Genomic DNA, 184,664 nt, shown 5'->3' on the forward strand with positions numbered 1-184,664 from the left:
AAGTGGTGCCACGGCTTTGAGCCGTGGCACCACACCGGGCAATCGTCCACAAAATCCGGGGAATCCGCCGAATCCGGAAGAATCCGTGATTTAGTTGATAGTGTTGAACAGGCGGCTCCAGCGGATCTTGTTCAGGAAGGAAGCGTGCGGGTCCACCGACATCCAGATCAGCACGGCCTTGCCCACGACGTGGTCTTCGGGCACGAAGCCCCAGTAGCGCGAGTCGAGCGAGTCGTGGCGGTTGTCGCCCATCATGAAGTAGTAGTCCTGCTTGAAGGTGTAGCTGGTCAGCGGCTTGCCGTTCTGCAGAATCTGCCCGCCCTGCACCGTAATGCCCTCGTTGTGCTCGTAGCGCTGGATAATTTTCTGGTAGATGGGCACGTTCTGCGGGGTCAGCTGCACGGTCTGGCCCTTCTTGGGCACCGGCAGTGGGCCGTAGAAGTCGCGGTTCCAGTTCACCACCTGGCCCGGCACGCTCTCGGGGTAGTCGGGGTTGTTGGGGAAGGTTTCCAGCTCGGCCTTGCCGGCCTCGGCGGTTTCGCGCACCAGGCCGCGCACGTAGGGCTGCTGCTTGAAGAACGCAGCCGTGGTGGCCGTCATGTCCACCACGAAGGTGGGCGTGGGAAACATGGGATTGGGCGTGGGCAGGCCGTTGTCGTTGCCGTAAATCACCACGTTCTGCTGCTTGAAGGCGGCCTTCAGCTCGTCGTCGGGCTGGGGCACGTCGAGGAAGTAGCGCGTCTGGGCGCCGGGCGGCGTGCCCTGCGACTGGCCGTTGACGAACACCTCCTGGTCGCGGATTTCCAGCACGTCGCCGGCCACGGCCACGCAGCGCTTGATGTAGTTGGTGCGCAGGTCGGCGGGGTGCTGGTTTTCAAAGGGCACGTTGAACACCACCACGTCGCCGCGCTTCACCTCCGAAAAGCCCGGCAGGCGGTACGAGGTCAGCTGCAGGGCGTCGGAGTAGCTGGGCAGGTTGGTGCCCCAGATGGTCTGGTGGGTGAGGGGCACCTGCAGCGGCGTTTGCGGGGTGCGCGGGCCGTAGTGCAGCTTGCTCACAAACAGGTAGTCGCCCACCAGCAGGGAGTGCTCCATGGAGGGCGTGGGAATGGTGTAGGCCTCGAAGGTGGCCCAGCGGATGAGCGTGGCGGCCACCACCGCGAACAGGATAGCGTCGCCCCACTCGCGCCAGAAACTCTTGGGCTTGGCCGGCTGCTCGGCTTCTTTTTTCTTCCAGAACGTAACTGCCATCAGGGGTGCTTGGAGAGTGACACGTGACAGGTAACACGTGACAGGTTTGGAGGTAATGGATAATAGGCTGAAACCCGGGGTTGCAGCTTGGGCTGGGACAGCAAGGATAAGGGGTCGGGCCGAATTTCACCGCACGCCGGCCGCGAAATGTAGACGGTCCTACAGGCAGCACGTGTCACCTGTTACGTGTCACGGGTTACCCGACTACAGCCCCAGCAAATCCTTCATGCCGAACACGCCCTGGTGGCCGGGCAGCCACTCGGCGGCCAGCACCGCGCCGTGGGCGAAACCCTCGCGCGAGAGGGCCTCGTGCTTGAGCTCCAGGTTGTCGACGGCCGAGGAATAGGTCACGATGTGGGTGCCCACGGCCTCGCCGGTACGCTCCGAGCGGATGGCCAGCTCCTGCGGCGACTGGGCCACGTCGTTGCGCCAGGTTTTCTTGTCGGGGTAGTGGCGCAGAATGCCCTCGGCGATGGTCAGGGCCGTGCCGCTGGGCTGGTCGATTTTGTGCACGTGGTGAATTTCGCGCACCTGCACGTCGTAGCCGCCGAACTGGGCCATTTTGGTGGCCACGTACTCGTTGAAGTGGAAAAACAGGTTCACGCCCACGCTGTAGTTGGAGGCGTAGAACAGCGCCCCGTTCTGCTGCTGGGTCAGCTCGCGGGCCTCGGGGAAGCGGTGCAGCCAGCCCGTCGAGCCGCACACCACCGGCAGGCCCTGGCGCAGGCAGGCCGTTACGTTGGCAAAGGCCGCGTCGGGGTGGGTAAACTCAATGGCTACGTCGGCGTCGGCGGGTCCGAAGTCGGTGAGCTGGGTTTCGGGGCGCGAGGGGTCGATGATGCCGACAATCTGGTGGCCGCGGCTCCGGGCCTGGGTTTCGATGGTGCGGCCCATTTTGCCGTACCCGATCAGTAAAAGCTTCATAGCTGAAAAGAAACGTCCGGCCTCAGCGGCGCGCAGCCGGGGGCGGGTTCAGGGTAAAGGTAAACGCCACGCCGGTGGCGGGCAGCGGGCTGCCGGGGGGCAGCAGCAGCGTGGGCTGGCAGCGCAAGCTCAGATCTTCGCTGATGTCGAAGTCGTGCAGGTGGGCGTCGACCAGGGCATCGAGCACCTGCAGGCCGTAGGCCAGGGCGATGTAGGCGAAAAACACGTCGCGCTGCGAGCGGTAGGCGTTGAACACGCGCTGCTGCGAGGCGTCGCCAGTGGCCGTATTGGAGTACAGCCCGGAGCGGGCGCCCGGGTCGGCGAGCGACCTGACCAGCTCGGGATTCACCGGCACGGCCTGCTCGGCAGCCTGGCGGCGGCGCCGAATGTCGTAGCCGGCCTTGAACTCCTGGTAGCGCCGCCAGTAAAACAGCTCGCCGTACACGGTGCCGCCCAGGCCGGCGTACACCAGCGGCAGCTTCCAGTACTTGCGGTTGTACACCTGGCCCGCGCCCGGCAGCACCAGCGACAGCACCGCCGCCTTGGTGGGCCGCGTCATGCGCAAGCCCAGCAGCCGCTCGGTGCGCCGCAGCGAGTCGGGCACGGCGGGCGCGGCCACCTGCGCCGAGTCGGGTCCGGTAGTGACGGTCTGGGCCCGGGCCGCCGGGGCGGGAAAAAGCAGCAGCCCCACCGCCAGCAGCAGTGGGGCTACCTTCAGGCGGGTAACCAGGCTTGGGAAACGCGGGTTGTTCATAGCGCCCTTCAACGCGGGCTAGGCCGGTTGCAGTATGCTCAGGATGCGGTGCATGTCCTCGGCCGAATCGAAGGCAATGCGGATTTCGCCGCGCCCCTGGGCCGTGGGCTTTACTTGTACGCGGGAGCCGAAGCGGTCGGACAAGTGCCGCTCGGCGCGCTTGATTTCGGCGGGCGGCACCACGGGCTGCTCCTCGCCGCGCGGGTTGGCCTTGGCCGCCGGGGCCACGGCGCCCTGGCGCACCAGCTGCTCCACGCGGCGCACCGACATTTCCTCGGCCACGATGCGCTGGAACAGGTTCAGCTGCTGCTGCGGGTCTTCCACGCTGAGCAGGGCGCGGGCGTGGCCCATCGAGATGAGCGTGTCGCGCAGGCCAATCTGGATGTCGGGCGGCAGCTTGAGCAGGCGCAGGTAGTTGGTCACCGTCGAGCGGTTTTTGCCCACCCGGTCGCCCAGCTCTTCCTGCTTGAGGTTGCACTCGCTCACCAGGCGCTGGTAGCTGAGGGCAATTTCGATGGCGTTGAGGTTTTCGCGCTGGATGTTCTCAATCAGCGCCATTTCCAGCATCTGCTGGTCGTCGGCCTTGCGGATGTAGGCCGGAATGGCTTCGAGGCCGGCCAGGCGCGAGGCCTGCAGGCGTCGTTCCCCCGAAATCAGCTGGTAGGCGGCGGGGCCGGTCTGGCGCACCGTTACGGGCTGAATGATACCCTGCACGCGGATGCTTTCGGCCAGCTCCTGCAGGGCTTCCTGGTCGAAGTGGGTGCGGGGCTGGAAAGGGTTGGTTTCGATCTGCTCCACCGGAATCAGCCCCACCGAGTTGGCGGGGTGCGGCACCAGCCGCTCGCCCTTCTTCTCGTAGCTGCCTTCGATGAGGGCGTTCAGGCCCCGGCCCAGTCCGCCCACGCGGCGCTTGGCCAGCGGCGAGGGGGCGGTTTTCTCTTCGTGCTTCTCTGACATACTCACTCCAAGCTCCACCGACCAAGTGAGGGCCGGCGGGAAACCAAAAATAGGGGAAAGCGCCGGGAAAGCCGCCAATAATTTTGTGGAACGTTGAAGTGAATTGTGGTTAAATGCTTGAAGAATAGATTTTTATTCGTGGAACATTTTGGTTGCCAGCATCTCAGTTGCCAGTTGATAGTTGTGAGTTGCCAGTTACGGGGGACCTGTTACGTGTCACTTGTTCCCTGTCACCTGTTACGTGTCACGTGTTACCCCAAAAAAACTCACAGCCGTTCGCGCACCAGGGTGAGCAGGCGCTCCATCTCGCGGCGCACGGCTTCGGTGCCGGCCAGGTGGTTGTTGTTGAGGAAGCTGAAGGCCAGCAGCTGGCCCGAGCGGGTGCGCACGAAGCCGCAGAGGTTGTGGTTGTTGCTGAGCGTGCCGGTTTTGCCCCAGAGCCAAGGCTTTTTGTCGGGGCTGCGGTAGGCGCGGCGCAGGGTGCCCTGGCCACCGCCGGCCGCCAGCAGGCTCAGCAGCCGCGGCTCGGGCACCAGCTGGTGCAGCTGCCGCAGCAGGGCCACCTGGTTGCGGGGCGTGTTCAGGTTCAGCCGCGAGAGGCCCGAGCCATCGACCCAGGCCACCGAGTCGGGCAGGGGGCGCAGCCAGCCCTGGCGCCGCACGTGGGCCATCACGCGGGCGGCGCTGAGCGTGTCGTGGCCGAGCTGGGCGGCGCACAGCAGCAGGGTTTGCTCGGCCAGCAGGTTGTCGCTCACCCGCACCATGCGCCGCAGCAGCGAGTCGACGGGCAGGCCGTAGAGGGTGCGGCCGGGTGAGCCGGGCTGCGGGCGCCAGCGGCCGGGCTGCACGTCGCGGTGCAGGGTGTCGCGCAGCAAAGTCAGCAGCAGCGCGGGGCTGGTGCGGAACGGACTCTCATCAACCCAGGCCCTGGGAGCGGCAAACCAAGTGTAACGGTTGGCTTCGGGCTCGCGCAGCACGTGGTCGGGGCTGGTGGCGCCGGCCGGGGCGGCCTGCACCAGGGGCCGGAACCAGCGCGGCTGCACCACCGGCGCCCTCCCGGGCTGGCGGGCGTAGAAGCGCACGGTGTGGCCGTAGATGGGAAAGCCGCCGCGCTCGGGCTGGAAATAGTAGGGGTAGTCGTCCCAGGGCCAGCCGGGGCCGTAGGCCGACTCGGCGTAGGGCGTGGGCGCCAGCCGCAGCGGACCGGGCCAGCGCTGCATAAACTGGTAGGCCCGGGCCGAGGGCACGTCGCCGTGCAGCAGGGTAGGGTCGCCGGTGCCGCGCACCAGCAGCGTGTCGCCGCGCACCTGGTAGCGCAGGCTGGGCACCGAGTCGCCCAGGATGCGCAGGGCGGCGTAGAGGGTGAGCAGCTTGTGGGTGCTGGCGGGCACGAAATATTTATCGGCGTGCCAGCTCAGCAGACTCTGGCCGGTGGCCACGTAGCTGAGCTGCAAGCCGGCGTGGTGCTGGCGCAGCACGGGCGAGGCCTCCAGCTCGCGCAGCAGCCAGTCGGCCGGGGCGGCGGGCAGGGGCGGGGCCGCGGTGGGCGGCAGGGCGGGCGTAGTCTGGGCCGGGGCGACCAGGGCGGCCGGGAGCAGGCCGGCCAGCAGAAGAAGGCGGAAGCGAAGCATGGGAGGTCTAAGCTACGGCACGAACCGACAGCGGGGCCGCGCCCGCGGCGGAAAGCGGGCTAACGGCCGTTGCGGAGAAGTAAGAGCGCCCGGAAACCAGGGAATCGTTGGCGCTATTTCCGCGGCGGGGCTTGCCGAAACGGCTGGCGGGCTTTTGCTTCCAGGCGGCGGTTCCAAGCTTTGATAGGGGCGCGCAGCCGGCGTCGGTTCTCCAGGATTTCCTCCACGTAGTTGCCGTACACGGCCACGGCCTTGTTACCCACGATGCGGTAGTACGGCGCCGGGAACTGTTGCGCCACGTAAGCCGAGTCGTAGCCGGGCGGCAGCGCTACTGCGCGGGCGGCGGGGCGGCGGGCTCCACGATCTTCCAGTAGGAATCCTTGCGGGTGACTTTGCCCTCGCGGAACTCCCATAGGTCGCAGCCCCGCACCGTGATGTTGACTCCCGCAACGGTGGTGCCGGTGAGGGTCCACTCCGACAGGCCCCTGGCACCATCGGCGGATACCCAGTGGCGGTCGGCCCCGTAGTGCACATCGGGAATGCCCCGGAAGCGGCTGGCCAGGGCCGCGCGCACCTGGGCTTTGCCCACGAAGCGCTGCCCCCACGGCTCGGGCCCCCGCGGAAAATCGAACGAGCAGTCATCCGAGAAGAAGGCCATGATGGCATCCAGGTCGTGGCGGTTGAAGGCGGCCAGAATCTGCTGCAGGGTGTCGGGGGTGACGGTCATGGCGGAAGAATTGGCGGGAGTGGCAGGGCCCTGGTCGGTGGCGCGGCGGCCGCAGCGGCTTAGCCCCAACAGTCCCACGAGCAGCGCAACGAATACGGGTGGGGTGGTCATGGGCGTAGCCGCTTCCGCGGTGAATTGCCGGCCCCTGACCGGGGCGGCTAAACGACGGGCCTCGTTACCGGGTCAGCAGTTGAAACCACCGCGTCAGTTGTTGCTCGTCCACGTCGGCCAGCTGGCGAAGCTTGAGGTGGCGCATGGCCGGGCCCGTGCCTTCCAGCAGCGGGGCGGCGTCGGGCAGGCGGGTGGCGTCGAAAAAGCCCAGGGTGATGTAGGATTTGGCGGTTTTGAGGTAGGCAAAATCCGAACCGGCCGCAAACACTGGCCGGCCCCATTTAAACTGCTCCTGCGTGGCGGGCACCGCCTGCCAGATCAGCTGCCGGAGCCGCTGCAGGATGGCGCGCTGCTCAGCCGCCGCATGGTCGATGTAGTCGGTAACCTGAGGGTTCATAGGCAGGGTGTAAGGGTGGCCGGGACCGGGCCTGGGAAGGTAAGTAAAGCTGTGGTCTGCCATGAGATAAGCCAGCTGCCGCCGGGTTTTTCGCTCGCGCCGCCCGCAAAAAAAGCCCCCGAGCGCGGTGCTCGGGGGCTTTTTGGCGGAATGCGTTCGGGGCCGGGTTAAGCGGGCAGCGCGTCGTGGCGCTGCTGCACGGCGGTAATGGCCTGGGTCAGCAGCGCTACCTGGGCGTCGACCTGGTCGGCGTCCACGTCGGCCAGAAAGTCAATGACGCCGCCGGCGTTCGTAGCGCGCCGGGTTAGCCGCTTCTGCTGGAACTCGGCTACTTCCAGTTCGTCTTCGGCGCGCAGGCGGTCATTGGCCGACAGGTCGGGCTTGGCCAGCTGCCCGGTCAGGTAGGCTACCCGTTCGGTAGCCCTGGCCAGAAGCTGGGCAGTGGTCGTTTCCGCCCGGTCGCCGCGCCAGTCCCGGTACTCCTGATTCTGGTCGCGGTTCTGGTAGCCGCGCAGCTCGGCTTCCAGCTTTTCTTTGGCCTCCAGGCACTGGGCCCGGGTCTGTAGTTTGTTCACGTCGAATGCCATGACGCCAATGGGGTTAAGAGTGAAAAATGCGTGGTTTAAACATGATAAATGCTGACGATATTTCAAAACGTGACGGTTTTTTTTGAAATATTAACTAAAAAAGGCCCGAATTCAGGGCCTCTTGCTCAGTCGGCCGGCAGCAGGGCCCGCAGCGCGGCGGCCTCGGTTTCGAGGGCTTCGGCGCGCAGGCGCAGCAGGTGGTACTGGGCGCTCAGGACAGGAGGCAGGGCGGCGGAGCGCCGCTCCAGCCAGCGGTGCCGGAACCAGTTGTGCCAGGCCGGCCAGTCGAGGGCACTATCCGGCTCGGCGGCGGGGCCGGGGTCGGGCGGCAGGGCGGCCCGAATGGCGGGCAGCGCCGCCACCCAGCGGGCCGCCGCGGTGGCCTGGGCTTCCAAGGGCTCCAGCTGCCGCCGCAGCCGCCGGGCGTGGTACTGGCAGTAGCGCAGGCGGGCGTCGAGCGGGTCGGCCTCGGGCGGAGCCAGGGCCAGCGGGGGCGGCAGGCCGGGGGTGTCCCCTTCGGAGCCGGGCAGCGGCAGCTGGCGCAGCAGCGGGGCCAGGGCCTGGGCCGCGGCGGGGCTCAGGCTGCGCCGGCCGGTGGAAAGATGACTGACGTGGGCTTTGGTGAGGCCAAGCCACATTGCCAGGGCATCTTGTGAAATGCCGAAGTAGGCGCTTACGGCAGCCGAAGCGGAGTCAGAATAGAGCGCAGGGCGCGGCATGTGGTGTATACTATTGTTGATGATGGGTCAATATAGTATATAGGAGCTGTATACTATTGCTCTTGGTGGAGACAAAGAGTATACAAGGGGGCTAACGTTGCCGGCTACCTTAGCACGCTGGGATTTGCTTGAACGACCTCTTCAAATTTCAGCTTCCACTCGGCCAGAGGAAGGTATGTTTCTTCCTGCTCGTCATCAAAGTAAATCCAGCCACCGATTCGGTCGGACAGCAGCTTGAGGGCTGTTAGGTCATCCGGTCCGATATATGTTCGTCCCCACTCCCTGGGGCCGCTTACTAAGGCATGCCACAGCACATATTCCAGGTTCTGCATCCACCCTGCTGTCCAACCCAATTCAGAAATATTGCCCATTGTATAGGCTAGCAAAAACGTGTCTTCTTTCAAGTCGCACATCATAGCGGTAATGGAGAGGGGAAAACGGCGCTGCCATTGTTACCCCGGCGGCAAGGCGGGGCCGGGGCGTTCGGGCATCATGCGAGCGGAGCCCGGCATAGCCGGCCACGCGTTACGCGGCGCTACTAGACCTGGCTGGCAAACCAACTGACGATGGCGGGCATGTTGCGCTCGAAGCCGCCCGGAATGAAAAAATTAAGCACCCCGGTTTGCTGGTCGGTTTGGTTGCGGAAGTCGTGCAGGGTATTGGCCGGCACCCGGATGAAGGTCCCGCGCTCGGCCTGTATCCAGGTGTCGCCTACCAAGATAGACGTGGTGCCTGCCAGCACATAAAACACCTCGTCGTGGGCTTCGTGCAGATGGGCGCCGGGGCCTTCGGCGTGGGGTTCCAGCCACCATTCCGAAATGCTGTACTGCCCGTTGGTTTCGTTTTCGTCGGCTTTGAATACAGCCGTCATCCCCCCGCAGGGGTACTGCCGGCCCTGCCCCGGCGCCAGAATCAGAACTGCGGTGTGGTCGTTTGGGTGTTGCATGTGCTAGGGCTTGATGACGAAGGCCCGCAGCTCGGCCATCTTGCCGTCGCGAAACCGCCACACGTCGCAGTAGGCATGCTCCACCGCCTGCCCGCTTTCGTCGGGCAGCACGATGGTGCCCAGGGCCGTCACGAAATCATCTTCGGCAATGAGCTGCTCGACGCGAAAGCGGGGCGGCTGCTGGTAGGCGGTGGCCATCCACTGCCGCACCGCCGGCTTGCCCCGCAGCGTCTGTTCGCCCACGAAGGTCCACTCGGTGTCGTCGGTGCAGTGGGCGAGGAAGCCTTCGTAGTCGCCGGCCGTGATGGCCGCGTTGGCCTGTTGCAGAATGGTTTTGTTGGCGTTAGGCATAGAATAGGAGGGTTAGAGTGGGGTGGTTACGGGGATGACCGGGCGCGGGCGCTGCCCCCGCGCCGCATCAGGCTACCGAAGCAGGCGGCTGTCTTGCTCTACTGCCTGGGCAAACTTGCGTTGCCACTCGGCCAGGGGAATGGCCGTTTCCCCCTGTTCTTCCTCGTAGTATATCCAGCAGCCGCAGCGTTCCGAGAGGAGCTTGAGCGCTCGGATGTCGTTGGAGCCGATGGTAACCCGGCCGAACTCCCGGCGACCGGTAGTGACGGCGTGCCACAGCACGTACTCCAGGTTCTGCATCCAGCCCGCGCTCCAGCCCAGCTCGGAGAGGTTGCTCATGGTGTAAGCCAGCAGAAAAGCGTCGCCTTCGAGGTCGTTTAGCATGGTAGCGGGTGGGGGTTGGGGCACAAGTTGCGGGGGACTACGCGCGGAGTAGAGCGGCCGTTAGGGCTTGTCGCGGCCGATGAAGCGGCCGTTGCCCAGTAAAAAGTCGATAGCCCGGCCGACGTTGCGGTGGATGCTTTCCTCGGTTTTCAGCGAAGCGATGTAGCGCACGATTTCCTTGCGCCGGGAGGCCGGCAGGCCGTCGAATACCTCCTGGGCGGCGGGGCAGTCGGCCAGGGCCTGTACCAGCCGGGGGTGGGGCGTAAGCGTGCGGTCGGCCGGGTCGAAGGCCAGGGTCAGGGTAATGGTTTCGCCGATTCTCTTGGGAGAGTTTTTCAGCATCAGGGTATTGATATACAGTCGCCAGTGGCCCTGGTAGCGGACCAGCGTCTGCGAATACGGCTGGCCGTTAACGGTACCCCGAATGGGAATCGGCCCCTTGCTGGTGCCGGCCTGCGCGAAGATGTCGGTCAGAATAGCGTCGGGCACGAACACGAACGGATTGATGCCGATGATGTCAATAGCTGCTTCAAACCGGTGCATAAGGGTTGTTTTTCTGGGTCGGCGGCTTGTTGGCTAACAATGAAGGCACCACCGGGCACGAAATGGAGCGGAGGAAATCGGCCGCTTACCGCCCCCGAAACCCGAGGAAGGAAATACCGGGTTGGGGGTCCGCCGCTGCGGAGGCTCACGCTGGCTGGTCGAGCAGGCGGCGGTGGTAGTTGAGCTGGCCAAGGTGGTAAGTGAGGTGCGTGGCCAGGTGGGTCAGCAGAAACTCGGTCGAGGTCTTGTGCTCCAGCACCAGCAGGGGGTACTCCTGCGACAGCGCGGCAGCGGGCAGCTCCGCCAGCGTGGTGGCAACGACTGCGCTGGTTTCGTCGATGCGGCGCAGCAACTCGGCGCGGGGCACGTGGCGCTGGGAAAACTCCTGCTCCCGGTTGCGCACGTAGCCCGTGTGGCCAAGCTGCTGGCCAATGTAAGTGTTCAGGTTGCCCAGCAGGTGCAGGCACAGGTTGCCGCCCGGGTTTGCAATGGCGCCGGCGGTTAGCCACAGGTTTTCCTCGCGGCGGTACAATTCGATTTCCCGGCGCAGGCGGGCCAAATCCCGGCGAAACAGGGCCGATAGGGTTTCAGTGCTCATGCGGGTCCAGGTAGAATGTGCCGGCCAGAACGGTTACAGCCTCGCCGTAAATGCCCACGCCGTCGGGCAGCAGCTCGGTGCGCATGTGGCCCGTGCGCGCCGAAGACTGAAACGCCCGCAGCTGGTGCCGCTGCAGCTTGTCGGCCCAGTACTTGGTCAGGAAGGTTTGCACGCCGCCCGTTACGGGGTCTTCGTTGGTGCCGGCCCAGGGCCAGAAGTAGCGGTAGTGAAAATCGTACGGGGGCGCGTCGGCGCAGGCCGTTACCAGCACGCCGTTGATGCCGTGGTAGGCCCGCAGCAAAGCCGCGAAGTCGGGCTGTAAGCCGGCCAGCTCCGCCGCGCTGTCGATTTCGAGGAGGATGATGTTGTTGCGCGGGCTGTAGCGCGCGTGGAGGCAATGGGCCAGCCCAAGGGCCCGCAGCACGGCGGCTGGCACAGCCATTGGCTCAGTTTCGTACACCGGAAAGCGCATGCGGATGCTGCCATGCACCTGCTCGCAGAGCAGCTCCACTCCGGCGGAGTTGACGAACACCACCCGAGGCAGGCCGGTAGCGTCGAAGAGGACTTTGGCGGCTGCCAGGGTGGCGTGCCCGCACAGCGGAATTTCCTGCTTGGGCGTGAAGAAGCGGATGCGGTAGCTTTCCCGCGTCGCATCGGGCCGCAGGAACGCCGTTTCGGAAAACCCGATTTCGGCCGCTACGTGCTGCATCGTGGCCGCGCTCAGCTCGTGCTCGGGCAAGCACACCGCCGCTGGATTGCCCGCAAACCGCGTGGTGGTAAAGGAGTCAACGAAAAAGGTTTTCATGGCCCGAAGATGGCAAGCGGCCGGCGCTAAAAAAGCAACCGGCACGGGGAGTTGTCGGGCCCGGGCACTTCGCCGGCCGGTTTCAACCGTGCGTCCCTGGCTAAGCATAAATGTCCAACCCCGCTCACACCCGCAGCATGCCCCGGAACCCCCGGGCCGCGTAGTACGACGCGGCGCCGTTGTGGTACACGAACGTCTGCCCGTAGCGGTAGTCGCCAAAGAGCGCGCCGCCGAGCTGGCGGATGGGGGCCGGCGTCAGCAGCCAGCTGGAGGTTTTGGCGTCGAAGCGGCCCAGGCGCTGCAGCTCACGGTACTGCGCCTCGGTGAGCAGCTCAATGCCCATAGCGGCGGCCGCGTCCACGGCGTTGCCCACGGGCGGGTGGTCCTTGCGCGATTCCAGGGCCGGCAGGTCGTAGCACAGGCTGCGGCGGCCAGCGGGGCTTTCGGCCGCGCAGTCGCAGAACAGGTACTCGCCGGTCTGCGCGTCGTGGCCCACCACGTCGGGCTCGCCGCCGCTGGCTTCCATCTGCTGCAGCGACCAAAGTCGGGCCTCGTGGGCCATCAGCCGGGCCCGCACCTCGGCCCACTGCAGGTTGGGGTGGCGGTTCGCGTGTTGGGCGAAGCGGGCCTGCAAAAGGCGCAGCAGCTCGTCGCGCTGCTCGGGGGCCAGGGTTTTTTCCGGAGTCATAGGGGAAGAGGCGTTTCTGCCGGTGGTGCGGGCGGAGCCGGGCCCGTTCAGGCGGCGGGTTTGCGGCATTGAATCAGGAAGAAAGGAAAGTTCTCCTCAACCTCCACTACCTCCACCAGGCCAAACCGCCCAAACTCCCGCGTCACGGATTCGCGGTCGTAGAAAAACAGCCTGACGCCGCGCATGATTTCGTAGCGGTCCGGGCTGAGGCGCCGGCCGCGGCCGTAGGTGGGCGCCTGCGTGGTTATGGCGGTGAACAGCATGCAGCCGCCGGGCGCCAGCTGGCGGTAGCAGTCGGCAATGAGCTTGCGGCGCGCCGGGCGGCTGAGCAAATGAACCAGGTCGTAGCAGAAAATGCCGTCGTAGCGCTGCGCGTCGAAGGGCATGGCGGCGACCGAGCCGTGGTAGATGACGAGGTCGGGGCCGTAGTGCTGGCGGGCCAGGTCGATGGCCGTCTGGGCTATTTCGATGCCGGTTACGCGCATGCCGGCCGCGCGGAATGCCTGCGCGTTGCGGCCGTAGCCAATGCCGGGTACCAGCACCTGCCGCACGCCCAGCCGCACAAATACGTCGCGGGCCAGAAGCGCCGAGCGGGCCGGCTCAAATCCCCACATGGTCTGCTTGTCCTGAAAGCTGGCTTCCCAGAACTCGGGTTGGGGCGGGCGGCGGCTCATGAGTAGCGCGGGTTGGGTGGCGGCGGGCAGCCTGCGAGAGGCAGTCCGCCTAAAATCAGCGTCAGCTGCCGGGCTTTCGGCTCTTAAGCCGGGTGATATAGATGCCCGCAAGTATGGTTACGCCAATGAGCAGCCCCAGCAACAGCTTCAGCTGCCGTTGCTGCTTGGCGATGGTCGCGGAAAACGCCTGGTGTTGGCTGACAAGCTCCAGGTAGGCGGGTTTATTTACTACCAGCGCGTTGCGCGGGTCGGTCGAAATGTCGCCGTAGTCCCTCGACAGCTCCTGCAGGATTTTCAGGTCCGCGGCCAGGAACCGGCCGGCTTCCGCGGTTTTTGTGCACGAGGAAGTGCTGTAATAGCCGCCGCCTAAATCGTGCGCGAAAACGAAATACTCTTTGCCTTCCTCAAAGAAAAAATCACACGATGTATTGGTGTTGACGATGGAAATAACGCCTCCACCGGATTTTGCCTTTTTATATCCTTGCGTTACCTCAAAATTTATTAATTCCGCACCAAAGCCCTGGCTGTTGTAGAATTTGTTCCTGGCAATTTCTGTTACCCGCCCCTTGAAAATCAGGCTGGAATGACTGAAAGCCCGGTCGATCGGCGGCGGGGAAAGGCACATGCAGGCCAGGGCGGTCTGGCAGTGAAAAAGCAGCGCCGTTACGAGTAAACCGGCTTTCGTCATCGGACTCAGCAATTGCTTAGGGGTTGGGTAAGGTGGCAAACTTCCGGCATTAGGCGCCGCTGCTGCCGCCGATTCATTCCTCCTGGTATTCCAGAATATCCCCCGGCTGGCAGTCCAGGGCCTTGCAGATGGCTTCGAGGGTGCTGAAGCGGATGGCCTTGGCCTTGCCCGTTTTCAGGATGGACAGGTTGGACAAGGTCAGGTCGACCTTGCCGGACAGCTCGTTGAGCGACATTTTGCGCTTGGCCATCATCACGTCCAGGTTCACGACGATGGGCATGCTCAGATGGTTAGCTCGTGTTCGGACTGCAGGTCGATGCCCTTCTGGAATACCTGCGCTACCACGAACAGGATGCCGGCCAGAAACAGGAACTCGCCGCCGGCCCAGCCTCCGGGCGCGTCCAGGCCCCGCTTTAGCAGCCAGTCGCTGTAGCCCTCGGCCAGCAGCGCCACGATGCCGGCGCCCAGGGCCGCGTGGCTGATCTGGGCGATGAGCCCGCCCACGGCCGGGCTGAAGGGCTGCTCGAAGTTGAGCTTGGCGAAAATAGCCGTTACCAGGTAGGCCATATAAGCCTTGGCACCCCACAGATACAGCAGCAGCGACCCCACGCCGAGGTAGTGCCGGCGGCTGGCCGTTTGCAGCGCGTGCAGGTCCAGGCCCATATACAGGTCGCGGGCCGCGTCGGCATTCACAAATAGGCTCACCAGCAACGAAACGGCCAGGGCTCCGGTCTTGATGCACAGGCCGATGAAGATAACCCAGAAGACCACCTGCATGGTGGTCAGAATGGTTTGACTGCGGGTTTCCATGGGAAGGTGAAGGTTGGTGAAGGTTGAAACGGGAAAGGTGAAGCGGCCTGGGCAGTGGCAGGAGCGGGGCAGCCGACAGGTTTAGCCGCCGGGGATACGCAAGCCGCTTGATGTTGCAATTGTCAACAAAAATTTATTGATAAACAATAAATATCTGCTTTTTTCACCTAACCCTGCGGGGGGCCGCGGCCGCCTATCCGAAGCGGTGGCCGGCGCAGTTTTCGGCGCCACAGCCGACGCCACCCCACATATTCCCCTACCTTTGTTTCCCGTTATGCCAGACCGAATCCCCACCCCCCCGGCTGCAACGGCCAAGTTCATTTTTGTCACCGGCGGAGTTACCTCCTCCCTGGGCAAGGGCATTATCTCGGCCTCGCTGGCCAAGCTTTTGCAGGCCCGCGGCTTCCGGGTCACCATCCAGAAGTTCGACCCCTACATCAACATCGACCCGGGCACGCTCAACCCCTACGAGCACGGCGAGTGTTACGTAACCGACGACGGAGCCGAAACCGACCTCGACCTGGGCCACTACGAGCGGTTCCTGAACGTGCCCACCTCGCAGGCCAACAACGTGACTACCGGCCGCATCTACGACACGGTGATTCGCCGCGAGCGGGAGGGCGCCTTCCTGGGCAAGACGGTGCAGGTGGTGCCCCACATCACCGATGAGATTAAGCGCCGCATGCTGCTGCTGGGCCAGAGCGGCGAGTTCGACGTGGTCATCACCGAAATCGGCGGCTGCATCGGCGACATCGAGTCGCTGCCCTTCGTGGAGGCCGTGCGCCAGCTGCGCTGGGAGCTGCCGCCCAACGATTCGCTGGTGATTCACCTCACGCTGTTGCCCTACCTGAAGGCGGCCGGCGAGCTGAAAACCAAGCCCACCCAGCACTCGGTGCGCGATTTGCGCGAGGCCGGTTTGCAGCCCGACATCCTGGTGTGCCGCTCCGAGCACCCCATCCCGGTGGAGATGCGCAAGAAGATTGCCCTGTTCTGCAACGTGCAAATCAACTCCGTCATCGAGTCGCTCGACGCCGACTCGATTTACTCGGTGCCGCTGCTCATGCGCAAGGAAAAGCTCGACGAGCGCGTCATCAAGAAAATGAAGCTCACCGGCGGCGCGCCCGAGCCCGACCTGGAAATCTGGAAGGATTTCCTGGGCAAGCTGAAAAATCCCACCGAGGAAGTGACCGTGGCTTTGGTGGGCAAGTACGTGGAGCTGCCCGACGCCTACAAGTCCATCCTGGAAGCCTTCGTGCACGCCGGCGCCCAGAACGAGTGTCGCGTGACGGTGCGCATGATTCAGAGTGAGCACATCAGCCCCGAAAACGTGGCCCAGCTGCTGCACGGTGCCGATGGCGTGCTGGTGGCGCCGGGCTTCGGCGAGCGGGGCTTCGAGGGCAAGCTGGCCGCCATCCGCTACGTGCGCGAGGCGGGCATTCCGTTCTTCGGTATTTGCCTGGGCATGCAGTGCGCCGTGGTGGAGTTTGCCCGCAACGTGCTGGGCCTGGAAGGCGCCAACTCCACGGAGATGGACGCGCAGACCCCGCACCCGGTTATCGGCCTGATGGCCGAGCAGAAAAACATCACCCAGAAGGGCGGCACCATGCGCTTGGGTGCCTACGCCTGCGAGCTGCGCAAGGGCTCCAAGGCCGCCAAGGCCTACGGCCGCCACCACATCGAGGAGCGCCACCGCCACCGCTACGAGTTCAACAACGAGTTTCTCAAGCAATTCGAGGACGCGGGCATGCTGGCCTCGGGCGTGAACCCCGACACCGGTCTGGTGGAAATGATTGAGCTGCGCGACCATCCCTGGTTTGTGGCCGGGCAGTTTCATCCCGAGCTGAAAAGCACGGTGCAGAACCCGCACCCGCTGTTCGTGCGCTTCGTGCGCGCCGCCATTCAGCACCACAAGCAGCTGGTGGCCGTGTAGCCGCGCGGGGCCGGCGGCCGGGCTCCGGCTCGGCCGGCCCCGCGCGGCCGACGCTACTGGCCAATTTGTCAGGCTGCTAGCCCCGCGCCCGGTTGTTGCCACGGGCCTCAACCCGGGCTCAAGTTGGCGCGGGTGTAGGCAGTTGGTTGATTGCCACGTACTTTTGCGGTTCGTTTCGGCAGTCCCGGCTGCTGGTCGGCGCTAACTGCCTTTTACCCAATACCCATCCATTCATGGATAAGAACCAGGCCACTGGCCTAATGCTCATTTCGGCCATGCTGCTGGCGTACCTGCTGTTCTTCGCCCCGAAGAAGGAGGAGCAGGCCGCCGCCGAAAAACCGGCCAAAGCCGCCGCGGCGGCCCCCGCCGCGCCCGCCCCGCTCGACTCGGCCGCCCGCACGCGCCTGCTCGGCGCCTTCGCCGCCGCGGCCCAGGGCACGGCCGAAACCGTGGAGCTGCGCAACCAGCACCTGACGGTAACCTTCTCGACCCGCGGCGGCCGCCCCGAAGTGGTGCGCCTGAACGAGGAGAAAACCTTCTTCGAGCAGCCCCTCTACCTGCTCGACAAGCAGAGCGGCGCCATCGACGTGCAGCTGCCCACCCAGGACGGCCGCAAGGTGAAGCTCGCCGACTTGTACTTCCGCCCCTCGGCGGTGCAGCCCGTGACGGTGGGCGGCAAGCAAGGCAAGCAGGTGGTCTTCGTGGCCGAGGTGGCGCCGGGCCAGCAGATCGAGCAGACCTACACCCTGCTCGACGACAGCTACCAGGTGGGCTACAACCTGAAGCTAATGGGCCTGAGCAGCCTCGTGTCGGCCGAGCCGCTGACGCTCAACTGGCTGGACCGCGTGCGCCAGACCGAGAAGAGCATCAAGCAGAACCGCAACCACTCGACCATCAACTACTACCTGGCCGAAGACGACCTGGGCACCATTGCCGAGGCCTCGGAGTCGCCCGAAACCCAGGAGGTGAGCACCCCGGTGAAGTGGCTGGGCCACAAGCACGACTTCTTCACGGCCGGCCTGGTGGCGGGCAACGAGTTCAGCAAGGGCGTCTTCAAGACCACGGTGGATTTGAACGACTCCACCTTCATCAAGACCCTGCACAGCTCGGTGCAGATACCGGCCGCCGACGTGCAGTCGGCCACGGGTGCGCAGATGCAGTTCTTCTTCGGCCCCAACTCCTTCCCGGTGCTCAAGCAGGTAGCGCCCGAGTTTGAGCGCAACGTGTACCTGGGTTGGGGCCTGTTCCGCTGGGTGAACCGCTTCCTGGTGATTCCGGTGTTCAACTTCCTCGAAGCCTACATCAGCTCCTACGGGTTGATCATCGTCATCCTGGTGGTCATCATCAAGCTGCTGCTCTGGCCGCTGGTATACAAGTCCTACCTCTCGCAGGCCAAGATGCGCGTGCTCAAGCCTGAGGTCGACGCCATCAAGGAAAAGTACGGCGACGACCAGATGAAGGTGCAGCAGGAAACCATGAAGCTCTACCAGAGCACGGGCTCCAGCCCGCTGGCCGGCTGCATTCCCATGCTGGCCACCATTCCCATCTTGCTGGCCTTGTTCCAGTTTTTCCCCAACGCCATTGAGCTGCGCGGCGAGTCGTTTTTGTGGGCCACCGACCTGAGCACCTACGACGACCCCATCAAGCTGCCGTTTGCCCTGCCCTACATGGGTTCGCACATCAGTTTGATGACGGTGCTGATGACCATCTCGACCCTGCTCATGACCTGGCAGAGCAACCAGCTCAACCCCTCGGCCATGCAGGGCCCGATGAAGGTGTACAGCTACCTGATGCCGCTGATCTTCTTCTTCGTGCTGAACGACTATCCCGCTGGTCTGACCTGGTACTACTTCGTGTCGAACATCGTCACCTTCGCCCAGCAGGCCATTACCCGCACCTTCGTCGACGAAGACAAGCTGCACGCCCAGCTGCAGGCCAACAAGGAAAAGAACAAGGACAAGAAGCCCGGTGGCTTCCAGGCCCGCCTGGCCGAGGCCATGAAGGCGGCCCAGGAGCGCGAAGTGGAAGCCAAGAAGCAGCCGCAGTCCAAGAAAAAATAATTTTTGGCCTGTTGATCAGCCGATTAAAGCCGCCCGGTGCACGCATCGGGCGGCTTTTTTGTTAGGGCTCGTTTTGGCCCGGCGGTATTGGTCCGCTTTTTGGAAATTGCCGGGCCAGACCCCCTTCTCTCTCCCACGGCTATGCGTTTACCTCTACCATCCCTGGCCCTGGCGCTGCTGCTGGGCAGCGCGGCCCTGCCGGCCTGCACCGTCAACTACTACGTTACCGACGGGCAGAACACCCGGCCCCGCGGTCCGCGCCCCACCCGCGCCGACGACAACGACTGGGTGTACAACGGCGGCTCCCAGCCCGGCTACGGCACACCGGCGCCCAACACGCCCGGCCCGGTGCGGGCCACGCCCGCCACGCCGTCGTCGACGCCCATTCGCACTTCGCCCAGCCCCACGCGGCCCCCGGTAACCGAAGCGGGCGGCACGGTGAAGCCGCCGGTGAAAGCCCCCGTGCCCACCAAGGAACCCATCAAAACCACTCCCGTTACCGAAACCGGCGGCATCAAGCCCAAGCCGCCCACCGGCGGCCTCACCCAGCAGCCGGTGCGCGAAACCGGGGGAGTGAAGCAGCCCGGCACCAGCGGCGTGGTGCTGCACGAGACGGGCGGCTTCAAGGGCCCGGTGAAGACTACGCCGGCCGAGCCGGGCGCCATCAAGCAGCCAGCGCAGGCGGGGCAAACCGGTGGCACCCGCCCACCCGTACGGGAGAACGGTGCTCCCGTGGGCCAGGCTCCCGCCAGCGGCGAGCAGCCCACGGCCGGCCAGCCCGCCGCCAACCCCGGCAGCCAGCCGGGCGTGGTGCTGCACGAAACCGGCGGCTTCAAGGGCCCGACGCGCACCCATCCGCGGGAACCCGGCAGCGTGAAAAACCCCGGCACCATCAAGCAGCCGCCGGTGCAGCCCACGGGCAGCCTGAATGAGGCCCCGGCCAGCGCCGAGCAGCCCACGACCCCGCAGCCGGGAGCCAGCAGCGGGGCCGAGCAACCGGGCAACGGCGGCGTGGTATTGCACGAGACGGGCGGCTTCAAGGGGCCAACCCGCAGCCAGCCGCGGGAAACGGGCGCTACCAAAGCCGGCGAAACGGGCGGCACCCGGCCGCCGGTGCGCGAAACCGGCGCGGCCGTGGGCGAAGCGCCCACCAAGGGTGAGCAGCCCACGGGCGAGAACCCGGTTATCGTGTTCAAGAAAACGCCCTGCCTGGGCCCGTGTCCGCACTTCGAGGCGCAGATCTGGGCCAACGGCCGGGTGCGCTACGTGGGCTACCGCAACGCGCCCAAGGAAGGCACCCTGGAGCTGACGCTGCCCGCCAGCACCGTGGCTGAAATTCTGCGCCAGGCCGACGAAGTGCGCTTCCGCAAGCTGCAGGACCAGTACCTGAGCGGCGCCACCGACATGCCCTCGACCTTCCTCACCATTGCCCAGCCCGGCCTGCCCAGCAAAACCGTGCAGGTAGAACAGGGCGCCCCCGACGCGCTGATGAGTTTGCTCACGTTCGTCGACAACGAGATAAACACCGCTGTGCTGCGCTAACTTTCTTGCCGACTTCTCACGAAAAAGCCCCGCCGGCAGCAGCTGGCGGGGCTTTTTCGTGCCTGTGGCGCGGGGCAGGCATTTCGCCAAGGCTCAATCCTTGCGCACACGCTCGAGCACCAGCTGGTTCATGGGGTTGGGGTTGAGGCCGCGCACGTTGTTCTGGGTCAGGCGCACCACCTCGTCGTAGTAGAGCGCAACGACCGGCGCTTCCTGCATCATGAGGCGGTCCATGGCCTGGTAGAGCTGCCAGCGGCGCTGGTCGTCGCGCTCGAGCTTGGCCTGCTCGTAGAGGCGGTCGTAGGCCAAGCTGCGAAAGTGGGTTTTGTTGGGGCCGGCGGGGCTGAAGTTGGGGCCGTAGAACAGAGCCAGGTAGTTTTCGGCGTCGGGGTAGTCGCCCAGCCAGCTTTTGGTAAAGAACGCCGCCCGGCCGTTGTCGACCAGCTCCTGGTGCGCGGCGGCCTGGTTCACGTCGATGGCGACCTGCACGCCCACCTCGGCCCACTTCTTCTGCAGGTACTCGCAGATTTCCTTGCGCTCGGCCACGGTGCTCAGCCGCAGGCGCAGTGGCCGGCCGCCGGGGCCGTAGCCGGCGGCCCGCAGCAGCTCGCGGGCCTTGGCGGGCTGGTAGGTGTAGCCCGGCACGGCCTGCTCGCTGAACGAGGGCAAGGACGAAGGCACGAAGCCCGAGTGGCCCGGCCGCCCCACGTTGTTGATAAAGTACGCCAGCAGCTCGGGCCGGTTGATGGCGTAGCTCAGCGCCTGCCGCACCCTCCGGTCGCGCAGGGCGGGCTGGTCGGCGGGGCCGCGCAGGTTGGTGGGGTCGAGCTGAAAGCCCAGGTATTCGGTGTTGAGGTAGGGCACCTTCTGCAGACGGAACTTGCCGGCGAAGTCCTCGCGCACCGAGCCATCGGGGTTCATGATCAGGTCGCGGGAGCCTTCGCGCACGCCCGACAGAAAGTCGAGCTTGCCCTGCATGAAGGTCAAAAACTCGGTTTTGCGGTCGGCAATAAAGCTGATGAGCACCGCGTCGAGGTAGGGCAGCGGCCGGCCCTGGGCGTCGCGGCGCCAGTAATTGGGGTTGCGGTGGTACACGATGGCCGAGCCCTCGTCCCAGCGCCGAAACACGAACGGGCCGGTGCCCACCGGATGCTCGCGGAAGTCCTTGCCGTAGCGCTGCACGGCCTCGCGCGGCACCACGTAGGCGTAGGGCATGGTCAGAATGCCCAGAAAAGGAATGAACGGCTCCTTCAGGTAAATGCGCACCGTGGAGTCGTTCGGGGCCACGAAGGCGGTGTCGGACGGCTCACCGTCGGGCTTTTCGAGCACCTTGCCGCGAAAAATCCAGCCACCGGGGCTGGCCGTGGGCTTGTCGAGCAGGCGACGGAAGGAGTACACCACGTCCGAGGCCCGCACCTCGCGGCCGCGGCCGCCGGCAAACACCTCCGAGTCGTGGAAGCGCACGCCGGGGCGCAGCACAAAGGTGTAGCGCCGGCCGTCGGGCGAAATGTCGTAGCGACGGGCCAGGGCCGGGGCCGGGCGCAGCGAGTCGTCGAGCTCGATCAGGCCGTTGTAGAGCTGCGTGACGGCCCAGATGTTGGCCTGGCTGCGGGCAAAAGCGGGGTCGAGCGAGGTCAGGGCCTCGGGCTGGTTGTAGCGAAATACGCGCCGCTCGTCGGCTTCGGGCCGGGCGTCGCCGCAGGCCGCCAGCAGGGGTAGCGCCAAGCCCAGCAGCCACGGTTTCAGGGCGGTAGCCAGGCGGGGGCGGGGCGGGTGCGGGCAGGAAGTCAAACGGGGTGGCAGGGGCAGCAAAAAACCCTGAAACGGCCCGGAAGAGGCCCAAAAGCGGGGCATGCGGAAGGCAAAAGAGGTGTATATTTGTAGCAAAGTACGGCTAAATTCGCTGGCCTTTCCCGGCCCGTTTACCTGCTTTGCCCCGCGCATGAAACTCACCTACTACGGCCATTCCTGCTTCCTGCTCGAAACCGGCGGCAGCCGCCTGCTCTTCGACCCCTTCATCCGGCCCAACCCGCTGGCCAAGGATGTGGACGTGGACGCCATCGAGGCCGACTACATCCTGCTCAGCCACGGCCACGCCGACCACGTAGCCGACGCCGAGGAAATCGGCCGGCGCACCGGCGCCGGGCTCATCGGCATGTTTGAGGTGCTGAGCTGGTTCGAGGCCAAGGGCCTGAAAGCCGAGCTGAAGATGAACCTGGGCGGCAAGGTAAAGCTGCCCTTCGGTACGGTGAAGATGGTGCCGGCGGCCCACTCCAGCTCGATGCCCGACGGCTCGTACGGCGGCGTGGCGGGCGGTTTCGTTATCGAGTCGGAGGGCAAGACCCTGTACTTTGCCGGCGACACGGCCCTGAGCTACGACATGAAGCTCATCGGCGAGCTGCACGACGTGGACGTGGCCCTGCTGCCGGTGGGCGACCATTTCACCATGGGCGTGGCCGACGCGCTGGTGGCGGCCGACTGGCTGAACTGCTTCCGCATCATCGGCATGCACTACGACACCTTCCCGGCCATCGACCTCGACGACGCGAAGGCCATGGACCAGGCCATGCACGCCGGCAAGGAGCTGGTGCTGCTCAAAATCGGCCAAACGATTAATCTGTAAGTTGCCCGTTGGCAGTTGTCCGTTGTCAGTTTCCTAATTTCGGGTATTCGACCACGGCTGACAACTGACAACCGGCCCCTGTCAACTAGAGAGAAATGGGTAAAATCATTGCGGTAGCCAACCAGAAAGGCGGCGTGGGCAAAACCACCTCGTCCATCAACCTTGCGGCCTCGTTGGCGGCGCTGGAATACCGCACCCTGCTGGTAGATGCCGATCCGCAGGCCAATGCCACCTCCGGCGTGGGCTTCGACCCCAAGGACATCCAGCACAGCATCTACGAGTGCATGGTCGACGGCATCAACGCCCAGGACATCATCCTGCAGACCAACATCCTGCCCCACCTCGACCTGATGCCCTCGCACATCGACCTGGTGGGGGCCGAGGTGGAAATGATCAACCTGCCCAACCGCGAGGAAAAGATGAAGCTGGCGCTGGCGCCCATTGCCGAGCACTACGACTTCATCATCATCGACTGCTCGCCTTCGCTGGGGTTGATTACCGTCAATGCCCTCACGGCGGCCAATTCGGTCATCATTCCGGTGCAGTGCGAGTACTTTGCCCTCGAAGGCCTGGGCAAGCTGCTCAACACCATCAAGATCATCCAGAGCCGCCTCAACACCCAGCTCGACATCGAAGGCATTCTGCTGACCATGTACGACGTGCGCCTGCGCCTCTCCAACCAGGTGGTGGAGGAAGTGAAAACCCACTTCCAGCAGCTGGTGTTCGACACCATCATCCCGCGCAATGTGAAGCTGAGCGAGTCGCCCAGCTTCGGCATTCCCGTCATCCTGCACGACGCCGAGAGCAAGGGCTCGATCAGCTACCTGAACCTGGCCCGTGAAATCGTGGAGAAAAACATCGTGGCCGGCAGCAGCGGCGCCTACGCCGAAGACGACGCGGCCTAACTGCCCGCTGGCCAGAACTGACAGGCCCCGGTCGTGACTGACCGGGGCCTGTTGTTTTTCGGGGCGGATGGGTTCCGTTGCGGCAGACCGGAGCCAGGCGTTCAGTTTGGTTTGCGGCGGCGCCAGATAAAGCCGTCGAGCACGTAGTGCGTGGCCTGGGGCAAAGCCAGCAGCGGCACCAGCACAGCCAGCCAGGTGGCGTCGGCCACGCGGGGCAGGTGCTGAAACGCGCCGAACGCGGCCGCGTGCTCGCGCCACACCAGTCCGTCCCAGAAGCCTTCCTCCACGTAGGCCAGCACCGCTACCAGTCCCAGAAACACCAGCAGGCCGTAGCGGCCTCGCCAGGCCCCGCGCCGCGCCAGCCGGCCATTGGGCTGGTGCTGCGGGCCGCTGCTCCACACCAGGGCCAGGTAAGGTATGCCGTGCGACATCACGTTGAGCAGGGTGAAGGCCAAATCGCCGTTGAAGTACACGATGCCGAAAAACCAGGAAACCAGCGTACCGGCCACCAGCAGGTTGCGCGGCCAGTTGAAAGCGCGTGTGCGCCACCACTGCCGCGCCTCCTTACCCGCGTACAATAGCAGCACGGCCGCGTACAGGCCCGTGGCCAGGTAGCGCCCCGCGGCCCAGTCGTGCTGCACGAAGTCGCCCTCGATAAACCAGTTGAAGTTGCGCGGGGGCGAGAAGTGCCAGTACAGCAGCGGGTAGATGGTGGCGTAGTAGATGACCACCGTGTCGAGCCACTGCCCGCGCCCGCGCGGCTCGTGGCGGGCGTAGAGGCGCAGGAAGCCGTACTGCTGCCGAATGAAGTGAAACACGGCCAGGTAGGCCAGCACCCGCCAGAACAGCAGCGCGCCGCCCCCCAGGTACAAAGCCACGCCCACGCCGTAGCAGCCGGCCGGCACCAACCAGAACAGCAGCCAGCGCTGGCGCCGCCGCAGCGGGTCGAGGTAGGTGCGAAACAGCGTGCTGTACACGTGGGCGACGTCGATGAGCACGACCAGGGCTACCCAGGCCAGCAGCGGCATCTGGGCCGTGGCCCGGTAGGCCGGGGGCAGCAGTCCTACCACCGCCAGTGCCACGAAGGGCGGGGCCAGAATAAACAGGCCGTCGTAGCGGGCCGAGCGAATCCAGGGCTGGCTCATGCGCGGGAGGCGTGCAGGATTTCCTCGGCGGCGCGAATGCCCTGGTAGAATCCTTCTTCGAAAATAGATACCCCGCTCAGGTCGGTGTGGGCAAAGAACAGGCGGCCGTTGCGCGGGCGGGCCGCAGCGGCGCGGGCCGGGTGCCAGAGGTAGCCGGGCGTGGGTGCCACCATGCCGTGGCCCCACACCCAGAGCTCGGCCCGCTGCACGTGGGGCGCTACGCCGGGGTGGGCCTTTTCCAGCTCGGCCAGAATGCGCGCCAGCCAGGTTTCGTAGGGTGTTTCGTAGGCCTGGCGCCGGGCCTGGTCGGGCTCTTGCTCCGAGAGCGGCCAGTACAGGGTGATAACCTTGGCGCCGGGCTGCTGCTCCACCTGCTGGTGGTTGGCGTTGATGTAGCCCAGCGAGGCGCTGCCAAACTGCACGTTGTCCCAGCACAGGGGCATGCCCGGGCCCTGGGGCAGGCCGGCTACCGTAAGGTTGGCAATCAGCCAGGGGGCCTGGTAGGGCTGAAGCGCGGGCAACTCGGGCAGGGCGGCGGCCAGCAGGCGGCGGGTAACGAAGTGCGGCGTGGCCAGCAGCACCTGGCGCGCGAGCACGCGGGTGGTCTGCTGCGTCCGGGCATCGTAAGTCAGCACCTCCACGCCCGCGGCGGTTTCGCGCAGGGCGTAGGCCAGGGTATGGGGCCAGATGCCGTCCGGGGCCGCCTGGCGCAGGTGCTGGGTCAGAAAGTGGTTGCCCTCGGGCCAGGTCAGCACGTCGGCGGCCTGGGCGTTGTGGGCGCGGCCCTTGCGGCCGGCAAAGTAGTGCAGCCCGGCCCAGGCCGACACGCGCCCGGCGGGGGCGCCGTAGTCGTCGCGGCAGCAGTAGTCGAGGTACCAGCGCAGGTAGGGGGAGGTGAAGCCTTCCCCGGCAAGGTAGTCGGCGAAGCTCAGCGCGTCGAGCCGGCGAAACGCAGGGTCGGCCGACGAGTGGTCGAGCGGAATGGCGAAGGCGTCGCGGCCATCGGTGCCCCGGGCGTGGCGCATGGTTTCGGCCAGGGCGAGGAAGCGGGCAATCTGCTGCTGATCGGCCGGGGGCACGCCCAGCGTGGGCACCAGGCCCTGCTGCCAATGGCCGTGAATGTGCAGGCGCTCCTCGGGGTCGTGGCAGAGGTAGTACTCGTTGTACACGGGCAGGCCGGCCGGGCTGAAGCCGGTGATGACGCCCGCTTCGGCCAGGAAGTCGAGCAGCTCGCGGTTGCGCACGTCGGGAATGGGCAGGTAGTGCGCCCCCCAGGGGTAGGCCGACACCTCGTTGCGCCCCGCCGCGGCGTTGCCGCCCAGCGTTTCCTCCAGCTCTACCAGCAGCACCTGGTGCTGGCCGTGGCGGTGCAGCCAGCGCCGGGCCGAGAGGCCGCTCACGCCGCCGCCCACAATCAGCACCTCGGTGCGCACCGTGCGGCTGGGGGCGGGCAGTCGGCCGGGGTGGCGCAGCAGATGGCCGGTGGCGTGGCCCGCGCCGCGCAGTTGCCCCGGGATGCTTGCCCCCGCGGTGCCCGGCGCGCACGACTCCAGCGCGGCCGGACTCAGCAGCAGGCCGGCCGCGCCCAGGGCAGTATTCCGCAGGAAGCGGCGGCGCGAAAGCGCCCCGGCCAGCCCGCTTTCGGCGGCGAGCGGCACCGCAGGCGGCAAACCGGGAGAAGGAGGGTTCATGGGCAGGTAGGAGCCAGTAGCAGCGGGCTGCTTAGTGCGTGTAGGGGCCCCAGTCGTCCTCGAAGTAGTGCACCAGGGCTTGGTTGTTGAGCTGGTTGACTTCGGTGGGCAGCTCGCTCATGTCGGGCGGAAACACCAGCATCTGGCGGATAACCTGGGGCGTGACGTAGCGCAAACCCGCGGGCAGCGGCCCGTCGCCGCGCCAGTGACCGTTGCGGCCGGCCAGCACGTAGCCCCACTCGCCAAACGAGGGCACGTAGAGGTGGTAGGGAATGGTGTGGAAGCCCGCGGCCTGCAGGGTGTGGTTGATGCACCAGAACGAGCGGCGCGCCACGTAGGGCGAAGTGCTTTGCACCACCAGCAGCCCGCCGGGGGCCAGCAGCTTGTCCAGCTCGCGGTAGAAAGCGGTGGTGTAAAGCTTGCCGATGGAGTAGTTGGAGGGGTCGGGGAAGTCCACCACCAGCAGGTCGTAGCGGGTGGTGTCGCGGCGCACCCAGTGGTAGGCGTCGCCGTTGACGACCTGCACCCGGGCGTCGAGCAGGGCACGCTGGTTGAGGGCCAGCAGCAACTCGTTTTGCTGGAACAGGCGCGTCATGCCCGGGTCGAGGTCGACGAGGCGCACCTGCCGGAGCTGGGGGTACTTCAGCAGCTCGCGCACGGCCAGGCCGTCGCCGCCGCCCAGCACCAGGGCGCGGCGGGCGCGGGGCAGGGCCTGCATGGCCGGGTGCACCAGCGCCTCGTGGTAGCGGTACTCGTCCTGGGAGCTGAACTGCAGGTTGCCGTTGAGGAAGAGGCGCAGCTCGCGGTTGTTCTTGGTGAGCACGATGCGCTGGTAGGGCGTGCTTTTGCTGTAGATGACCTGGTCCTGAAACGCCAGGGTCTCGGTGTAGGTCTGAATGCGCTCGGCGAAGGCGAAGCCCACGGCCAGCACCAGCAGCGTGGCCACGATGACGCCGGTGAAGCGGCGGCGGTAGGGCTGGGTTTCGCGGAAGCGGTGGAGCACCACGCCCGCCACGGCCACGTTCAGCGCCCCGAAAAATAGGGCAGTGCGAATCAGCCCGAGCTGCGGCACCAGCACCAGCGGGAAAATGAGCGAGGCCAGCAGCGCGCCGATGTAGTCGAAGGTAAACACCTTCGACACCAGGTCCTTGAAGGCGTAGCGGTTTTCCAGAATCCGCATCAGCAGCGGAATTTCCAACCCGACCAGGATGCCGGTGAGGCCCACCAGCGCGTAGAGAATCAGCCGGAACGAGGTCACATACTCGAAGAGCACGAACAGCAGCGGGGCCGACAGTCCGCCCACGATGCCCACCAGGATTTCGAGGCGGATAAACCACTTGAGCAGGGGCGCGTCCAGAAAGCGCGACAGCCACGAGCCGATGCCCATCGAGAACAGATAGGCCCCGATGATGGTGGAGAACTGCATCACCGAGTCGCCGAGCAGGTAGGACGCCAGCGTGCCCGCAATCAGCTCGTAAATCAGCCCGCAGGTGGCAATGACGAACACCGAGCCCAGCAGCAGCGCCGGCAGCAGGTCGGGCGCGGGGCGGGTGCCTTCGGCTGGGCGGGGCGGCGTCAGCACGGGGTCGTTAGCCATGAATGGCCGAGCTGATGATCAGGGCCACGGCCAGCACGAAGGCCCCGGCAATGATGGCGAAGGCCGTGTTGTGCTCTTCCAGAATTTCGCGGCGCAGCGTGCGCGGGGCCAGCTTGTCGAACACGAAAAAGCAGATAAACAAAATGAATATGCCCAGCAGCGAGTAAATCAGGGAAGCCGCAATCAGCTTGGCGTTCAGGTATTCCATGCGGTGACAGGGTGAGATGGAGAGGAAGAGGAACCGGCGGCGGGGCGGCGAATGGTGCCGGTTTTGCCCCGGCGCGGCGCGCGGGATTATTTGTGCAGGAAACGGGCGCCGGAGCTGCCGGAGCGGCCCCCGCCGGTGCCGTTGAGGTTTTCGGTGCTTTCGTTGTCGTCGCCCAGCAGGCGGGTGCCGTGCAGGCCGGCCCACACAAAGCCACCCAGGGCCAGCAGCATGAGGGCGGCGTAAATGGGAAACTTGAGCAGGTTGCGTAGCATGGTAAAAGCCGAAGTGAAAGTGAAACGGGGCGGAAACGGCAAGCGCGGACGGCGGGCTTAGCTGGGGCCGTAGTCGCTGTTGGCCCAGCGCTGCTGCTCGTGGTAGCGCCGCCAGGCGTACAGGCCCACGGGGTAGGCAAACACCAGCAGCAGCAGCAAGATCAGGTTCGAGGGCAGGGCCGTGTTTTCGACTACCCGCAATTGCAGGGTGAGCGGCTGCACGGTCTCGGAAACGGGGTAGAGGTTGAGGTGGTAGCGGCCCGCGGGCACGCGGGCCAGCACGGCGCTGCCGCGGGTGCTGCCCTCGCTCCAGTTTTCGCCGCCCTCGTAGCCGTGGTAGTACTCGATGTTCTTGGTGAACTCAAAGTACTGGCCGCTCGACTCGTTGACCAGCGTCACGGGCAGCTCCAGCCACTGGTTGTTCACGCTCACGTCTACCTCCACTTCCAGGGCCGTGGGGCCGTGCACTTCGAAGGCGGGCGTGATGATGGGCGCCAGCTGGCCGGCCGGGGCGGCCCGCGCCGTGTCGGGCTGGGTGAAGTAGGTGGCGTGCAGCAGCTCGCGGAAGGGGCGGGCCTGCAGCAGCGTCAGCTGGGCCACGATGGCGGCAAAAGCCACTACCAGCGCAAACCCCAGCAGCGTCCGCCAATACGCCTCGGCTGGGGGCGGCTGCAGCGCGCCCACGCCCTGGCGCGGGGGCAGCTGCGCGGCGTCGAGGCCGAAGGCGACGGCCACCTGCTCGCGCTCCATGTGCTCGGCGCAGTACCAGTCGACGCTGCTGGCGCCTCGTTCCTGCACCAGCATGTAGGGCGGGGCAATGAACTCGGCCACCTTCAGCTTCTCGTCGGTGGTCACGTCCCAGTCGAACTCGCCCACGGCGAAGGGTACCCGCGGCGAGTAGCGGTTGTAGATGTCGTAGCGCCGGCCGTCCTCCGTGATGTGCGCGTCGTAGGTCTGGGGCTGGTGAATGCGAAACTCGCGGTTGGCGGGCTTGATGAACGTCCAGTGGCCCTCGAACACGGCCAGCTGGGCGTAGTGGTTGGGTGGGCTGAAGAGCACGTACTCGCCCCAGCGGTAGGCCGCCGACTTGGCCTCGTGGCGGGCCGTATAGCCCAGCACGCGGTAGGTCAGGCCGTCGGGCAGCTGGCCGGTGGCGCCCAGCGGCAGCACCTGCGGCACCGACTCGTTGCTGAAGTGGTGCAGCACCTTCGGGTTCTTGCCGTCACGGCCGTGCACCAGGCTGCGACACTTCGGGCAGGCAAAGAAAATGCTGTGCTCGGGGTCGTAGTAAGTCAGATCGGCGTGGCACTTGGGGCAGGTAAGCTGCGCCGAAACGAAGGAAGGAGCCGCCGGTTCACTCATCGGCGCAGCTCGGTTTTGCTTTGCTCGGTGGCTTCGAAAAACGCCAGCGTAGCCGCGTACAGCGCCTGCACGGTGGCCGAGTTGTCGCGCTGAAAGTTGGAGAGAAACACGTCGAAGGTCGCCAGGCCGAACTCGGGCCAGGTGTGAATGCTCAGGTGAGACTCGGTGAGGGCCACCACGGCCGTAAAGCCCCCGCCGGCGAAGCTGTGGTAGGCCTCGCCCACCTTCACCAGCCCCCGCGCCCGAATCTGCGCGTCGAAGAACGCCCGGCAGGCCTCCGCATCGATAAGCGGGCCGGCCGGGGCCGTGAAGGTGGCCAGCACGTGTAGCCCGGGAGTATAGGAGGTCATCGGATAGAGTAGGGCAGCGGCCGGGCCGGGCTATGAACGCTCAATAATACGCCGCGCCGCGCACAAGCCCAACTGGGCGGTGGCCGGAGTAGAATGGCAACTAAAAATGGGACGGGGCCGGTAAATGGCTGCCGGCCAGCCGGCCGGGCTGGCGTGGCTGGCTGATAAGGTGTAAATTCAACCCGCCGATTGGTGCATCACCCCGAAATTTCATCCTGTGCGTAGTCTTCTACTCTGCTCGTTGGTTGCCGGCCTCAGCGCCGGCGGTGTCAAGGCGGCCGAAGCGGCCCCGCTTGTCCTTCCCCCGCTGGCACCGGCTACGGCGCCCGCCCCCTTGGCTCTGCCGCTGCAGAGCGCGGGCACGGGCCTCACTGGCAGCTACTTCAGCAACGGCACCCTGGCCGGTGCCCCGGTGCTCAAGCGCCTCGACGCCACCATCGACTTCGACTGGGGCAAGGGCGCCCCGGCTCCCGAGCTGCCCACCGACAACTTCTCGGTACGCTGGGAAGGGCTGCTGGCCGCGCCCAGCACCGGCAACTACCGCTTTATTGCCCAGTCGGGCGACGAGGTGCGGCTGTGGATCAACGGCAAGAAGGTACTCGATACCTGGGCCGGCGCCAAGTTCATGGGCGGCAGCTCGGTGAGTTTGGCCGCGGGCGAGAAAACCACCATCCGCATCGAATACACCGACTCGGAGGGCGAAGCCCAGCTGCAATTGATGTGGGTGCCGCCCGGCCAGGCCGCGCAGCCCATTGCCGCCAACTTTCTGTACCCGCTGGGCTCACCCACCACTCCCGACCCGGCCGGTGCCGGCGGTGGCCCTGTAGCCGCCGTCGCGAAGCCCACGCCCAAGCCCGCCGCGCCGGTAGCGGCCAAACCCGCCGCCAAGCCCGCGCCCAAGCCCGCTGAAAAACCCGCGGCGAAGCCTGCTCCGGCCAAGGCCGTAGCCAAAGCGCCCGCGCCCAAGCCCGCCGAACCCAAGGCCAAACCCGCCAAGCCCGCCAAAACCGAGGAGGCCCCCGTCGAATTGGCCGCCGGGGTTTACGTGCTCACCTCGCGCACCACCGGCAAGCCCCTGGAAGTGGTCGACCCGGCCCGGCCCAACAGCCGCGCCTACCAGGCCGCCGCCGTGGGCAGCACCGGCGCCGCTGCGCCGGCCGCCGCCAACGACGCTCCGCGCTGGCGCATTGAAAGCCTGGGCAACGGTTACTACCGCCTGGCCGTGCCGGGCAACAACAAGGTGCTGGAAGTACTGGGCAGCTCCACCTCGAACGGCGCCGACCTGAGCTTGTGGACCTACTACAGCGGCAACAACCAGCTCTGGCGCATCGAGCCCACCGAGCACGGGTACTACAAGCTGCTGGCCAAGCACAGCAACAAGGCCCTCACGGCCAAGGACTCGGTGGAAGGCGGCCTGCAGCAGTGGCGCTACAGCGGCCGCGAAAACCAGCAGTGGAAACTGCAGCCCGTGACGGCCGAGGAAAGCGCGCCGGCCATTGCCGCCACGCTCAACCGCCCGGGAGTGGGCGCCAACCAGATGAGTTTGTACCCCAACCCCAGCAATGGCGTGGTGCAGCTGGCTTACTCGCTGCCCGAGCCCACGCCGGTGGGGTGGGTGGTGTACAACCAGCGCGGCGCGGCCGTGCGCATGTCGGACTACCGCCGGCGGCCGGCCGGGGCGCACCACCAGACCCTGGAACTCACCAGCCTGCCCCCCGGCGACTACTACCTGCACCTGACGGTGGGCACCAGCACCACCAAGCAGTCGTTGATGATTCGCCAGCACACTCCCGACGCGCCCGAAACTCCGGCGGCCTCGCCCGCGGTGGGCTCGACCAGCGGAGAATAAAGCATCGGGTAACCGAAAACGCCACCGGCGGCTCCTGCAGGAGCCGCCGGTGGCGTTTTTACTATCGGCTAGTCGGCTGGTCTGCTGCTTCGGCGACGCGTTGGGCCAGGGCGGCGGGTGGCCTAGCGGAAGGCGTAGCCCAGCTTGAAGCCTAGGGCCAGGGAGGGAATCACGCCGCCCTTACCGCTGAAGCTGTCTTCGGGGTGGGGCTGGCCCAGGCTCTGCGACTCGCGCACGTGGCGCAGGCCCAGGCCCAGAAACGAGTCGACGGTGAAGCCGCGGCGGCCGATGTGCTGGTAGCCCATCTTCAGGTGCAAACCTTTTTCCTGCAGCTTGATCTGGTAGTTCGACTCGGGCCCGCGCCGGGCCGGCGTCCAGTACGACGACACGCCCAGGATGTCGACCTGCTCGTACCAGTCGTAGGCTGGGGCCTCGTTGCTGTTGAAGTGTACCTGCTTGTAGAACAGCTGGCCGGCGGCGTAGAAGCCGCGCAGGGCCGGCTGGCGGCGCGAGAGGTAGCGGCGCAACTCAGTTTTCAGGTTCACGTTCAGGGCCCCGCGGTCGGTGCTTTGGAACTCCTTGTTGACGACGTCGGAGAGGTCAATCAGCGCATCATCGCGCAGCACGTAGCCCAAATCGAGCTGCCAGCCCAGCCGGGGCGCGACCTGCTTTTCGGCGCTCAGCCAGAGGGTGGTTTTGTGGGGAATGAGCAGATCGATGGGCGAAGTTTTCAGCACCAGGCCGCGGCGGGCGGGCGCGGAAGTAGAATCGGTTTGGGCCTGCGCGGCCCCGACCAGCCCGAGCAGGGCCAGCAATAGCAAGGATTTCATGGGCGGAGAGGCGGGCCGGGAAAGGGGGAAGGAGCGAGGTCCGCAGCTACCGCAAAAGTACCGCCCGGGTGGCCCCGGGCTGCACCCGCTGCCGCCGCATGATGATGTGAGGCCGGGGCGGCAAACCGGCTGTTGCGGGTGGTCGGGCTTATCGGCCCCGGTGAAGCTGGCCCGGCAACAGCGGGTTTGCGTTTGACGCGGTGGCGTTTGTTGCTGACGAGGTGGGGTAGATTGTTGGCGAGGTCGGGTTCGTCGTTGACAAGGTGGGGTTCGTCGTTGACGGGGTCGGGAAAATCGTTGTCGAGGTCGTAATAATCGTTGACAAGGTCGGGAATGTCGCTGACGAGGTCGGGAATATTGTTGGCGAGGTGGGGAATGTCGTTGACGAGGTCGGGAAAATCGTTGACAAGGTCGGATCTAGAAAGGTTGGCAGGGATAAATGCAACAAGGTGGTGATTTATCCTATTGGCGGGGTGAGTCGCTGCGCTTACGCGGCAATGCTACCTCGCCAGCTGTTACAGACGCGGTGGGGCTGGCGGAATTGACTGTAAGTGTCGGGTATTCCACTTCAATGCACCCTTAAAAATGGCGTAGCGGCCAGTATTACCTGTTTTCCGCAGCTGCCAGATCGGTGGGTTATAGTTGATTTCATCGTCAAGCGCCTGGTGCCGGCGCCGGCCGTACAGGTACAAACTGGCCACAGCCCGGAATCGGCTCAGCTGGGTTGTGTCAACCGTCCCCATCCGCTCGACCCCACTCGAAACCAATACCAGTTGCCGGCCAATCCAGGCATAGTGGCTGGGTAGATATTCATCCACGGCCCGTAGCGTAGTTCCCGCGCAAATGGTCAATTCCATCGTGTCGCGGGTATTGCGGTCGATGCTGAGGTAGCAGATGCTGCGCTCCGGCTCCTGTTGATGGTACGAGCGGATAATGCGCTGTAGTTCCGGTTCGAGCACCACCTGGGGCAGCTCAACCGCAGCCACTGCGCTTGTATCTACTTCAGCGTTAGGGCCGCGCCAACAACCACCGCGAGTATCAACCAACAGCCTTTTTGCATTGTCCGGCCTAATAAAGCACCCGGAACTTGATGGTGTGCTCCACCTCGCGCAGGGCCTGGATGACTTCCTGGTCGTACTCGCGGTTCACGTCGGTAATCACGTAGCCGATGTGCTCGTTGGTTTTCAGGTACTGGCCCAGGATGTTGACCTGGTGGGCGGCCAGCACGTGGTTGATGCGGGCCAGCACCCCGGGCACGTTCTGGTGAATGTGCATCAGGCGGTGGGCCTGCTGCTGGGCCGGCAGCTGAATGTTGGGCAGATTCACGCTCTGCTGGGTGTTGCCCGAGTTGATGTAGCCGATGATGCGCTCGGGCACGAACTCGGCGATGTTGCGCTGGGCCTCGGCCGTGCTGCCACCGATGTGGGGCGTGAGCAGCACGTTGGGCAGGCCGCGCAGCTCGCTCTCGAAGCCTTCGTCGTTGGTTTTGGGCTCGTGAGGGAACACATCCACGGCCGCGCCGCCCAAGTGGCCCGCGCGCAGGGCGGCGGCCAGCGCGGCCACGTCCACCACGTGGCCGCGGGCGTTGTTGAGCAGCAGCGCGCCGGGCTTCATCAAGGCCAGCTCGCGGGCCCCGATCAGGTTCCGGTTTTCGGGGCGGCCGTCCACGTGCAGGCTCACGATGTCGGCCTCCTGCAGCAGCTCGTCGAGGCTGCGCAGCTTGCGGGCGTTGCCCAGCTGCAGCTTTTCCTCGATGTCGTAGTACAGCACCTGCAGGCCCACGGCCTCGGCCACCACCGAGAGCTGCGCGCCGATGTTGCCGTAGCCCACGATGCCCAGCTTCTTGCCGCGGATTTCAAACGCCCCGCGCGCCGACTTGTCCCACTCGCCCCGGTGCATCTGCGCCGATTTTTCGGGCAGGCGCCGGGCCAGGCTGATGATTTCGCCCAGGGCCAGCTCCACCACCGAGCGGGTGTTGCTGAAGGGGGCGTTGAACACGGCCACGCCCCGGTGCAGGCAGCCCACTAGGTCAATCTGGTTGGTGCCGATGCAGAAGGCGCCCACGGCAATGAGGCGGTTGGCGGCCTCCAGCACCCGCGGCGTTACCTGGGTTTTGGAGCGGATGCCCAGGATGCTCACGCCCTCGATGCGCTGCACCAGCTCGTCTTCGTCGAGGCCGCCGGGAATGGTTTCCACCTGGTAGCCCTCGGCGCGGAACAGCTCGGCGGCGCGGGCGTCGGGGTTTTCGAGCAGCAGCACCCGGATGCGGTTTTTGGGGTAGCTCAACGTCATCGGCAGCTTGTTCTGGTAGAGAAATTCGTCGAAGGTGGGCGCCACCTCGTCGGCGCGGTCCACCACGGCCTCGCGGCTCACGTTTTCGGTGAAGGCGTAAAAGCGGTCGGCCAGCCCGGCCTCGCGGATCTGGTAGTCGGTGATGCCGTCGCCGAGCACGTACACCGCGGCGCCTTCCAGGCCCAGGCGGCGCAGCTGCTCGATTTTGCCGCCGTCGCGGCTCAGGGGGTTCTGCTCGTCGAAGCCGATGATGTTGCCGGCCGCATCGAAGCGGAAGGTGTTGGCCAGCACCTGCTCGGGCGGAATGCCGAACTCGGCCACCACCGGCTCGATGAACTCGCGAAACCCGCTGCTGACGATGTACACCCGGCCCGGGGCGTGCTCCTGAAAGAAGGCCTGGTTGCGGCGGATGCTCTCCGACACGCGGGTGTGCAGGTGCTCGACCAGCTCCTGCAGGTGTTCGCGCCGGGCCGGCAGCAAAGCCACCCGCCGCCGCAGCGACTCGCTGAACGACACCGAGCCGTCCATGCCCCCGTCGGTGAGGGCCTTGATTTCGGCCACGATGCGCGCCCGCTCGGGGTGGCCGCGCAGGGCAATGGCGGCCAGCTCGTCGAGCCCTTCTACCTGGGTAAAGGTGCTGTCGAAGTCGATGACGAGGTAGGGCAGGGCGGGGGTGGTCATGGCGGCAATATCGGCGGGAAATGCGAAGTGCCCGGGCTTTTTCCTGCGGCGGGCGGGCCGGGCCGCGCGGGCGGCCGGGTGCAAAAAGGCCCGGCCGCTTCGCAGCGGCCGGGCCAAACGATTGCGGAGCGGGGCTCCGGTTTAGTCGTCGATTTTGGCTTTCGACTTCTTGCGCTTGTCCTTGATCTTGGCGTCGGCCGGCATGGTCTTGATCGTGGTGCCCTGGGTTACGCCGGTGTTCGACTGCACGGGCACGCTGCCGGCGGTGCTCGACTCCACCGTGGTCGTGGTCGACTCGGTAGTGGTGGTGGCGGGCGTAGCCGGGGTAGCGGGCGTGGCCGGGGTGGCGGGCGTAGCCGGTACCGTGGTGGTTTGCTTGGTGGTGGTCGTCGTGGTGTTGGTCTGGGCCTGGGCCGAGAAAACACCCGCGGTGAGTAGGGCGGCGAAGACAACGAGCTTTTTCATGACTGCTTTCGGATTTCGTTGACGGAAGGCCGGCTTCGGCGGGAAGCGGCTTTTGAGGGGCTTAAACGGAGCCCGGCCGTGCGGGGTTGAGTTGGGCCGAACTCAGGCTACGCGCGGGTTGGTGCCGGCGGGCAGCCACTGCTGGCCGCGGCAGCGGGGGCAGGCGTGCACCTGGCCGGTTTTCAGCTCGGCCACGTGGCCACACTGGGTGCAGGCGTGCGCCCCGGCCTGGGCGGGTTGGGGGCGGGCCTGCGCCAGTTGCTCGGGCCAGATGGGCAGCCCCGGCCGCACGGGCTCGTCGGGCGGGTAGAAGAACACGCTGATTTCGCCGGTGGCCTCGAAGTAGAGCTTACGCACCTGCCCCAGGTGCTCGACCTGCAGCTGGCGCAGCTCACCAAACAGCTCCTTGTGGGTCAGGTTCTGCTGGTGCAGCGCCTCGATCTGAATCACGCCGTCTTCGATCAGGCAGGCGGGCTGGCCCTCGAGCCAGTCGCTGAAGCGCGGGAACCGCTCGGTGAGGTGGTTGAACAGCCAGTACAGCCCCACAATCACCACGAACACGGCCAGCACGTGCAGCAGGGGCACGTCGGGGTAGAACATGGCGTCGCCGGCGGCCGAGCCCAGGGCCAGGATGATGCTGAGCTCAAACAAGGACAGCTGCTTGACCTGTCGCCGGCCGGTGATGCGCAGGGTGGCCAGAATGAGCAGGTAAGTGACCACGCAGCGCAGCAGCACCTCGGCCAGAAACAGCGGCGGCATGTTGTCGGACCACAGCAGGCGCTGCCAGTCGAAGGGTTGAATGGTTTCCGGATTCATAAGCAGGGCCGGCGCCAAGAGCCGTGAGCCGCTAACGCAACCCGGGCGCCAACTGTTGAGCTGGGCAGCCCCGGCGTAGCTGCCGTAGCCGCCGGCCGCGAAACGCCGTATGTACTCGGATAGCCGCTACTTACATGCCATTTCCTACGTCTGCCGGAGCGTCGGGTGCCGATGAAACCGACCTGGTGCAGCGCCTCTACGCCCGCGACGAAGCCGCCATGACGCTGTTTTACGACTGCTACGGCCGCACGCTGTTTCATTTTATCGTGCGCATCGTGCGCAATCCGCTGGTGGCCGAAGACGTGCTGCAGGAGAGCATGGTCAAAATCTGGTTTGCCTTCGGGCGCTACGACGCCAAGCGCGGCCGCCTGTTTACCTGGGCCCTGAACGTGTGCCGCAACCAGGCGCTGGACACGCTGCGCACCCAGGCGCAGCGCCTGGCCGACCGCACCGGCGACCTGAGCGCGGCTACCGGCCTGCTGCCGGCCGAGCCAACCTTCGTGCCCGACCACTGCGACGTGCGCGCTTGCCTGCACCACCTGCGCCCGGCCTACCGGCGCATTATCGAGCTGCGCTACTTCACGGGGCTGTCGCAGGAGGAAGTGGCCGAAGAGCTGGGCCTGCCCCTGGGCACGGTGAAAACCCAGAACCGGGCTGCCCTGCGCCAGCTGGCTACTCTGTGGCGCTGAGCCATCGATTGGCCTGGGCCAGCCGGTCGCGGGAACTAAAGCAGCTTGTAGTAGTAGGCGGTGGCCAGCAGCACGCCGTCGGGGCTGGTGGCGTAGTGGGGAATTTCGCCCGCTTTCTGCCAGCCCAGGTGGCGGTAGATGGCCTCGGCCGGCGAGCCGGCGGCGGTGTCGAGCACCAGCAGGCTGCGCTGCTGCTGGCGGGCAAACGCCTCGATGGCGGCCAGCAGGCGCGAGGCCAGTCCCCGGCCGCGGGCCTGGCTTAATACCTGCAGCTTCTGCACCTCGGCGCGGTGCCGGCCGTTGGGCTTGGCGCAGAGGGCCAGCTGTCCGGTGCCCAGCACGGCGCCGTCGTCCTCGGCCACCCACAAGGCCAGCTCGGGCCCCAGGCCGGCGAAGATGCCCTGCCAGTAGGCCGTGGCCTCGGCCACTGTGAGCGTATCGAGAAAGCCCACCGAGGCCCCGCCCAGCACGGTGTCGAGCAGCAGCTGGGACAAACCCGGCAGCAGGGCCGGCTCGGGGTGAATAACGCGGCGAATGGTGAGCATGGCAGCGGCGAAGCAAGCGTGGAACGCCGCAAAGCTAGCGGCTCGCCGCAGTAAGCTCAGCCAGAGGCCGGCCGGCGAGTGGGTTTTGTCCTAAATGCGACGGTGGCAGGCGCGGTCCGGAAAGACTATACGGAGACTATCCGCACCCTATCCGCAGACTATACCCACGCTATGGGCAGGCTAGCGGCAGAATGCAATCGGCGGCGACCCGCTCCGGGGCCGTAGGGAGCCGGGAGCGGGCCGCCGCCGAGGCTGCGGGGGAGAACGTATAAGAGCCGGAAGCCGGCCGAACTTACTCGGTGCGCAGGCTGCGCACCGGGTTGGCGCGGGCCACGCTCACGGTTTGCGACACGATGGTGGCCAGGGCAATGGCCGCGGCGGCCAGCCCGGCCAGCGGAAACACCCACCAGGGCATGGGCACGCGGTAGGCAAAGTCCTGCAGCCAGCGGTGCATCACGTACCAGCTCAGCGGGAAGGCCAGCAGCGCGGCCACCAGCACCAGGCGCATAAAGTCGCGGGAGAGGAGCACCACGATGGTGCGGGTGCTGGCCCCGAGCACCTTGCGAATGCCGATTTCCTTGACGCGCTGGGTAATGGCAAACGAGGAGAGGCCAAACAGGCCCAGGCAGGCAATAAAGATGGCAATGCCGGCGAAGATGCCGAAGAGCAGGCTCTGGCGCTGCTCGGCCTGGTAGAGGCGGGCGTAGCTGTCGTCGAGGAAGGTGTAGGTGAAGGGCTGCTCGGGCAGAAACTCCTTCCAGGTGCGCTCCAGGTGGGCCAGGGAAGAAGCCACGTTGCCGCCGGTCAGCTTCACCGACAGCACGTTGTAGGAGGCCCGCGAGGTAACGGTGCTCAGAAACATGACCATGGGCACGATGGGCTGGTGCAGCGACTCGAAGTGGTAGTCTTCGGTGACGCCCAGCACCCGGCCCAGCACGCCGCCGTAGCGAAAGGACTGGCCCACGGCCTCGGCCGGCGACTTCCAGCCAATCATGCGCACGGCGGTTTCGTTGAGGATGTAGCCCATGGTATCGGTGGGGAAGGCCCGGGGGGCGAAGTTGCGCCCGGCGGCCAGTTTGATGCCGTACACGGGCAGGAAATGCTCGTCGATGCTGACGTACTTGACGTTGGCCGAGGTGGGCCGCAGCGAGTCGCCCACCGAGGCGGCGGCGTCGCTGGCGTCGAGCAGGCGGCCGGTGGGAATGCGCGAGGAGCGGCCCAGGGCCCGCACGCCGGTCTGCTGCTGCAGGGCGTGGCGGAAGGCTTCGTACTGCGGGCTGAGCGTCTGGGGGTAGGCCAGGTTCACAATCTGGTCGCGCTCGTAGCCCAGCGGGGCCTGCTGCAGGTAGCGCAGCTGCAGGCCTACCACGGCCGTGCCCACCAGCAGCCCGATGGACACCACGAACTGCACCACCACCAGCACCCGCCGGAAGGCCAGCCCGCCGCTGACTTTCATAAAGCCCTTCAGAATCTGCTGGGGCTGGAACGCCGACATGAACAAGGCCGGGTACAGCCCCGACAGCACGCCCACCACCAGCGGCAGCACCAGCAGGCCCAGCAGCACGGCGGGGCGCCAGAGCAGGGCGGGCGTGAGCTGGGTGCCGGCCAGGCGGCTGAGCCAGGGCAAAGCCAGCACCGTGCAGCCCACGGCCAGCGCGGTGGCCAGGGCCGTGATGAGCACCGACTCGCCCAGGAACTGCAGGATGATTTCGGAGCGCTGGGCCCCCACCACCTTGCGCACGCCCACTTCCTTGGCCCGCAATACCGCCCGGGCGGTCGACAGGTTCATGTAGTTGATGCAGGCAATGAGGAGCACAAACAGGGCAATGATGCCGAAGATGTACACCCGGTTGATGTCGCCGTTGGCCTCCAGCTCGTCGGCGCGGTTGGAGTGTAGGTGAATGTCGGTGAGGCGCTGCAGCTCCAGGCGGGTCATCTTGGAGGGCGCCACATAATCGGTGGCCCGCTTTTTCTGGGGCATGTGGCGGTCAAGGAAGGCCGGGAACTGCGCTTCCAATCGGGCTGGGTCGTAGTCGGCGGGCAGCTGCAGGTAGGTGTAGAAGGCGTTGTTGCTCCAGCTTGTGCGCAGGTTCCGCTCGCCATAGATGGTCGAGTCGTTGAGGGTGCTGAAGCTCACGAGCACGGCCGGGTGCAGGTGGGCGTTTTCGGGCAGGGCCTGGTACACGCCGGTGACCTTGCAGGCCAGCCGCCCGTCAATCTTGAGCTCCTGGTTCAGCGGGTCCTGGTCGCCGAAGTACTTGCGGGCCGCGCTTTGCTCCAGTATCACCGAGCGCGGCTCGCGCAGGGCCGTGCGGGCGTCGCCGCTGAGCATGCGCACCCCGAACAGATCCAGAAACGCCGGCTCGGAAAAAAACAGGCTGTCTTCGGTCAGGATGCGGTCCTGGTGGCGCACGGCTACGGGGCTGTAGAGAATCATGCGGCTCAGCTTCTCAATCTCCGGGAAGTCGTTTCGCAGCAGCGGCCCCACCACCGGCGCCACGGCCGCCAGCTGCAGCGTGGGGGCGCCGTCGGGGTTGTAGAAGGTGCGGGTGACGCGGTAGATACGGCCGGATTCGGGCACGCTGCGGTCGTAGCTGGTTTCGTGCAGGATGTAAGCCAGAATCAGCAGGCAGCAGGTCAGGCCCACGGTCAGCCCAAACAGGTTGATGGCCGAGGTGAGCTTGTGCTTGAGCAGGTTGCGCAGCGTGACGGTAAGGTAGTGGCGAAGCATGGCAGTAGCTGGAAGAAGGCCGGGGAGGGACGGGTAGCGAAGCTTGTTATCGGATGATAAGCGGGGCGGGGTAGCTCAGAAAGGCGGGCGCGAGGCTCCTAGGTCAGGATGTTTTCGGCTACAGTCTGCCCGTCGAGCATGCGCACGATGCGGTGGCTGTAGCGGGCGTCGTGCTCGGAGTGGGTGACCATGACGATGGTGGTGCCCTGCTCGTTGAGCTCCGCGAGCAGCTCCATCACCTCGTTGCCGTTCGAGGAGTCGAGGTTGCCGGTGGGCTCGTCGGCCAGGATCAGGCGGGGGCGGTTGACCACGGCCCGGGCCACGGCCACGCGCTGCTGCTGCCCGCCCGAGAGCTGCTGGGGGTAGTGGTTGCGCCGGTGCATGATGCGCATCTTGTCGAGCACCTCTTCCACCCGCTGTTTGCGCTCGGCGGCGGGCACGCCGGTGTACACCAGCGGCAGCTCCACGTTCTCGAACACGGTCAGCTCGTCGATCAGGTTGAACGACTGAAACACGAAGCCGATGGCGTGCTTGCGCAGCTGGGCGCGGCGGCGCTCGGAGTAGCCCACGGTTTCCTGGCCATCGAACACGAAGGAGCCCGCGTCGGGGTCGTCGAGCAAGCCCAGGATGTTGAGCAGGGTGCTTTTGCCGCAGCCCGAGGGCCCCATCACGGCCACGAACTCGCCCTCCTGCACCTGCAGGTTCAGAGCGTTGAGCACCACGGTTTCCACGTCCTCGGTGCGGTAGATTTTTTCCAGGTTGGCAATCTTGATCATAGCTGTGCGGGCGCGGGCCGGGGCTTGGGGTTGGGAGAAGACTGAAGAGAAAAGAGAAGCCGAAAAAGATGCGGCGCAGCCACCCGACCGGGCAACCAGATGTCGTTCACTCACCACGGGCCGGGGCACTTCCCGGCCGGGCGGCAGCGCCGCGTCTGAAAGGAAAGCGGGCTACTTGGCCAGCACCAGCTCCTGCATGGTGCCGAAGTTGTTGTAGCCCGAGGTAATGACCTTGTCGCCGGGGCGCAGGCCGCTGAGCACTTCGTAGTAGTCGGGGTTCTGGCGGCCCAGGCGCACGTCGGTGCGGTAGGCTGCCTTGCCGTCGGGCGTGAGCTTGAACACCCAGTTGCCGCCGGTTTGCTGGAAGAAGCCGCCCTTGGCCAGCAGCACGGCCTGGGTTTCGTCGCCCAGCGTGAGGCGCAGCTGCAGGGTCTGGCCGCGGCGGATGGCCTTGGGCACCTCGCCCACGAAGCTCATATCCACCTGAAACTGGCCGCCGCTCACCTGGGTGTACACCTTGCGAATCTGCAGCGGGTAGGTTTTGCCGCTCACGGTGCACTCGCCCTGCAACCCGGGAAAGATGCGCGAGATGTAGTGCTCGTCGATGTCGGCGCGCACCTTGAAGCCGCTCACCGCGTCGAGCTGGCCCAGGCGCTGGCCCTTGTTGATGCTCTGGCCGATTTCGGCGTCGAGCGAGGTGAGCTGCCCGTCGATGGGGGCGCGCACCACCAGGTCGCCCACCTTGCGGCGCATCAGCGTCAGCGCGTTCTGCATGCGGGCGTAGGAGCGGCCGGCCTGGCCCTGCTCGAGGCGGGTGGCCGAGGAGTCCTGGCGCAGGATGTCGCGGCTCAGGCGGCGGCGGCGGGTCTGGTAGCGGTAGGCGGCCTCGGCCTGCTTGAACTCCTGCAGGGCAATGACCTTCTGCTCGTAGAGGTTTTTCTGCAGCTGGTACACGCGCTCGGCTTCCTGGTAGGCGTTGTCGGCGTCGGCCAGCTGGTTGAGGCGGGAGTTGGTGTTCTGCTGGGCGGCGTTGCGCGAAATCTGCATCTGGGTGAGCAGGTTGAGCACGGCCGTTTCCTGGTTTACCAAACTCAGCTCCAGGTCGGCGTTGGAGAGGCGCAGCACGGGCTGGCCCTTCCGCATCAGGGCGCCGTCTTCCACGTACTTTTCCTCGACCCGGCCGCCCTCCAGCGCGTCGAGGTAGATGGTGGTTTCGGGCAGCACCACCCCGCTCACCGGAATAAACTCCTGGAAGGAGCCCCGGCGCACCTCGCTCACGGCCAGGCGGGCGGGGTCGACGTTGAGCTGGCTGGGGCCGGTGCCGAGGTAGTAGCTGCCCGCGGCCAGCAGCGCGGCCAGCGGCAGGCCGCCCATCAGCAGCACTTTGCGGGGCGTCCACTTGCGGGGGGTAATGGCTCGGTCCAAGGCGGTAGGTTTTTTTGCGGACCGCCGAAAAAATCTTCGGCGGCATTCTCCGTCTTCGGTGCCATTGCCGTGCCGAAGCCACAAGTAGATAATTTTCAATGCCTTACTGCTTAGCTGATTCCGCCCGGTGTTCGGTTTCGATACAGCCGCTGTGCGGTAGTGATACAGTCGATGCGCAGGCAGCGCCGGGCAGGCGGCGAGCGGGCCGTTTCGCGGCGGCGGCGGAGCTTGTTTTTGCCCCGGAAAATTGCCGTGCTTTGCTGCGGTACCCGTCCTGAGGCTGGCTTAACGGCTGGCCGGCAGGGTCGCTGCCGGACCCGTTGCCGGTTGATAATCAGCGGCCAGTATTCCACCCGGTACGCTATTTCCGCCATGAACCTTCGCTCCGCTGCCGTGCTGGTGCTCGACGACGACCCCGACATCCTGACGGCGGTGCGCCTGCTGCTCAAAACCCAGGTGCGCGAGGTGGTGGTGGAGCGGCGGCCCGAGGCCCTGCCCAGCCTGCTGGCGGCCCGCGCGTTCGACGTGATTCTGCTGGACATGAACTACCACAGCGCCGTGAACACCGGCAACGAGGGCTTCTTCTGGCTGCGGCGCATCAAGGAGCTGGGTTCCCGGGCCGCCGTTATCATGATTACCGCCTATGCCGACATCGAGCTGGCCGTGCGCGCCCTCAAGGAAGGCGCGGCCGACTTCGTGGTGAAGCCCTGGCACAACGACAAGCTGCTGGCCACCCTGCAGGAGGCCCTGCGCCCCGTGGGCGCGGAAGCGGCCAGGCCCGGCGCCGCCACGCCCGCCCGGGCCGCCGGAATGCCCGATTTGCTGGGCTCGTCGGCGGCCATGCAGCAGATTTTCCGCACCATCGCCAAAGTAGCCCCCACCGATGCCAACGTGCTGGTGCTGGGCGAAAACGGCACCGGCAAGGAGCTGGTGGCCCAGGCCGTGCACCGGGCCTCGCAGCGCGCCGCCGGCCCCTTCGTGAAAGTCGACGCCGGCGCCCTGACCGAGACCTTGTTCGAGAGCGAGCTGTTCGGCCACCGCAAGGGCGCCTTCACCGACGCGCGCGAAGACCGCGCCGGCCGCTTCGAGGCGGCCCACGGCGGTACCCTGTTCCTCGACGAAATCGGCAACCTGGGCCTGGCCCAGCAGGCCAAGCTGCTCACGGCCCTGCAAAGCCGCCAAGTCACGCGCCTGGGCTCCAACCAGCCCATTCCGGTCGACATCCGGCTGATCTGCGCCACCAACGTGCCGCTGAGCGAGCTGGCCGACGAGCGGCGCTTCCGCAAGGACCTGCTCTACCGCATCAACACCGTGGAGCTGCTGGTGCCGCCGCTGCGCCAGCGCCCGGCCGACGTTGCGCTGCTGGCCCGGCACTACGCGGCGCAGTACGCGGCCAAGTACCGCCGGCCCGAGCCCACGCTGAGCGCGGCCGCGCTGCGCAAGCTCGAGCAGTACGCCTTTCCCGGCAACGTGCGCGAGCTGCAGTACCTCATCGAGCGGGCCGTTATCATGGCCGAAACCCCCGAGCTGCGGGCCGAGGACCTGCTGTTCTCGCAGCTCGAGCCCGCCGCGGCCGCCCCCGAAGCTGCCGACAACCTGACCTTGAGCGCGGTGGAGCGCAACGCCATTCTGCGCGTCATCGAAAAGCACGGCGGCAACATCACCCGGGCCGCCCAGGAGCTTGGTCTCACGCGCACGGCCCTGTACCGCCGCCTCAACAAGCATGCGCTCTAACTACGCCCGGCGGGTGCTGGCGGCGGTGCTGGGGCTGGCCGCCGCCCTGGGCGCGGCGGCCTGGCTGGCGGCCCGCGGCCACGGCGCCTGGTCGCTGCTGCCGCTGCCCGTGGCGCTGGCTGCCGGGCGCTACCTCTACCAAGCCCACGTGGCGGCGCAGCAGGAGCTGGCGCAGTTTGCCGCCGCCATCCGCTACCGCGACTTTTCGCGCCAGTACCGCCAGCCGCCGCGCCCCGAGCTGCGGGAGCTGTTCGGCCACTTCCAGGAAATCAGCGCGGCCTTCCGCGACATCAGCCGGGAAAAGGAAACCCAGTACCAGCACCTGCAAAACATCCTGGAGCTGGTCAACACCGGCATTCTGTCCTACGAGCCGGCCACCGGCGCGGTGTGGTGGCTGAACGGCGCCCTGAAGGAGCTGCTGCGCCTGCCGCACCTGAAAAACATTGGCGGGCTGGCCCGGCGCTACCCCGCATTGGCCGCGCAGCTGGCCGAGCTGCGCCCCGGCCCGCCGCTGGTGGCCTCGGTGGCGGTGGGCCCCGACGTGCTGCGCCTGCTGCTGGCCGCCACCGTGTTTCAAACCGAGGGGCGCCGCTACAAGCTGGTGGCCGTGCAGAGCGTAGGGGAGGCCCTCGACGAAACCGAGGCCGACGCCTGGCAGAAGCTGCTGCGCGTGCTCACCCACGAAATCATGAACTCGGTGGCCCCCATCGCCTCGCTGGCCGAAACCCTGCAGCAGCGCCTGCACGCCGCCCCCGCGCTGCCCGATGCCGACCTGCGCGAAGACCTGGAGCTGGGCATCGAAACCATCAAGCGCCGCAGCGACGGGCTGCTGCAGTTTGCCACCACCTACCGCAGCCTGAGCAAGATTGCCGCCCCCAACCTGCAGACCCTGCCGGTGTACGAGCTGTTTGAGGCCGTGCACCAGCTGCTACTCCCCCGCCTGCGCGAAAAAGCCGTGGCCCTCGAGCAGGTGCTGCCCGACCCCACCCTGACCCTGCGCGCCGACCGCGTACTGCTCGAGCAGGTGCTCATCAACCTGGTGCTTAACGCCGTGGACGCCGTGGCCGGGCAGCCCGCACCGGTCATCACCCTCACGGCCGCGGCGGGCAGCCCGGGGCGCATCAGCCTGAGCGTGGCCGACAACGGGGCGGGCATGGAGGCGGAAGTGATTGAGCAGGTGTTCGTGCCGTTTTTTACCACCAAGAAGAACGGCAGCGGTATTGGCCTGAGCTTGTGCAAGCAGATTATGCTTTTGCACAAGGGCAGCATTCAGCTGCGCTCGGCTCCGGCAGTGGGCACCGTGGTGACGCTGCACTTCTAGCGGCAAATCCGGCGGCGCGGGATGGGGCCGTAAGGCAATCGGGCCGAGCGCGGCACTTTCCGGGCGCAGGTTTGTTGCTGAGGGCCGGTGGCCGCCGACCACGGCGGGCCGGGTGCTTACCTTTGCCCACTGCTTCGTGGCCCCGTGGCTGCGGGCTTTACTTTGCCTTTTCTTCCTTGCTGATTTCCCGTTTGCGGCGGGCGGGCCGTCTGCGGCCGGCTGCCTTGTTCCTCCTGATACTGTTGCCCATGCTGGCTGCCACGCCGTCACCGGTCGATTCGCGGGGGCCGCGGGTGCGCCGCTTTGCCTTCGAGTACCAGACCACCGTGCCCGCGCTGCCGGCCACCGCCCGCGAGCTGGACGTGTGGCTGCCCGTGCCCCACGCAGACCCCTCGCAGGACATTGCCGGCCTCGAAATCGACTCGCCGCACCCCTACGAGCTGCTGGCCGCGCCCCACGGCAACCGCGTGCTGCACCTGAAGGTGCGCGCCCCGCAGCCCCGGGCCTTTACCGTAACCATGCGCTTTGCAGTAGCCCGCCGCGAGCACCTGAACCCGGCCGCGCAGCCCGGCCAGACGGCTAAGCCGCCAGCCCAACCCGAGGCGGCGGCCGACCCCGACATGGCCCGCTGGCTGGCTGCCGACGGCCTGGTGCCCCTCGACGACAGCATCCGGCACTGGGCCGGGCAGGTGGCCGCCCAGGCTGGTGCCCGCACCCCCCTCGAGCGGGCCCGCGCCATCTACAACCACGTGGTGGCCACCGTGCAGTACGACAAGAGCGGGCAGGGCTGGGGCCGCGGCGACATCTACTACGCCTGCGACGAGCGCCGCGGCAACTGCACCGACTTCCACGCCCTGTTCATCGGCTATTGCCGGGCGCTGGGCATTCCGGCGCGCTTCAGCATCGGCTTTCCGCTGCCGCCCGAGCGCGGGCAGGGCGAGGTGAAGGGCTACCACTGCTGGGCCGAGTTCTACACCCCCGCCACCGGCTGGGTGCCCATCGACGCCTCGGAGGCCGCCAAGAACCCCGACCGCCGCGAGTACTTCTTCGGCGCCCACGACGAAAACCGGGTGGAGTTCACCCGCGGCCGTGACCTGCTGCTGGCTCCGCGCCAGCAGGGCGCCGCGCTCAATTACTTCATTTATCCCTACGCCGAGCTCGACGGCCAGCCCTTCGAGGGCCTGCGCAACCAGTTCCGCTACCGCGACGACGCACCGGCCCGCCGCGACTAGCGCAACTCCCGAGGGGCCGGGCGTGTAGGCGCGCCCGGGCAGCCTGCTGCACCGCCGACCCGCCCTCCTGGGAAGGGCCCGGGTCCGCCCGCTTTCCTAATAAGGAGCTTAAACAAAGTGTAGGTAGCTTTTATAACTACCTGGCAGGCGGGATAAATGCTTTGGGTGCGGGCCGCTGGGTATACCCGCGTCTTCCGGGGCGTATGGGCCGGCTGTCTGAGTATCACCCGCGGACCCGTGGCCCAAAAGGGGGCGGCGCCGGGGCAGTCAGCGGGCCTGGCGCGGGAGCCGAACGCGGCTGCCGTCTTTCCGCAGCTGCGTCAGGGCCGTTACGGTGCCGCTGGCGTCCGCCTCAAACTCCAGACGCAGCTCTTCATCGGCCACGAAGGTGTGGGCATTCAAGGGCACCAGCTCTACGGGGTAGCCGCGGTCGAGCCGGAACAGGCGGCCGTGCTCGGCAACGATCTGCTCGGCTCCGAACCGCCCCGCGTAGCGCGCGGCCGCGGCCGGGTCGAGCGGGGCGGGGCGGTGCTGCGCCCGGGCCGTTTCCAGGTCCCAGGCCAGCTGTTGCCGGGCTTCGGCTGAGGGAGCTTGCTCCAGCAGGCACCGCAGGGCTTCGAGGTGGGCGGTTTCCAGCGCCTGCGCGGCTGGTACGGGAAGATCGGGCGGCACGCCCACGCCTTCCCAGTTGGCTTTGGTTACCGCGTTTTCGACGTGGGCAAAGGGAATGCGCAGCATCAGCCGCTCGTTGACCGGCTCACCGCCCACCGGGTTGGCCCCGCCGCGGGTGGTTTCGCCCACCGTAACGCCGCGCTTGAGGGCTTTCAGCTCGTAGGCTACCGCCTCGGCCGCCGAAAACGTGCGGGAGCTGGTGAGCACGTACACGGCCGCCTGCTGCAGCTTGCGCGGCAGCTGCAGCAGCGTATCGGCGCGCAGCTGGCCGCTGGCCGAGTCGAGCTTCACGCGCCGCAGCCGGGCCTGCACGGGCTGGCTGTACTCGCGCTCCACGTAGCCGCGGCTCACGATGTTGTTCAGGTGCACCGGCGCGGGGAAAAAGTAGCCCAGCAGCAAGTCTTTGAGCAGGCTGCCGCCGCCGTGCCGGCGAAAATCCAGAATAACCGCGTCGCAGCCGCTTAGGTACGTCATGGCCCCAATTACCTGGTGCGCGGCCACGCTTTCGTCGGGAAACGCGCGCACCTCCAGGTAGCCCACGTTGCCGGGCAGCACCTCGACGCGGTAGAACCCCTTGACGTTGATGCCCGTGGACGGCGAAGCGGCCGCCGCGGGGCGGGGCGAGCGTACCCGCCAGCCCACGTGCTGATCGGGGCACACCGTGCGCATGTCGGCCGTGAGTCGGGTGGCCAGCTCGTGGATGTCGGTAATGGCGTCGTAGCGGCCCTTGCGCAGGTTGGCCCGCAGCAGCTGGCTGGTTTTGCGCGCCACGGCGGGGTGAATGTAGGCGCGCTCAAACAGGTCGGCGCCGCGCTGCACCGCGTCGCGCACAAATGCCTGGTCGATGGGGGCTTCATTGCTGCGAATGCCCTGGGCCAGGCCGGGAAATGCCGCCCACAAAAGCAGCAGCAGGACAGCGTGCCGGCCGCGGAAAGGAGGAAGAAAGAAACGCATGGCTAGCGGGTGGAATGATGACAACCCAAACCAACCCCAACAACCGGTGCCGGCCAACGCCCGCCCACCAACGGCCCGGATTTGTGGCCCAACGGCCGTGAGCCCGGACAAACCGGCGGCAAAGCGGCCGGGCGCCGCTCGTCCTCGTTTCGGGGCCGTTCGTCCCCGGGCGGCCCGGGAGCTGAGAGGCCGTTGTACTTTCGTTGAGGAGCCGCGCCGGCACCACCGCCCGCCATTCCCGCCCTAAGTTTCCGCGCATGCCCCGCCCCCGCCCAACCTGGAACCGTGAACCGTGGTGGCACCTGCTGGCCTGGCTGGTGGGCTACCTGGCGGCCAGCCTCGATTTAATTCGCGGCGGGCAGGTGTACCGGCTGGCGGCCGAAACGCTCTGGCTGCCCAACGCCGCGTGGACGCTGGCCAACGCGGCGCTGTTCTACGCCAACACCCTCTGGCTGATGCCGCGGCGCCTGCGCACCGGGGGCTGGTGGGCCTATCTGCCGGGGCTGCTGCTCGCGCTGCTGGTCGGGTCGCTGCTGGAGGTGTACTCGGTGTACGCTTTCCACGACTGGTACGGCCTGCGGCCGCCGCGCCGGTTCTGGTTTGCCCTGCACCAGGAAATGGTGCACAACCTGATCATCGTATTCCTGGCCTTCACCTACCGCTACGTGCAGGAGCTGGTGGAGCGCCGGCGCACCGAGCACGAGCGGGCCCAGCAGCAGCTCACGGCCGAGCTGCAGTTTCTCAAGGCCCAGGTAAACCCGCATTTTCTGTTCAACACGCTCAACAACATCTTTGCCCAGGCCCGACAGGAGCAGGCCCCGCTCACGGCCCGCAGCGTGGCCAAGCTGGCCCACATGATGCGCTACCAGCTCTACGAGAGCAACGTGCCGCTGGTGGAGGCCGAGCGGGAGCTGCAATACATCCGCGACTTCATTGAGCTGCAGCAGATGCGCTTTGCCGCCGACCAGGCCGTGCGCATTTGCGTCGACGAAGCCGGGCCCCTGCACGGGGTGCAGCTGCCGCCCATGCTGCTGCTGCCCTTCGTGGAAAATGCCTTCAAGCACGGCGTGAGTTTGCGCCAGCCCTCGTTTATCGAGATTCAGCTCGGCACCGCGCAGCCCGGGCAACTGCAGTTCCGGGTGCGCAACAGCGTGGCCCCCCGGGCGCACGAGGCGCTGCCCACCGCCGGGGGCATCGGGCTGGAAAACGTACGCCGCCGCCTGCAGCTGCTTTACCCCGGCCGGCACGAGCTGCGGGTAGAGGCCGCGCCCGACAGCTTTACCATTGGCCTTACCCTAAACCTGGCATGAACCCTCCGCTTACGTGCATTGCCATCGACGACGAGCCCCTGGCCCTGGCGGTGCTGCGCGACTACGCCCGCCTTACGCCCGCCCTGCACCTGGCCGGCACCTTTCAGGATGCCATTCTGGCCCTGACCTACCTGCAAACCCAGCCCGTCGACCTGCTCTTTCTGGACGTGAACATGCCCGACCTCTCCGGTCTGCAGCTGCTCAAAGCCCTGCGGCACCCGCCGCTGGTGGTGTTTACCACGGCCTACTCCGAGTACGCCGTCAAGAGCTACGACTTCGACGCCGTGGATTACCTGCTCAAGCCCATTGAGTTCGACCGGTTCCTGCGCGCCGTGCACAAGGCCACCGACGCCGCGGCCCGCCCGGCCGGCGTTGCGGCGCCGCCGGTCGGGCCGGAGCCCGGGCCGGATTTCGTGCTGCTCAAAAGCGGGCCGCAGCTCGTGCGCCTGCGCCTGGCGGAAATCCTGTACGTGGAGGCCGACCGCAACTACTGCACGTTTGTGACGCCCACGCGCAAGGTGTCGGTGCTGATGCCCCTGCAGGAAGCCGGTGCGCTGCTGCCCGCCACCCGCTTCGTGCGGGTGCACAAGTCCTTTATCGTGGCCCTGCCGCAGGTACAGCTCATCGAGCGTCACCAGGTGCAGGTGGGAACGGCCATCGTGCCCGTGGGCAAGGCTTATTGGGAGCAGCTTTTCCGGGCCGCCCAAGGAAGTTAGCCCGTCTGCGGGTTGCTGGGGCCGGTTTCGCCCGTCTGCGGGTAGAGGGCGAGTGGGCCACTGGCTTAGGGCCGCGGCAGGCCGGCGCGGTTGGGCTCGTAGCGCACGCCGCCGAAGAGGTAGAGCATCAGGGCGCGGGAGTAGCGCAGCACCAGCGGGGTGGTGATGAGGGCCGCGAGGCCTACCGTGACCACGTAGGCCCACAGGGGCGGGTCGCCGGCCAGGTAGTAAAGCAGCACGCCCGATATGGCGAAGATAGCCACCGTGAAGCCGTAGCTCACGAACATGGCACCCCAGTAAAAGCCGGGCTCGGGCTCGTAGGCCTGCTCGCACACCGGGCAGTGCTTGGGCATCTCGGCAAACTTGGTGCTGAAGGCGGCGTGGGAAAACAGCGGGCCTTCGTGGCAGCGCGGGCAGCGCAGCGCCAGCAAAGCCAAAGCCGAAGAGTCGATGCGGGACATGGCAAAAAAGCTTGGAAGTGAAAGCGGCGGCCGGGGCTTGGTTATACGCAGCCGGCCGGCCGGGTTCCTGAGGCCGGGCTTGCGCCCGGAAGAACACGCGGCAAAATTACGGCCTGCGCCCCGCGCGCGGCAGCCCGATTCCGGGTACTTGCAGGACAAATCAGGGCTGCTGGCGGAAGGCCTCGGGTGTGAGGCCGGCGTACTTGCGGAAGTAGCGCGTGAAGTAGGAGGCGTCGTCGAAGCCCAGCTCGTAGGCCACCTGCGCCACCGACAGCGAGGAGTGCCGCAGCAGGCGCCGGGCTTCCGTCACCACCCGCTCGTGAATGAGGGCGCTGGCGGTTTGGTTGAGCACCCGGCGGCACACCGCGTTCAGGTGGTCGGGGGTAATGTGCAGCAGCGCGGCGTAGTCCTGCACCGTGCGCTTGCGGCGGTAGTGCTGGTTGAGCAACGCCCCGAAGGCGCGCACCTGCCGGGGCGCGGGCTGCGCGGCCGCCGGGCTGGCCGGGTAGGCCCGGGCCGCCAGCTCCAGGCACAGGTAGAGGTAGCTGCGCACCACCTCGGCCTGGTTGGGCTGGCCGCGCCGCGGCTCGGCGTAGAGCTGGCCCAGCAGTCCGCCCAGCGTGGCGGCATCGAGGCCGGTGGCGGGGTCTACTTCGCTCAGGTACAGCACGGGCGGGTGCTCGGGGGCGAAAAACGGGTACTCGTAGAGGCGCGGACCGGGGTAGCGGAACAGGAAGAACTCGGCGTCGAAAAACACCACGTAGCCGCGGGTGCCGGGGGCCAGCTCCCAGTGGTGCACCTGCCCCGGCGCCAGAAAAAACAGGCTGTCGGGCCGCAGCGCGTAGCTCACCAGGTCGATGGTGTGGGTGCCACCGCCCTGCTCCACGTACAGCAGTAGGTAAAAGGCGTGGGCGTGGGCCTCGTTCACGTGCGGAAACCGCTGCACGTGGGTTTCCAGCCGCTCGACGTAGTAGGGCTGCCGGGCCGCGGGCGAGGGAAACTGATCGAGGGCCAGCACCGGCGGCGCAGCAGCTTTCATGGGCGAAGGAAAAGGGGCAGGGCCGCAAAATACGCAGGCTGCCGGGGCCGGTAGCACCTGCTGCGGCGGAGAGCAGGCGGCCGGTAGCGTCCGGGCGCAGGGCCGATGCTGTATACTATTCGGGCTGACACGTGTAAATAGTATACAGGAGCTTGTAGACTTTCAAGCGGGCTGAATGCGAAAAGTATACAGGTGCTGTAGACTTTCGGTCGAGCTGAACGCGAAAAGTCTACAGGTGCCGGCCGCATGAGCGCGGGCCTGTTCCCGCTGGGCCGGACTCATGGCTGGCCGCCGGGCCAACGGCCCGCGCTGCGGGCCGTATCAGCCCCACCGCCGCCCGGGCGCGGCTTTTTACCCCAAACGCCTTCGCTTCGCCGCGCCGTGGCTTACTTGCCGCCCAAACGCGGTGAAGCGCCCGCGTACCCCGTTACCGCCGATGAATCCGCATTCCCGCCGCCTGCAGTACTTCTTCTTCGGTCAGAACTTCGCCGACGGCCTGCGCACCACCGTGGTGGCGCTGGTGCCGGCCCTGGTGCTGCTGTACCTGGGCCAGGCCGAGGCCGGCTTCGTGGTGGCGCTGGGCGCCATCTGCGTGAGCGTAACCGATTTGCCCGGGCCGCTGCGGCACCGGCGCGCGGGCATGGCCGTGTGCGTGGCCTTTCTGCTGCTGGTGGCCTTGGTCACCGGCTTCGCGCGGCTGAATCCCTACGTGATGGGCGCCGAGGTGCTGGCCTTCAGCTTTTTGTTTACCATGCTCTCGGTGTACGGCGCCCGCGCCGGGGCCGTGGGCGCGGCGGCCCTGCTGGTGATGCTGCTGATGATGGACCAGCCCTTGACGGCCCCCCAGGTGCTGCGCTACGCCGGCCTGGTGACGCTGGGCGGACTGTGGTACCTGGGCGCGAGTTTACTGGCCACCCGGCTGCAGCCCTACCGCCCCGCCCAGCGCGCGTTGGGAGAGTGCATTCACGCCGTGGCCGAGTTTCTGCGCGTGAAAGCCGCCTTCTACCAGTCGGGCACCGACCTCGACGCGGCCTACCGCAACCTGCTGGCTCAGCAGGTGGTCGTCAACGAAAAGCAGGACGCGGTGCGGCAGATTTTGTTCAAAAGCCGGCAGCTGGTGGAAGAAACCACCGGCGTGGGCCGAGCGCTGGTGTTTGCCTTCGTCGAGACGGTGGACCTCTACGAGCACATCACCGCCATTTACTACGACTACCAGTCGCTGCGGGCGCGCTTTGCCGCCACGGGCATCCTCAGCGACGTGGCCGCGCTGGTGCTGCGCATGGCCGCCGAGCTCGACGGCATCGGGCTGGCCGTGCACGCCAACCGCCGCTACGTGCGCCCCACGTTCGACCTCTCGGCCGAGCTGGAGCACCTGCGCACGCGCATCGACGCGCTGGCCGAGCAGCAGCCCGGCACCAGCACCATCGTGCTCAAAAAGGTGCTCATCAACCTGCGCAACATGCAGCAGGAAATTCAGGCCCTGCTCTCGTACTTCGACCCAGCCTCGCCCACCTACCAGCAAAGCACCGACCAGCTGGAGTACTCGCGGTTCGTGTCGCGCCAGAACCTCTCGCTGCAGTTGCTGCTCGACAACCTCTCGCCCGACTCGTCAGTGTTCCGCCACTCGGTGCGCATGGGGCTGGCCTGCCTGTTCGGCTTTGGGGTGGCCAAGTTCGTGACCCTGGGCGGGCACAGCTACTGGATTGTGATGACCATTGCCTTCATGCTCAAGCCCGGCTTCAGCCTCACCAAAGAGCGCAACATTCAGCGCCTACTGGGCACGCTGGGCGGCGGGGCCATCGGGGTGCTCATCCTGACGCTGGTGGAAGACCCCCAGGCCCGCTTCGGGCTGATGGTGCTGCTGATGGTGGGCGCCTTCAGCTTTCAGCGCACCCACTACGTGGTGTCGGTGGTGCTGATGACGCCCTACGTACTCATTCTGTTTAGCCTGCTGGGCCTGGGCTTTATGAGTTTGCTGCAGGAGCGCGTCATCGATACGCTCATCGGCTGTGCCATTGCCCTGGCCGCCGGCTACCTGCTGTTTCCCATGTGGGAGTCGGAGCAGCTGCGCACCTACATGCGCGACGTGGTGCGGGCCAACCTCAACTACCTGCAGCAGCTGGCCGATACCCTGGCCGGCCGGCCCCGGCAGCTGACCGCTTACAAGCTGGCCCGCAAGGAGGTGTACGTGAGCTCGGCCAACCTGGCGGCGGCCTTCCAGCGCATGCTTTCCGAGCCCAAGAGCAAGCGCCGCAACAGCGAGGAAATCCAGCAGTTCGTGGTGCTCAACCACATTCTGTCGGCCAACATTGCCACGCTCACGGCCGCCGTGGCCGCCGCCCGGCCCGCCGTCCGCCCGCCCGAGCTGCTGCGCCCGGTGCAGCAGTCCCTTACTGCCCTAACCGCCAGCCTGCAGCAATTGGGCGGAACCCCCGAGCCGCCCGAGCCCGCCCCGGCGGCGAACCCGGGCACGGCTCTGCCCGCCCACGAGCAGCAGTTGCTGGCCGAGCAGCTGCGCTTCATTTGCACCGTGAGCCAGGATATCGGCAAGGTTACCGCCAGCATTACCCCTGAGCCGGTCAAGCAGGAATAGTTTATTGCTATTTGTTTTAGTAAAAGCTAGCTTGAAATTTAGCAAATGCTACCTTTGCCCGGTAGCCACCAACCGATTACCGCCATGAACACGCGCGCTACTGGCCTGCTGGAACTGGAGAGCTGGAACGAGGAGTCCTGCTCCGAAGCGGACGGCCAAACCACCCTGGCGCGGGCCCGCGTCACTCAGACGCTGTCCGGCGACATCGAAGGGGAAAGCCAACTGGAGGTACTGCTGTTTTACCACGCCGACGGCACGGCCAGCTCGGTGGGGCTCGAGCACGTGGTGGGCCGGGTGGGCAACCGCGCCGGCAGCTTCATTCTCGAGCACAGCGGCACCCTCGAAGACGGCGTGGCCAAGGCCAACTTCTCGGTGGTGCCCGGCTCGGGCACCCACGACCTCGACGGCCTGCGCGGCCGCGGCTGGTTTGTGCGCCCCCGCGGGCAGCGCGGCTCCCTCACCCTCGACTACCACTTCGACTAACGGGCGCCGGTCGGCCCGCTGTTAGCTGCTGGCCTGGTTGAGTTCCTGCATATCGGCCTCGCTCAGCGCCAGTTGCAGCGCGGGCAGCAGCTCCTGTACCTGAGCGGCGCTGGTGGCGCTGGCAATAGGCGCGGTCAGGCCGGGGCGGGCCATAATCCAGGCCAACGCCACCTGGGCCGGCGTGGCTCGGTGGCGCTGGGCCACGGCATCGACGGCGGCCAGAATGCGCAGGCCCTTTTCGTTGAGGTATTTCTGACCCACGCCGCCGCCCCGGGGGCTTTTCTGCAAATCGGCGGCCGAGCGATACTTGCCCGTGAGGAAGCCCGCAGCCAGGCCGTAGTAGGGAATAACGCCCAGGCCGTGCTGCCGGCACAGGGGCAGCAGATGCTGCTCGAAGTCGGCGCGGTCGTAGAGGTTGTAGAGCGGTTGCAGGCTTTCGTAGCGCGGCAGGCCCTGCTGCTCGCTGGCCTGCAGGGCCTGGCTCAGCCGCTCGGCCGAGAAGTTGCTGGCCCCGATGGCGCGCACCTTGCCTTCCCGGATCAGCTGGGCGTAGGCTTCGAGCGGCTCTTCCACCGGCACCGTGGGGTCGTCCTTGTGCGACTGGTACAGGTCGATATAATCGGTTTGCAGGCGGCGCAGCGAACCTTCCACGGTGCGCAGGATGTGGGCCTTCGACAGGCCCTTCTGGTCGGGCGCCACTTCCCAGCCCACCTTGGTGGCCAGCACCAGGTCGTCGCGGCGGCCGTGCTGCCGGAGCCACTTGCCGATGATGGTTTCCGACTCGGTGCCCTGGTGGCCCGGCACCCAAACCGAGTAGCCGTGGGCTGTGTCGAGGGCATTGCCGCCGCCGGCCACGAAGGCGTCGAGCACCCGGAAGGAAGTGGCTTCGTCGATGGTCCAGCCAAACACGTTGGTGCCCAGCACCAGCGGAGTAATGCGCAGGCCCGAGCGGCCCAGTTCACGGTGTTGCATACGAGCAGGAAATAAGCGGGCCGACCGGAAAAACGCAAGCAGCGGTTGGCCCGAAAGCTTGCATACCGCCCGGCGGCCCCGCGGGTTTCCGGGCTACGCCGCCAGCGGCAGCTGCAGGCGGGCCACCGTGCCGCGCCGGGGCGTCGACAGCACCCGCAGGGTGCCGCCGTGCAGCTCGGCCACGCGCCGGGCCAAAGCCAGTCCGATGCCGTTGCCGGGCACCTGCCGGGCGTTGTCGCCGCGGAAAAACGGTTCGAAGATGCGCGGCAGGTCGGCTGGGGTAATTCCGGCGCCGTGGTCGCGAAACTCCAGCGCGGCCTGTCCCTCGCTCAGCCCCAGCCACGCGTGCACCCGGCGCTCGGGCGAAAACTTGCAGCCGTTGTCGAGCAGCTGCAGGCAGGCCTGCGCCAGCAGGTCGGGGTCGCCGGCCACCACCAGCGGGCCGCTCAGCTCGTCGAGCCGTGGGTCGAACTCGAACTGCACCTGGTAGCCGGGGCGGCGGGCTTTCAGCTGCACAATGGCCTGGTACACCACTTCGTCGAGGGCCACGGGCTGGGGGCGGGCGCCGGGGCAGTCGGCGGTGAGCTGCACCAGGGCCAGCAGGTCGTTGGCTAGCTGGTTGAGGCGGGCAATGTCCTGCAGCACCGACTGCCAGGTTTGCTCGTGCTCGGCCACGCTGCGGGGCCGGATGAGCGTCACCTCGATCTGGCCGGTGATGCTGGTCAGGGGCGTACGCAGCTTGTGGGAGGCCTGCGTCACGAAGCTGCGCTGGCTTTCCATGGCCTGCTGCAGGCGGGCCAGCAGGTCGTTGAGGGCATTGGTCAGCGCCGCCAGCTCGCCCGCGGGCACGGGCAGGCGGCGCTCCAGCGCGGCCCCGGTGAGGCCGGCCAGCTGCCGGGTAAGCCGGGCCAGCTGGCGGCCGGTCCGCTGCCGCCGGCGGGCGGCCAGTCCCCAGGCCGCGCCCGCCCCGAGCAGCAGCCCGAGCGCCAACCCCAGCAGCAGCTCACTCATGGGCTAGGCCTCGCGGTTCTGAAAGATGTAGCCGATGCCGTTGAGGGTGTGAATCAGCTTGGGCGAGAAGTCGTGGTCGATTTTCTTGCGCAGGTAGTTCACGTACACGTCCACCACGTTGGTGCCGGTATCGAACGACAAGTCCCAGACCTTGCCCACGATTTCCTGGCGGGTGAGGGCGCGGCCCTGGTTTTGCATGAAGTATTCGAGCAAGGCCAGCTCGCGGGCCGTCAGGTGAATGGCCCGGTCGCCGCGCTTTACCAGCTTGCTGTTGCTGTTGAGCTCCAGGTCGGCCACCTTCAGCACGCTTTCTTCGGTGAGGGTGTAGCGGCGCTGCAGGGCGCGCAGCCGGGCCAGCAGCTCCTCGAAGGCAAAGGGCTTAACCAGGTAGTCGTCGGCGCCGGCGTCGAAGCCCTTGAGTTTGTGGTCGGTGGAGGCCATGGCCGTGAGCATGAGCACGGGCAGCCGTTCGTGGCGCTGGCGGATATAGCGGCACAACTCAAAGCCGCTCATCTCGGGCAGGTTCACGTCGAGAATCACGGTGCTGTAGTCGCCGGCGGCCAGCAGGCGCTGGGCCAGGGTGGCGTCGAGGGCCACGGCCGCCTCGATGCCGTAGTCTTCCAGGCCGTTTTTCAGGAAGGAAGCCACTTTCAACTCGTCTTCAACTATCAAAACCTTCATCACGCAGGGGCAAAATGGGCGAGTGGGTAACGGGGCGGACTGCGGGGAAAAGGGGAGGGAGCGAAGGAACAGGGTAACCGCGAAACGCGGCCAGGGTTTTGGGCGGGCGGCTACGGCACGCCCAGCGGGGCGTCGGCGTCGAGGGGCGGAATGGCAATGATGGGGCCGCGCTCGGTGCTGACGGAGTAGATGGAGGGCGCCTGGTAGAGCTGGCCGGGCAGGCGGCGCAGGCCCTCGGGCATCACCTGGTAGCGGAAAATGGTGTCGTACTCGGCAAAGTCGCGGCGCACATCCACTTCCAGGTCGCGCATGATGCCGTTGTGCACGTCGTACACCCAGCCGTGCAGGTGCAGGGGCTGCTGGCGCTGGTAGGCCTGCTGCACGGTGTCGGTGCGGTGCAGGTTGAACACCTGCTCGATGACGTTGAGCTCGACCAGGCGGCGGTAGCGCTGCTCCTCGGTTTCCAGCTCGTCGAGCTCGGTTTGGTGGCGCTGCAGCAGGCGGCGCACGGTTTCCAGCCAATCGGCCACGGCGCCCGCGTCGGTGTTTTGCATGGCGGCCTTCACGCCCCGGCAGCCGTAGTGCCCGCACACGATGATGTGCTGAATCTGGAGCACGTCGACGGTGTACTGCAGCACGGCCATCAAATTCAGGTCGGTGCTCACCACCAGATTGGCCACGTTGCGGTGCACAAACACCTCGCCCGGGGCCGTGCCCGTCATTTCGCTGATGGACACGTGCTGATCGGAGCAGCCGATGAACAGGAAGCGCGGCGTCTGGCGGGCGGCGTCCTGGAAGTAGCGCGGGTTGCGGCGCAGCTTTTCGGCCACCCAGTTGCGGTTGTTCTCAAACAGCTTGTAGTAGGCCTCGAAGTCGGCTTCCTTGCCGCTCACCTGGGGCTGACTGGCCAGGTGCTGGGCGTAGTCGTCGCCCTTGCGCAGAAACACCAGCCGGATGTTGCGCTGGCGGGCCGTTTCGCGGAAGTTTTCGATGGCGCTGAGCACGTCGCGGTCGATGTAGGCCGAGCTGGTCGCGTCGATTTCCACGGTAGTGTCGGCGGGCAAATCCTTGAGCACGGTCAGGATGCTGGCCTTGTTTAGAAACGAGACGTGCTCCCCCAGGCTGATGCGCAGGTGCTCCTGGCCCTGCACGGTGTACTGCTGGAAGAAGTGGGCGTTGCGGTAGGTTTCGCGCAGCACGAAGAACAAGCCCGTGCCGGCCCCCACGGCAATGCCCAGCAGCAGGTCGGTGAGCAGAATGGCCACGATGGTGACCAGGAAGGGCACGAACTCGGTGAGGCCGGCCTGGTAGTGCTGGCGGAAGATGCTCACGCGGGCCAGCTTGTAGCCCGTCACCAGCAGCACCGCCGCCAGGGCGGCCCAGGGCATCAGGTTGAGCAGGCGCGGAAACAGCACCACGCTCAGCAGCAGGAAGCCGCCGTGCAGCAGCGCCGCCAGCCGGGTGCGCCCGCCGGCGTTGATGCTCACCGAGCTGCGCACGATAACCGAGGTGAGGGGCAGGCCGCCGAGCAAGCCGCTGACGAGGTTGCCCGCGCCCTGGGCCTTCAGCTCGCGGTTGGTGGGCGTCTTGCGCTTGAGCGGGTCCAGCTCGTCGGTGGCCTCTACGGCTAGCAGGGCTTCCAGGCTGGCCACCAGCGCAATGGCCGCTGCAGACCAGTACACCTGCTGGTTGGTGAGCTGCGAAAAGTCGGGGAGGGTAAACAAACCGGCAAACTCGCCCAGGCTCTGGGGCACGGGCAGCTGCACCAGGTGCGTGCCGCCGAGGGCGTAGCCGGGAGAAAAGGCCCGCACCGCTTCGTTTACCGCCACGCCCAGCACAATGGCCACCAGCGCCCCCGGCACCTTCGACCAGCGGGCGTGGCTTTTCACGAAGTCCTGCTCCCAGAGCACCAGCACCGCCAGACTCAGCGCGGCAATAGCCAGGGCCGTGGGCTGCAGCTCGCGCACGGCGTGGGTGAGCAGCCCTTGCAGGTCGCCGCCGTTCCAGGGAAACAAAGCCAGCGACTCGGCCGCGTCGGCGTCGTAGCCCAGCAGGTGGGGCAGCTGCTTCAGAATGAGAATGATGCCGATGGCCGCCAGCATGCCCTTGATGACCGACGAGGGAAAGAAGTTGCTGATGGTGCCGGCCCGCAGCAAGCCCAGCCCTACCTGCAGCAGCCCCGCCACGCACACGGCCAGCTGCAGCGCCTGAAACGAGCCCAGCGCCTCCAGGGCGCTGACGACCACCAGAATCAACCCGGCCTCGGGGCCCGAGATGCTCACGGCCGAGCGGCTGAGCACGCCCACCACCAGCCCGCCCACGATGCCGGCAATGATGCCCGAAAACAGCGGCGCGCCCGAGGCCAGGGCAATACCCAGACACAGCGGCACCGCTACCAGAAACGAGACTAGCCCGCCGCGCAAATCGTTTTTGAAGTAAGCCAGCGTCCACGAAGACGAGGGAGTGGGTTGGGCAGCGGTGTTCATAGGCAGCACATCAAGGGCATGGGGGTAGCGGCCCGGCCCACGGGCCAAGCAGTCACCGATAAGCGGAAAAGAAGTTGGCCCGCGGGCAAAGCCGAAAAGCAGCGTTGAGCCGGCGGGCTCGGCCCCCAAGCCCGAACGGGAGGGGGCAGGTGATTCTTCGCTACAAAGGTAGAATCGAGGCTTTTAGGATAAATTAAAGGCGGATTATAATGCTATTAGAAGTCGATTAAGACCGGATTAGAAAACGATTAGAACCCGGCGCGGCCGGGCCTGCCCGCGCCGGCTGCCTATCTTTCCGCTCCCTCGCTTAAGCTTTTGGTATGCGTTACCTCTTCGCGCTGCTGCTCTGGTGCATAGCCACCGCGGCCGCGGCCCAGCCCACCCGCGCTTCTCTGCTGATTCGCAACGGCCGGGTGCTCGACGGCACCGGCAACGGCTGGTACTACGCCGACGTGGCCGTGGCCGCGGGCCGCATCGTGGCCGTGGGCCAGCTGCCCGCCAGCTACCCCGCCGACTCGGTGCTCGACGCGCGGGGACTGGTGGTGGCCCCGGGCTTCATCGACGTGCACACCCACATCGAAGACGACGAAGTGCGCCAGCCCACGGCCGACAACTTCCTGCACGACGGCGTGACCACGGTCATCACGGGCAACTGCGGCTCGTCGCGCCCCGACCTGCGGCGCTACTTCCGGCAGCTCGACAGCCTGCGCTTGTCGGTGAACGTGGCCTCGCTCATCGGGCACGGCACCGTGCGCAAGGCCGTGCTGGGGCGCGCCCGCCGCGCCCCCACCGAGGCCGAGCTGCAGCGCATGGAAGCCCTGGTCGACAGCGCCATGCAGGCCGGCGCGCTGGGCCTCTCGTCGGGACTGATCTACGTGCCCGGCACCTACTCGCGCACGCCCGAGCTGGTGCGCCTGGCCGGGGTGGCGGGCTGCTACCGCGGCCTCTATGCCACCCACATGCGCAGCGAGAGTGACAGCATCGACGCGGCCATTGCTGAGGCCCTGCGGGTGGGCCGCGAGGCCGGCGTGCCGGTGCAGATTTCCCACCTCAAGCTGGGCGGCCAGCCCAACTGGGGCCGCGTGGCACCGGTGCTGGCCCAGATCGAGGCCGCCCGCCGCGCCGGCCAGCCGGTCACCATCGACCAGTATCCCTACACGGCCAGCTCCACCAGCATGAGTACCCTGCTGCCCGACGACGTGCAGGCCGACGGCCGCGACTCGCTGCGCGCCCGCCTGGCCCGGCCGGCGGTGCGCGCGGCCGTGGAAGCGGCCCTGCTGCGCCGCCTGCGGGCCCGGGGCCTGCGCCACTTCAGCTACGCCGTGGTGGCCAGCTTTCCGCCCGATACCAGCCTGCAGGGTTTGAGCCTGGAGCAGGTAAACCGCCGCCGGGGCCGGCCCCACCGCGCCCGCGCCGAAGCCGCCACCATCCTCGACCTGGTGCTGCAGTACGACGCGGGCATGGTGTTTCACGGGCTGAGCGAGCTGGACGTGCAGCAGATCATGAGCTACCCGCACAACATGGTGGCCTCCGACGCCAGCATCCGGGTGTGGCGCGAGGGCGTGCCGCACCCGCGCGGCTACGGCTCCAATGCCCGGGTGCTGGGCCGCTACGTGCGCGAGCTGGGCGTCATCCGCCTCGAGGAAGCCGTGCGCCGCATGACCTCCCTGCCCGCCCAGACCTTCGGCCTCGCCGACCGCGGCCTGCTGCGCCCCGGCCTGGCTGCCGACATCGTGGTGTTCGACCCCGCCACGGTGCAGGACCGCTCCACCTTCGAGCGGCCGCACCAGTACTCGGTGGGAATGCACTACGTGCTGGTGAATGGCCGCCTCACGGTGCGCGCCGGGCAGCACACCGGCGTGCGGGCCGGGCAGGTACTCTACGGCGCGGGCCGGCAGCATTAGCAGCGGCCCCTGGCGGGTTGGCCGGGCGGGCTAGTTGGCGCCGACGGGGCGCAGCTCGAGCACGCGGTAGCCGTGGGGCTCCACGGGCAGCACAGCGCCTGGCGCAAGGGAGTAAGCCTGGTCGGCAAATACGTCGTGGTACTGGCCGGCCCAGCCGGCGGGCAGGGCTACTTCCTGCAGCTCGGCGCCCAGGTTCACGGCCACCAGCACCCGCGCCGGGCCCTGACTGCGGCCGAAGGCGTAGGTGCTGGCCGGGGAGGGCAGCCGCTCAAACCGGGCGCAGGCGTCGCCGTTGCGCAGGGCCGGGCTGCGCTTTTTGAGCTGCAGCAGGCTGGTGTAGAAGCCCTGCAGCGGGTAGCCGTTCCAGCTGATGGGGTCTTTGTCGAAGAAGGCCAGGCGCTTTTTCAGGCCGGCTTCCTGGCCGCTGTATACCATGGGAATGCCGGGCAGCGTGGCCGCCAGCACGGCCATCGGCAGGGCGTTGGCCCCCAGCCGCTCGTACTCGGTGCCGGCCCAGGTGTTCACGTCGTGCGAGGAAGTGAAGTTCATCAGCAGGGTGCCGGCCGGGTACCGGCGGCGCTCGGCGGCCTGGTAAGCGTCGAGGGCGGCGGGGGGCTGCTGGCCGCGGGCCACGCTGTCGAGCAGGTAGTGCAGGCGCAGGGCGTAGGTGGCATCGAAGGCTTGTTCCAGCAGGCCGGTGCGGGGGTCGAATTCACCGGGCTTGAGGAAGGGCGGGTCGTGCAGCTCGTCCCACTCGGCCAGCATAAACACGGGCTTGATTTTCTCCAGCTCCCGGCGGGTGTCGTTCCAGAAGGCCGTGGGCACCAGCCCGGCCACGTCGCAGCGGAAGCCGTCCACGTCGGCCTCGCGCACCCAGTAGGCCATGCTCTCGGTCATGTAGCGGCGCAGCTCGGGGCGCTCGAAGTTCAGATCCACCACGTCCTGCCAGTCGGCCACCGGCGGCACCAGCCGGCCGCGGGCGTCGCGGGTAAACCAGTCGGGGTGCTGCTGCACCAGCGGGTTGTCCCAGCTGGTGTGGTTGGCCACCCAGTCCAGAATCACGCGCATGTCGCGCTTGTGGGCTTCCTGCACCAGGTGGCGCAAATCGTCGAGGGTGCCCATTTCCGGGTTTACGGCGCGGTAGTCCTGCACCGAGTAGTAGCTGCCGAGGCGGCCCTTGCGCTTTTCGCGGCCGATGGGGTGCACCGGCATCAGCCACAGAATGCCCACGCCCATGCTGTCGAGCCGGGGTAGGTGGCGCTCGAAGGCGCGGAAGGTGCCCTCGGGGGTGTACTGACGAATGTTGACTTCGTAGAGGCTGGCGCCGGCCACCCAGCCCGGGTGCCGCAGGGTGTAGGGGGCGGGCCGGGGCGGGCATTCCGGGGCCGCCGCGGCCGATTCAGCCTCCGGCGAGCGGGACTGACAGGCGGCCAGCCCGAGCAGCGCGCCGGCCAGTAAAAAAGTATTCCACCGATTCATGCTGAAACTTACGGCTTTTCGGCAGGCAGACCCGTACCCCCAGGGCCGCACCTTCTTTTCCTTGCCATGCTTGCCCAACTTATCCACACCCCGCGCCTGCGCCTCGTAGCCGCTACGCCCACTTCCCTGCAGACTGAGCTGGATCAACCCAACGGCCTGGGCGAGTACCTGCGCGCCGCGCTGCCCGCCGACTGGCCCCCCGACTACCACGACCGAGCGGCCGTGGAGCTGCAGCTGCAGCTAATGCTTGACGGGGGCGCCGCCGCGGCCGGCTGGTTTAGCTGGTACGTGCTCTACGGCAGCGTGGCGCCCGAGCTGGTGGGCTGCGGCGGCTACGGCGGTCCGCCCGACGCGGCGGGCAACGTGGAAGTCAGCTGCTCGGTAACGGCCGGCTGGCGGCGGCAGGGCTTCGCCACCGAAGTGCTGCGGGCCCTGCTGGCCCGCGTGTCGGCGCACCCGCCGGTGCAGCGCATTGTGGCCCGTCCGGCACCCGACTGCCCCGCCTCGCTGGGCGTGCTGCGCCGCTGCGGATTTCAGCTGATTGAACCCGATACCCAACCCGACCAGCGCCTGTTTGCCTATTCCGAGCACTGATTGCGGGGCGCCTCAGGGCGCGTCGCGCAGGTGTTTTTTACTAAGCTCGTAGCCCACGATGGCTGGCACGTAGAACGTCACGTCGGCCAGCAGCTTGGCCAGCAGCAGCCCCCCGCTCAGGCTGCCCAGCCACAGCGGCAGGTAGTACATGAGCGCGGGGCGGATGAGCAGGCTGTCGGCCAGCTCGGCCACGCCGAACTCCACGGCCAGGGCGCGCACGTTGCGCCCCAGCGCCGCCGCGGTGTAGCGCTGCCCCAGGGCGCGGCGCCGGCGGCGGGTCTGCACCACGTCGGTGAGCAGAATGCAGCCAAAGTAGGCCACGTTGCCGCCCCAGGTGCCGGCCAGCGCCGTGCTCACGCGGTTGCCGGTGGCCCAGTAGGCCAGCCCCGCGCAGCCCAGCGTGGCCAGCACCGACAGAATTTCGGCCGGCAAATAGCGCCGCAGCCATTCAAGGGCCTTTTGCTTCATGGCATCTGCTGAAAGTACTCAGCGTATGGGGCCTGAACGCAGCCCACGCCCCCCGTGTTCAGCCCGGTTCGCGGCCTAGAGCCGCGCCGTTGCGGCTTTTTGCCGCTCGGTCGCGGTTCGGAACCGCAACCTCGCGCCTTTTTACCGCGACCGACCGGTTCCGAACCGCGGTGTCGCGGCTTTTTACCGCAATAGCGCGGTTCCGAACCGCGACCTCGCGGCTCAGAACCGCGACTGACCGGTTCGGAACCGCAACCGAGCGGCTTTTTACCGCGACTTCGCGGTTCCGAGCCACGAGGTCGCGGACTTTCGTTGTGGCAACGCGGACTTTTGTTGCGGCGTCGCGGATTTCCGTCCCACCGCGGCAGACTTTGGTTGCGCCGAGGGGACTTTTCGTTGCGTGGCGGCTTTTCGTCAGGCCAACGCGGGCCTGGGTCGCGGGCAGCTACTGGGGCAGCAGCACTAGGCGCTGGCGCTGCCCGGCCAGCTCGGCCCAGTACACGCCGCCGGGCAGGGGGGCGTTTTGCGCGTCGGTAGCGGACCAGGCTAGGGTGTGCGCGCCGGCCGTGCTGGCCGTGGGCAAGGTGCGTACCAGCCGGCCCTGGCCGTCGACGATGCGCAGCGGGCCGTTCTGGCCGGGCTGGTGCAGGGTGTAGCGCAGCTCCACGCGGCCGCTAAAGGTGCGGTTGGCGGGGGCTTCCAGGGTTACCGGGTCCGGGTCGGCGTACCGGGAAGGCGTGGCATCGAGGCGCAGGCCGGGTACCGAAACCGTGGTGGCCTCGGCGCTCAGGGGGAAGAACACCTGCAGGATGTGGGCTTCGGCATGATACTTCCAGGCGGCGGCCGGCAAGGCCGTGCCGCCCAGCAGCACCGCCGGAGGGGCAGTGGCTACCCGCGGAATCAGCAGCTCCACCGTGCGCTGCGCGGGGGCGCCGGCGTAGCCCGGGCCTTGCAGCTGCACCGTCAGCGCCGTAGCGGCCGGGGCGGTCTGGCCGAGGTAGCTGATGGTTTGGTAGGCACCCGAAGCGTGGGCGTTGGCCGTGCGTCCGTCGTCTTCATACTGCACGAAGCTGCTGCTCGGCACCGTGGCGTCGGCGTAGTAGCGCACGCGCAGGGTGTCGGTGCGGTACTGCGCGGTGCTGGGCACGTAGGCGGTCATGGGCAGGATGGCGCCGGCCCGCACCAGCAGGGGCAGGTGCGTGAGCGGGGCCGGCCGGCCGATGGTGCGGTTGCCGGGCAGGGTTTCGTGGGAGAGAAAATCCACCCAGTTGCCGGCCGGCAGCACCACGTTGCGGCGGCGCTGCCCGGGGTGCAGCACGGGCGCTACCAGCAGGTTGGGCCCGAGGAAGAACTGGTCGTTGACGTTGCTTAAGGTTGGGCTGGAGGACTGTCTAAAATTGTTGCGACTAAACGTAAAGTCCGTTGCATAGGCGGTGTGAGGTGCACCCCAACCATCAACGTCGGCCTCTGTAAATCCAGCAGCTCGTTCTTCGGCTGATAAGCCTTCAGGTTGTGAGCCCCAGCCGATAAAGTCCGACGAGCCAGGTAAAACGCCGCCTAACGTCAGCTCAAATTTGGGGTAAGTCGTCCCGTAGTTCATGGGGCGGGTGAGCGGCGTGCCGGTCTGGCTGTTTTCCCAGGCCAGGGAATACAGGTAGGGCAGCAACTGGTAGCGCAGGCGGGCGTAGCTGCGCACCGAAGCCTGGTACCGCTCGGGGTACCAGTAGGGCTCGGGCGGCACGCCTTCGCCGTGGGGGCGCAGAATGGGGCCAAGGCTGGCCATCTGCAGCCAGCGGGTGTATAGCTCGGGGTCGACGGGGCCCACGCAGAAGCCGCCGGCGTCGGAGTGCATGTAGCCCACGCCGCCCAGGCCCATGCTGAGCATGATGGGCACCTGCGCCTGGTAGCCCGACCACGAGCGGTTCACGTCGCCCGACCACGGGAACACCGAATGGCGCTGCATGCCGGCCCAGCCCGAGCGGGCCAGGTTGAACAGCCGCTCCTGCGGGTACTGGCGGGCGTAGTTTTCGCTCAGGATGCTCGACCAGGCCTGGCCGTAGGCGTTGTGAATGCGGCGTGTGGGGCCCAGGTCGTAGACCATGTCGGCGGGCTGGTTTTCCGGCTCGCCCAAGTCGCACCACCAGCCGCCCACGCCGTCCTGCTTCAGCCTATCGTACTGCTGCCACATCCACTGGCGCGCCGCCGGCCGGAACATATCCAGCAGCGTGGCCGGCCCGGCCCAAAACGACTCCACGGTGTAGGGCTGGCCGTTCAGGCCCCGGCCCACCAGCTGCTGCCGGCGCACCAGCGCGTCGTTGCGGGAAGTGCGCATCACGTAGGGCTCCGAAATCAGCAGGGTTTTCACGCCCGCCGAGTCGAGGCGGCGCATCATGCGCCGCGGGTCGGGGAAGTTGGGCTGCACCCACTGAAAGTCGCCCTGCTGCTTGGTGCCGCCAAACCAGTAGAGGTCGAGCACCAGCCCGTCGAGCGGGAAGCCGGCCTGGCGCATGCGTCGCGCCACCTGGTACATCTCCGGCTCGGATTTGTAGCCGAAGCGGCTTTGAATCAGGCCCATTCCCCAGCGCGGCGGCAGCGGCTGCCGGCCGGTGAGGGCGGTGTAGCGGCTCAGAATTTCGGCGTAGGAGTCGCCGCTGACGATGAAGTAGCCCAGGTTTTGCAGCCCCTCGCCGCGGTACTCGAGCACGTTCTTGTCGGTGGCGCCCAGGTCGAGGGTGGCGGCGGTGTGGTGGTCGAAAAACAGCATGTAGCCCCGGCTGCTGACCACCGTGGGCAGGGTCACGTTCAGCGTCGGCTCGCCGTTCTGGTAGCTGTAGTGGGCCTCGTTGTAGAGCGTGAGGCGGCGGCCGCGGCGGTCCAGGGGCAAGGCCCGCGAGCCGGTGCCGTACAGGTGCTCGTCGGGCGAGAGGCGAAACGAGACGCCGGTGCCGCCCGCCGTTCCTAGCTGCTGAAACGCCCCGCCGGCTTCGGCTATTTCAAGTCCGTCAGCGGACTGGTAGCGCACGCGCAGCGGGTTTTTTTGGATCGTGACGATGCCCGAGCAACCCAAGTTCCAGGTCAAATCCGTGGGGGTCGCGAAGATGCCTTGGCAGATCAGGTTGCCAAATCGGGCTACCCGGGCGGGAGACGGGGGACCGTCGCAGCCAGGGTTACAGGCATCGGCAGGTAGGTCGCGCAGCGGCGCCTGCACCACGCTCACCGACGAATCGGGCTGCAGGGCCGCGCCGGCCGGGAAATACTCTACCCGCAGCACGCCCGCGGCCCAGGGGCGCAGGCGCAGGGTGCTGCCGTCGGTGCTGCGGATGCTGAGGATGCCGTTCTGATAGGCGTGGCTGCGGTAGTTGCCGATGGCGCGCACGGGCACCGGCGTTTCGCGCCGGCCGAACGGGTCCTGCGCGGGCGGCCCGTCGCCCTCGCGCTGGGCTACGGCGGGCAGGGAGGCAGACAGCAGCAACAGCAGCGGCAAACGGCGAAGGGACGCAGGCATGGGCAAACGGAAATGGGCTTGAGGCGGCAAAGTAGCGCGAAGTTCGGCTTTGGTGGCGGCCGCGCCGCCGGCCGGCGGGCTTGCTTAGTAGCCCAGGGCGGTGTCGTCGCCGCGCGGGTCGGCGCCGCCGTGCAGGCGGCCGTCGGGGCGGCGCTCAATCAGGTCGATGCGGCCCCAGGCGGCGCGGGGCTTCAGCACGTGGCCGCGGCGGCGCAGCTCGGCCTCGGCGGCGGGGGTAAGGGCGCCGGCTTCCACGTCGAGGTGGTCGGGCAGCCACTGGTGGTGCAGGCGCGGGGCGGCCACGGCCTGCTGGGCGTCGAGGCCGTAGTCGAGCACGTTGAGCACGGCCTGCAGCACCGAGGTGATGATGGTGCTGCCGCCGGGGGTGCCCACGACCAGCCGCAGCTGGTTGTTTTCGGTGATGATGGTGGGCGTCATCGAGGAGAGCATGCGCTTGCCCGGCTCGATGGCATTGGCCGTGCCGCCCACCACGCCGTACATGTTGGGCACCCCGGGCTTGCTGCTGAAGTCGTCCATCTCGTTGTTGAGCAAAAAGCCCGCCCCGGCCACCACCACTTTCGAGCCGTACGCGCCGTTGAGCGTGGTGGTGCAGCTCACCGCGTTGCCCTGCGCGTCCACAATGCTGTAGTGCGTGGTCTGGTCTGACTCGTAGCCCGGCAGCCCCGCGTCGGCCGCCACCTGCGTCGAAGGAGTGGCCGCGCTGGCCAGCGTAACGCCCTGCATGCGCTGCCGCAGGTAGTCGGCGGCCAGCAGCCCGGCCACCGGCACGCGGCCGAAGTCCGGGTCGCCCAGGTAGGTGGCGCGGTCGGCGTACACGCGGCGCTCGGCCTCGGTTATCAGGTGCACCGCCGGGGCCGAGTGCCAGCCGAGTTTGGCCAGGTCGTAGGGCTCCAGCATGGTGAGCAGCTGCTGCAAAGCCACGCCGCCCGAGCTGGGCGGGGGCATGCCGATGACCTCGTACTGGCGGTAGCGGCCGCGCACGGGCATGCGCCACTTGGGCTGGTAGGCGTCGAGGTCGGCCTGGGTGATAAGGCCGCCGCCGCGCTGCATTTCGGCCAGCAGCAGGCGGGCGGTTTCGCCCTGGTAGAAGCCGGTGCGGCCCTGGTCGCGGATGCGGGCCAGGGTAGCGGCCAGGGCCGGTTGGCGCAGTTTTTCACCCGCCCGCCAGGCAATGCGCTGGTCGGGCAGCACGTAGGCCGGCCAGCCGTGCCCGCCAATGTCGGCCACGTTCTGATCGATAAACACCTGCTGGTTGGCGTTCAGTCCGGCCGCTTCCTTCTGCGTCAGCACCACACCCCGCGCCGCCAGTTCCACGGCCGGCTGCACCAGCTCGCGCCAGGGCAGCTTGCCCAGCTTCTGATGCAGCGCCCACATGCCGGCCACCGTGCCGGGCACGCCCACGGCCCGGTGCCCGGTGGTGCTCAGGTTGGGCACCACGTTGCCCTGCGCGTCCAGGTACATATCCCGCGAAGCCTTGGCGGGGGCGGTTTCCCGAAAATCCAGCGCCCCCACGCTGCCGTCGGCCCCGCGGTACACCACGAAGCCCCCGCCCCCGATGTTGCCGGCCACCGGAAAGGCCACCGCCAGGGCAAACTGCACCGCCACGGTAGCGTCGTAGGCGTTGCCGCCGCGGCGCAGGATGTCCACTCCGATGCGCGAGGCCGCCGGGTGGGCGCTGACGACCATGGCCTGCCCGGCCGTAACCGGCGCGGCGGCCGGGGGCAGGGGCGTGGCGGTAGTCAGGCGGGCGGCAAGGGGGCGGGCGGGGCCGGCGCAGGCCAGCAGCGCGGCCAGCGCGATGGAAACGAGGCGGGAACGGTACATGGAAGCCGGCATGAGCTAGCCAAGATACGCCCCGGCTCCGTTTGCCCCGCGCATTTGCCGGCCGATTTCAACTCCCGGTAGGGCGGCGGGGCCGCAGCGCGTAGCTTTGCCCGAACCCAAACACTGCCTGCCGATGGAAACCGCTGCCCCCATCTCCGCCTCCGACGACCTGGCCCAACCCGCGCTGCCTCTGATCGAGCACGACCCCTGGCTGCAGCCCTACGCGGCCGTGCTCCAGCGCCGCCTCGACCGCTACCAGCAGCGCCGCCGCGAGATTGAGGGCGAGTGCGGCACGCTCACCCGCTACGCCACCCGCCACCAGCTGCTGGGCTTGCACTACGACGGGCGCCGCCGCGGCTACTGGTTCCGGGAGTGGGCGCCGGCGGCCGAGGCTTTGTTCCTCACCGGCGACTTCAACCAGTGGGACCGGGGCTACACCCCGCTCACGCGCCGCCCCGACGGGGTGTGGGAAGTATTCCTGAGCGAGAAGACCTTTCCCAACCTGGTGCACGGCTCGCGCTACAAGGTGCACGTGGTGGCCGCCAACGGCCGCCGCGACCGGCTGCCCGCCGCCGTGCGCCGCACCGTGCAGGACGAGCAGAGCAAAGACTTCAGCGCCCAGGTGTGGCGGCCCGAAACGCCGTTTCAGTGGAGCGACCAGACCTTCCGGGTGGCCAACTGCGTGAAAGAGCCGCTGATTTACGAGGCCCACGTGGGCATGGCCCTGGAAGAAGGCCGCGTGGGCTCCTGGCGCGAGTTTGCCGACCTGATTCTGCCCCGCATTCAGGCTGGGGGCTACAACGTGGTGCAGCTCATGGCCGTGGCCGAGCACCCCTACTACGGCTCGTTTGGCTACCACGTGGCCAACTTCTTCGCCCCCGCCGCCCGCTTCGGTACGCCCGAAGACCTGAAGTACCTCGTGAACGAGGCCCACCGCCGCGGCCTGGCCGTGGTGATGGACGTGGTGCACTCGCACAGCGTGAAAAACGAGGCCGAGGGTTTGGGCGACTTCGACGGCTCGGGCAACCTGTACTTCCACCGCGGCGAGCGGGGCCGCCACCCCGGCTGGGACTCGCTCTTGTTCGACTACGGCCGGCCCGAGGTGCAGCAGTTCCTGCTCTCCAACCTGCGCTACTGGATCGAGGAATTCCACTTCGACGGCTTCCGCTTCGACGGCGTGACCAGCATGCTCTACCACCACCACGGCGAGGGCGTGGGCTTCGGCTCCTACGACCAATACTTCGGCCCCGAGGTCGACGAGGACGCGGTGCTGTACCTGCAGCTGGCCACGGCCCTGGTGCGCGAGCTGAAAAAGTCGGCCCTGCTCATTGCCGAGGACATGAGCGGCATGCCCGGTCTGGCGCGGCCCCTGGCCGAGGGCGGCCTGGGCTTCGGCTACCGCCTGGCCATGGGCCTGCCCGACTACTGGATCCGGCAGCTCAAGCACCAGCGCGACGAAGACTGGAGCCTGGGCGGGCTCTGGCACGAGCTGACCAACCGCCGCGCCGGCGAAAAAACCGTGGCCTACTGCGAGTCGCACGACCAGGCCCTGGTGGGCGACAAAACCCTGGCCCACTGGCTGCTCGACGCGCGCATCTACACCGGCATGCAGCACTCGGGCGCGCCCGACCTCGAAACCGGCCGCGGCGTGGCCCTGCACAAGCTCATTCGGCTGGTGACGCTGGGCGCGGGCGGCGAGGCTTACATGAACTTCATCGGCAACGAGTTCGGCCACCCCGAGTGGGTCGACTTTCCCCGCGAGGGCAACCAGTGGAGCCACCACTTCGCCCGCCGGCAATGGTCGCTGGCCGACAACCCGGAGCTGTACTACCACGCCTGGCGGCAATTCGACCGGGCCATGATTGCTCTGGAGCGCCGCACCCACCTGCTGGCCGCCGGCCCCGCCCGCCTGCTGCACCTCGACGACGAAAACAAGGTACTGTGCTTTGAGCGCGGCGGGCTGATTTTCGCCTTCAACTTCCACCCCGAGCGCAGCCTGCCCGACTACCGCTTCTTCGCCGGCACCGCCGGCACCTACGCCCCGGTGCTCGACTCCGACACCGCCGAGTTTGGCGGCTTCGGGCGCGTGGCCACCGGCATCGAGCACTTCACCCAGCCCGACGAGCACGGCACGCCTTTTCTGAGCTTGTATTTGCCCAGCCGCACGGCTCAGGTGCTGCAGCGGCGGCGCTAGCCGGCCGCTGCCTGCTCAGTCGCCCCGCTACCCCCACAAAACGCCTCGCCCCGACCAAAGCAGATCGGGGCGAGGCGTTTTGTGGGGCCGGTCCAGTTTACGGCGTCAGCGGCCGCAAATTAGCCGCGTGGTGGGTGGAAGGTAATTGCATCCTGCCAATAGGCTGCCTTTAATTTCCGTCTATGCTGCCTCTATACTCCGTCTATACTCCCTCTATTCTTTCCCTACGCCCGGCGGCCGCTGCCTGGATGTTAGCGTTTAGGATTATCGCGGGAAGCCGGGGCGGGTCGAGATAGGGCGAAGCGGGTAGGGCCTTAAACCAGCCGTGCCCCGGCTCGGGCGAGTCGGGGCACGGCTGCAATTGAGGAAGTAGGCTGCCGCCCGAGCCTGTCATTGCGAGGCGCAAGCCGAAGCAATCTTTCCTCTCGCGGCACAACCAAAAGAGCCTGACGAACCGGAATATATTTTCGGTCGGTCAGGCTCTTGCGGTTTCTGCCACCGACAAGGACCGATTGCTTCGTCGTGCCTCCTCGCAATGACAGGCTGGGGCGGGGCTTGCTAGCTGCGCTTTTTGCCGGCCAGCACCATTTCCACGGTTTTGCGGATGCGCTCGAAGCGCACTTCGGTGGTTTTGGCGGCCTCAATCCAGCGGGTAAACTCCTTCTGGTGGGTGTAGGAGAGGTTGTCGAACTTGGGCCGGGCGCCGGCATTGGTCAGGGCGCGGGCCAGGTCGTCGGACACCTCGGCCATGCGCGGCTGGGTGTCGAGGGCCAGCGCTACCGAGACGGTATGGCCCCAGGTTTTCTCGATGGCATTGCGAATCTGCCGGGGCACGATGAGCAGGTGCTGCCCGTCGCCCATGGGCGCGAGGCTGCCGCGGTAGGGAAAGCCGTCGAAGGTGGCCTGCACCTTCACCTGCCCGCGGGTGCCGTAGGCCTGCTGCACGTTGAAGGGAATGATGACGAACACGCCGCCGTTTTCGCTGTCCAGCTCAAGGGCAGCTTCAAAAGTATGGTCGGGCTCGAAGGGAGCGGCGGGAGCGTTCATGCCGGAAAGGGTAGGAGTTGAAGCCGTAAAGGTAGCCAAGCCCGCTCAGCTCAGGCGGGCATCGAGCACCAGCGCGGCCGTCAGGTCAGGGTCGGCCCCGGCGCCGCGCACCCGGAAGCGCCCGGCCGGCAGCTGGTAGCGGGCCGACAGCTGCCGGGCCAGGGCCTCGTCGGGCACCAGCAGCACGTCGGCGTGGCGCAGCACCAAGCGTTCCAGCTCGGCCACCCAGCCGCGGTCGGCCGGCGCGGCCTGCTCGCGGGGCGAAAAGTCGAAGTACACCACCAGCGGGCGGCGCGTGAGCTGGCGGATTTCCACTGCCGCCAGCCAGGTGGGCCACTCGGTGGCCACGATGACGTCGAAGGGCGCGCCTACGGCGCGGTGCACGGCGTGGCGGGCGTACTGAATGATGCGGAAGTTGAGCTGCCCCGGCGCATCCGCCGACTCGGCGGGCGCGGCTGCTTCGGCCGAATCGAGGGCGTCGTCGGCTTCAGCCTCGGTGGCGGATTCGGCGGCGGGTTCGTTGGAATCGATTGCGGAATCGGCCCCGAATTCTGGCCCCGCAACCCAATCCGCCGATTCCGCGGCCGGGGCGCCTTCGTCGGGCCTTACCGGCAGCGCGTCGTCCTCGGCCAGCGGGGTGCCGCTGCTCAGAGCGGCCGCTTCGGAAGCTTTCGGCTCGCCCGACCAGCCGGGGGACTGCGCCAGGCCGGGAGGCGGGGCCGGCAGCGCGGCGGCGCCGGCAACCGGAGCCGGCTCGAACCGGGCCGCGGCCGGCGGCCCGGCAGCGCTGGCGCCGAGGTAGGGCGCGGCGGGCACGGCCGGTGAGCGGGGCGCCGCATGGGGCGGGCTGGCGCCGAGGTAGGGCGAAGCTGGCAGCGCGGCGGCGCGGGCGGGGCGGGGCCGCACCCGGGCTTCGAAGTCGCCATCGAGCAGGGCCACGGTCACGGCGGCCGGAGCCGCGCCGGGCCGCAGGGGCGCGGGCACCCACAGCTGCACCCGGGCTGCTCGGGCCTGGGCCAGTACCCGGGCGGGTGGCAGGGCGGCGGGGGCCTCGTCCCAACCTAAAAGCAAAACAGCGGGCGTGGCGGCGTCGAACATGGGTGGCTGGGCGAGGGTGGGGGCGCGCCGCAACCGGCGCACGGGCAAATATATTCGGCGAATTCGTGCTTACCTTGCGGGCTTACGCTGCCCGCCCTTTGCCGGCGGGCCTTTTTGTGACGTCTTCCCTGAACCAGAGCTGCCATGAACGAGTCGATTCAGGAACTCAACTACATGATCAACGACTTGGCCGAAAAAGCCAAGCACGAGTTTTTTCCGGACCAGGTGGTGCGCTGCCAGGCCGATGAGGCCGCGGCGCAGTTTGTTTTCACCTGCCAAAACGGCGTGGCCCTGTGCCTGCAGGTGGTGTCCGACAAAATCATCCGCTTCCGCTACGCCACCGACGGGCAGTTTGCGCCCGACTTCAGCTACGCCTTTCCCGAGGGCGCGCCCGCGCGGCAGGCTCCCTCGCTGCTGGAGTTCGTGGAGAAGCCCGACCACTACCGCCTGACCACCGGCCGGCTGATCTGCACCGTGGGCAAGGACACCCTGCACGTGCGCCTGCTCAACCGCTCGGGGGCGGTGCTGTGCGAGTACGAGAAGGGCTTCCACTGGGAGTACGACTACGAAACCGGCAACGACATCGTCAAGATGAGCCAGCAGGTGCAGCCCGGCGTGCACTACTTCGGCCTCGGCGACAAGCCCGCCAACATGAACCTGCGCGGGCAGCGCTTCTGCAACTGGGGCTCCGATACCTACGGCTACGTGAAGGGCTCGGATCCGCTCTACAAGAACATTCCGTTCTTTCTGGCCTTGCACCAGAAGCTGGCCTACGGGTTGTTCTTCGACAACTCGTTCAAGAGCTACTTCGACTTTGCCGCCGAGCGCGCCGACGTGACGAGCTTCTGGGCCCACGGCGGCGAGATGAACTTCTACTTCATCTACGGCCCCTCGCTGACGGAAGTAAGCCAGGACTACACCCTGCTCACCGGCACGCCCGAGCTGCCCCCGCTCTGGGCCCTGGGCTACCACCAGTGCAAGTGGAGCTACTTTCCCGATACCCTGTTCCGGGGCATCGGCGCGGAGTTCCGCAAGCGCCGCATTCCCTGCGACGCGCTCTACCTCGACATCGACTACATGGACGGCTACCGCTGCTTCACCTGGAGCCCGGAGCACTTCCCCGAGCCGAAGAAGATGGTGCAGGAGCTGGCCGACGAGGGCTTCAAAACGGTGGTCATCATCGACCCCGGTATCAAAATCGACCCGCAGTACGAGGTGTACCAGCAGGGCCTGCAGCACGACTACTTCTGCCGCCGCGCCGACGGCCCGCTGATGAAGGGCTCGGTGTGGCCGGGCCTGTGCAACTTCCCCGACTTCACCCGCCCCGACGTGCGCGAGTGGTGGGCCGGGCTGTTTCAGGGGCTGATCGAGGACGTGGGCGTGCGCGGGGTGTGGAACGACATGAATGAGCCGGCCGTGTTCGAGAAGGGCACCTTCCCCGACGATGTGCGCTTCGGCTACGACGGCAACCCCTGCTCGCACAAAAAAGCCCACAACGTATACGGCATGCAGATGGCCCGCGCCACCAACGCCGGCGTGAAGCGCTTCAGCTACCCCAACCGCCCCTTCACCATCACCCGCAGCACCTACGCGGGCGGGCAGCGCTACTCCTCGGGCTGGACCGGCGACAACGTGGCCTCGTGGGAGCACCTGTGGCTGGCCAACATCCAGTGCCAGCGGCTGAGCATCTCGGGCTTCTCGTTCGTGGGCTCCGACGTGGGCGGCTTCATCAACACCCCCGACGGCGAGCTGTACGCCCGCTGGGTGGCGCTGGCCGCCTTCCACCCCTTCTTCCGCACCCACAGCTCGGGCGACCACGGCGACCAGGAGCCCTGGTCGTTCGGCGAGGAGTACGCCGACCTGGCGCGGCACTTCATTGAGCTGCGCTACCAGCTGCTGCCTTACCTGTACACCGCGTTCTGGCAGTACGTGCAGCAGGGCACGCCCATGCTGCGCCCCCTGGCCTACCTCGACCAGACCGACGTGGAAACCTACCAGCGCATGGCCGAGTTTGGCGTGGGCGACCACCTGCTCGTGTGCCCCGTCACCCAGGCCGGCGTGGATGGCCGCTGGATGTACCTGCCCAAGGGCCAGTGGTACTACTACTGGACGGACGAGCTGCGCGAGGGCGGCGCCGAAGTGTGGGCCGCGGCCCCGCTCAACCGCATTCCGCTTTACGTGAAGGCCGGCGCGGTGCTGCCCCAGTACCCCGTGCAGCAGTACGTGGGCGAAAAAGTCCTCGACGAGCTGACCCTGCACGTGTACCACAAGGAGGGCGAGGAAACCAGCGTGCTCTACGACGATGGCGGCGAGGGCTACGGCTACGAGCAGGGCCAGGCCACTGTGCGCCGCTTCGGGCTCGAGGGCAACGGCGCCAGCCTCACGCTGCGCCAGCAGATCGAGGGCGACTACCAGCCCAGCTGGACGCGCTACCGCCTGGTGCTGCACGGCCTGACCACCGGCGCCACCCTCACGGCCCAGGCCGACGGGCAGGCGCAGGAAGTGACCCTGGTGCCCTCGGCCATAAAGGGCCACGAACTGCCGCAGCTGGTCGTGCCGGCCGGCTTCCAGGAGCTGGTCGTGAGCCTGACTTAACAAGCGCCGCCAGCCCGAATCGGATAAGGCCGCATCGTGCCGGAAGGGGCGGTGCGGCTTTTTGCCGGGCGGAGTACCCGGATTTATTGCGCTAACTATGCAGCGTGAGGTTTCGTCATCGTTTTACCTGGCTCTTGCTCGCGGGCGCACTGCTGGGCTGCCCACGACCTTCTTGGGGGCAGCGCATCAGCACGCCGCAGGGCGAGTACATGGATACTACCCTGCGGCTGAATCCTAAATGCCCGGCCAGCTATCCGTACTACTACTCCGTCAAAGCGAAATACCCGCGCAGCTCGGCTACCCTGCTGGCCGAGGCCCGGACCTGGCTGCGCCGCCGCGGCGGCCGGTACGCGGGCAGCGGCTACGTCACCTTCCGCTTCGGGGTCGACTGCGAAGGCCAGCCCCTGCCCCGGGTGCAGGTGCTGCAAACCGACGCCGCTTACCAGCCTTACCGCTTTGCGCCGCAGCTGGTAGAAGACCTGTACGCCTACGTGGGCAGCCTGCGCGAGTGGCCGCGGGCCAAACGGCCCGGCAGCGGCGAGGCCGTAAACTACATTGCCCTGCTTTCCTTTAAAATCACCGATGGTCAGATCGTTGCTGTGCTGCCTTAGCCTGTGGCTGGCGCTGGGCAGCTGCCAGGGACAAAGCGCCCCGGTGTCTCGCCCGGCCGCCCCCGAGCCCTGCGCCGACCGCCGCTACCAGGATAGCCTCGTTACCCGCTACCTCGAAAACGGGGCGCAGCGCTACGGCTACAACCACCCCAATTGGGAAAAGTACTGCGACAGCCTCATTGCCGCGTGCCCCAACATGGCGCTGGCCTACCGCGAAAAAGCCATTCCCTACCTCAAAAACGGCGACTACGCCCGGGCTTTTGCGTTGGAAGACCGCGCCGTGGCTCTCGACCCCAAGCGCTGGCTGGCGTACCGGGCCTTCCTGAAGTGCATCTTCACCAAGGATTACCGCGGCGCCCTGGTCGACTTCGAGCGGGCCGAACAGCTGACTCCCGGCGGCTACGAAATGGACCACACCTACTGGTTTTACCGCGGCCTCTGCCACCTGGAGCTGGGCGAGCTGCCGCAGGCCGCGGCCGACTTGCAGCGCGACGTAGCCGCTCAGCAGCGCGGCGACCTGCGCCGCGACGTGCACTTCAACACGCTTTTCTACCAGGGCGTGGTGGCCTACGAGCAAAAGAACTACCCGGAGGCGCGGCGCTTGCTGGAAGCCTGCCTGCAGATTTATGCCGCCTTTCCCGACGCGCATTATTACCTGGCCCTGACGCTGCGGCCGCTAAGTCAGGCCGCCGCCGCGCGGCAGCACCTGCAACTGGCCCAACGCTACCTGCAGCAGGGCTACGGGCTGAACGAAGACAACGTGTTCTACGCCAACTACCCGCACCAGATAACCCGCTATGAAGTCGACCAGGAGCTGGCGCGGCGCTGATCAGCGCCGATTCAACAATCGGCTCCGCGCCATTGGCGCCGGCTACAGGTGCTCCCGCAGGTAGGCGTACACTTCGGGGTGGGCCAGCAGAGTGCCGTGGTGCTGACGCGGAAACATGCGCACCCGTACCTGGCCCTGAAACGCCGTGGCGGGACCGAAAATGTCGCCGGTAGCGCTGCCGCCGCCCACCAGTCCGTCGCCGAAGTAGCGCGCCAGCACCGACCCGGCGTTTTTCAGCAGCGAAGCCGCCAGCACGTGGTACTGCACGCCCGGCAGCGGTGGTACCGGCGTACGCGGGGGCAGCAGATCGTCGGCGTGGGGATTCTGCCAGTCCTCGTCGACCAGCCGGGCGTGGCGCAGGTCGCGGATGCCGTTGGAGCGGCGGTCCAGCGTGTCGGCCACGAAGCGGGTAGGGCGCAGGTTGAGGCGGCGCAGCAGCAGGGCGGTGAGGAAGCTGTTCTGCTCCAGAAACGAGCCTTCGTTGGGCACGCCCAGCAGAAACACGCTGCGCAGCCGCGCCACCCAGGGCGCCGCGCTGCTGGGCACAGCCCCCCCAGGATTTTCGGTGCTGGTTGCCGGTGGGGTTTCCGGCAGCGCTTCGGCGTGGGTAGCGTGCGCGTAGTAGCCGGCCGAGCGAATCACCAGCCCGCCCATCGAGTGGCCAATCAGCACCAGCTCGGTGACGGCGGCGGGCCAGGTCTGCACCAGCGCGGTGAGCAGGCGGCTGAAGTCGCGGCCGTTTTCGGAGATGTGGCGGCCGGTGTTGTAGCGCAGGTACAGGCAGCGCAGGCCGGCTTCGCGCTCCAGGCGCGGCCCGTAGCGGGGCAAGTCGGCGGCGCCTTCCTGCCAGATGGTTTCGTCGCCCATCAGCCCGTGCACGAACACCACCGTGCGGCGCGGGCCTTCCCGGTCGAGGTCCAGGTCAGCTACCGCCACGTCGTGGCCCAGGCGGCGGAAGCTCATGGCTATGGCCCGCCGGTCGCCGCGGGCCGCCAGCTGGTCGCCAAAGGCGCCGTTGAGCACCGGGCGCAGGAAGTGGCGGTAGCTGCGGCCGGTGTGCAGCAGGTAGCCGATGCCTTCGGTGGGCAGGCCCACGGTGCGGCGCAGCGCCGCCAGGGCCCGGCGCCAGCGCGAAGTGGCGGGGCCGGGGGCATCGGATGCAGGCAGTGAGCGGTCGGACACGGCGCAGGAGTTAAGGGTGGGGCCTGCCGGCGGGGGCGCCCGGGCCTTCGACAGCCCTAAACGCAAACCGCCCGGCACGGGGCCGGGCGGCAAGGTAACCAGGGAAATCGGGTCGGGCTAGCGCACCAGCAGGCGGCGCACCACGGTACCACGCGGGGTTTCGAGCTGCAGGGCATACACCCCGGCCGGGCGGCCGTGCAGGTCGATTTCGCGGCCGTCGCCCACGGCGGCGGGGCTGATGGCGGGCTGCCGCAGTACCACGCGGCCGGCGGCGTCGGTCACGGTAAAGGCCGCGGCGGCTACGTCGAAGTCGCGCTCGGCGCGCAGGCGGAAGCGGCCGTCCTGGCTGGGGTTGGGGTAAGCGGCCAGCACGCCGGTAAGGGCCGGCTCGCGGTTGGCCGTTATCGGGGCGTTGCTCATCACGATGTCATCGATCTGCAGCACGCCGGTGCTGGGTTGGGAAAAGTCGGTGCCGGTGGCGAAGTACATGATCAGCGTGTCGGGCGCCTGCGGGGCCACGTAGCCGATGGGCATTTCGGCCAGGCGGTAGGTGGCCGAAGGGCGCAGCACCACGGCGCCGCCCCCGATGGTTTGCTGCTGGGCGCCGGCGCCCTGGCTGAGGGCCACGATGGCCTGGGCCGAGTCGGTGGCGGTGCCGGTGAACTTGTACCAGAACTGCACCTTGGTGGGGCGCGAGGTGTAGGGCACGCCGCCCAGGCGGCTGTTGGCCGTGTCGATGCGCGTACCCAGAATCAGGAAGCCGGGCAGGTTGAAGCCGAAGAACGACTTGGTTTCGAGGCGGGCGGCAAAGGCGCCGCCGTGCACGTCGTTGGTTTTGGTGACGGCGCCCAGCGGGATGGGAATGCCGCCCTGGGCCAGCATCTCGTCGGTGGTGGTCCAGCTGGTGGGTACTTCCACGCCGTTGCGCGTCTGCCAGGAGTCGAGGCTGGCATTGGGAACCTGTTGCTGAGCGTAGCTGCGGCCTACCAGGCCAAGCAGCAGGGCGAAAAGGAAAAGCTGTTTCATAGATCAGAAGGGCTGAAGGGCAAAACCAGGAGGCCGGCAGCGGTTCGTCAGAGGGCGCCGACAGCGCAAAGATACTATCGGATATTGGACGCGTCCACTAGCATAATCGTGTGAGGGGGCTCAGGGCGGTCGGGTCGCGTATCCCAGGCCGCGGTGGCACCCCATGAAAAAACCGCCCGGCAGGTACCGGGCGGGTTTCACTGAATGAGGAGGCAGCCGGGGCTAGCGCACCAGCAGGCGGCGTACCACCGGGCCGGCCGGGCCGTGCAGGCGCAGGGTATACACGCCGGCGGGCCGGCCGTGCAGGTCGACGACGCGGGTAGCGCTGCTGAGGGCCGTGGAAGCGGGCTGCCGGAGCACCACGCGGCCGGTGGCATCGGTCACGCTGAAGGCCGCGTGCAGGGCGGGCTCCTGCTGGGCACTGAGCGTAAAGCGGCCGTCGGCGCTGGGGTTGGGGAACACGGTCAGCGCCGAGGTTACCTGCCGCTCGCGGGCCGGAGTCACCACGCCGGTCATCGACACGTCGTCGATGTAGAGGGCCGTGCCGGCCAGCGGGTCTACGGCCTCACCCGAGCTGAAATATATCCGCACCGAGTCGGCGCCCAGCGAGGAGTAGTAGGTGAGGGGCAGCACCAGCTGGGTGTAGGTGGCCGCGGGCGTCAGCAGGTACATTTCGGCGTCGGCCACCAGCTCGGTAATGCCGCCCACGCTTTTGGTTAGCTGCACGCTCACCTGGGCCGAGTCGATAGCGGCGCCGGGGCCGGTGAGCTTGTAGTAGAACTGCAGGTTGGCGGGGCGGCCGGTCAGCGGCACGCCGCCGGGCGTGAAGCCGGTGATGTTAAAGCGGTTGCCCACGAACACGGCGCCGGGCAGCACGCCGCCCATCAAGGGCAGGGCCGTGGTTTCGAGCTTGGCGGCGAAGCTGCCGCTGCGGCGGTCAGTCGACTTGCTCACGGAGCCCGAGTTGAGGGGCAAACCGAAGATTTCCAGCAGCACGTCGTCGGTGGTGATCCAGCCCTGCGGCGCTTCGGCGCCGTTGCGCTGGCCCCAGGTTTCGAAGCCGCCCTCGGGCACTTGCTGGGCAAAGCTGGCGGTGCCCAGCAGCAGGCTCAGCACGGAAAGTAATACTCGTTTCATTGGTGAATAGAGGAGAGGTTTGGCCATAGAGCCAGCGGCCGGCCAAATCGTTGCAAGGCGTTGCGTTCGGGGCCCTCACATATTCGGGTGATGCGGGGCGGCGCCCGGCCGCGCCAGTGACAGCACCGCGCCCAGCGCGGCGCCGGTGAGCAGCCCGCCCAGGTGGGCGGCGTGGTCGATGCCGGGCAGGGCCGTGACGGCGAAGTTGCCGCCCACGATGTAGAGCGTGTGCACGAGCAGGGCGCTGCGCTCGGAGCGCGAAAGGCGGCCGTTGCCGCGCAGGGCCAACGCCAGCACGAAGCCGTAGAGTCCGAAGATGGCCCCCGAAGCGCCTACGCTGTTGACGCCCTGGCTGTGCCACCACAAGCTGGCCAGTGCCCCGCCCACGCCGCTCAGCCCGTAGGCCAGCAGCAGCCGGCCCCGGCCCACCAGCGGCTCGAGCATGGCCCCGATGAAGAGCAGGGCATAGGCATTGAGCAGCAAGTGGCCCAGCCCGCCGTGCAGGGCGCAGCTGGTGAGCAGCCGCCACCACTGGCCCTGTCCCACCAGGGGCGAGTAGTTGGAGCCCCAGGCCACCAGGTCGGCCCCGGATGGAGAAAACGCATCAACGCCGGTGGCCACCATCAGCAGGTACACCAGCAGGTTGAGGGCGGTGAGGCTGAGCGTCACGACCAGGCTGCGGTGCAGCTGGGGGGTGGCAGTGGGGGCCGCGGGCGGGGGTGGCTCGGCGGCCGGCACCTGGCCGCGGCGGCGCAGCTCGGCCCAGGCCGCCTCCACCAGCACCGGGGCAAAGGCGCCGGGGTGCTGGGTGAGGTAAAGCAGCTCCGCGTCGGTTTTGCGGGCAAAGGCTTCGGCCAGGGGCGGGGTGCCGTTTTCCATGCCGCTGGGGCATCCACAAGCTTGCCAAGCCGCTGGCAACCGACAAGATGGCAAGCTCAGCCGTAGGAACCGCGGCCCCGGCAGCGCGTATAGACCGGGGTACTTTCCGCGCCCACTACCATGCAACCAGACCCCATCGACCAGGAGCCCTACAACCAGGAATCCAACGCCCGCGCCGCCGGCCGCGAGTACGAAGCCGAGGCCACGGCCTCGGGCCAGCCCGGCAGCGAGCAGCAGCGCCAGCCCCAGGGCCGCTACGGCATGGGCGACCGGCTGAACCTGCAAACCGGCGAAAACGCCGACGACAACTCCGGCAGCGGCGGCAACGTGGGCGGCCGCGCCACCCAGGGCCGCAGCGTAAGCCGCGGCACCGAGTACGATGCCCCCGGCAACGCCGCCGAAGGCGATGTAGGCGGCAGCACCACCTCGGCCGGTACCGGCACTTCGGCCGGCCAGCCCGGCGCCGTGACGGGCCTGTAGGCTGGGGCGGTCGGGCCAGATTCCAGCGGCCTCTGCCTCCGCAGTTCACCACTTACCAACTCACTCTTTCACCCCACTACCGCTATGAACAAAGGACAAGGAAATCCGACCAACCAGGAAAGCAGCGGCGCCGACAAAACCGGCGTGGCCAACAGCGGCCAGAACCAGTTTCCGCTGAAGAAAGACGCTCAGGAAGCGGCCAAGCAGCAAAACAAGCAGCAGGGCCCGCCCAGCGCTGGCTCGCAGGTGCGCGACGAGGCCAAACACGTCAACAGCGGCCAGCGCTCCACTAACCAGGACCAATAAGCTCTTCGGTCATGAAAAACGCAATGGATAAAAACCAGGGCCAAGGTTCCGACCAGAACCGGCCGGCCGCGCCCGGGCAGGCGCCCATCGACAAAACCAGCTCCGACGGCAACGTGAACCGCGGCGAGCAGCAGCGCATGGGCGGGGCCAGCCCCGGCAGTGTGGGCAGCCCGGAAGCCAGCCGCAGCAGCCACGGCCAGCACGGCGGCAACCACGGCAACGACCGCGACAACCGCAACGAGCAGCCGGCCGCGGGCCAGAACGCCAAGGGCAGCAGCAACCGCGGCGGGCAGCCCTCGGCCGACCAGCGCAACCAGGGCGGCGGCCAGGACAGCCAAAAGCGTCAGAACCAAAGCCAGCCGAAGGGCGAAACCGACCGGTACGCCAACGGCGGCCTCTCGCGCAGCTCGGCCAACGACGGCGGCACCATTGAAGACGCCGACAACCGCGACGCGAAGTAGATTTCGCCCCGCCTGAAAACCGGTTCATCACGCCAGGAACTATCTTCCGGCGTGATGAACCGGTTTTTTGCGCTTTTCCTGCTCGGCCTGGCCGGGCCCACCGCGGCCTCAGCCCAGCCGGGCAACCCGCTGAAACAGCTGCTGCGCCGCGACACCACCGCGGCCGTGCGCCGGGTACTGGACGCTGCCAAGGGGCACCGGGTCCAGATTCTCTACACCCAAATCCGGCGCGACGCGCAGGGCCGGCCTTCGTTTAAAACCTACGCCTACCGGCTCAGGCCCACAGAGTATTTCTACCCGGCCAGCACGGTGAAGCTGCCCACCGCAGCCCTGGCCCTGGAAGAGCTGCACGAGGGCCGGGCCGCAATCGGGCGCGGCCGGGCCCTGCGGCCCACCCGCGAAACCCCGCTGCAGATTGATTCCGCGTATGCCGGCCAAACCAGGGTGCGGGCCGACAGCACCGCGCCCGGCAACCGGCCCACCATCGGGCACTACATCCGCAAGGTGCTGCTGGTGAGCGACAACGACGCCTACAACCGCCTCTACGAGTTTATCGGCTACAACACCCTGCAGGCTCTGCTCGGGCGCCGGCAGCTCGGCGCCACCCGCATCGTGCACCGCCTCTCGGTGGGCGACAAAGCCCCCGCCTCGGGCCAGACTAACCCGTTTACCTTTTTTCTCGACAGCGCCGGCCACTCGGTACCGTACCCGATGAGCGCCCAGTACAAGACCGATCATCTGTGGCCTGCCCCGCTGCGTCTGCCGGGCATCGACGTGGGGCACGCTTACCTGCAGAACGGCCAGCAGGTGGAGAAGCCCATGAATTTCGGCGACAAGAACTTTTTCCCGCTTGCCAAGCAGCAGCAGGTGCTGCGGGCCCTGCTGTTCCCCGATTTCGTGCCCGCCAGCCAGCGCTTCAACCTGCGGCCCGACGACTACGCCCTGCTGCGCAGGTACCTAAGCTTGCCGCCGCGGCTAAGCCGCTTTCCGCAGTACAACCCGGCGGAATACCCCGACAACTACGCCAAGTTCCTGCTGGTGGGCGGGCCGCCGGCGCCGCTGCCCGAGGGCGTGCGCATCTACAACAAAATCGGCCAGGCCTACGGCTTTCTGATCGACAACGCCTGCGTGGTAGATTCGCTGCGCGGGGTGGAGTTCCTGCTGTCGGCGGTGGTGTACTGCAACCGCGACGGCGTGCTCAACGACGACCAGTACGACTACGACGCGGTGGGCTTTCCTTTCATGAGGCGCCTGGGGCAGCTGATTTACGACCACGAGCTGCAACGCACCTCGCCCCGGCGCACGGCCCAGGTGCGCGCCTATTGGTCGGCCCTCCACGAGCGCTCCGAGCCATGAGCCCGCCGCCCGCTTCCCTGAATGCCTACGGCCTGGCCGTGCTCAGCGACGCCGCCCAATACTGGCAGCAGGTCGCCCACAACCCCGCGCAGGAGCTGGTGAACCTGGCCGCGCACGTGCCCGGCCTCGTCATCGAGCTGCCCTACGCCACGGCCGACAACTTCTTTGGGCGGGTGCTCTACCCCGAGGCCGCGGCCTACCTGCGCCGGCCGGTAGCCGACGCGCTGCGGGCCGCGCAGCGCGAGTTGGCGGAGCGGGGACTGGGCCTGAAAATCTGGGATGCCTACCGGCCCTACGCGGTGACGGTGGCCATGTATGAGCAGCTGCCCGACGAAACCTACGCCGCCCCGCCCTGGCGCGGCTCGCGCCACAACCGCGGCTGCTCCGTCGACGCCACCCTGGTGGAGCTGAGCAGCGGCCGCGAGCTGCCCCTGCCCACCGGCTTCGACGACCTGAGTCCGCGCGCCCACAGCGCCTTTGCCGACCTGCCCGCCGCCGTGCGCGGCCACCGCGCCACCCTGCACGCGGCGCTGGCCCGGCAGGGCTTCGTGAACTACCCCGCCGAGTGGTGGCACTTCGACCACGCCCGCTGGGCCGAGTTTCCGCTGCTCGACCTGCCCTTTGCCGCGCTGCGGCGCTGATGCACGGCGGGGTTCTGCGTAAATTGCGCCCTAGTGCCTGGTTAGGTGCGCGGCGTGGCCGCGGACTGCTTGCTGTTTCTGATGCTCCGAACGTTGACGGGCGCCGCCCTGGCGCTGCTCTTTCCCCTGATTTCCCTGGCCCAGCTGGCCGCGCCCCAGTCGCCGGGCGCGGCCCCGGCCAAAACACCCATCATCACCACGCCCATTCCCTCGGCGCCGCCCAAGCGCGAGCTGCGCGGGGTGTGGATTGCCACGGTGGAAAACATCGACTGGCCTAGCCAGCGCACCCTCACGCCCGAGCAGCAGCGCCGCGAGTACCTGCGCATGCTCGACGCCAGCCAGGCCGCCGGCCTCAACGCCGTGTTCGTGCAGGTGCGTCCCGCCTCCGATGCCTTCTACCGCAGCGAGCTGGAGCCCTGGAGCAAGTGGCTCACCGGCCAGCAGGGCAAGGACCCGGGCTGGGACCCGCTGCCTTTCCTCATTGAGGAGTCGCACCGCCGCGGGCTGGAGTTCCACGCCTGGTTCAACCCCTACCGCGCCAGCATGGACTCGGTGACGCGGCGCTTGGCGCCCAACCACCCCTACCGCCAGCACCCCGAGTGGTTTCTGCGCTACGCCGGTAAGCTGCTTTACAACCCCGGCCTGCCCGAGGTGCGCCAGCACATCACCCGCGTGATTCAGGACGTGGTGCGCCGCTACGACGTGGACGGCGTGCACTTCGACGACTACTTCTACCCGTACCCCGAGCCGGGCAAGGCCATTCAGGACGAGCAGGCCTACGCCCGCTACAACCCCGAGCGGCTGAGCGTGGCCGACTGGCGTCGCCAGAACGTGAACCAGCTCATTCAGCAGGTGCACGACACCATCGTGGCCACCAAGCGCTGGGTGAAGTTCGGCATCAGCCCCTTTGGCGTGTGGATGAACCGCTCGGCTCACCCCGACGGCTCGGACACCCGCGGTGGGCAGCCCAGCTACTCCAACCTCTACGCCGACTCGCGCAAGTGGCTGCAGGAAGGCTGGATCGATTACATCCTGCCCCAGCTCTACTGGAGCTCGAACTTTAAGCTGGTGCCCTACGCCACGCTGCTGGAGTGGTGGACGCGCAACCGCTTCGAGCGGCACCTGTACGTGGGCCACGGCGCCTACCGCATGCTCGAAAGCACCCGCTCCGACACCACCTGGCGCAACCCGCGCGAGCTGCCCCGGCAGGTGCGCCTCAACCGCTCGTACCCCACCGAAGTCAGCGGCAGCGTGTTCTTCTCGGCCCGCTCGCTCATGGCCAACCCGCTGCGCACCACCGACTCCTTGCGGCGCAACCTCTACCGCTACCCCGCGCTGCTGCCCACCATGCCGTGGAAAGATGCCGTGCCGCCCCGCGCCCCCGAGAAGCTGGTGCTCAACCGCGCCGGCGGCACCGTGGTAGCCCTGGCCTGGCAGCCCGGCCCGGCGGCCGCCGACGGCGACTCGGCCCACGCCTACGTCATCTACCGCTTCGGGCGCGGCGAGCAGCCCACCCCCGACAACCCCGCCCGCATCCTGGCCATTCAGCCGCGGCTCACGCGGGCGGGCGCCGCAGCCTACGTGGACACCACCGCCCGCTGGGGCCAGGAATACGCGTACTACGTAACTGCCCTCGACCGCCTGCACAACGAAAGCCGGCCGCTGCGCGTGAGCACCCTGGGCTCGGCCGCCGGCCCCGTGCTGGCCGAGGCCGCCACCCCGGCCGCGCCAGCCACGGCCGCAGCCACCCCGGCCCCGGTTGTTACGGCCCCGACCACGGCTGCTGCGCCCGGACGGCCCGGCACGGCCCGCCCGGCTACTACCACCGCCGGCACCAAAACCAAGGTCGTGACCAAAAAGAAGAAGAAGCGCGGCTTCTTCGGCCGCCTGTTCGGGCGCTAAATCCGGCCCACCCCCCAACGCCCAAGCGCCGCGTGGTTTCGGACCGCGCGGCGCTTGGGCGTTGGGGAGTTTCAAAAGCGGCCGAATGCCTCGGGTCGGTGGTGGAATTGCGTGAGATGGACAAAAGCGCCGGGCCATGCGGCTGTCTGTAAACGCAACACCCGCCGCCCGGCCGGGGCCGAACGACGGGTGTTGCACGGGCGAAGGTGCTATTACAGCGCCTTCACGTTCAGGGTTAGCTCTACCGAAGTGGCCGTGCGGTTGATGCCAGCCACGGTGAAGATAACGTACTGGTCGAGGCCGCGCAGGCGCGCTACCACCACGTCGCCCACCACCACGTTGTCGAGCTGGGTAACCTGGTTGGCCGCCGCGGCGGTCCGGTACAGCTGGCGGATGCTGTTGAGCGTAGCCGCGTTGTAGGCCGCCGCGCCGCCGGTGGTCAGGCGCACGAAGCTCGTCGACTGGGCCAGGGGGGGCGTGGTGGAAGTGGGCGTGAGGGCCTGCAGGCGCACGGTGTTGCCGGCGGTGCTGGTAATGGCCACGTCCTTGCTGGCCAGGGGGCCGGCGGCGGGCACCAGCGTAAACGTGGTCAAATCCAGGGCGGCCTGGTCGCCGCCGGTGCCCGAGTAGGTGAGCGTGACGGTGCGCGGTGCGGCCAGGGGCGTGGGTGTGCCAGGCGTGAGGGCCGGGGCCGCGGCCGTAGCCGAGCGGATGCTGGGCGCAGCCGGCGCCGGGCGGTCCTGGAAGCGCGACTTGGCCTCGAAGCGGTACACCACCGGCTGACCGGCCGAGCCGGCCGGTAGGGTGGCGTCCACGTTCACGGTAAGGGCGGCCCCGCTTTGCGCGCCGGTGGCGGGCAGACGGCGCGTGAGCTCGCGCACGCGCCGCTCGGGCGTGGCACCCACCTGCACGTACACCACCAGGCTGTCGAGGTCCTTGAACAGCGTGCCGGTAGCGCCCAGGCTGGTAGCGGTGTTGATGCCGCCCTCGTTGAGCACCACCGGGAAGCGCACCACGTCGCCGGGCACCGGGGTGGCACCCACGGGCGCCGTCTGGTTCTGCGGGGCGTTGACGCGCACGGTAGGCGTGGGCTCGGCCAGGCGGAAGCTGAAGGAGCGGGTTTTGGTTTGGTTGTTCTGGCTCACCACCACGGCGTCCACGCGCACGTTGGCCTTGTTGACGCCGGCCGGCACGGTGTAGTTGACCATCAGCGTGTCGCTGTTGCGGGCCCGCGAGAAGGCGCGCTGGTAGGGAATGGTTTGCACCAGCACCGAGTCGCGGCCGGGCTCCACTTTCTGCAGGATGCGGATTTCCTTGATGGGCGAGGTCTGCTCGGCGAAGCGCAGCTCGAAGCGCACTACCTCGCCGGTGGCGTACTTGGCGGCCAGGCCGAAGTCGTTGGCGGCGAAGCTGGGGAACTGCCCGCCCACCTCGCGGTAGAAGTCGTCGTTGTCGAGTTCCCGCTCGCAGGCCACCAGGGCCGGCCCCAGCAGGAGCAAGGCCAGGGCGCCGCGGCGCAGGTTAGAGAAGTAGGTCATCGGAATAAAACCGGGGAAAAGCGTGAAGGAATAGCGGACGCGGGCAGCCTCAGGGCTGGTCCCACCACATGGGCTTGCCCAGGTAGTCGTCCGAGGAAATGGCGCCGGTGGCGGCAATGACGGCGTTGACGTTCTGCGGATTGTACTGCACCTCCGTCAGGCCCGGGGCCATGCGGCGCGGCCACCGGTCCTTGTAGTCGGGCTTGTCGCGCAGGGCGGGGTTGGCGTTGGTGGGGTAGCGCAGGTTCACGTAGATGGTCGGGTCGAAGTCGAAGCGCCGCAGATCCGACCACGACTCCGGGTTCAGGAACATGGCGATGTACTTCTGCTCCATGATGCGCTTCAGATCCAGCTCGCCCTCGTTCTGGGCCACGGCGCTGCTGGCCAGGTACGCGTCGATCTGGGCCGTGGTGATGACGGGGAAGGTCACGGCCGGCACGGCGTTGGAGCCGCCCACGCCAATCTTGCGCATGTGGGCCCGGATACCGTCGCGGTAGGCGGCCAGGGCGCGGGTGCGGTTGCCGGCGCGGAAGGCGGCCTCGGCTTCAATGAACTTCAGCTCGTGGAAGGTGATGACTTCGAAGTAGCCCAGGTCGCGGGCGTACCAGCTGGAGTAGAAGTCGGTGGCGTTGCCGGTGGCGGCGCTGACGGGCGTGCCGCCGCCCACGCCCGGGTCGCCGCCGGTGCTGTTGGCGGTGGCCATGATGGGAAAGCGCGGGTCGACCACGCCGGGGTAGGTGGCGTTGGGCGCGTTGCCGTTCAGGTACTTGATGAGGTTGGTGGAGAAGGTAGCCGTGAAGGCCGCCGAGGCGAAGTTGGCGCGGGTGGTGCCAAAGATGTTGGTAGTGCCCGTGAGCGGGGCGGCGGCCACCTCAAACTGCAGCTGCGCGTCGTCGGCCGTTTCCTTGAAGCCCTTGTCGACCAGGGCCAGCACGTCCTGGGGGTTGTAGGTGGCTTTCTTGGTGAGGTGGTTGAGCTGGCGGGCCTTCAGCGAGTTGGCCAGCCGGATCCACTTCTCGGTGTTGCCGCGGTACAGAATGTCGCCGCTGATGCTGGGCGCCGTCACGTACAGCGGCCGCAGGTTGGCCGAGGCCGGCTTCGACAGCTCCACGATGCCCTCGTCGAGCAGCTGATTGACGGTCTGGTAAATCTGCTGCTGCGGGTCGTACTTGGGCGTGTAGTTGCCCGCGCCCAGGAAGGCCTCGGAGTAGGGCACGTCGCCGAGCATGTCGGTGGCGTGGGCCAGACCCATGGCCAGCACAATCTTGGAAGCGCCCACGTAGTAGGGCGAGCCTTCGCGCTGGGCCGACTCGATGGCGGTGCGGGCGTTGCCGGCCGAGTAGAAGTAGAAGTAGTTAAAGGTGTTGGTGCTGTTGCCGTTGGTCAGGTAGAACTGGTCGGAGCTGGCCTGCGGCGGACGGCGCACCAGGTTCTGGGTGATGTAGGGCGTGACCAGGGAGGTGAACATCTGCTGCTGAATGGCCTGGGAAATGGCGCCGGGCAGCAGGAAGTTGGGCGTGGCCGTGATGGGGTTGTTGGGGTCGGTGTTGACGTCGAGAAACTTTTCGCACGACGACAGCACTCCGCCGCTCAGCAGCAGACCCAACGCGAGGAGATATTTTTTCATTGGTTGAAGTCAGATTGTCAACTGGCAGACTGCCCGCCGGGCCGAATCGTTCCGCGCGGCGGAACCGGGCATTGGGGCAGGCGCACCAGCTCATCGGTTAGAAATTGACCCGCAGGGCCATGTCCACGCCGCGGGTAGCGGGCACGCTGCCGTAGTCGAAGCCGCCCGAGCCGCCGCCGCGCACGCCGGCGCCGGCCGACGAGGTTTCGGGGTCGACGCCCGAGTACTTGGTGAACAGCACTAGGTTGCGGCCGGTCACGCTCAGCTCCAGGCCCTTCACAATAGACTTGCCCAGCCAGGAAGCCGGCAGCGCGTAGCTCAGGGTGGCGTAGCGCAGGCGTGTCCAGGAGGCGTCCTCGATAAACGGCGTGCCCACGCCGCCCAGAATGGTCTGGAAATAGGCCTGGGTGGCTTCTACCGGGCGGGTGTTGGGCGAGTACGAACCGTCGCCGTTGGCCACCACGCCTTCCATGACCACTTGCTTGTAGCGGTCCACCGTCCGCTCGCTCAGGCCGTTGCGGGTGGCAAACCAGTCGTTGCCATTCACCACTTTGCCGCCCTTGCGGAAGTCCCACATAAAGGCCAGCGCCAGGCCCCGGTACGAGACGGTGTTGGTTACCTGGGTGGTGAAGTCGGGCGACCGGTCGCCGGCGTACACGTAGGTGGAGGTGTTGATGAGCGGGTAGCCGGTGGTGGGGTTGATGATAACCTGCCCGGCGTAGGGGCCGCTTTGCACGCGCTGGAAGTCCCAGGCCGCAATGGAGGTGATGGGCCGGCCGGGGAAGGCGCTGCCGCGGGCCGCGTCGATGACGAAGGCGTCCGACTGGTTTACCTCGGTCAGGAAGCTGGGCAGCTCCTTGGCTTTGTTCTCGTTGCGGAAGAAGTTGGTCAGAATGGTCCACTCCAGCCCGTCGGCGGTTTTTACCGGGGTGCCGCTCAGGGCAATTTCCACGCCCGTGTTGGTTACCGTGCCGCCGTTGATGTACTGCAGGATGTAGCTCGAGGCCTGGCTCACGCGCGGGGCAATCAGCTGGTCGCGGGTTTCCTGGTAGTACACGCTGCCGTCGAGGCCCAGGCGGCCTTTCAGGAACTGCAGGTCGAGGCCGGCCTCGTAGGCGCGGGTGCGCTCGGGCTTGAGCAGGCGGTTCGAGCCAAAGAAGCCCAGGCGGAAGCCGCCGCCGATGTAGGTGCTCTGGGCCAGCGGTGAGTCCACGCGGTAGGGCCCCGTGTCCTTGCCCACCTCGGCCACCGACACGCGCAGCTTGCCGTAGTTCAGGATGGGGTTGGTGTCCAGGCCCAGGGTGCGGGTAAACTCGTAGCCCGCGGCGGCCGAGCCGTAGAAGAAGCCCTTGCCGAAGTTCTTGTTTTCATCCGGCCGCGGCAGCGTCGACGACAAGTCGTAGCGGCCGTTCAGCTCCAGGGTCACCTGCTTGAACAAGTCGAAGTTGAGGCGGCCGAAGTTGCCCACCAGGCGGCGGGTGCGGTTGGTCGTCAGCGCATTGCGGTTGACGGTGTTGTTGATGGAGACGAAGCTCGGGTTCTGGAAAATCAGGCCGATGACGTCGGTCGTCTCGTACACGGCCTGCTCCACGGTGTTGCCCAGGGTGAGCGAGCCGCTGATGTTTTCGTTGAGCTGGTGGCTGAACGTGGCCAGGAAGTTGGAGTTCAGCAGGCGCACGAAGTTGGTCGTTTCGGCAATGCCCCCGTTCTGGTTGTTGGGCTGCGAGGTACCCACGGCCCGCACCGAGCGGAACTTCTCGGTGTACACGTCGGTGCCCAGGTTGTAGTTCAGCCGCGCCCACTTGGCGGGCTCGTACGTGAGCTGGGCGTTGCCGATGACGCGGTTGGTGCGGTCGGTCTGCGGGTTGTTGTAGGTGGTCCAGTAGGGGTTGTCGGCGTCGGTCGAGCCCACGGCGCTGGGCAGCAGGCGGCGGCGTGTGCCGTCGGGGTTGAGGTAGTTGCGGGCGTCGTCGTTGCGCGGCCAGTTAAGCAAGCTCACGAAGAAACCACCCGAGCCGCCAAACAAACCCGGGCCCTGCAGGGGCCGCTCGCCGCCCGAGTTCATGTACTGGGCCGAGCCCGAGCCGCTGAGCTTGGGCGAAAACTGCACCGTGCCGGCGGCCCGCACCGTGGCTTTGTCGTAGCGGCTTTCGGGCGTCACGCCCTTGGTGTCGAGGTGCGAGGCCGAAAGCAGGAACGAGGCCTTCTCGCTGCCGCCCGACATGGTCAGGTAGTTCTGGAACGAGGTGCCCTTCTGGAAGAAGTTGCCCACGTTGTCGTACACGGTTTCGCCCTCGGCGAAGCGTGGCCCCCAGGAGTTGCGCGTGGTGGGGTTGAACACGCCGTCGTTGCCCTGCTTGTACTGGTCCTGCAGCTGGGGCAGGCGGTTCACCTCGTCCACCGAGAACTGGGTGCGGTAGCTGATGCTGGTGCGCCCGGCCTTGCCCTTTTTGGTGGTGATGATGACCACGCCGTTGGCGGCGCGCAAACCGTAAAGAGCCGCGCCGGCCGGGCCCTTAAGCACCGTCATGCTCTCGATGTCCTCGGGGTTGATGTCGGCGGCGCGGTTGGTCGAGGCCACCGAGCGGCCCAGCACGCCATTGAAGGCCGAGCCCCCGCCCGGCGAGGTCGACTCCACAAACGAGGAGTTGTCCATGATGACGCCGTCGATGACGAACAGCGGCTGGTTGTCGCCGTCGAGCGAGTTGCCGCCCCGGATGACGATGGCCGCGCCCTCGCCGGCGCCGCCGCCCGAGCTGGTCACCTGCACGCCGGCCACCTTGCCCTGCAGCGCGTTTACCACGTTGGTCTGGCGCGAGTCGATGATGTCCTTGGCGGTAACCTGCTGGGCGGCGTAGTTCACCTGGCGGCGCTCCTGCTGAATGCCGTAGGCGGTGGTAATCTGCACTTCCTGCAGGGTGGTGCTGGAGGCCTCCAGCGCTACGTCCAGGGTGGCGTCGTCGCCCACGGTGCGCTCCACCGAGTTGTAGCCGATGAAGCTGAACACGAGCGTGGCCCCGGGCGCTACCGCCAGCGTAAAGCGGCCGTCGGCGCCGGTCTGGGTGCCGGTGCTGCCGCCCTTCACCACCACGTTCACGCCGGGTAGGGGCGTGCGGTCGGTGGCGCCCGTCACGGTGCCGCTCACCGTGCGGGTCTGGGCCTGCACCTGCTGGGCGGCCACGAGGCCCGGCAGCAGGAAAGACCATAAAAGTTTTCTCATAGGGAAGGGGGAAAGAGTGGGAGGGACGGAAAAAAACAAACCGCGCACGGCTGGGTGGCCGCCCGCGGTTCGGGGAAAGAGCTTAGCCGGAAGCAAGGCAACAGAAGGCAGACATGCGCGGAAGAGCAGCGGGGAAAGCGTTCAACCAGTCCGCTCACCGGCTGCTAGAGGGCCCGGGCCCGTCAGCGGCGCAAAAAGCGGGCTCAAAGCTAGTGCTAATGGAGCAGGTGGTCAAGGTAAGCAACGGCCGGGGATAATTGCATTCTGGCGTTGCGCTCTGCCCGGAAAGCCGTTACATTTCGCCGCTCACCTTGCCCCCGTGCCCATGCTCACTTTCCCGCAGTCCGAGAAAATACCCGTCAGCATCTACGCCGATTCCGAGCTGGCCTCGGTAACCGTGGCCCGGCAGATTGCCGAGCTGATTCGGCAGCGCGCCGCCGAAAACCGCTCCTGCGTACTGGGGCTGGCCACCGGCTCGTCGCCCACCCGGGTGTACGAGGAGCTGGTGCGCCTGCACCGCCAGGAAGGACTGAGCTTTCAGAACGTGGTCAGCTTTAACCTCGACGAGTACTTTCCCATGGCGCCCGACTCGCTGCAGAGCTACGTGCGCTTCATGCGCGAGTACCTGTTCGACCACGTCGACATCCGCCCCGAAAACGTGCACATTCCCGACGGCACCATCCGGCCCGAGGAGGTGGCCGACTACTGCCGCCGCTACGAGGAGCAGATTCGCGCGGCCGGCGGCATCGACCTGCAGCTGCTGGGCATCGGGCGCACCGGCCACATCGGCTTCAACGAGCCCGGCTCGGGCGCCCAATCGCGCACCCGTCTCATCACCCTCGACCACATCACCCGCACCGACGCGGCCTCCGACTTCTACGGCGAGGAGAACGTGCCGCGCCGGGCCCTGACCATGGGCGTGGGCACCATCCTCGAAGCCCGCCACATCGTGCTGCTGGCCTGGGGCGAGGGCAAGGCCGCCGTGGTCAAGCGCATGGTGGAGGGCGAGCCCACCGACACCGTGCCGGCCACCTACCTGCAGCGCCACCCCGCGGTACAGGTGGTGCTCGACGACGCGGCCGCCGCCGAGCTGACCCAGCGCAAAACGCCCTGGCTGGCCGGCCTGGCCAGCAACTGGCAGGATGAGGCCACCGTGCGCAAGGCCGTAACCTGGCTGGCGCGCACCCGGCAGCAGCCCATTCTCAAGCTTACCGACAACGACTACAACGAAAACGGGCTGTCCGAGCTGCTGGCCGAGTCGGGGCCGGCCTACTCCATCAACATCCGCGTCTTCAACCAGCTGCAGCACACCATCACGGGCTGGCCCGGCGGCAAGCCCCAGGCCGACGACCGCCACCGCCCCGAGCGCGCCGCGCCGTTTCCCAAGCGCGTGCTCGTTTTCTCGCCCCACCCCGACGACGACGTCATCAGCATGGGCGGCACCCTGCTGCGCCTCGTCGACCAGGGCCACGAGGTGCACGTGGCCTACCAGACCTCGGGCAACATTGCCGTGTTCGACGACGAGGCCATTCGCTTCGCCGAGTTCGTGGCCGATTACGACCAGGCCTTCCGCCTCTCGGGCGAGCAGCCGGCCGAAAACCTGTACCAGCGCGTGGCCGACTTCCTCAAAACCAAGGCCCCGGGCCAGGTCGACTCCGACGAGGTGCAGCAGATCAAGGGGCTGATTCGCCGCGGCGAAGCCAAGGCCGCTTGCCGCTACGCCGGCCTCGACCCCGACGAGCGGGCGCACTTCATGAACCTGCCCTTCTACGAAACCGGCCGCGTGCGCAAGAAGCCCCTGGGCGAAGACGACATTCAGCTCACGATGGATTTGCTCAACCGCATCCGGCCCCAGCAGATTTACGCCGCCGGCGACCTGAGCGACCCGCACGGCACCCACCGCGTGTGCCTTTCGGCCATCATGCAGGCCGTGCAGCGCCTGCAGGCCGAGGGCTGCGAGTGGCTGGCCGACTGCTGGGTGTGGCTGTACCGCGGCGCCTGGCAGGAGTGGGATTTGGACCAGATTGAAATGGCCGTGCCCATATCGCCCGAGGAGCTCACGCGCAAGCGCCGCGCCATCTTCAAGCACCAGTCGCAGAAAGACCGGCCGTTGTTTCCCGGGGCCGACCAGCGCGAGTTCTGGCAGCGGGCCGAGGAGCGCAACCGCACCACCGCCCGCCTCTACGACCAGCTGGGTTTGCCCGAGTACGAGGGCATCGAGGCCTTCGTGCGCTGGCATTTTTAAGCGCACCCGGGCCGCCACTTCTCAGCCGCAAGCCCCGCCGAAGCCAGAACCTCCGCGTTCCGGTTTCGGCGGGGCTTGCTCGTGTGTATTGCCCGGGCAAGCTGGTAGAAGGCGTTGCAGAAACGCCCGGTGATTACGCCAGGGAGAGAGGCGAACTGGTCGGCAACAGGTAGTACAGCTCCCGCGGGAACGATCTACCGATGAATGGAATATTAATAATTAATATAAAATTAATAGTATATATTGATGCTGTTTCCCCTTTCACCCCTCATTTCCTTCCTGCTATGCGAAACCCGTACTCCGTTGCGAGGCTGGTCCTGTTGTTGGGCTGGCTTCTTACGTACCAGCTCCCCGGGCCAGCGGTGGCGCAAACCGACTCCGGCCGGCAGACTTACACCCTGCAGGGCCGCGTAGTGGATGAGCGTGGCCAGGGACTGCCCGGCATCACCGTGCTGCTGGGCGGCACCACCCAGGGCACGGCCACCAACGCCGATGGCAGCTACAGCCTGGCGGCGCAGGTGGCCCCGGGCGCCTACACCCTGACTTTTTCGGCCGTGGGCTACCGCACCCAGAGCCGCTCCATCACGCTGGGCAGCAGCGCCAGCGTCACTACCGACGTGGTGCTAACGGAAGCCCGCCAGAATCTCGACGACGTGGTGGTCATTGGCTCTACCATCAGCGTGAGCAAGCGGGAGTTGGGCAATGCCATCAGCACCGTGAGTGCCCGCGAGCTGGAGCAGGCCGGCACCGGCGGCGCCCTCAATGCCCTGCAGGGTAAGCTGGCCGGCGCGCAGATTGTGCAGAACTCCGGCGACCCTTCGGGCTCGATGTCGGTGCGGCTGCGCGGCATTCACTCGCTGCGCGGCTCTTCCGACCCGCTGTACGTGGTGGATGGAGTAATTGTGAGCAACGCCAGCACCAACGTCTCGCAGCTGGCCCCGGCGGCCGACAATGCCATCGGCTCGGCGGCCAACCCCGGGCAGAACCGCCTGGCCGACCTCAATCCCAACGACATTGCCAGCATCAACGTCATCAACGGGGCGGCGGCGGCGGCGCAGTACGGCTCGCGGGCGTCCAACGGGGTGGTGCTCATTACTACCAAGCGGGGGCAGCAGGGCGCGCCGCGCGTGTCGGTGTACGCCAGCTTCAACGTGAACGAGCTGCGCAAATCGGTGCCGGTGAATACCTATGGCAAGCAGTTCGGCTTTGCCGATCTGCGCCTCTACACCATTGGGGCGCCCACGGCCCAGCAGCTGGCGGCTAACCCCGGCGTCACCACCACCGGCATCGTGCGCGCCGGGGCCACGGCGCAGTTGGCCACCAACCTGGTGGACGTGCCGCGCTACGACTACTTCAAGGAAATTTTCCAGACCGGCTACGGCACCGACAACGGCGCTTCCATCACGGGCGGGGCCGAGCGCACCCAGTACCTGGTGTCGGTGGGCTACCTGAAAAACGAGGGCATCATCAAGGGCACCGAGTTTACGCGCTACAACGTGCGGGCGCGGGTGGATCAGCGGCTGACCGACTGGGCCAAGGCCTCGGTGGGCGTGGCCTACAACAACAGCTTTTCCGACGAAAAGGCCAACGGCAACGTCTTCTACAGCCCCATCAACTCGGTCAACATCACCAACAACATCTACGACATCAACCGGCGCGACCCCAGCGGCAACCTGCTGGCCGTGGAGCCCACCCGCGTGAACCCGCTCTCGACCATCGAGGACATGAAGTTCACCCAGCGCACCAACCGCACCATCAGCGACCTGCAGGTGAACCTGACGCCATTCAAGGATTTGTCGCTGGACTACATCCTGGGCGTGGATACCTATTCGCAGGCCGGGCAGAACTACATCCGGCCCTATCCCTACCAGGCCGTGGCCGGGCTGCCGCTGGCCCGCTTTCCCGCCGGATTCGCCGCCAACGCCAACAACAACGTGCTGCAGCTGAACTCCGACGTGAACCTGGGCTACAACCGGCAGCTCACCGAGGACTTTCGCCTGACCTTGCTGGCGGGCTACAGCTACCAATACTTCCGCGGCGAGCTGGTACGCACCCAGGGCCAGGGCCAGGCGCCGTTTATTTCGACGGTGAGCGGCTCGGCCAGCAACACCGTGTCTTCTAACTACGGCCTCGACCAGTTTGACTTGAGCGGAGTGTTTGGGCAGGCCACGTTCAGCTTCCGCAACCTGGCCTTCGTTACGGGCGCGCTGCGCCGCGACCGGTCGTCGAAATTCTCGCCCTCCGAAACCAACCAGTACTACCCCAAGGTCAGCGGCTCGGTGGTGGTGTCGGACCTGGGCTTCTGGCAGAACGCCAGCTACCTGAAGGCTTTCAACTCGCTCAAGCTGCGCGCCAGCTACGGCGAGGCGGGCGGGCTGACGGCCATCAACTCCTATGACCGGTTCTACCAGTTCGTGCCGGTGGGCTTTCAGGGCCGCAACACCTTCCTGCCGAGCGCGCAGCTAGCCAACCCGCGGGTGCGGCCCGAGCGCGTGGCCGAGCTGGAAGTAGGCGCCGACCTGGGTTTTCTCAACGACCGGATTGGTCTGGGCGTGTCGTGGTACGAGCAGAATACCTCCGACCTGGTGGTCGACCGCCAGATTGCACCCTCGCGCGGGGGCTCGTCCATCGTCGAAAACGTGGCCAAGCTCCGCAACGAGGGCGTGGAAGTGCAGCTGAGCGCCGTGCCGGTGAAAACCACCAATTTCAGCTGGGACGTGACGGCCATCTTCAGTCGCAACCGCAACAAGGTGGTGGACCTGGTCGGCTCGGCAGCCATTCTAATCGACAACGTGGCCGGGGCGCCGGTGTATCTGATCAATGGCCAGCCGGTGGGCGTGTTCTATGGCTCGGCCTACGCCCGCAACCCCGACGGCTCGTTGCTGCTCACCCCGCAAGGCTTCCGGCAAGACGAGCGCACCATCGGGCAAAGCACCGGGGCATTGGGCTTCACGCCCGCCCGCGGGGGCGACGGGCAGCCCAGCTACGCCCAGGGCACCAGCGTGGCCAACGTGGTCATCGGCAACCCCAACCCCGACTGGACCGGCTCGTTCAGCACCAACCTGACCTACCGGCGCCTGTCGTTGCGGGTGCTGCTGGACGCGGTGCAGGGCGTGGACGTGTTCAACGCCGACTACCGCACCCGGCAGGGCGTGGGCCTGGGCGAGCTGGCTGAGAAGGAGCTGCGCGGCGAGCTGCCGCGGGGCTATATCTTCTCGGTGTACAACACCCAGGAGTTTCGCGTCGACGACGGCTCGTTCGTGAAGCTGCGCGAGGCGGCGCTGAGCTATACGCTGCCGCCCGTGAGCCGCTTCATCAGCAACCTGAACGTGGCGCTGATCGGCCGCAACCTGTACTCCTGGGACGACTACAAGGGCTTCGACCCCGAAACCAGCGCCGGCGGCTCGTCGGACTTGCTGCGGGCCGTGGACTTCGGCAACGTGCCCATTCCGCGCACCTACCAGCTGCGGCTCAGCGCCGCGTTCTAGGTCGCTTTTCTTCCCCTAACCCTCGCCCTTCCATGAAAAAGATAGTGGTACTGCTGGCGGCGCTGTTGGTAACGATAAGCGGCTGCAACAAGGAATACCTGAACCCGAGTACCGCCAGCGACGTGCAGGTGCTCACCAACTCCGACGGCCTGATTACCGTGTGCAACGGCATGCAGGCGCGCTACACCACCGGCGCCGCCCTCAGCCCGCTCTACAACATCGTGGCCGCCGGTGGGCTAACCACCCGCGAGCTGACGGTGATTAACGTGGGCAACATCGAGGAATACAACGTGAGTTTGGGCGCGGGCAACGTAACCAACCTCAACGGCGTGGTGCGCAACCTCTGGACCCAGCTGCACCTGGTGCGCGCCAATGCCGACCTGGTGCTGGCCAACGCCGGCAACGCCGCCGACCCCGGCACGCGCAGCGGCATTGTGGCCTACGCCAGCGTGTTCCGGGCGCTGGCCATCGGCACCCTGACGCAGTTTTTCGAGCAGCTGCCCATCACCACGCAGGTCAACGCGCCTTTCGTGAGCCGGACGGTGGCCTTGCAGTCGGCCGTGGCGCAGCTGGAAGTGGCCGCCGCGCAGCTGGCCCAGACGCCGGTGTCGGCCGATTTCAACAGCAAAATCATCGGCGGCATCAACCTGCCCAACACCGTGCAGGCCCTCATTGCCCGCTACAGCCTGCTGGCCGGCGACTACGACAAGGCCCTGGCTGCCGCCGGCCGCGTCGACCTAGCCAGCCGCTCGGTGTTCAGCTTCGACGATCTGGCGCGCAACCCGGTGTTTGAAGTGGCCTTTGGCAACCGCAACGTGTTTGAGCCCACCGACGTGAACCTGGGGTTGACCGGCGCGCTGACGCCCGAGCCCGGCGACCGGCGCATTCCCTTCTACACCCGCGCCAATCCCACGGCCACCCAGAACCGCGGCACTGGCTTTTACACCGCCAGCTCGGCGCCCATTCCGGTGTACGTGCCCGGCGAGATGCTGCTGATTCGGGCCGAAGCCTACGCCCGCAAGGGCGACCTGGCCAACGCCGTAACCGAGCTGAACAAAGTGCGCACCAGCACGGCCGCTGCCACTACCACCTCAGTGGGCAACGCCACCTTCCCCACGGCGCCCCCCGGGGCCGGCCTGGGACCCTACGCCGGCCCGCTCACGGCCGAAGCCGTGCTGCTGGACATTCTGCGCAACCGCTACGTGGAGCTGGCCTTCCAGGGCTTCCGCCTCGACGACAGCCGCCGCTTTAACCGACCCGGGCCGGGCGCCGCCGGCACCGAGCGCAACCGCAACTTCTTCCCGTACCCCCGCACCGAGCGCGAAAACAACCCCGCTACGCCCCTCGATCCGGATAACTGACGAGGACAGCGAGCTTCATCCGCTTGTGCCGGCAAAACTCCCTTCCAAGCAAAAGGAGGGGAGTTTTGCCGTTATTTACCCGATGCAATCCACTACTCAGTCCGCTCTAGCCACCACCCAAACAGAGCCGCTGGCGGAGGCCGCGCAGCCGGGGCGCCTCGTCTCGCTCGATGTATTCCGCGGCATTACCGTGCTGGCCATGATCCTGGTCAACAACCCCGGCGACTGGGGCCACATCTACGCGCCGCTACGGCACGCTACCTGGCACGGCTGCACGCCCACCGACCTGATTTTTCCCTTCTTTCTGTTCATCGTGGGCGTTTCCCTGGTGTACGCCCTCGATGGCACCCGGCGGCAGGGTGGGCCGCTGGGGCCGGTGCTGGCGCGCGTGGCACGGCGGGCGGCGGTGCTCATTGCGTTGGGCCTGTTTCTGTCGCTGTTTCCCTCCTTCGATTTCAGCACCGTGCGTCTGCCGGGCGTGCTGCAGCGCATCGGGCTGGTGTTTTTTGCCGGCAGCCTGATCTTTCTCACCACCAGCCGGCGCCAGCAGCTCTGGCTGCTGGCGGGCATATTGGTGGGCTACAACGTGCTGCTGCAACTGCTGCCGGTGCCGGGCTTCGGGCCGGCCAACCTGGAGCCGGCTACCAACCTGGGCGCCTGGCTCGACCGCACCGTGCTGGGCGAAGCGCACCTGTGGAAGCTCAGTAAAACCTGGGACCCCGAGGGCCTGCTCAGCACCCTGCCCGCCATCGGCACCGGGCTGCTGGGCGTCATTACGGCCCAGTGGCTGCGGCGCCGCGACGTGGAGCCGACCACCAAAGTGGCCTGGCTGTTCGTGGACGCCGGCCTGCTGGTGGTGCTGGGACTAATCTGGCACGGCTGGTTTCCCATCAACAAAAGCCTCTGGACCAGCTCCTACGTGCTGTATACCGGCGGGCTGGCCGTGGCCGGACTGGCCACGCTCTACTGGCTGTGCGACGTGCAGGGCTGGCGGGGCTGGCGGGGCTGGACCAAGCCTTTCCTGGTATACGGCGTCAATGCCATTACCGTGTTTTTCCTCTCGGGCCTGATTCCGCGCATCATGGCCCTCATCAAGCTGCCCAACGCCGCCGGCAAGGAGCTGGGACTGAAGGAGTGGCTGTACCAGGGCTATTTCGTGCCGCTGTTTGCCGAGCCGAAAATGGCTTCGCTGGCCGGGGCCGTCACGCTGGTGCTCATCTGGCTGGGCATTCTGTGGTGGATGTACCACAAGCGGGTCATCATCAAGGTCTGAGGCCACGGCGGAAAAAACACGGGGCGCCGTCACAGCTGTGACGGCGCCCCGGTGGCTTTGTGGGCAGCGGAGCCGGTTACATCCGGTCCCAGGTTTTGCCGCCGCGCTCCTCGAAGCGAATCACGCCGCGGGCCTTGGTGTAGTACACCCGCACGGCGTCCCAGGAGGTGGGGCGGGCCGGGGGCGTGGGGACCGGGGCCGTGTACTCGAGCACGTTCTGGTAGGTGGTACCGAAAAAGGTTATCTGCGGCAGCAGACGCCAGCCCGCGGGCAGGGCCGTGCCGGCCTCAAACTGCTCTACCGGCACGTAGAAGATGGTGTTGCTCCAGTCCAGGCCGAGCTGGAACGTCTCGTCGTGGCGGCGCAGGTTGGGGTCGACCGAGGAGGCCATCAACACCTGAAAGCGGTACTTGGGCAGCTTGCTGTCGGGGTCGATACCGACCTGGAAGGTGGAGTCGGTGCGCTGTAGCAGGGCCTGGAAGGCCTCGCGGTAGTAGAGAATGTTGCGGCTGTTTGCTTCGCCCACGGATATTTCCTGAAACCCGCCGTTCACGGGCTGGTAGCGACGCTCATTCACCGTGGAGTCGCGGAAAACCCACACGTCGGGTTTCTGGTAGGGCGCGGCCCACACCTTCTGGGCATCGGTAAACTTGAAGTGCGGGGCGCTTTCCGAGTTGTCAGCGTCCTTGCAGCTGCTCAGGCCGGCAGCCGACAGCAGTACCAACAGAAAGAGCAACAGGGGCCGGAAGGCGAAAGAGGAAAAGGTCATGCCGAAAGTAATGATGAGTAGAGGCCGCAAGGTAAGCACGGGCTGCCGTTTGGCCGGGGCGGCACCCCGACCCTAACACCGCGCTACCACCCGCTTGGTTCCCGTAGCGAAACCGGGTAGGTCGGGGGGGAGAGCCCCGCGCCGGGCGTTGGGTTGCAAGCAGGGGCTCAGCAATTGGGTACGGCCCCAAAGCAGAGCGGGCGGCCCCAGTTGGAACCGCCTGCTTCTCACCTTTTTTCACTCACTTTATTTCCATACCGGCGTCAGACCCGGTCCCACACGAGGCCGCCGGCTTCTTCAAACCGCACGACGCCTTGTTCTTTGGTATAGTAGAGCCGCGTGGCCATCCAGGGACGCAGATCCTGGTCGGGCTGGGGCGGCAGACTGGTGTACTCGATGACGTTGTGGTAGGTGCGGCCACCCAAGTTGACTTCGGGCAGCAGGCGCATGCCGGCGGGCAGCGGCTGGCTGGTGTTTACGGCGGCCACCGGCAGCGTCAGCGGCGATACGCCCCACTCCAGGCGGGCCGTCAGGGCCAGGGGCTGGGGCTCGTAGGCGGCGGCCGAGGTCAGCACGAAGGTGGCGGCGTACTTGTAGCCCTCGGCACGCTGGTAGTAGGCCGAATCCACGCGCTCGACGCGGGCGCCTACTTCCTGCTGGTAGTAGGCAATGACCGACTGCGGGTTGGGCCGTCCGGGCCAGGTGCGGTCGGTGAGGCCGCGCACCTGGTAGCGCCGCTCGTAGCCGGCCGCGTTGCGGAAGCGCCATTCCTGCCCGAGGCGGTAGGGCGTCACCCAGGCCTGCTCATCGTTGCTGAGGGTGTAGTGGGGCAGCTCCTTGTTGTCCATCTCCGGGAAGAACCCGTTGCCGCAGCCGCCCAGCACCAGGCCGCTCACGATGCCCAGCAAACGCAGGCAGTGGCGCAACAGGAAGGAGAGAGTAGCCATGAGAAAGGGGTGGAAGAGCAGAAAACCGAAGCGGAAAAACCAGTGCCGGGCGACATCACAAACCTCGTGGAAATCAGCGCGGCGCAAAATCGCATATGCATGTGACTGGCCTAATGATGGGGCCAAGCCCGGCAGGGTTGCCTGGTAAGTGCAAAGTGCCCGAAAAAGCACCGCGGGCGGCCCCGGGCAGGAGCCGCCCGCGGGCAGTCAGGTCGCTATTTCATGTGAGGCGCTATTCTTCCACGGTGGTTTCCACCCGCGGGCGCTCGGCCTGCACCGCGTCGATGGCCAGCTGCAAGAGGTGGCTGCGCACACTCAGCTCGCTGATTTTGTTGTTGCGCCGCGTCGGGTTCACCCGGTTTGAGAGGAATATCACCGTCAGCTCGTACTGCGGGTCGACCCAGAAGTAGGTGCCGGTGTAGCCCGTGTGGCCGTAGCCGAGCTGACTCGCGTTTTTGGCCGAGTTCACCGACGGGTCGGTGGCGGGGCGGTCGAAGCCCAGGGCGCGGCGGTTGTCGGGGCAGAACTGGCAGCGGGTGTACTCGCGCACGGTTTCGGCTTTCAGCAGCTGCTGCCCGCCGTAGCGGCCTTCCCAGGCGTAGAGCTGCACCAGCTTGGCCAGGTCGTTGGCGCTGCCAAACAAGCCGGCGTGGCCCGAGAGGCCGCCGAGCAGGGCCGCGCCCTCGTCGTGCACGGTGCCGTGCAGCTGCTGCTGGCGAAACAACGAGTCGTACTCGGTGGGCACGATGCGGCGACGCGGGAAGCGGCGGGTGGGCTGGTAACCCAGGGAGCCGGCGCCCAGCGGGCGGTACAGCTCATCCTGCACGAACTGGCCCAGCGACTTGCCCGCGGCCTGCTGCACCAGCTCGGGGTAGAGAATAAACGAGAGGTCGGAGTACACGTAGCCGGGCTTCTCGTTCAGCGGCGACTCGCCGATGGCTTTGTAAATGCGCTCGGGGAAGTCCTTGCGGGCCCACAGGCCGGTTGCGGCGGGCAGGGGGAAGCGGGCCGAGGAGTCGGGGCGGAAAAAGCGGCGGCTCATGGGCAGCACCTCGCCAGGCGCGGTCTTGATGGGCGGGTGCGGGTAGCGGGCGAAGAGGCGGGCAAACATGCCCTTGGGGCGGGTGTACTGCTGCCAGAACGGAATCCAGGCTTTCAGGCGGGCCTGATGAGTGAGCACGTCGCGCAGCTTCAGATCCTGCTTGTTGGTGCCGCGCAAGAAGCCTAAGTAGGTGCCCAGCGTCTGGTCGGGGCTGAACTTGCCCTGGTCCTGCAGCTTCATCAAGGCGGGGGTGGCGGCGGCTACTTTGGTTACCGAGGCCAGGTCGTAGAGGTCGGTGGGGCGCACGGGCCGGGCGGTCTGGCCGGCCGCGGGGTAGTGGTGGGTGCCGTAGCTTTTGCGCAGCACCACCGTGCCGCGACGGGCAATGAGCACCTGCCCGCCGGGGAAGGCCCGGGCGGCCAGGGCCTGCTGCATCAGGGAATCGACGCGGGCTTCGAGGGTGTTGCTCATGCCCGCGGCTTCGGGGTAGGCGTAGCGCAGTCGAATGCCGCCCTGGGTGCTGAGGCCGTGGCCGTAGCCATACTGTGGCGAGACGGTGACGGAGAGCTTGCCCGAGGCGCCCACGCCGCCGAAGATGACCTGCGCGGCCAGCTCCTGGGCGTTTTTGCCTTCCTGGTAGCCCAGAATTACCGCGTCGGCCGCGTTCAGGTCGCGCACCTTGGCCACGGCGTAGGCGTCGCCGAACACGGTCAGCACCATCTTCTTTTTGAGGGCAGCCAGCTCGCGCAGCAGCACGTTGGTTTCGGCCGTCACGTTGAAGTTGGTGGCCGGCAGGCGGCCCAGGCTCTGCACGCCTACCAGCAGCAGGTTGTAGCCTTTCAGCTGCTCGCGCAGGCGGGCCAGCTCATCGAGGGTGGGCGAGGCGGGCACCGAGAAAAAGCCGGCCGGGGCGTAGTCGCCCACCATGCGCTGGAAGGCGGTGGTATCCTTGGTGCCAATGCTCAGGGCGGCGATGCGCAGCGTGTCGAGGCGCTGCAGGGGCAGCAGGTTGCGCTGGTTGCGCAACACGGTGGTGCTCAGCTCCTGCAGGCGCTGGTTCAGGTAGAGGCCGTGGGGCGTGTTCAGGTCCTGGTACAGGCCCTTCAGCTCGATGGGGCGGTATTTGTTCAGCCCGGCCCAGCGTTTCAGGGCCAGCACCTTGCGGCAGCGCAAATCCAGGTCGGCCTGCTTGATCTGGCCGCTGTCGATGGCGGCGCGCACCATTTGCAGGGCCAGGGGAATGTTTTTCGAGAATTCCAGGATGTCGTTGCCGGCCAGCAGGGCGCGCACGTCGGCCTCGCCGGGCGGGTACTGGTTGATGACGCCCTTCATGTTCATGGCGTCGGTGAAGATGACGCCCTGGTAGCCTAGCTGCTTTTTCACCAGGTCGGTAACGATGGGCCGCGAGAGGGTGGAGGGCGTGCCGGTGGTGTCGAGGGCCGGGATGTTGAGGTGGGCAATCATGACTCCGCCCAGGCCGCGGCGCATCAGCGAGCGGAAAGGCACCAGCTCCAGGGTGTCGAGGCGGCGCTTGTCCACGCGAATCAGCGGCAGGGCCAGGTGCGAGTCGGTGTCGGTGTCGCCGTGGCCGGGGAAGTGCTTGGCCACGGCCAGGATGCCGCCGTCCTGCAGCCCGCGCATGTACTGGTAGCTTTTCTCCACCACGTTTTCGCGGTTTTCGCCCCAGGAGCGGTTGCCGATGACGGGGTTGTTGGCGTTGTTGTTCACGTCGACCACCGGGGCGAAGTTCACGTGCATGCCGATGCGCTTGAACTGCCGGGCCAGCTCCAGGCCCATGTCGTAGATGAGGCTGTTGTCGCGGATGCCACCCATGGCCATCTGGTAGGGCAGGCGAATGGTGCTGTCGAGGCGCATGCCCAGGCCGTACTCGGCGTCCATGGCCACCAGCAGGGGCACCTTGGCCTGGCTCTGGTAGCGGTTGAGCAGCCGGGCCTGGCGCACGGGGCCACCCTGGAAAAAGATGAGCCCGCCCACGCCATACTGCTGCACCAAGCGGCTCACCGAGTCTTCGTCGATGCGCTGGCGGTTGGAGTAGGCGGCCACCATAAACAGCTGGGCCACGCGCTGGTCGGGGGTGAGGGTCTTCATCACCGAGTCGACCCAGGGCGAGTACAGGTACTGGGCAAAGGGCGGAGCCTCGGCCGCGGGCGGGGCTTGGGCCGCCACTTTCCGGGCGACGGGTTTGGGACGGACCGCGGCGGGACGCGCCGATTTAACCGGGGCGGCGGCCCGCGCCGGCTTTTTGGCCGGACGGGCACTGCCGCGGCGCTGGGCCGGGGCCAGCAGGGGCGCCAGCAGCAGCACGAGCAGCAACAGAAGCTTGGGGAAACGCAAGGCAGGGCAGAATGTAGTGCGCGGCGAAGTTAAGTTGATTGCGTGGTGTGCCCACCCGCGGTACCGCCCACTTATCTTCGCAGCATGTATCGAGGTGTGTTATTGTTCCTGTTCAGCCTGTTGCTCGCGGCCTGCAGCTTCGCCCAATCGGCACCGTCGCAGCCCTCCGAAGCCTTCCTCGGCACCTGGGAGTGGCGCTCCGGCGCGGACGTGTTTCGCATCCGGCTCAGCCGCGACCTGGCATTTCCGATGCCCCGAAATGAAGTTATGCACGCCATTGTAGGCCGGCATTCCTACACCCGCAACGGCGTGCTGGTGGAAGAGTCGTTCAGCCATAATCCTACAGACCCCAAAACGACCACTTTAATGGGCAGCCCGCACACCAACGAGCTGATCATTTTATATTTTGACGACCTGACGCGGGGCAAGAGCGGCAAAGCGCGGTTGAGCATCAACCCCACCCAGCCCAACCAGTTGCAGTTTACGCTGCACGGCATGGAGCAGGTATCCATCGGCGGCACGCTGCCCCCGGCCGGCTTCACCATTCCCACCAGCATGACGCTGACCCGCGTGCCGTAGACGCGGTTAAGAAGTATGGGCACTCTACCGCCGCATTGGACGAGCCTCACGAAGCGGTAGGGATGCTTCGGCTGCGCGGACGCCAGATAAAGCATGACGGCCTTTTCTGCGTAGTGTTCACTCCGCCTGGCTGGCTTCCGGCCACAAAAAAAGCCCGCCGGGTAGCGCACTCCGGCGGGCTTTTTTGTGCAATAAAGTACGGCAGCATCCGGCTAATGAAAGCACCCGTCAGTTGCTGCCGCGCAGGGGCGTGATCAGGCCGGGGAGCAGTCAGGCGGCAACAGGCTTGCTGGCTTAGCTGAACAAAACCATTCCCTGGTACATCCTCGAAAGGAAGTTTGGGTCTGGCTTAGGTGGAAAATTAAATTTTTCCGATAAACATGCCTTTAAAACCATTCAGGGTGCATGTAGAGATTTGTACTCATATAAGTTGACTGAAGTACAACTATAGTTGGGGCAATGGTGTATTGTTGCTACAATGGCTTAATCAAGTCATGTAAAATATGGAAAAAATGAAAAAATAATACGGTTCATTGTATAAGCTCATTCTTGCGTTGGTGGGTTCGGCGCTAACGGCCACGGCGGGAGTAGCGGGCAATTGCTCGGGGCAGTTTACTCTCACCTATCCCACCGGCACCGGTACCACTACTACCACCATCAACAACGGCACCGGGGTGCTAGACGGAACCTACTGCCCCTCGGCTACCGGCACGCCCTCCCTGGTCGTGACGCCCTCGTCCGATGGTACCCTGACGCTGCGCCGCGTAATCAACGGGGATACCACCACCATCAGCTTTGTTGGTGCCTCGGTGGGGGGCACCACCTACACGTTTTCGCTGCCCGCCGTAACTCAGCGGGCCACCTATGTGCTGGCCAGCAACATCGATTGCCCGAACAGGAAGCTCAAGCTGTTTTCGCTGAACCTGGCGCCCACGCTCTCCGTGACGGCCGCTTCGGGCGGTAGCCCGCTGGGCGCAGCAACGGCCCTCTGCCCGGGAACGAGCGTGCAGATCACGGCCGTAGGAGCCGCCGAAGGCAATACCTACACCTTGCTGAGCAACGGCGAGGTGCTGAGCCGCAATACCACCGGGGTGTTCGATGTAAATCCGAACGTGTCGACCACTTACACCGTGACGACCATTACCCCGACCTGCGGCAACGAGCCGGTGTCGCAAACCATCCGGGTGGCGACCAATAACCTGACCCTGACCGCCAACGACGCCGACAACAACGTGGCCGCGGGCAGTGAAGTAACGCTCACTACGACGGGAGGAACCGCCGGGCCCTACACCTACACGGCTTACAACGGCTTTACCACCACTACGCTGACCGGCACCGGCCCGCAGGTAGTGGTGGCGCCCACCCGCACCACCCAATACACCGTGAGCGGCACAACGGCCCTGGGCAATTGCCCCAGCGTCACCTCACTGGTCATCTCGGTGAACAGCCAGCCGCTGCCGGTGGAAATGGCCAGCTTCGCGGCAACCTGGAGCGGGCAGGCGGCGCTACTTACCTGGACGACGGCGTCGGAAAAAAACAACGCCTACTTTGTGATTGAGCGAAGCCTCGACGGCAGCGCCTTTCAGGCAGTAGGGCAGGTAGTGGGTGCCGGCACCACGGCCAGTCTCACCGCCTACCGCTTTTCCGACGCGGGAGTGCCGCGCACCGGCGCCCGCCCGGTGTACTACCGCCTGCGCCAGGTCGATGAGAACGGGGCAGCCCAGGTTTCGGGGGTGCGTGCGGTGCAGGTAGCAGCTGGAGTTTCGGCTTTCACCGTGGAAGTTTTCCCCAATCCGTTTGGCCAACAGGCAACACTGGTGCTCGACGCCGCGGAGGCGGGTAACGTCACGCTACGCCTTCAAAACGCGCTGGGCCGCACCCTGCATACCACCACGCTGCTGGTTACCTCGGGCGTGCAGCGCATGGTCCTGCCGGAAGCGGCTGCTTTGCCGTCCGGCTTCTACTACCTGGTGGTGGAGCAGGGCCGCCAGAAGCAGGTAACAAAAATCGTGAAGCAGTAAAGCCCACTGCCTACGATAACAAGGGGCTTCCGGAGCGCCTCGCCCCCGCCGGCCTATCCGGCGGGGCGAGGCGTCCCCACAAAAAAAGCCCGCCGGGTAGCGCACACCGGCGGGCTGGGGCATTCTGCGGAGGTGGGGGCTAGTAGCTCTCTTTCAGGAAGCCGAAGGCGCGGCGCTCCGCTTTGTAGGTTTTGGGGTAGTTGGCTTTCAGCAGGCTGAGCAAAGCCAGCAGCACTTCTTCCACCTGCTCGCGCAGCTCGTTTTTGCCGGCTACGCCGGTGGAGCGGCTGCCCTTGCTGTGGTCGGCGGCGGTGGCCAGGGCGGTGTACTCGGTGGCAATGGGCTGCCAGAAGGCCGTGCCGTACTTGTGGGTGTCCAGGCCGTGCTCGGGCAGGGCCGCCAGCAGCTTGCCGAGGCTGTTGACGCGCTCGGAGCGCTCGGCGGGCAGGCGGTAGTTGCGCCCCTCGCGCACAATGCCGAAAGCCCCGTAGTAGGGGCGGCCGTCGTCCTCGTCGTCGTACTGCAGGGCCAGGGCCTTTTTCACGTAGCGGATCTTCTGGTTGATCAGCCGGTCGAGCACCTGCAGGCGGGCGGCCTGGGGCGAGAGCGTGTCGGCGGCCTCGCCGGCCGCGCTCAGGCTGGCGGCAAAATTGGCGGCCAGCGTGGCAAAGGCGGTGCTGCTGGTCCAGAGCAGGGTGAGCGGCGGGCGCTTTTGCCACTCTTCGGCGGCCAGCTTGGCCAGCTCGGCCAGGGGCCGCTCAGAGCGAGGGAGGTTGCCGGTAAAGGTTTTGTCCGTGGGAGTCGGAACGGGCTTAACGGGGGGCGTGTCCGTCGCCTCAAGAGAAGGGGAAGCCATGCACGAAAAAATAAGCGGGTTAATAGAATGCGCTACGCCGGAAGATAGAATGTTGAGCTTGAACAGCCTAACGGAAGGTTGGCCGCTTGGAAAAAACCATGCCGAGCGAAGTACCAGTGGCCTTGGCTAATGTGTCATTCCAACACAATTCAACCCGTACCAAGCCCGCGGGAAGTGTCCCAGAGGGCTGTGTTAGTCATGCAATGCCTCATGGGACAGTCCCAGAGGGCTGTGCAAGTCATACAGAGGCCTCTGGGACAGTCCCAAAGGGCATTGTAAGTCATACACCGTGCTCTGGGACTGTATCAGAAGGCATTGTAAGTGATGCAACATGCTCTGGGACTGTTCCAGAGCCCTGTGTGGCACTTGCAGTGGACTTACGCGCCGAACCACCCGCACAAAAAAAGCCCAACCTCGCGGCCGGGCTTTAGGGAAGAACCCACCGGAAGCTGCTGAAACAGCGCCCCGGCCGGGGTTTGGGTGGGATGCAGGAGTGGTAAACCCGCGGCCTTAGCACCAGCGCCGCAGGGCGTGGGGGCGGGTGCTGGGCTCGGGCGCGGGCTCGTCGGGGGTGCCGGGCTGCTGGGTGCGCTGGCGGCGGGGCGAGCGAAGCGGGTCGTTGGGCCGGGCCGGGGGCAAGCCCTGGTGGGCGGCCGGGTTGGTGGCGGGAATAGCGAACGGATCGGGTCGGGTCATGGCGGTAACGGAAAAAAGCCCCGGGCCGCGGCTGCCGACGTGGCAGCGGGCCCAGGGCCTTATACGCAGGGCGCGGGTTTGTGGCTACGCGGCCGGGGGTGAGGCCCCCTACGGGTTGGTGCTCCACAGCCCCGCTTCCTTCACGAACACGCGGCGGTTGAGCTTGAGCTGGGCCACGATGAACTCGGCCAAATCTTCGGGCTGCATCACTTTCTCGGGGTTGCCGTCGGTGAGCTTCAGCTCCTGGGCCAGGGGCGTGGCCACGGTGCTGGGCGTGAGGGCCGACACGCGGATGTTGTGCTTGCGCACCTCCTGCATCAGCGACTCGGTGAGGCCCAGCACGGCAAACTTGCTGGCGCTGTAGGCGCTGGTTTGGGCTGCGCCCGACTTGCCGGCCGTCGACGAGATGTTGATGATGTCGCCCTGCTGGCGGGCAATCATGTCGGGCAGCACGGCGCGGGTGGCGTAGTAGGTGCCCAGCAGGTTTACCCGGATGATGTGTTCCCAGGCGGCGGGCTCCAGCTCCAGAAACTTGCCGAAGGCGGCCGTGCCGGCGTTGTTGATGAGAATGTCGACCGGGCCGAGCGCCGTTTTTACCTGCTCGGCGGCGGCCGTCACGGCCGTTAGGTCGGCCACGTCGGCCACCACCACGGCCGTGCGCACGCCGTGGCTGGCGGCCAGCTCGGCCACCTCGCGCAGCTGCTCTTCGGAGCGGGCCAGCAAACCCAGGTGCACGCCTTCGGCGGCCAGGGCCAGCGCCACGGCGCGGCCAATGCCTTTGCCGGCGCCCGTGACGAGGGCCGTTTTTCCTTGTAGTGATTCCATGCGAAAGAGAAATGAGGGAGGATGAAAGAGGGAGCGGACATAACCCGGGCCGGCCCGAAAGGTTGCTGCCCGCTGCCCGTGGGCAACCCGCCGCGGGGCTGGGACGAGGGGGGACTGAACGCGGCGGCGGCGTTCCGGTGTTAGCGGGGTACCTTGCCCCGGCAACGGCGGCGCGGCCGCTGCGTCTTGTGTATTCCGTTGTACTGCTGATGAGCTGTTTCCTGCGCTTTTTTCTGCTGCTCGCGTGCTGGGTGGGCGCTGCCCCGGCGGCGCTGGCCCAGGTGCCCGACACGGCCCGACCCGTGCGCAACATCCAGCTGGCCCCGGTGGAAGTGGCCCCCGAGGCCATCGACACCAAGGGCTGGCTGCTGATGGACAAAGACATTCAGCTGGAGCTGGAGGGGGCCATGCACAACCTCTACAACTTCAAGTACGACAAGGCCGAAAAGCAATTCCGCTCCCTGAAGCGGCGCTACCCCGAGCACCCCATGCCGTACTTCCTGCTGGGCCTGAGCCAGTGGTGGAAAATCGTGCCCAGCAACGTGCAAACCAAGCAGTTCGACAAGCCCTTCTTCGCCTACATGGACTCGGCCATCGTGCGCGGCGAGGCCCTCTACGCCCGCGACCCGCGCAACTACGAGGCCTGCTTTTTCCTCTCGGCCGCCTACGGCTTCGATGCCCGCCTGCACGCCGAGCGCAAAGACTGGCGCAAGGCCACCGTGGGCAGCAAGCGCGCCCTGGCCTACCTCGAAAAAAGCCAGGAAGCCAACGGCCTCAGCCCCGAGTTCCTGTTCGGCCAGGCCCTGATGAACTACTACGCGCCCTGGATCAGCGACAATTACCCGCTGCTGCGCCCGGTGCTGCTGTTTTTTCCCAAGGGCAACAAGGAGTTGGGCCTGCGCCAGCTGCGCAGCGTGGCCGACAACGGCTTCTACACCGGCACCGAGGCGCGCATGTTCCTGATGAAGATCTACCTGAACTCGGAAGACAAGCCCGCCGAGGCCCTGCCGCTGGCCCGGCAGCTGGCCGCCCAGTACCCCGACAACGGCTACTTCCAGCGCTTCTACGCCCTGGTGAGCTACAACCTGGGCCAGTTCGACGAGTGCGAGCGGGTGAGCCGCGACATTCTCGACAAGCTGGGCCGCGGCTACCCCGGCTACGAAAGCAGCTGCGGCAAGTACGCCACCTACTTTCTGGGCTCCCTTATGCACCGCAAGTACGACGACCTGAACCGGGCCAAGGAGTACTACCAGCGCAGCATCGTGTTTGCCGAGGCCACCGGCGAAACCAGCGCCGGCTTCTACCTCTACGCCCACCTGAACCTGGCCCGCATTGCCGATCAGCAGGACGACCCCGCCGCCGCCGCCCGCTACTACGCCGTGGTGGAAGACAAGTGGGAAGACCGCAAAGCCCTGGAGTACCGCGAGGCCAAGCTTTACCTGCGGCAGCACCGCCGGGCCTCGTAACGCAGCGGTGGGGTAGGGGCGGCGCAGCCTTTCGCTCGCGGCGGCATCCTTTCGGGCCAAAAACCTGCTAGTTTTAGCCCGTTCCCACCGCTCACTTCCTCCATGAAAACACCAACCCTCGCCGCCGGCCTGCTGGCCGCGGCTCTGCTGGGCGCCTGCTCGCAGTCGACGACCACCGAAAACCAGGGCGGCACCCAGCCCACCACGGCTACCACCGAAACCGCCGCGCAGGATTTGCCGGCGCTGTTTGAGGCATACTGGGAAGAAAACAGCAAGCTGTTTCCCCTCAATGCCACCGCCCAGGGCGACAACCGCTACAACGACCAGCTGCCCAACGACGGCACCGTGGCCTTCCGCGAGCAGCTGCGCCAGTTCAACCAGAAGTACCTGGATCAACTGGGCAAGTTCGACCGCGAAAAGCTGTCCGATAACGACAAGATCAGCTACGACATGTTCCGCTACGACCTCGAAACCAACCTCGAGAGCCTGAAGCTGAACACCTGGATGATTCCCTTCCAGCAGTTCTGGGGCCTACCCCTGACCATGGGCCAGTACGGCTCGGGCGAGGGCGTGCAGCCCTTCAAAACCGCCGAGGACTACGACAACTGGCTGGGCCGGGTGCGGGGCTTCTCGGTGTGGGCCGATACGGCCATCAGCAACCTGCGCCGCGGCATGCGCGCCGGCGTGGTGTTGCCCCGCCCGCTGGTGCAGAAAATGATTCCGCAGATGAACGACCTGGTGGTGAGCGACCCCACCAAGAGCTTGTTCTACGGCCCCATCACCAAGCTGCCCGCCAATATGCCGGCGGCCGACAAGCAGCGCATCACCGAGGCCTACCGCACGGCCATCATGAACGAGCTGGTGCCCACCTACCGCCGCCTGGGCCAGTTCCTGCAAACCGAGTACCTGCCCAAGGCCCGCACCAGCACCGGCATTGCGGCCGTGCCCAACGGAGACGCCATCTACCGCTTCTACGTCAAGAGCTGGACCACCACCGACAAGACGCCCGACGAAATCTACCAGACCGGGCTGGCTGAGGTCAAGCGCATCCGCAGCGAGATGGAGCGGGTGAAAACCTCGGTGGGCTTCAAGGGCGATTTGAACGCCTTCTTCACCCACCTGAAAACCAACAAGAAGTTCACGCCCTACCAGACGCCCCAGCAGGTACTGGGCGCGTTCAAAGCCATTCAGACCAAGATTGACCCGAACCTGAAAAAGATGTTCGGGCGCACGCCCAAGACGCCGTTCGAGATTCGCCAGACCGAAGCCTTCCGCGCCGCCTCGGCCTCGGCCGAGTACAACCCCGGCAACCCCGACGGCTCGCGCCCCGGCATTTTCTACGTGCCCATTCTCGACGCGAAAACCTTCAACATCACCTCGGGCATGGAGTCGCTGTTTCTGCACGAAGCCATTCCGGGCCACCACTACCAGATTTCGCTGCAACAGGAGAACGAGGACCTGCCCAAGTTCCGCCGCTTTGCCTGGTATGGCGCCATGGGCGAAGGCTGGGCCCTCTACACCGAAAGCCTGGGCAAGGAGCTGGGTCTCTACACCGACCCCTACCAGTACATGGGCGCGCTGGGCGACGAAATTCACCGCGCCATCCGCCTCGTGGTCGACGTGGGTATGCACTCCAAGAACATGACCCGCGAGCAGGCCATCAAGTATATGATGGACAACGAGGCCATCAGCGAGCAGGGCGCCACGGCCGAAATCGAGCGGTACATGGCCATTCCCGGCCAGGCGCTGTCGTACAAAACCGGCGCGCTCCAGATTCAGGCGCTACGCCGCAAGTACGAGCAACAGCTGGGCACCAAGTTCAACCTGAGCAATTTCCACGACGAGCTGCTGAAGGACGGCGTGATGCCCCTGGCCGTGCTGGAACGCAAGATGGACGCCTGGGCTGCCAAGCAATAATTCAGGTCAGCCATTAATGCCAAACGGCCCCGCAACCAGCGTTGCGGGGCCGTTTGATTTGGAAAAGCTGTGCGGCCCTAGTTGTTATTGCTGTTGCTGCGCTGGCGTTCGGTGTTGCTCTGCGAGGGCATGGGGGTGCGCTGGGCGGCGCCGCTGCGGTTCTGGCCGCCACTCACGCCACCGCCGCTGGTGGTCGATCCGCCGCTCATGCTGCCGCTGGTTGAGTTGCCGCCGGTCGACTGGCCCGAGGTGATGTTCTCGGTGTCGGTGGTGCCGCGGTTGGTGAGGCTGCGGCCGCTGGTGGTGGAAGTGCCGTCGGTGGTGCCGCTGTCGGTGTACTTGCTGGTGTTGGGGTCGCCGCCCGGGCGGGCGCTGCTGGCTTCGGCCATCGAGCGGTTGCCCGAGGTGGTGCCCACCGGTTGGTACGCCTCGCCGCCGCCCGACATACTGTCGCGGTCGGTGTCGACGCGGTTGGCGCGGGGCGCCTCGGAAAACGAGTCGTCGTTGATGTGGTCGAGGCCGGGGCTGGAGTCGTAGCCGCAGGCGGCCAGCGGGAGCAGTAGCAGGGCTGCCCAACGGGCGCGGGTAGATTGGGACATGACAAGTGAGGGTTTTGGATGTGCGTAAGGCGTGGTAAGCGGTAGGCTGGTTATACGCGCCCGCCGCGAAAAAGGCAAAGCCGATAAGTGACCAACCGGCGGCATCTTTGCGCTTCACCGCTACGCTGCTTTCTCCTTGACCAACGCCGTTCTGCACTGGAATGAATAAAACCCGCAAAACAAGCTGTTTTGCGGGTTTTACCATGTTTTAGTGGCAAAGTAAGTGGCAGTCTAGCCGATCCGCCAGCGACTATCTAGGTGCCAGCGCGGGCCTCCGTAGCGGCCTGGTAGAGCTGTGGCATCCGAGTACTGCAGGCTGCGCACATCGCCGGCAATCATCGAGCGGGCCAGCGCCGGGCGCACCTGCACGTGCTCCGGATAGGGCACCGGCGCCGGCGACTCGACGACGGCCGTGGTGGCCACGTGCACGTCGGCCGACTGCAGCTGCACGTCGACGTGCACGTGGCACTGGTGCAGCTGCACCAGCTCACGCGACGGGTGCGCCGGCGCGATGGGCGAGGCCGCGGTACTACCGAGGCCCAGCAGGGTTAGCGCACCGAACAGGAGCGCCAGGATTAGGCTTCTCATAACAGAGAGGTTGGGTTGGTGAAAATGAAACAGAGCCCAAAACTCTCCGCGGAGCAGCCCGGCAAAAAGGACACGAAACTAGGCTGCCTGCAGGGCGCGGCGCTGCTGCAGTTCCTCCTCGCTGAGCTTGTAGTTCTGCACGGTGCCCACGCCCAGGCCCATAGCCAAGGCAATCTTGCGCACGCTCAGGCCGTCGACCTGCAGAGCATGTAGCTCCTCGATGCGGGCCTGCTCCAGGGCCCGGCGGCCGTGCACGTAGGTTTCGCCCTTGGCCGCGGCCTTCGCCTTCTTATTGGCCAGGCCGATTTTCACGTTCTCACTGGTACGCTCACTGTGGTAGGCGCCGGCCCAGCCGAACAGCGCCCGGAACAAGTCGCGCATCGGGCCCACGGTGTTGAGCATGGGCTCGGAGTAGCTCCAGAAGCCGACGCCGCACTGGTCGAGGGTGCTCAGGTGCTCGAACACCTTCTGGATGCCCTCACGCGTGAAGCGCGACAAGTCCCACACCCGCACCAGCTGAAACCTGCGCTTGCCGGCATCCTTGAGCATCTGCTGGAATTGCGCCCGGTCGGATTTTCGGCCCGAGTCGAAGTCGACGTACTCGGCCACGACTTCGTCGCTGGCCTGCTCAGCGGCCTGGCGAAGTACTCGCAGCTGGTTTTCGGGATTCTGATCCTTGTCCAGCGTCGACACGCGGGCGTAGAGGGCAACTTTCATATTCTCCAGATTTGATGGTCTTCCCTCCTCACTTTCAGTACTGTTTCTCTATAAAATCGATTTCTGCTTATCCTGAGATCAGCAATTGCCCACATAATATAATTAGTGTTGGCTATGTCTTTTGCCTTAAGCTCTTTCGCTCGCAAGCGTCCTGAAATTTTGAAATCCAGCAGCTGGACGCATTTTTGGTTGAATAGATCAATACAGTAGGAGAAATACTCGGAAGGAAAATCAGGTCGGGAAATCGTTGAATGGAAAACGGCAAGTAAACCGGCTAAATTGGACAACTCAAACTCATGATTTTCAAGCTCAAAAAGCAATATTTCCTTACTCTGGTCATAGATTTCTTGCTTTGCTCTACTATCTAACTGGCCTATATCATAGGTGCCTATTTGTTTCTGGGCCTCCTGAGCCAGCTTGGAGTCAAAACCCCTGATAAAGTCTACTGTAGTTTTTAATAGGGCTTTCCTCACCTCCATTTCTCGGGAGGTCGCATCAATTGCGCGTTCGGTAATGAGAAGCAGTTTTTCGTGTTCGGTTTTCGTTTGCTCGTGCCGCAGAGCCTCCATTTGAAGTTGGTTGGCCTTCAGCTGTTCTCTCAATGAGAGGTATACCACAAACATGCCCGCGAAATTCAAGATTGGCCCAGCTATTCCACCAACTGTGTCGCCGATGGTACCTGTGTCTTGAAATAAGGCGCGAATTCCAGCAGGCATTAATATCGTTACACCCAAAATTGTCGCTACCAGCGCCACACTCACGAGCATGGCTATTTTAGCTTTAAGGTGATTATTCATCATGCCTGGTGGAAAATGGCCTTGAAAACCAGCGCGGCCTTGTCTTGGCAATAGTTGCCCAGGTATTTCGCGCCATATGTGACGGCTTCCAGGCGTATCGAGTGGCCGCGGTGGGTCACCAGCTCGAAGGTCACGCCATACTCAGTGCGGTTGCCCTTCACGTACACGTAGTCAAGGGAGCCGAGAAAATCTAGCTCGAACATGTCGCCCTCCACGATGCGCGGCCCGTGGGGGTTAGCGTCGTGGTGCATGGTGGTGGCCAAGCACAACTTGTGCCGCCGGCGGAAGTCGGCGTCGCTGATTCGCTGCTCGAGGCCCGGAGTAGGCTGGCCGCCGAGTACCCGCTGCAGGCGCTCCCACGACTCCACCGGCCAATGTTCGCCGGTCACTGGGTTGATGTGCACGAGGGCCGGCAGGCCATACTTCTTGGCTACCTCCTGAGTAAGTCTAGCCAAGGCACGCTCGATGAAGGTCGGCATGAGCTGAGGCATGCTCAGATACTCGCGTGGCACCTCCTCGAAGAACTTCAATCCGCTGGCTACGTGGCTGCCGTAGAGGCGGGCCTCTACCCGGTCAGGGTCGAAGCCGAACCAAGCATCCCAGCCGGCGTCGCGGAAGGCCTGAAGTTCTACCGAGTACTGCTCGGTGATCGGAGGGTGAATTTGAGGCATTGCCTGCACAACGATAAAGGGTGGAAAACCTGTTCAAATTAGAAATCTAATCTGAACGGTTTTCCACCCTTCGATTTTACCCCCGTAAAGGCCCTTTTTCAGCGCCTTTTTTGGGCGAGTAATCTGAACACCCTTTTACCCCTGCAGGCCGCTGCCCGAGTTGACCTTCTTATAGGTCTCGATGTCGGGCACCAGGTCGTACATATTCTGGATGACCGTCAGCTTAGTGGTCCAGGTGTTCATGCGCTCGTTCTGCAGCTGCTGCACGGCTATCAGCTCGCGCAGCAAGTCGACGGCACCAGGTGCACCGACCGCGTCGGCCGGCAGCGCGGCCTGGCTGCCCCCGTCACTGGTGGCGCCGCCGGCGGCGTAGCCCCGCAGGCGCCGGGCCTCCAGCCACTGCTCTACCTGAGCCACCTTCGGATCGGCGCGCATCCACTCGGGAATCACGTACTCGTTCTTGTGCACCAGGCCGGCTACGGCAAACCCGTTCTCGTCGAGCAGCTCCCCGCTAGGCGCCACCGCCAGCTTGGCCAGGTCGAGCATGCCGCCCCCGCCGCTGGTGCGGCCGCCCGAGCTGAAGCTGGCCACCTTCTGGGTGGCAATGCCGGCGCGCACCAACGACATGCCGCTGGTGGCGGCCAGGTACACGATGTTGAAGGGGGCCGGGTACTTGGCCGACTGCTTGGCGTTTTCCTGTAGTTCGACCTGCAGGCTCATGGCAATTTCGGTCAGGGCAATGGCCTTCTGCGCCAGGACGAAGGCTTTATACAGTGCCGACTTCTTGCCGAAGGCCTCGCCCAGGAAGGCAATTTCTTCGGTGCCCATGATTTTCTTCACCGCCTGCAGGCCCTGCTGGAACTTGTGTAGCTCCTCGTCGAGGCCCTTGCGCTTGGCCAGGTGGGCCGCTTCGTCCCGGAGCTTCTCGGCGTTGGCCTTCTGGAATTCTACCACGCCGGCGGCGCCCTTCTGCTTGATCAGCGCCAGCTCCCGCTCGGCAGCGGCCTTTTTCACGGCATAAATGGCATCCTCGTAGGCCCACTCGTCGATGACGCCCTGGGCCAGATCGAGCTCCAGTTGAGCCAGCGCCTCCTCGGTGGCGGCTTCGTTCCGGGCAATTTCCTCATCGATTTTCTCCTGACGGCGTTGCTCCTCCTCCTGGTCATACTTGGCCGTCAACTCTCGCAGCTGCAGGTCGCGCTCGGCGACGATGGCCAGCACCTGGTCGGCATAGTCGGCTTCCTTGCCGGTCAGGGCCTGGTACTTCTTATCGGCGTCGTCGAAGATTTTCTGCCGCTCCAGCGCGCGCCGGGCCTCGTCATCGGTGAGCTTCCGATCCTCCAGCTGATTCTTCAGCGCGTTGTGACTTTTCAGCAGCGCCCCGTCCTCGGCGTACCATTCCTTCACCCGATCCAGCCGGGCTTTATCGGCTTTATCGCGGCGGGCCTGGGCTTCCTTTTCGGCCTTTTCCGCATCCTTGGCCGCTTTTTCCTTCTCTTTCTCGGTCAGGCCGTCACCACCGGGCGCCTTCAGCACCTTTTCCTCCTCAGTTGGCTCGGCACCGGTGTCGGCCCCGGGCACCGGCTTCTTGGCCAGGGCGGCTGCAAAGGCGCGGTTGAACTCGTCACCGGCATTCTTGCCGATCTGGCCGAACTCGGCCTTGGCGCCGGCGAAGTCCCGATCCAGCAGCCGGCGCCAGGCGCGGGCAATGGTGCCGATGCTGGACTCCGCCGCGGCCGAGAAACCGGCGAAGTACGCCGGGCCGTCGGTGAGCAGCGCGAAGAGGGCCCGGATCGGGAACGTGAGGATGTTCAGGGCGATGCGGGCGTTGTCCGACTCTTTGGCCCAGGCCACAAAGCCCTTGACCAGCTCGGCAATGCCCGTCCAGAGCAGCTTCGTCGGGATGAGCAGGGCCCGGAACACGTTCCCGATGGCTTCGCCCACGTCGCGCGCGGTCATGCCCTCCTTGGAGAGGAGGCCCAGGGCCCGGCCCAGATCCACAAACGCGTTCCAGATTTCCTGCAGGGGCGCAAACACCTCCTTCAGGGTGGCCACCAGCGAAATGAGCAGGGCGTAGAACGTGGTCAGGCCGCGGTTAACCAGCGTGTCGATGACGCTGCTGCTGCCCTCGAACTGCTTGGCCAGGTCGTTCTGCACCGCGGCCAGCTCTTTCTGCGAGGCCAGCATGGCCTGCTGCCGCTGCACGTACACGTTGGAGGTGTCGACGAGCGCATCGATACCGGTGCCGACGTTCTTCAGCGACTTGAGGTAGTCGAGGCCGGCATCCTCGCCCGGGCCGCCGAACACGTCGGCAATCACGGTCTGGGCCTGCGCGGCGGTGAGCTTGGTCGTATCCAGCTCGGTGGCCACGCGCTTCAGCGCCTCGGTGGTGCTGATGCTGCCGTTGTTGACGCCGTCGAGGATTTCCTGGGTAAACTCCGGCCCGAAAGCCGCATACATGGCGTCCTTGGTGGCCGAGGTCTGCTCCCGGATCCGGAGCCCGAACTCTTTGATCACGTCGGCGCCCTTGTCGGAAAACACGCCGGTGGTCACCGACTGCGAAATCACGGCAATGGCCTCGTCGGCCGAGAGGCCGGCGGCCTTGAACTGCGCCGGGTACTCCTTCACCTGGTCGAGGAACTCGCCTGAGGCGTCGGCCCCGCTCAGGAAGCCCTGCTCGATCAGGCGCAGCGCCTCCTGCTGGCTGATGCCCATCTGCTTGCTCAGGGCGTTGCTGGCCACCAGCACCTCGTCGTACTCCTTGTTGAAGGTCTTGGCCAGGCCGGCCACGCCCACGGTGAGCTGGTCGAGGTTGTCGCCGGTGGCGCCGGTCAGGGTGTTGACCTTTTCGCGCAGCGCCTCGAACTCCTTGACCGTCTGCACCACCTCGGTGCCGATTTCCTTCACCAGGTCCACGGCGGCCTCAAGGCCCACGGTGACGCCGGCAAACGCCAGGGCGTCTTTCATCGTGAGGCCCTTCTCGGCCGTCTCGCCCATTTCCTTTTTGACGCCGTCGATGCGCTTCTGCAGATCCTGGTAGTCCTTGAGCAGCTTGGCGCGGCCCGGGTCGTCAGCTGACAACTCGTGCAGCTGCTGCTCGAGCAGCGCGCCGGCGGCTTTCATTTCCTTGAACGAGGCCGTGACCTTCTGGCCGTTGAGCACCACCTCGCGGTTTTCCTGGTTCAGCCGGGCGGTTTCGGCCGCCAGCTGGCGCTGCTCTTCCTCCAGCTCCTCGGCCGACTTGACGTAGGTTTTCACCTCCTCGCGGGCGGCTTCGATGCGCTGCTGCAGCACCTGGTAGTCACGGATCATGGCGGCGCGGCCCGGGTCGTCGGCCGACAACTCCTGCAGCTGCGCGTCGAGCACGCCGGCGGCGGCCTTCATTTCGCGCATCGATGCGGAGGCCTGCTGCCCGGTGGCCACGGTGGCCTGGTTGGCCTCGGCCTGCAGGCGGGTCTGCTCGGCCAGCTTGGCCTGCTGCTCGGCCAGCTCCTCCTCGGTCTGGATGACCGTGCGCAGGGCCGCCCGGGTTTCGGTGATGCGGGCGGTGAGGCGGGCAAAGTCCTGCTGCAACTCGGCCCGGCGCGGATCATCCGCGGCCATCTTGGCCAGCTGGTTGTTCATGATGGCCGCGGCGGCGGCCATGTCTTTAATGCTGGCGTTGGCCTGCTGGCCATTAAAGACGATTTCTATTTCCCGTCTTTCTTTATCGGTAGCCATGGGCTCTTAGAATTGAATGGTGACTGGCTGCGACGGCACGGCGTCGGCCACGGTGCTGATCAGGATCTGGCCGTGCAGCTCGCTCATCAACTCGCTCAGGCGCTTGGTCTGGGCGTAGATTTCCTTCGCGTACCACTTGCGGGCCTTGCGCTGCCGGCGGCGCAGCTGGCCGCGGCTGTTGCGGATGCGGTCGAAGCCGTCGTCGCCGCGGCGCACGCCGGCGCCCATGCCCCGGCCCACGCCCATGTCGACGAACTTGCCATACAGGGCATAGCTCAGGCGCAGCTGCAGCTGGCCGGTGGCCGTACCGATAACCTGCTTCTGAAAGCTGGCCATCAGCGCGCCGGTGTTGCGGATGCGCAGCTTGCGCATGTTCTCGACGAAGTTCTCGACCGTGAAGTCGAGCCACTTCATGGCCATTTCCCGCTCGCGCTCGGCCAGGTTTAGCTCGGTGCTCATCGGCGAACGGGGCGGTAAGTGAACCGGGCCGACTCCAGGCGCCGGGCGGTGTGGATGCTCAGGGAGATTTTCTCCCAGAGGTATTTGCGCGGGCCCACCAGCTCCTTGCGGGCCGGGCTGAGCGTGAGCAGGTCGCCGATGCGGAAGGGCTGGGTGCGCTCCTCCACGCCGGCGCGGGCCAGCAGATCCAGCCAGGGCTGGTGGCACTGCGCGTATAGGCCCTGGGGGCCGGCCCACTGCAGGGCCAACTCGCCCACGGCCTGGCCGGCGGTGTTCACGTGGCCCGACGTGACGAGCGGGTACGCGCCGCCGGCGGCCGGCTGCAGGCCGCGGTCGAACAAGAGGCGCAGCCCGCAGCGCGAGTCGTTGCCCAGCTCGTGGGCCGGGCTGGCGCCCTTGGCGTCGACCAGGGGCAGCAGCCGCTCCAGGCCGGCATCGAGCACGGTGAGCAGCGTGCCGGCGTCGGTGGCCAGTTCGGTTTTGCCGCCGTCGATGCGCAGCTCGCGCCAGCTCGTGTCGAACTGCTTGTTCTGCTCCCCGTCTTCCAGGCCCATGCGCAGCAGGTAGCCCTCGTATTTGGGCCCGATGGCCCGGGTCACGGCGCCGGCGGCGCGCACCAGGTACGCGTCGTCGAGGGCCACCTCGCGCAGGCGGGTGATGCGCAGGATCCGGCGCACCGGGTCGAAGTCGTAGCCCAGGGCAAAGAGCTTCTGCAGGGCCACCAGCAGCTGCGCCACGGTCAGGCCGGTGGGCACGTACTGGTTGAACACGACGTGGGTGGCCACGCTGCCGGCGGCGTCCTCGGCCACGCGGTCGGAGTAGACCACCAGCTGCTCGACGTCGGGCTCGCTGAGCCAGGCGCCTTCCACATCGAAGCCGACGTGGGCCAGCACCCGGCGCAGCAACGGCACCAGGCGCAACTGCGGCGAGAGGAACGTGCCGACGTAGTTGCCGCCGATGTGCGCGTTGAGCAGGCCCAGGTAGCCCACCTGCTTGTCGCCGTAGAAGCCCGGGTTCTTGAGCATGCCCAGGGCGTAGTCGGGGTGGTCGTGGGTCACCACCAGCGGCACCTGGCCCAGATCCAGCTCGGCAAGTTTGAGCCCTTCGATGCGCGCGGCCAGGTCGTCGGCCGCGGCCACGAACTTGTACTGGAGCACGCGCTTTTCGGGCTGGTGCTCCTCGTAGATCAGGCTGCCGATGCGCCAGAGCTGGTGGTCCAGGTAGCACTCCACCGGCTCGGGCGCCGGCGTCTCGCCCTGCTCGGCGCGCACGTGGGGGAAGTTCAGCCGGCGCAGGTTGCCCGGCGTCATGGGCAGCCCGAACGGGTACGACGTCACGCCCGGTACGGCGTCGTAGCGGAAGAAGGGGTTGCTGATTTCCAGCCCGATGGTGCCCGGGCTCAGGTCGAGCCAGCCGGCGGCGGTGCGGAATCCGATCATGGCAGCAGCAGGTCAGGCCGCGACACCGCCGGCACCGGCAGGCCCGCCGGCACCGCCGGCAGGGCGGGGGTGTAGTGCCGCTCCCGCGGCAGCTGGAAATCGAACTCCAGGGTGGCAATGAACTCGCCCTCCTTGCGCAGGGGCGTGGTTTTGGGCTTGAGCACGCCCGGCACCCAACGGCCCTGGTGCAGCAGGAAGGTGCGCCGCGAGAGCAGCAGATCCTGCTGGGCCGCCAGCCAGGCCCGGGAGTTGTCCTGGGCGCCGCTGGTGAGCTTGAGCATCGGCCGCAGCACGCGGTCGAGCACCCAGGTGTCGCCCTGCAGCGGATCCGGGAAGGGCACGGCCGCCCGCTCGGCTTCCTCGCCGGTGAGTTCGGCGTCGAGCTGGGCTTCGCCGATCAGGGCCGCGGTGTTCATGCCGCCCAGCGAGTTGGCGTAGAGCACGAAGCGGCGCTGGGCCACCGGCCGGTGGTCGAGCACGTAGCGGCGCCGTTCGCTCTGGGCCACGCCGTTCTCGTCCTCGACCCACACCTCCCAGCCCAGCACGTGGCGCACAGCGGTGTCGCGCAGGCCCAGCTGGGCGAAGCCCGCCGGCAGGCAGTATACCTCATACCGGGCTACGTCGGCCTGCGTGGCCACCGTGGTCGTGGTGGTGGTGCCGTCGCTGTAGCGCACCTGCAGGCGCTGGCGAAACGCCGGCGTGGGCAGCAGCGGCACCTGGAAGTAGAGAAACTCGGGCTGGTCGCGGGCCACCAGCTGGTCGTTGAGCTGCCAGGTGAAAAACGGCTTGACAGCCGGCTGGTAGCTGTCGAAAAACCGGCGCGAGACGGCCTCGTAGGTGCTCAGCCCGCCCAGGGTCACCACGTGCGGGTCGAGGGTGGTGACGGCCCCGCGCACCGGCGGGGTGCCGAATACTTCGGCGTGCTTTAGGTAAAACCGGCGGAACAGCCCCTCGGCCCGGCTAATCGAGGCCTGGCCCACGGCGGGCACGTGCTGCTCCAGGTAGGCGTCGAGCAGCTCCTGCACCAGGAACACGGTGCGGCCGTCGCGGTCGGCCGGCTGCTCCAGGGGCGCGCCGATCAGCACGAACTCACCGCTGCCGTACACCAACTCCAGCCACACTTCGCACACGAAGGTGAGCCCGGGCTTTGTGGCCGGGTCGGCCCGGTAGGCGTCGCCGGCGTCGAGCACCAGGGGAATGGGGTTGCGCGAGAAATAGTAGCGGTAGCCGTTGATGCGCACGCCGCTCACCAGCTGGCTGCAGCCCACCGCGTCGGTGACGGTGCACGCGTACTCGCCCGGGGCCAGGCCGCTGCGCCCGGCCGTGGTGGCGCCGTCGCTCCAGAGGTAGGTGTAGGGCGCCACGCCGCCGGTTACGGTGAGCGTGGCGCCGTTGTCGCTGCTGGTCACCAGCACGTCGATGCGCGGGTTCTGGCCCACCTCCACGGCCAGCGTGGTCGAGGCGCCGCTGGCGTCGGTGACGGTGACCGGGTACACGCCGGCGGCCAGGGCGGCCCGGGTGCGGGTGGTCACCGCGCTGCCGCTCCAGGCGTAGGTGTACTGGCCGGTGGTGCCGTTGCTGACCACCAGCTCGATCAGGCCGGTGGCCGAGCCGAAGCAGGTGGCCACCGTCACCTGGGGCTCGACGACGACGGGGCGGATGGTGCTCAGCCGCTCGCCTTCGTTCACGCCCGAGCCGGTGTCGTTGCTGAGCAGCGTGGGCGCGAAGTCGAACGCCGGGTCGTAGGCCGTGGCGGTGAGGGTGATGGTCGCCAGGTCGAAGGCAAACTCGTAGCTGTAGGCCAGCGAGTAGCTCAGCGACGCGCCGAGGGCCAGCAGCCTGGCCTCGATGGCGCGCAGCAAGCTGCGGGCGTTGGTGTCGCGGGCAAACGGGTCGGTGAGGTAGGTGTCCTGCACCAGGTACTCCTCCGGGCCGGCCGGCGCGCTGCTGGCCGTGAACCGGCGGTAGGCGCCGGCCAGCCACAGGTCGACCCACTCGCCGGGGCGGGGCGTGATGCTGTTGAGCAGCAGCCGGGCGTAACGTTCTCCAGCCATTAGAGCAAAAACTTGTAGGGTTTGTAAGCCAGCGCGGCCGTGGCCGGCGTGGTGAAATCGAAGTCCATGCGGGTGCCGTACCAGGTGCCGTCGCCCAGCGGGCCGATGCTGTCGCTGCCCAGGGAATTGGGCTGGATGCGCACCTTCACCTGGTCGGCCAAGAGGAACTCGATGCCGCCGATCAGATCCTCGGCGGTTTCCTCGGTGGCGTCCAGGGCGGCTTCCACGGCGTCGTGGTCGTTGGCCTTGACCTGCTGGAGCACCATGAAAGCGGCGTGGCGCAGGCGCGTGCGGTTGTCGCCGCCGTTGTCGAGGTAGTCGGTCTGGCAGGACTCGACGACGAGCACCTGCTGGCCCAGCGCCGGCTTCAGCCGGGCGCCGAGCACGTTGTTGGTAAACTCGTGTAGGTCGACCACGCGCTGCAGCGGGTCGATGGAGACGACGATGCGGGCGAAGCGGGAGGCCGCGGGGGTGTGACCGATGCTGACGTGGCGCGTGGCCAGGTTGCGCAGCAGCGCGATGTATTCGGAGTGGCGGAGCATTAGCGAGGGGCTTGTTTTTTGGCGCGTTCGTAGTCGCGGGCCGCATCCTGCATTTCGGCCAGGATGGTGCGCGTGTGCTGAAGGGCGGTTTGCTCCAGCGTGCCGAAGGCGCCGCCGGAGAGTTTGCGCAGCACCCGGCCCCAGTCGCCGGCATGCTGCTTGTGTTGGTGGGCATCCTCCTCGTGCACGTCGAACACCTCGGGAAACTCGCGCTCCAGCTGCCCGCGGCAGCCGCGGTACCAGGTGGTGATGGCCAGCTTCACGTCGTCGGGCAGGGGCTTAAGCTGGCGGGCGTAGTACTCCAGACGGTGCTCGTTGAAGGGCACCCGCCGGTCGCCGCGCCAGCGTGGGTCGCGGGGGCTCAGGCCGCGGACGGGCACGCGGTAGAGGCAGGCCAGGAACAAGTCCAGCGCCTCGGCCGAGCGGCCGGTGGCCCAGGCCCGGAAGTAGGTGTCGGCAAAAATGAACTCGCCGAAGAGCAGGTTGCGGAAGCTGCTGCGTGGCCCGGCCCAGGTAAGCAGCCCCGTGCGCACGACGGGTAGCAGCTGCTCGGTGAGCCGGTGGTCGTTGTCGAACACGAAGTCGGTGAGGGCGTAGAGCTGCACCACCTGCACGCCCGGGAAGGAGATGAGCAGGGAGAGCGGGGCGCCGGTGAGCACGCTGAGCAGGCGCAGCTTTCGGGGCAGGGCGTTTTCGGGGCCGTAGAGCACCCGCACGACCTCCAGCAGCTGGCGGCGGGTGAGTTCGTTCCAGGTGCTGGGTACCTGGTAGGCGGTTTTTCCGAGGCGGAGGGATTCCATGCTTCGAAATTGCCGCGGCCTGCCTCGGGCAAAAAGGACACGAAAAAGCCCCGCCGGGCTACGACGGGGCTTGGGAAGAAGCCAGTGGAACGACGCTAGGAAGCCGGCGTAATGAAGCCGTGTAGCTTCAGGTCGTCCACGAAGTTGCCAATGGAGTCGGTGCGCACGTCGACGCCCTTCTGAATTTTACACCGGCTGGCCATGCCCTCCATAAAGTCCTCGATGCTGACCGAAGGCTGCCAGGCCTGGGCGTCCTCGCGCAGGGCCTGCACGATGCCCAAATCGGTGGCGGCCTTGATGTGGCCGCCACCCAGGAGTTCGTATTTCATACTAGCGGGCTAGGAGCGCCGTGCGGCGGCGCTGGTAGTAGGTGGCAATGTCGCGCTGGTTAAAGGTAACAAAGTCGCTGATGCTGTTGGCGGCGGGGGCCTCGTGGTGGCGGCTGTATTCCACCAGGTTGTTCAGGAAGCGTACCCAAAACACAATCTTGTCGGCGTTGGTGCTACCCGAGTGCTGGCGGAATTCGATGGTGCCGTGGCGGAAGAAGCTCTGCAGGTTGACCTTGTAGTAGCGGCTGTTGCCGTTGATGGCGCGGGCCAGTTCCTGGGCCGTGGTGGCGGCGTTGATGGCGGCCTCGGCGGCGGCGAGGGTGCGGCCCCGCTGGATGCTCATGCAGTAGGAGTTGGCGTTGGCGCGGCGCTCGGCGGGCATTACCTGGTCGATGGTGCGCTCGAGGCGCAGGTAGTTCAGGCATACGCGGCGCAGGTGCTCGATGCTCAGGTCGCGGGCGTCGATGTGTACGTGGAGGCCGCAGCTGTTATTGACCTGGGCGTTGGTGGTGTTCAGGGCGCGGCAGGCGTTGCGTACCTGCTCGAGGCCTTCGAGGCCGGCCAGTACCGGGCTTACCAGTTCGAAGGGGTTGGTGCCGCGTACGCTGCCGTCGCTTACGATTTTCCAGTGGGGGCGGGTGGTGTGGTTGTAGTCTTCGCCGCGGGCCTCCAGGCCCTGGGCCTCGAGTTCGGCCAGCAGGGTGGCGCGGGCCGGGCCGTAGGCCTCGATTTCTACGCCGAAGCGGCGGGTGGGCGTGGTGGGGGTGAAATCGGCCCAGGTGGTGATGTTGACCGTGCGGGCGTTGACCTGGGCGCAAATGGTCTCCACCGTGGCGCGGGTGGCGCGGCGCGGCCGGGCTACGGCCTCGGTGGCGGTGGTGTTTACCCAGGCAGCGTACACGTTCTGGGCGAAGCCGTAGCCTACGTTCATCATCGTCGCTACCTCGCGGCGGGTCAGGCCCAGGGCGAAGAGCTGCTGCATCTTCCAGGTTTTCGTCGTTCCGGTGGTGGCGAGGATTTGGGCGGCGGTCATGTTGGTAAGGCGTTGTTTTGCTGTCGTTTAGTATGACAAACAACGCATCGTTTTCCGGCACACTCAAGTTAAAAAGCTTGTTTTTGAGTGCGTAGACGCAGATTCCATGCACGGTGCCATGGTGCACGCGGACGGTGCAATGGTGCACCGATGGGGCACAAAAAAGCCCCGCCGGGTGGGGCGGGGCTGAGGGGTTTCGGTGGGCTACTCGTCGTCTGGGCGGTCGGGCTCAAGTTCTTTCACGCGCTGCTCGAGCGCCTGAATGACCTGGAGTAGCTGGTGCTCCAGGTGGCCGAGTGGCACCAGCGGAAAGATGTTGTAGGCGGCGCAAATTTCGGTGGCCTCCAAGTCGTCGACGAAGACCGGCTCCACCAGCGGCTGCCGCGTCGGGCGCTGCGGCGCTTCCTCCTGGGGGGCATTGGTACCATCGAACTGAAAACGCTGGCCGTCGCCGGTGCCGTTGGGGTCCGGGTCGGGCTTGCGGCCGAAGCCAATCGGGGGTTTTGGGGAGGTGCCCATGGTGCAGCAGTCGACGAAAGGCCGGGGAAATCGCTGCGAACACCTGAAACTTCACAGAAGCTTAAGTATACGGGTCATGCTCCCGCTCTACTCCCCGACCAGTGCGAAGGGCACGGTCGAAGCTTCTGTGGGTGATAGTTTCCAGGATGTTCGCACCACGAAGGTAGGAAAGCAAAACGCCCCGGCCTGAGCCGAGGCGTTATTTGTTACCACAGCCAACGGCCGCGCAACCACTTGTTCAGGCCCAGCAGGGCAGCTACCACGGCCGCGACGCCCAAAACCCACCAGGGAAACGCAGGCTTGGTCACGGCCGAAGCCTGCGCGCCGGCGCCGGCGGCTAGGGCGCCGCCGTCCTGAGCCGCTTTGCGGAAATCGGTGGCCACGGCCTGCGGGCCCACGGCCGTGGGAGCTTTGGGCTTCTCGACTTCGGTGGCCGTGTTGCCGGTACCGCTGGCCACCGGCGCCTCCGTCTTGGTGGCGGTGGTGGCCACGGCGCCGGCTTCGGTGGCCACCGCGCTGCCCTTGATTTTGGTATTGGTGACGTCAAGGGTGAAGCTGCAGCTGCTCAGCAGCAGGAGCAAGGCGTACTCGCACCAGGTGCGGGGCCTACGCATGGCGGTACTCGATGAACTGGCCGCCGGCGCGAATGGCGCCAATCACCAGCGGGTAGAGCTTCCGGTAGGTCAGGCGGGAGTCGAATACGGCCGCCTGGCCTTTGTACATGCCGTGGCGGGCGCCCACGATGTAGCAGGCCAGGGTATCGTCGTCGGTCGTGCCCCAGTGCAACAATACCAGGCGCTTCTCCAACTTGCCCTTTACCCAAATCACGTCGTGCGGCTTGTAGAGCAGCTTCTCGGCGGATTTAAGCTGCAACCACTCCTCGCGGCTGATCAGGTTCACGCCGTCCTTGGTGTAGAAGTACTTGCTGAAGGTGGGGCTCTGGCGCAGGCCCAGCGGGTACACGCCCAGGGGCACGCACGTTTCGCCGTACACTTCTTTGCCCACGGGGCGGGTTTCGTCTTCGATGCCGGCGCAGAAGTCTTTTCCGCGCACAAACAGGCGCGAGAGGGTCCAGTCGGCCGCCGAAGGCTGCCGGTTTACGGTAAGCAGGTGGTCCATAAAAATTAGGTTGATGGAGCGAGTTCAGGGGCCGGAGCGGCTTCCGTTGGGGCCAGCTCCTCGGCGGGCACGGCGGTTTCTTCCGGCGGCGTCTTGCTGCGGAACTGGCCGGTTTCTTCCCAATCGGTCATGCCCTGGCGCAGGAACTTGGGGAAGGGCAGGCCACGGCCGCCCATGCCGCGCAGGTTCTCGTCGATGGATTTGGACTCGATGAAGAGGATAGCCAGGTAAATGATGCCTTTCACGCCCTTGCCCAGGTAAGGCACGGCGTCGGTGAGCATCTCGCCGTCGATGGGGATGTTGCAGAACACGTGGGCCACGATGACGCCGATGGCGTACTCGCGCAGCTTGACGAACATCTGCCGCATGCCGCGGCTGTGAAAGCGGCCCTGCTTCCAGCTCCGGGTCATGCCCAGGGCGGTGTCGATCAGGAACAGGACCATCAGGAACACCAGCGCATTCCAGTCGCTGAAGACGTACTTCTCGAATAATTGCCCGCCGGAGTGCAGCAGGGGGAGCAAGGTGGCGGGCATTAGATAAAGCGGTAAATGCGGGATTCCGCGGTATTGAGGGGTACTTTCGGCGTCGACGGGGACACGTAGGCGGGGCCGGCGAAATAGGTGGGGTACCGCTCGGCTGAAGCCGCGGCGTTGAGGTGCTTGCGCATGCGCTCGAGCAGGATGTCGGCGGCGCGCTGGCACTCGTAGGCCCGGGCCTGCAGCAGCTGGTCGAGGCCGGCGTCGGCCTCCTTCGAGTTGCTGTCGTCGACGCGGGCAATGGCCAGCTCAATGCCGTTGCCGGTCAGGCGCAGGCCCAGCTCGGGCACGGCCCGGGCCAGTGCCAGGCTGGCCAGCGCCGGCCGGATGAACTGCTCGAGCAGCTGCTCGTTCTCGGGCGTCAGCGCCCGGGTGCGCACCTGGGTGCGCAACTCCTGCAGAAAGGCGTAGCCCAGCTGGGGCTCCAGCACAAACAGCTCCTGGCGGCCGATGAGCGGGCGCAGGGCCTGGAACACCGGCCACGAGTCCTGGATGTTCTCGAAGCGGCTGAACTCCTCGGCCGAGGTGAGCAGCTGCCGGCGCTGCAGCTGGCCCGGGCCGGCGGCCCACGCCACCAGCTCGGCCGAGTCGGCCCGGTGCTCCTCCAGCCAGCCCAGCAGCGCGTTCATGTCGAGCCAGCCCTTGCGCTCCAGCGTGTCGCGCAGGGCGACCACCTGGTGCTGAAAGGCCGTCTTGTGGGTTTCGGTCGAGACGATCTGCAGGCCGGTGTTGCTCACGCTCACCTGCAGCTCGTGCAGGGAGCCGGCCAGCCCCAGGCGGGCCAGCACGGCCTGCACCCGGGCCAGCAGCTGGCCGGCCAGCGAGTCGGCGGCCGGTCCGGCCTGGTACTCGCCCTCCAGCCAGAAGATCAGGCCCTCGCCCAGCAGCGGGCGCAGCAGCTGCTCCTGCAGGCGGCTCACCTCCAGCTCCACCACTTCGGGCAGCTCTACGTCAGAGGTGTTGAGGCGCACGTAGCGCTTCAGTTCGGCGGATTTGGTCAGCAGCATAGCTTAAGCAGCTTTGTTTTGGGTCTCGGATTTCTCGTCGAGCGTGTTGATTTCCGGGTTGAGGAAGCGGAACTCGATGTCCGGATCCCAGCCGTTGTAGTCGCGCACCAGGTTGAGCGGCTCCAGGATCAGCTGCTGGAGGTAGTAGTGGGTGGCGATGAAGGCGTTGAAGGCGACGCGCTTGTCGGAGCCCGAGCCGGCGCCCATGCCCTTGCCCGGGCTGATGCCCGAGAGCGTCGGATCCACCTGCAGGGCGGTGTAGATGTGGCTGGCCGCCTCCTGCGAGTCCTCGATGTAAATGCCCGACTTGATCTTGTCGTCGATGGCCGTCACCTTCAGCGCCTGGATCTTCTCGCCGGTTTGGGGGTGGATGAACGTGGTGGCCAGGACCGACTTGCCGGCCCCGTCGACGCCGGCCATGGTTTTCTCAAACGCGGCCAGTTCTTCGCTGATGATGCCGCGGCGCTCGTCCGTCGTTTTAGTATCCCAGTCCGGGTACTTCCAGTACCACCACCGCTCGTCGGCTTCGATGAGGTACTTCAGGCTGAGCTGGTTTTTGAACAACGCCTTCTTGAACTCCGGGATGGCCAGGGCCACGTCGAGCCAGCCCGACTTGCGGATGCTGTTCCAGGGAATGAGCTGGTAGAGGGCCTGGCCCGGGCTGGGCAAGCTTAGCGGGTACACGTACTTGAAGCCGCGCTTGTCGGCGCGCAGCGACTCCACCACGTCGAAGTAGGGGTCGAGCACCGGCACGGAGGTGGTGTAGCCGTCGCCGGGCTTGGCGTCGGGCCAGTTGGCCGAGATGTGCAGCAGGTCGGGCACGGCCTGGCCGGGCTTCTGCACCGAGTAGCGGCAGAAGGCGGTATCGGCCGTGCTCAGGCTGGTGATGATGCTCCGGTCGCGGCTCAGGATCAGCTCGGGCCAGCCGTTGGCGAAGTTCACCAGGTTCTGCAGGCCCTCGAAGGCGTAGCGGGCAATGTTGCTGCGGCGGAAAAACGCCTGGATTTCGGGGTCTTTTACCCGCTCGAATATCTCGTTGCCGCCTTTGTCGTAGCCGGTGACCTTGCCGTACACCACGCCCTTGCCGTAAATGGCGCGCACTTTCCAGTCGAGCACGGCCGGGATGATGCTCGACTTGGAAATTTCACCCAGCACCTGCTGGGGGAAGTCGTTGCCGTCGCCCCAGGGCGCCACGTCGCCGGTCTGGTTTTTAACCAGGGGCGAGGTGGGGCGGCTGCCGTCCACTTTGCCGGCGCCGCCGGCCGGCGCCGAGGCCGCGCCCAGGGCACCGCCGAGGCGGTACACCGAGCCGTTCACGTAGGCGACGTTGCCGCCGCTGTTGAATAGAACCTGCATTTAGATGATGACTTTGCGGCCCTGCACGGCCACGATGAGGTAGATGTGCACCTTCACCAGCTCGCCGGTGCGGGTGTCGACCAGGTTGCGGGTGGCGTTGGCGTAGTGGTTGGGGTTTTTGGGCACCGGCACGGGGCGCACGTCGGCGCCGGCGGCGGTGTTTTCGGCCGGCGTGGCGGCGCGCAGCGTGCGGGATTCGGTGCGCTGGCCGCGGCCGAGGCGGGCGGCCTTCAGTTCGCGGAACTCGCCGCCGGTTTTGCGGCGCCGGTCGCACGTCACGTAGCGCACGGACACCGGCGCCGGGCCTTCCAGCAGGGCCAGCGCGTCAGCTAATCGGAGGGGGGCGGGGGTGTTCATTGGGCAGCGAAGTTGCCGCCGCCGCCGTGGCACAAAAAGGACACAAAACCGCCTCCAATGCCCCGAAATGAACAAAAAACCCAATCTCACAGCTACCCGCGTTTGCGCGCTGGGAAGGCCGATTTTAGGCGTCCGGGGTGCGTTCCAGTCTCACTGGTCGAACGCGGTGCCCCGGCTTGCACTGTCGGCCGCCGGCAATTGCCGGGGGCTGCCTCGGGGATATCTGCCAGGTGGGGGCGGTGGCCAGCTTGTGGCCAGGTGGTGGCCAGCATCAACAAAGAAGCCCAGCCGGGTGGGGCTGGGCTTCGATACTCGGTCGGTACTCGGTACCTACTCGGTCATCACACCACGATCAGGTTACTGAAGTCAGGCGTGGCATTGATCACGTCGGTGCCGCAGCTGAGCATGTGCAGGTCGACGTTGTCGGTGAAGTGGGTGGCGTGCTCAGCCGGGAAGGAGTCCTTCCGTTCGCTGCTCTTGACCTTCGTGATGCGGCCCTTCGCGTCTTGGCTCACCGGGGCCAGCAGCATGGCCTGCACCACATCCTTGCAATTGACCTTGTTGAAGCGCAAGCGCAGCAGCCGGTCATCACGCTCAGCGAGCAGCGCCTGGGCCAGCTGGTAGCGGGTGGGGTGGCCCGGGATACGGCCCAGCCCCATGGGCCGCACGCGCCACTTACGGGCCCGCAGGCCCCGCATGAACTGCTCGTTGAGGGTGTACTGGCTATCGGGGCGCCGGGCGTTGCCGTACTCCTCGTCGCTTAGGAACTCCACCTCCTTCTTCAGGTGGGGCTGGTAGTAGCGGCAGAACTCATCCAGCAGGTCGTCGATGAAGGCCGGGTGCTTGACGTACATGCCCTTCAGGAAGCGGTACTCGCGCTTGTCGACGTGGGGCTGGCCCACCACCAGGGTGGTGATGCGGGCGCCCCAGTCGACCGATACGCGCAGGGCCTGGTTGCTGCGGCAATCACTGTCCCCCAACGATGTGGAGAGGTCTTTTTCCCCGAACTGCGGCCCGCCAGCTGCTGCCAGCCGGGGCAGGTTCATCTCCAGCCCGAGGATGTAGCTGTCGTCGGCGCACTCCTGGACGTGGATGGATTGATCCAGCTGGGGGTAAAAGCCGCCCTCTACCGTGGTGGGGCGCCGGTTCATCATTTCCACCATGAACGTGAAATCGGTCATGAACTTGCGCTGATCCAGCAGGTACTGCAGGCCCAGGTTCTGGATGTTGTCGAACGCATTCGCCTCCGAGAAAAAAGTGCCCTTATGGGGCGCGGAGGGGAAATACCGCACCTGCTGCATCCGGGGCATGACCTCGTCGCGCCAGATCTGCAGCCGCTCCTCGTTGCTGGAGGCGTCCAGGAAGCGCACCTGGGCGTCGATGAGCGCGTTCTGGCGTTCGACCAGATCCACGCCTTCCTGCTCGTAATACTTCGATTTGTCGAGCAGCCAGCGGCCCTGGTCGCCCCAGGGCATCGACGAAAACAGGAAAACGCCGTGGTGCTTCGGGTTTTTGCCGAAGTACTGGCCGTTGCCGCGGTTGGTGGCCGACAAGTCGGCATCGAGCTTCTGTTTGTCGAACAGCAGGGCCTCGTCGCCGATAAAGCCGTCCACGTTCAGGCCGCGGCTGCTGGATCCACCGGCGTCGAGCGACACCAGGTGGAAACCGGTCCCGTTGCGGAAAATGATGAAGTGGTCGTAGCTCAGCGGGCCTTCGTAGGGCCGGTCCCAGTTCAAGGTGGGTGGCGGCTTGCGGCCGATGTAAAAGTCCCGGTTCAGCTTGTAACCGAGGCGCTCCAGCGACGAAATGGTCGACGGCAGGGTGCGGCTGAGCACCTGCTTGTAGGTCGAGCCCACGATGACCCAGCAGCTGCGGGGCATCGTCTGCACGATTTCGTGGATGTCCCACGCGATGATCGACGACTTGCCGGTACCGCGGCCCCAGATGCTGACGCCCTCCTTCTTGCCTCGGGCCGTGACGTAGCGCAGCTGGGGCTGGTTGAACTTGAGCCTTACCTGATCAACGGTCGTCATCGGGAACGGCCTCCTCACCGCGCATCAGGTTTTCCATCTGCTCCACGCCGAGCACGTTGTTGTTCACCGCCGCCTGCAGCAGCTCGTAGTCGGCATCGTCGACGTCGTCGAGCTTGCTGAAGTCGATGTTGCGCGTTTTCGGGCCGCGTGGGCCCTCCACGGTCAAACTGATGAAGTACGACGTGTTGCCGCCGTTGCCGGCGTCCTCGGAGCCCGTATCGGCCCGGTGCAGGCCCTGCAGGTTGGCCAGGAACTTGCCGGCCGCCAAGGCGCCGCGCACGTCGGGCGGGCGCATGGTCAGGCACAGCTGCAGCATCATTTGGGCGTGGGTGATCAGCATGGCCCGGGCGCCCTGCTTTTTCACCTTTTTCAAGTCGCCCATCAGGTTTTGGGCATCGGCCAGGCGCCGGTAGCACGTGGCCCGGCTGATGCCGAACTGCTTGGCCAGGAGCGGCCAGGCCTGGTCGAACGTGTGGTAGTTGAGCAGCAGGGCGTAGGCCGCCTCCATCTGCTGGTTCATCAGCTTGTCCGCCGGCGACAACGCCGCCAGCCCGGGCCCGCTTCCGTCCGCCTCCTCGATGGAAGCCGCGTAGATGCGCTCCACGGCCGTGGAGCCCGGCCCCTTCAGGTTCGGTACGCTAGGCAGCTGCGAGGTAGGCGTCGAGTTGCTCATGGGTCAGTTCCTCTCCGTTGCGGGAAATGGTGAAGCGGCGCTGGTTGTCGCGCATGAACTTGATGTAGCGGCGCACGTGCACGTCGACGTAGGCCGGGTCCAGCTCCACCGAGCGGCAGCTGCGCTGCACCTGCTCACAGGCGATGAGCGTGGATCCGGAGCCGCCGAAGAAGTCGGCCACCACGTCGTCTTCCAGGCTCGAGCACTCCAGCAGGTACACCAGGATGTCGATGGGCTTCATCGTGGGGTGGTCGGCGTTGCGCGAGGGCCGGTCGAACTGGAGCACGGTGGTCTGCTTCCGGTCCGAGTACCAGGGGTGCGCGGCGCCTTCCTTCCAGCCGTACAGAATCGGCTCGTGCTGCCAGTGGAAGTCCTGACGGCCCATCACGAACTGCTGCTTCACCCACACCAGGCACTGGCTAAGCTTCAGCCCGGCGTCCTTCAGGGCCAGGCGGAAGTTGGCGCCCTCGCTGTCGGCGTGGAACACGTAGATGGGCGCGCCCGGGGCCATGTAGGCGTAGGCGTTGGTGTAGAAGTCGTAGAGGAAGGCCCGGAACGAGGCATCGTCCATGTCGTCGTTCTCGATGCGCAGGGCGTCCTTCGTCTTGCCCTCGTACTTCACGTTGTAGGGCGGGTCGGTCACCACCAGCTTCACCAGCTGGCCTTCCAGCAGCTTCTCCACCACGTCGGCTTCGGTGCTCGAGCCGCAGATCAGGCGGTGCACCAGGCCGCGGCCGTCCGAGCTGAACTCGTACACGTCGCCGAGCACCGATAGCGGGTTGGCCGGCGGCGTGGGGTCGAACTCCTGCTCCTCGGCCGGCGGCAACGTGATGGCCGAGAGGGCGGCCAGCTGCTCCAGGGCCGGCGCGTCCATGATGTTGGCCAGGTCCAGGTGGCTGAAGTTGTCGAGCAGGGCCTGGTAATCGAACACGCCGGCCCCGACGTTCGAGGTGATGTTGTACTCGTCGAGTTCGTCCTTGGTGAGCTGCCGGTTGGGCACGCGCACGTCGATGAGCTCGTCGCCGCGGCCCAGGTCCAGCAGCACAGCCAGGCGCTGGTGGCCGGCCAGCACCACGTTGTCGAGGTTGATGGCCGGGATTTCGGCCAGGTTGAACTTCAGGATGCTGCGCGTGAGCCGCTCCCGGCCTTCGTCGGTGAGCGTGCGCGGGTTGTAGCTCAGCGGCACCAGGTCGCGCACGCGGCGCTGTTGGGTGCTCCACTTCAGGGGAATCAGTTCTTCAGTCACGATTGGGAAGGGTTGAGTTTTGTCTCGATGAGGGCCAATTCGGCCTCGACCACCTGCAGATCAGCCGCGCGGTCGGGCTTCTTTCGCAGGCGGCTGCGCTGGCTGCGCAGGTTGTTGCGGCGGTGCACCAGCTGCTCGCGGTCGACCAGGTCAGCCGTGGACACGGGCCCGGGCAGTCGGCCGTGCTCGAGCACGTGGGCCTCCTGGTGCTGCAGCTCCTGCACCAAGTCGGTGAGGTCGGCAATGCGGTGCACCATGGTGCAGCGGTCGGCTTTGCGCAGGCGCGGCGCCGTCAGCTGGGCATGCAGCTGGCTGCGCTCGTCGCGGGCTGCCTTGAGCTGCTGGCGCACCTGCAGCAGCGCCGGCGCGTCGGTGGGGGGTGGTGTGGGCGCGGTGGCCACTGGCGGCGCTGCAGGGGCCGGCACCGGGTTGGCAGCTGCGGCGGGTGTGGGCTCGAGGGCCACGTCGGCCAGCGCCTGCAGCTCGCGGCGCAGCACGCCGCGGCTGTACCCGGTCTCGCCCAGGGCGAACAGCTGCTTGTAGGTGCTGCTGGTGCCCAGCTGGGCGTAGAGGGCCACGCCGGCGGCGAAATCGTCGGGTGCACCGAGCCAGGTGGTTAGGTCAGCGCTCATTGCGGCGAGTAGGTATCGCACCAGGTGTAGTTGGTCCACTTGGTGCGCCGGCGCGAGTAGGTAATCACGTCGGTGTCGTGCACCAGGCTATACCCCGCCCGGCTCGTGCTCACCCAGGCCAGGCCCTGGGCGCTGCGCACCAGCAGGGAGTAGGTGGCCTCGTGGTAGGTCGTGTGGCACGAGACATACCCCTTGTTGTCGGTGCTGCAGTCCTGGGTGGTGTAGGCCGGGGTGTAGTCGCGGCCTTCCACCAGGCCCGTCACGTACTCCTTGCGGCCCCCGAAGCAGTCGGTGAGCAGCAGGCTGACCGCCAATGCGCCGGCCAGGGCGGGGCTCATGCCCCAGGCGTCTTTCCATTTCATGCACCGAAATTGCCGACCGCTGCCTCGGGCAAAAAGGACGCAAAAACGCCCGGGCCAATGACCCGGGCGTTTCCCCACGTTACCGCTTTTTCCCTTAGACGGTCTCTTTTGCCTGGCCCGGGGCGCGCCGTGGGCGCCTGGCCACCAGGTAGGTGAATCGGGGGTCGCGGGCCAGCTCGTCGGCTTCCTTCAGCGTGAGCGTGCGCAGGTCGATGGTGCGACCCAAGCGCTGGCTGACGACGACCGTAGGCACGATGGTGCAGCGGTACTTCGCGGCTACCTCGGGCTGGAGCTGGGGCCCGGATTGCTTGGTTGCCATTTAGACTACCGGGGCCGGCTTCATGGTGATGTCGCCCTGGTAGAGCTTCAGGCCGGTGGCGTAGCACTCGCCCTTGACCGTGGTGCCGCGGCGGCCCGAGGAGAGGCGGCCGGAGCCGAAGCTCGGCGTCAGCTCTACGGGCAGGCCTTCGGCGCCTACTTGGAAGAAGCCGCCGTCCGGATCCGGCACGAGCATGATGCCGCCGATGTTCTTCACCAGGTTGAGCATCTCCAGCGACTCGGGCTTGTTGCCCGGGTGGAAGCCTTCAAAGCTCACCTTCAGGCCGCGGCCGTCACGTTCGCCCACGATTTCCGCCTTCAGCTCGTTCGAGTCGAGGGTGATGTAGATTTTCAGGAAGCCCTTCCCGACTTTGAAGGTGTGGTCGGTGGCAATAACTGCCGACAGGCCGGCGGAGGCCTGCGCATCCGAGTACTTCGGCGCTTTGGCAATGGTGGCAAACCAGGACTCAGGCGCGAACAGCACGTAGCCCAACAGGCCCGGCGTGTTGTCCTCGCCTTCGAGGCCCAGCAGGTCTTGGAGTTTCGACAGATCCATGGGGATGTCTTAAAACTGTGATTGGATCGATTGAATGACGTGGGCGCGGGCCTACTTGGCCTTGGCCACGGGCTGCAGCAGGCCGCTCTTGGTGTCGACCAGGTGCTGGAGGGCCTCTTTGTTTTTGCCCAGCTCCTCGGCTTTCACCAGCTCGCCTTTGATGTTGAATTGCTTGCCCAGCACGCGGTACTGCTTGCCGTCGTAGGTCACGATGATGACCTTGTCCACGGCTTGCGCGGCCTCGGCGTTGGCCAGGGCTTCGCCTTGCTCGGCAATGACTACTTGGGCCGCGGCGAGTTCCTCGCGCAGCTGGGTGTTTTCTTGGGTGAGTCGGGCGTTGTCAGCCGTCAGCGACTCGATGGTAGGCTCAGGGGCCGGTTTGTTGGCAGCTGCCATGGTATGCGGGTGTTACTCTGATGGGAGAAAAGACTACTGGGGTGCGACGAAGGCCGGCACCCTACGCGGGTGCCGGCACGTCGCGGGTCGCTAGACCAGGTCGCGGTCGTTGGTGAAGACGATTTCCGGGATGATGAAGCCGATGCCCATGCTGAAGTCGGTGAAGAACTTGAGCAGGCGGTCGACGCTCTCGACCTGGATGCGCGTCTGGTTCTGGATGCGCTTGCGCAGCATGATGGCGTTGCCCTTGGGCGTGCACCAGATCTTCTCCGTGTTGCGGTGCGAGGGCAGGCCCACCACGGTGATGTTGGTGTTGTTGATGCGCAGGCCCAGCTCACCGCCACCGGTGTTCTTGCCATACTTGCGCTCCTGGCCCCGCAGGAAGGCGCGGGCAGCGCTTTCCGAGCAGCCCAGCATCATCGGGATGCTCCAGTAGTCCTTGTGGATGCCGTCGGCGAAGGCCTCGAACTGGTCGACCATCCCCTCGGGGTCGGTCAGCTGCAGCGCGCCGGTGGTAATGGGCGTAATGCGACCAGCCGTTACGTGGGCGTTGATGGTCTTTTTCAGGCCGTCCATCGACGTGCCGGCAGCGCCGGGGGTGTTGGCGGTCGGGGCCACGAAGGAGCCCTGGTAGATTTCGTTGTGCTCGATGTCCTGCTTGATCTGCGGGATCAGGTACACCTCGCAGTACCAGCGCACGAAGGGCCAGGCTTTGCGGTCGATGTCCTCGCCGTCGAGGAAACCCAGCCACGAGGCCTCCAACTCGTCAGGATACTCCTGCGCGTCGACCTTCATTTTGAACTGCTTGATTTCGACGGGCGAGAACGTCACGCCGGCCAGCGGGGTGAAAGCCTTCTGGAAAGGCTGCACCACGCGGCTGAACAGCGTCTTGGCGGCGCGCCAGATCGTGTCGTCGGTGTTCACCGGGGTGAACATGCTCTCGGTGCTGGTCGCCGAGCGCAGCAGGGCGTAGAGGCGGGTCAGGTTCTGACCCTGGTTGAGGTAGTAGGCCCCGAACTGAGCAACTACGTCGGTAATAACTAAAGCCATCGTTTGGGGCTGTTAGGAAGGTTGGTGGAACAATTGAGGGGTGAGGCGGCCTAGATTTCGCCGAGCATCTTGGCGTGCAGATCCTCGACGAGCTTCTGGTTGGCGTCGGGCTCCTGCACGTCGCTTTCGCCGGGCGTGCGCACGGGCGAGGTCTGATTCGCGCCCGGTGCTTTGGCCAGTTTGTTGGCGCGCTCGGTCTCGGCGGCCAGGTCGTTGGTGAGCTGTTGGTTCTGGGCCTCCAGGTCTTTGACCTTCTGGTCGGCCTCGGTGGCGCGCTGCTCAGCGGCATCCGTGCGGCCGGCTTTCTCCTCCAGCTCGTCGTAGGCGGCCGGGGTAATCAGGGCGGCGCCGGTGATGCCGGCTTCCACCAGCTCATTGTTGGCGGCCGTGGCCTCCTCGGCCGTGACGGTTTCTTTGCCCACCAGCGCCGACATGGCGGCGCCCAGGGTCAGGGTTGCAGCAGTAATGCCGCTTTTTTTGAAAGGATTAAGTCCCATGGGTTTGGAGAAAAAATGAGTCGGGGTTACTTGCTGGCGCGGTTCTGCTGCACCAGGCGCACGCACTCGCCCAGGGCGTCCTGGAAGGAGCCCATGGCGTCGATCAGGCCGATTTCACCGGCCTGGCTGGCGAAGAAGGTTTTGCCGGCCGCGGCGCCGGACTTGACGAAAAGCTTCTCGTCGAGCGAGCCGGCACGGCTGGTGCGCACGTGGCTCAGGAAGCCGTCAGCCATGGCTGTCAGGTTGGCCTGAATGGCGCTGTAGTCGCCCTTGGTGGCCGCGGCGAAGTCGGCGTTTTTCTGGCTGGATTGCTTGGCGTAGACTTCGTGGAACACCACGCCCATAGCTTCGAGGGCCGGCTGCACGTCCATCCAGGTCGCCATGATGCCGATGCTGCCGATGGTGCAGGTCTCGTGGGTAGCGATGATCGAGTCGGCCGTCGAGCCAATCCAGTAGGCCGCCGAGCACATGAGCCCGTCCTCGCACAGGGCGACGACGGGTTTGCCGGCGGCTTGGCAGGCTTTCACGCCGTCGACGACGCTCTGGGTGCCGAACACCTGGCCGCCGGGCGAGTCGATGCGCAGCAGCACGGCGTGGATATCGGCATCCTTGGCGGAGCGCTGCAGGTCACTGGCCAGCGACATGAGGCCACGGGGGCCGCACTCCTGATCTGCCTTCATCAGTGGGCCGCTCAGGCCCATCACGCGCACCAGGATGGCGTCGTCGTTGCTGGCGCCGGTGGCGCCTGCAGCTGCCTGCACCCGGGCACCGTAGGTCACGAGCCCGCTGCCGCGCACCTCTACCTGGTAATCCTTCGGCGCAGCTGCTGCCCGCAATTCGGCCAGGTCGGTGGCCGGCGCATGCAGGGCATTGCCCATGAACAGGGCTGCCAGCATGGGCAAGTAGCTCTGCACGTGCTCACGTGACATGAGCCAGGGCGAGGCCGAGAGGCGGGAAACAAGTGCAAGCATCGATTTCAGGGTGAAGACGATGCAAAACTCCCCGGCCCGGAGACGGCTAAAAAGGACACGAAAAAGCCCGGCCCTGCGGGTTGTGCAGAGCCGGGCTTACCCGGGTAGAGCCACGGTTATATCTTATCGAACACTCCCGTAGCTGCCGATTCCGTCATGTTGGCCGCAATGTCCCACACCTTGCCGCTACCGGCCGTTATCTGGTAGTCACCCAGCGCCAGGGTGGTGCCGTTTCGCCCGCTCAGCCGAATGGTGTCGCCCACGGCCCAGATGGTAATGTCCTTAGTGCCGGTGTAGGTCAGGCGTACCGTGGTCCCGCTGATGCGCTGCATGTTCATGGTGGGCCGGTTGAACGACACCACCCAGCTGTTGCTCGCGCTCAGCGTGTTGATTTTGTCGCGCTCCAGCTGGCGCACCGAGGCCTCGTTGGCCTGGCCCACGGTCACGCCTTCGAAGCGCAGCATCTTGCCTGTCGCAGCCGGGCGGCCGGTGGGCGTGGTGAGCAGCAGGTCGAGCACCGCGGTAAACTCGTCGGCCGTCAGGCTGCACTCGCGCAGGTCGTACTCGGTGGCGGCCCGCGAGGCGTCGATCAGGGTGGTCAGGTTGGCGAAGGCCGAGCCGGTGAAGGGCGCGAAGCGGGCCTTGAAAATCCGCAGCTTGTTGAGGTAGGCCGTGGTGTAGAGGAAGCTGGTGGTGCGGTTGGAGCCGAAGTCAATCACTTCCAGGACCGGGCAATCGACGACGCTGATGGTCGTGAGGCGGCTTAGGTTCTGGTCGGAACTGAGGTACAACTCACGGAGTACTGGCATCGAGCCGGCCGTGAAGGTGCCGCTCATCCGGTTGCCGCCCAGGTTCAGGTAGGTCAGGCGGCTGCGGTCAGTGGGCAGCACAATGCTGCTCCAGCGGCCGGCATCCCCGAAGATGCGCACGGCCGACACCTGGCTCAGGTCCAGGGGCTGGTTGGTGAGCAGGCCCGAGCGCACGTAAAACGCATCCCCAAACGTGCCGATGCCCTTCTTTACGTAGCCGCCCGACACGTTCACGTAGTTCAGGTTCACAAATCGACTGGCGTCGAACGTGCCGTCTGGGTCGCCCTCGGTGCCGCGCACGCCCACGTCCATGAGGTTGATGTAGGTGATGCTGTCCGAGTTGGAGGAGTAAGCCCGCATCGTGTGCGTGCCGGCGGCCAGGTTCACCGCGAAGGCCATTGCCGTCGTGGTGACCTGCTGGCCCGAGGGCGAGAAGGCCAGCACGACGGGGTTCACGCTCTGGAGCTGCCCGCTTACGGTTCCGGCTGCCAGGCGCGTAAGAACGATGCTGATATTGGGGGCCAGCTGCGAGATGAACGGCAGCCAAAAACGCTTCAGGCTCATGGCTACAGTTGCTGGCTGACGCTGTAAAGCACCTGGTCATTGGCCAGGTACATCAGCATGTAGAAGTTGAGGGCGCCGCTTTTGTAGTTGCCCGAGCCGGCCAGCCGTTTGAAGGCCGCCGGGTAGGTGGGCTCCGCGCCGGCCTGGTGCATGGCCATGACCACTACCCCGAGCTTGGCGCCGGCCGTGTCGAGGGCGAAGGCGCCGCCACCCAGCGGGGCCGCGGCGGTGCCGTGTACCCGCTCCTTGTCGAAAGCCAGCGTCATCGAGTTGGAGGTAGCGGCGGCAATGTCGGCCTTGAGCGCAATGGCGGCGGCCTGGGCCGTGCTCACCGGCTTGCCCACGTCGCTGGTGTTGTCCACGTTGGCCAGCCCAACCTCTGCTTTGGTCGCAGCGGTGCGGCTCAGCGTTCCATCGCCGGCCACCGTCAGGCCGGCGCCTACAATCACACCGCCCAGGGCGGAGTACGTGGCCGCCGGCAAGGTGTAGGCCGGGCCACCGCCTGCTCCTGCCTCGTCGTCGGCCCAATACAGGCCGCCGGCACCGTCGCTTTTGAGCACCTGCCCGTCGGTGCCGCCGGCCGGCACCAGCGTCCCGCGCTGCTCCACGACCTCCAGCCCGGCGGGCAGGTCGTTCGGGTCGAACGTCCACTCGACCTCGCCGCGCAGCAGGATGTAGGCCCGCTGGCCCTCGTCCGGGTTGAACTCGATGTCCGAGGGGGCATACTTACCGCCTTCCAGAATCAGCACCACCGGCACCGGGGAGTTATTGAGCTCCAGGCGGCCCTGGTAAGGCGCCTCGTTGTGGGTGCGCGGGCCGCGGATGCGGCTCGTGCTGGCCACATAGAGTATGGCGTCCCCGGCGCTCAGCAGGGCCACGTCGAGGAAGTCGTTGGCCTCCAGCGTCAGGACGCAATTGTCCACCGTTAAGTAGCCGTGGCCGCCCAGGTACGTGCCGCTGGCCCCGCCCGCGTCCTGGGTGAGGGTAACCTCGCGCCGGTTCTGGTGCACGATCTGCGTGCCGTCGAGCTGGCTGATGGCGTCGTGCGTGGCCTCTACGCCAGCCGGGGCCGCATTGGGTGCCAGCACGGTAAACGAGGCCTGGGGCGCGCTACTGCCGCCGGTGGTTACCGGCTGCCAGGTGTCGTTGCGGGCCAGCTCGACGAGCTTCTGCGCATCGCTCATGGCTTCAAACCCTGGGATTTCGCGGCGCATGCGCGTGCCGTCCGGGTAGGTCACGGTCTGCATGTGCGTCCGCTCCCCGCAGGTACGGCCGAAGTAGAGCACCTCGCCCATGGGCATGGCGTCGCGCTCGGCATCGTCCTGGACGGGCCGGTCCCAGTTGCTCCACTCGACGAACGTCAGCGTGTAACTGGCGCCATCGGGCTTGGTGATGGGGCCGCCGGGGTTGGTCGAAAACGGTTTGAGAAACGACATCAGTCTACTTTCAAAGTGGTGGTGCCAAACTGCTTCTCGCCGGTGCGCGAGGCGCGGAAGGCCTGCTGGAAGCCTTCCGAGTTGGTGAAGGGAAACACCCGGCTCGGGAAGCCGCCGTTCGGAAACCCGTTCAGAGTAAAGACGCCGGCGCCGTTGCCAGCCTCGAGCCAGCCGGTGATGAGGTAATGGCCGTTGGGCACGTTGATGGTGCGGTTTTGCTGGCGTGCCTGGCTGAACTCCTGAATGGCTGCGGCCCGCAGCAGGGCCGACAGGTCGGCGTCGCTCATCGTAATCGGGTCGGTAGCCGAGGTGGTGACGAAGCGCTTGGCCGACACCACCACGGTGGCTGTGGCCAGTTTGGTCAGGCTGCCGGCATCGGTGGCCGATACCGAGAAGGTGGTGTTACCGGCGGAGTTGGCATCCAGTACCAGGGAGCCGGCAAGTTTCGGCTGGCCCTCGACGTGCGCGGGGTTGGCCAGCTGGTCGGCCGCGGTGTACACCTGGGCCACGCCCTGCACCAGCACGGCCGTGATGGTGGGGTTGGTACCAGGCGTCACCACCCAGCTCACGGTGGTGGCCACTGGCGCACCGGGTTGCCGGTAGGCATTGCTCACCGTGACCACAATGGTGGCCGGCAGCTCGGGGGCGGCGCCCTTCCGGATCACGCGGCCGTTGGCGTCGTCGTTCACCGTGAGCACGTCGCCGGGATTGATGCCGCCCCAGGTGCGGGTCGCCGCGAACGTAATCGTGGCCACCGTGCTACCGGCGGATACCGAGGCAAAGAGGGTATAGTAGTCGTCGGTGGCGTCGTCGCCGGTGGGCTCGGGGTTGTTGCCGCCGTTCATGTCGTTGTCGACCTCCAGCAGGCGGGTTTGCCCGCCCGCGAAGGTGAACTTAAACACGTCGCCTTTGCGGTAATTGGCCGAGGCGCTCCAGGGCAAGTAGGAGGCCACGCGGTCGTCTTCGTCGCCCTGGGCCAGTACCAGGTGCGCATTCACCAGGTCGTCGGCCGCGGCGCTGAGGCTGCGGCGCGCGCGGATGGCTCCCGTTTCGTTCGGCACGACGATGTACTGCACCGGCGCTGCGGGCGCTGCTGGTGCGTCTTCGGATCCGCTGCCGATGCCGCCGCTCACGTAGTCGCCCACCACCACGGTGCCGCCCAGCACGATGGCGCCCGGCTTGATCAGCGCGAAGCTCTCGACGTTGGGCACGTAGTAGGGCGCGCCGAGCACCTGGTTGGTGGTCAGGCCGTCGATGAACACCTGCGAGTCCTGCATGTCCTGCAGCAGCTCCCGAAAGGTGGCCTCGGTGATGTTCTGGTACTGGTTGTCGGCAAAGCGGGGCAGCCACTTGGCGCCGAAGGCTGCAGGGGATAATCTGGCCATGGGGAAGCTATTCGATGGTAAAGGCCACGCGGAAGCCGCTGCGCACGATGACGGTTTTGCCGGCGGGCACCGTGGCCATAAGGTTGCCGGCCAGGTCGCGCACTTCAACCAGGCCGCCAGCGCCGGTGCCCAGCTGCACCGCGTGCTCGAGGCCGCGGTCAGATACCAACCAGGAGCCCAGGTAGGGGCGGGCCCGGCGCACGGTGTCGCCGGCGGCGCGCCAGTCGTAGTTGTTGCGCTGGCCGAAGGCCTCGGCGCCCGAGTCGAAGGTGTCGGAGTAGAGCAGCGGCTGGTCGGGCGTGCCCACCAGCTGCACTTCTCCGTTCCGGTCGCGGGTAAGGAACACCAGGCGCTGGCCCTGCAGGGTTTCCAGCCCGGCGGCCAGGCCGGCGGTGTGGCGGGGCAGCACGCCCTGTAGCTGCTGCTGGTAAATGTCGCCGTGGCGCCCGAGGGCCTTGGGGGTCTGCTTGTGGCGCACGGTGTAGCGCGTGCTCACCAGCTGGTACCACACGGCGCCCGGCACTAGATCCAGATCCTGGCGGATCAGCAACTCGCCGGCGGCGGGCCAGCTGCGGAAGTTGCTGGCCAGGGTGTACCAGACCGCCTCGAGCCCGCCGATGTTGTCGGCGGGCTCTTGCTCGATGTTGCGCAGGCCGAAGGGGTCGTAAGGCAAGCCCAGGCCGCTCGGGTTAGGAGACTGAACGGCCATGTTATGCGAAAGAGGGCGTCGCTATAAGTTGCTGACGCAGAGACAACACGGAGGCGTAACGGGACAAACCTCCCGTTTCCTGGGACATTTCAGCCGTTTTCTGAGACAAACCAGCCGTTTTCTGGGACATTTTACCTACCGATTTCCCCCTTCTTTTTTTCAGGGCGGGTAGGTTGCAGTTGCGCTGCACGGCCTTGCGCAGGGTCTCGAACTGGATGTCTTCCTCGCGCAGGTCGTAGGCGCCCATGAAGTCGAGGATGACTTCCCGGATGGAGGTGCTGCGGTTCAGGAAGGAGCGCACCCACAGGTAGAGTTCTTCCTTGAGCAGCTCGTCGACAAAGTCGTTGAATTGAAAGACGGTGTAGCTGGTGAGTTCCGTCAGGCCGTACTGGTGCACCGGGAAGTTGCGCAGATCCAGCTGCAGCACTTGGGTGCAGCCCTGCAGGGAGCCGGCGTGGCTGAGCTTGCCCTTGAGCTGGCGGCGCAGCAGGTGAAACAGCATCTTCCCGAAGCGGTCGGCGTTGCTGAGCACGTACTCGCCATGCCCGAGGTGCACGTTCAGGTACTTGCGAACGTGCGGTTTAACGGGGAAATCCAGGGTTTTCAACATACAGCGCGCTTAGAACAGGTTAAAACTACCGCGCTGAACTACCGGGATAAAGGACTCCCGCGCCGGCGCCCACGCGGGCACCGGGAAGCATAAATGTGCTGTCATGTATCTGGAAATATTACAGTGTTCGCTACCGAACAATATTGCCAATCTACAACGTCACATCAAAGGTTCAATCGAGTTAATTATGCTTATTGAACTGATTTTTACTGCTAAATGAACGCGGGCTTAAGGCCGAGCTTCTACTTCCGAGGGTACCAAACGAGGGAGTAGGCCGGAATGCCGCGCACGAACACGTCGCCATCGGTATCGATGGCGGTCTCAGGCTTAAGCTCTGGAGCGGCATACACCTCCAGCTGGTACCGCCCGGGCCGCTTGGACTTCATCAGCCTGGCGCTGGCGATGTGGTACACCGTGCCCACCTGGTTGCGCCTCACAATGCTGACGAGAAAATCGTCCGGGGCTGGAGCGGGATGCTCCAGGCCCAGGTCGTAGGTGATCCAGCGGGATTTCATTTGCCGGCCTGCAGTGAGCTGGTTTTAAACTGCCGAATCTCTGGTTTATCGGTCTTCCAACCAGGATGCCCTGTGGGGCCGTTAACCTTGCGCTGACGAGCGGGTAGATCCACCCAGCAGTAGTTAGTCCCGATGGTGCCTGTGACGGTGCCATACCGCCCGTCGTATTGCGTATTGGAGTGTTTGACCTTGACCAGGCTACCCACTTTAAAAGAACTATTCATTGCGGTATTTGAAAAAAGGGTTCGAGGAGAATGGCTTTCTGGTGCACCTTGCCCAGGGCCGTCAGGAGTTCGTCGCGCCGGCACTGTTGCTGCAGCTGGCCGGCCAGGTGCGTGAGCAGCTGCAGCTCGTCGTGCTCGAGGCGAATCTTGCGCGGCTTCAGCGGCGACTTCCAGCTGCGGTGGGCGCTCCAGAGGCGCTTGGCAATGCGGCCGAGGGGCTTGATGCTCAGCGCCTGGGGTAGATCGAGCGGACGCACGGAGGCCTTCGCCACCAGCTGGAGCAAGTACTGCTCGATGGTGCTGGCCAGCCAAGCCACTTCCTGGTGGTGGAGGTCGATCTTTTGATCGAGGTGGCGCAGGTCGATCATTCGGGTAGGCGTCTAGGGTACACAGGGCGGTTCAGGAGCACCCATTCCAGCGCTGGGTAGGTGCAACGGCAGGCACAGGCGCGGCACAAGTAGCAGCGGGGGCTGGCGACGTATTTGAGAGGGCGCCAATTGCCGCACCCATCACATTCAATGAATCTTAGGCCGCCCTTGGATACTTTCAGATGGCGCAGGCTCATAATTCCAGGGACTGTTGCTGCGGCACTTGTGCCTCGAGCATCTGGATGGCGCGCTCCAGTACTGCAATCCGGAGCGCTGCTATTTCGCGGGTGAGGCCGTGTTTGCCCTGGCGCACCCAGTCGGGATAGTGGCGGTGGCGCATGGCCAACTCGCGTTTCAGTTCGGTGAGCACGTCGTCGGTGCTGACTTTGGGGAAGGGGCCGAGGTAGCTCATGAGGCAATGGCAAGGTGGTGTAACAGTTCGCCGATGTGGCCCGGGCGGCGGGTGTCCACGACTTCGCGGTCGGACTCGTCGACCTGCGGCACGGCGTGGGCGAGGCCGGCGTGCTCCAGGATCTTGAACTTGCGGCCCTGGGTCCGTTCGCAGATGCGGTAGTAGTAGAGCTGGTGGCCCAGCTGGTTGCGGAGCACCCGCAGCTGCTCCAGGCCGTCGTCGTCGTTGGTGTAGCTGTAGAAGGTGCACTGGCGCCGTTTGCCCTTGCGGCCCCACTGGCCCGGCGCCAGCTCGTCGAACACGGCCCACAGCCAGTACTTCGCCGTTTGGCTGGCAGCGCTGGGATTGTCGCGCTTGGGCGGCAGCGGCTTCGTAGGCGGGGTTTTGGTAAGGAAGTCGTTGAGGTCTTTGTAGCCGCGGTACAGCTCGTTTTGCACCTGCACGCGGCCCGGCAGCGCCTCGCGCAGCACGTGCAGCGCCCGTTCGCCGGCGGCGTCGTTGTCACCAAACCACCGGATCGGCCCGTCCTGCTCCATGAGCAGCGGCAGCACCGAGCCCAGCAGGTTCACCGAGTTCAGGATGAGCACGGTGCTCCGGAAGCTGCTCACCCGGTAGCACGTCAGCGCGCTGAGGTAGTCCATGAAGCCCTCGAAGATGTTCACCCCCGGCTCCGTGCCGTGCAACCAGGTGACGCCCTTCTGGCCGATGGTGCCCTGGAAACCCTTGCTGCGCACTTCCCAGCCGCCTTCCGTTTTCCAGCCCAGGGCGAAGTAGGGCTTGCCACGCTCCTTGCCCTGCACCTGGTAGAACACCTGCTGCAGGTGCTCCATGGTGCGCTGGTTGCGCTGGATCAGCGGCCAGTTGATGCCGCGGCTGGTCAGGTACTCCACCAGGGCCTTCCACGTCAGCGGCTCCGTGCGCACGTCGGTGAAGGTGATGGGGCCGGTGGCCACCGTCTTGCCCTTCGCCGCCGGCTGGGCCAGCGGCAGCTCCGTGGCTGCCGGCATGTCGAGGGCCCAGGCGGCCAGCACTTGGTGCGCGATGGGCAACGTCACGCCCGTCAGGCGCATGATCAGCTTCAGCACGTCGCCGCCGTACACCTTCTGGCCGGCCTCGGCAGGCTCGCCGAAATCGGCCCACACGTTCTTCGGCTCCGACACCACGAAGCTGGGCGTCTGCTCGTCCGGGCGGAAGGGGGAGATGAAGTAGTAGTTGCCGCCGGCAGCCGGCCCGGAGACGGGTTGCTGCCCGAGGCGGGCCATGACGGCCAGCAGGGGAATGCGTTTGGTGGAGGCGGTATCGAGGCGCGTCATGGCCCGGTTTTTTAAAATTTTGGAAATGGCTCCCCCTACCCACGCTGTCTGCCGGCGTGGCCAGGGTTGGGCGGCCCCGTTTTTCGGCCGCCCCCGCTCTTTTTTTTTCAGCCAGCCCCTCGTTATCCCCGTCCGGCGTGTGGAAAAGTCGGCTCCGGACCGACGTTCCTATGCTTCATAACATCTATGGATGTTCTCAGTGGTAGGAACGGTTATAAGGCTGGGATTTTTGCCCGACTATAGTTTTTTAAGAAGGTCGGGCGGTAGCCTGCGAGAATTGCGCGGCCAGCGCCAGCAGGCTGGCCATGCCGTTTACAGGGGCCTTTGCGGGCCGCTGCGGGGCCGCTGGTGCTACGCGGGGCGCCGGGGCCGACTGTGAGGCCATGGCGACGCAGGGCTCGTCAAACACGATCAGAGCCGGGTTAATCAGCAGCTGCAGGCCGCCGCGCACCTGGGCCTTGCCGCGCAGGAAGCCGTGCTCGATCAGCGCCAGGATGTGCCGGTAGGCGGTCTTCGGGTCGGCGTTGTCGCAGCGCTTCGCCAGCGACGTGCGCGTGGTGCGAATGGCCAGGTTAATGGCGCGCGTCGAGCGGCGCCAGTCGGCCAGGAAAATGTTGATGATTTCCTTCATGGTGTGCACCACGTTGCCCTTTAGGCGGGGCAGCTTGAATTTGGGGCGCGGGGCCTCGAGCGCGGCCAGGTGCGCGGGCACGGCGGCCGGGCGGATGGGCTCGGGGTTCTTGAACAGGCGCTTCAGGCGCGTCCAGGTGGCGGTGTAGTCAATGCGCAGCTTGAGGGAATCGGGGCGGTACATGGGAAGCGGGATGAAGGGTGAACAAAGCGGACGCTGCCGCTACAGTGCAGCAGGGCGGTGCTGCAGGCCGTTCGGCTTCCTGGCTGGACACCGAAGCCAGCAGCCAGCCGCACACCTTTCCACGAGTAAGCGGGGGCCCCTCATTCGAGGCAGGAAGTATCAGGAGGTGGGTGGTGGCCACACAGGGCTAGGCCGGCTTCCGGTCGGGGTCAAATTCGCACAGCAGGTGAGCGGAAGCGGTGGCTGGAACAAGCCGGGCGGGGCTCGGCGCGGGCGGGCCGCGCTCGGAGGCGAGGAAGGGGCTCATTGGCTCAGCGCGTTTTCCAGGTCGCTGATGCTGCGGCGCAGGTTATCCTCCTGGTCGCAGAGTTGTTGCCAGAGGCCACCGGCCTTGCCGATCATCTTGCGGCAGATGCGGGATTTTTCACCCTTGACGATGCGCAGGTCGCGCTTGAGCTGGGCCAGTACCACGCTGTGGCGGGCGGCTTGCAGGATGGTCATGCGGCAGCCACCTCCTTCCCTGCTTTTTTCGGTTTGGCCTTCGCGGCCGTCACCTGCAGCTGCGCCTGCTTGCGCAGCTCCTCCACGTCGACGCCGGCTCCCGCGGCGGCATGCACTACGGCGTCGGAGTAATCCAGCAGCGAGTCACGGTGCAGCCGGTAGGTGAGCAGCAGGGCGGAGAGCTGCACGGTGCTGAGCCGGGCCAAGCTCTCATCCAGCCACGTGCTGACGTCCTGGTGGCCTTCCAGCTTGCCCGGGAGCGTAAAGCCAAAATGCTTCTCCAGCCACTGCCGGCTCACCTCCGATGGTTTGCCGTTGTAGCTCAGCAGGTCTTTGGCCAGGTACCGCAGCAGCGCGGGCCAGTCGTTCTGTGTATCGAGCAGGTGCTCGACCAGAGCATCGGCCAGCAGCAGCTTGTGGCGGGCCTTGACCTTATTGGCCAGGATAGTGGCCTCCCGCTCTTTCCGGCTCTGCTCCGGATCCTTCGCATCCTTCGCGAGCTTAATGTACACCTGCGTGCCCAGGTCACCAATCGTGTAGCTGTCCACCACCACGGCCCGCACGGCACCGGGCGTGTCGGCCGACACTTTTTGATAGCCCTGGCTGCTCAGCAAGCCCGGCTTCGAGGGCGTGTACTGATTGGAAATTAGGAGCGGCTTCTGCTGCAGATCGGCTGTCAGCTGCGCCACCTGCGTGTCGATGTGCGCTTGCAGCTTCGCGGCGAAACAGCCCGCGTCGAGGCAGCGGTCTTTCTGCGCCAGATCTGCGAAGAGGAACTCCTGGGCGGCCGTGCGCTTCGGGCACGCGGTGCAGGGGCCGGCAGCCGGCAGCAGCTCCGCGCATTTCTTCGAGAACGGCGCGCTGGCCAGTTCACGCAGGTAGCGGTCGACCCAGCCCTGGGCGTGGCCAGCCAGTACTACCGTCAGATTCGTGAGAGCGTACTTTTCCTCCTTCGCAATGCGCTCCTGTATCTCCTGCGTCTGCCGGGCCAGCTGCACGGCCGCGCCAATGTGCATACGCCCAGCGCGTAGCATGTCCATGAACGGCGGGATGAGCTGCACCAGCTGCGCCCGCTGCGCCACAAACTCCGGCCGCATGCCCAGGCGCAGGGCTATTTCCTGCACCAACATGCCGGCGCCGATGGCTTCTGCGAAGTCCTCGGCCTCGTCGGCCGGGTTCACGTCCTCGCGGGCGTGGTTCTCCAGCAGCTGGATTTCCAGGAACTGCTGGTCGGTCAGCTCGCGCACGGTGGCGCGGATGGTGTCGACGCCGGCCAGCTGCGACGCGCGGTAGCGGCGGCCACCGACAACCAGGTTGTACTTACCCGGCTCGGTCGGGTAAGGCCGCACCATCACCGGGTGAATCAGGCCGTGTCCTTTGATCGAGTCGGCCAGGCGCTGCAGCCCGGCTTCGTCGAAGGTCTTGCGCGTGTTGCGCGTTACCACGATGTCAGTCAGCGGGATGGTGCGCACTTCGTCGGCCGTGGCAGCCTGCAGCACTTCGCCGTGGTAGGCAACCGCTTCCTGAGCAGGCTCAGGTGCAGTTGCCGGGGCAGGCTCCTGCACGGTCACCACCTGCAGCTCGACGTCGTTGAACTCGGCCTCGGCCTCGGGCTGGGTGTCGGTAGCCGGAAAGCTCACCGTAGCAATCGGGAATACGGTTTTACCGTCGTCGACCACCTTGAGCACCGTGCCGGTGCGGCCCGTCCATTGGGCGTTCAGGTCGCAGGCCTCCGAGACGACTACCTGGTCACCGGCGGCAACGAGCGGGGCTTCCTGGGGGACAACAGCCATCGTGGTGGCTGGCTGCGCTGCAGCGGCTCCTTTCTTCGCCCTAGACATGGGACAGCCCTCCTCTCTTTGCAGACCGAAAATCCCCCCACCGTACACCGAAGTGGAAAATCGACTCGTCTTCCTCTACCTCAACGGTCACCGCAGTACTCGACAGGTTGACGTTGCCGCCAGCGGGTCTGCTTTCCTCGCGGATGATCTTGATGCCTTCCTGCATCGGGCTGCTCATGAACGCCCGGAAGAGGGGCATGTCACGCTCCAAGACGGGGAAGGTGATTGTCTGCACCTGGGCCGTGGGCTCGGCTTCCTCCAGCTTCTTTACGTCGGATGAAGGCCAGGCTTGGATGCCATTCACCAGCGAGTGGTACACGCTCCGGGCGTCTTCTTCCTTCTCGCAGCTCAGCATGACGATGACGTGCTTGGCGTCATTGGTCAGCGACACCTCCAGCTGGTCGGGCGCATCGTCGGTTTGAAACTTCAGCAGGCTCACAGCTCTACCCCTCCTTCCTCGCCCAGCTGGCGGGTAATGGCGTTAATCCGCACCTGGTACTCGTCACGCTCCCGGCGCAGCATCTTCAGCGATTCGGCGTAGCGGTAGGGATTGTGCTCCGCTACCCGAATCTGGTAGAGCACCTCGTCGAGGCAATTCTGCAGGTGGCCGCGGTCGGCCAGCATCTGCTGACGCCCTTTCGGGCCCTGCTGTAGCTCCGAGAGGGGCTTCAGCTGGATGTTCGGCGCCATGCCGAAGAACAACTGGGCGGCTACGCTCTCGACCGTTGCAGAGGCGCAGTCCGACGTGTACACGTTGATGGTGCGGCGCTGCATGGCTAGGAGGCCTTGGCCGTTGCAGGGGCGGAACCATCGGCATCCAGCTCAGCGAGGGCTGCCGTGTGAATCTTGCGCAGTTGCAGGAGGCTGCGCACCTCTTCCTGGTCGGCGACTACATCTTCGGCCGGCCCGATGCTCATGGTGGGCCGCGGCGTATTCAGCCGCAGGCGCAGCACCGTGATGCGGCGGGAGTGGGAGTAGATGGCCACCGCGTGGTCTTCGGCCGTCAGCTGGGCGAAGTTGTCGATGGTGACGGAGGTGTTGCTCATCGTGGAAAGGTGTAGAAGTGGGAAAAGCGCGCAGCTACGATGCTGCGCGCATGGTTGGAATGCTCATGGTGGCCAGGTCGAAGGGGAGGCCTTGCCCGAAGGCAGCCAGCGCGGGCCACGGAATGCGGGGCTCCGACGGGGAGAAGTGGTAGACCTGGAGCGTAATGGTGGAGCCGTCGCGGCCCCGTTTGCCGTTGTTGATCCAGCGCTGCACCGTGCTGCGGCTCACGTCCAGCTCAGCCATCACCTGCTCGATGCTGAGCAGGCGTGGCACCTGCGTACCGGCCGCCGGCGTAGCAGCGCCGAGCGTTTCCACCAGGCCCTTGATGGCCTGGAAGTACTGGTCGAGGATTCCCACAGTGACGAGGTCGGCGGCGGTCATGGCGCGGCAGTTAAGAGGCAATGGCCATGCAGGCAGCCCCGGAAAAGGGCCGCGTGCGCAGGCGGAAATGGATTTCTTGCTTCAGTTCGGGGTGGCGAGGAGCCAGCACCGTGTAGAGCTTGTCGTACTGCTCGGGCTCGAGCACCTCGACGCAGGCGGCTTCGAGTACTGCGTCGGCCACCGGCAGCTCAGCCGGATTAACTACACCTTCGGGAGTGGGTGCCGTCAGCATCAGGCCGCCACGCTGAGGGTGGCACCATCCTGCACCAGCGGCACGATGCGGCAGGGCGCCGGCAGCAGGCGCACCTGGCTGCGGCAATCCTCCAGCTCGATTTCCTGAATGCCGGCGCTGATGTCGCCGAACAGCACCTCTTCGCTGGTGCGGCCCTCCTCGACGGCCGTGCGCAGGGAAGCAGGGGTGGTGCCGGCCACGTACACCGTGAAGCCGGTGGGGCGCGGCCAGTAGCCCAGGATGGGCAGGCAGAGCAGGGCGCCGGGCTGCAGCATGACCATGCGGCGGCGGGTGCCGGTGGCATCGGTCGGCTCGGCCGTAAGGCGGATTTGTTTGCCAGTCAGCGCATCGGTCACGCTGATCGGGCGGTAGGAGGTAAGCATTTGTGGAAAGGTGTAGGTGAAGGGGGTAGGGCTATCCAGCCGGCCGCAGGTGCGCCGGTATGCTGTAATCGGGCAGGCCGATTTCAATCAGGGTGATGAGCTTGGGCAGGTTGGGCGAACGGCCGATGCGCACGTTCTCCAGCTGACTGAATTTTTCAGGGGCACCATTCCGAACCGCACGTTCCACCACCTCTGGGGAGAGGGCCTCAATGGTTTCAGCAACCAGGTAGAAGTACTTCTGCCGTTCGGTGAGCGTGGACATAGCTGTGTTTGTATGGTTTTGCACCGCCATAGCGTTCTTGCGCTATCTTGTCTGTACAGTTCAGTACAGTGGTTCAAACATACGCAGGTTGAGCGCGCAAAGCCAATTCAACCAGACACAAAAATTCAACCGAACGGGCCAAAGTGACGGAAACAACTATAAATCAGCGACTAAAATTTCTGATCAAGGAGCTTGGATTGAGCGCACGCCAGTTCAGTCTGGATATCGACGTGCCCGAAGCAACCACGCGCAACTACCTTAACCGGGGTTCAAAACCCGGTATTGAATACCTGAATAAGGTTGTGCGTCACTTTGACCGCGTAAGCATGGCCTGGCTCCTTTCAGGTGAAGGGGAAATGTTTACGGCCAACACGCTTGAAGAGGGCGGCTCCGTCTATAACATTGGCAACAGCGGCAACAGCGTTGGCCGCAACGTGGGCACCCTCACGCAGCATCATGGCAGCGGCCGTCCGGCGGCCGTTGCAGGCAAGCCAGGCCTCGAGCACGAGAATGAAGCCCTGAAGAAAGAGGTCGAGCTGCTCCGCAGTCAGCTCAACGATAAGGAACGCATCATCCAGCTGCTGGAAATGCAGCTGCGGAAATAGGCACGCTCCCCCTCCACCAATTATCCCACACCTGCACCGTATGAAGTTAACCCGCTATTTGGCAGCCCTGTGCTGCATTCTGGCGCTCCTGGTGGCCAGAAACACCAATGGAGAAGCACGCCTGCTGCAGCTGCTGCCTTCCCTGGTACTACCCAATGCCCTGCCCGGCACGCTTCCGTACCTGGTGCAGAACAATGCTCCAGCAAATGAGACGGGCCGCTGCCACGTGGTGCGGCCCCGCCAGCACAGCTCCGAACGGCTGCACCGGCACGCCACGCACAACCATGCACTCGTGCTGCCGATGACCTCGCAGCATCAGGCGGCGGGCGCTCTACGCTCGGCCGTTGCCCTGGTGGGTGTACTGGCCCACGCCGACGAGTACCGGACAGCGGATGTACAGACGCCCCGACCGGCATCCGATTGCATAAAATGGCGTGGGCCCCGGGCCCAGGAAATACATGCTGCCCGCGACAACCTCACAGGCCCAACTCATGGCCTCAACACCTACTCCAGTGCCAGCTAGGTCGGTGATGCCATATGGCCTGCCGAGCCCAAGTTGCTCGACTGCGCCAGCTGATAAACGCCCTCGCCCTCACGCCGGCAGAATTCTCCCAGCGGCTCTTGCTTTCCGATGACCGCATCGACGATGTACTCAGCGGCAAGAAGCGTCCCTCTGTCAAGTTAATCTGCCGCATTAAGCGAGCCTTCCCCAGCGTCTGCTCAGACTGGCTGCTGATGGGGGAAGGCCAGATGTTCAACCCGCCTTCTGCGCCTTTACCCCGGCCTCAAGAATCCACTACAACTGCCGCAAACAGCATCGGGGTCAACTACGGCCACGCCACGCAGATCATTGTCAATGATAGCGAGGGCGGCCCTGGGTTGACGCGGATCTACGAAGCCTTCTACACCACCCAGCTCCGGGATAAGGAGCGCATTATTCAGCTGCTGCTGCAGCAGCTGGAGCCCCATCGCAGGCCCAAGCCGTAAGCTCCATGATTAGAATTACCATTTGCTCCATACTTTTACTTGGGGTGCTATTGCCCAAGGCGCACGCCCAGAGTGAGGAATACCACCCGGTGGCTGCAGGAGGAGCCCCGCTTTTCCGTGCGCTGAAGGATACCGTGAAATCCCCCGCCTACCAGCTCAAGCCGGGCGAGAAGCTGATGCTGATCGAGGAGCTGAGCCCGCGATGGTATAAGGTCAAGCGCCAGGGCTTCGAGTACTTCACGCCGGCCAGCAGCTTTGCACCTGGTACCCGGGTACCGAAGTCAGGTGAGTCCGTCGTGCTTCCTGTCGACCCGGCGACCAAGCTGGTGACCTACACGGCCGTCGTACAAGTGCCAGGCGCCTCGCAGAATGAACTGTATGCCCGGGGCAAGGTGTGGTTCGTCAACACCTTTAACTCGGCCAAGGCTGTCATGCAGGCGGAGGAGAAGGATGCCGGGCTGCTCATCGGCAAAGGGTGGACGGGCATCGTGAAAAAGGGCGCCCTCGGCATTCCAATGGAAGAAAAGCTCTGGTACACCGTGCGCCTGTCCGTAAAAGAGGGGCGCTACAAGTATGAAATCTACCAATTCAAAACCGAGCTGCCAGCTTCCAGCAGCAACCCGACTCCCGAGGCCAGCGCAGTGGAATCCTACCTGGTGCGGGAAGTAAAAAAGGGCGACCCTTTTTACAAGCTTGTCATGCAGGGCCGGGCGCAGGTTGATGCAGAGGCTACAAAGCTGATCGAGTCAATTAACAAAGCCATGGCCCAGCCGGCCACTGGCGGCGACTGGTAATGGAAGTCAGTTGCCAGCTCCGAAAGGATCAGGTATCCAAGAAAGGCACGGCCCTCATCCAGCTCACCTTCTGCTGGGAGGGCCGGCGCCTGCGCATTTCGTCGGGGGAAAAGTGCCGGCCGAAGGATTGGAACGACGCCCGGCAGCGGGTGAAGGCCAATCCGGGCAGCTACGCGGCGGAAATCAACGCCGTGCTCGACGACTGGACCAAAGCCGCCGACCAGGTGCACCGCGAGGCCCGGCGCCAGCAGCTGCGCCTGGACGAGCAGGCCATGGAGGCCGCCATCCGCAACCGCTACCGGCAGCTGGTGGCCGAGGCGGCAGGCGAGCCGGCGGAAGTGGTGCTGCCCGTCGTGGCGCCGGCAGCGCCCACGTTGCTGCAGGAGATGGAGCGCTGGATTACGTACCAGGAAGGCAAAGTTTCCCTGCGCTCGGGCCAGCGGCTGAGCGCGAGTTACCTGACCGGCCTGCGGCGCAGCCTGCGCGAGCTGCAGGCCTTCGAAGCCGAATGCACCTGGCCGCTGAAGTTTGCCGGCATGGATCACGCGTTTTACATGGCGTTCCAGGACTTCGCCCTGAGCAACCGGGGCCGCGACATCAACACCTTCGGCGCCTACATCAAGAACCTTAAGACGTTCCTGATCTGGGCCACCAAGCAGAACATCACGGTCAACCCGAACTTCCGCGACTTTGCCGTGGTGGATATCTACCGGGGCGCCGACGCGCTGACCCAGGATGAACTGCTGCGCCTGGCCGCCATCGACTTCGCCGATGCTTCGGTACGTGCCTACCTGGAGCAGCACTTCGAGCCCGGGGCGGGCCCGCGCCACGGCGGTCGGGCCGCCTTCACCTTGGACGACTACATCCAGCGCACCGAGGAAGCGCGCGACAAGATTCTGCAGTGCTGCTATTTCGCGCTGCGCATTTCAGATGCGGACCGCCTGGCACCGAAGCATCTGGAGCAGGACATCGTGCGCATCTTCGCCGGCAAATCGGACGGCATCTGCATCATTCCCTTCTTCGACGACGACGTGTTCAAGCCGAGGGCCCTGGTGGCCAAGTACGCCGGCCGCGGCCTGGCCACGTGTCTGCCCCGCATCTTCAAGCGGGAACGGTACCTGCCCCACATCCAGCACCTGGCCGGCATCACCCGCATCAAGCTCACCAGTAAAGTGGGGCGCAAGACGTTCGCCACCCTTAAGATTTACCAGGGCATTCCCAAGTCCCAGGTGATGCTGGCCACGGGCCACAAAACCGAAAGCTCGTTCAATCGCTACCTGGGCGTGAACGAGGAAGAGCTGCTGGGTCACTTCCGTAAAACTGCCCGTAAAGTGGAATAGGCAAGTGTCAGAAATAGGGGCTTTTTTAGTGGCAGACAAATGCATCATATAGCTTACCGCTGCATGATGTAGAATTCGATAACTCGATTTTTAGCAAATTGAGCCCGTTTTTCATGAGCAACGATAGGCAGCAAAATGTAAGGGCCGTTCTGCACTGGAGCGGGGGCAAAGACTCGGCCCTCTGCTTCTACCACGCCCTGCGCCAGCCCGGGCTGCGCCTCACCCACCTGCTTACCACCCTCAACGAGCACTACCGGCGCGTGGCCATGCACGGCGTGCGCCCCGAGCTGCTGCTGGCCCAGGCTACGCGCATGGGGCTGCCGCTGCAGCCGGTGTGGCTGCCCGAAAACCCCGGCATGGCGGAGTACGAGCAGCGCATGGCCGACGCGCTGCGCGGGCTGCACGCGGCGCACGGCGTCACTGCCTCGGTGTTTGGCGACCTGCACCTGGCCGACTTGCGGGCCTACCGCGAGCAGCAGCTCGGGGCCCTGGGCTTGCAGGCCACGTTTCCGCTCTGGCACAAGCCGGCCCGGGAGCTGCTGGCCGAGTTCTTCGACCTGGGCTTCCGGGCCGTGGTAGTATGCATAAACGACCAGTACCTCGATGCCAGCTTCTGCGGCCGCGAGCTGGACCGCGACTTTCTGCGCGACCTGCCCCCGGGCGTGGACCTATGCGGTGAAAACGGCGAGTACCACAGCTTCGTCTACGATGCGCCCTACTTCGCCCGCCCCATTCCCCTGCGGCGCGGCGAGCGGGTGCGGCGCAGCTACCAGCCAGCAGCCGAAACCCGCGAAGACTGCTACCGCGACCAGCCCGACCCCTACGCTGCCGGCTTCTGGTACTGCGACCTGCTGCTGGAGGAAGAAGCTACCGAAATAGCGCCGCCTGCCATTCAAGCCACTTAGGCTGAAAAGCAGGCGGCACCATAAGGCCAATCAGTCCTGGCTACAGCGTGGTATCGGGTGAGGAGTAGGTAGCAGTGGGCTCAAACGGGTCGATGCTGCCCGGTTCAGTAGCGCCGCCCTGCCGTTTAGCTGCTGCCTGCCGGAGCATGCGGCGGTGCAGCGCTTTGGAGCTGGTGCGTCCGCGGCGCTGCGAGAGAGCCACGGCAGTAGCCAGGCCAATGGCAGCTGCTGCCGCCCCGATCAGCCAGGGGTTAGTGGCGTCAAACACGGGCGGCGGCACCGATACCACGCCGGTTTCGTCGGCAATAGCGGGCTGGGGCACGTAGCGGCCGTGGGCGGGCACGGCCAGCTCGTCGAAGTGCTGGGCCAGCTCATTCAGCTCGCGCTGCAAAGCTGCGCCGCGCATGGGAATGCCGTGGCCGGTAGCGGCCACATTAGGCTTCAACGCGGCCAGCAGCTCTACCGAGTGCCGGGCCTGGTGCCAGTCGCAGGTGAAGTAGCGGGGCGGGCCGTGCACTTCCTGCTCCTGCGCCCACACCGCCAGCGCCGACTCCTGCTGCACCGTGCAAAACGCGTCGCCGGCCAGCAGCACGCGGTCGGACTCGCGGAAAAACGACGCGTGACCGGGCGTGTGGCCGGGCGTGTGCAGCCAGCGCCAGTCGGGCAGGTGGGGCACGCTGCCATCGGCCGCGAAGGGCTGCACCCGCTCGCCCAAATCGTAGGGCGACTTGGGGTAAAGAAACGACAGGGCCGCCATGGCGCCGCCGCCCACGGTGGGGTCGGGCGGGGGGTACGACGAGCGGCCGGTAACGTAGGGCAGCTCCAGCGGGTGCGCGTACACGGGCACGTCCCAGCTTTCGGCCAGGGTTTTCAGGCTCCCGGCGTGGTCGAAGTGCGCGTGGGTGAGGATGATGGCGGCCGGCGGCACGTTGGCTCCGAACAGGGTTTCGGCGGTGTGGCGCAGCTTGGCCGCCGAGCCGGGCAGGCCGGCATCGACCAGTACCCAGGGGCCGCTGTTGGGGTGCTGGCGCACGAAGTACACGTTCACGAACACGTTGCGCAGGCCCCACACGCCGGGGGCCACAAACTGCAGCTCGGGCGTGGTGGCCCGGCTGGGCCGCGCTATCTGGTAATCGGGGTTGTTGCTCATAGCAGGCAGAGTTGGGAAGAAAGATGGGAATCGGGTTCAGGGACGGCAGCCGCACAGTACCTCGCGCGTGGGGCCTTGTACGCGGTAGTTCGGCAAGCTGACTTCCTTCATGTACACCACGTCGAGCTGCTCGAGGGGCGGATGCGCGGGGTTTTCGTGCCAGACGCGCAGCAGGTAGTTGCAGTAATAGGCGCGCATCCACTCGTTTTCCACGAACAGGTAGTTCTCGGAGTACTTGCGCCACCGGTCGTTTTTGTGGAGCGCCATCACCGAAGCCGGCTTGGCATACGTAACCGGCCGGCCGCCGCGATATAAGTCGAGCCAGCGCCCGTCGCGGGTGCGGCCTTCCAGGATGTACCAGCCGTCGTCCTTGAACACGGCCGGCGCGAACATGCCCCAGTGCTGATCGGTGCGGAACAGGTAGCCAAACCAGCGCAGCGGGGGCTGCATGGCGTAGCGCGGCGTTACGATGCCGTCGAGGTTCCACCACACGATGTAGGCCAGCAGCACTGCCAGCACGGTATCGCGCAGGGCCGGCAGCAGCCGAAAGCCGCCGGCCGGTGAAGTCCGCCACTCGGCACGCACCTGCAGGCGTAGCGGCAGCTGCCAGGGCGGTAGCTGCTGCCGCCAGGCCGCCAGGCGGGAAACGGCACGGGTTACCGCCGGGGCCAGCCGGGCACTCAGCCAGTCAAGGGCCGGGGTGGGAAGCAGCCCCAGCAGGGCCGCGAAGCTGATGAGAAAAAACAGGCCCACGAACAGGGTGAGACTGATGCCAAGGTGAAAGCCGAACAGCACCAGCACAAACGTCAGCCGGCACCAGGCCGGGAACACCGGAATGAAGAGCAGCGCCGGCAGCAGCAGCTCGAGGTGGTAGGTAATGTGGGTGAGAGTCCGCATCAGCTCGTAGTGCGGGTACAGCAGGCGGCCGGCGGGCATCAGCACCTGGTCCAGGCTCAGGGCGTAGTAGATGGCCGTGCCCTCGGTAGTCCATTCGGGCGCGTTTTTCAGCAAAGCCGTGCAGATGTACACCAGGGCAATCTGCACCACGAAAGCCAGTGAGGCCACGCTGAAATGCCGGTAGCTGACGGGCGGTGGCTGTCGGCTGGCGTCGCGCGACCAGACGCGGCCCCAGGGCAGAAACATGCCCCAGAACAGCAGCATGCGCAGCAAATCGTCGCCGCCCTGGGCAATCAGCGGGTTGCGGTTTTGCAGCGACACCAGCAGCAGCCACGAGCCCAGCGTCATCAGCCGGGTGCGCCAGCCCAGCAGCAAGCCCGCGGCCAGCGCCGCCGCCAGGGCAAAGAGTAGAGCCTGCGCTTCCCACAGCCCGCTGCTGGTGTGCAGCGAAAACTGGTAGGGGTTCCAGGCGCGCTCAAACAGCACGTGCAGCGGCAGTACGCCCAGGTTGGTGTAGTGCGCCTCCAGGTCGGTGCTGCGAATGGCCAGGTCAACCAGCACAATAGCCGCCACGGCCATGCGCATCAGGGCCAGGGCCCGCAGATCCAGCTCAAACGGCCGCCGCAGCCACCTGCCCAGGCGCGGCAGCCCGCCGGGCGGCGCAGCCTCCGCCCGACCCAGCGCAGAAGGGGCAACCTCCGCTGATGGAAGTTGCCCCGAATGCTCTACGAATGGCCGAATGAGTGCCGCCACGGTTGCTTTACCGGGTGGTAGTGCCGCGGGTGGTGCTGCCCGAAGTAGTACCGCTGGTAGTGCCTGAGGTAGACGTGCCGCGGGTGGTGGAACTGCGGGTGGTCGAGCCGCTGGTGGTGCTCGAAGTAGTGGTGCCGCGGGTAGTCGAGCCGCTGGTAGTGCCCGAAGTCGTACCGCTCGTGGTGCCGCTGGTCGTACCGGAGGTAGTACCCGAGGTCGTCCCGCTGGTGGTCATGCCGGTAGTTGTGCCGGAAGTAGTACCGCTGGTGGTCATCCCCGTGGTAGTGCCACTGGTGGTGCCCATCGAGGTCGTCGAGCCCGAGGTGCTCATGCTGGTGGTCGAGCCGCTGGTAGTGCCGTAGCTGGTGGTTGAGCCGCTGGTCGAGCCGCTGGTGGTGCCGGAATCGGTAGTCGAACCGCTGGTGGTGGCCGAGGTGGTAGTGCCGGTGGTTCCCGAGGTGCTCATTCCGCTGGTAGTCGAGCCGCTGGTGGTGCCGGTGGCGTCGTAGCCCGACGAGGTCGTGCTGGGCGTCGAGCCCGCAGTGGTGGCGCCCGATGAGGTTTCACGGTTGCAGCCGGCCAGAGCTACGACGGCACTGAGGGCCAAAGCCGAGCCGAGAGCGGCAAATGGATGCTTTTTCATAGCCAGGGAAGTAAGGTGAATGGTTGGAAAAGGTGAGGTCGAAAAAAGGCGCAGGTTCCGGTCAGTGCAGTTTCTCCGGAAACAGGAGGGGTGTACGCAAACTGAGCGGGGAGGGTGGCTGGTAGAAAAAAAGGACGGTCACGGATGACGTCCTTTCGCAGATCCAAATCAGCTTGCCTATTGGGTAGTGCTGCCGCCGGCCGCACTGGTGGTGGCTTCGTTGGTAGTAGCCCCCGCGGTGGTGCCCGAGGTCGTGCCAGTGGTGCCGCTGGTGGTACCCATGCCGCTTTGGTCGGTGCCGGTAGTCATCGTGTCGGCCGACATGGACCCGTCGCCCGACGACATGCCGGTATCGGTGCCCGAGCCGGGGCCAGTACCGTCGGCCCCCATGCCCGAGCCGGCGTTGGAGTTACCGTCGTTGCCGCAGGAACTCAGGGCCAGCAGGGCGCAGAACGAGCCGGCCAGGTACAACATGCGAGTGCGCTTCATAAGCAAAAGGTGTTTAGTGGGAGAGAAGTGAAGCCCAGGGCTTCGGAACAGGTTCAGGGCCCTTATACGCTGAGCTTTAAGTAGTAGTCATAACTAGCCTCGTAAAATTTATACGGATTCTGCCGTGGTAACTACGCAAGCAGTGGGCTGCGGCGCCGCCCAACAGCAACCAAACCCCACCGGGCTGGTTGCGTACTGCGTGCTACCTTCTCGTCCATGAGCCCGGCCCCTTCCATCATTCTGTTCGACGGCGTGTGCAACCTCTGCCACGGGTGGGTGCAGTTTATCATTGCCCGCGACCCGGCCGCGCAGTTTCGCTTTGCCTCGCTGCAATCCGAGGCCGGCCGGCGGTTGCTGCCTCCCGGCTTCAACTCCGACGCGCTCAATCCCGACTCCGTGGTGCTCATCGAAAATGACGGGCAGATCTACACGCACTCGACGGCCGTGCTGCGCATTCTGCGCCGGCTGCCGGGTGGGTGGGCGCTGCTGGCCGCGGGCCTGCTGGTGCCGCGGCCTGTGCGCGACGCGGTCTACCGTTGGGTGGCCCGCAACCGTTACCGCTGGTTTGGGCGCCAGGAAAGCTGCTGGCTGCCCACTCCCGAACTCAGGCAGCGGTTTCTGGCCTGAGCCGGGGACGCAAGCGTGGCTAGGTCGGGTCGGCTGCTTGCTTGGGGAGTTCAGGCTGCGGGGGGCGCAGGGTTTGCAGGGTTTGCATGAGACGGGCTACATCGGGACCAAAAAACTGCTGGTCGAACTCCTCCACCAGCCACGCGGCGCGCACTACGGCTTTCAGGCCGGCGGGCGTCAAGCTCAGGCTGCGGGCGCGGGCGTCCTGCTCGTGGGTGGGCCGGGCCAGCAGACCCTCCTCTTCGAGGGCGCGCACGGTTTTGCTGGTCGTCATCTTATCGGTGCGGGCGTGCTGGGCCACCAGGGCCTGCGTTACGGGCTCCGGCCGCTGGCTGAGTCGGTGCACGCTGGTCATAAGCAGAAACTGCGTGGGCGTCAGGCCGTGGGGCGCCAGCACCTGCGCGAGCTGACGGTGCCAGTGCGCCGTTACCTGGTTGAGCAGAAAGCCCGGGTTGTCGTCTACGCCCTCGAAAGTGAACAAGGCGTCAGCAGGATAGGCCATCGGAATTTGGTAGGTTGCGGCACCGGGCCGGTTTGCCCGGGCCAATTCATAAACGCAAAGGTGGTAAACAAGTTTATTGTAACATCATTTACCACTTACTTTAAGTTGTTCACAGCCGCCCGGAGCGGCTTTTTTGCTGCCTTATGAAAGCTCTCGTTCTCGATGGCATTGACCAGCCGCTGCAGCTGCGCGAAGTGCCCGCGCCCCAGCCGCAGCCCGGCGAAGTGCGCCTGCGGCTGCAGGCCGCCGCGCTCAACCACCGCGACGTGTGGATCCAGAAAGGCCAGTACGCGGGCCTGCGCTTCCCCATCATCCTGGGCTCCGACGGCGTTGGCCTCATTGAGGCAGTAGGGGAAGGCGTGGAACCCAGCTGCCTGGGGCAACAGGTGCTCATCAACCCCGGCTTCGGCTGGGGCGACAATCCCCGGGCGCAGGGGCGGGCGTTCAACATTCTGGGCCTGCCCCTCGACGGCACCTTTGCCGAGCTGGTGTGCGTGCCGCGGGCCCACGTGCATGCCTGCCCCTCGCACCTGACGGCCAGCCAGGCCGCGGCCCTGCCATTGGGGGGCGTTACGGCCTACCGCGCCCTGTTTACCCGCGGCCAGCTGCAGGCCGGCGAGCGGGTGCTCATCACCGGCATTGGCGGCGGCGTGGCGTTGCTGGCTTTGCAGCTGGCCCTGGCCGCCGGAGCCGAAGTGTGGGTTACCTCCGGGCAGGCTGATAAAATTGAGCGGGCCTGCCAGCTGGGCGCGCGTGGTGGTATCAGCTACCACCAGCCGAAGTGGGGTCTCGAGCTGGCCCGGCAGGCCGGCGGCGGCTTCGATTTGATCATCGACAGCGCCGCCGGGCCAGGCGTAGCGCAGCTGGTGGAAGCAGCAGCCCCCGGTAGCAGAATCGTTTTCTACGGTGGCACCGTGGGCACCATGCAGGTGCCGCCGGCCCGCGTGTTCTGGAAGCAGCTGAGTTTGCTGGGCTCCACCATGGGAACTACCGACGATTTTACCGCCATGCTAGCCCTGGTTGACCGCGCCCGCGTGCTGCCCGTAGTTGATTCTGTAGTGCCTCTGGCCGAGGGCGAAGCCGCTATGCGCCGGCTCGAAAGCGGGCAGCAGTTTGGCAAGCTGGTGTTGTCGATTGATTGATATTAAGTAGTTGATTGTCAGTAAGTATAATTGCTTATTGGAGCACTTGAAAGGGAATGCTCAGGACGGAATTGCTGTTCTACTGCTGAACCTTCAATCAACTCCTGTATTCCATGAAAGCTCCTGCTGAGTACCTCGACGCGCCGGTTCTGTACCTGACGTATCCCACGGGCGAAGATGCCGGGCAGGTTCCGGTAGTTACCTACGACGATGCGCTGCGGGCCGTGGAAACGGCTTTGGCCGATGCCGAGAAATATAAGTATCTGCTGCTGCGCGCCCTGCGCCGCTCGTACCCCAGCCCGAGTGCCGCGGCCGAGGGCGAAATCCGGGAGCTGTACCCGGGTCTGGCTGCCTAAGCAGCAACTGCGTTCGATTTACCGCGGGCGGTTCCTTACACCAGGGGCCGCCCGTTTGCCTTAACCGGGTTTGCCGCCGGCGCCGATTCGGCCAGCCGCTGGCCCAGCAGCCGGGCTAGGTCTACGGCCTGCTGGCGCAGCTCGGGCACGGCCGTCGACTCAAACAGCAGGGGGCGCAGGCTGGGACCCAGGGTAAACAGTTGCTGGGCCGGCTGGCTGTGCACGTCGAGCAGGGCACCGTACGCGTCGGTGGCAATGCCCAGGCGCATGTGGTCGGGCACCAGCCGGCCAGCGTGGCGCAGGCTGGCTACCAAGGGGTCGGCGAGCTGCTGGTAGTCCATAAGCGGCCCGGTGCACAATACCACGTGGTCGGCCTGCAGCCAGTGGTGGTCGTGATTGTAGCGCAGCTGCACGCCCAGCTGCTGCTCGCCCCGCGGCTCGATGTGGCGCACGCGGCCCTTGTGCACCGTAAGCTGGCCGCTGCCGAGCAGTTCGGCCAGCAAAGCGGCGTTCTGCGGCGGGTTGCGGTGGCGCAGCGTCGACCAGAGATTGGCCAGGTGGCGCACAAACCGCTGCTGCTCGGGCAGCGACCAGGCTGCCCAGATGCGGCCCGAGTCGGGCCGCAGCGCATCGAGCACCGACCGCCAGTTGTGGCCCTCGGCGGCGGCCAGGGCCACGCGCCGCCGCACGGCGCGCAGGACTTCGCCCACGGTGCCCAGGCCGGCTAGTTCGGCGGCGTAGAAGCTGGGGTAGGAGGGCGCCGGCGCGGGCAGGTGAGGGGCCGGCCAGCGTCCGTGGCGCGACACGGCTAGTAGGGGGCCGCGGTGGTTCTGGGTCCGCAGCGCCACCAGGGCGTCCACCGCCGTCAGCCCCGTGCCAATCAGCAAAACCGACGCGTCGGGCTGAATGTCGCGCAGGGCTCCGTAAGTCCAGGGGTTGGCGTGAAAGCGTGGGTGCTGGGCGTAGCCGTGGTCGGGCCGCACGGGCGCGGGCGGCGGGAAGTTGCCCAGGGCCAGTACCAGGGTGTTCACCTCGAGGGTGCTGCCATTGCTGAGCTCCAGGTGCACGTTGCCCGTGGGCAGCGGCCGGGCCTGCACGGCCCGCTGCCGCAGCCAGCGCAGCTGCCCGCCGTGGGCCGTGGGCTCGTGCAAAGCCGCCTGCACCAGGCTTTCGAGGTAGCGGCCGTAGGTTTGCCGGGCACAGAAACCGTGCGGGCAATCGGGCAGGCCCTGCTCACGCAACCAGTCCACGAAGTGGTTGGGTTGGTCGGGGAAGGCGCTCAGGCCGCTGCTGCGCACGTTCAGCAGCCACTCGGGCCGGTCGTTGCTGTAGGCGGTGCCCGGCCCCAGCTGTTCGCGTGGCTCCACCATCACCACGTCCAGCGGCCCCACCCCGGCCGGCAAGCGCAGCAGTTGCAGGGCCAGCAAGCTGCCCGCTACTCCGCCCCCGATAATACCGATGGTTTGCCGCGTCATAAGTGAAAAGGCCGAGGCCAGTAAAGCCCCGGCCGGCCGCCCGAAAAACGAAAAAAAATCGGACAGCGCCGCGGTGCGCCGTTCATCGGGCGCCGGGGCAGGGGCTACAGATACGCGCCGGGCAGCAAAAAGTCGCGCACGTACTCGCCGATGCCATCTTCGAGGCGCGTAAACGGCCGCGCGTAGCCGATGCTGCGCAGCTTGCTCATGTCGGCCTGGGTGAAATACTGGTAGGTGTCGCGGATGTCCTCGGGCGTGTCCTTGAAGCGGATATCGGCCGTTTTGCCCAGGGCCACGAAGGTGCTCAGCGCCAGGTCGAGGAAGGTGCGCGCCTCGCCGGTGCCCAGGTTGTAGATGCCCGAGTTGCGGCGGTGGTGCATCAGAAACGTGCACACGTCGGTCAGGTCGCGCACGTAAATGAAGTCGCGCATCTGCTCGCCGTCGGCGTACTGGGGGTTGTGCGAGCGAAACAGTTCCATCGTGCCCGTGCGCTGCACCTGCTGGAAGGTGTGGAATATCACCGAAGCCATGCGGCCCTTGTGGTACTCATTGGGGCCGTACACGTTGAAAAACTTCAGCCCGGCCCAGAAAAACGGCTTTTCCTGCTGCTGAATGGCCCAGTTGTCGAAGTCATTCTTGGAGTCGCCGTAGGGGTTGAGCGGGCGCAGCAGGGGCAGCAGGGCCTCGTCGTCGGAGTAGCCCAGGGTGCCCGAGCCGTAGGTGGCGGCCGACGAGGCGTACACCAGCGGCAGCTGGTAGCGCACGCAGGCCTGCCACATCTGCTTGGAGTAGTTCAGGTTCAGCAGATCGAACACGGCCTTGTCCTGCTCGGCCGTGTCGGTGCGGGCGCCGAGGTGAAACACGAACTCCACCTGCTCGTGGTGCTCGTCGAGCCAGGCGAAGAACTCGTTGCGGTCCACGTACTCGCGCAGGTGCTTGCCCTGCAGGTTGGGCAGCTTCTTCTCCACCGAGAAGTTGTCTACCACCACCACGTCGTTGAAGCCGTCGGCGTTGAGCCGGCTCACCATGCAGCTGCCAATGAAGCCGGCTGCGCCCGTCACGATAATCATAAGCTCAGAGTTGGGTCTGTGCCGCGAAGTACGCAGTTTCCGGCCGGAGGTCGTGCGGCGCAGCTGCTTTCGGGGCCGCAGCGGGCTGAACAAGGCCGGCTATCTACCTTTGCCCTCCTCATGCGTCCCTACTTTCTGCTGCTGCTTTCCGCGCTGCTGGCCTGCTCGGGCCCGGCCGACCCGCCCGCCAACCCGCCGGCCACCCGCCAAACCGTGCGCGACGATCTGGGCCGTAGCGTGACGCTGCCTACCCGGCCCCGCCGCATCATGGCCCTGGCCGCCTCCATGACGGAAATGCTCTACGCCGTGGCCGACACGGCCACCATCGTGGGGCGTACCCAGGTGTGCGACTTCCCGGCTGCCGCGCGCCGCAAGCCCGTGGTGAGCAGCTACCCACTTGATTTCGAGACGCTACTGGCCCTACGCCCCGACGTGGTGTTCACCGTGGAGGGCATCACCAGCCCGGCCGACGCGGCCCGTCTGCAGCAGCTCGGCATTCCGGTGTACTACCAGACCTACCGCACCGTGCCCGACATCTTCCGCGGCCTGCGCGACCTGGGCCGCCTGCTGGGCCGGCCCAGGCAGGCGCAGCAACTCACCGATTCCCTGCAGGCCGAGCTGGGCCAGCTGACTGCCGCCCCAGTCGCCCGGCCGCCGCGCGTGCTGGCCATTACCTGGCTCGACCCCATCTACGCCTACGGCCACAACACGCTGTTTACCGATAAAATCCGGCTGGCCGGCGGCCAGAATGCCCTGCAGCAAACCTTTCCGCAACCCTACCCGGCCCTCACCCGCGAGTACATCCTGCAACTCAATCCCGCGGTGCTCATCGGCGGTAGTTTCGGCAAGCTCGACAGCACCTTCTTCCGCATGTATCCCGAGTTGAAGCGCATCGAGGCCTACCGCACGCGGCGCGTCTTTGCCATTACCGGCGACCTGATGGAGCGCCCCGGTCCGCGGGTACTGGAGTCGGTGCGGGAGCTGCAACGCCTGCTGGCCAGCCAGCCATGAGCGGCCGGGCCGCGCTGGTGCTGGGGCTGACGCTGCTGGTGGCGGCCGCGCTGCTGGTGGCCGGTATGCGCGTGGGCAGCGTAGCCGGCGCCGATTACGCTACCCTGCTGCGGGCCCTGCACCACTTCGACGCCACCAACCCCGCGCACGTGGTGTTGCTGGAGCTGCGCCTGCCGCGGCTGCTGCTGGCTCTGCTGGCCGGCGGCGGACTGGCCTTGAGCGGTTACCTGATGCAGACCATGGTCAATAACCCATTGGCCGATCCTTACCTGCTGGGCACGGCCTCGGGCGCTTCCCTGGGGGCGCTCATCACCGGCATTCTGCTGCCGGCCAGCAGTGCCATCACGCCCTGGGTACTGCCGCTGTCGGGCCTGGCGGGGGCCACGGGGGCCACGCTGCTGGTTATTGCCATTGGCTCGCGGCGCGGGCAACTGGTGCCCACCCAGCTGATTCTGGCCGGCGTGGCGGTGGCGTCGCTGCTCAACGCCCTGGGCGGGCTCATCACCTTTCAGGCCCAGACCGACTCGCAGCTGCGCGCGGCGGTGTCGTGGGCGCTGGGCAGCCTGGAGCGGGCGGGCTGGCCGCTGCTGGCCGGACCGGCGGTGGCCGTGGGGCTGGGGCTGGTACTGGCCCTGGCGCTGCAGCGTCACCTGCACGTGCTGCTGCTGGGCGAGGAGCGGGCCGCCACCCTGGGCCTAAACGTGGGGCGCACCCGCTGGATTCTGCTGCTGACCGCCTCGGGCATTACGGCCGGGGTGGTGGCGCTGTGCGGGCCACTAGGCTTCGTGGGGCTGATCATTCCTCACGCCACGCGGGGGCTGCTGGGCGTCACGGGACGGCTAAATCTGGTATTCTGCACCCTGCTGGGCGGCACGTTTCTGCTGGCCTGCGACCTGCTGGCCCGCTTGTTGTACCCGCCCGCCGGCCTGCCCGTAGGCCTGATTACCGCCCTGTTCGGCGTACCGTTCTTCGTATATTTGCTGCGTAAAAAAGGGGCTTAGGGTCTCGGGGTCTTGGGGCTTGGCTGTCGGTCTGGCTGCCAAGCCCCAAGCCCCCAAGCCCCCAAGTTCCCAAGCCCCCACTCAATGATTTACATCAGTCGCCAGGAGCACTTCAACGCGGCTCATAAGCTCTACAACCCAGCCTGGAGCGAGGAGCGCAACAAGGAGGTGTTCGGGCCCTGCGCCAATGCCAACTGGCACGGCCACAACTACGACCTGATTGTGACGGTGAAAGGCCTGCCCGACCCCGACNGCTCTACAACCCAGCCTGGAGCGAGGAGCGCAACAAGGAGGTGTTCGGGCCCTGCGCCAATGCCAACTGGCACGGCCACAACTACGACCTGATTGTGACGGTGAAAGGCCTGCCCGACCCCGACACCGGCTTCGTGGTCGACCTGAAGGCGCTCAGCACCCTCATCCGCGAGCATATCATCCGCCACGTCGACCACAAGAACCTCAACCTCGACGTGCCCTTCATGGCCGGCAAGCTGGCCAGCACCGAAAACCTGGCGTTGGCCTTCTGGGAAATTCTGCAGCGCGAGTTGCCCGCTATTACCCGCACGGCCCAGCTGCACGGCATCAAGATTTACGAAACGCCCCGCAACTTCGTCGAGTACTACGGCGAGTAGTCATTTAACATTTATCAATTAGCATTTATCAGCTGCCCGGTTGCCGGAAAGTACGGGCCGGTAAGCTGCTGAAAGTGACCTGATAAATGATAAATGTTAATTGATCAATGAGCAGATGAAATACTACGTCATTGCCGGCGAGCGGTCCGGCGACTTCCACGCGGCCCGGCTCATGCGGGCGCTCAAGCAGCAGGACGCGCAGGCCGAATTCCGCTGCTGGGGCGGCGACCTGATGCAGGCCGAGGGCGGCACCCTGGTGCACCACTACCAGGAAATGGCCATCATGGGCTTTCTGGAGGCGGCCACCAGCGTATTCCGGTTTCGGCGCTTTCTGAAGGAGTGCCAGCAAGACTTGCTGGCGTACAAGCCCGACGTGCTGATTCTGGTGGACTATGCCGGCTTCAACATGCGCGTGGCCCGCTTCGCCAAGGAGCACAACCTGAAGGTGTTCTACTACATCTCGCCCAAAATATGGGCCTGGAACCAGGGCCGCGTGCACAAGGTGAAAGCCCTGGTCGACAAGATGTTCGTGATTCTGCCCTTCGAGCGGGAGTTCTACCAGCGCTTTGGCTACGAGGTCGACTACATCGGCAACCCCACGGCCGACGCGGTGTACGAGCACGAAGCCGACGACGACTTCTTTCAGCGCAACAGCCTCGACCCTGAGCGGCCCATTATTGCGGTGCTGCCCGGCTCGCGCAAGCAGGAAATCGAGGAAATGCTCTTCGAGATGCTGCGCATTCTGCCGCCCTTCTACGATTATCAGTTTGTGGTGGCGGGCGTGAAAAACCTTGATGCTAATTACTACGCGCACTTCGAGCGCAACAACGTGCGCATCATCTTCGAGCAGACCTACGATTTGCTGCGCCACGCCAAGGCCGCGCTGGTCACCAGCGGCACCGCCACCCTCGAAACTGCCCTGTTCGACGTGCCGCAGGTGGTGTGCTACCGCACCAGCGCCATTTCCTACCAGATCGGCAAGGCCGTCATCAAGGTGCCCTACATCTCGCTGGTCAATCTCATTGCCGGCCGCGAAGTGGTGAAGGAGCTGATTCAAAGCAACTTCACCGCCCGTAATCTGGTCGACGAGCTGCACCGCGTGCTCGACGACGAGCAGTACATTGCCCAGGTGAAGGCCGGCTACGCCGACATCCGCGAGAAGCTCGGCCGCACCAACGCCGCCGAAAAAGCCGCCGAGCTAATGGTGGGGTATCTGAAAAAATAACCCGACCAGCCGCTGCGGCTGAAACCAAAAAGCCCCGCCGGATGCGTCCGGCGGGGCTTTTTGTTGGTTAGGGGAGGCTTAGGCTGCCCGCAACTGCTTCAGCGGCGACTTCTCGAACTTCTCCTGGGCGTACTCCAGGTCGATAACCAGCTCCGTCACGTCGGTGGCCGAGGGCATGTCGAACATGGCGTCGGTCATGATGCTTTCGCAGATGGAGCGCAGACCCCGGGCACCCAAGCGGTACTCGTCGGCTTTGTCGACGATGTAGTCCAGCGCAGCGTCGGAGAAAGTCAGTTCGATGCCCTCCATCTCGAACAGGCGGTTGTACTGCTTCAGAATGGAGTTCTTGGGCTCGGTCAGAATCAGGCGCAGGGTGGCTTTGTCGAGCGGGTTCAGGTGGGTGAGCACCGGCAGGCGGCCGATGAGCTCGGGAATGAGGCCGAACTGCTTCAGATCCTGGGCCGTGATGTAGCGCAGGAAGTTGTTGGTATCCACCTTGTCTTCGAGCATGGTCTTGGCGAAGCCCAGCGGCTTGGTGTTCAGGCGGCTCTTGATGATGCGGTCGATGCCCACAAAGGCGCCGCCGCAGATGAACAGGATGTTCTCCGTGTTCACCGTAATCATCTTCTGCTCGGGGTGCTTGCGGCCGCCGTGGGGCGGCACGTTCACCGTGGTGCCTTCCAGCAGCTTCAGCATGGCCTGCTGCACGCCCTCGCCGCTCACGTCGCGGGTAATGCTGGGGTTGTCGCTCTTGCGGGCAATCTTGTCGACCTCGTCGATGTACACGATGCCGCGCTCGGCCGCTTCCACGTTGTAGTCGGCGGCCTGCAGCAGGCGCGTCAGAATGCTTTCCACATCCTCGCCCACGTAGCCGGCTTCGGTGAGCACCGTGGCATCGGCAATGCAGAAGGGGACCTGCAGCACCGAGGCCAGCATTTTGGCCAGGAAGGTTTTGCCGGTGCCGGTTTCGCCCACCATAATGATGTTCGATTTCTCGATCGTGACCTCGTCCTTGGTAGTGGGTTTCTGCATCAGGCGCTTGTAGTGGTTGTACACCGCCACACTGAGTACCTTTTTGGCTTCATCCTGACCTACCACGTACTGGTCGAGGTATTCCTTCATCTCGCGGGGCTTCACGAGGTTGAATTTGGGCGTCTTGGTGTTCGAACGAATCTTGTTCTCTTCGTTCAGAATTTGCTGCGCCTGGCCCACGCAACGCTCACAGATGTGGGCGTTGATGCCGGAAATCATGATGGAAACCTCGCGCTTGCTTTTGCCGCAAAACGAGCAGGTGATATCTGCCATTGCTGAAGAGTCGGAATTCAAAGGGTAATTCGCCGGAGGAAAAATTCCCGCGGGGCCAAAGGTACGAAATGCCAAACGCCCTCCCGGCGAAAAAAAGTGCCGGGCCCTGGCGTTTCTCCCTATAAGAACAAATGCCCGCCCCCGGAGTTGCAAGCCGGAAGCGGGCACATTGTTAAATAGTTACGCGGCTATTTTTCGGTGGTGTGACGCTCCAGCACTTCGTCGATGATGCCGTATTCCTTGGCTTCGTCGGCGCGCATCCAGTAGTCGCGGTCGGAGTTGTCGTGCACTTCCTGGTAGGTTTTGCCGGTGTGCTTGGCCAGGATGTCGTAGAGCTCTTTCTTGAGCTTGAGAATTTCGCGGGCCGTAATTTCGATATCCGACGACTGGCCTTGCGCGCCGCCCGAGGGCTGGTGAATCATGACGCGGGCGTGGGGCAGGGCCGAGCGTTTGTTTTTGGCCCCGCCGGCCAGCAGCACGGCGCCCATGGAGGCGGCCAGGCCGGTGCAGATGGTGGCCACGTCGGGACCCACGTACTGCATGGTGTCATAGATGCCCAGGCCGGCGTATACCGAGCCGCCGGGCGAGTTGATGTAGAGCAGGATGTCCTTCTTGGCGTCGGCCGACTCGAGGAACAGCAGCTGGGCCGTGATGATGTTGGCAATGTAGTCGTCGACCGGCGTGCCCAGGAACACGATGCGGTCCATGATCAGGCGCGAGAACACGTCGATTTCGGCGAAGCGCGTGGGGCGCTCTTCAATCACCGAGCGCGTCATGCCCGTGACGAAATGGCGGCTCTGGCCTTCAATGTGGTGCAGGTACTGGTCGACGCCCAGGCCGTTGAGACCCTGGCCCTTGACGGCGAATTTGCGGAATTCCTGTTTGTTCAGCATGTGACTGACTGCAGTAGGAGAGAGGATTGGTTGGGACGAGATGAAACGGCAAACGCCGGCTAAAGGCCACAAAAAAGCCCTTACTCCGACGAAGTAAGGGCTTTTTTGCAGGGAACCAACCCGCGGCGGAAATTACGCGCTGGCTTGGTTCCGGAAGTCCTCGGCCGTCATCGGCTGGTCTTTAACAACAATCCGGCCGCGCAGGTTGTCGAGTACTTTCTCTGCCAGAATGGCTTCGTACTCGTTCATGTAGTTCTTGCCGTTCTCCTGGCGCAGGTAGTTGTCGGCAAAACCGCGCACCGATTCGCGCAGCTCGTCGGATACCTCCGGCAGGTTGAACTGGCCCATGATCTTGGTCATGGTGCGGTCCACGATTTCGTCGTTCGACACTTTCAGGTCCTGCTCTTCCACCACCTTGTTGCGGATCATGGACCACTTCAGCTCCCGCTCGTAGTCGGCGTAGTGCTCTTCGACCTGCTCGGGCGTGAGCTTGCCTTTGTTGGCGGCAATGAGCCACTTCTTGAAGAACTCCTTGGGCAGCTCGATGCTGGTTTTCTCCACCAGGGTTTCAATCAGGCGGCGGTTCAGCAGGTTGTCCGACTCACGGGTGTAGTTCTCCTGTATGGTTTCGCGCACCTTGGCGTCGAAGTCTTCCTTGGTCGTTACCGTGTCCTTGCCGAACACCTTGTCGAACAGATCCTGGTCGAACTCGGCCTTCTTCGAGCGGTTGATTTTCTCCACCTCCAGGGTGTACTCGCCTTCTACCTGGGCGGCCTCGTCCTTGGAGATGCCCGAGAAGTTAGCAATGGCGGCGGCGTCGCCGTCGAAGATGTTTTTCAGGTCAAACGACACTTTGTCGCCGGCCTTCAGGCCCACGAACTTGTCGGCGTCGTTTTTCAGCTTGTTGGTCGGCAGCATCACCTTGTGGGAAAGCTCGGTGCCTTCCTTGCTGAGCGTGCCCGAAATGTAGTCGCCGGCCTCCGAGGCTTCGGGCGCGGAGTTCTCGCCGAACTGCATGCCGATCTGCTCGTAGGTCTCGTTGAGGGTGTTTTCGTCGAGCTCCACCACGGGGCGCTCCACTTCCAGCTCGGCCACGGGCAGCTCGAACTCGGGCAGCAAACCCAGCTCAAACTGAAACTCGAAGTCCTTCTGGGTGTCGAAGTCCACGTTCGAGGGCACCGGCAGCGGCTCGCCCAGGATGCGCAGATTGTTTTCCTTGATGTAGGTGTCGACGTTGGTTTGCAGCAGACGGTTGATTTCGTCTACCAGCACGCCCTTGCCGTACATTTTGCGCACCAGGCCGGCGGGAACCTTGCCGGGGCGGAAGCCCTTAATCTGCGCCTTTTTCGAGAGGTCTTTGATTTGCTTTTCTACTGCTTCCGAGTAGTCAGCTTCCGTGAGGCGCACAGTCAGCAGGGCACTCTGCTGGCCGTCTTTCTGGTCGAGGGTAATGTCCAAAACAAGTCGGAGGTTAAGGGTAACGAGAGAAAAGCCCAAAGGCCGGGAACAGCAAACCCCCAACTTGGCCGTCGCCGGGTAGTTGAGGGCCTTGGGGGTTAAGCCAGCGGCCCGCCGCAAAATGGCAGGCCAGTAGTGCGGATGGAGGGACTCGAACCCACACGCCTTGCGGCACCAGATCCTAAGTCTGGCACGTCTACCAATTTCGCCACATCCGCTGAAGCGAGGCCGGCTGCCTCGGGGGCGCAAAGCTACGGAAGCAAGCCGTAAATTCAAATGGGTGTGCGGTTTTGGCAACGCGGGGCGGCGTTTGGCGGTTATAAAGGCAGGAAACCGATGAGTCAGGACCGCCAGGCGGTCCTCGCCCAGCGCCGGGTGTCACCAGCCCGCCGCAGAAGGGGCCGCGGTTTCCTGCTTACCTTCGTCCCGCGGCCTTCGCGGCCGTTCTTTTTGCCGATGGCCACCCTCATTGACCCCGAAGTAGAACGCCAGGAAATCCTGCGTCATTACCGCCGCCTGCTGCGCACGGCCAAGCCCTACCTGAAAGACGGCGACGCCAAGCTCATCAAGAAGGCGTTCAACACCTCGCTCGAAGCCCACAAGGACATGCGCCGCAAGTCCGGCGAGCCGTACATTCTGCACCCACTGGCCGTGGCGCAGATTGCCGTGGAGGAAATCGGGCTGGGCACCACCAGCATCGTGGCGGCCCTGCTGCACGACGTGGTAGAAGACACCAACTGGGAAATTTCCGACGTGGAGCGCGAGTTCGGCCCCCGCGTGGCCCAGATCGTGGACGGGCTCACCAAGATTTCGGGCGTGTTCGACTACGGCACCAGCGAGCAGGCCGAGAACTTCCGCAAGATGCTGCTCACGCTCTCTGAGGACGTGCGCGTGATTCTGATCAAGATTGCCGACCGCCTGCACAACATGCGGACGCTGGACTCGATGCCGCGGCACAAGCAGCTCAAGATTGCCTCCGAAACCATCTACCTCTACGCGCCGCTGGCCCACCGCCTGGGGTTGTACGCCATCAAGAGCGAGCTGGAAGACCTGCACCTGAAGTACACCGACACCGAGACCTACAACGAACTGGTGAACAAGGTGCGCCAGAGCCGCAGCGCCCGCAACCGCTTTATCAAGGAGTTCGTGGCGCCCATCGACGAGGAACTGCACCGGCAGGGCTTCCGCTTCGAAATCAAGGGCCGGCCCAAGAGCATCTATTCCATTCTGCGCAAGATGCGCAAGCAGAACATTCCCTTCGAGGAAGTCTACGACCTGTTTGCCATCCGCATCATTCTGAACGTGCCGCCCGAGCAGGAAAAAGCCGCCTGCTGGCGCGTGTACTCCATCGTCACCGACTTCTACCAGCCCAACCCCGACCGCCTGCGCGACTGGGTGAGCACGCCCAAGGCCAACGGCTACGAGTCGCTGCACACCACCGTCATGTCGAGCCCCGGCCAATGGGTGGAGGTGCAGATCCGGTCCCGGCGCATGGACGACATTGCCGAGAAAGGCTACGCCGCGCACTGGAAGTACAAGGACACCGGCGCCGTGCAGCCCGAGTCGACCCTGGAGACGTGGATCAACAAGGTGCGCGAGATGCTCGAAACCAACAACTCCAACGCCCTGGAGTTCATGGACGAGTTCCGCCAGAACCTGTTCGTGAAGGAAGTCTACGTGTTCACGCCCAAGGGCAAGCTCATTATTCTGCCCGAAGGCGCCACCACGCTCGATTTCGCCTTCGAGATTCACACCCACATTGGCATGCAGTGCCTCGGGGCCAAGGTCAACCAGAAGCTGGAGCCGCTGAGCTACCGCCTGCGCAACGGCGACCAGGTGGAAATCCTGACCTCGCAGAAGCAGAAGCCCACCGAGGAATGGCTTAAGTACGTGACCACCTCCAAGGCCAAGGGCAAAATCCGCGACTTCCTGCGCGACGAGAAGCGCAGCAAGTCCGAGGACGGCCGCTACCTGGTAGAGAAGCGCCTGGAACTGCTGGGCGTTGAGGTAAACCAGGACAACCTCAACCGCCTGCTGGCGCACTTCAACGTGCACAACCCGCAGGAATTCTACTACCGCATTGCCATCGGGCAGGTCGACGGCCGCGAAATCAAGGAAAGTTTGTTCGACCCCACGCTGCCGGCGCCCAAGCTGCCGTCGATGCTCGAGCCCAAGGCCTTCGACGCGGAAGTGCAGAAGCTGCGCGGCGTGCGCCCCGACATGCTGGTCATCGGCGAAAACACCGCCAAGATCCGCTATACTATTGCTACCTGCTGCAACCCCATTCCCGGCGACGACGTGTTCGGCTTCGAAACCGACGACGGCATCGTGATTCACCGCACGTCCTGCCCCAAGGCCGTGGAGCTGATGTCGAGCTTCGGCAACCGCGTGGTGCGCGCCAAGTGGACTGATCAGCTGGAGCTGGCGTTCCTGGCCGGCCTGCGCATCAAGGGCTCCGACCGCGTGGGCCTGGTGAACGACGTCACCAAAATCATTTCGAACAGCCTCAAGGTAAACATGCGCTCCATCACCATCGACTCCGACGACGGCATGTTCGAGGGCCAGATCATGGTGTTCGTCAACGACACGGCCCACCTCGACAAGCTCATTCAGCGCCTGAGCAAGGTGCGCGGCGTGCTGTCGGTGGAGCGCTTCAGCTCGTGAGGAAACCCACTGGCCGGTTTCGTGGTTGCTAAGCCACGGTTCCGGCCGGCACACCTTAGTATATATAACAGTCTCAAATGCTCGACCCCGAGAAGTACGAAGAGGTTAAGAAAATCTTCACCGCCTACCTCGAAAGCAAGGGCCTGCGCAAGACGGCCGAGCGCTACGCCATTCTGGAGGAAATCTACTCCCGCACCGGTCACTTCGACGTGGAAGAGCTGTACGCCGGCATGAAGGAGCGCGGCGTGCAGGTGAGCCGCGCCACGGTGTACAACACCCTCGATCTGCTGGTCGAGCACCACCTCGTCAGCAAGCACCAGTTCGGCCGCAACCTTGCCCAGTACGAGAAATCATACGGCTACCGGCAGCACGACCACGTCATTTGCACCGAGTGCCACAAGGTCGTGGAGTTCTGCGACCCGCGCATCCACGGCATCCAAACCATGGTCGGGGAGTTATTGAACTTCCATATCTTGCACCACTCCTTGAATCTTTACGGCGTATGCGGCGACTGCCGCGCCAAAGCCGCTCGTACCATTACTGAATGAAAACTGACGCCACCGTCCACGACGGCATCCTGTCGGTTCGCCTTACCGGCGACCTGATTGGCAGCCCCGACTCCCAATCCCTGTTGCAGACCGTCGACCAGCACCTCGGCGACGACGCCGTAACGCTCTGCTCGGTCGACCTTTCCAATGTGCGCTACGTCAACAGCTCCGGCATTGGCGTGCTGGTGTCGCTGCTGACCAAGTTCCGCAGCCGAGGTGGCGAACTGGTGCTCATCAACCCTGCCGAACACCCCCGCAAGATGCTGGCGCTGACCAAGCTCACCTCCATCTTCACTATTGCCGACGACGATACCGCCGCCATCAGCCTCCTTAAAAGCGCCAACTAGATGCCAGTAGACGTACTTGTCGGGCTGCAGTGGGGCGATGAAGGGAAAGGAAAAATCGTCGACGTGCTGGCCCCCACGTACGACGTTGTCGCCCGCTTTCAGGGTGGCCCCAATGCCGGTCACACCCTGACTTTCAACGGCACCAAGCACGTTCTGCACCAGGTGCCCTCTGGGATTTTCCACTCCCACATTATTAATGTAGTCGGCAACGGCGTCGTGCTTGACCCCGCCGTATTCCGCGAAGAGCTGCGCAAGCTCACCGCCCGCGGTATCGACGGCACGGCCAATCTCTACATCTCGCGCAAGGCCCAGCTCATTCTGCCTTCGCACCGCGCCCTCGACCGCATTTGGGAAGAAGCCCGCGGCGGCGACCGAATCGGGTCTACTCTTAAAGGCATCGGCCCGACCTACCAGGACAAAGTGGGCCGTACAGGGCTGCGCGTGGGCGACACCCTGCACGCGAATTTTCGCGAGCGGTACCAGCAAACCGTGGAGCGGCATCGTCAGCTGGCCAACTTCCACCAGCGCGAGCTCGATATTGAGGCCGAAGAAGCCATCTTCTTCGAAGCCGTGGAAGAGTTGCGGCAGCTGCGGTTGGTCGATACCGAGTACCTGCTCAACGACCTGCTCAGCCAGGGCAAGCGCATCCTGGCTGAGGGCGCCCAGGGCTCCTTGCTCGATATTGACTTCGGCACTTATCCCTACGTTACCTCGTCGAGCACTATCGTGGCTGGCGCCTGCACCGGCCTCGGCATTGCCCCCAAGCATATAGATAAGGTATACGGCATCAGCAAAGCCTACTGCACCCGCGTGGGCAGTGGTCCGTTTCCCACCGAGCTGCACGACGAAGTAGGGGAGAAGATTCGCCAGGCTGGCCGCGAGTTTGGCTCAACCACGGGCCGCCCACGCCGCTGCGGCTGGATCGATTTGCCGGCCCTGCGCTACGCCATCATGCTGAATGGGGTAACCGAGCTGCACCTGATGAAGGCCGATGTGCTGTCAGACTTCGCGGAAATCCGCGTCTGCACCCATTACAAGCGCGCCGATGGCAGCCTTACGGAGCAGCTTCCCGACCTGGGCGAACTGGAGCAACTGGAGCCGGAATACGTTTCGCTGCCCGGCTGGCAGGTTTCTTTGGACGATGTAAGCCAGGCGCACGAGCTACCGGCCGCAGTCCAGGGCTACGTGCAATTTCTTGAGCAGCAGCTGCAAGTGCCGGTCAGCATCGTCAGCATTGGCCCCGACCGTACCAGCACGCTGCATCGCAGCTAACTTATAGGAGCCGATTTTTCGCTGAGGGCCGCTTGCAAATCCGCAGGCGGCCCTTACCTTTGTCATCCCGCTACGGCAAACGGCCGGCGGTACTCTTCAAATGAAGATGTTCTAAAAAAAGCTCGACAGGGTCTTGCTTCCGAAAGAATAGCCGCTGTATCTTTGCAGACCTGTTCGAAAGGAACGGGGCAACGAGAGTGAAAATTGGTTTGGTTTCTACCCGGCAATTTGAACATCATAGTTGAAAAGTTTTTTTGGGGTTGGTTCTTGCTTCAGCGGCGCCGGTTTGGCTACCTTTGCAGCCCGCTTCGTTCGGAGGCGGAGGCGAAGGGAGGACGCAGGCGCCGCGAAAAAAAGCGGGCCGGGAACTTGGAAAGTGCGGGGTGCGGTTGCTACCTTTGCCGTCCGGTTTCGCCGCCCGGTCGGGGCGGCTCGCCGCTTCGGGCGACGGAAAAAAAACTTGCCCCGGGGCTTGCAGCTGCCGAAAGAAGGTGGTACCTTTGCCACCCCAAACACAACGACGGCCGCCACACGGGTGGCCAACGACCCGAAGCAGTAGGCTTCGGCACGGAATCCAGATGGGATTCGCACGTTCTTTGAGAGAGTGGTGAAAACGACAAGGTTGCTGTTTCTTCG

General features: G+C 65.8%; 178 protein-coding genes and 1 tRNA gene. 52 read left to right on the forward strand and 127 right to left on the reverse strand.

Annotated elements, in window-relative coordinates; translation table 11 throughout:
* Positions 1-90: 90 nt before the first annotated feature.
* The 22 genes from lepB to ACE191_RS19700 all read right to left on the reverse strand — a co-directional run bounded on the left by lepB (position 91) and on the right by ACE191_RS19700 (position 14,545).
* A complete protein-coding gene (gene lepB, locus ACE191_RS19595; protein ID WP_400193936.1) occupies positions 91-1,251 on the reverse strand; it encodes a signal peptidase I in 1,161 nt (386 codons plus the stop codon).
* A gap of 204 nt (positions 1,252-1,455) precedes the next feature.
* Positions 1,456-2,175: a 4-hydroxy-tetrahydrodipicolinate reductase gene (gene dapB, locus ACE191_RS19600; RefSeq protein ID WP_400193937.1), complete on the reverse strand. Its 720-nt coding sequence runs from the start codon at positions 2,173-2,175 to the stop codon at positions 1,456-1,458.
* A 22-nt stretch (positions 2,176-2,197) separates the two neighbouring features.
* On the reverse strand, positions 2,198-2,929 hold the full coding sequence (locus ACE191_RS19605; RefSeq protein ID WP_400193938.1) for a DUF5683 domain-containing protein: 732 nt from the start codon (positions 2,927-2,929) through the stop codon (positions 2,198-2,200).
* 18 nt (positions 2,930-2,947) lie between these two features.
* Positions 2,948-3,886, reverse strand: coding sequence for a ParB/RepB/Spo0J family partition protein (locus tag ACE191_RS19610; protein ID WP_400193939.1), 939 nt, complete (start codon positions 3,884-3,886; stop codon positions 2,948-2,950).
* A 266-nt stretch (positions 3,887-4,152) separates the two neighbouring features.
* Positions 4,153-5,517 carry a D-alanyl-D-alanine carboxypeptidase/D-alanyl-D-alanine-endopeptidase gene (locus ACE191_RS19615; RefSeq protein WP_400193940.1) on the reverse strand — a complete coding sequence of 455 codons (1,365 nt, stop codon included), beginning with the start codon at positions 5,515-5,517 and terminating at the stop codon, positions 4,153-4,155.
* A 113-nt stretch (positions 5,518-5,630) separates the two neighbouring features.
* Positions 5,631-5,816, reverse strand: a complete 186-nt coding sequence (locus tag ACE191_RS19620) for a hypothetical protein (protein WP_400193941.1) — start codon at positions 5,814-5,816, stop codon at positions 5,631-5,633.
* 29 nt (positions 5,817-5,845) lie between these two features.
* Positions 5,846-6,244 carry a nuclear transport factor 2 family protein gene (locus ACE191_RS19625; protein WP_400193942.1) on the reverse strand — a complete coding sequence of 133 codons (399 nt, stop codon included), beginning with the start codon at positions 6,242-6,244 and terminating at the stop codon, positions 5,846-5,848.
* Positions 6,245-6,419: 175 nt separating this feature from the next.
* Positions 6,420-6,752, reverse strand: coding sequence for a DUF1801 domain-containing protein (locus ACE191_RS19630; protein ID WP_400193943.1), 333 nt, complete (start codon positions 6,750-6,752; stop codon positions 6,420-6,422).
* Positions 6,753-6,919: 167 nt separating this feature from the next.
* A complete protein-coding gene (locus ACE191_RS19635) occupies positions 6,920-7,339 on the reverse strand; it encodes a hypothetical protein (RefSeq protein WP_400193944.1) in 420 nt (139 codons plus the stop codon).
* Between the two features lie 125 nt (positions 7,340-7,464).
* Positions 7,465-7,977: a hypothetical protein gene (locus ACE191_RS19640; RefSeq protein ID WP_400193945.1), complete on the reverse strand. Its 513-nt coding sequence runs from the start codon at positions 7,975-7,977 to the stop codon at positions 7,465-7,467.
* Positions 7,978-8,162: 185 nt separating this feature from the next.
* Entirely contained in the window at positions 8,163-8,474 is a 312-nt protein-coding gene (locus tag ACE191_RS19645; protein WP_400193946.1) for a hypothetical protein, read from the reverse strand.
* A gap of 122 nt (positions 8,475-8,596) precedes the next feature.
* A complete protein-coding gene (locus tag ACE191_RS19650) occupies positions 8,597-9,004 on the reverse strand; it encodes a cupin domain-containing protein (protein WP_400193947.1) in 408 nt (135 codons plus the stop codon).
* Positions 9,005-9,007: 3 nt separating this feature from the next.
* The gene (locus ACE191_RS19655) at positions 9,008-9,355 is read right to left on the reverse strand and encodes a nuclear transport factor 2 family protein (protein ID WP_400193948.1); all 348 of its coding nucleotides are present in this window, start codon (positions 9,353-9,355) and stop codon (positions 9,008-9,010) included.
* A 72-nt stretch (positions 9,356-9,427) separates the two neighbouring features.
* Positions 9,428-9,739: a hypothetical protein gene (locus ACE191_RS19660; protein WP_400193949.1), complete on the reverse strand. Its 312-nt coding sequence runs from the start codon at positions 9,737-9,739 to the stop codon at positions 9,428-9,430.
* A 60-nt stretch (positions 9,740-9,799) separates the two neighbouring features.
* Positions 9,800-10,282, reverse strand: a complete 483-nt coding sequence (locus ACE191_RS19665) for a YdeI/OmpD-associated family protein (RefSeq protein WP_400193950.1) — start codon at positions 10,280-10,282, stop codon at positions 9,800-9,802.
* A 145-nt stretch (positions 10,283-10,427) separates the two neighbouring features.
* A complete protein-coding gene (locus ACE191_RS19670; protein ID WP_400193951.1) occupies positions 10,428-10,880 on the reverse strand; it encodes a DinB family protein in 453 nt (150 codons plus the stop codon).
* Complete coding sequence (locus ACE191_RS19675) at positions 10,870-11,685, reverse strand: PhzF family phenazine biosynthesis protein (RefSeq protein ID WP_400193952.1); 816 nt, start codon at positions 11,683-11,685, stop codon at positions 10,870-10,872. Before ACE191_RS19675 ends, ACE191_RS19670 begins: the two co-directional genes overlap by 11 nt.
* A 124-nt stretch (positions 11,686-11,809) precedes the next feature.
* A complete protein-coding gene (locus tag ACE191_RS19680) occupies positions 11,810-12,373 on the reverse strand; it encodes a DUF4256 domain-containing protein (protein WP_400193953.1) in 564 nt (187 codons plus the stop codon).
* 47 nt (positions 12,374-12,420) lie between these two features.
* Positions 12,421-13,047: a class I SAM-dependent methyltransferase gene (locus ACE191_RS19685; RefSeq protein WP_400193954.1), complete on the reverse strand. Its 627-nt coding sequence runs from the start codon at positions 13,045-13,047 to the stop codon at positions 12,421-12,423.
* Between the two features lie 61 nt (positions 13,048-13,108).
* Positions 13,109-13,735, reverse strand: a complete 627-nt coding sequence (locus ACE191_RS19690; RefSeq protein ID WP_400193955.1) for a hypothetical protein — start codon at positions 13,733-13,735, stop codon at positions 13,109-13,111.
* Between the two features lie 73 nt (positions 13,736-13,808).
* On the reverse strand, positions 13,809-14,015 hold the full coding sequence (locus tag ACE191_RS19695) for a helix-turn-helix domain-containing protein (protein WP_400193956.1): 207 nt from the start codon (positions 14,013-14,015) through the stop codon (positions 13,809-13,811).
* A 2-nt stretch (positions 14,016-14,017) separates the two neighbouring features.
* Entirely contained in the window at positions 14,018-14,545 is a 528-nt protein-coding gene (locus ACE191_RS19700) for a DUF2975 domain-containing protein (RefSeq protein WP_400193957.1), read from the reverse strand.
* A 274-nt stretch (positions 14,546-14,819) separates the two neighbouring features.
* Between ACE191_RS19700 and ACE191_RS19705 the strand changes: the two genes are divergently transcribed.
* From ACE191_RS19705 to ACE191_RS19715, 3 genes are all read left to right on the forward strand, one after another.
* Complete coding sequence (locus tag ACE191_RS19705) at positions 14,820-16,475, forward strand: CTP synthase (protein ID WP_400193958.1); 1,656 nt, start codon at positions 14,820-14,822, stop codon at positions 16,473-16,475.
* A gap of 233 nt (positions 16,476-16,708) precedes the next feature.
* Positions 16,709-18,535 (forward strand): membrane protein insertase YidC, encoded by a 1,827-nt coding sequence (gene yidC, locus ACE191_RS19710; RefSeq protein WP_400193959.1) that lies wholly within the window; start codon positions 16,709-16,711, stop codon positions 18,533-18,535.
* A 141-nt stretch (positions 18,536-18,676) separates the two neighbouring features.
* Positions 18,677-20,077, forward strand: coding sequence for a DUF6438 domain-containing protein (locus ACE191_RS19715; protein WP_400193960.1), 1,401 nt, complete (start codon positions 18,677-18,679; stop codon positions 20,075-20,077).
* 93 nt (positions 20,078-20,170) lie between these two features.
* Here ACE191_RS19715 and ACE191_RS19720 read toward each other — a convergent pair whose 3' ends face one another.
* On the reverse strand, positions 20,171-21,931 hold the full coding sequence (locus ACE191_RS19720) for an ABC transporter substrate-binding protein (RefSeq protein WP_400193961.1): 1,761 nt from the start codon (positions 21,929-21,931) through the stop codon (positions 20,171-20,173).
* Positions 21,932-22,019: 88 nt separating this feature from the next.
* On the opposite strand from ACE191_RS19720, the gene ACE191_RS19725 reads away from it, so the two are divergent.
* Positions 22,020-22,700, forward strand: coding sequence for a metal-dependent hydrolase (locus tag ACE191_RS19725; RefSeq protein WP_400193962.1), 681 nt, complete (start codon positions 22,020-22,022; stop codon positions 22,698-22,700).
* Positions 22,701-22,795: 95 nt separating this feature from the next.
* Complete coding sequence (locus ACE191_RS19730; RefSeq protein WP_400193963.1) at positions 22,796-23,605, forward strand: ParA family protein; 810 nt, start codon at positions 22,796-22,798, stop codon at positions 23,603-23,605.
* Positions 23,606-23,706: 101 nt separating this feature from the next.
* Here the strand turns inward: ACE191_RS19730 and ACE191_RS19735 are convergent, their stop codons facing one another.
* The 7 genes from ACE191_RS19735 to ACE191_RS19765 form a co-directional block, all read right to left on the reverse strand.
* Positions 23,707-24,750 (reverse strand): hypothetical protein, encoded by a 1,044-nt coding sequence (locus ACE191_RS19735; protein ID WP_400193964.1) that lies wholly within the window; start codon positions 24,748-24,750, stop codon positions 23,707-23,709.
* Positions 24,747-26,441: an NAD(P)-binding protein gene (locus ACE191_RS19740; RefSeq protein WP_400193965.1), complete on the reverse strand. Its 1,695-nt coding sequence runs from the start codon at positions 26,439-26,441 to the stop codon at positions 24,747-24,749. The genes ACE191_RS19735 and ACE191_RS19740 overlap by 4 nt, the downstream gene beginning before the upstream one ends.
* A 31-nt stretch (positions 26,442-26,472) precedes the next feature.
* Positions 26,473-28,038: a polyamine aminopropyltransferase gene (locus ACE191_RS19745; protein ID WP_400193966.1), complete on the reverse strand. Its 1,566-nt coding sequence runs from the start codon at positions 28,036-28,038 to the stop codon at positions 26,473-26,475.
* Positions 28,031-28,246, reverse strand: a complete 216-nt coding sequence (locus ACE191_RS19750; RefSeq protein ID WP_400193967.1) for a DUF350 domain-containing protein — start codon at positions 28,244-28,246, stop codon at positions 28,031-28,033. The genes ACE191_RS19745 and ACE191_RS19750 overlap by 8 nt, the downstream gene beginning before the upstream one ends.
* 86 nt (positions 28,247-28,332) lie before the next feature.
* Positions 28,333-28,518, reverse strand: coding sequence for a hypothetical protein (locus ACE191_RS19755; protein WP_400193968.1), 186 nt, complete (start codon positions 28,516-28,518; stop codon positions 28,333-28,335).
* A gap of 57 nt (positions 28,519-28,575) precedes the next feature.
* Entirely contained in the window at positions 28,576-29,880 is a 1,305-nt protein-coding gene (locus ACE191_RS19760; RefSeq protein WP_400193969.1) for a DUF4178 domain-containing protein, read from the reverse strand.
* Positions 29,877-30,230, reverse strand: coding sequence for an S-adenosylmethionine decarboxylase family protein (locus ACE191_RS19765; protein WP_400193970.1), 354 nt, complete (start codon positions 30,228-30,230; stop codon positions 29,877-29,879). The genes ACE191_RS19760 and ACE191_RS19765 overlap by 4 nt, the downstream gene beginning before the upstream one ends.
* Positions 30,231-30,564: 334 nt before the next feature.
* Between ACE191_RS19765 and ACE191_RS19770 the strand changes: the two genes are divergently transcribed.
* Positions 30,565-32,079, forward strand: a complete 1,515-nt coding sequence (locus tag ACE191_RS19770) for a PA14 domain-containing protein (protein ID WP_400193971.1) — start codon at positions 30,565-30,567, stop codon at positions 32,077-32,079.
* Between the two features lie 122 nt (positions 32,080-32,201).
* Here the strand turns inward: ACE191_RS19770 and ACE191_RS19775 are convergent, their stop codons facing one another.
* The 5 genes from ACE191_RS19775 to ACE191_RS19795 all read right to left on the reverse strand — a co-directional run bounded on the left by ACE191_RS19775 (position 32,202) and on the right by ACE191_RS19795 (position 37,163).
* A complete protein-coding gene (locus ACE191_RS19775; protein ID WP_400193972.1) occupies positions 32,202-32,909 on the reverse strand; it encodes a hypothetical protein in 708 nt (235 codons plus the stop codon).
* A 515-nt stretch (positions 32,910-33,424) separates the two neighbouring features.
* A complete protein-coding gene (locus ACE191_RS19780) occupies positions 33,425-33,868 on the reverse strand; it encodes a hypothetical protein (protein WP_400193973.1) in 444 nt (147 codons plus the stop codon).
* 109 nt (positions 33,869-33,977) lie between these two features.
* Entirely contained in the window at positions 33,978-35,882 is a 1,905-nt protein-coding gene (serA, locus tag ACE191_RS19785; RefSeq protein ID WP_400193974.1) for a phosphoglycerate dehydrogenase, read from the reverse strand.
* Between the two features lie 141 nt (positions 35,883-36,023).
* On the reverse strand, positions 36,024-36,347 hold the full coding sequence (locus ACE191_RS19790; RefSeq protein WP_400193975.1) for a hypothetical protein: 324 nt from the start codon (positions 36,345-36,347) through the stop codon (positions 36,024-36,026).
* Positions 36,348-36,449: 102 nt separating this feature from the next.
* A complete protein-coding gene (locus ACE191_RS19795; RefSeq protein ID WP_400193976.1) occupies positions 36,450-37,163 on the reverse strand; it encodes a DUF421 domain-containing protein in 714 nt (237 codons plus the stop codon).
* 134 nt (positions 37,164-37,297) lie between these two features.
* On the opposite strand from ACE191_RS19795, the gene ACE191_RS19800 reads away from it, so the two are divergent.
* Complete coding sequence (locus tag ACE191_RS19800) at positions 37,298-37,852, forward strand: RNA polymerase sigma factor (protein WP_400193977.1); 555 nt, start codon at positions 37,298-37,300, stop codon at positions 37,850-37,852.
* Positions 37,853-37,887: 35 nt separating this feature from the next.
* Here the strand turns inward: ACE191_RS19800 and ACE191_RS19805 are convergent, their stop codons facing one another.
* From ACE191_RS19805 to ACE191_RS19820, 4 genes are all read right to left on the reverse strand, one after another.
* Entirely contained in the window at positions 37,888-38,397 is a 510-nt protein-coding gene (locus tag ACE191_RS19805; RefSeq protein ID WP_400193978.1) for a GNAT family N-acetyltransferase, read from the reverse strand.
* A 292-nt stretch (positions 38,398-38,689) separates the two neighbouring features.
* On the reverse strand, positions 38,690-41,128 hold the full coding sequence (locus ACE191_RS19810) for an ABC transporter permease (protein WP_400193979.1): 2,439 nt from the start codon (positions 41,126-41,128) through the stop codon (positions 38,690-38,692).
* A 98-nt stretch (positions 41,129-41,226) separates the two neighbouring features.
* Positions 41,227-41,904, reverse strand: coding sequence for an ABC transporter ATP-binding protein (locus ACE191_RS19815; RefSeq protein WP_400193980.1), 678 nt, complete (start codon positions 41,902-41,904; stop codon positions 41,227-41,229).
* A gap of 171 nt (positions 41,905-42,075) precedes the next feature.
* On the reverse strand, positions 42,076-43,329 hold the full coding sequence (locus ACE191_RS19820; protein WP_400193981.1) for an efflux RND transporter periplasmic adaptor subunit: 1,254 nt from the start codon (positions 43,327-43,329) through the stop codon (positions 42,076-42,078).
* A 372-nt stretch (positions 43,330-43,701) separates the two neighbouring features.
* On the opposite strand from ACE191_RS19820, the gene ACE191_RS19825 reads away from it, so the two are divergent.
* The 3 genes from ACE191_RS19825 to ACE191_RS19835 all read left to right on the forward strand — a co-directional run bounded on the left by ACE191_RS19825 (position 43,702) and on the right by ACE191_RS19835 (position 47,616).
* The gene (locus ACE191_RS19825; protein WP_400193982.1) at positions 43,702-45,063 is read left to right on the forward strand and encodes a sigma-54-dependent transcriptional regulator; all 1,362 of its coding nucleotides are present in this window, start codon (positions 43,702-43,704) and stop codon (positions 45,061-45,063) included.
* A complete protein-coding gene (locus ACE191_RS19830; RefSeq protein WP_400193983.1) occupies positions 45,053-46,384 on the forward strand; it encodes a sensor histidine kinase in 1,332 nt (443 codons plus the stop codon). Before ACE191_RS19825 ends, ACE191_RS19830 begins: the two co-directional genes overlap by 11 nt.
* Before the next feature lie 224 nt (positions 46,385-46,608).
* Positions 46,609-47,616 (forward strand): transglutaminase-like domain-containing protein, encoded by a 1,008-nt coding sequence (locus tag ACE191_RS19835; RefSeq protein ID WP_400193984.1) that lies wholly within the window; start codon positions 46,609-46,611, stop codon positions 47,614-47,616.
* Positions 47,617-47,883: 267 nt separating this feature from the next.
* Here ACE191_RS19835 and ACE191_RS19840 read toward each other — a convergent pair whose 3' ends face one another.
* Positions 47,884-49,242, reverse strand: a complete 1,359-nt coding sequence (locus ACE191_RS19840; protein WP_400193985.1) for a S41 family peptidase — start codon at positions 49,240-49,242, stop codon at positions 47,884-47,886.
* 257 nt (positions 49,243-49,499) lie between these two features.
* On the opposite strand from ACE191_RS19840, the gene ACE191_RS19845 reads away from it, so the two are divergent.
* Both ACE191_RS19845 and ACE191_RS19850 read left to right on the forward strand, forming a co-directional pair.
* A complete protein-coding gene (locus tag ACE191_RS19845; RefSeq protein ID WP_400193986.1) occupies positions 49,500-50,552 on the forward strand; it encodes a sensor histidine kinase in 1,053 nt (350 codons plus the stop codon).
* A complete protein-coding gene (locus tag ACE191_RS19850) occupies positions 50,549-51,268 on the forward strand; it encodes a LytR/AlgR family response regulator transcription factor (RefSeq protein WP_400193987.1) in 720 nt (239 codons plus the stop codon). Before ACE191_RS19845 ends, ACE191_RS19850 begins: the two co-directional genes overlap by 4 nt.
* A 65-nt stretch (positions 51,269-51,333) precedes the next feature.
* On the opposite strand, the gene ACE191_RS19855 is transcribed toward ACE191_RS19850, so the two are convergent.
* Positions 51,334-51,729, reverse strand: coding sequence for a DUF983 domain-containing protein (locus ACE191_RS19855; RefSeq protein WP_400193988.1), 396 nt, complete (start codon positions 51,727-51,729; stop codon positions 51,334-51,336).
* 160 nt (positions 51,730-51,889) lie between these two features.
* The gene (locus ACE191_RS19860; protein WP_400193989.1) at positions 51,890-52,768 is read right to left on the reverse strand and encodes an AraC family transcriptional regulator; all 879 of its coding nucleotides are present in this window, start codon (positions 52,766-52,768) and stop codon (positions 51,890-51,892) included.
* A gap of 436 nt (positions 52,769-53,204) precedes the next feature.
* Here ACE191_RS19860 and ACE191_RS19865 point away from each other — a divergent pair, with 436 nt between their 5' ends.
* Both ACE191_RS19865 and ACE191_RS19870 read left to right on the forward strand, forming a co-directional pair.
* A complete protein-coding gene (locus tag ACE191_RS19865) occupies positions 53,205-55,361 on the forward strand; it encodes an FUSC family membrane protein (RefSeq protein ID WP_400193990.1) in 2,157 nt (718 codons plus the stop codon).
* An 84-nt stretch (positions 55,362-55,445) separates the two neighbouring features.
* Positions 55,446-55,844, forward strand: a complete 399-nt coding sequence (locus ACE191_RS19870) for a DUF3224 domain-containing protein (protein WP_400193991.1) — start codon at positions 55,446-55,448, stop codon at positions 55,842-55,844.
* A 21-nt stretch (positions 55,845-55,865) separates the two neighbouring features.
* Here ACE191_RS19870 and ACE191_RS19875 read toward each other — a convergent pair whose 3' ends face one another.
* The 4 genes from ACE191_RS19875 to ACE191_RS19890 all read right to left on the reverse strand — a co-directional run bounded on the left by ACE191_RS19875 (position 55,866) and on the right by ACE191_RS19890 (position 60,994).
* Positions 55,866-56,816 (reverse strand): aldo/keto reductase, encoded by a 951-nt coding sequence (locus ACE191_RS19875; protein ID WP_400193992.1) that lies wholly within the window; start codon positions 56,814-56,816, stop codon positions 55,866-55,868.
* Positions 56,817-56,909: 93 nt separating this feature from the next.
* On the reverse strand, positions 56,910-57,827 hold the full coding sequence (locus tag ACE191_RS19880; protein WP_400193993.1) for a sensor histidine kinase: 918 nt from the start codon (positions 57,825-57,827) through the stop codon (positions 56,910-56,912).
* 3 nt (positions 57,828-57,830) lie between these two features.
* The gene (locus ACE191_RS19885; protein ID WP_400193994.1) at positions 57,831-58,508 is read right to left on the reverse strand and encodes a response regulator transcription factor; all 678 of its coding nucleotides are present in this window, start codon (positions 58,506-58,508) and stop codon (positions 57,831-57,833) included.
* Positions 58,509-58,618: 110 nt separating this feature from the next.
* Entirely contained in the window at positions 58,619-60,994 is a 2,376-nt protein-coding gene (locus ACE191_RS19890) for a SulP family inorganic anion transporter (RefSeq protein WP_400193995.1), read from the reverse strand.
* Positions 60,995-61,314: 320 nt separating this feature from the next.
* Between ACE191_RS19890 and ACE191_RS19895 the strand changes: the two genes are divergently transcribed.
* Positions 61,315-62,898: an amidohydrolase family protein gene (locus ACE191_RS19895; RefSeq protein WP_400193996.1), complete on the forward strand. Its 1,584-nt coding sequence runs from the start codon at positions 61,315-61,317 to the stop codon at positions 62,896-62,898.
* Positions 62,899-62,928: 30 nt separating this feature from the next.
* Here ACE191_RS19895 and ACE191_RS19900 read toward each other — a convergent pair whose 3' ends face one another.
* Positions 62,929-64,377, reverse strand: coding sequence for an alpha-amylase family glycosyl hydrolase (locus tag ACE191_RS19900; protein WP_400193997.1), 1,449 nt, complete (start codon positions 64,375-64,377; stop codon positions 62,929-62,931).
* A gap of 66 nt (positions 64,378-64,443) precedes the next feature.
* Between ACE191_RS19900 and ACE191_RS19905 the strand changes: the two genes are divergently transcribed.
* Positions 64,444-64,971 (forward strand): GNAT family N-acetyltransferase, encoded by a 528-nt coding sequence (locus ACE191_RS19905; RefSeq protein WP_400193998.1) that lies wholly within the window; start codon positions 64,444-64,446, stop codon positions 64,969-64,971.
* A gap of 12 nt (positions 64,972-64,983) precedes the next feature.
* On the opposite strand, the gene ACE191_RS19910 is transcribed toward ACE191_RS19905, so the two are convergent.
* The 3 genes from ACE191_RS19910 to ggt all read right to left on the reverse strand — a co-directional run bounded on the left by ACE191_RS19910 (position 64,984) and on the right by ggt (position 70,789).
* Positions 64,984-65,439 (reverse strand): hypothetical protein, encoded by a 456-nt coding sequence (locus ACE191_RS19910; protein ID WP_400193999.1) that lies wholly within the window; start codon positions 65,437-65,439, stop codon positions 64,984-64,986.
* A 445-nt stretch (positions 65,440-65,884) separates the two neighbouring features.
* Positions 65,885-68,944: a TIM-barrel domain-containing protein gene (locus ACE191_RS19915; protein WP_400194000.1), complete on the reverse strand. Its 3,060-nt coding sequence runs from the start codon at positions 68,942-68,944 to the stop codon at positions 65,885-65,887.
* An 84-nt stretch (positions 68,945-69,028) separates the two neighbouring features.
* Complete coding sequence (ggt, locus tag ACE191_RS19920; protein ID WP_400194001.1) at positions 69,029-70,789, reverse strand: gamma-glutamyltransferase; 1,761 nt, start codon at positions 70,787-70,789, stop codon at positions 69,029-69,031.
* A 133-nt stretch (positions 70,790-70,922) separates the two neighbouring features.
* Between ggt and ACE191_RS19925 the strand changes: the two genes are divergently transcribed.
* Entirely contained in the window at positions 70,923-72,983 is a 2,061-nt protein-coding gene (locus ACE191_RS19925) for an alpha amylase C-terminal domain-containing protein (protein ID WP_400194002.1), read from the forward strand.
* A gap of 558 nt (positions 72,984-73,541) precedes the next feature.
* Here ACE191_RS19925 and ACE191_RS19930 read toward each other — a convergent pair.
* Together ACE191_RS19930 and ACE191_RS19935 are read right to left on the reverse strand one after the other, a co-directional pair.
* A complete protein-coding gene (locus ACE191_RS19930; RefSeq protein WP_400194003.1) occupies positions 73,542-74,030 on the reverse strand; it encodes a DUF1905 domain-containing protein in 489 nt (162 codons plus the stop codon).
* Between the two features lie 45 nt (positions 74,031-74,075).
* Positions 74,076-75,128 (reverse strand): glycosyltransferase family 4 protein, encoded by a 1,053-nt coding sequence (locus ACE191_RS19935; RefSeq protein WP_400194004.1) that lies wholly within the window; start codon positions 75,126-75,128, stop codon positions 74,076-74,078.
* Between the two features lie 144 nt (positions 75,129-75,272).
* On the opposite strand from ACE191_RS19935, the gene ACE191_RS19940 reads away from it, so the two are divergent.
* The 3 genes from ACE191_RS19940 to ACE191_RS19950 all read left to right on the forward strand — a co-directional run bounded on the left by ACE191_RS19940 (position 75,273) and on the right by ACE191_RS19950 (position 79,163).
* On the forward strand, positions 75,273-77,723 hold the full coding sequence (locus ACE191_RS19940; RefSeq protein ID WP_400194005.1) for a TIM-barrel domain-containing protein: 2,451 nt from the start codon (positions 75,273-75,275) through the stop codon (positions 77,721-77,723).
* A 134-nt stretch (positions 77,724-77,857) separates the two neighbouring features.
* The gene (locus ACE191_RS19945) at positions 77,858-78,334 is read left to right on the forward strand and encodes a hypothetical protein (protein ID WP_400194006.1); all 477 of its coding nucleotides are present in this window, start codon (positions 77,858-77,860) and stop codon (positions 78,332-78,334) included.
* Entirely contained in the window at positions 78,306-79,163 is an 858-nt protein-coding gene (locus tag ACE191_RS19950) for a tetratricopeptide repeat protein (protein WP_400194007.1), read from the forward strand. Before ACE191_RS19945 ends, ACE191_RS19950 begins: the two co-directional genes overlap by 29 nt.
* Before the next feature lie 42 nt (positions 79,164-79,205).
* Here ACE191_RS19950 and ACE191_RS19955 read toward each other — a convergent pair whose 3' ends face one another.
* The 4 genes from ACE191_RS19955 to ACE191_RS19970 form a co-directional block, all read right to left on the reverse strand.
* Positions 79,206-80,345, reverse strand: a complete 1,140-nt coding sequence (locus ACE191_RS19955) for an esterase/lipase family protein (RefSeq protein WP_400194008.1) — start codon at positions 80,343-80,345, stop codon at positions 79,206-79,208.
* A 117-nt stretch (positions 80,346-80,462) separates the two neighbouring features.
* Positions 80,463-81,371 carry a T9SS type A sorting domain-containing protein gene (locus ACE191_RS19960; RefSeq protein ID WP_400194009.1) on the reverse strand — a complete coding sequence of 303 codons (909 nt, stop codon included), beginning with the start codon at positions 81,369-81,371 and terminating at the stop codon, positions 80,463-80,465.
* A gap of 222 nt (positions 81,372-81,593) precedes the next feature.
* Complete coding sequence (locus ACE191_RS19965; protein WP_400194010.1) at positions 81,594-82,508, reverse strand: T9SS type A sorting domain-containing protein; 915 nt, start codon at positions 82,506-82,508, stop codon at positions 81,594-81,596.
* A gap of 75 nt (positions 82,509-82,583) precedes the next feature.
* A complete protein-coding gene (locus ACE191_RS19970) occupies positions 82,584-83,387 on the reverse strand; it encodes a rhomboid family intramembrane serine protease (RefSeq protein ID WP_400194011.1) in 804 nt (267 codons plus the stop codon).
* A 120-nt stretch (positions 83,388-83,507) separates the two neighbouring features.
* Between ACE191_RS19970 and ACE191_RS19975 the strand changes: the two genes are divergently transcribed.
* From ACE191_RS19975 to ACE191_RS20000, 6 genes are all read left to right on the forward strand, one after another.
* The gene (locus tag ACE191_RS19975; protein WP_400194012.1) at positions 83,508-83,867 is read left to right on the forward strand and encodes a hypothetical protein; all 360 of its coding nucleotides are present in this window, start codon (positions 83,508-83,510) and stop codon (positions 83,865-83,867) included.
* A gap of 84 nt (positions 83,868-83,951) precedes the next feature.
* On the forward strand, positions 83,952-84,173 hold the full coding sequence (locus ACE191_RS19980; RefSeq protein ID WP_400194013.1) for a hypothetical protein: 222 nt from the start codon (positions 83,952-83,954) through the stop codon (positions 84,171-84,173).
* An 11-nt stretch (positions 84,174-84,184) separates the two neighbouring features.
* On the forward strand, positions 84,185-84,634 hold the full coding sequence (locus tag ACE191_RS19985; RefSeq protein WP_400194014.1) for a hypothetical protein: 450 nt from the start codon (positions 84,185-84,187) through the stop codon (positions 84,632-84,634).
* Positions 84,635-84,688: 54 nt separating this feature from the next.
* Positions 84,689-85,990, forward strand: a complete 1,302-nt coding sequence (locus ACE191_RS19990) for a serine hydrolase (RefSeq protein WP_400194015.1) — start codon at positions 84,689-84,691, stop codon at positions 85,988-85,990.
* On the forward strand, positions 85,987-86,631 hold the full coding sequence (locus ACE191_RS19995) for a M15 family metallopeptidase (protein ID WP_400194016.1): 645 nt from the start codon (positions 85,987-85,989) through the stop codon (positions 86,629-86,631). The genes ACE191_RS19990 and ACE191_RS19995 overlap by 4 nt, the downstream gene beginning before the upstream one ends.
* 81 nt (positions 86,632-86,712) lie before the next feature.
* The gene (locus ACE191_RS20000; RefSeq protein ID WP_400194017.1) at positions 86,713-88,533 is read left to right on the forward strand and encodes a glycoside hydrolase family 10 protein; all 1,821 of its coding nucleotides are present in this window, start codon (positions 86,713-86,715) and stop codon (positions 88,531-88,533) included.
* 212 nt (positions 88,534-88,745) lie between these two features.
* Here ACE191_RS20000 and ACE191_RS20005 read toward each other — a convergent pair whose 3' ends face one another.
* From ACE191_RS20005 to ACE191_RS20015, 3 genes are all read right to left on the reverse strand, one after another.
* Entirely contained in the window at positions 88,746-90,071 is a 1,326-nt protein-coding gene (locus ACE191_RS20005; RefSeq protein ID WP_400194018.1) for a hypothetical protein, read from the reverse strand.
* 49 nt (positions 90,072-90,120) lie between these two features.
* Complete coding sequence (locus ACE191_RS20010; protein ID WP_400194019.1) at positions 90,121-91,698, reverse strand: SusD/RagB family nutrient-binding outer membrane lipoprotein; 1,578 nt, start codon at positions 91,696-91,698, stop codon at positions 90,121-90,123.
* Between the two features lie 97 nt (positions 91,699-91,795).
* On the reverse strand, positions 91,796-94,918 hold the full coding sequence (locus ACE191_RS20015) for a SusC/RagA family TonB-linked outer membrane protein (protein WP_400194020.1): 3,123 nt from the start codon (positions 94,916-94,918) through the stop codon (positions 91,796-91,798).
* Positions 94,919-95,243: 325 nt separating this feature from the next.
* On the opposite strand from ACE191_RS20015, the gene nagB reads away from it, so the two are divergent.
* From nagB to ACE191_RS20035, 4 genes are all read left to right on the forward strand, one after another.
* Positions 95,244-97,163: a glucosamine-6-phosphate deaminase gene (gene nagB, locus ACE191_RS20020; protein ID WP_400194021.1), complete on the forward strand. Its 1,920-nt coding sequence runs from the start codon at positions 95,244-95,246 to the stop codon at positions 97,161-97,163.
* A gap of 284 nt (positions 97,164-97,447) precedes the next feature.
* Positions 97,448-100,651 (forward strand): SusC/RagA family TonB-linked outer membrane protein, encoded by a 3,204-nt coding sequence (locus ACE191_RS20025; RefSeq protein ID WP_400194022.1) that lies wholly within the window; start codon positions 97,448-97,450, stop codon positions 100,649-100,651.
* Positions 100,652-100,683: 32 nt separating this feature from the next.
* The gene (locus tag ACE191_RS20030; RefSeq protein WP_400194023.1) at positions 100,684-102,012 is read left to right on the forward strand and encodes a RagB/SusD family nutrient uptake outer membrane protein; all 1,329 of its coding nucleotides are present in this window, start codon (positions 100,684-100,686) and stop codon (positions 102,010-102,012) included.
* Positions 102,013-102,094: 82 nt separating this feature from the next.
* The gene (locus tag ACE191_RS20035) at positions 102,095-103,285 is read left to right on the forward strand and encodes an acyltransferase family protein (protein ID WP_400194024.1); all 1,191 of its coding nucleotides are present in this window, start codon (positions 102,095-102,097) and stop codon (positions 103,283-103,285) included.
* A 76-nt stretch (positions 103,286-103,361) separates the two neighbouring features.
* On the opposite strand, the gene ACE191_RS20040 is transcribed toward ACE191_RS20035, so the two are convergent.
* The 3 genes from ACE191_RS20040 to ACE191_RS20050 form a co-directional block, all read right to left on the reverse strand.
* Entirely contained in the window at positions 103,362-104,054 is a 693-nt protein-coding gene (locus tag ACE191_RS20040; protein WP_400194025.1) for a hypothetical protein, read from the reverse strand.
* Positions 104,055-104,317: 263 nt separating this feature from the next.
* The gene (locus ACE191_RS20045) at positions 104,318-105,001 is read right to left on the reverse strand and encodes a hypothetical protein (RefSeq protein WP_400194026.1); all 684 of its coding nucleotides are present in this window, start codon (positions 104,999-105,001) and stop codon (positions 104,318-104,320) included.
* Between the two features lie 232 nt (positions 105,002-105,233).
* Positions 105,234-108,398 carry a glycoside hydrolase family 3 N-terminal domain-containing protein gene (locus ACE191_RS20050; RefSeq protein WP_400194027.1) on the reverse strand — a complete coding sequence of 1,055 codons (3,165 nt, stop codon included), beginning with the start codon at positions 108,396-108,398 and terminating at the stop codon, positions 105,234-105,236.
* Positions 108,399-108,482: 84 nt separating this feature from the next.
* Between ACE191_RS20050 and ACE191_RS20055 the strand changes: the two genes are divergently transcribed.
* Positions 108,483-108,977, forward strand: coding sequence for a DUF6705 family protein (locus ACE191_RS20055; protein ID WP_400194028.1), 495 nt, complete (start codon positions 108,483-108,485; stop codon positions 108,975-108,977).
* 557 nt (positions 108,978-109,534) lie between these two features.
* Positions 109,535-110,998 carry a T9SS type A sorting domain-containing protein gene (locus ACE191_RS20060; RefSeq protein WP_400194029.1) on the forward strand — a complete coding sequence of 488 codons (1,464 nt, stop codon included), beginning with the start codon at positions 109,535-109,537 and terminating at the stop codon, positions 110,996-110,998.
* Positions 110,999-111,137: 139 nt separating this feature from the next.
* Here the strand turns inward: ACE191_RS20060 and ACE191_RS20065 are convergent, their stop codons facing one another.
* From ACE191_RS20065 to ACE191_RS20075, 3 genes are all read right to left on the reverse strand, one after another.
* Entirely contained in the window at positions 111,138-111,854 is a 717-nt protein-coding gene (locus tag ACE191_RS20065; protein ID WP_400194030.1) for a hypothetical protein, read from the reverse strand.
* A 510-nt stretch (positions 111,855-112,364) separates the two neighbouring features.
* Entirely contained in the window at positions 112,365-112,550 is a 186-nt protein-coding gene (locus ACE191_RS20070; protein WP_400194031.1) for a hypothetical protein, read from the reverse strand.
* Positions 112,551-112,658: 108 nt separating this feature from the next.
* The gene (locus tag ACE191_RS20075; protein ID WP_400194032.1) at positions 112,659-113,375 is read right to left on the reverse strand and encodes a 3-ketoacyl-ACP reductase; all 717 of its coding nucleotides are present in this window, start codon (positions 113,373-113,375) and stop codon (positions 112,659-112,661) included.
* A gap of 209 nt (positions 113,376-113,584) precedes the next feature.
* Here ACE191_RS20075 and ACE191_RS20080 point away from each other — a divergent pair, with 209 nt between their 5' ends.
* Both ACE191_RS20080 and ACE191_RS20085 read left to right on the forward strand, forming a co-directional pair.
* Positions 113,585-114,841: a tol-pal system protein YbgF gene (locus ACE191_RS20080; RefSeq protein ID WP_400194033.1), complete on the forward strand. Its 1,257-nt coding sequence runs from the start codon at positions 113,585-113,587 to the stop codon at positions 114,839-114,841.
* Between the two features lie 102 nt (positions 114,842-114,943).
* Positions 114,944-116,758: a DUF885 domain-containing protein gene (locus ACE191_RS20085; protein ID WP_400194034.1), complete on the forward strand. Its 1,815-nt coding sequence runs from the start codon at positions 114,944-114,946 to the stop codon at positions 116,756-116,758.
* Positions 116,759-116,835: 77 nt separating this feature from the next.
* On the opposite strand, the gene ACE191_RS20090 is transcribed toward ACE191_RS20085, so the two are convergent.
* From ACE191_RS20090 to ACE191_RS20340, 51 genes are all read right to left on the reverse strand, one after another.
* Positions 116,836-117,357, reverse strand: coding sequence for a hypothetical protein (locus tag ACE191_RS20090; protein WP_400194035.1), 522 nt, complete (start codon positions 117,355-117,357; stop codon positions 116,836-116,838).
* A 231-nt stretch (positions 117,358-117,588) separates the two neighbouring features.
* The gene (locus ACE191_RS20095) at positions 117,589-117,945 is read right to left on the reverse strand and encodes a hypothetical protein (protein ID WP_400194036.1); all 357 of its coding nucleotides are present in this window, start codon (positions 117,943-117,945) and stop codon (positions 117,589-117,591) included.
* Positions 117,946-118,023: 78 nt separating this feature from the next.
* Positions 118,024-118,662: a recombinase family protein gene (locus ACE191_RS20100; RefSeq protein ID WP_400194037.1), complete on the reverse strand. Its 639-nt coding sequence runs from the start codon at positions 118,660-118,662 to the stop codon at positions 118,024-118,026.
* Entirely contained in the window at positions 118,659-119,462 is an 804-nt protein-coding gene (locus ACE191_RS20105) for a hypothetical protein (RefSeq protein WP_400194038.1), read from the reverse strand. Before ACE191_RS20105 ends, ACE191_RS20100 begins: the two co-directional genes overlap by 4 nt.
* Positions 119,459-120,130 (reverse strand): hypothetical protein, encoded by a 672-nt coding sequence (locus ACE191_RS20110; RefSeq protein WP_400194039.1) that lies wholly within the window; start codon positions 120,128-120,130, stop codon positions 119,459-119,461. The genes ACE191_RS20105 and ACE191_RS20110 overlap by 4 nt, the downstream gene beginning before the upstream one ends.
* Before the next feature lie 135 nt (positions 120,131-120,265).
* On the reverse strand, positions 120,266-123,850 hold the full coding sequence (locus tag ACE191_RS20115) for a phage tail tape measure protein (RefSeq protein ID WP_400194040.1): 3,585 nt from the start codon (positions 123,848-123,850) through the stop codon (positions 120,266-120,268).
* A gap of 6 nt (positions 123,851-123,856) precedes the next feature.
* Complete coding sequence (locus tag ACE191_RS20120; RefSeq protein ID WP_400194041.1) at positions 123,857-124,309, reverse strand: hypothetical protein; 453 nt, start codon at positions 124,307-124,309, stop codon at positions 123,857-123,859.
* The gene (locus ACE191_RS20125; RefSeq protein WP_400194042.1) at positions 124,306-125,748 is read right to left on the reverse strand and encodes a hypothetical protein; all 1,443 of its coding nucleotides are present in this window, start codon (positions 125,746-125,748) and stop codon (positions 124,306-124,308) included. The genes ACE191_RS20120 and ACE191_RS20125 overlap by 4 nt, the downstream gene beginning before the upstream one ends.
* Complete coding sequence (locus tag ACE191_RS20130) at positions 125,745-127,802, reverse strand: SprB repeat-containing protein (protein WP_400194043.1); 2,058 nt, start codon at positions 127,800-127,802, stop codon at positions 125,745-125,747. The genes ACE191_RS20125 and ACE191_RS20130 overlap by 4 nt, the downstream gene beginning before the upstream one ends.
* A complete protein-coding gene (locus ACE191_RS20135; RefSeq protein WP_400194044.1) occupies positions 127,802-128,344 on the reverse strand; it encodes a hypothetical protein in 543 nt (180 codons plus the stop codon). The genes ACE191_RS20130 and ACE191_RS20135 overlap by 1 nt, the downstream gene beginning before the upstream one ends.
* Positions 128,344-129,144, reverse strand: coding sequence for a hypothetical protein (locus ACE191_RS20140; protein WP_400194045.1), 801 nt, complete (start codon positions 129,142-129,144; stop codon positions 128,344-128,346). The genes ACE191_RS20135 and ACE191_RS20140 overlap by 1 nt, the downstream gene beginning before the upstream one ends.
* Before the next feature lie 95 nt (positions 129,145-129,239).
* Positions 129,240-129,473 (reverse strand): hypothetical protein, encoded by a 234-nt coding sequence (locus ACE191_RS20145; protein ID WP_400194046.1) that lies wholly within the window; start codon positions 129,471-129,473, stop codon positions 129,240-129,242.
* A gap of 1 nt (position 129,474) precedes the next feature.
* Entirely contained in the window at positions 129,475-130,506 is a 1,032-nt protein-coding gene (locus ACE191_RS20150) for an amidoligase family protein (RefSeq protein WP_400194047.1), read from the reverse strand.
* Positions 130,507-130,710: 204 nt separating this feature from the next.
* Positions 130,711-131,025 carry a hypothetical protein gene (locus tag ACE191_RS20155; protein WP_400194048.1) on the reverse strand — a complete coding sequence of 105 codons (315 nt, stop codon included), beginning with the start codon at positions 131,023-131,025 and terminating at the stop codon, positions 130,711-130,713.
* Positions 131,026-131,231: 206 nt separating this feature from the next.
* Positions 131,232-131,639, reverse strand: coding sequence for a hypothetical protein (locus tag ACE191_RS20160; RefSeq protein ID WP_400194049.1), 408 nt, complete (start codon positions 131,637-131,639; stop codon positions 131,232-131,234).
* Complete coding sequence (locus ACE191_RS20165; protein WP_400194050.1) at positions 131,632-132,144, reverse strand: DUF5675 family protein; 513 nt, start codon at positions 132,142-132,144, stop codon at positions 131,632-131,634. Before ACE191_RS20165 ends, ACE191_RS20160 begins: the two co-directional genes overlap by 8 nt.
* Before the next feature lie 5 nt (positions 132,145-132,149).
* The gene (locus ACE191_RS20170; RefSeq protein ID WP_400194051.1) at positions 132,150-132,677 is read right to left on the reverse strand and encodes a phage holin family protein; all 528 of its coding nucleotides are present in this window, start codon (positions 132,675-132,677) and stop codon (positions 132,150-132,152) included.
* Entirely contained in the window at positions 132,677-133,687 is a 1,011-nt protein-coding gene (locus ACE191_RS20175) for a DUF6712 family protein (protein WP_400194052.1), read from the reverse strand. Before ACE191_RS20175 ends, ACE191_RS20170 begins: the two co-directional genes overlap by 1 nt.
* A 3-nt stretch (positions 133,688-133,690) precedes the next feature.
* Positions 133,691-135,043 (reverse strand): hypothetical protein, encoded by a 1,353-nt coding sequence (locus ACE191_RS20180; RefSeq protein WP_400194053.1) that lies wholly within the window; start codon positions 135,041-135,043, stop codon positions 133,691-133,693.
* The gene (locus ACE191_RS20185; protein WP_400194054.1) at positions 135,044-135,400 is read right to left on the reverse strand and encodes a hypothetical protein; all 357 of its coding nucleotides are present in this window, start codon (positions 135,398-135,400) and stop codon (positions 135,044-135,046) included.
* Positions 135,401-135,741: 341 nt separating this feature from the next.
* Entirely contained in the window at positions 135,742-137,433 is a 1,692-nt protein-coding gene (locus ACE191_RS20190) for a hypothetical protein (RefSeq protein WP_400194055.1), read from the reverse strand.
* On the reverse strand, positions 137,420-138,106 hold the full coding sequence (locus tag ACE191_RS20195; protein ID WP_400194056.1) for a hypothetical protein: 687 nt from the start codon (positions 138,104-138,106) through the stop codon (positions 137,420-137,422). The genes ACE191_RS20190 and ACE191_RS20195 overlap by 14 nt, the downstream gene beginning before the upstream one ends.
* On the reverse strand, positions 138,072-139,352 hold the full coding sequence (locus ACE191_RS20200; protein WP_400194057.1) for a DNA modification methylase: 1,281 nt from the start codon (positions 139,350-139,352) through the stop codon (positions 138,072-138,074). Before ACE191_RS20200 ends, ACE191_RS20195 begins: the two co-directional genes overlap by 35 nt.
* Entirely contained in the window at positions 139,349-139,984 is a 636-nt protein-coding gene (locus ACE191_RS20205; protein ID WP_400194058.1) for a hypothetical protein, read from the reverse strand. Before ACE191_RS20205 ends, ACE191_RS20200 begins: the two co-directional genes overlap by 4 nt.
* On the reverse strand, positions 139,981-140,346 hold the full coding sequence (locus ACE191_RS20210) for a hypothetical protein (protein WP_400194059.1): 366 nt from the start codon (positions 140,344-140,346) through the stop codon (positions 139,981-139,983). Before ACE191_RS20210 ends, ACE191_RS20205 begins: the two co-directional genes overlap by 4 nt.
* A gap of 94 nt (positions 140,347-140,440) precedes the next feature.
* Positions 140,441-140,665 carry a hypothetical protein gene (locus ACE191_RS20215; protein ID WP_400194060.1) on the reverse strand — a complete coding sequence of 75 codons (225 nt, stop codon included), beginning with the start codon at positions 140,663-140,665 and terminating at the stop codon, positions 140,441-140,443.
* Positions 140,666-141,220, reverse strand: coding sequence for a hypothetical protein (locus ACE191_RS20220; RefSeq protein WP_400194061.1), 555 nt, complete (start codon positions 141,218-141,220; stop codon positions 140,666-140,668).
* Between the two features lie 51 nt (positions 141,221-141,271).
* Positions 141,272-141,616, reverse strand: a complete 345-nt coding sequence (locus tag ACE191_RS20225) for a hypothetical protein (RefSeq protein ID WP_400194062.1) — start codon at positions 141,614-141,616, stop codon at positions 141,272-141,274.
* A gap of 90 nt (positions 141,617-141,706) precedes the next feature.
* Positions 141,707-142,666 carry a hypothetical protein gene (locus tag ACE191_RS20230; RefSeq protein ID WP_400194063.1) on the reverse strand — a complete coding sequence of 320 codons (960 nt, stop codon included), beginning with the start codon at positions 142,664-142,666 and terminating at the stop codon, positions 141,707-141,709.
* Between the two features lie 50 nt (positions 142,667-142,716).
* Positions 142,717-143,163, reverse strand: coding sequence for a hypothetical protein (locus tag ACE191_RS20235; protein WP_400194064.1), 447 nt, complete (start codon positions 143,161-143,163; stop codon positions 142,717-142,719).
* Between the two features lie 26 nt (positions 143,164-143,189).
* Complete coding sequence (locus ACE191_RS20240; protein WP_400194065.1) at positions 143,190-144,134, reverse strand: S49 family peptidase; 945 nt, start codon at positions 144,132-144,134, stop codon at positions 143,190-143,192.
* 116 nt (positions 144,135-144,250) lie between these two features.
* Positions 144,251-145,507 (reverse strand): hypothetical protein, encoded by a 1,257-nt coding sequence (locus ACE191_RS20245; protein ID WP_400194066.1) that lies wholly within the window; start codon positions 145,505-145,507, stop codon positions 144,251-144,253.
* A gap of 2 nt (positions 145,508-145,509) precedes the next feature.
* A complete protein-coding gene (locus ACE191_RS20250; RefSeq protein ID WP_400194067.1) occupies positions 145,510-146,943 on the reverse strand; it encodes a hypothetical protein in 1,434 nt (477 codons plus the stop codon).
* Positions 146,943-148,328, reverse strand: coding sequence for a hypothetical protein (locus tag ACE191_RS20255; protein WP_400194068.1), 1,386 nt, complete (start codon positions 148,326-148,328; stop codon positions 146,943-146,945). Before ACE191_RS20255 ends, ACE191_RS20250 begins: the two co-directional genes overlap by 1 nt.
* Before the next feature lie 7 nt (positions 148,329-148,335).
* On the reverse strand, positions 148,336-149,037 hold the full coding sequence (locus ACE191_RS20260) for a hypothetical protein (protein ID WP_400194069.1): 702 nt from the start codon (positions 149,035-149,037) through the stop codon (positions 148,336-148,338).
* Position 149,038: 1 nt separating this feature from the next.
* Entirely contained in the window at positions 149,039-149,647 is a 609-nt protein-coding gene (locus ACE191_RS20265; RefSeq protein WP_400194070.1) for a hypothetical protein, read from the reverse strand.
* Between the two features lie 242 nt (positions 149,648-149,889).
* Positions 149,890-150,162: a hypothetical protein gene (locus ACE191_RS20270; RefSeq protein ID WP_400194071.1), complete on the reverse strand. Its 273-nt coding sequence runs from the start codon at positions 150,160-150,162 to the stop codon at positions 149,890-149,892.
* Complete coding sequence (locus ACE191_RS20275; protein ID WP_400194072.1) at positions 150,159-150,386, reverse strand: hypothetical protein; 228 nt, start codon at positions 150,384-150,386, stop codon at positions 150,159-150,161. The genes ACE191_RS20270 and ACE191_RS20275 overlap by 4 nt, the downstream gene beginning before the upstream one ends.
* Positions 150,383-150,754: a hypothetical protein gene (locus ACE191_RS20280; RefSeq protein ID WP_400194073.1), complete on the reverse strand. Its 372-nt coding sequence runs from the start codon at positions 150,752-150,754 to the stop codon at positions 150,383-150,385. Before ACE191_RS20280 ends, ACE191_RS20275 begins: the two co-directional genes overlap by 4 nt.
* 193 nt (positions 150,755-150,947) lie before the next feature.
* Positions 150,948-151,166, reverse strand: coding sequence for a hypothetical protein (locus ACE191_RS20285; RefSeq protein WP_400194074.1), 219 nt, complete (start codon positions 151,164-151,166; stop codon positions 150,948-150,950).
* On the reverse strand, positions 151,163-152,479 hold the full coding sequence (locus ACE191_RS20290; protein ID WP_400194075.1) for a toprim domain-containing protein: 1,317 nt from the start codon (positions 152,477-152,479) through the stop codon (positions 151,163-151,165). The genes ACE191_RS20285 and ACE191_RS20290 overlap by 4 nt, the downstream gene beginning before the upstream one ends.
* Positions 152,480-152,726: 247 nt before the next feature.
* Positions 152,727-153,293 (reverse strand): hypothetical protein, encoded by a 567-nt coding sequence (locus tag ACE191_RS20295; protein WP_400194076.1) that lies wholly within the window; start codon positions 153,291-153,293, stop codon positions 152,727-152,729.
* 303 nt (positions 153,294-153,596) lie between these two features.
* The gene (locus tag ACE191_RS20300) at positions 153,597-153,794 is read right to left on the reverse strand and encodes a hypothetical protein (RefSeq protein ID WP_400194077.1); all 198 of its coding nucleotides are present in this window, start codon (positions 153,792-153,794) and stop codon (positions 153,597-153,599) included.
* Positions 153,791-155,587, reverse strand: coding sequence for a ParB/RepB/Spo0J family partition protein (locus ACE191_RS20305; RefSeq protein WP_400194078.1), 1,797 nt, complete (start codon positions 155,585-155,587; stop codon positions 153,791-153,793). The genes ACE191_RS20300 and ACE191_RS20305 overlap by 4 nt, the downstream gene beginning before the upstream one ends.
* A gap of 40 nt (positions 155,588-155,627) precedes the next feature.
* Entirely contained in the window at positions 155,628-156,074 is a 447-nt protein-coding gene (locus tag ACE191_RS20310) for a hypothetical protein (protein WP_400194079.1), read from the reverse strand.
* Positions 156,071-156,409, reverse strand: a complete 339-nt coding sequence (locus ACE191_RS20315; RefSeq protein ID WP_400194080.1) for a hypothetical protein — start codon at positions 156,407-156,409, stop codon at positions 156,071-156,073. Before ACE191_RS20315 ends, ACE191_RS20310 begins: the two co-directional genes overlap by 4 nt.
* 2 nt (positions 156,410-156,411) lie before the next feature.
* Positions 156,412-156,681 (reverse strand): hypothetical protein, encoded by a 270-nt coding sequence (locus tag ACE191_RS20320; protein ID WP_400194081.1) that lies wholly within the window; start codon positions 156,679-156,681, stop codon positions 156,412-156,414.
* Positions 156,682-156,715: 34 nt separating this feature from the next.
* Positions 156,716-157,063: a helix-turn-helix domain-containing protein gene (locus ACE191_RS20325; protein WP_400194082.1), complete on the reverse strand. Its 348-nt coding sequence runs from the start codon at positions 157,061-157,063 to the stop codon at positions 156,716-156,718.
* A gap of 10 nt (positions 157,064-157,073) precedes the next feature.
* Positions 157,074-157,295, reverse strand: a complete 222-nt coding sequence (locus tag ACE191_RS20330; RefSeq protein ID WP_400194083.1) for a hypothetical protein — start codon at positions 157,293-157,295, stop codon at positions 157,074-157,076.
* Positions 157,295-157,678 (reverse strand): hypothetical protein, encoded by a 384-nt coding sequence (locus tag ACE191_RS20335; protein WP_400194084.1) that lies wholly within the window; start codon positions 157,676-157,678, stop codon positions 157,295-157,297. Before ACE191_RS20335 ends, ACE191_RS20330 begins: the two co-directional genes overlap by 1 nt.
* 31 nt (positions 157,679-157,709) lie before the next feature.
* Positions 157,710-157,940 (reverse strand): hypothetical protein, encoded by a 231-nt coding sequence (locus ACE191_RS20340; protein ID WP_400194085.1) that lies wholly within the window; start codon positions 157,938-157,940, stop codon positions 157,710-157,712.
* Between the two features lie 143 nt (positions 157,941-158,083).
* On the opposite strand from ACE191_RS20340, the gene ACE191_RS20345 reads away from it, so the two are divergent.
* The 6 genes from ACE191_RS20345 to ACE191_RS20370 all read left to right on the forward strand — a co-directional run bounded on the left by ACE191_RS20345 (position 158,084) and on the right by ACE191_RS20370 (position 162,571).
* The gene (locus ACE191_RS20345; protein WP_400194086.1) at positions 158,084-158,545 is read left to right on the forward strand and encodes a helix-turn-helix domain-containing protein; all 462 of its coding nucleotides are present in this window, start codon (positions 158,084-158,086) and stop codon (positions 158,543-158,545) included.
* Positions 158,546-158,585: 40 nt separating this feature from the next.
* Positions 158,586-159,068: a hypothetical protein gene (locus ACE191_RS20350; RefSeq protein WP_400194087.1), complete on the forward strand. Its 483-nt coding sequence runs from the start codon at positions 158,586-158,588 to the stop codon at positions 159,066-159,068.
* A 14-nt stretch (positions 159,069-159,082) separates the two neighbouring features.
* A complete protein-coding gene (locus tag ACE191_RS20355; protein ID WP_400194088.1) occupies positions 159,083-159,532 on the forward strand; it encodes a helix-turn-helix domain-containing protein in 450 nt (149 codons plus the stop codon).
* A 5-nt stretch (positions 159,533-159,537) separates the two neighbouring features.
* Entirely contained in the window at positions 159,538-160,326 is a 789-nt protein-coding gene (locus ACE191_RS20360; protein WP_400194089.1) for a DUF4468 domain-containing protein, read from the forward strand.
* Positions 160,326-161,666, forward strand: a complete 1,341-nt coding sequence (locus ACE191_RS20365) for a hypothetical protein (RefSeq protein ID WP_400194090.1) — start codon at positions 160,326-160,328, stop codon at positions 161,664-161,666. The genes ACE191_RS20360 and ACE191_RS20365 overlap by 1 nt, the downstream gene beginning before the upstream one ends.
* Positions 161,667-161,779: 113 nt before the next feature.
* Positions 161,780-162,571, forward strand: coding sequence for an ATP-binding protein (locus ACE191_RS20370; RefSeq protein ID WP_400194091.1), 792 nt, complete (start codon positions 161,780-161,782; stop codon positions 162,569-162,571).
* A 40-nt stretch (positions 162,572-162,611) separates the two neighbouring features.
* Here the strand turns inward: ACE191_RS20370 and ACE191_RS20375 are convergent, their stop codons facing one another.
* From ACE191_RS20375 to ACE191_RS20390, 4 genes are all read right to left on the reverse strand, one after another.
* Complete coding sequence (locus ACE191_RS20375; protein ID WP_400194092.1) at positions 162,612-163,721, reverse strand: MBL fold metallo-hydrolase; 1,110 nt, start codon at positions 163,719-163,721, stop codon at positions 162,612-162,614.
* A gap of 36 nt (positions 163,722-163,757) precedes the next feature.
* Entirely contained in the window at positions 163,758-165,371 is a 1,614-nt protein-coding gene (locus tag ACE191_RS20380) for a hypothetical protein (protein ID WP_400194093.1), read from the reverse strand.
* A 7-nt stretch (positions 165,372-165,378) separates the two neighbouring features.
* On the reverse strand, positions 165,379-166,014 hold the full coding sequence (locus tag ACE191_RS20385; RefSeq protein ID WP_400194094.1) for a hypothetical protein: 636 nt from the start codon (positions 166,012-166,014) through the stop codon (positions 165,379-165,381).
* 177 nt (positions 166,015-166,191) lie between these two features.
* Positions 166,192-166,503 (reverse strand): hypothetical protein, encoded by a 312-nt coding sequence (locus ACE191_RS20390; protein ID WP_400194095.1) that lies wholly within the window; start codon positions 166,501-166,503, stop codon positions 166,192-166,194.
* A 216-nt stretch (positions 166,504-166,719) separates the two neighbouring features.
* On the opposite strand from ACE191_RS20390, the gene ACE191_RS20395 reads away from it, so the two are divergent.
* Positions 166,720-167,130, forward strand: a complete 411-nt coding sequence (locus ACE191_RS20395; protein ID WP_400194096.1) for a thiol-disulfide oxidoreductase DCC family protein — start codon at positions 166,720-166,722, stop codon at positions 167,128-167,130.
* 19 nt (positions 167,131-167,149) lie between these two features.
* Here the strand turns inward: ACE191_RS20395 and ACE191_RS20400 are convergent, their stop codons facing one another.
* On the reverse strand, positions 167,150-167,632 hold the full coding sequence (locus ACE191_RS20400; RefSeq protein ID WP_400194097.1) for a MarR family winged helix-turn-helix transcriptional regulator: 483 nt from the start codon (positions 167,630-167,632) through the stop codon (positions 167,150-167,152).
* 143 nt (positions 167,633-167,775) lie between these two features.
* Between ACE191_RS20400 and ACE191_RS20405 the strand changes: the two genes are divergently transcribed.
* Positions 167,776-168,774, forward strand: coding sequence for a zinc-binding dehydrogenase (locus ACE191_RS20405; RefSeq protein ID WP_400194098.1), 999 nt, complete (start codon positions 167,776-167,778; stop codon positions 168,772-168,774).
* 113 nt (positions 168,775-168,887) lie between these two features.
* A complete protein-coding gene (locus ACE191_RS20410) occupies positions 168,888-169,130 on the forward strand; it encodes a hypothetical protein (RefSeq protein ID WP_400194099.1) in 243 nt (80 codons plus the stop codon).
* Positions 169,131-169,165: 35 nt separating this feature from the next.
* Here the strand turns inward: ACE191_RS20410 and ACE191_RS20415 are convergent, their stop codons facing one another.
* Both ACE191_RS20415 and rfaD read right to left on the reverse strand, forming a co-directional pair.
* Positions 169,166-170,605: an FAD/NAD(P)-binding protein gene (locus ACE191_RS20415; protein WP_400194100.1), complete on the reverse strand. Its 1,440-nt coding sequence runs from the start codon at positions 170,603-170,605 to the stop codon at positions 169,166-169,168.
* Positions 170,606-170,709: 104 nt separating this feature from the next.
* Positions 170,710-171,675 carry an ADP-glyceromanno-heptose 6-epimerase gene (gene rfaD, locus ACE191_RS20420; RefSeq protein ID WP_400194101.1) on the reverse strand — a complete coding sequence of 322 codons (966 nt, stop codon included), beginning with the start codon at positions 171,673-171,675 and terminating at the stop codon, positions 170,710-170,712.
* A 120-nt stretch (positions 171,676-171,795) separates the two neighbouring features.
* Between rfaD and ACE191_RS20425 the strand changes: the two genes are divergently transcribed.
* The 5 genes from ACE191_RS20425 to lpxB all read left to right on the forward strand — a co-directional run bounded on the left by ACE191_RS20425 (position 171,796) and on the right by lpxB (position 175,541).
* Complete coding sequence (locus ACE191_RS20425) at positions 171,796-172,686, forward strand: helical backbone metal receptor (protein ID WP_400194102.1); 891 nt, start codon at positions 171,796-171,798, stop codon at positions 172,684-172,686.
* Positions 172,683-173,687 carry a FecCD family ABC transporter permease gene (locus ACE191_RS20430; RefSeq protein ID WP_400194103.1) on the forward strand — a complete coding sequence of 335 codons (1,005 nt, stop codon included), beginning with the start codon at positions 172,683-172,685 and terminating at the stop codon, positions 173,685-173,687. Before ACE191_RS20425 ends, ACE191_RS20430 begins: the two co-directional genes overlap by 4 nt.
* An 84-nt stretch (positions 173,688-173,771) precedes the next feature.
* A complete protein-coding gene (locus ACE191_RS20435; RefSeq protein ID WP_400194104.1) occupies positions 173,772-174,032 on the forward strand; it encodes a 6-carboxytetrahydropterin synthase in 261 nt (86 codons plus the stop codon).
* Positions 173,981-174,316, forward strand: coding sequence for a 6-pyruvoyl trahydropterin synthase family protein (locus ACE191_RS20440; protein WP_400194105.1), 336 nt, complete (start codon positions 173,981-173,983; stop codon positions 174,314-174,316). The genes ACE191_RS20435 and ACE191_RS20440 overlap by 52 nt, the downstream gene beginning before the upstream one ends.
* Before the next feature lie 115 nt (positions 174,317-174,431).
* A complete protein-coding gene (gene lpxB / locus ACE191_RS20445; protein WP_400194106.1) occupies positions 174,432-175,541 on the forward strand; it encodes a lipid-A-disaccharide synthase in 1,110 nt (369 codons plus the stop codon).
* Positions 175,542-175,619: 78 nt separating this feature from the next.
* Here lpxB and clpX read toward each other — a convergent pair whose 3' ends face one another.
* From clpX to ACE191_RS20465, 4 genes are all read right to left on the reverse strand, one after another.
* Positions 175,620-176,846: an ATP-dependent Clp protease ATP-binding subunit ClpX gene (gene clpX / locus ACE191_RS20450; RefSeq protein ID WP_400194107.1), complete on the reverse strand. Its 1,227-nt coding sequence runs from the start codon at positions 176,844-176,846 to the stop codon at positions 175,620-175,622.
* 188 nt (positions 176,847-177,034) lie between these two features.
* A complete protein-coding gene (locus tag ACE191_RS20455; protein WP_400194108.1) occupies positions 177,035-177,739 on the reverse strand; it encodes an ATP-dependent Clp protease proteolytic subunit in 705 nt (234 codons plus the stop codon).
* Positions 177,740-177,871: 132 nt separating this feature from the next.
* Complete coding sequence (gene tig, locus ACE191_RS20460) at positions 177,872-179,197, reverse strand: trigger factor (RefSeq protein ID WP_400194109.1); 1,326 nt, start codon at positions 179,195-179,197, stop codon at positions 177,872-177,874.
* A gap of 136 nt (positions 179,198-179,333) precedes the next feature.
* Positions 179,334-179,415: transfer RNA gene (locus tag ACE191_RS20465), tRNA-Leu, on the reverse strand.
* A 238-nt stretch (positions 179,416-179,653) separates the two neighbouring features.
* Between ACE191_RS20465 and ACE191_RS20470 the strand changes: the two genes are divergently transcribed.
* From ACE191_RS20470 to ACE191_RS20485, 4 genes are all read left to right on the forward strand, one after another.
* Positions 179,654-181,861, forward strand: coding sequence for a RelA/SpoT family protein (locus tag ACE191_RS20470; protein WP_400194110.1), 2,208 nt, complete (start codon positions 179,654-179,656; stop codon positions 181,859-181,861).
* Positions 181,862-181,938: 77 nt separating this feature from the next.
* Entirely contained in the window at positions 181,939-182,409 is a 471-nt protein-coding gene (locus ACE191_RS20475; protein WP_400194111.1) for a Fur family transcriptional regulator, read from the forward strand.
* Entirely contained in the window at positions 182,406-182,756 is a 351-nt protein-coding gene (locus ACE191_RS20480; protein ID WP_400194112.1) for an STAS domain-containing protein, read from the forward strand. The genes ACE191_RS20475 and ACE191_RS20480 overlap by 4 nt, the downstream gene beginning before the upstream one ends.
* Complete coding sequence (locus ACE191_RS20485) at positions 182,757-184,028, forward strand: adenylosuccinate synthase (protein WP_400194113.1); 1,272 nt, start codon at positions 182,757-182,759, stop codon at positions 184,026-184,028.
* Positions 184,029-184,664 lie beyond the last annotated feature (636 nt).

The sequence above is a fragment of the Hymenobacter sp. B81 genome, from assembly GCF_044628455.1.
Taxonomy (GTDB): domain Bacteria; phylum Bacteroidota; class Bacteroidia; order Cytophagales; family Hymenobacteraceae; genus Solirubrum.

Excerpts from the sequence above, each read along its gene's own strand:
- ACE191_RS19660 (WP_400193949.1), bottom strand. The coding sequence starts at position 9,739 with ATGCTAAACGACCTCGAAGGCGACGCTTTTCTGCTGGCTTACACCATG.
- ACE191_RS20430 (WP_400194103.1), top strand. The coding sequence starts at position 172,683 with ATGAGCGGCCGGGCCGCGCTGGTGCTGGGGCTGACGCTGCTGGTGGCG.
- ACE191_RS20330 (WP_400194083.1), bottom strand. The coding sequence starts at position 157,295 with ATGCTGACGGCACCCACTCCCGAAGGTGTAGTTAATCCGGCTGAGCTG.
- ACE191_RS20245 (WP_400194066.1), bottom strand. The coding sequence starts at position 145,507 with ATGAGCCTGAAGCGTTTTTGGCTGCCGTTCATCTCGCAGCTGGCCCCC.
- ACE191_RS19845 (WP_400193986.1), top strand. The coding sequence starts at position 49,500 with ATGCCCCGCCCCCGCCCAACCTGGAACCGTGAACCGTGGTGGCACCTG.
- ACE191_RS20405 (WP_400194098.1), top strand. The coding sequence starts at position 167,776 with ATGAAAGCTCTCGTTCTCGATGGCATTGACCAGCCGCTGCAGCTGCGC.
- ACE191_RS19805 (WP_400193978.1), bottom strand. The coding sequence starts at position 38,397 with ATGCTCACCATTCGCCGCGTTATTCACCCCGAGCCGGCCCTGCTGCCG.
- ACE191_RS20120 (WP_400194041.1), bottom strand. The coding sequence starts at position 124,309 with ATGAGCACCGAGCTAAACCTGGCCGAGCGCGAGCGGGAAATGGCCATG.
- ACE191_RS20365 (WP_400194090.1), top strand. The coding sequence starts at position 160,326 with ATGGAAGTCAGTTGCCAGCTCCGAAAGGATCAGGTATCCAAGAAAGGC.
- ACE191_RS19810 (WP_400193979.1), bottom strand. The coding sequence starts at position 41,128 with ATGCTTCGCCACTACCTTACCGTCACGCTGCGCAACCTGCTCAAGCAC.
- ACE191_RS20255 (WP_400194068.1), bottom strand. The coding sequence starts at position 148,328 with ATGGCCAGATTATCCCCTGCAGCCTTCGGCGCCAAGTGGCTGCCCCGC.
- ACE191_RS20360 (WP_400194089.1), top strand. The coding sequence starts at position 159,538 with ATGATTAGAATTACCATTTGCTCCATACTTTTACTTGGGGTGCTATTG.
- ACE191_RS20290 (WP_400194075.1), bottom strand. The coding sequence starts at position 152,479 with ATGACGCGCCTCGATACCGCCTCCACCAAACGCATTCCCCTGCTGGCC.
- ACE191_RS19905 (WP_400193998.1), top strand. The coding sequence starts at position 64,444 with ATGCTTGCCCAACTTATCCACACCCCGCGCCTGCGCCTCGTAGCCGCT.
- ACE191_RS19860 (WP_400193989.1), bottom strand. The coding sequence starts at position 52,768 with ATGAAAGCTGCTGCGCCGCCGGTGCTGGCCCTCGATCAGTTTCCCTCG.
- ACE191_RS20260 (WP_400194069.1), bottom strand. The coding sequence starts at position 149,037 with ATGGCCGTTCAGTCTCCTAACCCGAGCGGCCTGGGCTTGCCTTACGAC.
- ACE191_RS19900 (WP_400193997.1), bottom strand. The coding sequence starts at position 64,377 with ATGAATCGGTGGAATACTTTTTTACTGGCCGGCGCGCTGCTCGGGCTG.
- ACE191_RS20340 (WP_400194085.1), bottom strand. The coding sequence starts at position 157,940 with ATGTCCACGCTCACCGAACGGCAGAAGTACTTCTACCTGGTTGCTGAA.
- ACE191_RS19665 (WP_400193950.1), bottom strand. The coding sequence starts at position 10,282 with ATGCACCGGTTTGAAGCAGCTATTGACATCATCGGCATCAATCCGTTC.
- ACE191_RS20005 (WP_400194018.1), bottom strand. The coding sequence starts at position 90,071 with ATGACCTACTTCTCTAACCTGCGCCGCGGCGCCCTGGCCTTGCTCCTG.
- ACE191_RS19670 (WP_400193951.1), bottom strand. The coding sequence starts at position 10,880 with ATGAGCACTGAAACCCTATCGGCCCTGTTTCGCCGGGATTTGGCCCGC.
- ACE191_RS19635 (WP_400193944.1), bottom strand. The coding sequence starts at position 7,339 with ATGGCATTCGACGTGAACAAACTACAGACCCGGGCCCAGTGCCTGGAG.
- ACE191_RS20150 (WP_400194047.1), bottom strand. The coding sequence starts at position 130,506 with ATGACCGCCGCCCAAATCCTCGCCACCACCGGAACGACGAAAACCTGG.
- ACE191_RS19695 (WP_400193956.1), bottom strand. The coding sequence starts at position 14,015 with ATGCCCATCGTCGTGAACCTGGACGTGATGATGGCCAAGCGCAAAATG.
- ACE191_RS19800 (WP_400193977.1), top strand. The coding sequence starts at position 37,298 with ATGCCATTTCCTACGTCTGCCGGAGCGTCGGGTGCCGATGAAACCGAC.
- ACE191_RS20320 (WP_400194081.1), bottom strand. The coding sequence starts at position 156,681 with ATGAGCAACACCTCCGTCACCATCGACAACTTCGCCCAGCTGACGGCC.
- ACE191_RS20070 (WP_400194031.1), bottom strand. The coding sequence starts at position 112,550 with ATGACCCGACCCGATCCGTTCGCTATTCCCGCCACCAACCCGGCCGCC.
- ACE191_RS20470 (WP_400194110.1), top strand. The coding sequence starts at position 179,654 with ATGGCCACCCTCATTGACCCCGAAGTAGAACGCCAGGAAATCCTGCGT.
- ACE191_RS19735 (WP_400193964.1), bottom strand. The coding sequence starts at position 24,750 with ATGAGCCAGCCCTGGATTCGCTCGGCCCGCTACGACGGCCTGTTTATT.
- ACE191_RS20250 (WP_400194067.1), bottom strand. The coding sequence starts at position 146,943 with ATGTCGTTTCTCAAACCGTTTTCGACCAACCCCGGCGGCCCCATCACC.
- ACE191_RS19965 (WP_400194010.1), bottom strand. The coding sequence starts at position 82,508 with ATGAAACGAGTATTACTTTCCGTGCTGAGCCTGCTGCTGGGCACCGCC.
- ACE191_RS19855 (WP_400193988.1), bottom strand. The coding sequence starts at position 51,729 with ATGTCCCGCATCGACTCTTCGGCTTTGGCTTTGCTGGCGCTGCGCTGC.
- ACE191_RS19655 (WP_400193948.1), bottom strand. The coding sequence starts at position 9,355 with ATGCCTAACGCCAACAAAACCATTCTGCAACAGGCCAACGCGGCCATC.
- ACE191_RS20480 (WP_400194112.1), top strand. The coding sequence starts at position 182,406 with ATGAAAACTGACGCCACCGTCCACGACGGCATCCTGTCGGTTCGCCTT.
- ACE191_RS19980 (WP_400194013.1), top strand. The coding sequence starts at position 83,952 with ATGAACAAAGGACAAGGAAATCCGACCAACCAGGAAAGCAGCGGCGCC.
- ACE191_RS20270 (WP_400194071.1), bottom strand. The coding sequence starts at position 150,162 with ATGAAATCCCGCTGGATCACCTACGACCTGGGCCTGGAGCATCCCGCT.
- ACE191_RS19760 (WP_400193969.1), bottom strand. The coding sequence starts at position 29,880 with ATGAGTGAACCGGCGGCTCCTTCCTTCGTTTCGGCGCAGCTTACCTGC.
- ACE191_RS19950 (WP_400194007.1), top strand. The coding sequence starts at position 78,306 with ATGGTCAGATCGTTGCTGTGCTGCCTTAGCCTGTGGCTGGCGCTGGGC.
- ACE191_RS19790 (WP_400193975.1), bottom strand. The coding sequence starts at position 36,347 with ATGAAAAAGCTCGTTGTCTTCGCCGCCCTACTCACCGCGGGTGTTTTC.
- ACE191_RS19975 (WP_400194012.1), top strand. The coding sequence starts at position 83,508 with ATGCAACCAGACCCCATCGACCAGGAGCCCTACAACCAGGAATCCAAC.
- ACE191_RS20010 (WP_400194019.1), bottom strand. The coding sequence starts at position 91,698 with ATGAAAAAATATCTCCTCGCGTTGGGTCTGCTGCTGAGCGGCGGAGTG.
- ACE191_RS20030 (WP_400194023.1), top strand. The coding sequence starts at position 100,684 with ATGAAAAAGATAGTGGTACTGCTGGCGGCGCTGTTGGTAACGATAAGC.
- ACE191_RS20180 (WP_400194053.1), bottom strand. The coding sequence starts at position 135,043 with ATGCAGGTTCTATTCAACAGCGGCGGCAACGTCGCCTACGTGAACGGC.
- ACE191_RS20105 (WP_400194038.1), bottom strand. The coding sequence starts at position 119,462 with ATGATGAATAATCACCTTAAAGCTAAAATAGCCATGCTCGTGAGTGTG.
- ACE191_RS19750 (WP_400193967.1), bottom strand. The coding sequence starts at position 28,246 with ATGGAATACCTGAACGCCAAGCTGATTGCGGCTTCCCTGATTTACTCG.
- ACE191_RS19960 (WP_400194009.1), bottom strand. The coding sequence starts at position 81,371 with ATGAAACAGCTTTTCCTTTTCGCCCTGCTGCTTGGCCTGGTAGGCCGC.
- ACE191_RS19915 (WP_400194000.1), bottom strand. The coding sequence starts at position 68,944 with ATGCCTGCGTCCCTTCGCCGTTTGCCGCTGCTGTTGCTGCTGTCTGCC.
- ACE191_RS19745 (WP_400193966.1), bottom strand. The coding sequence starts at position 28,038 with ATGGCTAACGACCCCGTGCTGACGCCGCCCCGCCCAGCCGAAGGCACC.
- yidC (WP_400193959.1), top strand. The coding sequence starts at position 16,709 with ATGGATAAGAACCAGGCCACTGGCCTAATGCTCATTTCGGCCATGCTG.
- ACE191_RS20475 (WP_400194111.1), top strand. The coding sequence starts at position 181,939 with ATGCTCGACCCCGAGAAGTACGAAGAGGTTAAGAAAATCTTCACCGCC.
- ACE191_RS20000 (WP_400194017.1), top strand. The coding sequence starts at position 86,713 with ATGCTCCGAACGTTGACGGGCGCCGCCCTGGCGCTGCTCTTTCCCCTG.
- lpxB (WP_400194106.1), top strand. The coding sequence starts at position 174,432 with ATGAAATACTACGTCATTGCCGGCGAGCGGTCCGGCGACTTCCACGCG.
- ACE191_RS20015 (WP_400194020.1), bottom strand. The coding sequence starts at position 94,918 with ATGAGAAAACTTTTATGGTCTTTCCTGCTGCCGGGCCTCGTGGCCGCC.
- ACE191_RS20395 (WP_400194096.1), top strand. The coding sequence starts at position 166,720 with ATGAGCCCGGCCCCTTCCATCATTCTGTTCGACGGCGTGTGCAACCTC.
- ACE191_RS19895 (WP_400193996.1), top strand. The coding sequence starts at position 61,315 with ATGCGTTACCTCTTCGCGCTGCTGCTCTGGTGCATAGCCACCGCGGCC.
- ACE191_RS19615 (WP_400193940.1), bottom strand. The coding sequence starts at position 5,517 with ATGCTTCGCTTCCGCCTTCTTCTGCTGGCCGGCCTGCTCCCGGCCGCC.
- ACE191_RS20140 (WP_400194045.1), bottom strand. The coding sequence starts at position 129,144 with ATGGAATCCCTCCGCCTCGGAAAAACCGCCTACCAGGTACCCAGCACC.
- ACE191_RS19650 (WP_400193947.1), bottom strand. The coding sequence starts at position 9,004 with ATGCAACACCCAAACGACCACACCGCAGTTCTGATTCTGGCGCCGGGG.
- ACE191_RS20175 (WP_400194052.1), bottom strand. The coding sequence starts at position 133,687 with ATGCTGCTGACCAAATCCGCCGAACTGAAGCGCTACGTGCGCCTCAAC.
- ACE191_RS19940 (WP_400194005.1), top strand. The coding sequence starts at position 75,273 with ATGAACGAGTCGATTCAGGAACTCAACTACATGATCAACGACTTGGCC.
- ACE191_RS20100 (WP_400194037.1), bottom strand. The coding sequence starts at position 118,662 with ATGAAAGTTGCCCTCTACGCCCGCGTGTCGACGCTGGACAAGGATCAG.
- ACE191_RS19720 (WP_400193961.1), bottom strand. The coding sequence starts at position 21,931 with ATGCCCCGCTTTTGGGCCTCTTCCGGGCCGTTTCAGGGTTTTTTGCTG.
- ACE191_RS20390 (WP_400194095.1), bottom strand. The coding sequence starts at position 166,503 with ATGAAGCGCACTCGCATGTTGTACCTGGCCGGCTCGTTCTGCGCCCTG.
- ACE191_RS19850 (WP_400193987.1), top strand. The coding sequence starts at position 50,549 with ATGAACCCTCCGCTTACGTGCATTGCCATCGACGACGAGCCCCTGGCC.
- ACE191_RS20115 (WP_400194040.1), bottom strand. The coding sequence starts at position 123,850 with ATGGCTACCGATAAAGAAAGACGGGAAATAGAAATCGTCTTTAATGGC.
- ACE191_RS20350 (WP_400194087.1), top strand. The coding sequence starts at position 158,586 with ATGAAGTTAACCCGCTATTTGGCAGCCCTGTGCTGCATTCTGGCGCTC.
- ACE191_RS20400 (WP_400194097.1), bottom strand. The coding sequence starts at position 167,632 with ATGGCCTATCCTGCTGACGCCTTGTTCACTTTCGAGGGCGTAGACGAC.
- ACE191_RS20155 (WP_400194048.1), bottom strand. The coding sequence starts at position 131,025 with ATGGGCACCTCCCCAAAACCCCCGATTGGCTTCGGCCGCAAGCCCGAC.
- ACE191_RS19680 (WP_400193953.1), bottom strand. The coding sequence starts at position 12,373 with ATGACTCCGGAAAAAACCCTGGCCCCCGAGCAGCGCGACGAGCTGCTG.
- ACE191_RS19705 (WP_400193958.1), top strand. The coding sequence starts at position 14,820 with ATGCCAGACCGAATCCCCACCCCCCCGGCTGCAACGGCCAAGTTCATT.
- ACE191_RS19985 (WP_400194014.1), top strand. The coding sequence starts at position 84,185 with ATGAAAAACGCAATGGATAAAAACCAGGGCCAAGGTTCCGACCAGAAC.
- ACE191_RS20335 (WP_400194084.1), bottom strand. The coding sequence starts at position 157,678 with ATGCTTACCTCCTACCGCCCGATCAGCGTGACCGATGCGCTGACTGGC.
- ACE191_RS19865 (WP_400193990.1), top strand. The coding sequence starts at position 53,205 with ATGAATCCGCATTCCCGCCGCCTGCAGTACTTCTTCTTCGGTCAGAAC.
- ACE191_RS19830 (WP_400193983.1), top strand. The coding sequence starts at position 45,053 with ATGCGCTCTAACTACGCCCGGCGGGTGCTGGCGGCGGTGCTGGGGCTG.
- ACE191_RS19990 (WP_400194015.1), top strand. The coding sequence starts at position 84,689 with ATGAACCGGTTTTTTGCGCTTTTCCTGCTCGGCCTGGCCGGGCCCACC.
- ACE191_RS20165 (WP_400194050.1), bottom strand. The coding sequence starts at position 132,144 with ATGGACCACCTGCTTACCGTAAACCGGCAGCCTTCGGCGGCCGACTGG.
- ACE191_RS19870 (WP_400193991.1), top strand. The coding sequence starts at position 55,446 with ATGAACACGCGCGCTACTGGCCTGCTGGAACTGGAGAGCTGGAACGAG.
- rfaD (WP_400194101.1), bottom strand. The coding sequence starts at position 171,675 with ATGATTATCGTGACGGGCGCAGCCGGCTTCATTGGCAGCTGCATGGTG.
- ACE191_RS20425 (WP_400194102.1), top strand. The coding sequence starts at position 171,796 with ATGCGTCCCTACTTTCTGCTGCTGCTTTCCGCGCTGCTGGCCTGCTCG.
- ACE191_RS20110 (WP_400194039.1), bottom strand. The coding sequence starts at position 120,130 with ATGCCTCAAATTCACCCTCCGATCACCGAGCAGTACTCGGTAGAACTT.
- ACE191_RS20145 (WP_400194046.1), bottom strand. The coding sequence starts at position 129,473 with ATGAAATACGAACTCCTGGGTGGCGGCCACATCAAGGCCGCCACCGAT.
- ACE191_RS20085 (WP_400194034.1), top strand. The coding sequence starts at position 114,944 with ATGAAAACACCAACCCTCGCCGCCGGCCTGCTGGCCGCGGCTCTGCTG.
- ACE191_RS20485 (WP_400194113.1), top strand. The coding sequence starts at position 182,757 with ATGCCAGTAGACGTACTTGTCGGGCTGCAGTGGGGCGATGAAGGGAAA.
- ACE191_RS20210 (WP_400194059.1), bottom strand. The coding sequence starts at position 140,346 with ATGAAATGGAAAGACGCCTGGGGCATGAGCCCCGCCCTGGCCGGCGCA.
- ACE191_RS20410 (WP_400194099.1), top strand. The coding sequence starts at position 168,888 with ATGAAAGCTCCTGCTGAGTACCTCGACGCGCCGGTTCTGTACCTGACG.
- ACE191_RS19840 (WP_400193985.1), bottom strand. The coding sequence starts at position 49,242 with ATGCGTTTCTTTCTTCCTCCTTTCCGCGGCCGGCACGCTGTCCTGCTG.
- ACE191_RS19885 (WP_400193994.1), bottom strand. The coding sequence starts at position 58,508 with ATGAAGGTTTTGATAGTTGAAGACGAGTTGAAAGTGGCTTCCTTCCTG.
- ACE191_RS20135 (WP_400194044.1), bottom strand. The coding sequence starts at position 128,344 with ATGCTCCGCCACTCCGAATACATCGCGCTGCTGCGCAACCTGGCCACG.
- ACE191_RS20285 (WP_400194074.1), bottom strand. The coding sequence starts at position 151,166 with ATGAGCTACCTCGGCCCCTTCCCCAAAGTCAGCACCGACGACGTGCTC.
- ACE191_RS20455 (WP_400194108.1), bottom strand. The coding sequence starts at position 177,739 with ATGCTGAACAAACAGGAATTCCGCAAATTCGCCGTCAAGGGCCAGGGT.
- ACE191_RS20225 (WP_400194062.1), bottom strand. The coding sequence starts at position 141,616 with ATGGCAGCTGCCAACAAACCGGCCCCTGAGCCTACCATCGAGTCGCTG.
- ACE191_RS20185 (WP_400194054.1), bottom strand. The coding sequence starts at position 135,400 with ATGAACACCCCCGCCCCCCTCCGATTAGCTGACGCGCTGGCCCTGCTG.
- ACE191_RS19890 (WP_400193995.1), bottom strand. The coding sequence starts at position 60,994 with ATGAACACCGCTGCCCAACCCACTCCCTCGTCTTCGTGGACGCTGGCT.
- ACE191_RS20025 (WP_400194022.1), top strand. The coding sequence starts at position 97,448 with ATGCGAAACCCGTACTCCGTTGCGAGGCTGGTCCTGTTGTTGGGCTGG.
- ACE191_RS19925 (WP_400194002.1), top strand. The coding sequence starts at position 70,923 with ATGGAAACCGCTGCCCCCATCTCCGCCTCCGACGACCTGGCCCAACCC.
- ACE191_RS20305 (WP_400194078.1), bottom strand. The coding sequence starts at position 155,587 with ATGGCTGTTGTCCCCCAGGAAGCCCCGCTCGTTGCCGCCGGTGACCAG.
- ACE191_RS20220 (WP_400194061.1), bottom strand. The coding sequence starts at position 141,220 with ATGGATCTGTCGAAACTCCAAGACCTGCTGGGCCTCGAAGGCGAGGAC.
- ACE191_RS19935 (WP_400194004.1), bottom strand. The coding sequence starts at position 75,128 with ATGTTCGACGCCGCCACGCCCGCTGTTTTGCTTTTAGGTTGGGACGAG.
- ACE191_RS20195 (WP_400194056.1), bottom strand. The coding sequence starts at position 138,106 with ATGAGCAACTCGACGCCTACCTCGCAGCTGCCTAGCGTACCGAACCTG.
- ACE191_RS19685 (WP_400193954.1), bottom strand. The coding sequence starts at position 13,047 with ATGAGCCGCCGCCCGCCCCAACCCGAGTTCTGGGAAGCCAGCTTTCAG.
- ACE191_RS20065 (WP_400194030.1), bottom strand. The coding sequence starts at position 111,854 with ATGGCTTCCCCTTCTCTTGAGGCGACGGACACGCCCCCCGTTAAGCCC.
- ACE191_RS20205 (WP_400194058.1), bottom strand. The coding sequence starts at position 139,984 with ATGAGCGCTGACCTAACCACCTGGCTCGGTGCACCCGACGATTTCGCC.
- ACE191_RS20235 (WP_400194064.1), bottom strand. The coding sequence starts at position 143,163 with ATGGGACTTAATCCTTTCAAAAAAAGCGGCATTACTGCTGCAACCCTG.
- dapB (WP_400193937.1), bottom strand. The coding sequence starts at position 2,175 with ATGAAGCTTTTACTGATCGGGTACGGCAAAATGGGCCGCACCATCGAA.
- ACE191_RS20160 (WP_400194049.1), bottom strand. The coding sequence starts at position 131,639 with ATGCGTAGGCCCCGCACCTGGTGCGAGTACGCCTTGCTCCTGCTGCTG.
- ACE191_RS20130 (WP_400194043.1), bottom strand. The coding sequence starts at position 127,802 with ATGGCTGGAGAACGTTACGCCCGGCTGCTGCTCAACAGCATCACGCCC.
- ACE191_RS20035 (WP_400194024.1), top strand. The coding sequence starts at position 102,095 with ATGCAATCCACTACTCAGTCCGCTCTAGCCACCACCCAAACAGAGCCG.
- ACE191_RS19675 (WP_400193952.1), bottom strand. The coding sequence starts at position 11,685 with ATGAAAACCTTTTTCGTTGACTCCTTTACCACCACGCGGTTTGCGGGC.
- ACE191_RS19740 (WP_400193965.1), bottom strand. The coding sequence starts at position 26,441 with ATGAACCCTCCTTCTCCCGGTTTGCCGCCTGCGGTGCCGCTCGCCGCC.
- ACE191_RS19725 (WP_400193962.1), top strand. The coding sequence starts at position 22,020 with ATGAAACTCACCTACTACGGCCATTCCTGCTTCCTGCTCGAAACCGGC.
- ACE191_RS19640 (WP_400193945.1), bottom strand. The coding sequence starts at position 7,977 with ATGTGGCTTGGCCTCACCAAAGCCCACGTCAGTCATCTTTCCACCGGC.
- ACE191_RS19815 (WP_400193980.1), bottom strand. The coding sequence starts at position 41,904 with ATGATCAAGATTGCCAACCTGGAAAAAATCTACCGCACCGAGGACGTG.
- ACE191_RS20385 (WP_400194094.1), bottom strand. The coding sequence starts at position 166,014 with ATGAAAAAGCATCCATTTGCCGCTCTCGGCTCGGCTTTGGCCCTCAGT.
- ACE191_RS20170 (WP_400194051.1), bottom strand. The coding sequence starts at position 132,677 with ATGCCCGCCACCTTGCTCCCCCTGCTGCACTCCGGCGGGCAATTATTC.
- ACE191_RS20265 (WP_400194070.1), bottom strand. The coding sequence starts at position 149,647 with ATGTTGAAAACCCTGGATTTCCCCGTTAAACCGCACGTTCGCAAGTAC.
- nagB (WP_400194021.1), top strand. The coding sequence starts at position 95,244 with ATGCTCACTTTCCCGCAGTCCGAGAAAATACCCGTCAGCATCTACGCC.
- ACE191_RS20415 (WP_400194100.1), bottom strand. The coding sequence starts at position 170,605 with ATGACGCGGCAAACCATCGGTATTATCGGGGGCGGAGTAGCGGGCAGC.
- ACE191_RS19755 (WP_400193968.1), bottom strand. The coding sequence starts at position 28,518 with ATGCTACGCAACCTGCTCAAGTTTCCCATTTACGCCGCCCTCATGCTG.
- ACE191_RS20215 (WP_400194060.1), bottom strand. The coding sequence starts at position 140,665 with ATGGCAACCAAGCAATCCGGGCCCCAGCTCCAGCCCGAGGTAGCCGCG.
- ACE191_RS19970 (WP_400194011.1), bottom strand. The coding sequence starts at position 83,387 with ATGGAAAACGGCACCCCGCCCCTGGCCGAAGCCTTTGCCCGCAAAACC.
- ACE191_RS20095 (WP_400194036.1), bottom strand. The coding sequence starts at position 117,945 with ATGAGAAGCCTAATCCTGGCGCTCCTGTTCGGTGCGCTAACCCTGCTG.
- ACE191_RS20325 (WP_400194082.1), bottom strand. The coding sequence starts at position 157,063 with ATGACCGCCGCCGACCTCGTCACTGTGGGAATCCTCGACCAGTACTTC.
- ACE191_RS20370 (WP_400194091.1), top strand. The coding sequence starts at position 161,780 with ATGAGCAACGATAGGCAGCAAAATGTAAGGGCCGTTCTGCACTGGAGC.
- ACE191_RS19730 (WP_400193963.1), top strand. The coding sequence starts at position 22,796 with ATGGGTAAAATCATTGCGGTAGCCAACCAGAAAGGCGGCGTGGGCAAA.
- ACE191_RS19775 (WP_400193972.1), bottom strand. The coding sequence starts at position 32,909 with ATGAAATCCTTGCTATTGCTGGCCCTGCTCGGGCTGGTCGGGGCCGCG.
- ggt (WP_400194001.1), bottom strand. The coding sequence starts at position 70,789 with ATGTACCGTTCCCGCCTCGTTTCCATCGCGCTGGCCGCGCTGCTGGCC.
- ACE191_RS20040 (WP_400194025.1), bottom strand. The coding sequence starts at position 104,054 with ATGACCTTTTCCTCTTTCGCCTTCCGGCCCCTGTTGCTCTTTCTGTTG.
- ACE191_RS20045 (WP_400194026.1), bottom strand. The coding sequence starts at position 105,001 with ATGGCTACTCTCTCCTTCCTGTTGCGCCACTGCCTGCGTTTGCTGGGC.
- lepB (WP_400193936.1), bottom strand. The coding sequence starts at position 1,251 with ATGGCAGTTACGTTCTGGAAGAAAAAAGAAGCCGAGCAGCCGGCCAAG.
- ACE191_RS19690 (WP_400193955.1), bottom strand. The coding sequence starts at position 13,735 with ATGACGAAAGCCGGTTTACTCGTAACGGCGCTGCTTTTTCACTGCCAG.
- ACE191_RS20190 (WP_400194055.1), bottom strand. The coding sequence starts at position 137,433 with ATGACGACCGTTGATCAGGTAAGGCTCAAGTTCAACCAGCCCCAGCTG.
- ACE191_RS20230 (WP_400194063.1), bottom strand. The coding sequence starts at position 142,666 with ATGGCTTTAGTTATTACCGACGTAGTTGCTCAGTTCGGGGCCTACTAC.
- ACE191_RS20280 (WP_400194073.1), bottom strand. The coding sequence starts at position 150,754 with ATGATCGACCTGCGCCACCTCGATCAAAAGATCGACCTCCACCACCAG.
- ACE191_RS19630 (WP_400193943.1), bottom strand. The coding sequence starts at position 6,752 with ATGAACCCTCAGGTTACCGACTACATCGACCATGCGGCGGCTGAGCAG.
- ACE191_RS20355 (WP_400194088.1), top strand. The coding sequence starts at position 159,083 with ATGGCCTGCCGAGCCCAAGTTGCTCGACTGCGCCAGCTGATAAACGCC.
- ACE191_RS20300 (WP_400194077.1), bottom strand. The coding sequence starts at position 153,794 with ATGACCATCCTGCAAGCCGCCCGCCACAGCGTGGTACTGGCCCAGCTC.
- ACE191_RS19625 (WP_400193942.1), bottom strand. The coding sequence starts at position 6,244 with ATGACCGTCACCCCCGACACCCTGCAGCAGATTCTGGCCGCCTTCAAC.
- ACE191_RS20315 (WP_400194080.1), bottom strand. The coding sequence starts at position 156,409 with ATGCAGCGCCGCACCATCAACGTGTACACGTCGGACTGCGCCTCTGCA.
- ACE191_RS19765 (WP_400193970.1), bottom strand. The coding sequence starts at position 30,230 with ATGACCTCCTATACTCCCGGGCTACACGTGCTGGCCACCTTCACGGCC.
- ACE191_RS20375 (WP_400194092.1), bottom strand. The coding sequence starts at position 163,721 with ATGAGCAACAACCCCGATTACCAGATAGCGCGGCCCAGCCGGGCCACC.
- ACE191_RS19825 (WP_400193982.1), top strand. The coding sequence starts at position 43,702 with ATGAACCTTCGCTCCGCTGCCGTGCTGGTGCTCGACGACGACCCCGAC.
- ACE191_RS19995 (WP_400194016.1), top strand. The coding sequence starts at position 85,987 with ATGAGCCCGCCGCCCGCTTCCCTGAATGCCTACGGCCTGGCCGTGCTC.
- ACE191_RS19880 (WP_400193993.1), bottom strand. The coding sequence starts at position 57,827 with ATGAGTGAGCTGCTGCTGGGGTTGGCGCTCGGGCTGCTGCTCGGGGCG.
- ACE191_RS19605 (WP_400193938.1), bottom strand. The coding sequence starts at position 2,929 with ATGAACAACCCGCGTTTCCCAAGCCTGGTTACCCGCCTGAAGGTAGCC.
- ACE191_RS19795 (WP_400193976.1), bottom strand. The coding sequence starts at position 37,163 with ATGAATCCGGAAACCATTCAACCCTTCGACTGGCAGCGCCTGCTGTGG.
- ACE191_RS20090 (WP_400194035.1), bottom strand. The coding sequence starts at position 117,357 with ATGTCCCAATCTACCCGCGCCCGTTGGGCAGCCCTGCTACTGCTCCCG.
- ACE191_RS20240 (WP_400194065.1), bottom strand. The coding sequence starts at position 144,134 with ATGCTTGCACTTGTTTCCCGCCTCTCGGCCTCGCCCTGGCTCATGTCA.
- ACE191_RS20075 (WP_400194032.1), bottom strand. The coding sequence starts at position 113,375 with ATGGAATCACTACAAGGAAAAACGGCCCTCGTCACGGGCGCCGGCAAA.
- ACE191_RS19875 (WP_400193992.1), bottom strand. The coding sequence starts at position 56,816 with ATGCAACACCGTGAACTGGGCCGCTCGGGCCTGCGCATTACTCCGCTG.
- ACE191_RS20295 (WP_400194076.1), bottom strand. The coding sequence starts at position 153,293 with ATGTACCGCCCCGATTCCCTCAAGCTGCGCATTGACTACACCGCCACC.
- ACE191_RS19700 (WP_400193957.1), bottom strand. The coding sequence starts at position 14,545 with ATGGAAACCCGCAGTCAAACCATTCTGACCACCATGCAGGTGGTCTTC.
- ACE191_RS20275 (WP_400194072.1), bottom strand. The coding sequence starts at position 150,386 with ATGAATAGTTCTTTTAAAGTGGGTAGCCTGGTCAAGGTCAAACACTCC.
- ACE191_RS20125 (WP_400194042.1), bottom strand. The coding sequence starts at position 125,748 with ATGATCGGATTCCGCACCGCCGCCGGCTGGCTCGACCTGAGCCCGGGC.
- clpX (WP_400194107.1), bottom strand. The coding sequence starts at position 176,846 with ATGGCAGATATCACCTGCTCGTTTTGCGGCAAAAGCAAGCGCGAGGTT.
- ACE191_RS19610 (WP_400193939.1), bottom strand. The coding sequence starts at position 3,886 with ATGTCAGAGAAGCACGAAGAGAAAACCGCCCCCTCGCCGCTGGCCAAG.
- ACE191_RS19930 (WP_400194003.1), bottom strand. The coding sequence starts at position 74,030 with ATGAACGCTCCCGCCGCTCCCTTCGAGCCCGACCATACTTTTGAAGCT.
- ACE191_RS19715 (WP_400193960.1), top strand. The coding sequence starts at position 18,677 with ATGCGTTTACCTCTACCATCCCTGGCCCTGGCGCTGCTGCTGGGCAGC.
- serA (WP_400193974.1), bottom strand. The coding sequence starts at position 35,882 with ATGACCACCCCCGCCCTGCCCTACCTCGTCATCGACTTCGACAGCACC.
- ACE191_RS19910 (WP_400193999.1), bottom strand. The coding sequence starts at position 65,439 with ATGAAGCAAAAGGCCCTTGAATGGCTGCGGCGCTATTTGCCGGCCGAA.
- ACE191_RS20080 (WP_400194033.1), top strand. The coding sequence starts at position 113,585 with ATGAGCTGTTTCCTGCGCTTTTTTCTGCTGCTCGCGTGCTGGGTGGGC.
- ACE191_RS20055 (WP_400194028.1), top strand. The coding sequence starts at position 108,483 with ATGTATCGAGGTGTGTTATTGTTCCTGTTCAGCCTGTTGCTCGCGGCC.
- ACE191_RS19645 (WP_400193946.1), bottom strand. The coding sequence starts at position 8,474 with ATGATGTGCGACTTGAAAGAAGACACGTTTTTGCTAGCCTATACAATG.